Source organism: Streptomyces sp. NPDC048254 (assembly GCF_043201895.1).
In the GTDB taxonomy this organism is placed as follows: domain Bacteria; phylum Actinomycetota; class Actinomycetes; order Streptomycetales; family Streptomycetaceae; genus Streptomyces.
The window spans coordinates 56,922-283,727 of sequence record NZ_JBICZJ010000010.1 but is presented as its reverse complement, the minus strand read 5'-3'; the positions used below and the strand labels follow the sequence as shown (position 1 = coordinate 283,727).

Below are 226,806 nucleotides of genomic sequence, written 5' to 3'. Positions count from 1 at the left end.
GATCGGGAGAATCCTTGACGAACGACGATGTTCCTCCGCTGCCTTCCACCTTCCGGCTGCGCGCCGACCCCGGCCTCGCCGTCCTCCAGGACGGCCGGGTCCTGCTCGGCGGCGCCCCCTATCGCCTGATCCGGCTCTCCGAACGCGCGGCCCCGTTGGTCGACGGATGGATCTCCGGGAAGCCGGTGGGCGGCGGGCGGGCTCCGGGCCTGCTGGCCCGGCGGCTCGTCGACGCCGGGATGCTGCATCCGGTGCCGGTGCCGGTTGTCGGCCCCGCACCCGAGGTGACGGTCGTGATCCCCGTACGGGATCGAGCTCTCCAACTCACCCGGTGTCTGGCGGGGTTGACAGCGCAGGACGGCCACATGCGGGTGCTCGTGGTCGACGACGGGTCGCTGGAGCCGGAGGCGGTCGCGCGGGTGGCGTCCGCCGCGGGAGCCGAGTTGGTCCGGCACCGGACCAATCGAGGGCCAGCCGCCGCACGCAACACTGGACTGGAGCTGGCCTCCACCGAGTTGGTCGCCTTCGTCGATTCGGACTGCGTGCCCGACCCCGACTGGCTGGCAGCCCTGTTGCCGCACTTCTCGGATCCGGCGGTGGCGGCAGTGGCACCACGCATCGTCGCGCTCCACCCGGGCTCCTCCGCCACGGGAGCAACGAAAGCAGCAGGCACCGCCCGCGCCACCGGCATGACCCGCATCACCGGCCTGGCCTCGTTCATTGCGGCATACGAGGCAGAACACTCACCCTTGGACATGGGGCCGCAAGAAAGTGTCGTACGGCCGCAGGCCGCGGTGCCGTACGTGCCGAGTGCGGCCTTGGTGGTGCGGCGGGCCGCGGTCGGCGCGGGCTTCGACGCGGACATGCGCGTCGGCGAGGATGTGGACCTGGTGTGGCGGCTCGCGGCCGACGGGCACCGGGTCCGTTACGAGCCTGCGGCGACCGTGCGGCACGAGCACCGGACGCGGCCCGGCGACTGGTTCTCCCGGCGGGTGGACTACGGCAGTTCGGCCGCCCCGCTGGCCCTGCGCCACCCGGGGCGGCTGCCCGCGGTGTCGATGTCCGGCTGGAGCGCGCTGGCCTGGGGGCTGACACTGACGCGGCATCCGGTGGCGGGGGCGGTGGTGGCCGCCGGTAGCACCGCGGCGCTCGCCCGCAAGTTCTCCGCCTGGAACGACCGGCCCTGGCCACTCGCCACGCGACTGGCCGGCGGCGGCACCCTGATGGCGGGCGAACTGCTCGGCCGCACCCTGCTGCGGGCTTGGCTGCCACTCGCCCTGCCCGTCGCCGCGGCGGTGCCGAGACTGAGACTGCCGCTCGCGGCGGCCGCGGTCGCTCCGGCCGTGCTGGCCTACCGCCGCAGCGGCAGCGATAGCGGTCTTGGCGCGGTGCCGTGGGTGACGCTCAAGCTGCTCGACGACGCGGCGTACGGCCTCGGCGTCTGGCGAGGCTGTCTGCACGAGCGCACCGCAGCTCCACTGCGGGGTCGTCTGTGGTGGATATCTGACGATGGCGTCTCGGCAAAGGGCCAAGGCCGGAGGCTCCGCCTCGGTGGCGGCACGAAGGAGGATCCCGATCGGCCCGCTCACCCCTGAGCGCCTGCGGCGAAGCCGTTGCCCAGCTCCTTCAGAGCGGCCTCCAGCAGGACCGGGAGGTCCGCCCCTTCGTGGTCCAGCCATACCTCGTACGCCGCGAGGGCGGCGCCAAGAATCACCTGACCGACGAGCCTCGGCACCGCCGCACACACCACGTCCATTGTGGCAATCGTCGCCGGCCGGCCCGCGAGGTGGCCGAGGATCGCCCCAGGCTGCCGTTTCCCTGGATGCGCTTCGCCCTCTTCTCATCTGACACTAGTATCACTTACTGTTTACGGCATCCGGTGCCAAAAGCCGTCCGTCGGAAGGAACCTCGATGAGTACCGACACCGCCACCCCCGCCACACTCGACGAGGCCGAACTCGATGGGCCCGACGGACTCAATGGGCTCGACGGACTCGACGGACTCGACGGACTCGACGGACTCGACGGACTCGACGAGGAGGATCTGCTCGTGGAGGACGTGTCCATCGACGGCATGTGCGGCGTCTACTGAGCGCCGCCGCTGTCATGACCGAACCCGCCGGTTTCGACCTGCGGCGACCCTGGTCGCTGCACCCGCAAGTGGCAGTGCGCCCCGAGCCCTTCGGCGCCCTGCTGTACCACTTCGGCACGCGCCGACTGTCCTTCCTCAAGGACCCCGATCTGCTGCGGGTGGTGCGCGCCCTGGACGGACAGCCCAGCGCCCGCGCCGCCTGCGCCGAGGCGGGCATCGACCGGGCCCGCCTCCCCGCGTTCGGCCGGGCCCTGGCGACGCTCGCCCGCACCCACATGATCGTCCCGCGCGACGAGCCCGAATTCACCTCGCCCGAGCGCGAGTTGGAGGGAGGAAAAGCCCCGTGACCCGTCTGGTGGAGCACTTCCGTGAGGGGCTCGACGCCCCGATCTGCCTGACCTGGGAGCTGACGTACGCCTGCAACCTCGCCTGCGTGCACTGCCTGTCCAGCTCCGGCCGCCGCGATCCACGCGAACTGACCACCGCCGAGTGCCTTGCGGTGATCGACGAACTGGAGCGCATGCAGGTCTTCTACGTCAACATCGGCGGCGGTGAGCCCACTGTGCGGCCGGACTTCTGGGAGCTCGTCGACTACGCCACCGCGCACCGCGTCGGGGTGAAGTTCTCGACGAACGGCGTGCGGATCACCACCGAGGTCGCCCGGCGCCTGGCCGCGAGCGACTACGTCGATGTACAGATCTCCTTGGACGGTGCCACGGCCGAGGTCAACGACGCGGTACGCGGGGCCGGTTCGTACGACACCGCGATCCGCGCCATGGAGAATCTGGCGGCTGCGGGGTTCCACGGCTTCAAGCTCTCCGTGGTGGCGACCCGGCACAACGTCGGCCAGCTCGACGCGTTCAAGGATCTCGCCGACCGCTTCGGCGCGCAGTTGAGGCTCACCCGGCTGCGCCCCTCGGGACGCGGCGCCGACACCTGGGACGAGTTGCATCCACTGCCGGAACAGCAACGGCAGCTGTACGACTGGCTGGTGGCGCACGGCGAGCAGGTGCTCACGGGCGACTCCTTCTTCCATCTGTCCGCCTACGGCGAGACCCTGCCAGGCCTGAACCTCTGTGGCGCGGGCCGGGTGGTGTGCCTCATCGACCCCGTCGGAGACGTGTACGCCTGCCCGTTCGCCATCCACGACACCTTCAGGGCCGGCAATGTCCGTGAGCCAGGCGGGTTCACCTCGGTGTGGCGGGAGTCGGAGCTGTTCGCCTCGCTGCGGGAGCCGCAGTCCGCCGGGACGTGCACGTCCTGCGGGCACTTCGACGCCTGCCAGGGTGGCTGCATGGCGGCGAAGTTCTTCACCGGCCTGCCGCTGGACGGGCCAGACCCCGAGTGCGTACGAGGGTTCGGGGAAACCGCTCTGGCCGGAGTCGGGGCCGGGCAGACGCCTCGGCCGTCGCAGGACCACTCACGGGCGTCGCAGGACCACTCACGGGCGGCGCAGGGACACTCTCGGGCGTCCCGGCCCGCACGGCCCGTCCCAGTAAGCATCGGTCGCCGCCCGCCGGCAGGAGTCGGACCCGCGCCGACCGGGCACGCGTCCGCCGACCGATCGCCGACCGGAACCACTCCCCTCGACCGTCCGCCCGCAAAGCCGTGCGACGACAGCCCGCTCGCCGGGATCTCCGTGGGTGCGTCTGACGTGATGCGGAGCCGGTTGTGACACTGCTGACCGACGGCATCACCCTGGCCGGACGCCGGGCGCCGTCCCGGGTGCTCTTCGGCCCGCACCCGACCAACCTCGGCACCACCCAGCGCGAGCTGACGCAGCGCCATACCGCCTACTACGAGCGGCGGGCAGCGGGCGGCGCGGGCATCGTGGTGACAGAGACCGCGTCGGTCACCGACGACGACCACCCCTACGAGCGGGCCCCGCTGGCCGCGCGCTGCGAGCAGGGCTGGGCCGAGGTCGGCGAGGCCTGCCACCGGCACGGCGCACTCGTCCTCGCCTCGCTGGGACACGCGGGCGGACAGGGGTCGAGCGCCTACTCGCAGTCCGTGCTGTGGGCTCCCTCCCCCTTCGCCGACGCGGCGAGCCGTGAGCTGCCCGCCGAGATGGAGCAGGAGCAGCTCGACGCCGTGGTCGCCGGTTTCGCCGGGGCCGCTCGCCGCACGGTCCGTGCCGGTCTCGACGGGGTGGAGCTGGACGCCGGGGTGTTCGCGCTGCTGCGGCAGTTCCACTCCGGCCTCACCAATCAGCGCCAGGACGGTTATGGAACGGACCGGCTCCGCCTGACGCGTGAGGTCGTCGCCGCCGTACGGGAGGTGATCGGTGCCGGCCGGGTGCTGGCGCTGCGGCTGTCCTGCGACGAGCTGGCCCCGTGGGCGGGAGTAACGCCGGAGCAGGCCGCTGAGCAGGTGGCGGAGCTGGCGGGCGTACTGGATCTGCTGGTGGTCGTACGCGGTGGCCCGTTCGCGACCTCGGCGTACCGGCCGGACGGCCATACCGAGCCGCAGTTCAACCTGGAACTGTGCCGGGCCATGCGGAAGGCTGCGGGCGGGCGGGTTCCGGTGGTGCTGCAAGGGAGTGTGACCGAGGTGCCCGCCGCCCACGCCGCCCTGGCGGACGGTGCGGCGGACCTGGTCGAGATGACCCGGGCGCAGATCGCCGAACCACGCCTGGTCGAACTGGTCCGGGCGGGTACGCCGGAGCGCATCCGGCCGTGCGTGCTGTGCAACCAGGCGTGCCAGGTCCGGGACAACCGCAACCCGGTCGTCTCGTGCATCGGTGAGCCGGGCAGCGGACACGAGACGGAGCCGGAACACGCCCCGAGGCCGCACGCGTCGGCGGGCGCTCAACCCGTGCTGATCGTCGGCGGCGGTCCCGCTGGTCTTGAGTGCGCCCGGGTACTCGCGTCCCTGGGGCACCAAGTCCGGGTCGCAGAGCGGGCCGAGCGCGCGGGCGGCATGCTGCGCGCCGCCGCGGTGGGAGGCGCGGCGCGGGAACGGCTCGTGCTGCTGGCCGACTGGCTGGAGGACGAGTGCGTACGGCTGGGTGCGCGGATCCTCACAGGGACGGAGATCGGACCGACCGAGTTGGCGGATGCCGAGGACAGGGGTGAGCGGGTGGTGGTGGCCACCGGCTCGCGTCCCGCACGGCGTGCCTGGGCCGCTGCCGGGGTGCCGGAGGCGCTGGAGCCCGTCGCCGTGCGGGACACGCCGAAGCCTGTCTCCGCCCTGAACTCTCCGGAACCCGTCCCCGTGCCAGACACGCCGGAACCCGCCTTCCTGCCGGACGCACCGGAACCCGTCCCCGTGCCAGACACGCCGGAACCCGCCTTCCTGCCGGACGCACCGGAACCCGTCTCCGCCCTGCACTCTCCGGAACACGTCCCCGTGCCAGACACGCCGGAATCCGCCTCCCTGCCGGACGCGCCGCGATCCGTCTCCGTGCTGGACGTGTCCGTCCTCCTCTCGGGCGGGCCGGGGACCCTGCCGCCCGACGGCCCGGTTGTCGTGGACGATCCGGTGGGCGGGCCGATCGGGGTGGCGGTCGCCGAGTGGCTCGCCGGCACCGGCCGGCAGGTTCATCTGGTCACCCAGGACCAGGTCGCCGGGGTGCAGCTGGCGCGGACCGGGGACCTCTCCGATGCCAACGTGCGCCTGCAACGAGCCCAGGTACGACGGGAGTTGCGTGCCCGGCTGCGTGAGCTGCGCGCCGACCGCGTGGTCCTTGAGGACATCTGGACAGGCGGGACGCGAGAGGTGCCGTGCGTCGCGGTCGTCGACTGCGGGCACCGGCTGCCCGAAGAGACGCTGTACCACCTGGCCAAGCCCGGAACATCGCGCGCCGGGGACTGCGTGGCACCGCGCACCGTGTTGGAAGCGGTACTCGAAGGGCGCCGCCTCGCGCTGCGGATCGTCTCGGGCACCGGCCACGCGCCGCCCGTACCCGTCGGCAGGGCCGCGTCGAAGGCGTCCATACCGGCGGTCGCCTCCGTCAGGAGTCACAGCCGATGAGCCGCCAACCCACCCGCTACCGCCACCTGTTCAGCCCGCTGCGTCTCGGCCCGCTGACCGTGCGCAACCGCATCGTATTCTCCGCGCACCTGACCAACTACGCGGCGGACGGCCTCCCCAGTGAGCAGCACGCCGCCTACTACGCCGCCCGCGCGGCCGGCGGCGCCGGTCTCGTCATCACCGAGGAGCACTCGACCCACCCGACCGACTGGCCGTACGAGAAACTCATCCACGGCTTCAACCCGGCGGTGATTCCCGGCTACCGGCGGATCACGGACGCGGTGCACGCGCACGGGGTGCCGATCCTCGCCAGCTCAACCACAACGGCGGCCAGGCGTCGGGGATGTACACCCGGCTGCCGGTGTGGGCGCCGAGTCCCGTGCCGGACCCGCTGTTCCGCGAGGTGCCCAAGGCGGTCGAGACGCACGAGATCCGCGAGATCGTGGCCGGGTACGCGCGCGTGGCCGAACACTGCGCGGCGGGCGGCTTCGACGGGGTGGAGCTGCAGTGCTCGCATCGGGGTGCGCGGTAACGAAGGCGTGGACATCGAGATCCTGGGCTGCACACGCGGCATTCCGGGCGGTGGGTTCCTGTACACCAACGCCGAGACCGTCGCGCTCGGTGTCGTGCTGTCCCTGCCGCAATTGGCCGCGGCGAAGCTCCGGCCCGAGGAGCTCATCGCCGACCTCAAGGAGCACCCGTCGATCGCCCCGTACATCGAGGGCGCGACGCTGAAGGAGTACGGCGCGCACCTCATCCCCGAGGGCGGATACGACCACATGCCACAGCTCGCCGCCGACGGGCTGCTCGTCGCCGGGGACGCCGCGGGGATGTGCCTGGCCGCGGGCATCTGGCTCGAAGGAGTCAACTTCGCCATCGGCTCGGGACTTGCCGCCGGGCAGGCGGCCGCGAGTGCGCTCGACGCGGGCGACACCAGCGCGCGCGGCCTTTCCGGTTATCGGAGCCGCCTGGAGCGCTCCTTCGTGCTGGCCGACCACAAACGGCTGCGCCGCGCCCCGGCGCTCGTCCTCTCCGAGCGTGTCCAGCACCGCTATCCCGGCCTCATGACCGATCTCGCCGAAGGAGTCTTCGCCGTGGACAACCCGCGCCCCAAACCCGGTCTGGTCTCCCTCCTGCGGCAGGCCGCCCGCCGTCACGACGTGCGGCTTCGCGACCTGGCCGCCGACGCGATCCGCGCGGCGCGGGTGTTCCGTTGAGCACCCCCGACAGCGCGCGGTGGGCGGACATCGCCTTCGAGGACCGTATGTCGACCGTCGAGTTCCGGGTCGGCGAGCGGGCGCACATCAGCGTCGACTCCGAGGTGTGCCGGTCGTGCACCACGCGCGCGTGCGTCACGGCTTGCCCCGCCGACCTGTTCGCGCCCACGGCCGACGGCGGAATCCTCTTCAACTACGAGCAGTGCTTCGAGTGCGGCACCTGCTACCAGGTGTGCGACGCCGAAGGCGCGATCACGTGGACGTATCCGGACGGCGGTCACGGTGTCGTCTTCCGGCACGGATGACGACAGCGACCACAACAGCGATGAGGAGGAGCGATGCCGGTGGAAACCGTCCTGGTGTGTGTGCGCCCTGCCGAACCAGCCTCTGACGTCGACCCGTTGAGCGGAGCTGTCTCCCACCGCGCCGGAAACCCGGTGCTGACCGACGCGGACGCGGCGGCGCTGGAGTACGGCCTGCGGCTCGCGGACGCCTGGTCGGCCCGGGTGCACGTCATCGGCATCGGCGGCCCGGAGATCGAGGAGGCGTTGCGGATCGCGGCGGCGCTCGGGGCCGCAACCGTGCGTGTCGAGGCACCGGAGGCAGCGGACCCGACGGCGGACGACCATGCCCGCGCCCAGGCGATCGCCTCGGCCGCCAGGCCGCTGTCGTCCGTCCGCCTGGTGCTGTGCGGGGACGGGTCGGCCGATGGCGGGACCGGAGCGCTGCCCGCGTTCCTCGCCCACGAACTGGGCGCGGCGCAGGCGTTGGGCCTGACCCGTCTGGAACTGCGGGAGGCTGACGGGGCGCTGGTCGGGGAGCGGCGTCTCGACGGTGGCCGGCGAGAAGTGCTGCGCGTGCCGCCGGGTGCGGTGTGCTCGGTCGAGGCCGCGGGCGTACGACTGCGCAGGGCCGCGCTGCCCGCGGTGCTCCGCGCGGCGCGGGCTCCGGTGGAGTCCATCGCGTCGGCAGACGGTCGGACGTCGTCGACGGGGACTGTGACGGCCGGACCGCCACGGCCCGCCCGCCCCCGTACCCGCGTCGTGGCGCCCCCGGACGGAACCGCGCCGCGTGACCGGCTGCGGGCGCTGACCGGTGTGCAGGCCCCGCATCACGCACCGGAGTCGATCGGTCCCGTGGACGCGGTCAAGGCCGCCGACGCGCTCCTGGACTTCCTCCGGGAGCGCGGTTACCTGGACGCATCGGCCCTGGCGGACACCCCACGGGACACGCCCCGATGACCGCGCTGTCCGACCTGACCTGGCAGGACGCCGGGCGCCTGCGCTCGGCGATCCTCGCGGTGCCGCTGGGGGCGACCGAGCAGCACGGTCCGCACCTGCCGCTGTCGACGGACACCGATGTCGCCGTCGCGCTGGCCGGTGAACTGGCCCTGCGGCGCGACGACGTCCTGGTCGGGCCCGCCGTCCCCTACGGCTCCAGCGGTGAGCACGCGGACTTCCCGGGGACCCTGTCCATCGGCCAACAGGCCCTGGAGCTGGTGCTCCTTGAGCTCGGGCGTTCGGCATCGGCGTCGTTCGGCCGACTGCTGTTCGTGAACGGCCACGGCGGCAACCTCGAACCGCTGCGCCAGGCCGTGCAGCGGCTCCGGCGGGAAGGGCGCGACGTGCTGTCCTGGTCCCCGCGTTGGCGCGGTGACGCGCACGCCGGGCGCACCGAGACCTCCGTGCAGCTCGCGCTGACGCCCGGCCGGGTACGGCAGGACCTGGCCGAGGCCGGAGCCGTCGGCCCGCTGGCGGAACTGCTGCCCGCCCTGCGCGAGTCCGGAGTGCGCGCGGTGAGCGCCAACGGCGTGCTCGGTGATCCGGCCGGCGCCTCGGCCGAGACCGGCCGGGCCCTGCTGTCCGCCGCCGTGGAGGATCTCGTCGCCATGGTCGGCGCGTGGACGACCCGCGGATGACCTGCGGGCTCCCCGCCCGTGCGACAGACAGGGAGCCGGCCAGGCGCGTTCAGGCTTGCAGCTGCCCCTCGATGGCCTCGACGACCTCCGCGGCTTCCGGGTCGACCAGCGGCCGGAAGCGGGCGACGGGCTCGCCCTGCGGGGAGATCAGGAACTTCTCGAAGTTCCACTTGATGTCACCCGCCTCGCCCTCGGCGTCGGCGATCTTCGTCAGCTCGCCGTACAGCGGGTGCCGGTTCTCGCCGTTGACGTCGGTCTTCTCAAGCAGCGGGAAGGTGACACCGTACGTCGCCGAGCAGAAGGTCTGGATGTCCTCGGCGCTGCCCGGCTCCTGCCCGTGGAACTGGTTGCACGGTACGCCGAGGACGGTGAACCCCCGGTCGCCGTACTGCTGTTGCAGGCGCTCCAGAGCGGCGTACTGCGGCGTGAGGCCGCACTTGGAGGCGACGTTCACCACCAGGACGGCCGTGCCTTTGTAGGAGTCGAGCGTGGTCGGTTCACCGGACAGGGTGCGCAGCGGAATGTCGTACAGAGTCATCAGGCCTTCTCTCGGCGTCGGGCTGTCGGCGTCAGGTGAGCAGAACCGCCTGCTCGGGACAGGATCGGGCGGCGAGTCGGGCATCGGTGAGCTGCCGGCCCTCGGGGCGGGGGACGGTCACCGTCCCGTAGCCGTCCTCGTCGTCGGCGAACAGGTCCGGTGCGATGTCGAAGCAGCGGCCGTGACCGACGCACATCTCTGAGTCGATACGCAGTTCGCTCATGGCGTCGGCCCCGCGCCAACGGTCCAGGTGTCCTGGCCGTCGAGGAGCGCCTGAAGGCCGACCGGGCGCGCCTTCCGCTCCTCGGTGACCTGTCGCCTGGCCTGGTCGTCGTAGGTCGGCCGGGCCACGGAGCGGAAGATGCCGGTGACGGTGTGATTGAGGTCGGAGCCGGTCAGCCGGGAGAGGGCGAAGGCGTACGAGGGGTCGTCCACGGTGGTGTCGTGCACGACGATGTCGTCCTCGCTCACCTCGTCCGCGCGGGCCACGCGCAGACCGGCGTACCGGCCCCGGACCACGGCCCATTCGTTGTCGCGGCCGAAGCGGACGGGTTCGCCGTGCCGCAGCCCGATGAGGTGCTGCTCGCGCTCCCCGGGCTCCTTGAGCAGGTCGAAGGCGCCGTCGTTGAAGATCGGGCAGTTCTGGTAGATCTCCACGAGCGCGCTGCCGCGATGGGCCGCCGCTGCGGCGAGCACCTCGGTGAGCTGCTTGCGGTCCGAGTCCAGCGCCCGGGCGACGAAGGTGGCCTCGGCGCCCAGGGCGAGCGAGACCGGGTTGAAGGGCGCGTCGAGCGAGCCCATCGGTGTCGACCTGGTGACCTTGCCGACCTCCGAAGTCGGGCTGTACTGGCCCTTGGTGAGGCCGTAGATCCGGTTGTTGAAGAGCAGGATCTTGAGGTTGACGTTGCGGCGCAGGGTGTGGATGAGGTGGTTGCCGCCGATGGACAGCGCGTCGCCGTCGCCGGTCACCACCCAGACACTCAGGTCGGGCCGGGCCACGGCAAGACCGGAGGCGATCGCCGGGGCGCGTCCGTGGATGGAGTGGAAGCCGTAGGTGTCCAGGTAGTACGGGAAGCGGGACGAGCAGCCGATGCCGGAGACGAACGCGATGTTCTCGCGCTTGAGTCCGAGTTTGGGCAGGAAGGCCTGCACGGCCGCGAGGACCGCGTAGTCGCCGCAGCCGGGGCACCAGCGCACTTCCTGGTCGGACTTGTAGTCCTTGGCCGACTGGCGCGCGCTGTCGGTGGGTACGCCGTCCAGTCCGCCCACGGTGGGCAGGCCGAGGTCGGTCACGGTCACGAGGACCCCTCCTTGATGATGCGGGTCAGCACGCTCGCCAGTTCCTCGGCCAGGAAGGGCAGCCCGGCGACCTTCGAGTAACTCTCCACGTCCACCAGGTACCTGGCCCGCAGCAGGGACGCGAGCTGGCCGAGGTTCATCTCCGGCACGACCACATGCCGGTAGCGGCCGAGGACTTCGCCGAGGTCCGCCGGGAGCGGGTTGAGGTGACGCAGATGGGCATGGGCGACCTTCAGGCCGGCCTGCCGGACGCGGCGTGCGGCGGCGCCGATGGGTCCGTAAGTGGAGCCCCAGCCGACGACCAGGACGTCGGCGATGCCTGACGGATCGTCAAGCTCTGTGTCCGGTACCCGGATTCCGTCGATCTTGGCCTGCCGCAGCCGTACCATCCGGTCGTGGTTGTCGGGGTCGTAGGAGATGTCGCCCCGGCCGTCGGACTTCTCCAGGCCGCCGATGCGGTGGGCGAGACCGGGGGTGCCGGGTACCGCCCAGGGGCGGGCGAGGGTCTCGGGGTCGCGCAGGTAGGGCCAGAACTCACCTGATCCGTCGGGGGCGTTGGCGGCGTCGGCGAACTCGGGCGTCAGGTCGGGCAGGGTGGCGGCGTCCGGGATGCGCCAGGGCTCGGAGCCGTTGGCGATCGCGCCGTCCGAGAGGAGCAGTACCGGGGTGCGGTAGGTCAGCGCAATCCGGGCGGCCTCCAGCGCGGTGTCGAAGCAGTCCGCGGGCGAGCGCGGGGCGAGCACGGCCACCGGGGACTCCCCGTTGCGGCCGTGCATGGCCTGGAGGAGGTCGGCCTGCTCGGTCTTGGTGGGCAGACCGGTGGACGGGCCGCCGCGCTGCACGTCGATGACGAGCAGCGGGAGTTCGGTCATCACCGCGAGCCCGATCGTCTCGGACTTGAGCGCGATGCCGGGCCCCGACGTGGTGGTCACCCCCAGCGCCCCGCCGTAGGAGGCGCCGAGCGCCGCGCCGATGCCGGCGATCTCGTCCTCGGCCTGGAAGGTCGTGACCCCGAAGTTCTTGTGCTTGGACAGCTCGTGCAGGATGTCGCTGGCCGGGGTGATGGGGTACGTGCCGAGCAGGACCGGCAGCCCTGAGCACTGGCCGGCCGCGACGATCCCGTACGCGAGCGCGGTGTTGCCGGTGATCTGCCGGTAGGTGCCCTGCGGCAGACCGGCGGGCGCGACCTCGTACGAGACGGCGAAGGCCTCGGTGGTCTCGCCGTAGTTCCAACCCGCCCGGAAGGCAAGGATGTTGGCGTCCGCGAGATCCGGCCTTCTGGCGAACTTCTCCCGCAGGAACTGTTCGGTGCCGTCCGTGGCGCGGCCGTACATCCAGGACACCAGGCCCAGCGCGAACATGTTCTTCGCCCGCTCGGCGTCCTTCTTCCCGACCTCGGTCTCGGACAGGGCGCCGAGGGTGAGCGAGGTCATGGCGACCGCGTGCACCTGATAGCCGGCCAGGGTGTCGTCGTCCAGCGGCGAGGTGTCGTATCCGACCTTGGTCAGGTTGCGGGTGGTGAAGGCGTCGGTGTTGACGATGAGGGTGCCGCCGGAGGGCAGGTCCGCCAGGTTGGCCTTCAGCGCGGCGGGGTTCATCGCCACCAGGACGTCAGGACGGTCGCCGGGGGTGAGGATGTCGTAGTCGGCGAAGTGGACCTGGAAGCTGGAGACGCCGGGGATGGTGCCCTGGGGGGCGCGGATCTCGGCGGGGAAGTTGGGCAGGGTCGCGAGGTCGTTGCCGAGGGCCGCCGCGTCGGAGGTGAACCGGTCGCCCGTCAGCTGCATGCCGTCGCCGGAGTCGCCCGCGAAGCGGATCACGGCCCGGTGCAGCGGCTGCGGCTCGGCGGCCTCCGTGGAATCAGTGGCCTCCGCGGGATCAGTGGGATCAGTGGGATCAGTCGTCTCGGTGGTCATCGCGGCAGCCCCAGGACCCGGTCGCCGATGATGTTGCGCATGACCTCGGAGGTGCCGCCGCCGATCGAGAGGGAGAAGGAGTAGAGGTAGTTGCCGCTCCACCCGCCCGGCTCCCAGCGGCTGCGGAAGCGCAGCGCGTCGGCGCCGAGCAGGTCGAAGGCCAACTCGTAGACCCGGCGGGCGACTTCCGCGTAGTATAGCTTGATCAGCGACCCTTCCGGGCCGGGTGTCGCCGTCCGGGCGTTGCGGGAGATGCCCGCGTACGTCATGGCGCGCAGGGCGGAGACCTCGGCCCGTGCCGTGGCGAGGCGCCGGGCGAACTCGTCGTCCGCGAGGGCGGGGCGGCGGCCGTCGGGGCCGATGCGCTGCCCGGCCAGTTCGTACAGTTCCTCCACGGTGCGGGCGAGCCGGACCTGGTTCGCGGTGAAGGACGTGCCCCGCTCGAAGCCGAGGGTGGACATGGCCACGCTCCAGCCGCCGCCGAGCTCACCCACCACGTTGGCGAGGGGAATGCGCACCTCGTCGTAGTAGACCTCGCAGAACTCTTCCCCGTCGTCCATCGTGCGGATGGGCCGTACCTCGATGCCGGGGCTGTGCATGTCGCAGATGACCCAGGTGATGCCGTCGTGCTTGCGGTCGCCCCGGCCGGTGCGCACCAGGAGTTCCTGCCAGTCGGCGACATGGGCGAAGCTGGTCCAGATCTTCTGGCCGGTGACCACCAGCTCGTCGCCGTCGATCTCGGCCCGGGTGCTGAGCGAGCCCAGGTCGGAGCCGGCGTCGGGCTCGGAGAAGCCCTGGCACCAGACGACGTCGCCGCGCAGGATGGGGCGCAGATGGGCGGCCTTGTGCTGTTCGGAGGCCCGTGCCATCAGCGTCGGCCCCGCGTGGTTCAGGCCCACGAAGCAGCTGTCGATGCCGGGCTGGCCGGCCAGTGCGTACTCCTCGTACCAGATGAGCTGTTGGATCAGGGAGAGGCCGCGGCCTCCGTACTGCTCGGGCCAGGAGATGCCGGCCCAGCCTCCGTCCCACTGGCGGCGCTGCCAGGCGAGGTCGTGCTCGCGCATGGCGCGGCCGTCCGTCGGCCTGGTCTCGCGCGGGGCGTTCTCCCGCAGCCAGGTCCTCACTTCGTCCCGGAACTCGGTCTCCTGGGGCGAAAAGCCGAGATCCATCGGCTCTCTCCTTGTCGTCTGGGGGAATCGCTGCGTCTGCGTCGTCGTCTCTTCGGGGAGGGCTGTGCACGCAGCGGCGCTCAGCGCAGCCGGGGCTCGGTCCTGCGGCCGTTGTGGCGTGGCCCGCCTCCTGGATTGCCGATGCGCGGATAGACGAGCCCGTTGCGCAGGGCCACCGAGGTCGGCTGGTCGAGGGATTCCCAGATGGCTCGGACCGTGCCCTGGATGGCCTCGGGGCGGCGCCCGGCGATCTCGTCCGCGAGCCGCGCGGCGTGATCCCAGAGGTCCTCGCGGGGGACGATCTCGGTGACCAGGCCAAGGCGCAGGGCCGTGTCGGCGGTCAGCCGCTCCTCGTTGCCGGACAGCGCCCAGCGCAGTACGTCACCGAGGGGCACACCGCGTTGAAGCATCCCGATCGGTTCGAGGGCGGAGACGATGCCCCCGCTGGCGTGCGGGTCGAAGAAGGTGGCGTCGTCGGAGCAGATGACGATGTCGGCCTCGTTGAGGAAGTACATGGCGCCGCCCGCGGCCATGCCGTGGACGGCGGCGACGACCGGCTTCCAGACTTTCTGTTGCTTGGGCCCGAGGCGGGTGCCGGGGTCCTCCTGCGACCAGAAGCCGCGGTCGGTCCACCAAGGGCCTTCGCGGACATCCATGCCGGTACAGAAGGCGCGGTCACCGGCCGCCCGCAGGACGACGGCGTGCACCGCGTCGTCCTCCCTGATCCGGCGCCAGACGTCGGCCATCTCGTCGGTCATGCGCTCGTTGAACGCGTTGAGGCTCTCGGGCCGGTTCAAGGTCACCGTCGCGACGTGATCCCGCAGGTCGAAGAGGATGGTCTCGTACGGTCCGGGGCTGGTCATGCGGCTCCACAGGGACAGCGGTGGTGCCGCGGTTTCGCGGCAACCCCACCCTAACTCTATCTGACGATAGTGTCACTCAAAATGCCGATTGAGATAGCACCTCTAAGCGGTTGTTGAGCATCAATCTGACGAGAGAGGCAGGGAATCAATCCGCCAGGGACAGTAGGCTCTTCCGCAGCTCGGCCCTGATCACCTTGCCCAGCGCGTTACGCGGAACCTCGCCGACGATCTCCAGCTGCTCGGGCAGTTTCCGCCGGGACATGCCGGTCGCCAGGAGGCGCTCGCACAGCTCGGCCAGCGTGGGCGGCAGACCCGGATCCGCGGGTACGACGACCGCGCAGACCCGTTCGCCCGTCCGCGCGTCGGGCATCCCCAGGACCGCCACATCGGCCACTCGGCGATCAGTGGCGAGGGCGTTCTCGACCTCCTGCGCCGAGATGTTCTCCATGTTGCGGATGATCACGTCCTTGAGGCGCCCCGTGATGGTGAGATGCCCCTGCTTGTCGACCCGCCCCAGATCGCCGGTGCGCAACAGGCCCTCGGCGTCGAAGGCGCCGGCCGCCAGCGCCGGATCGACGTATCCGTCCATCAACTGCGGTCCGCGTACCCGCACTTCACCCTCCTCGCCGGGCTCCGCGCGCCGTCCCTCCGCGGTGACGATCACCACCTCCACGCCCGCCCCGCCGCGCCCCTCGGAATGGGCGAGATGCTCGTCGTCGTCGGCCAGTGAGCCCCAGGCGAGCATGGGGCACTCGGTCAGCCCGTAGCCCGCGAGGACGCCGATCCCGCCCAGCTCGCGCCGCACCTCCTCGTGCAGTGCCGCGGACTTGGCGGACCCGCCGCTCAGGAAGGCCTTGGCGTCGGGAAACAGGGGCGCCTGCTCCGGGTGGGCCCGCTGATGGGCCAGGTAGGCCCGGATGAAGGGGACTCCCGAGCCGACATGGGTCACCCCGCGTGCACGCTGGCGCTCGATCTCCCGGGCGGGGTCGAAGGTCTCCGCGATGACCAGCTCGGCGCCGGTACGCAGCGCGGACATCAGGTGCACGGGGCCCGCGATGTGGGCAGCGGGAATGAGGAAGCCGACGACGTCACCGAACTCCAGGCGCAGCGCGCTGTCCATGGTGCGGGCAGCCGCCATGATCGTGGCGTCGCGGTGCTTGACGCCCTTGGGGTCGGCGGTGGTGCCGGAGGTGTAGAAGTACCAGCGCACCGGTCCGGCCGCCTCGCTCGGCGCTGCCTCCACCGGGGGCGGCAACAGGGCCGGATCAGCGGTCGGGAGACCGTCGTCCGCGACCAGTACGTCGAGGCCCGGCTGCCCGGCCGCGATGCCACGGGCCATCGCCTCGTGGTCGAAGCCACGGAACACCCGGGGCACGATCAGCAGCGAGGGCCGCGCCTGACGGCAGACGAACTCGACCTCTCGTCTGCGCAGGATGGGCACGAGGGGGTTCTGGACCGCCCCGAGCCGGCTCAGCGCCACCATGAGGACGAACGAGGACAGCCTGGTGGGCAACTGCCAGGAGACGACGACGCCTTCCGCCACACCTCGGGCGGCCAGTCCCGCGGCCACCCGCTCGGCCTCGCCGCGGAGCCCGCCGAAGGTGAGCGAGCCACCGTACTCGTCCACCGCGAACACCTTGTCCGGCGTGGCCTCGGCCCGACGTGACACCAGCTCCCACAACTGATCCGCCTCGATCACTCGGGTCACCTCCCATAAGTTACGCCGCCGTCAGATCTACCGAGGCTCTCCGAGTCGACATCGCTCCGTCAAGCATGAATGCGGAACAGATTATTGACGAAGCCGTCAGACCGGCGCGATGGTACGTACGCACTCCGCATGACCGAGCGTCGCGAGAGGAAGAGAACATGGGCAGGGTCGAAGGAAAAGTCGCGCTCATCACCGGTGCCGCGCGTGGGCAGGGCCGCAGCCACGCGGTGCGCCTCGCCGAGGAGGGTGCCGACATCATCGCCGTGGACGCCTGCGCGGACGTGGCGAGCAACGGATATCCGCTGGCCACTCCCGATGACCTGGCGGAGACGGCCCGCCAGGTGGAGAAGGCGGGACGGCGCGTGATCGCCCGCCAGGCCGACGTGCGGGACCCGGCAGGGCTGCGCGCGCTGGTGGCCGAGGCCGTGTCCGAGCTCGGCGGCCTGCACATCGTGGTCGCCAACGCCGGGATCGCGCCGCTCGGTCCGGGCCCGGTGCAGGCGTTCGCCGACGTGGTGGACATCAACCTCGGCGGCACCCTCAACACGGTGCATGCCGCGCTGCCGTACCTCAGGGCCGGTGCCTCGGTCATCGCCACCGGTTCCGTGGCCGCGTTCCTGCCGGGCACCACCGACACGGACGCGGGTGGCCCCGGCGGCGCCGGCTACGGCCTGGCCAAGCGGGTGGTCGCCCAGTACATCAACGATCTCGCCGTGCAACTCGCCCCCCGGTCGATCCGGGCCAACGCCGTGCACCCGGCCAACTGCAACACGGACATGCTGCAGAGCGACCCGATGTACCGCATGTTCCGGCCGGACCTCGACCAGCCCACCCGCGAGGACGCCGAGCCCGCGTTCCACGCCATGCAGGCCATGCCGATTCCGTACGTCGAGCCGCTCGACGTCAGCCACGCGGTGCTCTTCCTCGCCTCGGACGAGTCCCGCTATGTCACCGGCCTCCAGCTGAAGGTCGACGCCGGAGCCGTCATCAAGGTCCAGCCCTGGAGGCAGTGACGCCGGGGCACGGTGGCTCGCGTCTCACAACTGCCCCTCGGCCCGGGCCCGCAGTGCCCTCTTGTCGGTCTTCAACAAGGGTGTGAGCGGCAGTTCCGTCACGACCTCCAGCCGGTCGGGCGCCTTGTAGTCGGCCAGCCTGCCCCGGACCAGGGCCCGCAGTTCGTCGAGCGTCGGCGGGCGGGCCGGGTCGGCGGGCACGACGAAGGCGACCCCGATCTCGCCGATGACCGGTGCGGTGGCGCCCACGACAGCGACCCTGTCGACCGCCGGATGGCCGGCGAGTACGTGCTCGACCTCCATGGGGTAGACGTTGTAGCCGCCGCGGATGTAGAGGTCACCGGCGCGGCCCGCCAGCGTCACGTTTCCGTCGGGGGTGAGGTGGCCGAGGTCGCCGGTGGTCAGCCAGCCGTCGGGGTCCAGGGCGGCGGCGGTGAGTTCGGGCGCGTTCCAGTAACCGCGCATCGCGCAGGGGCTCCTGAGGTGGATGCGCCCCACCTCACCGTCCGGCAGGGGCTTGCCGTCCTCGTCGCGGATGGCGATCTCGACGCCGCTCTGCGGTCGCCCCACGGTGCGGTACTGCACCTCGGGCGGGTCCGCCGGGTCGGTGCCCGTGATGCTCGGCGACTCCGTCATCGCGTACCGGACGACGAGCGGGCAGCCGAGGGTCCGGGCGACCCGCTCGACGAGCTCCGGCGGGGCGGGGGCCGTGGCGGACACCCCGAGGCGCAGCCGGGGCAGCCGTACCCGGTCGATCCCGGGCACTTCGAGCAGCTTGGCCCACTGGGTAGGGACGCCGCCCGCGACGGTGATGTCCTCGTCGATCAGCTGACGAAGCATGTCGTACGCCCGCCACGGGGAGGGGCTGACCACGATCGTGGAGCCGGTGGCGAGCTGGTCCCAGAGCTTGGCCATGTAACCGGCGTGCGGGAACGGGGTGCCGGTCAGCCGCCGGTCGTGCCGGGCCGTCAGGACCCCTCCGGTGATCCGCGCGGCGGCGAGTCCCCGGTGGTCGAACCAGGCGCCTTTGGGGACTCCGGTGGTCCCGCTGGTCCAGATGATCGCGGCGGGGTCGGTGGCGCTGCCGCGCGGGCGACGACGTCGGCCGAGGCCGGGTTGCCGGTAGCAGGTGGCGAGTTCGCGCCGGGCCAGGACCGGGGTGCCGTGCGGAAGGGGCGGCAGCTCCAGGTCCGTGTCGCGGATGACCAGGGCGGGCCGGCACTGGGCGATGACCGAGCCGGTCTCGTCCGGTCCGAGGCGGGTGTTCAGCCCGGTGGTCACGGCGCCCAGCAGCGCGGCGGCGGCGTAGCAGATCGCGTAGTCGATGGACGAGGGGAGCATGAGCGCGACCACGTCGCCCTGCCGCACCCCGCGGTCGGCGAGTACGGCGGCGAGCCCGTCGGCGGCCCGCCCCCATTCCGCGAAGGTGAGGCGGAGCGGGCCCTCGACATAGGCATCGTGGTCGCTGTGTTCGAGCACCGCCACGTCCAGTGCGTCGGCCAGGGTCTCGACGCTCATGTACGCCCCAGGATCAGGGTGCCGCTGGAGCAGAACCAGCCGCCGGTGCCGCTCACGCAGGCCAACTCGGCGTCGGGCACCTGCCGTTCACCGCACTCCCCGCGCAACTGGCGTACCGCCTCGACGATGAGGAACAGGCCGCGCTGCCCGGGGTGGCAGGCGGACAGTCCACCGCCGTCGGTGTTGGTGGGCAACTCGCCGCCGTTCCTCAGCCGGCCCTTCTCAACGAAGGCCCCCGCCTCGCCTTTGGGGCAGAAGCCGAGGTCCTCAAGGGTGATGAGGAGCATGTACGTGAACGCGTCGTACAGCTCGCACACGTCGATGTCCTGGGGCCGCACCCCGGCGCGTTCGAAGGCGAGCGGCCCCGACACGGCGGCCGGTCCCGTGGTGAAGTCGGGCCATTGGCTGGTCGCCATGTGGCTGACGTACTCGCCGGTGCCCAGGATGTGGACAGGGGCCTTGGGCAGGTCGGCGGCCCGGTCCTCGGCGACGATCACGGCCGCCGCACCGCCGTCGGAACGGATACAGCACTGGAGCTTGGTGAACGGATCGGCGATCACCGGCCCCGACAACACGTCGTCCACGGTGATGGGGGCGCGGAAGGACGCCTCGGGGTTGGCGGCCGCGTTGGCCCGCGCGGAGACCGCGATCTCGGCCAACTGCTCGATGGTGGTGCCGAATTCGTGCATATGGCGGCGCGCGGCCATGGCGTACTTGGAGATGAGCGTGTGCCCGTACGGGGCCTCCCACTGCTGGGGCCCGCGCGAGCCCCAGTCGAGGCTGGCGGTGCGCAGTCCCCGGCGCAGGTCGGAGCGGGCCGTCGAGCCGTAGGTCAGCAGGACCACGTCGGCGTGTCCGGCGGCGACGGCGTCGGCGGCGTGGGCGGCCATCACCTCCCAGGAGGCGCCGCCCACCGAGGTGGAGTCGATCCAGCGCGGGCGCAGGCCCAGATACTCCGCCATGTCAACGGGAGGCAGGGTGCCGAGCGAGGTGGAGCCCAGACCGTCCACGTCCGAGGGACGGAGACCGGCGTCCGCGAGGGCGCGGCGGGCGGCCTGCGCGGCCAGGGCGTACGGCGTCGCGTGGTCGACCCGGCCGACGTCGGACAGGGCGACGCCCGCGATGACGGCGCGACGGCTCATCGGGCGGCTCCGGCGGGGGTCGGCGCGGACGGCTCGGCACTCGAAGCCGAGGCAGCCGGCTCCGTGGCCTCCGCGCGTACGGCCGACGCCGACAGGCTGCTGATCAGGTGGAGGGTCTCGCGGGGCGAGACCAGCAACTGGTCAAGGACCCGGGCGCGCTTCACGTACAGCTGGGCGTCGTGTTCGTGGGTGTAGCCCATGCCGCCGTGGATCTGGATGTTCTCGGAGCTGTTGCGGATGGCCGCGTCGGCGCTCACGGTGCGCGCGGCGGCGGCGTGGAACTCGGCGTCCGGACGGTTCTCGGCCAGCGCGAGGGCGGCGAAGAGGAGTTGGGCCCTGGCTGCCTCGGCGCGTACGGCCATGTCGGCGCAGCGGTGTTTCACTGCCTGGTTCACGCCGATGGGGCGGCCGAACTGGACGCGGTTCTTGGCGTGTTCGACGGCGAGGTCACGGGCGGCTTCCGCGATGCCGGTCTGCAGTGCCGCGACGAGGACCGAACCGCGCAGGAAGGCGGGTTCCCGGTCGCGGCCGACCGAGACGAGAGCGGGCTGCCGGTGCACGGAGGCCGTGGCCAGTCGTATGCCGGGGTCGATCGGCGGCAGCTGCCGGGGTATGCCGAAGGCGGCCGTCTCCAGCAGCGCGGCGCCGTGCGGCTCGACGACGGCGACCAGCACGGCGCCCGCCGTGTCGATCAGATCGAAGTCGCCGGACACCAACTCCGGGCCTCCCGAGCCCTCGGAGCCTGTGGCGGCGCGCGCCCCGACCCGTCGCTGGGCGGTGCCGACCACGATCTCCCCGGAGGTGATGGCCTCGACGAGATCGTCCCGCCCCGCCGCGGCGGCGATATGGGCGCCGAGCACCGTGGCGACGAAGGGGCCGGGCGCGAGGTGGCGCCCGATCTCGCGGAAGAGCAGGGCCTCCTCGGCCGCCGTGTACCCGACGCCGCCTTGTTCCTCCGGGAGTCCGAGCCCGAACCAGCCCAGGCGGGCGGCCCGCTGCCACGCGGTCCGGTCGAACGCCTCGGCCTCACCGGCGCGTTCACGGAGTGCGGAGATCGGCATCTCCTTGGCCAGGAACTCGGCCGCGGAGGCGACGACGGCCTCCTGGTCGGCGGTGGGAAGGAGATCCATGCTCGTCCTCTCAGTTGTCCGTGCCGGCGGCAGTGGTGGTGGCGTTGGCCAGGATCCGGGCCAGCGTGTCCACGTCCTCGACCGACCGCAGGGCGTCGTTCAGGTGGGTGCAGGTGCTCGTGCCGGTGAGTTCGGCGCGTACCCAGCGGCGCAGGCCCTCGACGGTGCGGCCGACGAGCCGGCCGGCGCCCGCCGCCGCGGCCGGGCACTCGGTCCACGGCAGGGCCCGGGGCTCGGCCCGCAGTGCGAGGATCTCCAGCGTGGCGGGGTCGATCAGGCCGTTCACCGCGTAGTCGTGGATGACCGTCTCCACGCCGTCCGGGCTCATATGGGTGTCCCGGTAGAACACGTCGAGGTCGAGCGGCCGGCCGTCGATCAGGTCCAGGCGCCGCCGTCGCCGCATGCCGTGGGCCGGCAGCGGGCCGAGGTCGTGCCAGGACCAGGGATCGTCCCGTTCCAGGACGGGTGCCAGGGGTCCCTGGACCGTCGGCATGGTTCCGGTGCGGGCGATCTCCAGCAGCATCGTCCCGTCCGAGCGCCAGCCGGAGCAGACATCCGCCCGCTGCAGCGCGTACGGACCGGTGTCCCGTTTGCTGATCCGTTCGTTCCCGGCGCCGACCGCGTACCCGCTGACCAGGGCGGCACCCGGCAGGTCGTCGAGCAGCAGGTGCGTCAGGGTGCCCCGCGCGCGCTCCTCGGGGAGCGCGCGGCCCACTCGGGAGCGGAATCCGGCGGAGACCGAGGCTCCCAACAGTTCCTGCGCGCCCGGGAGTTCGGGAGAGGTCCGGATCTCGGTGAGCGCGAAGTTCCCGGCGTAGTCGACCCGGGCGTGCACGGCGGCCTCCGCGAGGACGGTCGCCCGGCCGTCCGGGGCGGTGAGCAGGTCACGGGCCCGGCCGGAGAGGATCAGTTCGCCGTCGACGCCCTCCGGGCGCAGCATGTCGATGCTGCTGGTGCGCCGCAGTGAGCCGCGGCGGCGCGGCGGGGTGTGGGTGGTCGGGTGGTGCGGGCCGTGTCCGGGGTGCGGAGGGCGTCGGTCCGTGGTCATCTCCTGCCTCCTCTTCTCCTCAGCCGAGCACGAAGGGATCGCGGGTGCGGCCGGTGGTCTCGATCCAGACGGCCTTCTCTTCCAGGTACTCGCCGAGTCCCTCGGTGCCGTTCTCGCGCCCGAATCCGCTGTTCTTGACGCCGCCGAAGGGCATTGTGTAGTTGAGCGTGCGATACGCGTTGACCCACACCGTGCCGACCTTCAGCGCGCGGGTCATCCGGAAGACCCGCCGCACGTCGGCGGTCCAGATGCCGGCGGCCAGTCCGTAGCGGGAGTCGTTGGCCAGCCGTACCGCCTCGTCCTCGTCGCCGAAGGGCACGGCGGTGAGGACAGGGCCGAAGATCTCCTCGCGGCACACGACCGAGTCGTGGGGCAGGCCGGTGATGAGGGTGGGCTGGAAGAACAGGCCGCCGTGCCCGCCGTCGCCTCCGCCGGCGCGGATGAGGGCCCCTTCCTTGCGCGCGGTGTCGACGTAGTGCCGGATCTTCTCCAGCTGGCCGGGGAAGCAGATGGGGCCCATCTCGGTGGCGCTCTCGGTGGGGTCTCCCATGACGATGGACTCGGCACGCCCGGCGACCCGGTCGACCACCTCGTCGAAGACGTCCGCGTGGATCAGCGCCCGGGAGCCGGCGATGCAGGTCTGCCCGGCGGCAGCGAAGATCCCGGCGACCAGTCCGTTGGCGGCGGCTTCCAGGTCGGCGTCCGGGAAGACGATGTTCGCCGACTTGCCGCCCAACTCCAGGGTGGCGGGGACCAGATGGGAAGCGGCTGCCGCGGCCACGGCGGCGCCGGTGGTCTCGGAGCCGGTGAAGGAGACCCGGTCTACTCCGGGGTGCCCGACCAGCCACTCCCCCACCTCCCCGGAAGCGCCGCTGACCGTGTTGAACACTCCCGGCGGGAAGCCCGCGCGTTCGAACAGCTCGGCGAACTTGAGGATGGAGACGGGGGCGTGCTCGGACGGCTTGGCCACCACCGTGCAGCCGGCCGCCAGCGCGGGCGCGAGCTTGAAGGTGAGCAGCAGCAGGGGCGAGTTCCACGGCAGTACGGCGGCCACGACGCCCACGGGTTCCCGGCTGACGTAGCCGAAGAAGTCGGGGCGGCCGGTGTCGACGACCCGGCCCTCGATCTTGTCGGCGAACCCGGCGTAGTACTCGTACCAGGCGGGCAGCGAGCGCACCTGGCCGTCCATCTCGCGCAGTAGTTTCCCGTTGTCGCGGGTCTCGGCCAGGGCCAGTTCGTCGGCCGCCGCCTCGATCTCCTGGCCCAGGCGGCGCAGCAGCCGCGCGCGTTCGGCGCCGGACAGTGCGCCCCAGGGCCCGTCGAAGGCGGCGCGGGCCGCGGCCACCGCATCGTCGACGTCCTGCCGGGTCGCCTCGGCCACCTTCGCCCAGGGGTCGCCCCGGTAGGGGTCGACGGAGTCGAACGTCGTACGGCCCGGGCGCTGCTCGGCGCCGATGGTCATGGCGATGGCTTCCACGTCTCTCCCCAGCGGACTTCAGGTATCGGTGCGGTAGCGGGCGGCGAGTTCCTCAGTGCCCCGGGCGAGCAGGGTCACGTCGGCCCCGACGAGGACGAAGGAGCAGCCACGTCGCAGATAGCGGCGGGCGGCGGGCTCGGCGAAGGCGTTGATTCCGGCGGCCTTGCCCTGCCCGAGGATGGCGGCGATGCCCTGTTCGATGCGGCTCAGCACGTCCGGGTGGTCGGGGTTGCCGAGGTGACCGAGCGATGCGGCGAGGTCGGCAGGCCCGATGAAGACGCCGTCCACGCCGTCGACAGCCGCGATCTTCTCCAAGTGGTCGATCGCGTGGGCGGATTCGGCCTGGACCAGGACGGTGATGCCGTCGTCCGCCTTCTGAAGGTATCCGGGCACCCGGTTCCAGCGTGAGGCGCGGGCGAAGGCGCTGCCCACGCCGCGGATCCCGTCGGGCGGGTAGCGGGTCGCCCGGACCACCTCCTCGGCCTCCTGCGCCGAATCCACCATGGGGACCAGGAGGTTGCGTACGCCGATGTCGAGGAGCCGCTTGATCAGTACGGGGTCGGCGGACGCGGGGCGCACGACCGGCTCGACCGGATAGGGGGCCACTGCCTGGAGCTGGGCGAGCACCGACTGCGGGTCGTTCGGCGCGTGTTCCATGTCGATGAGCAGCCAGTCGAGTCCGCCGCCCGCGCAGATCTCGGCGTTGTAGGGGCTGCCGGAGGCGACCCACATGCCGATCTGCGGCCGCCCGGAGGCGAGTTGGCGTCCGAAGCCGTCGCTGTCAGGTGCCGGCATGACTCTCCCCGCTCCCCTTGTTCTCCGCGCTCTCCTTGCTCTGAGTGCTCTCCGTGCTCTCCGTGCCGAGGAACCGGCAGGTGATCGTGCCGAGCGGCCCGTAGTCGGCCTGGAAGGTGTCGCCGTCGTAGGCGTGGACCGGCCGGGTGAAGGAACCGGCGAGGATGATCTGGCCCGCTTCCAGCGCCACGTCGTGCGGAGCGAGCTTGTTGGCCAGCCAGGCCACTCCGTTGGCGGGGTTGTTCAGTACGGCCGCGGCGACCCCGGACTCCTCGATGGAGCCGTTGCGATACAGCAGGGCAGAAGCCCAGCGCAGGTCGACGTCGAGCGGATGTACTGGCCGGCCGCCGAGCACCAGCCCGGCGTCGGCGGCGTTGTCGGCGATGGTGTCCACGATGGTGCGCAGATGACCGGTGCCCGGATCGCTCATCTGGACGCGGGCGTCGAGGATTTCGAGGGCCGGGGTGACGAACTCCGTCGCCCGCAGTACGTCGAGGAGGGTGCAGCCGGGGCCGCGCAGGCTCTCACCGAGGACGAAGGCCAGCTCGACCTCGACCCGGGGCCGGACGAACCGGTCGACGGGGACGTCGGAGCCGTCCGCGAAGAGCATGTCGTCGAAGAGAGCGCCGTAGTCGGGTTCGGTGATCGAGACGGCCTGCTGCATGGCCCGCGAGGTCAGTCCGATCTTGCGTCCGATGAGACGGCGGCCCTCGGCGAGCTTGCGGTCGACGAGCGTGCGCTGGACCGCGTACGCGTCCTCGATCGTCATCTCCGGGTACTGGAGGGAGAGTTGGCGGATCGGTGTCCGGGAGCGTTCGGCCTCGTACAGCCGGTCGGCAGCGTCGCGAAGATTGTCGGCGGTGGGGCGGTCCGCGGCCGTGGTCGTCGGCACCGTCATCGGCTCAGCAGGAAGTCGAGGGCGACCGTGTTGAAGGTCGCCGGGTCTTCGAAGTGCGGCCAGTGGCGGACGTGCGGCATCTCCAACAGGCGTGCGCCGGGGATGAGTTCGGCCACGCGGTAGGCCGTGCTGCGGTACTCGTTGCGTTCGCCGGAGGCCACGACCAGGGCGGGTGCCTTGAGGGCGGACCACTCCTCCTCGGTGAGCAGGTTACGCTGCCGTACGCCCTGATCCTGGAGGATGAGTACGTGGTCGATGACGGCCTTCGTCTCCGGGAGCCGGTAGATGGCCTGGCGCAGGGCGATCACGTCCGGGATGCGGTTGCGCTCCTCGGCCATGAGATTGACGAACATGGCCCTGATGGACTCCCAGGTGGGGTCGTCCACGGCACGGGTGCGCTCGGCCCGGATGCGCGCCATGTTGCTCGCGGTGCCTACGAGACCGGCCGGGGAGCACAGGATGAGCCCGTCGACGCGCTCCGGGTGGGTGAGCGCGAGGCGTGCGGCGACCCAGGAACCGAGGGAGGTGCCCGCCAACGCGGCTTTCTCGATGCCCAGTTGGTCCAGGAGACCGGTGACGTGGCGGACGTACACGTCGATCTCGTAGTCGTAGTCGGGTTTGTCGGAGAAGCCGTTGCCCACCATGTCGAGCGCCACGCAGCGGAAGTGCCGGGAGAGCGGGCCGAGGTTCGAGGCCCAGGTCTCCCAGTGGCCGCCGGTGCCGTGCAGCATGACCAGGGCGGGGGCGTCCGGGTCTCCCGCCTCGACGTAGCGTGTCGAGACGCCCTCGACATCCGTCCACGCCTGCCGGAACGGCACCTCGCGCAGCTCGGTCCAGATGCTCCGGTAGTCGGCGTACCGGTCGGGCTCCTTGTACGGTCCGGTTTCCCTGTCGGTCATCGCGGCGCCCTCTCCCGGGATCACTGTGCGGCCAGCCGGGCGGCCAGTTCCTGCTGCCAGACCTCGACGGGCTTGGCGGTGCCGGTCTCCCCGATGAGCTTCTCGGTCTCCGCGCGGATCTCCTCGTCGCTCCGGTCGAGGTCGAGCGCGACCCGCCAGGGCTGGCTGACGTACCAGGGCGTGGGGGTGTACAGCTCCAGCCGGTTTCCCTCCGGGTCCTCGAAGTAGATGCTCCAGCTGTTGCCGTGGTTACGGCCCTCCATGCCGGCCGCGCCGAGTTCGAGCGCCCGCCGGTGGAACCAGCGCAGCGAGCCGAGATCGTCGTCGTCAAGGCGGAAGGACAGCTGACTGAGCAGCACGGTCCCCCGCGGTGCCTCTCGGCCGGTCACCAGGACCAGTTGGTGGTGTTCGTCGGCCTTGCGGCTCAGGAAGGTCAGGCGGCGGCCGAGGAACTCCCCGCTGTCGCTCACCGCCATCCCCATGAGCTCGGTGTAGAAGCCGACCATGGCGTCCATGTCGTCGACATAGAGCCCCAGGTGGGTGAGCTGTGCAGGCGGCGGAGTGTTCATGGTCCTCCCTTGATGACCTCGTATGACCTGGGGCGTGGTGCGGTGGGGTGCCTCCCGCACGGGCCCCAGTTGAGTGGTCAGGACGATAGTATCTGACATCAATGTCGTCTAGATCTAGCACCCGCGAGCGCACCGGCCCTATTCTGCTGGAAACCCGGAAGGCGCGCTGGATCACCAAGATATGGTCCCGGTCGCCGTACAGATGGAGCCCCATGCCGAGCAGTGATGGACACCGGGACGGCCTCCCGCAACTCAATGCAGTTCTGACAAATGAGTTCGCATCGGTCCGGCTGTCGGTGGACCACCGCGGTCACACCCCCCGGCTCCGTGTCGAGGACCTGGAGACCGGAGACGCGATCCACATCGATCCGCTGGAGCTCGCCAGCTTCTGCCAGGTGACTGAGCCGGACCGGGCCGACTGGCTGCGCGTGGGCCAGTACCGGTCGGACGCCGTCGCGTGAGGACACGACCACGCGTGACACGAGCACGCGTGACACGACCACGCGTGACACGAGCACGCGTGACACGAGCACGCGTGACACGACCGCGCGTGACACGAGCACGCGTGACACGACCGCGCGTGACACGAGCACGCGTGACACGACCGCGCGTGAGTCGCCAACGGCTGGTGGCACGTCTCAGGGAGGACGCATGACGTACCCGGCCATCGTCGGCCTCGGCATGACCGAGATGTCCCTGCGGCCCGGCGGTACCGCCCGCGAACTGGCGCACCGGGCCGTGTCCGCCGCCCTGGCCGACGCCGGGCTGACCCGCGCGGACGTGGACGGACTCCTCGTCGGCTCCAGCCAGGGCGTACGCCCGGACCGGGTGGGCGTGTCCCTGGCCCGCCAGGGCGGCTTCGGCGATCTCGCACTCCTTGAACACGTCGAGATCAAGGGGGCCACGGCCGCCGCGCTGATCCAGCGAGCCGTGCTCGCGCTACGGGCCGGTCTCGCCCGCACCGTCGTGTGCGTCTTCGCCGACGCGCCGCTGCGGGCCGGCGGCGGTTCCGGTTCCACATACGCGCACAGCGGCGGCACCGAGGGAGTGCGCGGCCTCGAACGCGCCTCGGGCGTGCTCGGTTCCGTCCCCACGTACGCGCTGCTGGCCTCCCGCTACCTGGCGCTCACCGGCGGCTCGGAGGAGGACCTGTGCGCGGTGGCCCGCACCGCACGCGACTGGGCGGCGGGCAATCCGCTCGCCGTCGCCCGCACCCCGCTGACCGCCGACGACTACTTCGCGAGCCGGATGGTCTCCACCCCCCTGCGACTGTACGACTGCGCACGGCCGGTGAACGGCGCCGTGGCCCTGGTCGTCGGCACACCCGGCCGGGACAGCGGCGCCCCACCGCCCGTCCATGTGCGCGGCATGGCGCAGCACCACTCCATGCGGCGCCGGCGCGCCGGGGCGGAGTCCTGGTTCGACCAGGATCCCTCGGCCCTCCGGGCGGCTGCCGACCGCGCCCTCGCCATGGCGGGCCGACGGCGCTGGGACGTCGACGTTCTGGAGCTGTACGACCCGTTCAGCGTCGTCACCCTGTGCCTGCTGGAGGCGTACGGGTTCTGCGAGCCGGGGCACGCCGGGAAGCTGGCCCGCTCCGGCGCTCTGGGGCCCGGGGGCGAGCTGCCGGTCAACACGGGCGGCGGACAGCTGGCGGGCTTCTACCTCCAGGGCATGACGCCGCTCGCCGAGGCCGTCGTCCAGCTGCGCGGCACCGGAGGCGACCGGCAGGTCCCCCGGGCGGCCACCGCCTTCGTGGCGGGCATCGGCGGCCGCGTCGACCACCACGCCTTCCTCGTACTCGACCGGGAGCCGCTGTGACATCCGAGATATCCGAGGCGCCCGAGCCGATCACCTCCGCATCCGGCCCGGAGACGTCGGACTGGCTGGTCGCCGACGAGCTCGCCCCCGCCGTGACGGGCACGCTCGCCCCGCTGTACGAGGCCGCCGCCCGGGACGTACTGGCCCTGCCGTTCTGCGGCGGCTGCGGTGCGACCCTCGAACTCGGCCAGGACCTCTGCGACCGGTGCGCGTCCGGCTCCGTCGTCTGGCGGCAGGTGGAGCCGGCGGGTGTGGTCCACGCCGTGACCACCGTGCACCGCCGCGAGCCGCGGCTGACCCGGCCGTCCGACCGCCCGTACCACGTGATCGATACCGAACTGGCCAGCGGGCACCGCCTCGTGCTGACCACCGAGGGACCGGTGGACGTACCGCCGGCGATCGCGGACCCCGTCCGTATCGGCTTCCGCACCGTGGGCGGCACCGTCCTCCCGGCGGTGGCCCCGACCACCGGAGACGGCGCACCCGACGCAGGTGTGCCCGCCGAGCCCGACAACCCGGAGACCACCTGATGACCACCCTCGACAACCCGCCCGCCGAAACCGCCGAAACCACCGGGTCCACCGGGTCCACCGGGTCCACCGGGTCCACCGGAACGTTCGACGCGGACGCCCTGGTGCGCCCCGACCGCGTCCACGGCTCCGTCTACACCTCACCGGAGATCTTCCGCCGCGAACTGGAGCAGATCTTCCGCAAGGGGTGGGTCTATGTGGCCCACGACAGCGAGGTCCCCGAACCCGGCGACTACGTCACCCGCCTGATCGGTCAGGAGCCGGTCGTCGTCGCCCGTGGCAAGGACGGCCAGGTCCGGGCCCTCGCGAACCGCTGCCCCCACCGCGGCAACCGCCTCTGCAACGCCGACCAGGGCAACGCCACCTCCTTCCGGTGCCCGTACCACGGCTGGACGTTCAGCAACGAGGGGCCGCTGGTCGCCGTACCGATGAAGAACGGCTACGCGGACCGCTACGACTCGCTGCGCGGCGAACTCGGCCTCACCCCCGCCGCCCGTGTGGACACCTACCGGGGCTTCGTCTTCGCCTCCCTCGCTCCCACCGGCATCTCCCTGCTGGAGCACCTGGGGCGGGCCACCGGCGCCATCGACCGGCTCCTCGCCCTGTCCCCCGCCGGTGAACTCCAGCTCGGCGCCGGGCACATGAAGCACTTCCAGCACTGCAACTGGAAGATGGTGATGGAGAACAACGTCGATGGCTACCACGCGCTGTTCACCCACAAGTCGGTCTACGACGCGGTGCGTCCGGCCAAGGTCTCGCACCAGCCCGCGAAGGTGAAGGTCCTGGTACGCGACCTCGGCGGCGGCCACTCCGAGATCGACTACAGCGAGGAGTACGAGAAGCTGGACGAGGAGTTCGTCTGGTTCGGCCGCAGCCCCCGAGAGAAGCTGCCCGCCTACGTGTCCGCGATGGAGGCGGCGTACGGCCCCGAGCGCACTCACCACTCCCTGGTGGTCGGCCCGCCGCACACCCTGATCTTCCCGAACCTCTTCCTGGCCGAGATGAACATCATGACGGTGGACCTGCTGGCCGCCGACCGCACCATCGCCTACACCACCCCGGCCCTCCTCAAGGGCGCCCCGGAGCTGAACAGCAAGATACTGCGCCGCACCGAGGGCGCGATGGGCCCGGCCGGGTTCCTGATCGCGGACGACGGCGAGATCGGCTTCCGCAACCAGCGCGGTCTCGCGGCCCGCGGACCCGAGTGGCTGGAGCTCAGCCGCGGCCTGGAGAGCGACCTGGACAACGAGACCGGAACCGTCAACTACGACAAGAGCTCCGAGACCCCGCAGCGCGGCTTCTGGCGCGAGTGGGCCCGAGTGATGGGAGCGTCCGCATGACCACCGTGGCGAACACCGGCGCCGAGGCGAGCGGGGCGGTCCGGCCCGCCTTCACGCCTGTCGATCCCGAACTGGCCGCCTTCATCTACCTGGAGGCCCGCCTCGCCGACGAGTCGCGGTACTCGGAGTGGGAGGCCCTGTGGGACGACGACGCCTGTTACTGGGTCCCCATGCGCGAGGGCGACGACCCCCAGCGGAACCTGTCGTACATCTACGACAACCGGCGCCGGCTGCGCAGCCGGATCGCCCAGCTCAACACCGGTTCCCGGCACGCGCAGACCCCGCCGTCGCGGATGCGGCGCACGGTGTCCAACCTGGAAGTGCTCGCGCACGAAGGCGACTTGGTGACCATCGGCTCCAACTTCGCGCTCCACGAGTACCGCCACGAGCTGACGGTCTGGGCCGGCCGGTACGTCCACCGGATCCGCACGGGCCCGGATGGACCACGCCTGGTGGAGAAAACCGTGCACCTGGTGAACGGCCATGGTGCCGTGCCGACGCTGGCGTTTCTCATCTGACCCCGGCTGAACCCGGATGCCCCCGGCTGAGCCCGGACGGCCTCATCCGATCGCGGCCGAGGACGGGAGGCCGATGAACACAGGACACGGCCCGCTCGGGGCCGTTCCTCCCCGGACGCATGCGGTCGTGGCGGGCGGCATCCCCTCACGGTGGTCAGACCTGGATCTGTCCGCCGTCGACGAAGTGCTCGGCACCGGTGATGAACGAACTCTCCGGCCCGGCAAGGAATGCGGCCAGCGCTGCGACCTCCTCGGGGCGGCCCATGCGCTGCAGCGGAAGCTGCGAGGCCAGCGCGCCGTGGAAGTCCTCAGTGCTCTGGCCGAGCACGCCGGCCAGGCGTTCGATCGCGGGGGTGGCGATGGGGCCGGGCGTGATGACGTTGACGCGCACGCCGCGTGGGGCCAGCTCCGCGGCCCAGGTCCGGCCCAGGCTGCGCACGGCTGCCTTGGACGCGGCGTAGACGCCCATCCTGTCGGCGCCCTGGTGAATGGTGGAGGACGCCAGCAGGATCACCGACGCGGGCCGGGCGAGCAGGGGCAGCGACTTCTGCACGGTCAGCAGGCTGCCCTTGGTGTTCACACCGAAGACGAAGTCGAACTGCTCCTCCGTGACGTCCGCGAGAAGAGCCCCGTCGCCCGCGCCGGCATTGGCCACGACGGCGTCGAGCTGCCGTCCGTCGCCGCGGATGACGTCCATGACTCGGTCGAGGTCGGCGGCCCGCGAGACGTCGCACGGCACGGCGACCGCGTCGGGGCCGACGTCCTCGGCTGCGGCTTCGAGTTCGTCCTTGCGCCGACCGGTCAGGTAGACGCGGGCGCCGTCATCGGCAAAGCGCTTCGCGATCGCCCGTCCGATACCGCTGGAGGCACCGGTGACCAGGGCTGTCTTTCCGTTCATGGGGCGCATGGCACCCATCCTTTCGAGATCACTATGCCGTTCACGCTGCGCGTAGCCGTGGCACGGCCTGACGGGCAGCCGACCATTCTTGACTGCCTCGTCCAGAAACATAGTCGATTCTGGACGAGACAGTCAAGAACGCGTATGGTGGAGCCATGGCACGATCCCGAAGCTTCGACGAAGGCGACGTCCTGCGCGCCGCCAGGGACCAGTTCTGGTCCACCGGTTACGCGGCGGCGAGGGTGGACGACATCGCCGCGGCCACCGGTCTGGGCAAGGGCAGCCTCTACGGCGCCTTCGGCGACAAGCACCAACTGTTCCTGCGCACCTTCGACGACCATTGCGCCGAACTGATCGAGGCCGTGCGCCAGGCGCTCGACGGCCCCGACGCCGGCGCCTGTGAACGGCTGCACGCTCACGTACTGGCAGTGGCAGACGCCACCGCTTCGGACGTCTGTCGGCGCGGCTGCTTGCTCGCCAAGGGCACCGCCGAGCTGTCGGAGCGAGATCCGGCCGTCGCAGCGACGGCCCGCCGGACGTTCGCGGCCATCGAGGAACTGCTCACTTCCTGCATCGCGGGAGCGCAGCGGGCGGGCGACATCAAGCAGGACGAGGACCCCACTCGCCTTGCCGGACTCCTGCTGGCCGTGCTGCGCGGGATGGAAGCATTGGGCAAAGGCGGAAGCAGCCCCGACTCGCTGCGCGCGATGGCCGAAACAGCCTTGGCTGTCCTGCCCCGGCCATAGGCATGTCCGGACCGGAGCGGAAGGTCCTCCGTCGTCCTCGCGGCCTGGTCAACCTCTGAAGGACTTCCGGAGCCAACAACTAAGCCATCGGCTCCCCGGCCAGCAGCCCCCGCTCGATGAACTCCGCGAGGGTCTCGACGATCGCCTCGCCGCTCGCCGGACGGCTCCCTGCCGCCAGCTCGTCGGGGACCCGCTCCAGCAACGCGATCAGGACGAGCGCGGCGACCTCGGGGCTGAGCGGGTACGCGCGCTTGACCTGGGCCAGCACCGCTCCCAGGGCGTCGACCAGGCTGGCGCCCACCTGGTAGCCGAGCGCCCGAACGGTGGGGTCGTCCGGCTGCCGCTCGACCCAGGCACGGAGCACGCCCGCGTAACGCTGTTCGATCGGCAGGAACTCCGCCAGCCAGGAGCGGAGTTGGTTCGCGGCACCCTCTCCGGGACGGATGTCGGCGAATCGCTCGGCCGACTCGCCCAGTTGTCCGGTGGCCTCCTCGGACAGTGCCGTGAGCAGGTCCAGCTTGTCCTGGAAGTACTTGTAGAAGGTGCCGCGGGCGACGCCTGCCTCGGTGACGACGACATCGATGTTCGCGCTGCTGTAGCCGCGGGCGGCGAATGCGCGGGAGGCCGCGTCCAGCAGATGGTCGACGGTGCGGCGGGCGCGGACGCTGAGGTGGTCGAAGCGGCCGGCAGTGGGCACCGGGTGTTTCGGCGGGCGCCCCAGCGAGCGCAGGTCCGTGTCGGAGGCCTGCAGTCCGTGGGCGGCCAGGATCTCGGCCGGGGTCCCGGGGAAGAGAGCGAGCTGGACGACGACCGCGAGGCTGTCCACGACCATCTCGTCGGTCAGGCCGCGGTTCTCCCCCACGTGCCGGAGGTAGTTCACCCGGTGGACGAGGGCCGCCAGCGCCGACGAGGTGTTGCGCAGGTCGGCGGTACGGACGCCGGAGGACTCCAGCCGGACCGAGATCCGGTCGGCGTAGGCGTCGGAGAAGCGGGTGACCATCTCACCGAGGGCCGCCTCGGAGGAGTCGATGTGGGCCCACTGGACGAACATGGTGGCGTACTTGTCGTAGACCCAGGCCCACTCGCCGAGCCACCAGTGGAGGTTGTCGAAGCCCTCGGCCGTCGGGCCCAGCGGCCCGAGCCGCCGGACCACCCGCAGCAGCGCCGAACCGCACTCCTCCATCAGCTCGACGAAGATCTGGTCCTTGCTCTCGAAGTACTGGTAGAGCGTCGCCCGGGAGATGCCCGCGGCCCGGGCGATGTCGTCCACCGACGTCGCGTGGAACCCCCAGGTGGCGAACAGGTCGAGCGTGACGTCCACGATCTGTCGGCGGGTGCGCGTTCCCCGCTCGCCGACCACCGGACTCTTCGGTCCGTAGCTCGCGCGCCGGGTGACTGCGTCACCGGTCATGGTGGACTCCCTCGCTTCTCTCTACGCGTTCGCTGTGTGCCGCCGCCAGCGTACCGTGACGCGACAGTCAGACGCCCCGGAGCTGACAGACTCGTTTTTCACCCCAGTCGCCTGGCCAGCATGGACGTGACCCGGGTGACATACTCGCCCGCCACGTCCTCGCCGACCTTGCCGCTCGCGACGAGGAGATCCGCCAGCCGGCCGTTGATCAGGGCGAGTACCAGCCCGGCGACGATCTCGTAGTACGCGACATGGGAGGCGGGACGACCGCTGAGTTCCTCGTAGCGCGCCACGGTCGCGTCCCGGTCCGGGACCCCGTCGAGCCGGGTCAGCCCCTGCGCCTCGCACAGGAACTCCTCGAACATCAGCCACCACCCCAGGTCGATCCCGGGCGGCCCCACGGTGGCCGTCTCCCAGTCCAGTAGCGCCGCCACCGACAGATCCTCCCCGAAGATCATGTTGCCGACGCGGGCGTCTCCCCACACCACGCAGGCGGCGGCGTCCCTCGGCCGGTGCCGCCGCACGTGTTCCCACGCCCGGTCGATCACCTCGGCGTCGCGATGACGGCTGTCGGCGCACCACTCGTACCACTGGCCGAGACGTACGAGGTAGGCCTCCAGGGCGGTCCCGGAAGGCGAGCCGGACGGGGCGAGGAAGGTGAAGCCCTCGCGCCAGTCGATCCGGTGCAGCGCGGCCAGCTGGGCCAGCCCCTCGTCGTAGAGCCGCCCGCGTTCCTGCGGGGTCAGGTCCACCGTCCAGCCGCGTTTGTGCCAGCTCGGCACGTCGGAGGGGATACGGCCGGCCACTTTGTCCATGACGTAGAACGGGGCGCCGAGGAGCGACACGTCCTGCTCCGCGAACCACACGCGCGGCACCGGCACGGACGAGTGTCGGGCCAGTGCCCGCATCATCCTGGCCTGGAAGAAGGCGTCGGGTGTGACGAAGAGCTGATGGCCGGTGGGCTCGATGCGCAGGACGAAGCCGTGTTCGCGCGACACACCGTCCGGGCCGGTCCAGACCGCGTCGAAGTACGCGGTCTCGTTGGAGAATCCCGCCTTCGGCAGCACCAGTTCCCGGACGTCCACCGCCCCGGCCCCGAGCCGCACGGACAGCCACCCGGCCAGTGTCCGCCGAGTGGCCTCCAGGTCCCGTCGTGTGGTGACCGCCATCCGCTCCTCCTTCAGAGCCCGCCTCCGAACTCCGGCCGGGCGCACGTCGTCTGACCGGGTCCCCGACACAGGATCCCCGGCCGCTCTCCCGGACTGCTCCCGGAAGGGCTCCCAAAATGGTGACACTAATGCCAGACTCACTCCCCATGAAGACCACTGACCCAACTGATCCGGCCCGCCTCGGCGCCTACGTGCTGCCCGGCCGCGTCCAGGACCCCCGCCCGGCCGTCGGCGAGGCCCGCACCGCCGAGCACCTCGGGCTCGGCACGGTCTGGATCAGCGAGCGCTGGGGCACCAAGGACCTGGCAGTACTGGCCGGCGCCATCGGGCAGGCCACCGACAGGATCCGGATCGCCTCGGGAATCACCCACTTCCTCGTCCGCCACCCCGCGGTGCTGGCCTCCACGGCCATGACCTTGCAGGCGCTCACCGGGGGCCGCTTCTCCCTCGGCGTCGGGCGCTCGACCGACGCCATGTGGAAGGCGGCAGGACTGCCCCGGATGAGCAACGCCGTACTGACCGACTCGGCCGACATCTTCCGGCGGCTGTGCCGGGGCGAGCGGGTGTCGTACGACGGTCCGGCCGGGCGTTTCCCCCATCTGCGGCTGGGTGATCTGCCCTCCGACGTGCCGGTGCCACCGGTGCTGCTGGCCGCCATCGGGCCGAAGACGCTCGCCCTGGCGGGGCGCCATTTCGACGGGGCGATACTGCATCCGTTCCTCACCCCGGAGGCCGTCGCGAGGTCGGCGGCCCTGGTCCGCAGGGCGGCGGACGAGGCGGGCCGGGACCCGGCGGCCGTACGGATCCACGCCGAGGTCGTGACGGCCCCCGACCTCACCGAGGACGAGGAGAACGCGGTCGTGGGAGCCCGGGCGGTCACCTATTTCCAGATCCCCTTCTTCGGCGAGACGCTCGCCGAGGCGAACGGCTGGGACACCGCCGAGCTGGAGAAGCTCCGCACCCACCCGAAGCTCGCGGGCCTGCGCGGAGCCGCGGACAACCGCTTCACCCGGCATGAACTGCTCGACGTGGTCGGGTCGTTGCCGCCCGAGTGGCTCGCCACGGCAGCCGCCGCCGGCCCGGCCGCCGCCTGCGCGGACCGGCTGCGCGGCTATCTCGACGCAGGGGCGGACGAGTTGATCCTGCACGGGAGCACTCCGGAACTGCTCGGCCCACTGCTCCAGCACTTCACCGCAGCCGCCTGACAGCGGCTGAGGGCGGTTCGCGGGCGGTTCGAGGACGGTTCGAGGACGGTTCGAGACAGCAGCCACCGACGATTGCCTTTTGGTGACACGACTGCCAGAATCGATGAACGAAGGGATGGCTGACGGCTGCTTTCGAGCTCCCGGTTGCCAGCCGCCCGCACGCGCCGCCACACGGCTGTGGGCCGTCCCCGGCGCCGGCCGAAAGGTTTGCCTTGCTCACCCACGAACTTCTCTTCGTCGGGGGCCGCTGGACCGCCCCGGACAGCGACGAGACGATCGAAGTGGTCTCGCCCGCCACCGAAACACCCATCGGGCGGGTCCCTCTCGGCTCGGCCACCGATCTGGACCGGGCCGTCACAGCGGCCCGGACCGCCTTCGACTCCGGCCCCTGGCCCGCGCTGCCCCCCGCCGAGCGGGCGGAGGCGGTGACCCGGCTCGCCGCGGCGGTCCGCGCCCGGGCCGACGAGTTCGCCGACATTCTCACCGGCGAGGTCGGCACACCCCGCAAGCTGTCGCCGTTCGTCCAGGTCGGCATCGCGCGGGGCGTCTTCGACGCGTACGCGCGATTCGCCGCCGACTACCCGTGGTCCGAGACCCGGAAGGGAACGCGGGGGGCGACCGTACGGGTACGGCAGGTGCCGGTGGGCGTGGTCGCGGCGATCGTGCCGTGGAACACCCCACTCTTCGTCTCCGCACTCAAGCTCGCCCCGGCCCTGGTGGCGGGCGCGACGGTGGTCCTGAAGCCGCCGGTCGAGACGCCGCTGCATTCCTTTCTGCTGGCCGAGGCCGCGCTGGAGGCCGGGATACCCGAAGGGGTCCTGAGCATCGTCCCGTCGGGCGCGGCGGGCGGTGAGCATCTGGTGCGCCACCCCGGCGTGGACAAGGTGAGCTTCACCGGTTCCACCGCGGTCGGCCGCCGCATCGGCGAGCTGTGCGGCAACGACGTACGCCGCTGCACTCTCGAACTGGGCGGCAAATCCGCCGCGGTACTGCTCGACGACGTCGAGCTGACGCCGGCCGTCGTCGGACAGCTGGTCGGCGGCGCGATGACGAACAGCGGCCAGGTCTGCGCGTCGCTGTCCCGTCTCCTTGTGCCGCGCGAGCGGTACGACGAGGTGGTCGGCGCCCTCGCCGAGGTGGTGGGCGCCCTGCGGGTCGGCGATCCCTACGACCAGGCCACCGATCTGGGGCCGCTGGTGACGGCACGTCAGCGTGAGCGGGTGGAGGGCTACTTGGCGGCGGGCCGCGACGAGGGCGCCCGTCTGGTGGTGGGCGGCGGCCGCCCGAAGGGCCTGGACCGGGGCTGGTACGTCGAGCCGACCCTCTTCGCCGATGTCGACCCCAAGATGGTCATCGCGCGCGAGGAGATCTTCGGGCCGGTCCTGACGGTCACGCCGTACGAGGGCGAACAGGACGCCGTGGACCTCGCCAACGACTCCGACTACGGCCTGGCCGGCGCCGTGTGGACCGCCGACCCGGCCCGCGGCGAGGCGGTCGCCACCCGTATCCGGACCGGCGTCGTCGCCGTCAACTCCTCGGCTCCGCTGGACGCGTGCGCGCCGTTCGGGGGCTTCAAGCGGTCCGGGATCGGACGGGAGTCCGGGCCCGAGGGCATCTCCGCGTACACCGAGTTCCAGTCCATCGTGCTTCCCGCCAGCTGACGGCACACGTCCGCGACGCGGGAGAGTTAAGGAGAGCCGTTCCATGGAGACGCTGGCAGCGGTGCTGCGGGAGCGCAACACCCCCTGGGGGATCGAGCCGATCACGCTCGACCCGCCCAAGGAGACCGAGGTGCTGGTCGAACTGCACGCCTCGGGGATGTGCCATTCCGACGAGCACATCGTCACCGGCGACATGCCCTTCCGGCTGCCCTGCATCGGCGGCCACGAAGGCGCGGGCGTCGTCCTGGAGACCGGAAAGCACGTGTCCTGGCTCAAGCCCGGCGACCACGTGGTCTTCGGGTTCATCCCCTCGTGCGGCCGCTGCCCGTCGTGTTCCACCGGCCACCAGAGCCTGTGCGACCTCGGCGCGTACACCTACAAGGGACGGCAGATCGCCGACGGCACCGCGCGGCACCACGGCGCGGACGGTGAGGATCTGTCGACGGCCTGTCTGCTGGGCACCTTCGCTCATCACACCGTCGTGAACGAGGCGAGCTGCATCAAGATCGACCCCGGTTACCCGCTGGACAAGGCATGCCTGCTGGGCTGCGGCTTCGTCACCGGCTGGGGTTCGGCGGTCTACGCGGCGGACGTACGTCCCGGCGACGCCGTCGTGGTCGCCGGGGTCGGCGGCATCGGCGGCGCCGCGATCCAGGGCGCCCGGCTGGCGGGCGCCAAGGTGATCGTGGCCATCGAACCCGTACCGGAGAAGAAGGAGACCGCGCTGCAGCTCGGCGCCACCCATGTCGCCGCCTCGTGGGAGGAGGCGGAAGGGCTGGTCTCCGAGGCCACCTGGAACCGCGGCGCCGACAAGTTCATCTGCACGATGGGCGTGGGCCGGGGCGCCCTGATCCAGCAGGCCATGGCCATGACGGCGAAGCGCGGCCGGATCGTCGTCACCAACGTGCACGCGGCCGCCGAGACCTCGATCGACATCAGTCTGATGCAACTCACACTCACGGAGAAGCAGTTGGTGGGCTCGCTGTACGGATCCGGCAATCCGCGCGCCGACATCCCCAAGATCCTCGAACTCTGGGGCCGGGGCCAGGTCGACCTCGACTCGATGGTCACCCGCCACTACCCGCTGGAGGCCGTCAACGAGGGTTACGACGATCTGCGCGCCGGCAAGAACCTGCGCGGTGTCCTGGTCTATCGCTGAGCCGAGTCCTGGCGCCCTCCACCGAGTCTTGGCGCCCTCCGCCGAGTCTTGGCGCCCTCCACCGAGTCCTGGCGCCCTTCGCCGAGCCCCGGCGTCCTTCGCCAAGTCCTCGCGCCCTTCGCCCGGTTCCCGCTTCCATCCGCGAGCCCCCGCGCCGTCATCGCCGAGTCGCCGCGCCTCGCGCCTCGCGCCACGCCCGTCATGCCCAACCGCCCACGGGAGAGACCGTGCCCCTGCCCTTCACCGACGACATAGAGCTGGACGACCTGGACTTCTGGACCCGCCCGGCGGCCGACGTGGACGCCGCCTTCCGCACCCTGCGTGCAAGCGACCCGCGGCGGTTCTTCCACGAGCACGACCTGCGGGGCAACCGCCGGGAACAGGGCTTCTACGCGCTCACCCGGTTCGCCGACGTCGTCGACGTCAGCCGTCGCCCCGACGAGTTCGTCTCGGGCGAGGGCGTGAACATCTTCGACAACCCGCCCGACCTGCGGGAGTTCTTCGGGTCCATCATCAGCATGGACGACCCCCGGCACACCCGGCTGCGCCGGATCGTCTCGCGGGGCTTCTCGCCGCGCATGCTCTCCGGTCTGGCTCCGCACATCGAGGAGACCACCAGGGAGATCGTCGCCTCGGTCGCCGGTCGCGGGCGGATCGACTTCGTGACCGAGGTCGCCGCTCTGCTGCCGCTGCGGATCGTCAACGACCTGATGGGGATCCCGCGCAGCGAGGAGCAGTTCATCTTCGAGGCCACCAATGTGGTCCTCGGCGCCAGCGATCCCGAGTACGTGGCCGACCAGTCCCCCCGCGGAGTGGCCACCGCCCTGTCCACGAAGGCCAACGAACTCGCCGAGCTGCTCAGTGAGTTGGCCGAGGCCAGGATCACGGACCCCCGCGACGACCTGATCACCTCGCTGGTCACGGGCGGCACCCGGGAAGAGGTCCTCACCCCGCAGGAACTGGCCTCCTTCTTCATTCTTCTGGTCGGCGCGGGCAACGAGACCACGCGCAACGCGATCGCCCACGGCCTGCGGCTGCTCACCGAGCACCCCGCCGAACGCGCCCGCTGGCAGGCCGACTTCGAGGCGGTGGCGCCGACCGCCGTCGAGGAGATCGTGCGCTACTCGTCCCCGGTCCTGCACATGCGGCGCACGGTGGCCGCCGACGGAGTGCGCCTCGGGGAGCTGGAGTTCAAGAGGGGCGACAAGGTCGTCATGTGGCACTGCTCCGCCAACCGGGACGAGGACGTCTTCGACGACCCGGACCGCTTCGACGTGACCCGCTCCCCCAATCCCCACATCGGTTTCGGCGGTCCCGGTCCGCACTTCTGCCTGGGCGCGCATCTCGCGCGCCTTGAGGTCACCATCGCCTTCCGTGAGCTCTTCCGGCTGCTCCCCGACCTCCGGGCGGTCGGCGAACCCCGGCCGCTGCGCTCCAACTTCGTCCGCGGGCTGAAGCACCTGGACGCCGAGTTCAGCCCCGTCGCCGTCGAGGGAGAGCGCCGATGAGCACCGACGGCGTCGATGTACTGCACGAGGTCGGTGACGGGATCGCCCGCATCACCCTGAACAGGCCCGAGTCGGCCAACGCGATCGCGCCCGAGGCCCGGGACCGGATCATCGCGCTGCTCCAGCAGGCCGACGCCGACCCCGAGGCGCGGGTCGTCGTACTGGCCGCGAACGGCCGGCACTTCTGCGCCGGCGCCGATGTCACCCGTATCCGCGCCGGTTCTTCGGAGCCCAAACGGGTCGGCGACGGCATGCGGCGGATCATGGGCGGCGCGCAGCGGCTGATCGCCGCCGTGCTCGACTGCGGCAAGCCGGTGATCGCGGCCGTCCAGGGCCCCGCCGCCGGGATGGGCGCCCATCTGGCCTTCGCCGCCGATCTGGTGGTGGCCGCCGACACGGCCACCTTCATCGAGGCGTTCGTCCGGCGCGGCCTGGTGGTGGACGCCGCAGGCGCGTATCTGCTGCCGCGACGCATCGGTCTGCAGAAGGCCAAGGAGCTCGCCTTCCTCGGTGACAAGCTCTCCGCCCGCGACGCCCACGACCTCGGCCTGGTCAACCGGGTGGTGCCGCCAGAGGAGTTGGAGAAGGCCGTGGCGGAGCTGAGCGAACGCCTCACCGCCGCGCCCACCGGCGCCATCGCGCTGACCAAGAAGCTGTTCAACCGCTCGCTGGACGGCGACCGCGAGGAGTCCTTCCTGCTGGAGGGAGCCCTGCAGGATCTGCAGTCGTACGCCCATGACTCGGCGGAAGGGATCGCCGCGTTCAAGGAACGCCGTACTCCCCGTTACCTGGGGTGGTGACGATGAGCGCGCTTCCCGTCATCGAGGAGGAGAGCCGCCCGTTCTGGGACGCGGCGCGCGAGGGCAGGTTCCTCGTCGTGCGCTGCGTCGCCTGCGGTGCGGTCCACCACTACCCGAGGCCCTTCTGCCCGTCCTGCTGGAGCGAGGACGTCGAGTGGGTGGAGGCGAGCGGCAGAGCGACCCTCTACACGTACTCGACGGTCTTCGTGAACGACCTGCCGCCCTTCAATGAGCGGGTCCCGTACGTCGCCGCCGTGGTCGAACTGGCCGAGGGCCCCCGGGTGATGACCAACATCGTCGACTGCGCGCCGGAGGACCTGGCGATCGGAATTCCGCTGGAGGTCACCTACCGCGTCCTCACCGACGAGGTGACCGCGCCGGTCTTCCGCCCCGCCCGGGTACGTCCGGACACGCCGGAACACGCCAATGACACCAAGGAGCAGTGATATGTCCCGCCTCCTCGAAGGCAAGGTAGCCATCGTGACCGGCGCCGGTCACGGCATCGGGCGGGGCCACGCCCTGGAACTCGCCGGACACGGCGCGACCGTGATCGTCAACGACCTCGGCAGTTCGGTGCGGGGCGAGGGCAGTGGCCGGGACGCCGAGAAGGTGGCCGGCATCATCACCGAGCGCGGTGGCAAGGCGGCGCCCAACTTCGCCGACGTCGGTGACGAAGCCCAGGCCACCGCGCTGGTGGACCAGGCGTACGAGCAGTTCGGCCGGCTCGACATCCTCGTCAACAACGCCGGAATCGTCCGTGACCGGGCGGTCTGGAACATGTCGGCCGAGGACTTCGACCTGGTGATGCGGGTGCATGTCCGGGGCACCTGGCTGACCTGCCACGCGGCGGCGCGGCGGTGGCGCGAGCTGGCCAAGTCCGGTGCCAGCGGCAAGGTGTACGGGCGGATCGTCAACACCACCTCGGGCGCCGGGCTGCTGGGCAACTTCGGCCAGACCAACTACGCGGCGGCCAAGGCGGCGATCGTCGGCCTCACCCTGACGCTCAGTCTGGAGCTGGCCTCCATGGGCGTGACGGTCAACGCCATCGGCCCCGGCGGTATCACCCGGCTGTCGGCCACCATGCCGGGGGCGCCTGTTCCTCTTGAGCCGGACGAGCGTCCGGAGGGCGAGTACGACCCCAAGGACCCCTCGCTGTGCAGCCCGGTGGTGGCCTGGCTCGCGAGTGAGGAGGCCGGCCATGTCAGCGGTCAGGTCATCCGTGCGGTCGGCGGGAACATCCAGCTCATGCGGGGCTGGACCGAGGCCCGTACCGTCTCCGGCGAGGGCAGGCGCTGGGACGCGACCCGGCTCGGCCAGGTCTTCGGCCGCGACCTCTTCGGTACGCAGGCGGCGGGGCTTCGGCTCGGCGGCTGACGTCACGCTGCGCACAGCAAGCGGCGGCCTCGGACCTTGTGATCCGGGCCCGCCGCTTGCTGTGCAACGGGTTCCGCACCGACGGGCACCGCGTGACGGGCACCGCGCCGGCGAACCCGCACCGACGGCCCCCACGCCGACAGCAACGGGGGCGGCACCGGCCGGCACCCCGACCCGCACCACCCCCGTACGAGCGTCTACGGCCCGCTCGCCGGGAACTCGGCCGATCGCCGAGTCGACGGCGAGCAGGAGCCGCCCGGTGCTGGAGGGAGGCCGGGGGCGAGCGCCGAGGGGAACCGACCGCCGGACGCCTCGCAGCCGCCGACCAGGAAGTCCGCCGACCCCGCGATCGCCACCCCGCCGGTCTGCCGGGTGCAGGTCAGCTCGACCGTGACAAGCGTCCCGTCCGCTGTCTGCGGCCGGACACCGATGACCCGCCCTTCGCAGGTCAGCACGTCTCCTGGCCACACCTGCTCGCGGAAGCGGACGTGGAAGCGGCGGACGTTCTCGGCGCCCAGCCAGTCGGTGGCGTACGTCGACAGCAGTGCGGCCTGGTGCATGCCCTGGGAGAAGACCGAGGGGAAGCCGGCTCCCCGCGCGTACTCCTCGTCGTAGTGGATGGGGTTGAAGTCTCCGGAGGCGCCCGCGTAGCGGACGAACATGGCGCGGGTCAGCGGGCCGAAGGTGCGCGGCTCTCCGGTCGTCCCGACCGTGAGCTCCTGTACGGGGGTGGTGGTCACTGGCCGTCCTCCTTCGCCTGCTGCGGCTGGGGGGCTTTGGCCGTTTCGATGAGCGTCGAGCGCTGCTCGGCGACCAAGTCGCCCTTCTCATCACGGAATTCGGTGACGATCACGGCGAACCTCATGGTCCCGCCCCGCTTGCCGGGTTTCTCATAGCGCTCGGCGAGGCGGGCGCGGGCGGTCAGTACCTGCCCCGCCCGGGGCGGCGGACCGTGGAAGACGTACTCCTGCTCGCCGTGGAGCAGCCGCCTGCGGTCGAATCCGGTGTCGGGGCGGGCGCCGTCCGGCGCCCAGAAGGCGGAGGAGACGAGGAACGTGGGCGGCACGACGGCGTCCGGTTCCTGGTAGGCGGGGTGCTGCGACTGCATGGCGGCCGCGAACTCGCGGATCTTGCCGCGCTCGACGGGCACGGTGAACTCGGGGCCCGGGGCACCCGGGGGCTGCTGGTCCAACTGTCCTGTCCTTCCACTCGGTTCTGTCCTGTCCGTCCACTCAGTTCAGGGCCGGACGGGCGCTCCGTTCAGCGCGGTACGGGTGCTCACTGGAGGCCACCTCGGGCCACGAGCTGGCGGACGATCACGTTCCGCTGGATCTCGTTGGTGCCCTCGCCGACGATCATCAGCGGCGCGTCCCGGAAGTACCGCTCGATGTCGAACTCCGTCGAGTAGCCGTAACCACCGTGGATACGCAAGGCGTTGAGGGCGATTTCCATCGCCGTCTCCGAGGCGAAGAGCTTGGCCATGCCCGCCTCCATGTCGCAGCGCTCGCCCGCGTCCAGCCGGGCCGCCGCGTGCAGGATCAGCTGCCGGGCCGCGGTCAGCTTGGTCGCCATGTCCGCGAGATAGTTGCCGATCGACTGGTGCTGCCAGATGGGCTTGCCGAAGCTCTCCCGTTCCTGGGCGTACCGCAGCGCGTCGTCGAGGGCGGCGCGGGCCACGCCGGTGGCGCGGGCGGCGACCTGGATGCGGCCGGTCTCCAGCCCCTTCATCATCTGTGCGAAGCCGTGTCCTTCCTCCCCGCCCAGCAGCGCGTCCGCGGGGACGCGGGCATCGTCGAAGGAGAGTTCACAGCTCTCCACGCCCTTGTAGCCGAGCTTGGGCAGATCCTTGGAGACGGTGAAGCCGGGGACCTTCTCCACCAGCAGGATGCTCATGCCCCGGTGGGCGGGGGTCGCCGTCGGGTCGGTCTTGCAGAGCAGGGCGACCAGGCCGGAGCGGCGGGCGTTGGTGATCCAGGTCTTGGAGCCGTTGATCACGTAGTCGCCGCCGTCGCGACGGGCATGCGTGCGCATCGCCTGGAGGTCGGATCCGCCGCCCGGTTCGGTCAGTGCCATGGTGGCCCGCAGTTCGCCGGTGGCCAGCCGGGGCAGGTAGGTCTTCTTCTGCTCGGCGGTGCCGAAGGTGTCGATGAGCTTGCACACCACCGTGTGGCCGCCCATGGCGCCGGCCAGGCTCATCCAGCCGCGCGCGAGTTCCTCGGTGACCTGGGCGTAGCAGACTGCGGACACCCGGACCTCCCCGTACGGCTCGGGGACCGCGAGGCCGAAGACGCCCAACTCCTTCATCTGGTCGATGAGTTCCTCGGGATACGTGTTGGTGTGCTCCAGCTCTCTGGCGACCGGCCGGACTTCGTTGTCCACGAAGTCGCGGACGGTGGCCACGACGGCACGCTCCTCGGCGTCCAGTCCGTACAACACCTTGCTGCCTCCTCACGGGGTGGTCGGGGCGGCCGGTTCGGTCCGGCTCCGGTCCCCGGCGCGTACGAGCAGCCACCGGGCTCGGTCGACCACTGGCTTGTCGATCATGTTTCCGTCGAGTACGGCGACCGCGTTCCCGGCGGCGGCCTCGACGACCTGGCGCGCCCAGCGCAGCTGTCCGGGCGTCGGCGCCAGCGCCTCGTGCGCCGCGGCCACCTGCCGGGGGTGGATGCACAGCTTCCCGGAGAAGCCCAGGCGGGCCGCGTACGCGGTGTCGTCGCGCACCGCCCCGGTATCGTTCACAGCCGTCGTGACACCGTCGACGGGCGGCGCGACCGAGGCCGCCGCGGCGGCCAGGACGAGCGTGGCGCGTGCGTGGTGCATCGCCTCGCGGTCGCCCGGGTCGACGCCGAGCTGGGCGGCGAGGTCGATGCTGCCGAAAGCCGGCCGCACGACGCCGGGCACCGCGCAGAGTTCCCTGGCCCGCAGCACGCCGAGGGCGGTCTCGATCAGCGGGACCTGCACCGTGCCGTGGACGGCGAGCCGTGCCGGGTCCTCGGCCTTGGGCACCATCAGCGCGGCGCCCGTGGCATGGACCATCGCCAGGTCGTCCGCGGACCAGGGGGTGCCGTGGGCGTTGACCCGTACGAGGGCGGGGCGGGCGCCGGTCAGCCAGCCCCGGACGAACTCCCGGGCCGCGACCTTCCGTTCCGGGGCCACCGCGTCCTCCAGGTCCAGCACCACGAGGTCGGCGCCACTGGCCACGGCCTTGTCGAACCGGTCGGGGCGGTCCCCGGGCACGAACAGCAGGCTCCGCGCGGCGGCCACGGTCTGCTCGATCCGTTCGAGGGAGTGGGTCATCGCAGCTCCGCGACAGCGCTCGCGGCCAGGGTGTCGGCGACCCGGGTGGTGAGGACCGCGGAATCGCCGTCGGCTCCGGTCGGTTCGGCGTCGACCCGCAACCGCTCCCCGGCGAAGGCCGGAGCACGCAGGCGGTACGACAGGGACTCGACCCGGCGCTGCGGTGCGTGGCGGCGGACCGTCTCCAGCATCGCGACGGCGAGCAGCGGGCCGTGTACGACCAGGCCGGGGTATCCCTCGACGTCCCTGGCGTACGGCTCGTCGTAGTGGATGCGGTGCGCGTTCCCGGTCAGCGCGCTGAACCGGAAGAGCAGGACGGGGTCGGGGACGAGGGTCAACTGCCAGCCGCCGGACGGGCTTTCCGGCGGCGCGGCCGATGCCGTACGCGCGGCGCGGGTGCCCCGGCCCGATCGGTACACCAGGTTCTGCTCCTCCACCAGGCAGGTACGCCCCCGCTGCCGTACCTCGTGGCGGACGGTCACGAAGGCCAGCTCGCCGCTGCGTCCCTGTTTGACCGCGACGTCCGCGAGTTCGGATCGGCGCTCGGCGGGCCGGCCGACCACCACAGGGTGCTCGACCCGCAGCCTGCCGCCCGCGAACATCCGGGTGCGGTCGGGAATCGGGGGGAGGAAGCGGCCGTGTGCGGGATGCCCATCGGCCCCCAGCTCCCGCTGCGGCGGCGCGTCGAGGAAGTACAGCCAGTGCCACAGCGGGGGCAGGAGATCTCCCGCGCCGGGCGCCGTCTCCGGGACGTCGAGGACGGCGGCCAGCGCCGCGGCCGGCGCCTCGCCGATCACGTCCTCGGCGGTGTCCGGTGCCGGCTTCCAGTCCGCGAAGTGGTCCTCCAGTCCAGCCATCGGCACCCGGCCCCTCTGCTGCTCGGTTCGTAGCCGCTCGATTTGTACGGCCAAATGGGCTCTCAGTTTCGCCCTGGGGTCCCGTCATGTCAATGCCACACTGATTGACAGTCGCACGGTCACCGGCAAAAATGGCCGTACAAACTTGTGGAAAGGTGGCCGCATGCTTCCCCTGTCCGGCGTCACGGTGGTCAGCCTGGAGCAGGCGGTGGCGGCCCCGTACGCCACGCGCCAGCTCGCCGATCTGGGCGCGCGAGTCATCAAGGTGGAGCGCCCGGGGGGCGGGGACTTCGCCCGGCGCTACGACGAGTCCGTCCACGGACAGTCGAGCTATTTCGTCTGGATCAACCGCTCCAAGGAATCCCTGGCCCTTGACCTCAAGACGCCCGCCGCCCGCGCGGTGCTGCACGAACTCCTGGGCCGGGCCGATGTCTTCGTGCAGAACCTGGCCCCCGGGGCCACCGCGCGCCTCGGCTTCGACAGCGCCGGCCTGGCCCGGCGCCACCCGCGGCTGATCACCTGCGACATCTCCGGCTACGGCGGCTCGGGGCCCTGGGCGGACCGGAAGGCGTACGACCTCCTGGTGCAGTGCGAGACGGGGCTCGTGTCGGTCACCGGCAGCCCCGAGGAGGCGGCGAAGGCGGGGATCTCGGTGGCCGACATCGCCGCCGGGATGTACGCCTACTCCGGGATCCTCACCTCGCTCTACCAGCGCGCGACCACGGGCCACGCCGCCCCGGTGGAGGTGTCGCTCTTCGAGGCGCTGGCCGAGTGGATGGGCCAGCCCGCCTACTACACCCGGTACGGCGGCACGCAGCCCCCGCGCACCGGCGCCCGGCACGCCACGATCGCACCGTACGGCCCCTTCACCACAGGCGACGGCGGCACAGTGCTGCTCGCGGTGCAGAACGAACGCGAATGGGCCGCGCTGTGCGAGGTCGTACTCGACGATCCGGGGCTCAGGGCCGACGAGCGGTTCGTCCGCAACTCCGCGCGCGTGGCCCACCGCGATGCCCTGGAGGCCGTCATCGCGCGGCGGTTCGCCGAGCTGGACACCGGCGAGGCGGTGAAGCTCCTGGACCGGGCGGGCGTGGCCAACGCGCGGCTGAACTCCGTCTCCGACCTGCTGGACCACCCGGTCCTCACCGGCCGCGACCGCTGGCGCCGGGTCGGCACCCCCGGCGGCCCCGTCGACGCCCTCCTCCCGCCGGCCACGCTGGGTGGAGTGGAGCCTCGCATGGCCCCCGTCCCGGAGGCCGGGGAACACACGGCGGCGATCCTGTCGGAGCTCGGCCGCACCGACGCCCAGATCGAGGAGCTGCGCGCCGCCGGAGCTGTCTGACCTGTGGTGCAGACTTGTCCGGTCAGCAGCCGCCGGGAACAGCACCGGGAACAGCAGCGAGGAGAGCCGGAGCAGATGGCCGCCAAGGAGCGCGAGCGGGAAGCGGCATACCAGACCGTGGCGAGGGAACTGCGCGAGGCGCTCCTCGGTCAGCGGTACGCCGACGGAGGCCGGCTGCCGACGGAGGCGGAGCTGTCCGTCCAGTACGCGGTCAGCCGGCAGACCGTGCGGCGGGCCTTCCAGGAGCTGGTCGCCGAGGGCATGGTGCATCGCGTCCCGGGCCGGGGCACCTTCGCCACCGAGCACGGCAGCCGGTATCTGCGGCAGTTCGGCAGCGTGGAAGACCTGATGAGCCTGTCCCTGGACACCGACATGGAGGTGCTCAGCCCACTGCGGCGCCGCGTCGACATCGAGGCGGCGGGACGGCTTCAGCTCGACTCCGACGCGGTGCATGAGGTGGTGTTCCGGCGGCTGCACGGCGGCACACCGTTCTGTGTGACGACCGTGCGGCTGCGCCCCGACGTCGGGCAGGCCCTGCTGGACGCCGAGGAGCTGTCCACTGCCGGGGCGCGAAGCTCGTTCACCATCATCGGGCTGATCGAGGCGCGGCTGCGGATCCCCGTCCTGGAGGCCGACCAGTCCATCACCGCCACGGCGGCCGACGCGCCGACCGCGGAGCTGCTCGGCTGCCGGCCGGGCGATCCCCTGCTGCGCATCGACCGGCTCTACTGCACCACCGGGTCCGAACCGCTTGAGCAGTCCACCAGTTACTTCCTGCCCGAGCAGTACACGTACCGGGTGCGGCTGCGCCGGGGCGTGCGCTGAGTGCCGGAACATCGCCGCACCCGAACGCGGTCAGGAGCGCAGCGCGGAGCCGGGACGCGGATGCCGTACGCCCTTGGTCATCTCCTTGATGTGCGTGATCGGCGCGATGCCACGGCCCAGCCACGACGGCTTCGGATCGGCGCCCTCCGGCGGCCGGGCCCAGTCCACCCACTGCCCCCAGTCCTTGCGGCTCAGCGGGAATGGGCCGCCCTGCCCCGCGCGCTCCCGGGCCTCGGTGTAGCGCTGGTTGAAGAGCTTCATCTCCTGGGGCGTCCACCAGTCCTCCTCCGAGGCCCACTTGCCGTCACCCGCGTACTGGATGACCTGGAGGGAGGGGAACTCGATGGGCGGGCCGCCGGGCTCGGGGTTGTCCGCGCGGTTGACGACCTTGTAGACGACCTGGTTGCCGTCGATGTTGTACCAGACCAGGGGCGAGTACACATGCGCCGCGAACGACATGGTGCCGTCCAGGAAGTACGCGATCTCCTCGGGCCCGTGGAAGGTGCCGTAGTAGTGGTCGTTGTAGGGGGCGTCGTCCAGGAAGAGCTTCCCCCAGGCGACCCAGTCCTCGCGGACCGGGCCGGTCAGGAAGTAGTGCCGGAACGCGCTCTCGACTTCGTCCCGTTCGAACCGTTCGAAGGTCCTGGCGCTTGCCATGGCCGCTCCGCTCTCGGTTGTGGGTTCCCGCGCGTCACACGAGTTGTGCGCGCAGTTCGCGCTTGAGGACCTTGCCCGCGGGGCCCAGCGGCATGGAGTCCCAGGTGCGGAAGACGAACGAGCGGGGCTGCTTGTACCCCGCGAGGCGCTCGCGGCACAGCGCCCGCAGCTCCTCCTGGAGCGCCCCGGTGTCGGCCGGCCCCTTGGGCACCACCACGGCGACTGGCGTCTCGCCCCACTCCTGGTGCGGTACTCCGACGACGGCGACCATGTCGACGCCCCGATGGCCGCCGATCACGCGCTCCAGCTCGGCCGGGTAGACGTTGAACCCGCCCGAGATGATCATGTCGGTGCGGCGGCCCTCGATGTGCAGGTAGCCGTCCTCGTCGAGGCGGCCCAGGTCACCCGACCGCAGTCCGTCGGGCCGGAACACCTCGGCGGTCTGCTCCGGGTTGTTCCAGTAGCCGCGCGCCGCCGAATCGCACCGGATGACGATCTCCCCCACTTCTCCGGGCGGGAGTTCCTCGCCGTCCTTGCCGACGACGCGGATCTCGGCGTGCGGGGTCTCACGGCCGCAGGAGGTCAGCAACGACTCCTGCCCGGCCACCGCCGCCCGGTGCTCCCGCGGGCCGAGGATCGTGACCTGGCCGCCCGCTTCGGTCAGCCCGTACCGCTGCTGGAGGTCGCAGCCCAGCAGATCCATGGCCCTGGCCGCCAGGCCCACCGGCACCGGCGCCGATCCGTAGCTGATCCTGCGCAGGCTCGACACGTCCCGCGAAGGGCCCTCCTCAAGGAGGCGCAGCGTGCGCTGGAGCATCGTCGGGATGAAGGTCGTGAAGGTCACCCGGCTCCGCTCGATCTCGTCGAGGACGGCTTCGGGGTCGAAGCGCGGGTGGATGACCATCGTCTGGCCGAGATAGAGCCAGGAGAGCGTACGGACCATACCGCCGGCGGTGAAGAAGGGCGTGGTCGCGAGCATCACGTCGGAGTGCCGGGCGTCCGTGGAGATGGTGGTGTCGAGCACCTGCGCGAGCATGCCGCCGTGCTCGTGGACGACTCCCTTGGCGCGGCCGGTCGTTCCGCTGGTGTAGAGGATGAACTGGATGTCCGACGCGGTCAGCGCGTCCGGGGTGGGATCCACCGGACGCCCCTTGGACAGCCCGGTCTCGTAGTCGTCGCCTGCCTCGCTGCCGCCGATCTCCAGCAGGAACTCCAGGCCGGACAGCACCTCACCGAAGGTCTCCGCCTGATCGGTGTGGAGGATGCCGGCACGCGCTCCCGAGTCGGCCATGACGTAGGCGGCCTCGTCCGGCGCGAGCCGTGTGTTCACCGGCACGAGGACGAGCCCCGCCTTGGCGAGACCGAAGGCGATCTCGGGCCACTCCAGGCAGTTGCGAGCCATGACGAGGACGCGGTCCCCCATGCCCAGGCCGCGCGCGAGCAGATGGGTGGCCAGCCGGTTGGCGCGCTCCTCCACCGCCGCCCAGCTCAGCCGGGTGTCGCCGTGCACCAGCGCGGTCTTCGTCGGGTAGCGCCGGGCGTTACGGCGGGGAATGTCGCCGACCAGCATGGGACCTCCAGTCGATGGGTCGCAGTTTCAGTTTTTACCGTACACATGGCGTCAGATACTAGAGACGCGCGAGAGGTAATCTGTCGCAACCATCGACAGATCAGGCAGTTTACTGTGTGATACCAACGTCAGATGCAGCCAAAAGAAGGGGAGGCCCATGGCAGGACCGCTCTCCGGGACACGGGTCCTTGAGCTGGCGGGCATGGGGCCCGGACCGCACGCCGCGATGCTCCTGGCCGATCTCGGTGCGGACGTCGTACGCGTCCAGCGCCCGGGCACACCCGAGGATCCGCCCGGAGACCAACTGCTGCGCGGACGCCGGTACATCGAGGCCGATCTCAAGTCGCCCGCGGGCCGGGAGACCGTGCTCGGCCTGGCGGCCCGCGCGGACGTGCTGATCGAGGGGTTCCGGCCGGGTGTCACCGAGCGGCTCGGCCTCGGGCCCGACGACTGCTCCGCCCGCAATCCGGGGCTCGTCTACGCCCGGATGACCGGGTGGGGCCAGTGCGGCCCGCTGTCCGCCACCGCGGGGCACGACATCAACTACATCGCGCTCACCGGCGTCCTGCACTCCATCGGCCGGGCCGGCGAGCGCCCCGTCGTCCCCCTCAACCTGGTCGGCGACTTCGGCGGCGGATCCCTGTACCTCGCCCTCGGCGTGCTCGCCGCGCTGGTCGAGCGGCAGCGCTCCGGACTCGGCCAGGTGATCGACGCGGCCATCGTCGACGGCGCGAGCGGGCTCGCCCAGATGATCTGGTCCCAGCGCGGGCGCGGCCGGTGGAGCGACGAGCGCGGCACCAACCGCCTCGACACCGGCGCACCCTTCTACGACGTCTACGAGACCTCGGACGGCGGCCACATGGCCGTCGGCGCCCTGGAGCCCCGCTTCTACGACGAGTTGGTGCTCGGCCTCGGCCTCGACCCGGCGGCGCTCCCCGACCGGCGGGACCGCTCCCGCTGGCCCGCCCTGCGCGAGCTCTTCACCGAGACCTTCGCCTCCCGGACCCGCGACGAGTGGACGGAGGTCTTCGCGGACAGCGACGCCTGTACGACCCCGGTGCTCTCCTTCGGTGAGGTGGCGGCCCATCCGCACATGGCCGCCCGCGAGTCGATCGTCGAGCTCGACGGCGTCCAGCAGGCCGCCCCGGCCCCCCGCTTCTCCCGTACCGCCCCCGCCGTCCCCCGCGTCCCCCCACGCGAGCCGGTGGACGCCGCCGCCGTCCTCGCCGCATGGACCTGACCCGCCAGGAGCATCCGCATGACCGAAGACAGGACCGAGGACACCACCGGTGACCCGGACCTCCTCCCCACCGGGGCCTGGGAGCTGCCGGAGGAGTTCCGCATGCTGCGGGACACCGTGCGGCGGTTCATGGAGTCCGACGTACGTCCGCTGGAGGACAAGCTCGAACACGACGCCGAGGGCGCGCCCCCGGAGCTGCTGAAGCCCCTTCAGGAGAAGGCCCGTTCGCTCGGCCTGTGGGCCCTGCAGACCCCGGTGGAGTTCGGGGGCGCGGGGCTGAGCGTGCTCGGCCAGGTGGTGGTCGGGGAGGAGGCGGCCAAGTGCCGGATGGGCGCGTTCTTCCCGGCCGCCGGGGCCTTCGGCGGCAACCCGCCGAGTGTGCTGTTCCGGGCCACCGAGGAGCAGTTCGAGCGCTACGCCCGGCCCATCGTCGAGGGGTCCTCGGGTCGCGCGTTCACGGCCATCAGCGAGGCCTCCGGCGGCTCCGACCCGGCCCGTGCCATCCAGTGCCGCGCGGAACGCGCCGGGGACCACTACGTCCTCAACGGTACGAAGCTGTGGACCAGCCACGCCGGGACGGCGGACTGGGGCATCGTCTACGCCAGGACCGGTGAACCCGGCCGCCGCGACGGCATCAGCTGCTTCATCGTGGAGACCGAGACGCCCGGCCTGACCCGGACACCCATCGGGGTCATGGCCTCCTACTCGCCCTACGAGCTGCACTTCTCCGGCGCCCGCGTCCCGGTCGCCAACCGCATCGGCGCGGAGGGCGAGGGCTTCGCGCTGGCCGGCGACTTCCTGGTGCGCGGTCGCATCGCGTACGCGGCGGGGCCGATCGGGATCGCGCAGGCGGCGCTCGACTCGGCGGTGGAGTGGGTGAAGGAGCGTCAGGTGTTCGGCTCGCGTCTGGCCGACAAGCAGGCGATCCAGTGGATGCTGGCGGACAGCGAGATCGAGATCCGGGCGGCCCGCCTGCTGATGTACCAGGCGGCCTGGAACGCCGACCTGGGCAAGGACGTGAAAGTCGACGCCTCTGTGTGCAAGGTGTTCGCGACGGAGACGGCGTTCCGCGTCGTCGACCGGTGCGTGCAGATGTTCGGCGCGCTCGGGCTGTCCCAGGAGCTGCCGCTGGAGCGGTGGTTCCGCGATCTTCGGGTCAAGCGGCTGGGCGAGGGCGCGTCCGAGGTCCAGCGCATGGTCGTGGCCCGCCATCTGCTGGGCGGGGCGCGACCGGCTTCCGGCGGATGAGATCGCGCCCGACCACCGAGGGGCGAAGTCGCGCCCGACCACCGAGAGGCGAAATCGCGCCCGACTTCCGAACGAATGCATCTCGGACCCGGCCTCCGACGGATGAACTGCCGTACACACATCCCCAACTGTCCTGCCCGACAAGGAGGTTGCCGTACCGATGCGATTCAACCTGATGTTCCCCATGCGAGCCGTCAAGCACTACGACCGCTGGATCCAGGGCTCGGACCTGGGTGAAGTGGCCCGCATCGTCGAAGAGGCCGGCTTCGACGGTCTGTCGATGAGCGAGCATCCCTATCCGGACGACGCCTGGCTGGGCAACGGGGGCCACCACGCCTTCGACCCGTTCGTCTCACTGACGTTCATGGCCGCGCACACCAGCCGCGTCAAACTGATCACGTACGTCCTGGTGCCCGGCTACCGGCACCCCTATCTCTCCGCGAAGGCGATAGCGAGCCTCGACACCGTCTCCCAGGGGAGGCTGATCGTGGGCATGGCCGCCGGGTACCTGCGCTCCGAATTCGAGGTCCTGGACGCCGACTTCGCCCGGCGGGGGGCGCTGCTGAACGCCGCCATCCCGGCCATGCGGGCGGCCTGGGCGGGCACGGACCACGACGATCTCGCATTCCCCGCGCGCGGCCACACCATGCTGCCGGCACCGGTCCAGAAGGGCGGCCCGCCGATCTGGATCGGCGGGAACAGCGCGGCGGCCCGCAGGCGCGCCATCACCCTCGGGGACGGCTGGCTGCCGATGGCCCAGTCGGCCGAGATGGCGGCGATCACCAGGACACCGGCTCTGGAGAGCATCGACGAGCTGCGCACCCTCGTCGCCGCGGCGCAGACGGAGCGGTCGGCGGCCGGACTGGCCCCGCTGGACGTGGCGTTCGCGCCCTTCGAGAGCCGTCTGCTGCGCTCGGGCGACGTCGACGAGTTCGCCACGGCCGTCGGCGACCGGCTGGCCGCGTACGAGGCCGCGGGCGTCACCTGGATCACCATCGAACCCACGAGCAGGAGTCTGGACGCCTTCCGCCACGACATCGGCCGGCTCGGCGAACTGCTGGTGCGAGCCGGCGGCTGAGTGTCCGGTGTCCGCCCCCACCGGGGCGGACACCGGACGGGCCACCGGATCAGGTCAGCAGACCACGGTTGCGCCGCGCGCTGTCCACCTGCGGCACATGGTTCGTCTCGTACTGTTCGATCCACTCCGCAGGCAGCTTGGACCAGGCCTCGCCCACGTTCAGCCGGTGCCCCGCACGGAGGGTCTCGGCTCCGACGACGTCGGCTACGAAGATCGTGCTCTCCTCCACGTCCAGCGCGTGCACCACGCGTCCTTCCACATAGCTCAGGGCATCGAGCAGGATCGGCGCGCCGGTGACCCCGGGCTTGGTGGCGAACGGCGCGATCTTGTCCCCGTCCCGTCCCGAACTGCCGCCGAGCCCCATGAGGATGGCGAGCGAGGCATCGACGATCTCGGGGTCGCTGGCCAGGAGGTGCATCGCGAAGACGCCGGAGCTCAGGACCATGTCGTGGGTCAGGTTGTACTTCGTCAGGCTGATCGTCACCCGGGGCGCCTCCGGGACGATCGCCGCCGCACCCGCCGACAGCGACATCAGGCCGCCGACGCGGCCGTCCGCGACCGTGGTCACCGCGACCGGGTAGGGGCGCAGGCCGCCCAGGGTGCGGTTCGCCGATTCAAGGTCCAGGCTCATCGGTACTCCTTCTCGCGACACTCACGCGCACAAGCCAATCTGACAACAAAGTCACTATTTTGCACGATACCGAGATCACCCTTCAGGCGAAAGCATCGGAACAAGCTCTGTGTTGTTCAGTGCAGCTAGGACAGCCGCCCACTCTGGACAAACTCCCGTCAGACGTTACTGTCACTTTCTGGCAGCGGGCGGACGTCACGGACGGGAGCTGAACGACGTTGACGACGAGTGGTCTGGAACAGCACAGGGACTCTTATGAAGCGGGGCTGCTGCGTGCCACCTCGCTCACCGAACTCATACGCCGCCGGGCTGATCTGACGGGCGGCAGGACATTCCTTCTCGACGAGCACGACACCCGGCTCTCGTTCGCCGACTTCCGCGACCGGACCGACCGGGTCGCGGCCGCCCTCGCGGCACACGGCGTGGGGCCCGGCAGCCGAGTGGCCTGGCAGCTCCCCACCCGCTTGAGCACCGTGCTGGTGATGGCCGCCCTGTCACGGCTGGGAGCCGTTCAGGCCCCGGTGATCGCCCAGTACCGTCTGCGCGAGGCCGGCGCGGCGGTCGAGGCGAGCGGAGCGGAGTGGCTCCTGGTGCCCGGCACCTGGCGCGGCACGGACTACGAGGAGATGGCCCGAAGCGTCCCGTCCGCGCCCCGTGTCCTCACGATCGGGCCGGTCGCTCCCGAACTCGACGACGTGTCCGCCCTGCCTCCCGCCTCGACGGCGGGTGACCAGGTCCGATGGATCTTCTTCACCTCCGGATCCAGCGGACTGCCGAAGGGGGCCCTGCACACGGACAGTTCGCTGCTGACCGCCGCGTACGCCCTCACCGAACGCACGCGGTCCGGCGAGTCGGCCGACGAGGTCTGCTGCGTACCCTTTCCGGTCGCGCACGTGGGCGGCCCGGTCCAGCTGGCCTCCGCGCTGTCGAGCGGCAGCGCGTGTGTCCTCCTGGAGGCGTTCACCCCCACGGAGGGTCTTGAGGTGCTGCGCCGGCACCGGGCCACGGTGGTCGGGGCCGGACCCGTCTTCTACCAGGCCCTGCTCACCGAGCAGCGCAAGCGGCCGGCGACCCCGGTTCTCCCCACCCTGAGGGCGGTCACCGGAGGCGGCGCTCCCTGCCCTCCGCACCTCTTCGACGAGGTCCGCGACGAACTGGGGGCCCGGCTCCTGCACTGCTACGGGATGACGGAGTCCCCCATGGTCTGCGTGGCGGCGCTCCACGACGAGGACGACCAGCTGCGGGAGACCGAGGGCAGACCCGCCCCCGGCCTCGAACTCCGGGTCATGGACGGCGGGGAGAGCGTTCCGGTGGGCGTCGACGGTGAGATCCAGATCCGGGGGGCGACGGTCTGCCTCGGGTACACCGACAGCCGGCAGACGGCCGAGGCGTTCACCGAGGACGGCTGGTTCAGGACCGGGGACCGCGGCCATCTCCGCCCGGACGGCCACGTCGAACTCACCGGGCGCATGAAGGAACTCATCATCCGCAAGGGCGAGAAGATCGCACCCCAGGAGCTCGAACAGCTCCTGTCGGACCATCCCTCGGTCGATCAGGCGGCCGTCATCGGGCTGCCCGACGCCCAGCGGGGCGAGCGCGTCTGTGCGGTGCTCGTCCTGCGCACGGGTGCCCCCGCACCCCTGCTCGCCGATATCGCGGACCGCTTCCGCGAGGCCGGGCTGATGGAGCAGAAGATCCCCGAACAGCTGGAGATAGTCCGCGAGTTGCCGGTACGGGGACTCGGGAAGGTGGACAAGTCCGCGTTGCGGACCATGCTCACCGCGGACGTCGGCCGGACCACGTCGATGACAACCTGATCCGGCGGAGGTCACCGAACCCCTCCGGAGGCCCGTACGCGCGGCACCCAGCGGCGCGCATGCCGGTCACCGGTCCGACCGCCGGCCGGCGCCCGCGCCCAGGGCGTTCAGACAGAAGCCGACGAGATGCTCGGCATCGTCGTGCCCCGGCCGGACGTCCAGCGCCTGGAGCCGGCGCATCGTCCCGAAGACCGCGGCGAAAACGGCATCGGCGTCCCGCCGTGGGTCGGTGCTCCCCAACTCCACGACCGGATCGAGGAGAAGATCCCGCAGCGGACGGGTGATCTCCTCGTCGGCCACCCGGACGTCGGCCGTGGCGACGAGCTGCGCCGCGACGGCCCGGCTCACTCTGGCCAGCCGCGCGTCGCTCAACTGCGCGAGCGAGCCCCGGATCCACCAGGCCACCTTGCCCGCCGGGTCCTCCTCCTTCGCCATCTGGTGTTCCAGATAGGACCGCACGATCCCGATGCCACGCTCCATGACGGCCAGGATGAGGTCGTCCTTGCCGCCGAAGTAGCGGTAGAACGCCTTGTTCGAGACTCCGGCCTCGATCACGATGTCACTGACCCGCGGCTCCGCCGGGGCCGCCCGCTCCATCACCTCGACCGCCGCCGCCAGAATCCGCTCGACGTCCTCGGCGGCCTCGCGCTGACGCGCGTGCAGCGCCCGCTCGACGGCCGCATCCGCACGGGATTTCACGGTTTTCCTCCAAGAGGCCGACGTTCCTCAATGAGAGAACAATATTCTCCGAGACCTTGGCCCTGATCGCAGCACCGAGAAAAAGAGTTACTGTCACAGTGCGACAGTAAATTCTGCCCGCACGGCAGACCAGACCTCTCCGAAGGACATCCCATGCGCGCGCTCCGCCTCCACGGCCCCAGGGACGTACGGCTCGACGACATTCCCGAGCCGGCGCTCCGCCCCGGCACAGTGAAGATCAGGGTCGAGTGGGCCGGTATCTGCGGCTCGGACCTGCATCAGTACTCCCACCCCGCGTTCCCGCCGGGCTACGTCCACCCCGTGCTCGGCGAGCAGGGCCCCTTCGTCCTGGGACACGAGTTCTCCGGCCGCGTGACGGAGGTCGCGGACGACGTCGACGGCATCGAGGCCGGTGCGCTGGTGGCCGTGGAGCCCCTGGTCTCCGACGGCACCTGTCCGGCCTGCCTGCGGGGCGAGTACAACCTCTGCGACAGTTTCGGCTTCATCGGCCTCATGGGCGGTGGCGGCGGCATGTCCGAGTACGTCGTCGTGCCCGCACGCAACGCCCATGTGATGCCCGACGGCAGCTCCGCGGAGACCGCCGCGCTGGTCGAGCCGCTGACCGTCGCCTGGCACGCCGTACGCCGTAGTGGTCTCGCCGACGGCGGCACCGCACTCGTCGTCGGCGGTGGCCCCATCGGCCTCGGCCTGCTGCTGGCCGCCAAGGCCCACGGGGCACGCTTCGTCGCCGTCAGCGAGGTGAGCGAGGCCCGCAAACAGCTCGCCCGGGACCTCGGCGCCGACCTGGTGCTCGACCCCACCCAGGAGGACGTCGTCGCCCGGATCCGCGACGAGGTCCCCGGCGGCGTGGACGCCTCCTACGAGGCTTCCGGCGCGGGCAAGCCCGCCGTCGACGCGCTCCTCGGATCCCTCCGCAAGGGCGGACACGCGGTCACCGTCGCCGCCGGCCGCCCGGCCGAGTTCGACCCGAACCAGCTGATGCTCACCGAGGTCAACTACACCGGCAGCTTCGGCTACAACGGGCCCGACTTCCCCGCCGTCATCGCCGCGATCCACGACGGACGCCTCAACCCCGACGGACTCGTCTCCGACCGCATCGCTCTGGAGGACGCTCCGGCGAAGGGCTACGCGGAGTTGGCCGACAACGCGGGCGGGCACGTCAAGATCCTGGTTCACCCGTAGCGCAGCGGCTCTTCGGCGTCGTGGCGCAGCCGCCCTTCACCGTCGGTGGAGGGCCAGGACCCGCGCCCCGTTCCCCGGCGCCGAAGGCGTCTCGACGGGCTCCGGAACGTCGGCCCTGTTCGCCCGGAAGGCACCGGCCGACACCCAGGCGCACGGCAGGGAGGGCCCGGGGCCGGGGTCCGTCTCGGGTACGGCCCGGCCGTACGCGAGGGCGTAGTCCAGCAGCCAGCCAAGGTTGTCCATGACGGACCAGTACTCGTACCCCTGTACGTCGACACCGTTCGCCATGAGGCCGGCGAGCCAGAACAGCCTCGACTCCAGGAGGCGCCGACGCCCGGCCGGCGCCTCGGTGGCCGACCCCAGTACGCCACCGCGGTCGCCCTTGCCACTGTCCGTGATGTGCAACGGGGGCAGGACGTCGCCGTACCGGTCATGCACGACCGCCACCGCGTCGGCGAGCGCTTCGGGAAGGATCGGCAGGCCCAGGGAGGTCGTGCCCACGTCGTCGAAGGGGATGAGCGCGAAACCCAGCCTGACGAGCAGACCGTTGACCTCGTTGAGCGGCTCGAAGCACCCCAGGGCCGGCAGCACCAGGAGGAGGTTCTCGGGTGCCGCTATCCGGCAGGGGGCGTGCCACAGCAGGTTGAGGAAGTCCTGGGCTACGGCGATGGTCTCCATGTCGCCGGGCCGTACGCAGCCGGTCGCCTCCACGGACGGGCCCGGCTCCTCCGGCACCATGTGCCGCCCCAGCAGCATCGGTTCGAAGAGGAGTCCCATGGCCCAGGACTCGAAGCGTTCCAGGGCGAGGCGGTCGAAGGGGTCACCGGTCGCGGGATAGGCGCCGATGAGCGGGAGCGAACCGCCGATCCTGCCCCGTACCCCCGCACCCCGGAGGGCCTGGACGGCGAGGCCGTGGGCGAGCAGCGCGTGATGCACGGCGGCCAGGCCGGCGGCGCCGCTCGCTCCCCGGCCGGGCGGACGCATGCCGGCGATGCGGTCCGCGAGTATTCCGCCCAGGGACGGTGTGGTGACCCAGCGGTCCACCCGGTCGCCGAACCGGCGCCCCACCTCGGCCGCGTACTCGCCGAACCTGAGCGACGTCTCCCGCGCGAGCCAACCGCCCCGGCTCTCCAGCCAGTCGGGGAGATCCAGGTGCATCAGTGTCAGATCCGGCCGCATTCCGGCTTCCAGTACGGCATCGAGCGCGCGGTCGCAGCGATCCAGTGCGGCCCGGTCCCAGCGCCCCGGGTCCGGTTGCAGCCGGGCCCATCCGAGCACCGTACGCCGGGAACCCGGGGACGCGCCCACGATGTCCTGCACATCATCGGCCCAGTACCGGGCCTGTGAGGACAGGCTGAGGTCCAGGCCGTCCACCGCTGGTGACCCGGCCAGAGTCCCGGCCGTGGCCAGCCCCCAGTCCAGGTCGCGCATCAGGTGAGGAACTTCGGAGCCGCTCATGCGCACCGCCCGAGATCACAGAGCCAGCAATGCGAACCCGACTGTCAGACCGGGTTCACGCCGATCGCTCGGACGCTAACACCCGAGCGAAGGCGGCACAATATTTCTGCAAGGTAACGCCGTAATGAAAAGCTGCGCGTGGCCGGTGACACGGCCGACGACCGGGAGTGCGAACCTCATGGAGTCCGGGCGGACGGATGAGTGGATGAAGTAAACTAGTTTCACCAATGGACGCGCATCCCCCGTAGGCCGCTGAGGAGTATTTCGATGAGTGAGGCAGCCCGGTCCGCCGCGGCACCGGCGCGCACCCCCGCCCCGGCCACCAATCGGCTGCGGGTCGGAAGCCAGGTCCGCATTCCCAAGACCGCCGAGATCATTGCCGGTTCCCTGCGCCGCCAGATCATCCGTGGCGAACTCTCCCCCGATGACGCGCTGCCGCCCGAGTCCTCCCTCATGGAGCAGTTCGGTGTCTCCCGCCCCACGCTGCGCGAGGCCTACCGCGTCCTGGAGTCCGAAGGGCTCATCACCATCCGCCGCGGTGCCCACGGCGGCGCCCGTGTCAGCGCACCCGACCCTGATGTGGCCGCACGGTACGCCGGCCTCATCCTCGAGTACCAGGACACCACCCTCGCCGACGTCTATCGCGCCGCCACGGTCATCGAACCCGCCTGCGCCCGCATCGTCGCCACCAAGCACACCGCCGCCGACCTGGCCAAACTCCGCAAGGCGCTCGCCGCCGAGACCGCCGCCCTCGACGACACCGCGGCTCTCCTCGGCGCCCAGGAGAACTTCCACGCACTCCTCGTGGAGCTCTCCCGCAACAACACCCTCGTCCTGCTCAGCACGATCCTGCGCCACATCATCCGGGAGGGCAACGCCTCGGAGGTCCTCGCCGATCCTGACTCCCCCACCCGCCGCACCCAGGCACGCAAGGGACACCGGACGCACGTCAAGCTCCTCGCCCTCATCGAAGCCGGCCAGGCGGACGAAGCCGAGAAGCTCTGGGCCCGTCACCTCACGGCCGCCGACGACGCCGTCAACGCGAAGGGCACCAAGACGGTCCTCGACCTCCTCGGCTGACCTCCACCGCTCCACGATCACCAGGGGCAGGACACCTTCGGGCGTCCTGCCCCTCACTTCTTCGTCACTTCTTCGTACGGCCGGTTCCGTGGCGCCCGCCCCCCTGCTCCTGCCGCCGGCCCGGTCTCGTCCGTGTGCGCCGCCCCCTTGGCCACTCCTCACTAGTCGTGTAAAAATCTAACTGATTAATCGGTTGCTGGTCGCTGTGAGGCGCTGTGGAGGGACCCCGTTGAACATCGCGATGCTGCTCGACATGGCGGCGGCGGACGACCCCGACCGGGTGGCGACAGGCCCGCTCGGCACGGGAACGACCCGCGCGGAGCTGCGGGACGCCGCGGCCGGTGTCGCGGGCCTCGTCCGCTCGGCGGAGGCCGAGGAGTTGGTCTTCGCCGGGCTCAACGGGCCCGCCTTCCCGGTGCTGCTCTTCGGGGCCGCGCTGGCCGGCGTGCCGCTGGTGCCGGTGAACTACCGGCTCTCCGCGCAGGCCCTCACCGGCCTGCTCGACCGCACCGAGCGTCCTCTGGTGGTCGCGGACGAGGACTTCGCCGGTGTGTTCGCCGGCAGCGGCCACGAGGTCATCACCACCGCGGACATGCTGCACAAGGCGCGGACGGCGGGGGCCGCCGACGGGCCGGGCGCGTCCGAGGACGACCCCGCCGTGCTGCTGTTCACCAGCGGCACCACCGCCGAGCCCAAGGCGGCCGTGCTGCGCCACCGCCATCTCGTCAACTACGTCCTGGGAACCGTGGAGTTCGGCGCGGCCGACCCGCGCGACGCCGCCCTGGTCAGCGTTCCGCCGTACCACGTCGCGGGCGTCGGGTCGCTGCTCAGCAACCTCTACGCCGGGCGCCGGATCGTCCATCTGAGCAGCTTCACCCCGGAGTCCTGGCTGCGGCTGGTCCGCGAGGAGCGGATCAGTTCGGCCATGGTCGTGCCGACCATGCTGGCCCGGCTCACGGAGCACCTGGACGGAGGGCCGGCCGAGGTGCCGAGCCTGCGCTCACTGGCGTACGGCGGGGCGCGGATGCCGCCCACCGTGCTGGAGGCGGCGCTGCGCGCCTTCCCGGACACCGGCTTCACCAACGCCTACGGCCTCACCGAGACCAGTTCGACGATCGCCCTGCTCGGCCCGGACGACCATCGGGCCGCCCTCTCGTCCGACGACCCCGCGGTGCGTGCCCGGCTGCACTCGGCCGGGCTCATGGTCCCGGGCGTGGAGGCCCGCATCGCCGCCTTCGACGGCACCGCCCAGCCTCCGGGACACCGTGGCGAACTGTGGGTACGAGGACCGCAGGTGTCCGGCGAGTACAAGGGAGCCGAGTCGCCGCTCGACGAGGACGGCTGGTTCCGCACCCGGGATCTCGCGCACTTCGACAGCGACGGCTATCTCTTCATCGAGGGCCGTGCGGACGACACCATCATCCGCGGCGGCGAGAACATCGCCCCTGCCGAGGTGGAGGACGTCCTGCTGCGGCACGAGGCAGTGCGGGAGGCCGCCGTCGTGGGCCTGGCGGACGAGGAGTGGGGGGAGCGCATCGCCGCGTTCGTCGTCGTCCACGAAGGGTTCGAGGTCGACGGCGAGACGTTGCGCGACTGGGTCCGGGCACGGCTGCGCGGTTCCAAGACGCCGGACCTCATCGTCTTCCGGGACGAACTCCCGTACACGCCCACCGGAAAGCTCCTGCGCCGCGAGCTGGTCCGGGTGGCCGCCTTCGAAAGGAACGAAGCATGACCGTGCTCAAGCCCGGTGGCCGCTACCGGAGTCAGGTCTGCGACACCGAGGTGATCGTGATCCGCGCCCCGTCGGCCGATTCCGACCTGTGCTGCGGAGGCACCCCCATGGTGCGCCTGGAGGACGGGGCGACGCCGGCATCGGACTCCGGCCCGGCCGAAGGCTGGGACGGGGGATCCCTGCTCGGCAAGCGCTACGCCGATACCGACGGCACCCTCGAAGTACTCGTCACCAAGCCGGGCGGCGGCTCGCTCGGTGTCGGCGGCACCCCCCTGGAAGTCAAACGGGCAAAGCCGCTGCCCGCCAGTGACTGAGACCGACCGTCTTACGCACAGGGAGCTTCGTGATCACACCATCCAGGTCAACCGCCGTACGCGTACCGAAGGCCGGCGAGTTGGTCGCCGCGCAGCTTCGGCGTCAGATCGTGACCGGCGCGCTCCAGGAGGGCGACGCCCTCCCCACGGAGACGGCCCTGATGGAACAGTTCGGCGTCTCCCGGCCGACGCTCCGCGAAGCCTTCCGCATCCTGGAGTCGGAGGGGATCATCCAGGTCAGGCGAGGCGCACGGGGCGGGGCACACGTCCTTGTGCCGGACGCCTCCACGGCGGGCCGTTACGCCGGGACGCTGCTCCAGTACCGGGGCACCACCCTGTCCGACGTCCATGAAGCCCGCTCGCACCTGGAAGCCGCGGGGGTGGGCATCCTCGCCGGAAAACGAACGGCAGAGGACCTGGGCGAGCTGGACCGAGCCCTGTCCCAGGGCGAGGCGCTGCTGGGAAACCCCGCCGGGTTCGCCGAGGAGTACGACCTCCCCTTCCACCGGCTGCTCATGGAGCTGGCGGGCAATCAGACCATGCTCATGCTGCTGGACACGCTGTTCACCATCATCGAGCTGCACAACCGCTCGTTCCTGAAGTCCCATCCCCCTGACAGCAGTTCGAAGAAGATCGTCCGTGCGGTCCACCGCACCCACGTCAGGCTCGTGGAGCTGGTCCGGCAGCAGGACCACGCGACGGCCGTGGTCTTCTGGCAGGACCACCTGAGCCGGGTCAGCGACTACATGATCACGGATCCGGGAGAGATCGTGCTGGACGTGCTCTCCTGAGCCGTCCATGGCCCTCAATACCGTGCAGACGGATTGCCCGGCCGATCCGAAAGCAGTATAAAGAGTTAAATCTTTATTCCCAAGGATCTGGTGGTGTCACGGGTGCCCGGTCTCCCCCTTCCTGACGCGCAGTTCGAGAGCCTCGCCTTCTGGACCGGTGGCGAACGCGGCGAGCTGCTGATCCACCGCTGCGGCGAGTGCGGGCTGTGGCTGCATCCCCCGAAACCGGTCTGCCGGCGGTGCATGTCCCGCACGGTGGCCCCGCAGCCGGTGTCCGGCGAGGGCACGGTGTACAGCTACACCGTCAACCGCCAGCAGTGGATGCCGGACGTGGAAGTGCCGTACGTCCTCGCGGTCGTCGAACTCGCCGAGGACCCCGGACTGCGGCTCACCACCCGGCTCACCGGCGTCGATCCCTCCGACGTGCGGATCGGACTGCCGGTGCGGGTGGTGTTCGAACAGGTCGAGGAGTTCTGGATCCCGCTGTTCACCACGAACCCGACGACGTCGGAGACAGAGGAGGGTTCCCGATGACACCCCCGAAAGACGCGGTGATCAGTGGCATAGGGCAGTCGGACGTCGGACGCAGGCTCGGCCGCTCCCCCCTGTCGCTCACGGTGGACGCCGCGCTCGAAGCGATCGGCGACGCGGGCCTGGGGCCCTCGGACATCGACGGCGTCTCCACCTGGCCGGGGGCGTTCGCCGCCACGCCCGGGTTCTCCGGCGTCGGCGTCTGGGACATCAAGGACGCGCTCGGCCTGGAGCTCAACTGGTTCTCCGGGGGCATGGAGTCCTCGGGTCAGCTCGGCTCGGTCATCAACGCCGTGGCCGCCGTCAAGGCCGGTCTCGCGAACCATGTGCTGTGCTTCCGCACGCTCTGGGAGAGCACCGCCCAGACCGCGGACCGCCGCGCGTCCGTGGTGGGCGGGGGCGGGGGCCGGGTGGGCGGCGCGCACGAGTGGCTGGTGCCCTTCGGCGCGGTGTCGGCCGCCAACTGGTGCGGATTCATCGCCCAGCGCCACTTCCACGAGTACGGCACGACCCGGGAGCAGCTCGGCGCCCTGGCCGTGAACACCCGGGCCAACGCCGTGCTCAACCCCAAGGCGGTCTTCCGCGACCCGCTCACCGAGGAGCAGTACCTCGGCGCGCGGATGATCTCGGACCCCCTCTGCCTGTTCGACTGCGACATCCCGGTCGACGGGAGTACGGCCGTGATCGTCTCCCGCGCGGACTCCGCACCCGGCCTGCGCCGGCCCCCGCTGCGGATCGCCGCGCACAGCTCCGCGCTGCGCGGCAGGCCCTACTGGGACCAGTACGAGGACCTCACCTCGATGGCCGGCGCCGACGCGGCCCGTGACCTGTGGCGGCACACCGATCTCACGCCCGCCGACATCGACGTGGCCGGGATCTACGACGGATTCACCATCCTGACGGTGGTCTGGCTGGAGGCCCTCGGCGTCTGCGGGCGAGGTGAGGCCGGTCCGTTCGTGGAGGGCGGGAAGCGCATCGCCCGGGACGGGCAGCTGCCGCTCAACACCGGAGGCGGCCAGCTCTCGGCGGGACGCCTGCACGGGTACGGCCATCTCCACGAGGTCTGCCTGCAGCTGCGGGGCGACGCCGACGAACGCCAGGTGCCGAACTCCCCCGAAGTCGGCGTCGTCGCCGCGGGCGGCGGTGACCTGGGCGGCACCCTGCTGCTCACCCGTACCTGACCCGTACCTGACCCGTACGTGATCTGTACCCGGCCCAGGCTCATGACGAAGGAGTCCCGCCCACCATGACGGCATCCACCTCACCGCGCACCAGCATCGCTCACGGCGAATCGCGCATGCTCGTCGACGGCGCCCTGGTGGACGCCGTCGACGGCTCGACGTACGAGAACATCGATCCCGCCACCGAAGAGGTCCTCGGCCGGACCGCGGACGCGTCGGCCGCGGACATGGACCGCGCCGTCGCCGCGGCACGGCGGGCCTTCGACGAGACCGGCTGGTCTACCGACCACGCACTGCGCGCGCGCTGTCTCGAACAACTCCACCAGGCGCTCCAGGAGGAGAAGGAGACGATCCGCGCCGAGATCGTCGCCGAGGTGGGAGCGCCGGTCCTGACCACGCACATGGCACAGGTGGAGTGGCCGCTCTCGGACGGGCTGCGCTACCCGGCCGGTCTGATCGGCGACTTCGCCTGGGAGCGTGACCTCCCCGACACGGAGACCGCCGGCTGGACCAGCCATCGCAAGGTGGTCAAGGAAGCCGTCGGTGTGGTCGCCGCGATCGTCCCGTGGAACTTCCCGCTGGAAGTCGCCGTCAACAAGATCGGCCCCGCCCTGGCCGCCGGCAACTCGGTCGTGCTCAAGCCGGCCCCGGACACGCCGTGGAACGCGACCCGGCTGGGCAGGCTGGCAGCGGAGCGTACCGACATGCCTCCGGGCGTCTTCAACGTCGTACCCACATCGGACAACCGGGTCGCCGAGCGGCTGGTCACCGACCCCAGGGTCGACATGGTCTCCTTCACCGGCTCGACCGGGGTCGGCCGGCGCATCCTCGAACTGTCCGCGGCCACGCTGAAACGCACGATGCTGGAGCTGGGCGGCAAGTCGGCCATGGTCGTCCTGGACGACGCGGACTTCGCGCAGGTCATCCCCCAGTCCGCCGTGGCCTGTATGCACGCCGGGCAGGGCTGCGCCCTGACGACCCGGCTGCTCGTGCCGAGGACCCGCTACGCCGAAGCCGTCGAGATCGCGACCGCGACGTACGAGCAGGTGCCGTACGGAGACCCGGCCGATCCGGCGAACCTGGCCGGGCCGCTGATCAACGCACGGCAGCGCGAGCGGGTCCTCGGGTACATCGCGAAGGGCACGCAGGAGGGCGCCAGGGTCACGGTCGGCGGAGGCCGGCCCGAACACCTGCCACGGGGCTTCTACGTCCAGCCCACGGTGTTCGCGGAGGTCGACAACCGGATGGACATCGCCCAGCAGGAGATCTTCGGGCCCGTCCTCGTGGTCATCCCGTTCGACGACGACCAGGACGCCGTCCGGCTGGCCAACGACAGCCCCTACGGCCTGTCCGGCAGCGTCTACTCCGGCTCGGCGAAGCGGGCCGACCGCGTGGCCCGTGCCGTACGCAGCGGCACGATGAACGTGAACGGCGGCCTCTTCTACGGGCCGGACGCGCCCTTCGGGGGCTACAAGCAGAGCGGACTCGGCCGGCAGAACGGCCTGGAGGGGCTCGAAGGCTATCTGGAGACCAAGACGATCGGCTTCCGCTGAGCCGGTCGGCGCCAGGTCCCAGGAGCCGGTCGGTCGACGAGCACCGCCGCGTCAACGAGCCAGGAAAGGAACAGGCGATGGAGCCCATTCTCGAAGGTGTCAAGGTCGTCGAGCTCGCCTCGTGGAGTTTCGTCCCGTCGTCCGGGGCGGTCCTCGCGGACTGGGGTGCCGATGTGGTCAAGATCGAGCATCCGGAGACCGGAGACCCCCAGCGGGGTCTGATCAGTTCCGGTGTCGTCGCCGGTGCGGACGGCGTGAACCACTTCATCGAGCAGCCCAACCGTGGCAAGCGCAGCATCGGTCTCGATGTGTCCACTCCCGAGGGAATGAAGGTCCTGCACAGACTCGTCGAGCGGGCCGATGTCTTCGTGACCAATCTGCTGCCGGGTTCGCGGCAGCGGCTCGGGATCGACGTGGAGCAGATCCGGGCTGTCAATCCGAAGATCATCTACGCCCGGGGCAGCGGCTACGGCATCAGGGGTGACGATGCCGACCGCGGCGGTTACGACCTCGCGGCCTACTGGGCGCGCGGCGGGATCGGCGACGGCTACCTGACCTCCGACGACACCGAGTACCCGCCGGCCCAGCGGCCCGCGTTCGGCGACGTCTTCGGAGGTTTCGCGATCGCGGGCGGTATCGCCGCGGCCCTGTTCCGGCGCGAGAGGACCGGCACGCCCTCGGTCGTCGACGTCTCACTGCTCGGCGCCGCGGTCTGGCAGCTCGCTCCGGACATCGTGGGGTCCAAGCTCATCAACGCGCCCATCCCGAAGATGGACCTGGCGGAGGCGCCCAACCCGGTGACCAGCATCTACCGGACCGAGGACAACCGGTTCATCGCCCTCGTCCTGCTGCAGTCCGACCGGTTCTGGGCGGAGTTCTGCGCCCGCGTCGGCCGCCAGGATCTCGTCGAGGACGAGCGCTTCGCCGATGCCCGCGCCCGGTACACCCATCGCCGTGACTGCGTCGCCGAGCTGCGCCGCACCTTCGGGGCCAAACCGCTGAAGCACTGGCAGCAGAGCCTGGACGGATTCCGCGGCGTGTGGGACACCTTCCAGACCTCGCTGGAACTCCATGACGACCCGCAGGTGAAGGCGAACGGCTATCTGCCGCAGGTCACCGACGGCAACGGCAACACCTTCGCTCTGGCCGCCAACCCGGTGCAGTTCGACGAGACGCCGCCCAAGCTGCGCGCCGCGCCCGAACACGGCCAGCACACCGAGGAGTTGCTGCTCGAACTCGGCTACGAGTGGGAGCAGATCGTCGCGCTCAAGGAATCATCGGCGATTCTCTGACGGGCGATGGCAGGGGATGGCAGGGGACAGCGGAAGACGGGAGTTGACGGCATGAGTGATCCGATCAGGGTCGGGATCGTCGGGGTCGGCTGGGGTTCCATGGTCCAGGTGCCGGCCTTCCGAGCGGCCGGCGGCTACGAGGTCGCCGCGCTGTGCGCACGACGAGCGGAACGCGTGGCCGAGGCGGGCCGCCGCTGGGGCATCGCTGACGTGTCCACCGACTGGCGGGCCTTCGTCCAGCGGCCCGACCTCGACGTCATCTCCGTCTGTACGCCGACCGATCTGCACCACGACCAGGTGCTCACCGCGCTGAAGGCGGGCAAGCACGTGCTGTGCGAGAAGCCGGTGGCCGTCCACGAGCCCGAGGCCCGCGCGATGGCGGAAGCCGCGGAGGCGGCCGGTGTGGCGACCGCGGTGTGCTTCGAGAGCCGCTGGACCCGGGAGAAGCTGCCCGTCTGGGAGCGGGTCTCGGACGGCATGCTGGGTGACCCGTACTTCGCGCGGGTCGCCATCGCCGCCGACTACTGGCATCCCAGCCATCCCCTCCAGTCCGAGTGGATGTACCGCCTTGAGCACGGCGGTGGCTATCTGCTGGGCATGGCCGCGCACGACATCGACTTCCTGTGCTGTCTGTTCGGGGAACCGGAGGCGGTGTGCGCCGACGTACGCGCCACACTCCCGGCGCGGGTCCGTCCCGACGGCACCTCCTTCGCGGCCGACGCGGACGACACCGTGAGCCTGCTGCTGCGGATGCGGTCCGGGCTGCACGCCACGCTCAGCCTCACGGTGATGGGCCTGCACACCGACTCCCGGTACCGCTTCGAGGCCTTCGGGAGCGAGGGGGCGCTGGACATCGAGGGCACGCTCTTCGAGGGGCGGGTGCGGGCGGGCGGGGTCGGCGACGACGGGCTGCGGGAGGTGGCCGGCAGCGACCGGATGCCGCTAGACGGCGACGCGGACGCGATCCCGCAGCGCGGCCGGCGGGCCACTCCGATCCGTGCCCTCGCCCTCATGCTGGAGGACTGGTTGCCGGCCTTGCGCGGTGGCCGGGCCCCGGGCGTACCGACGTTGCGCGACGGCTGGCTGGTGCAGCGTGTCATCGACGCGGCGCGGCGGAGTTCGGCGGGCGAGGGCTGGGTGTCGCTGAACTGACCGCGGCAGGGGACATGGCAGGGGAGGGGGGGGGGGGGGGGGGGGGGGGGGGGGGGGGGCCCCCCCCCCCCCCCCCCCCCCCGCGGCCGTATGCCGGACACACCCCGTCGCCCGCCACACCCGTCTCTCCCACCCCTCTCTCCTGCCCGTCTCTCCTGCCCGTCATCTCCCGCCCGTCATCTCCCGCCCGTCTCTTTTCGCCAAAGGCCTCCCTCGCGCCCCACCCACACTCCAAACTGGCCGGTACGTCAGCAAGGACGGGCACACGGCCGGCCGGCACGAAGGGGCGCACGATGGTCCAGGACAACCCACCCCCGGACGCACGCCTGACCGAACTGCTGCGCACGCCCGCCGCCACCGCCTACCCGGCCCTCCAGGAACTGCGCGCCCGCCACCAGCCCGCGGTCCTCGGCTACGCCCGGCTCTGCACGACCGGTGACGCGGCGGCCCGCCGGCTCACCGCGGGGACCTTCGCCACCGCCGCCCGGGACATCGCGCGCGGCGCCGAACCGGTCGTCCCCCTGCGCCACCATCTGCTCCTGCTGACCGCGCGGCTGACCGCCGAGTGGGCACACGACGAACGCTCCGCCGCCCTGGATCCCACCCTCCTCCTCGTCCTGAACTCGACGGGCACCCCCGAGCCGCCCGCCCCGCCCCTGCTCACGGCCTTCCAGTCCCTGCCGTCCCGCACCCAGGGCCTGCTCTGGTACGGCGTACTGGACCAGGAACCCCCCGCCCGGACCGCCGCCCACCTGGGCCTGACCCCCGAGGACGTCCGGTACGACACCCAGCCCGCGCTCCAGTCCCTGGCGCAGGCCTGTCTGCGCAGCCGCCTGGCCGCCTCCGACGACCCGCGCTGCGCGGACTTCCGCCGGCTGATCGAGGAGTCGGTGCGCCCGGAGAACCCCCGGCACAGCGCCGACCTGCACGCGCACATGGCCCACTGCCCGTACTGCACGGCCGCGTTCGAGGACCTGACCGCGCTCCGGGACAGCCCGCGCACCACGCTGGCGGAGGGCCTGCTGCCCTGGGGCGGAACGGCCTACGTACGGCAGGAGAACCTGGCGGAGGCGCCCGCCGAGCCCGGCCCGGTGCGCGGACGCCGGTCCCCGTCCCGCCGCGCCCTGCTGACCTCCACGGCACTGGGCGTGGCCCTCGTACCGCTGCTGCTGGTGCTCCTGACCCGCCCGGCCTCGCACCCCCGGAACCCGGCGGCCGCGACACCGGCACCGCCCGCCACCCCGCAGGTGACCGTGACCGCGACGGCGACCCTCTCCCCGTCGCCCTCCCGCACGAAGCCGTCGCACAGCCCGACCCCGACCCCGACGCGCTCCGCCTCGCCGACCCCGTCGGCCGTCCTTACGCCCCCGGGCGCCGGCTACGCCCAGGTCGTGAACGCCGCCACCGGCCGCTGTCTGGACGTCCGGGACGGCGACTTCGACAACGGCACCGACGTCGTCACGGCCGCCTGCTCCGCCTCCGCCACCCAGCGCTGGCGGGTCGACGCGGACCGGGGCGTGCTGCAGTCCGCCGCGGACCCCGACTTCTGCCTGGACAGCCGGGGTTCGGTCGACAAGGGCGTGGGCATCTGGGAGTGCTCGTCGGTGGACGGCGACCACGGCGACAACCTGCGCTTCACGGTCGTCTACGACGGCGAGATCCGCCCGGAGATCGCCCTCGAGACGGCCCTCACCCCGAACGGCGACGACCAGCTGGCCCTGGACCCGGCGGACGACGGCACGGCCCAGCGCTGGCGGGCCGGGGCGAGCTGAGTCAGCCGACGGCCCGGACGCCCCTGCGCCACACCCCGGCGACCAGCGGAACCCCGGGCCGGTAGGCGAGGTGGACGTGGCTGGGGGCGTCCAGCAGGGTCAGGTCGGCGTAGGCGCCCGGGCTGAGGCGGCCGATGTCGTCCCTCCGCAGGGCCTGCGCGCCGCCCGCCGTCGCCGCCCACACGGCCTCGTCCGGGGTCATGCGCATGTCCCGGACGGCCAGGGCGACGCAGAAGGGGACGGAGGAGGTGAAGGAGGAGCCCGGGTTGCAGTCCGTGGACAGGGCCACGGTCACGCCCGCGTCGAGAAGGCGGCGGGCGTCCGGCCACTCGGCGCGGGTGGAGAACTCGGCGCCCGGGAGGAGGGTGGCGACCGTCGCGCTGTGGGCGAGGGCGTCCACGTCCGCGTCCGTGAGGTGGGTGCAGTGGTCGGCGCTCGCCGCGTCCAGTTCGACGGCCAGCTGGACGCCGGGGCCGTAGGAGAGCTGGTTGGCGTGGATGCGCGGGGTCAGGCCCTTCGCCTTGCCCGCCGTGAGGATCGCGCGGGCCTGGTCGCCGTCGAAGGCGCCCTTCTCGCAGAAGACGTCGATCCAACGGGCGTACGGGGCACAGGCGTCGAGCATCTCGCCGGTGACCAGGGAGACGTAGGCGGCCGGGTCGTCGGCGTAGTCCGGGGCGACGATGTGGGCGCCGAGGTAGGTCACCTCGTCGGTGTGGGCGGCGGCGATGCGCAGGGCCCGGGCCTCGTCCTGGACCGTCAGGCCGTAGCCCGACTTCGTCTCGAAGGTGGTGGTGCCCTGGCGGAGGGCCTCCGCGAGGTAGTGGGTGAGGTTCGCCTCCAGCTCCGCGTCGGTCGCGGCGCGGGTGGCGGCGACGGTGGTGCGGATACCGCCCGCGGTGTACGACCGGCCGGACATCCGGGCGTTGAACTCCTGGGTGCGGTCGCCCGCGAAGACCAGGTGGGAGTGGGAGTCCACGAAGCCCGGCAGCACCGCCCGGCCGCCCGCGTCGACCCGGTTGTCAGTGGCGGGTGCTTTGCTGGATTCACCGGTCCACACGACACGGTCGCCGTCGATGACGACGGCCGCGTCCCGGACCAGACCGAGAGGGGAGTTGTCACCGAGGGAGGGGTCGTTGGTGACCAGCGTGGCGATGTTGGTGATGACGGTGCTGCTGCTCATGGTGTCCTCGTGGGTGGTCGTCAGGCGCGGAGGGCTTCGACGGCCCGCGCGAGGGCTTGCGGCGCATCGGGTACGAGGGTGTGCGCACCGTCTCGTACGACGTGCCGTCCGCCCACGACCGTGTGCCGTACGTCCGCTGCCGTCGCCGCGAATACGGCCGTCTCGGCGCCCAGCCGGGGCAGCGGCCCTGCCGTTCTGACCGAGTCGAGCGCGATCGTCGTCAGGTCGGCGAGCATGCCGGTCTCGATGGTGCCCGCGTCCTCCCAGCCGAGGGCGGCGTGGCCGTCGGCGGAGGCGGCGCGCAGCAGGGCCGCGGCCGTCCAGTGGCCCCGGGTGCGGGTGCGCAGCCGCTCGTTCAGCTCCATCGCGCGGGCCTCTTCGAGCAGGTCGATGACGGCGTGGCTGTCGGAGCCGAGGGAGAGCGGCGAGCCCGCCCGCTGGAGGGCGACGGCCGGTCCGATGCCGTCGGCCAGGTCCCGTTCGGTGGTCGGGCACATGCAGGTGCCGGTGCCGGAGCCGCCGAGCAGCGCGATGTCCTCGTCGGTGAGGTGGGTGTTGTGGACGCCGGTGGTGCGCGGGCCGAGGACACCGTGGTCGGCGAGCAGGCGGGTGGGGGTGCGGCCGTGGGCGGCCAGGCAGGCGTCGTTCTCCGCCGTCTGCTCGGACAGGTGCACATGGAGCGGGGCCCGCCGCTCCTCGGCCCAGCGGGCCACGGTCGCCAACTGGCCGGCGGGCACGGCCCGTACGGAGTGGATGGCCGCCCCGATCCGCGCGTGATCCCGTTCCTTGAGAACTGAACAGCGTTCGGCCCAGGCCTCCGCGCTGCCGTCGGAGAAGCGCAGCTGGTGGGCGTTGGGCGGCTCGCCACGGTGCTCGCTCAGGATGCCGGAGGAGAGGTAGGCGGTGTCGAGGAGGGTGATCCGGATCCCGGCCTCGGCGGCGGCCGCGATCAGCGCCTCGCCCATGGCGTTGGGGTCGGCGTACGGGGTGCCGCCGGGGGCGTGGTGGACGTAGTGGAACTCGCCGACGCAGGCGATGCCCGCCAGCGCCATCTCGGCGTACACCGCGCGGGCGAGCGCGTGGTAGGTCTCCGGGGTCAGCCGGTCGGCGAAGGAGTACATCAGCTCGCGCCAGGTCCAGAAGGTCCCGGAGCCGACCTGGACCGTGCCGCGCAGGGCGCGGTGGAAGGCGTGCGAGTGGGCGTTGGCCAGGCCGGGGAGGGTGAGACCGCGGAGGATCTCGGCCCCCGGCGGCGGGGTGGGGGTGTCCGTGCGGACGGCGGTGATCCGGCCGTCCGCCACCTCCACGGCGACACCGGGCTCGACATACGTGTCCAGCCAGGCGTACTCCAACCAGTACGTCGTCCGTGTCGTCACCCGCAGGCCAGCCCTTCCAGTACGTCGGCGAGCGCGCTCACCCCGGCCACGCAGTCGTCCTCGGCCGCGAACTCGGCCGGGGAGTGCGAGACACCGGTGGGGTTGCGCACGAACAGCATGGCGGTCGGGATGCTCCCGGAGAGGATCCCGGCGTCGTGTCCCGCACCGGTGCCCAGGACGGGCACCGTGAGACCGGTGTCCCGGCCGAGCACACGGCCCAGTTCGTCGCGCAGGGCGTGGTCGAACTCGACGACCGGGGTGAAGGACTCCCGGACCACGTCGAGATCGATGCCGTGCGCCTGCGCGTACTCCCGGGCCGCCTTCTCGATGCCGCCGACGACGGTGTCGAGGGTGGCCTGGTCGGCGGCACGGGAGTCGAGCCAGCCGCGCACCAGGGAGGGGATGGCGTTGACGCCGTTCGGCTCGACGGCGATCTTCCCGAAGGTGGCGACGGCACCGGCGAGTTCGGCCTCGCGGCGGGCGGCGAGCACGGTCTCGGCGTACGACAGCATGGGGTCGCGCCGGTCGGCCAGCCGGGTGGTGCCGGCGTGGTTGGCCTCGCCGCGGAAGTCGAACCGCCAGCGTCCGTGCGGCCAGATGGCACTGGCGATGCCGACCCGGTCCCCGCTCAGGTCCAGTGCCCGGCCCTGCTCGACGTGCAGTTCGACGAAGGCGCCGATGCGGGCGAGCCGCTCGGGGTCGGCGCCGATGGCGTCGGGGTCGTAGCCGGCGGCCTCCATGGCCCGCGGCAGGGTGACCCCGTCGCCGTCGGTCAGCCGGTGCGCCTGCTCGACGGTGAGCTGCCCGGCGGTGAGCCGTGACCCGACACAGGCGAGCCCGAACCGGGCGCCCTCCTCGTCACCGAAGTTGACGATGGCGAGGGGCCTCGTGAACTCCGCCCCCCTGCTGCGGAGTTCGTCGAGCGCGGCGAAGGAGGACACGACACCGAGGGGTCCGTCGAAGGCCCCGCCGTCCGGAACGGAGTCCAGATGCGACCCGGTGACGACGGCGTCCCCGGCGGCGGGATCCCCCAGCCAGGCCCACTGGTTCCCGTTCCGGTCGACCTCGTACGTCAGCCCACGCGCCTCGGCCTGCTCCTTGAACCAGCCGCGGCACTCGGCATCGGCCCCGGTCCAGGCGAAGCGCCGGTAGCCGCGGGAGTCGGGATGCCGGCCGACGGGGAGCAGCTCCCGCCACATGGAGTGGAAGGAGCCACCACCGCTCACCGGCTGTACGGGCCGTGCCGCCGCAGGCTGTGCCTTCGTCACGCCTGCTCGCCCTCACGCATCGGCACCCGCACGCCCCGCTCGGCCGCCACCGACTCCGCGATGTCGTACCCGGCGTCCACGTGCCGGATGACGCCCATCCCGGGGTCGTTCGTCAGTACCCGGCGGATCTTCTCGCCGGAGAGCTTCGTACCGTCGGCCACCGTCACCTGCCCCGCGTGGATGGAGCGCCCCATGCCCACCCCACCGCCGTGGTGGATGGAGACCCAGGACGCGCCCGAGGCCACGTTCACCATGGCGTTCAGCAGCGGCCAGTCGGCGATCGCGTCGGACCCGTCCAGCATGGCCTCCGTCTCGCGGTAGGGCGAGGCCACGGAGCCGCAGTCGAGGTGGTCGCGGCCGATCGCCAGCGGCGCCGCCAGCTCGCCGCTCGCCACCATGTCGTTGAACCGCTCGCCGGCCTTGTCCCGCTCGCCGTAGCCGAGCCAGCAGATACGCGCCGGCAGGCCCTGGAAGTGGACCCGCTCACCGGCCAGCTTGATCCAGCGGTGCAGGGACTCGTTCTCCGGGAAGAGGTCGAGGATCGCCTTGTCGGTCTTGGCGATGTCGGAGGCCTCGCCGGACAGGGCGGCCCAGCGGAAGGGGCCCTTGCCCTCGGAGAAGAGGGGGCGGATGTAGGCGGGGACGAAGCCGGGGAAGGCGAACGCCCGCTCGTACCCGGCGAGCTGGGCCTCGCCGCGGATCGAGTTGCCGTAGTCGAAGACCTCGGCACCGGCGTCCATGAAGCCGACCATGGCCTCGACGTGCTTGGCCATGGACTCCCGGGCGCGGGTCGTGAAGCCCGCCGGGTCCTTGGCGGCGGCGTCGGCCATGTCCTCGAAGGCGATGCCCACCGGCAGATAGGCGAGGGGGTCGTGCGCCGAGGTCTGGTCGGTGACGATGTCGATGGGGGCACCCTCGGCCAGCATCTGCGGAAGCAGCTCCGCCGCGTTGCCGAGCAGGCCGATGGAGAGCGGGCGGCGGGCGTCGCGAGCCTCGACGGCGAGCTGGAGGGCGTGCGCGAGCGAGTCGGCGCGGACGTCGAGGTACCGGTGCTCGATACGGCGCTCGATGGCACGCGGGTCGACGTCGATACAGATCGCGACGCCGTCGTTCATGGTGACGGCGAGCGGCTGGGCGCCACCCATGCCGCCGAGGCCGGCGGTGAGGGTGATGGTCCCGGCGAGGGTGCCGTTGAACTTCTTGGCGGCGACGGCGGCGAAGGTCTCGTAGGTGCCCTGGAGGATGCCCTGGGTGCCGATGTAGATCCAGGAGCCGGCGGTCATCTGGCCGTACATGGTCAGGCCGAGGGCCTCCAGACGGCGGAACTCCTCCCAGTTGGCCCAGTCGCCGACCAGGTTGGAGTTGGCGATGAGGACGCGCGGCGCCCACTCGTGGGTCTGCATCACGCCGACCGGGCGGCCGGACTGGACCAGCATGGTCTCGTCCTGCTTGAGGGTGCGCAGCGTGCGGACCATGGCGTCGAAGGAACGCCAGTCGCGGGCGGCCTTGCCGGTGCCGCCGTAGACGACGAGCTTGTCGGGGTGCTCGGCGACCTCGGGGTCGAGGTTGTTCTGCAGCATCCGCAGGGCGGCTTCCTGCTGCCATCCCAGGGCGCTCAGTTCCGTACCGCGCGGTGCTCGTACGGGGCGGGGTCCTGACATGGTCTGCCTCCTTGCGAATGACGGCCAGTGAAGTGTTCCTGCGGTTATTCGGTTATTCACATCCTGGCCCGCTGAATAGAACTAGTCAATACATTGGTCCGCCAGCGCGGCCGCGTTCCGGGTGTTTGGCTGGACTTATGGGCCTTAAGGGTGCGGACGACGACATGTCGGGGGACGTCGCGGTGGACGACGAAGCGGACAACGAAGCGGAGAACGAGACGAGCGAAGGAGCGTGCGACGAGGTGGGCAGGGATGACGGTGAGCGGGTGGTGCGGCGGGACGACGCCGTGCGGGCGGCGGTGGAGCAGGGACTGCTGGGGCCGGACGCGCCGATCGTAGGCCTGCTGGACGTGACCGGCATCCGTGCCTCGGCGGCGGCGCTGCGCCAGGCGTTCGAGGCGGTCGCGGCGCCCGGCACGCCGATCCTGCACGCTTTCGCGGTGAAGGCGAACCCGCTGGTGCCGGTGGTGCGGCTGCTGGCCGGGGAGGGCATCGGCGCCGAGGTGGCCAGCGCGGGCGAGCTGGCGCTGGCGCGGGCGGCCGGGGTACCGGTGGAGCGGACGGTGTTCGACGCGCCCGCGAAGACCGAGGCGGAGCTGCGCGAGGCGCTGGCGCTGGGCATCGCCGTGAACGCGGACAATCCGCAGGAGCTGCGGCGCATCGACGCGCTCATGGGCTCGGCCCGCTCCCGCTCGCCGCTCGGGATCCGGGTGAACCCGCAGATCGGGGCCGGGAGCATCGGCGCCACCTCCACCGCGACGGCGACCTCGAAGTTCGGGGTGGGGCTGCGGGACGAGGGGGCGCGGGAGTGGGTCGTGCGGGCGTTCGCGGAGCGGCCGTGGCTGACGCGGCTGCACGCGCACATCGGCTCGCAGGGGATCTCGCTGTCGCTGCTGGCGCGGGGCGTGGCGGAGACGTACGCGCTGGCCGAGGAGATCAACGCACGGATCGGGCGGCGGCAGATCGACACCCTCGACATCGGCGGCGGGTTGTCGGTCAACCTCGCGTCGGAGACGACGGAGCCGACGTACGCGCAGTACGCGCGGCTGCTCGCGGAGGCGGTGCCGGGGCTGTTCGACGGGCGGTACGGGCTGGTGACGGAGTTCGGGCGGTCGCTGCTGGCCCGGTACGGGACGGTGGTGAGCCGGGTGGAGTACGTCAAGAGCTCCGGCGGGCGGCGGATCGCGGTGACGCACGCGGGCGTACAGGTGGCGGCGCGGACGGTGTACGTGCCGGGGACCTGGCCGCTCAGGATCGCCGCGTACGACGCCAAGGGACGGCCCAAGGAGGGCCCGGCGGTGGTGCAGGACGTGGCGGGGCCGGCCTGTTTCACGGGCGACCTGCTCGCCGAGGGACGCGCGCTGCCGCCGCTGGAGCAGGGCGACCACGCGGCCGCGCTGGACACCGGGGCGTACTACTTCGGCACCCACTACTCCTACAACTCCCTTGTCCGGCCCGGGGTTTACGGCTTCCTACCGGACGGCGACGGAGGCGTGGCGTTCACCGTCGTACGGGATCCGCAGACGGTCGCGGAGATCGTGGCCGATTCCGGAGGGGCGCACGCCGACGCGCTCACCACCCCGCGCACCACCGGAAGCCGTTGAGGCACCCGGAACAGAGGGATCAACTGGCGTGAAAAGCAGCCCAGTTGACCAACACTAGTCTGCCGCAAGCATGTTCCACTGGAAAATGCCAAACGCATCCCTCCCGTCGACACGTTGCGTAGTGTCTGCGTCACTCAACCGGAGAGCCAGGCGGTGGGAGGGGAGCCACGGTGCCCGGAATCGACGAGTGCCTACTGGAAGCGATGCGACTGCCCGGTGCCCGGGGGGCCGCGTTGGTCGACTGGACGAGCGGGCTGGCCCTGGGCACGGTCGGAGAGGCGCCCGGCGGTGACCACGAGACCACCGCCGCGGAGGCCGCCGAGCTGGCCCGGCTGGCCGCCGAGCACGGGGCGTTCAGCACGGAGGACGACACCGAGGTGAGCCCTCCGGTGGAGGACCTGATCGTCAGCAACCGGGACAGCTACCACCTGCTGCGGTTCGTGGTCACGTCCTTCGACGCCACGGTGTTCCTGCATCTGTGGCTGGCCCGCGAGGACGGCAATCTCGCCCTCGCCCGGATCCGGCTCGGCGAGATGGCCGAGCGGCTGGTGCTGGGATGACCGTGGTCGAGATACCTCCGCCGCTGCCGGTCCGGGACCGGGCGGCCCCGCACGACGGGGCGGCCGGCGCGCTCTCGCCGATGCTGATACGCCTCGCCGACGAGCGGGCCACCGGAGTCCTGGTCCGTGAGCACGGCACCCTGCACCTGGCCGAGGGCCGAGTGGTGCACGCCGAGAGCCCCCTCGCACCCGGCCTCGACGTGCTCCTCACGGCCCACGGCACGCTCGACCCGGCGGTCTGGCCCTGGACCGACGACATACCCGCCGCGGTGCACCGGCTGCTCGACGCCGGTCTGCTGCCGAGAGGCGCCCTGGAACTGTGCCGCCTCGGCGCCCTGTACGACGCCGGGTACTTCGCGCTCGCGCCCAGCAGCACCCCGGGCCGGTTCCGCTACGGCACCCCGGCCGCCGCCGGCCCGTTCCCGGCGGTCCCCGTCACCGAACTGGAGCGGGAGACCCTGCGCCGCCGCGAGCTGCTGTACCGGATCTGGCCCGACCAGTCCACGGACGGCGCCCCGCTGATCCGCGCCGACCCGGTCGCGGCACCGCCGGTCACCCAGCGCCAGCGGGCGGTCCTGGACCGGGTGGACGGCGTCCGCACGGCCCCGGAGATCGCCCGGGAGCTGGGCCGGCCGGCCTTCCACACCCTGGTGGACATACGGCGGCTGGCGGCGGCCGGACTCCTCGCCCCGAGGAGCACCACGGCCGCCCCACCCCGGCTCCCCCCGGTCACCGACCCCGACATCGCGCTGCTGAAGAGGCTCAGGGATGCGCTGGAGGCCCTTTGAACGGCACCGCCCCGCCGAGAGGAGACAGCTGATGGCGGCAGAACCCGGCAGCTCCGACAGAGAGACCGTCCTCGACGAACTACGCCGGTTACGCACCCGGATGCCCCAGCTCACCGGCGCCCTCGCGGCCGGCGTGGACGGCCTGGTCGTCGCGCACGACTGCCCGGGGGTCGACCCGGAGGGCCTCGCCGCCCTGACCGCGGCCGAGCTCGGCGTCGCCGTGCGGGTGTCCGACGCCACCGGCAAGGGCGAGCTGAAGGAGCTGCTGGTACGCGGCGAGGACGGCTATGTCGCCACCTACGCGGCAGGCCGCAGCGCCGTACTCACCCTGCTCGCCGAGGACCGGGTGAACGTCGGCCGGCTCCACCTGGAGGGCCGCCGGGCCGCCGCCCGCATCGGAGAACTGGTCGACGCCGCCGAGGCCGCCGCCAAGGCCCTGCGCCCGGCCCGCACCACACCAGCCACACGGACCAGAACCACGCGCACGCCACGGACCAGCACCACCACCGACGCGCGCACCGCAACCGACAGTTGAAAGGAAACAGAAAGTCATGGCCAACACCGAAACCGCGCTGAAAGAGGCCCTCACCTCCATCGAGGGCGCCACCGGCGTCGCGCTCGTCGACTACACCACCGGCATGGCGCTGGGCACGATGGGCGGCAGCAAGACCTTCGACCTCAACGTGGCCGCCGCCGGCAACACGGACGTGATCCGTGCCAAGATGCGCACCATGGAGCACCTGGGGCTCAAGGGCGAGATCGAGGACATCCTGATCACGCTCTCCACCCAGTACCACCTGATCCGGCTGCTCAAGGGCCGGGGCGGCAACGGCCTCTTCCTCTACCTGGTCCTGGACATCTCCCGGTCCAACCTGGCGATGGCCCGGCACCAGCTGCGGAAGATCGAGGAGGACCTGGAGGTCTGACCTCCGGGTCCCGGGTTCACACCAGTGCCGCGGTGCGGCGGCGGGCCCCGCCCGGGGCCGCGTCGCCCGCCGCGATGCCGGTACCGCGGTAGGCCTTGACGGCCTTGCCGACCGGGCGGCCGCCGCACCCGTCGAGCCAGTCGACGCGCAGCCACACCAGCTGCTCCTCGGCCCGCTCGCGGCGGCCCAGCCAGGCCGCCTTCAGCCGCAGCCCGGTGCCGGTCCCGGCGAGCAGCATGCCGCCGGCGGCCGGCACCGCGAAGGCGCTGCCGAGCGCCACGGCCCAGGCCAGCAGCAGCCACCAGCGGTGCCCCCGGCGCCAGTTGCGCACGGTCACCGCCCGGTCCTGGAGCACATCGTGCTTGCCGGCCCGGGCGGCCCCGTGCAGCAGCGCGGTGTACCGCTTGCGGCGGGTGAGCGCCACGACGGCGGCGCCGACGATGAACAGCGCGGCCCCGGCCATGACGCCGATCCGGCGCCCGGTGATCCCCTCGGGCAGCACGCCGATCCCGGCCGCGAACACCCCGAACCACCACAGCGGGGCGGCCCCGGCCCGTACGACCACGGCCACCCGGGCCAAGCCCTGCCCGCCCCGTGTCCCTCGTCCCGCACGCGCCATGTCCGCCGCCTCCTCGCCTGTCCGTCCGTAGGGCGGGACGCTAACCACAGAACGTGAGACGAGTCTTAAAGCGGGCTATTCGACGAACAGCCCCCGGGCCGCCGCCCGCGCGTCGAACTCCTCCAGGCGGGCCTGCGCGTCCGGCAGGTCGTCGGCCATCGCCTCCAGGAGCACCCGGCCCAGCAGCATCGGCGCGCACGCCGTGTCGAAGGCCAGCCCGGTGCCGACGGCGGCCGGCAGCAGCAGGTCGGAGACCTTGGCCACCGGCGCGAAGGCGGAGTCGGCGACGGTCACGACGGTCAGCCCGGCCGTCCTCGCATAGCCCAGGGTGTCCACGACCTCGCGCGGATGCCGGGGCAGCGCGAAGCACAGCAGCGCCGTCGCACCCGCCCGTACGGCCGCGTCGATACGGTCGTGGATCATCGTGCCGCCCTCGTGGAGCAGCCGGACGTCCGGGTGCACCTTGGCGGCGAAGTAGGCGAAGCCGTACGCCTGCGAGGCGGCGGCCCGCAGTCCGAGCACCGGCAGCGGCCGGGACGCGGCCAGCACCCGGCCGGCCTGCTGCACCGGGCGCGGGTCGGCGAGCACCTCGGCGAGGTGCCGCAGGTTCTCGATCTCGGCCTCGACGGCCTGCTGGTACTCGTTGTACGACCCGTTGCCGGCCGCCTGTTCGGCGGGGACCACCTCGCGCAGGTGCTTGCGCAGCGCCGGGTAGCCGTCGAAGCCGAGGGCGACCGCGAACCGGGTCACGGACGGCTGGCTGACCCCGGCCAGTTCGGCCAGCTCCACGCTGGACAGGAAGGGCACGTCGGCGGCGCGCCGCACCATGCTGTGCGCGATGCGCCGTTGGGTCGGCGTGAGCCGGTGCCCCTCGAAGAGCGCCTGCAACCGTGTCGCAGGGCTGTCGGTCACGTTCATGACGTGCTCCCCCTCCAGATGTCCGTGAACCGGTCGAGCAGCCCGGCCGCCGCCGTGACGTCGTCCGTGAGCGGCCGGTCGGCCGGGTCCGCCTCGAGGACCGCCTCGGCGAGCTCCAGCGCCAGCCCCACCCCCAGCCCGGGTTCGGGCCTCAGGTCGCGCTGGCGCAGCGCCCGTACGGCGGCGACGAGTTCGCAGCCGACCACCAGACGGTACGCACGGCAGGCGCGCAGCGTTTGACGGGCGGCGAGCGAGGCGAAACTGGCCTGCTCCTCGACGCCTCGGGAGAGTACAGCGTGCCCGAGGGAGGCGGGCGCGGAGAAGGCGCGCAGATCGCCGAGGGCGGCGCCGGCGGCGTACTCCAGGATCATCACGCCGGAGGAGGCGGGCTCCGGGTCGGCGAGGAAGGGGCGCAGGCGGGTGAAGGCGGGCTCGTTGAGGGAGGAGAGCCGGGAGGTGGACAGGCGCGCGACCTGGGTGACGGCGAGCCGGAAGTGGTCCAGGGCGAGGGCGAGTTGGGCCTGGTAGAAGCCGCCGTGGTGGTAGGCGGCGAGGTCCTCGGACGAGATGAGGGGGTTCTCGGCGGCCGCGTTGATCTCGATCGCGAGGACCTGTTCCAGGGCGTCGGCGGCGTCCAGCGCGGGGCCGTGGATCTGGGGCACGCAGCGGAAGCCGTAGGGGTCCTGGATACGGCCGAGCGGCGGGGTGGGCCGGTCGGCGGCGCCGATCAGCTCCCGCATCCGGCGGGCGACCTCGACGCTGCCCCGGTGCGGGCGGGCCGCGTGCACGGGGGCCGCGTAGGCCTCGTGGGAGCCGTCGACGGCGAGCAGTGACAGGGCCGCGACGACCTGGGTGGCCTCGATCAGCCCGCGCAGCTCGTGCAGGGCGAGCGCGGACTGGCCGAGGGTGAGGGCGTTGCTGCTGATCAGGGCGAGGGCGTCGTTGTTGTCCAACGGCTGGGGATCCGGGGCCTTCTCGCCCCGCCAGGGGTGTTCCCCGGCCAGCGCCAGGCCCACCTGGGCCAGCGCGGCGATGTCCCCGGTGCCGACCGAGCCGAACTCGTTGACGACCGGATGCGCTCCCGCCTCCAGCGCCTCGCACAGGGCGGTGACGACGGTCGGCCGCAGTCCCGCGCCGCCCGCCAGCAGCTGGTTGGCCCGCACCGCGAGCATCGCGCGCACCTGCCGGGCGGGCAGTTCCTCGCCGATCGCCCCGGCATGGCTGCGCAGCAGCCGCAGCCCGTGTCCGGCGGCGGCCTCGGTGGGCACGTCCTCGTTCCGGTTGGCGCCGACGCCGGTCGAACGGCCGTAGACGCGGCCGGTGGCCGCGATCTGCCGGGCGGCGTTCCAGGACGCGTCCGCGCGCCGCATCCCGTCCGTGCCGGGGACCGGCCGGGCGGCACCGTCGGCGAGTCGTACGACATCCTCGACGCCCATTCCGATGCCGTCGAGGATCACCAGGCCGGAATGTTCTGTTCCGGGTGCGTCCACGATGCGAGACGACAACACGCCCAAACTCCCCTCAATCCGGACACCTGATCTTGCGTTGCGGTCATCCGTTACCTCGGATTAACGCCAGACCGTTGACAAGCTATTCACCTACGAAGAACTCTGCATGACGTTATACAGCCGGGCAAGGGACATCTCATGATCCAGTTCGACGCGGTCCACAAGCGCTTCCCCAACGGCACGACAGCAGTAAACGATCTCTCCCTGGAGATGCCGGAGGGCGGGGTGACCGTCCTGGTCGGCTCCTCCGGCTGCGGCAAGACCACCACCCTGCGGATGATCAACCGGATGGTCGACCCGACCTCCGGCACCATCCGGGTCGGCGGCAAGGACATCCTCGACCAGGACGCGGCCGAACTGCGCCGCTCCATCGGGTACGTCATCCAGCAGGCCGGGCTCTTCCCGCACCGCACGGTGCTCGACAACATCGCCACCGTCCCGCTGCTGCTCGGCTGGAACCGGAAGAAGGCCCGCGCCCGCGCCGCCGAGCTCCTGGAGACCGTGGGCCTCGCCGCCGACTCCGGCAAGCGCTACCCGCACCAGCTCTCCGGCGGCCAGCAGCAGCGCGTCGGCGTGGCCCGCGCACTCGCCGCCGACCCGCCGGTACTGCTGATGGACGAGCCGTTCGGCGCGGTCGACCCGGTGGTCCGCGCCCAGCTCCAGGACGAACTGCTCCGGCTCCAGAAGGAGCTGAACAAGACCATCGTCTTCGTCACCCACGACATCGACGAGGCGGTCCGGCTCGGCGACCGGATCGCCGTCTTCCGCACCGGCGGCCACCTCGTCCAGTGCGCCCCGCCCGCCGAGCTGCTGGCCCGCCCGGCCGACGACTTCGTCGCCGACTTCCTGGGCGCGGAACGGGGACTGAAGCTGCTGTCCCTCAAGACCCTCGCCGACGTCCCGCAGGGCCCGGCACCCCAGGGCGACTGGACCCTGGCGCTCGACCCGGCGGGCAAGCCCCTGCACTGGCGGTCCAAGGACGCCGAACTCCCCCTGCGGCCGCTCAGGGACGGCGACTCCCTGCTGGCGGCGCTCGACGAGTCCATCGCCTCCCCCACCGGGCTCATAGCCCGGGTCGACGCGGACGGCGTCCTCACCGGCGTCTCGTCCCGCGACGACATCCACGCGCACGCCGGCCAGGCGCACACCGAGGCCCGGGTGGTGGCGGCATGACCATCGACTGGTCGTGGATAGGCGACCACACCGACGACCTCACCAGCCTCACGTTCTCCCATCTCCAGGCGGCGATGACGGCCGTCTTCCTCGGCCTGCTGATCTCGCTCCCGCTCGCGGTCCTCGCCCACCGGGTCCGTCCCCTGCGCGGCTTCCTGCTCGGCCTCTCGAACGTGCTTTTCACGATCCCGTCGATCGCGATCTTCGTCCTGCTGCTGCCGATCAGCGGCCTGACCCGCACCACCACGGTCATCGGCCTCACCGTCTACACGCTGGTCGTGCTGCTGCGGAACACGGTCGAGGGGCTGGACTCGGTCCCCGCGAAGACCAAGGAGGCGGCCAAGGCGATGGGCACCCGCCCGCTGCGCACCCTCCTCACGGTCGAGTTCCCGCTGGCCCTTCCCGTGATCATGGCGGGCGTCCGGATCGCCACGGTCATGTCCATCTCGCTGGTGAGCGTCGCCACCTACATCGGCGACGGCGGCCTCGGCCAGCTCTTCACCGACGGCTTCCAGCGCGACTTCCCGACCCCGGTGATCGCGGGCGTGGTGCTCACGATCCTGCTCGCGGTGGTCGGCGACGCCCTGCTGGTGGCCCTCCAGTACGTCCTCACCCCGTGGCGCAGGAGGCGAGCCTGAGATGTACGAGCTGTTCAAGAACCTCGGCACCTGGCTGACCAGCGGTTCCCAGTGGGCCGGCCCGGACGGCATCGGCCACCGGCTCGCCGAGCACCTCCAGTACTCGCTGCTGGCGACCCTGATCGCCGCCGCGATCGGCCTCCCGATCGGCCTGCTGATCGGCCACACCGGCAAGGGCGCGTTCGTCGCCATCAACCTGGCGTCCTTCGGCCGCGCCCTGCCCACCGTCGGCCTGGTCGTCCTGGTCTTCCTGGCCGGCGGTCTGTCGATGCTGCCGGTGTACGTGGCGCTGGTCGCCCTCGCCGTGCCGGCGATCGTCACCAACACCTACGCCGGGATGACGGCCGTCGACCCGGACGTCCGCGACGCCGCCCGCGGCCAGGGCATGCGCGGCCACCAGGTCCTCTTCCAGGTCGAACTGCCGCTGGCACTCCCCCTGATCATGACGGGCCTGCGCCTCGCGCTCATCCAGGTCGTGGCCACCGCGACCATCGCCGCGTACGTCTCCTTCGGTGGCCTCGGCCGCTACGTCTTCGACGGACTCGCCCAGCGCGACCTCGTCCAGGTGCTCGGCGGCGCGGTGCTGGTCGCGGTCGTCGCCATCGCCCTGGATCTGCTGCTGAGCAGCCTCCAGCGCTTCCTCTTCCGCCACCGCACTGCCTAGGGACCCTTCGATGAACCGACGCACTCTCCTCGGCGGCCTCTTCGCGGCGGCCTCCGTCCCCGCCCTCTCCGCCTGCTCCGGCGGCATCACCTCCCTGAACGAAAGCAGCGGTTCGGCCGCCGGCGGCGGCTCCAGCAAGAGCGGGATCACCATCGGCACCGCCAACTTCACCGAGAACCAGGTGCTCGGCTACCTCTACGCGGCCGCCCTCAAGGCCGCCGGCGTGAAGGTGAAGGTCCGCCCCAACCTCGGCACCCGGGAGATCGTGATCCCCGCGCTCAAGGCCGGCGACATCGACCTGCTGCCCGAGTACCAGGGCGCCCTCCTCAACTACCTGGCCCCGAAGGACACCTCGGCGGACCCGGGCACCATGCAGAACGCGCTGGCGATCGCCCTGCCCAGCGGCCTCCAGGTGCTCCCCTACGGGCAGGCCGCCGACTCCGACTGCTTCGTCGTCACCCGGGCGACCGCGCGGAAGTACGGCCTGACCTCGCTGGCCGACCTGGCCAAGCAGAACGGGCAGCTGGTCATCGGCGCGGCCCCCGAGGTGAAGAAGCGCCGGGTGGGCGCCATCGGCCTCCAGGACGTGTACGGCGTCCAGTTCAAGGAGTTCAAGTCGCTGGACTCGGACGGGCCGCTGGTCAAGGGCGCCCTGAAGAAGGGCGACGTGGACGTGGCCAACCTCTTCACCACCGACACCGACATCGCGGCCAACGACTGGGTGGTGCTGACCGACCCCAAGAACCTGGTCCCCAGCCAGCACATCGTCCCGCTGATCGCCGACCGCAAGGCCGACTCCACGGTCCGCAAGGCCCTCGCCCGGCTCGGCAACCTCCTCACCACCGAACAGCTCACCCAGCTCAACAGCCAGGTGGACAACGACAAGAAGGACCCGGAGGACGTGGCGGACGCGTACGCCAAGGAGCACGGGCTGACCTGATCACGAAGCCGTATCGCATGATCGATGAGCCGATGACGGAAGCACCAAATGTCCGCAAACAGGCACACGGAGTAATCGTGCGTGTGCTTACGGTGAGGAGGTGTCAACAGCACCGCACCGGAACTCTGTGAACTCTGAGGAAGCGTCATGGCCTCGAACCGCAGGGCCTTTCTGACCGCCACCGCCACCGCGACCGCCGTCGGCGCGCTGGCCGTCGCCCCCACCCCGGCGACGGCCGGCACCGGCCGACCGCACTCCCCCGCTCCCGCCACCGCCACCGCCGCCCTGGACGAACTCCTCGCCGGCAACCGGCGGTACGCGGCCGGCCGCCCGCGCCGCCCGCACGACATCGTCGGCCACCGCCGGCTGCTGGCCGGCGGACAGCACCCGTTCGCCGTCGTCCTCGGCTGCATCGACTCCCGGGTCGTCCCCGAGCTGGTCTTCGACCAGGGCCTCGGCGACCTGCTGTGCATAAGGACGGCCGGGCAGGTGCTGGACGAGGCCGTGCTCGGTTCGATCCAGTACGGCGTGGAGGAACTGCGCGTCCCGCTGGTCGTGGTGCTCGGCCACGAGCGCTGCGGGGCCGTCGCCGCCACCCTCGGCCGGCTGCGCACCGGCGCATCCGTCCCCGGCCACCTGGAACTCCTCGTCGAGGAGATCACCCCGGCCGCCCGCCGCACCAGGGCGCTGCCCGGCGACTGGGCCGAGCACACCATGCGGGCGCACACGGCCTGGGTGCGGGACGCGATCCGCGCGGACCCCGCGTTCGCGGGGGCGTCGGTGGTCGCGGCACGGTTCGACCTGGACAGCGGGCTGGTGTCGCTGCTGCCCTGAGGGCGGGCCCCCGGGGAATTGCGGGGGCTTACCCCAGTGCGCCGAGCGCCCCGGCTCCCTACCGTGGGCGCCATGACGGACGCGCATGACACCGACCTGAAGAAGGACCTCGCCGCCACCCTGCACGCCCGCAGGGAACTGGGGCCCGAGTACGAGTCGGAGCTGGCCGACTCCTTCGTGGAGAAGATCGACCAGCGCATCGACGGCGCGGTGGAGCGCCGGCTGCGCAGGACCCTGGCCGAGCAGCAGCTCCAGGTGGCCCGGGGCGCGCGGCGCGGCAAGGGCACCGACTCCTGGGGAGAGCGGTTCGGTTTCGCGATCGTCTCACTGGTGCTGGCGGTCCCGCTGTCGGCGCTCGGCGGCACGTTCGGCGGCACGACCGGCCTGATCGCCACCTGGCTCGGCATCGTCGGCGTGAACATGGCCCAGGCGGTCCGCGTCAACCCGGGCGTGTTCCGCCACTCCGACCGCGAGGACTGACCCGCGACCCCGCGGGTCACACCTGCCGGGTCGGCAGGACGACGACCTGCCGCAGGTTGACGTGCCGGGGCCGGCTCGTCACATAGCCCACCAGGTCGGCGATGTCCTCGGCGGCCAGCGAGCCCATCCCCTCGAACATGCCGCCCAGTTGCTCCCGCAGTTCGGCCGACCCGATGTGGTCGGCCAGTTCGGTCTCCGTCAGCCCCGGTTCGACGTTGGTGACCCGCACGTCACGCGGCCCGAACTCGGTGCGCAGCAGCTGCGAGAGATGGGTGACGGCGGCCTTGGTGGCGCCGTACACCGCGTAGGTGGGGAAGACGCCGTGCGCGCCGACGGACGACACATTGACGAGATCGGCGGTACGGCCCTGCGCCGCGGCTGCCACCAGGTCCCCGGTGAAGGCCCGCAGCACCCGCAGCACGCCGGTCACATTGGTGTCGATCATGCGCTGCCACTCGTCGAGCCGGCCGTCGTCGATCGGGTGGGGCAGCATCACACCGGCGTTGTTGACGACGAGGTCGACGGTGCCGTAGGCCGCGTGCACGGCGTCCGCCGCCGCCTGTACGGACGCGTCGTCGGTGACGTCGGCGGTGACGGCGAGGGCCTGACCGCCGTTCGCCCGGATCTTCGCCACGACGGTCTCCAGCCGGTCCGCGCGCCGGGCGAGCAGCGCCACCCGGGCGCCCGACTCGGCGAGCCGCAGGGCGACGGCCGCCCCGATCCCGCTGGCGGCTCCGGTGACGACCGCGGTACGGCCGGACAGGTTGTCGTACGACATGAGGTACTCCCTGGTCAGTGCCGCCGGGCAGGCCCCGGTGGCCGGTCTCCACCCTCGCCGGATCCGGGCGCCCTACCCAGGGATGCGCTTTTCCTGGGTCTGGCAGTACCAGGCTGGGAAGGGGCCGCTCCCCTACGATCGAAGCCATGGACGGGGACCTCGGAGACTTTCTGCGTTCGCGCCGCGCCCGGATCCGGCCCGAGGAGGTGGGGCTGCCCTCGCACGGGCGGCGCCGCGTGCCGGGCCTGCGCCGGGAGGAAGTGGCGCAGCTGGCGGGCGTGAGCGTCGACTACTACATCCGGCTGGAGCAGGGCAGGGGGCCCGGGGGCCCCGCCCGGACGAAGTCCGGGGGAGTCTCGGACGCGGTGCTGGACGCGATCGCCCGGGTGCTGCGCCTGGACGAGACCGAGCACGCCTATCTGCGGACGGTGGCCCGCCCCGGCCGCAAGGGCACCGGCCGCCCGGCCGGCCCGCGGGTGCGCCTTGGTGTGCAGCTGCTGCTGGACGGCATGGACCGGACGCCGGCGTTCGTGCTGGGCCGCCGGATGGACGTGCTCGCCTGGAACACGCTCGGCGACGCGGTGAACGGCTTCAGCGCGCTGGCCCCGGCCGAGCGCAACATCCCGCGCCATGTGTTCCTGGACCCGGCGGCCGCGGACTTCTACCCCGACTGGGCGGCCGCCGCCGCCCAGACCGTCGCCAATCTGCGGATCGACGCGGGCCGCCACCCCGACGACCCCCGCATGACCGCGCTGATCGGCGAACTCTCTCTGAAGAGCGCGGACTTCCGCCGGCTGTGGGCGGACCACGAGGTCAAGGTGTGCGCGTACGGCGTGAAGCGCATCCAGCACCCGGTCGCCGGACTGCTCGTCCTCCCCTACGAGACCCTCACGGTCCCGACGGCCCCGGACCAGACCCTCGTCGCGTACACCCCGGAACGGGGCTCGGAGACGGCGGAGCGGCTTGCGCTGCTGGGGAGCTGGGCGACGACCGGCTGAGCCGGGCCGGGCCGGGAAAAGTAATGCGCGGGGACCGCCGCACCCCCGTTACCGGGGGGCGGGACGACGGCGGTCCCCGCGAGGGACATGGACCGGGTCAGGGCCGGGTCTCACGTCCAAGCGTCCATGGAGGTCCGGGAGCCGCTCCGGAGGTCCTTGGACGTTCGGTGTCGGCCGGGGCGGGGAGCCGCTCCCGCCCTGCCGACACCCACTAATGTGCCGGACGCGTGTTAAGCGTGTGCTGCGTGGACGTGACACGCTCGTACCACTTCCGCGAAGTCCACCGCTTGGACAGGAGACCGTAAGTTCCCCGGTGTCACGGGCAGTTCACCGGACGTTCGCTAGTGCTTGCCGCCCTTGGCGAGAAAGGCCAGCAGGTCCTGCCGGCTGACGACGCCCTTGGGCTTGCCCTCGACGAGGACGATCGCCGCGTCCGCCGCGCCCAGCACCGACATCAGGTCGCCGACCGGCTCGCCGGAGCCGACCTGCGGCAGCGGCGCGCTCATGTGCTTCTCCAGCGGGTCCTCCAGGGAGGCCCGCTTGCTGAACAGCGCGTCGAGCAGCTCCCGTTCGACGACCGAGCCGACGACCTCGGCGGCCATCACGTCCGGGTGCCCGGCGCCCGGCTTGACGACCGGCATCTGCGAGACGCCGTACTCGCGCAGCACCTCGATGGCCTCCCCGACGGTCTCCTCCGGGTGCATGTGGACGAGGGAGGGGATGGAGCCGCCGGCCTTGTCGCTGAGCACGTCGGCGACGCGGGCGCTGGGACCCTCGTCCTCCAGGAAGCCGTAGTCGGCCATCCACTCGTCGTTGAAGATCTTGCTGAGGTAGCCGCGGCCGCTGTCCGGCAGCAGGACGACGACGACGTCGTCCGGGCCGAGCCGCTCGGCCACCCGCAGCGCGGCCACGACCGCCATCCCGCAGGAGCCGCCGACCAGGAGGCCCTCCTCCTTGGCCAGCCGCCGCGTCATCTGGAAGGAATCCTTGTCGGACACGGCGACGATCTCGTCGGCGACGGTCCGGTCGTAGGCGGTCGGCCAGAAGTCCTCACCGACGCCCTCGACGAGGTACGGCCGCCCCGACCCGCCGGAGTACACGGAGCCCTCCGGGTCCGCGCCGATCACCTGGACCCGGCCGTCGCTGGCGTCCTTCAGATAGCGGCCGGTGCCGGAGATGGTGCCGCCGGTGCCCACGCCCGCCACGAAATGGGTGATCTTCCCCGCCGTCTGCTCCCACAGCTCGGGGCCGGTCGAGTGATAGTGCGACAGGGGGTTGTTCGGGTTGGAGTACTGGTCCGGCTTCCAGGCGCCGGGGGTCTCCCGGACGAGCCGGTCGGAGACGTTGTAGTACGAGTCCGGGTGCTCGGGATCGACGGCGGTGGGGCAGACGACCACCTCGGCGCCGTACGCCCGCAGCACGTTGATCTTGTCGGTGCTGACCTTGTCGGGGCACACGAAGATGCACTTGTACCCCTTCTGCTGGGCCACGATCGCCAGGCCCACCCCGGTGTTTCCGCTGGTCGGCTCCACGATGGTGCCGCCGGGCCGAAGCTCCCCGCTCTTCTCGGCGGCCTCGATCATCCGCAGGGCGATGCGGTCCTTCACGGAACCGCCCGGGTTGAAGTACTCGACCTTGGCGAGCACGGTGGCCTGGATGCCCTGGGTGACGCTGTTGAGCCTCAGCAGCGGGGTGTTGCCGACGAGGCTGATCATCGAGTCGTGGAATCGCACCGTTGTCTCCGGTTGCTTTCAAAAGAAGTGGTCCTGGTGGTGCGGCCAGCCTAAGGCCCGCTCCGGAGGTTCACTCCCCGTTGAGATTGACGCACGGCCTGTACGGGGCAAGGAGTGGATGAGCGGCAACGAGGAGGTGGCGGCGACGCATGACGAACATGTCGAGGGCGCGGGTGGCCCGGCGTATCGCGGCCGGGGCGGCGTACGGCGGAGGCGGGATCGGGCTGGTCGGCGCGGCCGCGGTGGGCCTGGTGCTGGCCGAGGTCCGGATGGCCAGGACCCGGGTGAACAACGGCAACAGCGGCGGCCGGGTGCCGATGGCGGACGGCCGCTACGGCGACGCGTACGGCACCGGTGAGCCTCCGCTGCGCCTGACGATGCTCGGCGACTCCACGGCGGCGGGGCAGGGGGTGCACCGGGCCGCACAGACGCCGGGCGCGCTGCTGGCGTCGGGCCTCGCGGCGGTCGCCGAACGCCCGGTCGAGTTCACCAACGTGGCCCGGCCCGGCGCCCAGTCCGACGACCTGGACCGCCAGGTGGCGCTGGTCCTGGGCTCGGCCTCGCCGCCCCCCGACGTCTGCGTGATCATGATCGGCGCGAACGACGTCACCCGCCGCATGCCGCCGACCCGCTCGGTACGCCACCTCTCGGCAGCGGTCCGCCGGCTGCGCACGGCGGGCGCGGAGGTCGTGGTCGGCACCTGCCCCGACCTGGGCACGATCGAGCCGGTACGACAGCCGTTGCGCTGGCTGGCCCGGCGGGCGTCGCGCCAGCTGGCAGCGGCCCAGACGATCGGCGCGGTGGAGCAGGGCGGCCGCACGGTGTCGCTGGGCGACCTGCTGGGCCCCGAGTTCGCGGCGAACCCCCGCGAGCTCTTCGGCCCCGACAACTACCACCCCTCGGCGGAGGGCTACGCCACCGCGGCGATGGCGGTGCTCCCCACGGTCTGCGCCGCCCTCGGCCTGTGGCCGGCGGAAGAGGAGCGCCCCGACATCACCCGCCGCGAGGGGTTCCTCCCAGTGGCTCGCGCGGCGGCGGAGGCGGCGGCCGAGCCCGGCACGGAGGTCACGGCGGCGATGCCGACGGGGCCGCGGGGCCCATGGGCCCTGCTGAAACGCCGCCGGCGCCACCAGGTCGACGAGCCGCCCGCCCTTCCACCCGACTCGGCGTCCGAAGAGGCGAGGTCGAGGGCGGGCAGGACGGACTAGGACAGAGGGGAACCTGTTGCGGGCCTGCATGTGAGACGCCCCGTAAGGGGCGCGGGGCTGAGTCGATATGCGGCTCAGCCGCGTGGGCGCGACCAGCCCCCACGCACCCGCACGGACCCACGCACCCCTCGACACCGAAAAAGCAAGCGCTTAGAAAGTGCGGTCAGTGTCACACCCCGGCACCGGTGACCAACGACATACGTGCGGGTAACTTCCCAAGCAGCCCTGTCAGTCCCCGCGCCCACCCGTCGCCCGACCACCACCCCTCAACGAGGCGCTACGCGCCGCCCCTTCCCTCTGGAGCCGTGAGATGCCCGAAGCCGTCATCGTCTCGACCGCCCGTTCCCCGATCGGCCGTGCCGTCAAGGGCTCCCTGAAGGACCTGCGCCCCGACGACCTCACCGCGACGATCATCCAGGCCGCCCTCGCCAAGGTCCCCGAGCTGGACCCCAGGGACATCGACGACCTGATGCTCGGCTGCGGCCTCCCCGGCGGCGAGCAGGGCTACAACCTCGGCCGGATCGTCGCCGTGCAGATGGGCATGGACTACCTGCCCGGCACCACGATCACCCGTTACTGTTCCTCGTCCCTGCAGACCAGCCGCATGGCGCTGCACGCCATCAAGGCCGGCGAGGGCGACGTGTTCATCTCGGCCGGTGTCGAGACGGTCTCCCGCTTCGCCAAGGGCAGCTCGGACGGCCTCCCGGACACCACCAACCCGATCTTCGCCGAGGCCCAGGCCCGTACCACCGCCACCGCCCAGTCCACCGGCTCCACCTGGCACGACCCGCGCGAGGACGGCCTGGTCCCCGACCCGTACATCGCGATGGGCCAGACCGCCGAGAACCTGGCCCGCATCAAGGGCGTCACCCGCCAGGACATGGACGAGTTCGGCGTCCGCTCCCAGAACCTCGCCGAGGAAGCCATCAAGAACGGCTTCTGGGAGCGCGAGATCACCCCGGTGACCCTCCCCGACGGCACGGTCGTCAGCAAGGACGACGGCCCGCGCGCCGGCGTCACCCTGGAGGGCGTGGCAGGCCTGAAGCCGGTCTTCCGCCCCGACGGCCTGGTCACGGCCGGCAACTGCTGCCCGCTGAACGACGGCGCCGCCGCCGTGATCATCATGTCCGACACCAAGGCCCGCGAGCTCGGCCTCACCCCGCTCGCCCGGATCGTGTCGACCGGCGTCACCGGCCTCTCTCCCGAGATCATGGGCCTCGGCCCGGTGGAGGCGAGCAAGCAGGCCCTGAGCCGCGCCGGTCTCACCGTCGACGACATCGACCTGTTCGAGATCAACGAGGCGTTCGCCGCCCAGGTGATCCCCTCCTACCGCGACCTGAACATCCCGCTGGAGAAGCTGAACGTGAACGGCGGCGCCATCGCCGTCGGCCACCCCTTCGGCATGACCGGCGCCCGCATCACCGGCACACTGATCAACTCCCTCCAGTTCCACGACAAGCAGTTCGGCCTGGAGACGATGTGCGTCGGCGGCGGCCAGGGCATGGCGATGGTCATCGAGCGCCTGAGCTGAGCAACCGTACGGCCCTGAATGATCCCTGAGTGACCGTCACGGCACCCACCGTGACGCCACGGCCCGGTGTTCGAGAAAACTCCGAACACCGGGCCGATTTGTGATCCAATCTCCCCCAGGATGTGACCTATCTCCCTCTGTGAGGGCATCTGCGCAGGTCAGCGTGACTGCCTCGGCAAACCCGAGGGTCAAAGTCCTGTCCGTTTTGTGATGTTACGCACTGACAGCTTGATAGTCCACCCTTCAAGCTGATGTAGGAAGTCGGGGGTCGACTTTGAACCGGGAGTACGTCAGTGAGCGCCATGCCGATCGCCTTGCTGCTCACCACGGCCGCCACGGGCGCCGTGGGCGTCGCTGTCCTGCGCACTGTTCTGAAGCTGCGCCGTCAGGTCGCCGAGCTGCACACCCAGCTTGCCCAGAACCAGGCCGCCGCGATGCGCGCCCTGTTGCCGGCCGCCCGCAGCCATGCGGACGCCGGGCAGATACGGGCCGCCGTGGCCGAGGCGCTCGCCGAGGAGCGGGAGCGGGAACTGGCCGAGGCGCGGGCCTTCTGGGCCGCGCAGGAGGCGCGTGACGCCTCCGACACGCCGTCGCTGCTGGGCCTGGCGGACGGTGAGCCGTTCCTGCCCCGGCAGAGCGACTTCGTGGGCCTGGAGCCGGTCGCCGAGCCGGCGACGGAGGCCGACGACTTCGCCGGGAGCGCGCCCGCCGAGTCCCCGGAGCTGGCGGCGGCCCGCCGCCGTCACCCGTCCCATCCGGACTTCGTACCGGTGCAGTCGTCGGTGGTGAACGACCATGAGCGCACGGTCGCGACGCTGGAGCAGCTGGCCGAGTCCCGGGTCGAGCTCGCCGACGTGCGCCCCGGGCCGCTGGGCACGCTGGACGTCTACGTCTTCGCCGACGGTACGACGCTGTGCATGACGCCGGGGCACCGGGAGACGGCGGAACGGCTGGCCGCGGCGCTGAGCGCGGGCGAGACGCCGTACCTGCTGGGCGGGTCGGGGATCTCCGGCGCCTACACGCTGACGTTCGCGTGCGGCGAGGAGAACGTGTACATCCTGGCGGACCGGGTCATAGCGTCGCTGTGAGCCATTGAGGGTGCGTGGTCGGGTGCAAGACCGTCGTGGCTGGTCGCGCAGTTCCCCGCGCCCCTAGAAGCAGGCCGTTGCCGCGAGCGCCCCTTCAGGGGCGCGGGGAACTGCGCGAGCAACCCCCGCGCACCCGCACCCGACCACGCACCCCCGGCCCTCACACCCCCGCCCTCTTCTGCGCCTCCTCCACCAGGCGCACCGCGTCCCCCACTTCCGCGTCGCTCTCCAGGACCACCGCCAAGTCGTTCCCGGCCACGGTGATTTGGTCGGCGACCGCGAACATCCCCGCGTCCGGCATCTCCCGGGCCTCGCCGCCCGGCTCCTCGACATCCTGCGCCCAGTTGGCCAACTGCCTGGCCAGCGACAGCGCCTCCGCGGCCGCCCCCCTCTGCAACCGACTCTGCGGCGCCGCCCTCAACTTGTCGGCGAAGTGCTCCACGGCACGGGTAAGAGGCGTCGTATCAACCACGCCGTGAGCGTAACGCCTGATGTCGGCTGTCCTGTCCCGACTGTTGCCAACACGCCAACACTCAGGCACGGTGACGTGAAGGACCGGCTACAACCCCCCTTTGCGCACCGGAGGCGCCGATGTCCCAAGTCTTCTCCGAGGAGACCCATCGCAACATGCTCGCCCGCATCCCCCACTGCACCGGTCGTGAAGTGTCCGACTGGCTGCGTACCGTCGCCGAAGGCCCGTCCCTCTTCCGCTTCGAGGAGAAGGTCAGCTGGCTCCGCCACGAGCACAATCTCGCGTACGGCCACGCGAAGGCGTTGATCCACGAGTACGACATGAGGAGGGCCGCGCGCAAACTTCTCTAGGCGCGCACAGACGACGAAGGGCCCCGGGGGTGGTGCTCCGGGGCCCTTCTCGGCTCTCTTGCGAGAGAAGTTCGTACCGCTAGTCGTTACTGCTGAAGATCGCCACCAGGCGCAGCATCTCGACGTAGATCCACACCAGCGTCAGGGTGAGGCCGAACGCGGCCAGCCAGGCCTCGTTCTTCGGGGCGCCGTACGCGATGCCGTCCTCGATCTGCTTGAAGTCGAGGGTCAGGAAGAACGCGCCGAGCAGGATCGCGATGATGCCGACGATCGCGCCGAGCGGGCCGAAGCTGCGCAGTCCGCCGTTGTCGGCGACACCGAACGCGACCAGCAGCAGGTTGACCGCCATGACCAGCACGAAGGCGATGGCGATGGCCATGCCGATGCGGGCGTAGCGGGCGGTGACGCGGATCCAGCCGGCCTTGTAGACCAGCAAGGTCGCGGCCGTGACCGCCATGGTGCCGAGCACCGCCTGGAACGGGGCGCCGCTCCACTGGCTGTTGTACATCTCGCTGATCACGCCGAGGAAGACGCCCTCGAAGGCGGCGTAGCCCAGGATCAGCGCGGGCACCGGGGTGCGCTTGAAGCTCTGGATCAGCGCCAGGACCATCGCCACGATCGCGGAGCCGAAGGCCAGGCCGTAGCTGGTGCTGGAGACCGGCAGCAGGGCCCAGGCGAGGGCCGCGCCGACGGCGACCGTGCCCAGCGTCATCGCCGAGCGCAGGACCACGTCGTCCATGGTCATGCGGCCGGTGGTGGCCGGGGCCTGTGGCGGGGCGCCCTGCTGGACGTCCTGCTGGGCGTAGGGGTTGTTCGCGTAGGGGTTCTGCGCGTACGGGTTGCCCTGTGCGTACCCGGCCTGCGGCGCGGTGTTGAAGCCCGCGTAGCCGTTGTCGCGGCTGAACCCCCGTCGCGAGAAGACCGGGTTACTGCTCCTCATTTCGCTCCTCCATGGCCACGGTGCGTGGCCTTGGCGTCAAGAGTAATGGATTGGTAAAAGAATGACCCTCGTACCTCAGGAGGATCTTTCCCTCGCCGTGCTGCGCAACACGCTACGCGGACCCCTGATTCCCGGCCATGGAGGGCTTCATTCCATGACCAAGCCGCTACACGACAGGAACCGGCCGCAGATGCCTCAGGCGTCCAGGGGGAAGCCCGTGTACGCCTCCGCCAGGTCGGTCTCGGCCGCCCGGCAGGAGGCGATCCGGCCGAGCCGGGCCAGCTGGAGCCGGGCCTCGAAGGGGGTGTCCTCGGGACCGCGGTGGAGCAGGGTGGTCATGTCGTAGGAGAACCGCTCGGCCTGCCAGACCCGGCGCAGGCAGGTCGCCGAGTAGGTCTCCAGGAGCTCGGGGGAACCCGTCTCCTGCTCGTGGGCGAGGGCGCGGGCGAGGGTGACGACGTCGCCGACGGCGAGGTTCAGCCCCTTGGCGCCGGTCGGCGGCACGATGTGGGCGGCGTCCCCGGCGAGGAAGACCCGGCCGTGCCGCATGGGCTCATGGACGTACGACCGCATGGGCGTGACCGACTTCTGGGTGATCGGGCCGCGCGCGAGGCGCCAGTCGTCGTCGGTCTCGAAACGCCGCTCCAGCTCGTCCCAGATCGCCTCGTCGGTCCAGTCCTCGGCGTCCGTGCCGGCCGGGACCTGGAGGTAGAGGCGGGAGACGGACGGGGAGCGCATGGACAGGAGGGCGAAGCCCCGGTCGTGGCGGGCGTAGACCAGTTCATCGTGGGAGGGGGCGACGTCGGCGAGGATGCCCAGCCAGGCGTAGGGGTAGGTGCGCTCGAAGACCCGGGAGAGGGACTCGGGGAACACGCTGCGGGCCACCCCCCAGAAGCCGTCGCAGCCGACGACGTACGCGCACTCCAGTACGTCCTCGCGCCCCTCGTGCCGGAACCGCACCCGCGGCCGCTCGCCCTCGGCGCCCGCCACCGCCAGCGCCTCCGCCTCGAAGAGCAGCGGGCCGCCCTCCTTGAGCTGGAGGGCGATGAGGTCCTTGCAGACCTCGGTCTGGGCGTAGACCGTCACGGACCGCCCGCCGGTGAGCCCGGGGAAGTCCACGCGGTGGCGCTGGGTCGCGAACCGCAGCTCGATGCCGTCGTGGCGCAGGCCCTCGCGGTCCATGCGCTCCCCGGCGCCGGCCGCGCGCAGCACGTCCACCGTGCCCTGCTCCAGGATCCCGGCGCGCTGGCGGTGTTCCACGTAGGAGCGGTCGCGGCTCTCCAGGACGACCGAGTCGATGCCGGCGTTGTGCAGCAGCCGGGCGAGCAGGAGCCCGGCGGGTCCGGCTCCGATGATGCCGACGGTGGTGCGCATCGGTCGTTCCTTCCGTGGACGGGGCGTCGTCGCCCGCTGCGGGGACTCCGGCGTTCACTTCACTCGCGTTCGCCTGGTGAACTTTCCTTCACTTCCTTCCCGAGTCTCCGTCCGGAGGTACCCCCTGTCAATGGACGCGCCCGAGGTCCGCCGGTGCAACACGACCGGCCGCCCGGCCCGCCGGAGGCGGTGGTGGGCCGGGCGGCCGGTGCGCGGAGCGGCGGGGCGGGGATCAGCGGCCCGGCCAGCCGTCCAGGTGGCGGTGCAGGGTGACGTCGGTGCGCGGGTCGCCCTTCGGGGCGCTCGCGACCGCGTCGTGCAGGACGGTGGTGACCTCGGCGGCGAGCCCGTCGGCCTGCGTGCGCAGGTCGGCGGCCGGCAGGGTGGAGCGGGTCAGTTCGTCGAGCCGGCGGTGGATGTCGGCGAGCTTGCCCCGCGCGGTGGCGTCGAGGAGCAGCGGGTTGGGCGTGGAGACCACGAACTGGTAGGCACCGGCCAGGGTCTGGCAGCCCGTGCACTCCTTGTTGGCGGCGTCGCTGAGGTTCACCGCGTTCAGCCGCGCGTGCTCCCCGGCGACCGTGACGATTTGGAAGGACAGCGCGACCGAACGGCAGTGGTCGTCGGCCGAGCAGCCGGCCGAGACGGCGTTGGCCTGGTTGCGTACCGCGGCGGCGCTGACCTTGCCGAACTGACGGACCGTGAACGAGTCACGGACCTGGGTGTGGTGCCCGCGGTCGGCGTGGCTGAAGACATGGTCGGAGGCGACCGCGGCATGCGGCACGGCGGTGGCCGCCTGTGCCGGCAGGGCCGTGGCCGCCCCGGCGACCCCGGCGGCGAACAGGCCGATCCGGACGGCCCGCCGGGTGAGCGGACCTGAGGTGGTGCGTGGTTTTCGGTGACTGCTCATGGATGCTCCAGTGCTTCTGCGGTGGGTGGTTCGGTGGCCGTACGACGGCCGGCCGCGTGGTGGTGGCCGGCGGACCGGCCCGCACGATGGCCGTACGACGGCCCGGTGCCGCTCGTCAGGACGTGGCCGGGGCCGGGGGGCTCGGCGAGTCGCTGGCCGGCGGCGGGGACGGGCTGGGCGTCGGGGACTCCGGGGCGCTCACCGACGGCGAGGGCGACGGCGCGGGCTCCGTCGTGCCGGTCCCGTCGGACGGCGAGGGCACCGGATCGGCGACCGTTCCCCCGCCGGACGGCACCGGCGACCTGGAGGTACCGCCGCCGGGGCCGCCGGGCACCGAGGCGGACGGCGACGCCGAGGCGGACGCCCGGCGCGAGGACTCCGTCGGCGAGGGGCCGGCGCTCGCCCCGGCCGAGGCGGCCGTCGCACCGGCCGCCGGGTCCGACGGGCTACCGGAGTCCGTCGGACGGTCCGGGGTCGTGGCCTGCCGGGCCGGCGGTGCCTCGGTCGGCACCCCCGGCTGGAGGATCGGCGCGATCGGCGGCTGCTTGGGCAGCGGCTTCGGCGTCACCCCGGAGACCCAGGCGTAGCTGAGAGCGGTGAGCCCGGCGAGGGCGAGCGCGCAGACCGCGAGCCGCAGCCTCGGCCGGCCCGCCGTGGTGCGTTTCGCGGCCCGGAAGAGCCGCCCGCCGATCTTCACGGACAGATAGACGACACCGGCCATCGGGCACAGCAGCATCACGCTGCCGATGGTCCCGACCAGCCCCTCGACGATCTTCCCGTCCACGAACGCCGAGCCGGTGCCCACGAGTTGCTCGGTCAGGGAGCGGGTCATGGTGGTGAGGATCCGCGGCAGGTTCCACAGCGCGTACCCGAGTTCGCCGATGATCAGCGGGACCATCGTCAGCACCCAGGTGGCGACGATGGCGCGCGCCGACTTCTTCAGCCCGGCGACCTCCTCGCGGGCCTTGTCCCCCCGCCGCCCCGGCACCAGGGCCAGCAGGATCGGCTTGATCTTGCCGTACAGGTCCGGGACCCCGGCCAGGTCGCCGAGGATGTAGTAGCCGTCCAGCCGTACGGCCGGCATCAGCTGTTCCAGGATCTCGAAGTGCCCGAGGTAGACCGTGGCCAGGAAGAACTGCGCCCCGGTGGCGAAGTAGGCGCCGGCCATGGCCAGCATGAAGACGATGTTGAAGTAGACGCCGCCGAGGTCGGTGCGGAGCCGGCCGGCCCGGCCGATCCGGTAGACGTCGGTGACGTCGGTGTACATCGAGGGCCAGATGAGGAAGAGCCCGCACCCGATACAGCCGGGGCGGGCTCCGCCGTATCTGCACGCGGAGGCGTGGCCGAACTCGTGGAAGACGAGGGAGGCCACGGTGAGGACGAAGACGACCAGGATCAGGACCGGCTGGTCGAGCACCTCCAGGACGGGTTCTATCGCCCCGAAGAACCCGAACAGCCAGACGTCCATGCCGACGGCCGCGGCCAGCGCCAGTGCCACCACCACCGGTCGGTGCAGCCAGGCCAGCGAACGGGCGATCTTCGCCGTCCGCCGCTCGTTGAAGATCACCCGGTGGCCCTTGAGGGCGAGCAGCAGGTCGGAGCGCGGGGCGTCGACCTCGTCGTCCTCCTGGCCCTCCGGGACCGTCACGCCCAGCGGTTCGAGCTTCTTCTCGACGAGGTAGCGGATGTTCTCCCCGCTGACCTCGCGGCCGAAGCGGGCGCTGACCCGGTGGGCGATGGCCTCGGCATCGCGGACGCCGTCGACCGACGACGCCACCAGGTACAGCAGCCTGGACAGCTGCACGACCTGCCCGTCCCCCCGACGGGCGATGTACTTGGGCTCGGTGAATCCCGACCCCTGGTACTCGCCGTGCAGCCGCAGTCCCGCGCTCAGCCGCGGGACCGGCGACGGCGGGTCGACCACCGGCAGGTTGCCCGTCGCGACCTGCTCGTAGGTGACCGGCCAGCCGCCGGGTCCGGGCACCGGGCCCGTGTCGTACAGTGCGGCGGTCCCGTCTCCGAGCACCGTCATGTGTGGTCTCCCCCCGGATCCCGCATGCAGTTCCCCCCTTGGCGCCTGTCCGGCACCGGCCGCGAGCGCCACCGCCGGGGCGACGGCGGTGACGCTCCCGGGGACTACTGGGTGACGCTGATCGTCTGCGCGGCCTGCGAGGTGGCGGACGACCACGCCGAGTGGTCGTTCAGGGCGGCGGACTGGTTGGACGCGTCGATGTTGGCGATGTGCTTGGTGACGTTGACGGTCTTGCCGAAGCTGAACTTCAGCCGGCCGAGGGCCTCACGGCCCGGCAGCAGCTCGGCGGACTCGTTCTCCAGCTCGTTCATGTCCATGCTCATGACGGATGTCCTTTCGTTTCGTGCGCGATGAGGTCGAGAGCGGCACCGGCGCCGTGCGCCGGGGCGGTGTTACTGGGTGACGCTGATGGTCTGGGCGGCGCCGGAGTCGGCCACCGACCACGAGGAGTGGTCGTTCAGCGCGGCGGACTCGTTGTGGGCGCTGATGTTCGCGACGTGCTTGGTGACGTTGACCGTCTTGCCGAAGCCGAACTTCAGCCGGCCCAGGGCCTCACGACCCGGCAGCAGCTCCGCGGACTCGGCCTCGAGCTCATGGGCGTCCATCATGATCGCTTCCCCCTCGGGGATAGACATTTCCGATCGGACCGAGTCAGGTTCCCCCCCGACTCTGTCCAATCTGGCCGGACGAGCTGTCCAACGAGATTGGACACTAGGCCCTCGGAGACCCCCCGCGCAACCCGTTCGGGAAATCACCCTCTCGGCCGATCGCGGCGGCGACCGTAGAATCGGCGCGACATGGCGGACTCCGCAGGCGGCGAGCAGGAAGTGACTCAGTGGCCAACGCACTGCAGCAGTTGATCCGTGAGCACCTCGACCGCAAGGGCTGGTCCTACGGTGACGTGGCGCGGCGCGGCGGCATCCCCCGCTCCACCGTCCACCACCTGGCCACCGCCGAGCGGGTGGTCCGCATGCCCCAGACGACGACCCTGGAGGGCCTGGCCAAGGGGCTGGAGCTCCCGCTGGAGAGCGTCCGCCGGGCCGCCGCCGAGGCGTGCGGGATCCACGTGTACGACACCTCGCCGGACGCCGGCGCGAACGGCGCCGCCGCCGACCCCGAGGTCGCGCTGCTCATCGCGAGCGTCCAGAAGCTGTCTGCGGACGACCGCCGCCATGTCACCGCTCTGGTCGAGTCGCTGCTGGACCGCTCCTCCAGGCCGGCCAAGGAGCAGTGACCGCCCCCGGATCGCCACCGGTCCGCCACCGGGCCACCTCCGGACTACCTCCGATCCGTCGGGGGACCGTCGGCGGACCGCTCCCCGAACGCTCTCGGACGCTCTTCCGTCAAGTCGGAAAAAGAATCCAACTCCGCACGAAACCGTGAAGATCCAGGGCTAGTCTCTCGTCCTGCCCGGGACGCGAGAGCCGCACGACCACGGGCTCTCAGGGGGACATGTGTTGTTCGTGCACGGCGGACCGGCGACGGCCGTGGTCCGGAAACCCGACGGCGAGTCCGTCGTCCTGCTGTCCGGGGAACTGCCCGAGGTGCTGACCGACGCCTCGGTCACCGAGCTCCTGGACCTGGCCGCCGCCATCCTGGACGCCGGCGAACTCCCCCTCTTCGAGGAGTGCCTGCGCACGCTGCGCCGCAACGGCATGCGCGCGGGCCGCCGTATCGAGGTGGACGGCGCGGTCCTGACCGTCTACGAGGGATGAGCCGACGCTCCGAGGGACGAGCCGCCGTCGCCCCCGAGAGGGCGCGGGAAGTGCCCGGAACCGGACTTGAACCCGATGCGGTGAACACAAAGCCGCAGGTCAGGGCTCTGACCTGCGGCTCCCCCTCCGGACCACCCCGAATCAGCCCGGATCGACGCGGATTTGCCCGCTCGTGCTGCCGATCGCGATAACACCGGTAACACGCCCCCACGACCTGCTACGACGCGATGGCGAGGACGGCGGCAGCCCCCGGCTGCCCGCGAGACGATCATGACCGGATCTGCGCTGCCGGGGAACTCGAACCACTCGCCGCGCACCCTGTACTGCCTGAAGCGGCCCGGGAGCGCCCTCTCCCTCTCCGCCCCGCGGGGACCTCCGGCCTGAGCATTCCCCCCCCCATCGAACCCGCTGCACACGGGCCGGTTTTCAAGAGGTGCATCCAACCGGGCATCGGGGCCAGAAGACGACAACGGGCCCGGCAGTAGGTCTGCCGGGCCCGTCACGCCAGCCCTGGAAACCTGCTTGCGGAGCGAGGGATCTAGGGCCGGTACACCGCACGCGGGGCGCGGTGGGCTCATTCGAATCGGATCACACATTTTGCCGTGGGACGCCGAGACGCAAGCACCGAATGTGATGATCTACGCCAAACATCGCGTTACTGCCTGTAACCGATAGACGCCCAGGCCAGGGGACATCCGTCCGGAACTACGGGTCAGCCCAGCGAGCGGGCGCTGATGTGCTGGAGCCGCTCGTCGAACAGCTTCTCCGCGTCGGGCGTGAGGGTCTGAAGCGCGATCAGGGCGGTGATCGCGACGTCCACGAGTTCCTTGTGGACGTCGTCCCAGGTGTGGCTGTGGCCCTTCCTGGGGTTCGCGCCCATCACGCCGTGCAGGGCCTCGGCGACTTCGCCGGTCTCCTCGCTGACCTTGAGGACCCGCATCACCTTGGCCATGTCGCCCGTGACGGGGCTCTGCTCGTCGAGCCAGCCGACGAGACGGCGGATCTGTTCCCAGTTCTCCATGGTGTCCTTCCTCGGGGTGGTGACTGTCGGTCAGAACAGCGCCGGCTCGGCAACGCTGCCGGGGACCCGCACCGGCAGGGGCTCGGCCGGGACCAGGTCGAGGCGTACTGCCAGCCCGGAATGGTCGGTGAGCCGGTCCGTCATCGTGCGCGGCTCGTGGATGTACAGGCAGCCGCTCAGGGCGTCAGCGAGGCGTGCGGAGACGTGGGCGTGGTCGTAGCGGTAGCCGTCGCCGGTCCGCCCGACCCAGGAGTATTCGGCGGCGTACGGGTGCAGGTGCCGGAAGGCGTCGTGGTAGCCGTTGCGGCCGAGCCACTCGTAGAAGGCGTATTCGAACGGCTGGAAGAACCGGTAGGCGGGCTCGTGGTCGGGCTCCAGGATGTTGAAGTCCCCCAGGACGATCCGGGCGTCCGTCTGCCGGGCCTGAGGGATCGCGTGGGATGCCTCCTGGAGGAACCTCGTCTTGCGCTCCGTCTTGACCGCCGTCGCATCGCGGGAAGGGACGTAGAGCCCGAGGATCTCGACCGGGCCGGTCTCCGTCTCGACGCAGGCGGCGACCGCCCGGTGCGGGAGGTAGCCGAACGAGACGCCGCCGGGGTGAAGCGCGAGACGGCTGACGAACATCACGCCGCGCTCACCGCGCTGCGGCACCGGGAAACGGACGTCGTAGCCGGCGTCCCTGAACCGCTGGACGAGGAACTCGCAGCCCGCGCTAGCCGCCGTCTCCGTCAGCACGAACACCTGCTCCGGCCGGGCGGCCAGGTACGAGAGCTGTCGCTCCGCTCGCTCCCGCGAGGGGTTGTTGAGGTTGAACGTCAGCACGTCGAGGGGCATGAGGCTTGTGGCTCCGCATGGTCAGGATGTCGCCCGCGATGTGCCGGGCGAGCGTGTCGGGGTCGGTGGCGGTTGCGTCCAGCTCCACGACCGTCACGCCGATGTCTGCGAGGAACTTAGCGGCTTCGGCGAACAGCCCGTGCTCGATATGGGTTCCGCCGGGCAGTCGCTCGTACCGGCTGTGTGCGCCGCGCAGGGCGAGGCGGTTGGCGATCACGTCGGGGTGTGCGGTCAGGAACACGGTCAGGTCCGGCCGGTCGGCTGCCGCGTTCATCTGCCACACGTCGGCCTGGTCGACGCCGTCCATCACCTGGAGGACCAGGGACGAGGCGACGTACCGGTCACAGACGACGATCTCGCCGCGCCCGAGAGCCGGCCGGATCTGCTCGTCGAGGTGCTGGTAGCGGTCGGCGGCGATGAGGTGGGCCATCGCGTGCCCGCGGTAGAGGTCGGTTCCCTGGCGGGCGATCGTCCCGAGAGGTGTGTCGGTGGGCTCGCGGGTCGCGCACACCTGGACGCCGTACTGCTCGCGGAGCACGGCGGCCACCGCGGCCGTCACCGTGGACTTGCCGACGCCTCCAGGCCCTTCGATCGTGACGAACACGCCGGGGCCGGTCACGAGACATCCACCAGGGGCAGGACGCGGCTCGCCGTGGGTACGACGGGGCACTGCTCGCTGTCCACGGCGCCGATCCGGTGGCCGGCGGCGACCACGGCGGCCGGGCATCCCTTGCCGCAGCTGGAGGAGAGTGCGCAGCTGCCGCACGTGTCGTTGGCTCCGACCTGCCACCGGTCGTGGAAGCGGTATGCGTCGAGCTGGTCGGCGATGTCGGTGTCGTGCCACACGTTGCCGATGATGAAGTCGGTGTCCGGGTGCTTCGACACCCGGGTCCGGGCGGCGAATACGAGGTACGGGCAGACGGCCACCTCGCCCTGCGTGAACACGTAGATGATGGTGCCCGCCTCGCAGCCGGCCAGCGGCTTCTCGTCGTGGGGGAACCGGATGTGCACCATGTCCAGGTCGCCGTCGAACGGCATCGTCAGGTCCCGGATGTGCCGCATGTGGTCGTCCGGCCGGCGCAGCTTGCGCTCGGAGTTGGCGCCCCGGCCCATCGGGCCGAGCGGGTTCATGAGGACGTACTTCGCGCCGTGGTCCCGGGCGAAGGCGCACAGCTGCGCGTACTCCTCGTCCTTGGCCAGGTTGTTCGGGGTGCACAGCAGCCCCTGGATGATGCCCGCTTCGCCGAACTTCTTGACCGTCGCCACGGTCTCGTCGAATCCTTCGGGCCGGCCACGGAACTTGCCGTGCGACTCGGCGGCGAACCCGTCGAGGGAGACGTTCATGTGCGCGCCGAGCTCGGCCAGGACCTCGATCTGGTGGTCCGTCACCATCGTGGCGTTCGTGCAGATACCCACGCCCAACCCGGCCTTGCGGAACTCGCGCGTGATCTGGATGAGGTCGGCGTGCATGAACGGCTCACCGCCGGTGAGCGTGATGCGGTTGACGCGTGCTTCGGCGAGCTGCGGGATCAGGCGGGCCTGGATGTCCCCCAGCGGCATGTAGTCGCCGCGCCGGGTCGCCGAGACGAAGCAGTGCGCGCACTTCTCGTTGCACGGCTCGCAGATCTGGACGAGAGCCTTCCGGTACGGGGCGTCGACGGTCGTCCGGAAGTAGCAGGACGCTGCCTGCGCGTCAGTGATGATCGGTCGTGCGGTCATGTAGACCTCCGGTGTCCAGGGTTGAGGTGAGCCGCCCCGCCCCGGCCTGAGGCCGCTGGATCGAGGGCGGGGCGGCGACAAGGCCGCCCGGCGCCGGGCTCTTCGTCTCCGTCGCAGGGCGGCTGTACGGGGGATGCCGGGGCCGACAGACTTCGGCCATGCCCGGCCGTTCGCGCCGAGGTACGGCCCCAGATCGCCGTCGGGGGAGGCGGTCGACCGGGGCCGTACCGCCCCGCAGGAGAGGCGCGGCTCCTGCGGGGGCCAGGGGCCCGCGCTAGGCGGGCTCGGGCTGCGGTGGCACGCGCATCAGCAGCGGCCTCCGAGGCGTGCACGGGATGGCGTGGACGGAGGCGTTGAAGCCGCCCGTGGTGTCGCTCGCGAACGCTTTCCGCTCGGTTGGCTCGCCGTCGGTGATGGGCTGCCAGCAGGTCCCGCACACGCGCCGCTTGATCGCCTTCTCGATCTCATCGACGTCCTTCGGGGAGCCGAGTGGACCAGGCTGCGTGACCAGCGCCAGGAGCGACCGGCAGACCGACGCCAGCTCGAACACGGCGTCCCGGTCCCGCATGGCCGCCCGCCCGGCCAGCGGCGCCTCCTCCTCGGCGGGCAGCGGCTTGGCGTCGAGTTCCTCCAGGACCTGGTAGAAGTAGCCGAGCGCGTGGACACCGACCGGCCTCATGCTGCCGCGCATCTTCGGGACGAGAGCCGTCACCTCGGGCAGCAGAATGCCGATGTACCCGCGTAACGTGCCGTGGAGCTCCAGCACCTCGGACCGTTTCTGCAGGCGGCGGCCGAAGATGCACAGGCCGACGTCGTACGCCTCCTTGATCGCATCAGTGTTCACGGGTGTGGCGGCATCGTCAGTCACTGGGCCTGTTCCTTCCTGGTCTCCTGTATCGGGAGCTGGGGCATGGTGCCCGCGGTGTACGGCCGACCTGGTTCCCGTAGCTGGACCGGCTCGTGAATGACGGGCAGGGCGGCCTGTGTACCGTCCGGCGCCCGGTTCTGCGCCTTCGGGGCAGGACGGCCGGGTACGGCCTGGTCAGGGGCGCAGGCGTCGCAGATCCAGAGAAGGAACAGGAAGGTGCGGGTGCCGACCTTCGTACGGACCTCGCCCCACCGTTGACCGCTCGCGCCTAGGTACCGGCCGCAGTGGGCGCAGCAGATGCCCATCTGCTGGCCAGGGTTGAGCTGGGTGATGATCGGCAGGGCCGTCGCGGGCGCGTTCACTTCTCGTCTCCCGCCACCAGGTCGGCCCATACGTATTTCGACCAGGGCACCTTGGAGTAGCCCCACGCGTGCGACAGCTCGCTGACCAGTAACAGGCCGCGTCCGCTGGTGTCCGACGGCCCGGCCCGCCGTAGCCTCGGCACCCTGCCGCGGCCCTTGTCCGTGACCGTGACCCTGACCTGCTGTGGAGACATGCGGCGGACGGTGACCCGGACGGTCGGCGTGCTGGTGTGCTGGATGGCGTTGGTGACCAGCTCCGTCACGACCAGCCCGGCATCGTCCTCAACGTCGTCCAGGCCCCAGTCCCTCAGCACCTTCCGCACGAAGAGACGGGCGGCCGGGGAAGAGTCCACCGTGCGCGGCAGCACGCGAGACTGCACCTCGAGTGCCCCCGCCGACCCCACGGTGTTCATGAGTCCGCCGTCCACGTAAGCGGCCCGTCTTGCAGGAGCCGGTCCTGGCCTAGAGCGACCAGGGCCTGGACCTTGTCCAGAGCGCAGAGGTCACCGGGGCTGTCCATCGGAGACGGCCAGTACGCCGCCCCCGGCTGATACTGGGTCAGCTGCACAGCGGGGACGCCCAGGTACGTCCGGCGGGGCAGGCACTCGGTACCCGCGGCCCGCCACTCGTAGCAGGCGCCGCCTTCCACGAGGGCGTAGTAGTACGTCAGCCCGGCGCCCGTGCACACCGGCCCTCCGTCGAGGGCCTTGATGAGGAAGGCGTCGATGCCGGCGGGATCAGTCGTTCCTGCGGCGGCCTGGACGAGGTCCCCGGGCAGCCGGATCGCGGTGAACAGGACGCCGCACTTCAGGACGGTGTCCCCCTGCTCGTCCCACTCCTGGCGCGCCCGCGCCACATCCGGTGCGGCAAGTAAGAGCCACGCCTCGACGCCGCAGAGGCGTTCGGCGCCCGTGATCGTCTCGTGCTGGCTGGTCGTGCTATTCACGGTCTCCGGCCTCCTCCGCGGTCGCTCACATCACGAGTCAACTCCCGTGCAACCGACGGCGCCGGACCTCCGACCGGACTTTCCACCGGACCTTTCAGCAGGACCGGACGTTCCATGTGCCAGCAGCGGCTACGGTCGGTACACGACAGGATTCGCGGAGGAACGAAGTGGCTGAGCTGACGGCCTTCGAACACGCCTGCATCGCGGCGGGGCTGAAGAAGCCCACGGACTTTCTGAACGCGTTCGAGGCGACCGCCCAGCTCCTGGGCGAACCCATCACCGTGACGGAGCGACAGGCCCGGAGGTGGCGACGAGAGTCCCCTCCGCCGACACCCCGCGCGAAGGCGTGGCGCGTCCTCCACACCATGTTTGGGTTTGATCCCATCGAGCTGGGTTTCCGAACCCGCCCGCCAGGTGCCACCGTGGGGAGTGCACTACTCCCCGCACAGGAAGGCCCCGATAGCGTGAATCGTCGGGCGTTCGTGAAGGACACCGTCGGCGTCGCCGCCACGGCAGGCATCCCCTCATCGGCATCCAGAAGAACGCCAGCCGGTCCGAAGGGTGCCATCGGCACCGCCCACGTCATCGAACTCCGTGAAGGCCTCCGGTCCCTCTACCAACTCGATGACGCCTACGGCGGTGGTGACGTCCGCTCGCTCGCCCACCGGCACCTGAAGCGGATCGAGCGCATCATCAACACGGCGAGCTTCCCGGACACGATCAGCCGACAGCTTCAGCTCCTCGCCGGCGAAACGGCAGAGCACTGCGGTTGGCTGTACTACGACGCCGACGACCATGACCGTGCCCGCCGCTACTGGGGAGAAGCCCTCACCGCCGCGACCGTCCTGGGCGACGACAACCTCGCCATCATGGTCCTTGCCTCGCTGAGCATGCAGGCCAGCCACGAGGGGCGCCCCCGCCAGGGCCTCGAACTCGCCCGCGCCGCACAGGAGCGCGCCGTCCGGTACGGGTCGCCCATGCTGCAATCCCTTCTCGCCGCTCGGGAGGCACGGGCCCTGTCCCTCATGGGCAGCCGGACCGAGGCGAACCGGCTGCTCGCCCAGTCGCTGAGGCTCGCCGAGCACGGCGATCGAGGACGGCCGTCTCCGCAGTGGGCGGCGTTCCACGGACACGCGGAACTGGACTTCGCCCAGGGGCTGTTCTACACGGACGCCGGCCACCACAACTCGGCGGTGCAGTTCCTCCGTGCAGCCCTCGACCACCAGGACCGCACGTACGGCCGCAACCGCGCCCTCTACCGGCTTACCCTCGCGCGGAGCCTCATCAGGGCCGGGGAGGTCGATGAGGCCGCTTCGCAGGCCGTCGAGAGCCTCGACCACCTGGAAGAGGTGGAGTCCGAGCGCGTGGTCCGGCGCCTGAAGGAGGTCAACGGCCTCCTCCGCGACGTCGACGCCGTCACCGCTCGTGACGCTTCCGACCAGCTGACCGAGTACGTCGAGCAGAGGGACGCGGCCTGATGACCGAGGTGACCTACGAACGACACGAGACCGTGGACGCCGCCGCCCGGCTCGACGCGTTCCTCCACGCCTACGAGGAGGTGTACGAGGAGCCGCCGTACAGCGAGGGGCCCAGCGACGTCGCGGAGTTCATCGACCACTACCAGGTGCAGGCACGGCGCCCCGGCATGCGCCTGATCCTGGCCCGGGAGGGCGAGGAGGTCATCGGCTTCACGTACGGCTACTACCTGGCTGCCGACACCATGTGGTGGCACAACCTCCAGGACGTGACGCTCCCGGAGGACTTCACACGGGAGGACGGCCGGCGGACCTTCGTCGTCATCGAGCTGGCCGTACGCAAGCCTTGGAGGCGGCGCGGCATCGCCGGCGACCTGCACGCCCAGCTGCTTGAGGGCCTGGACGCGGAGCGGGTGACTCTCACAGTGCGGCCCGAACCGGAGGCCGGCCCCGCGAAGTCCGCCTATGTCGCCTGGGGATACCGCAAGGTCGGCGTGTCTCATCCGTGGGAGGACGCGCCGTTGTACGACTGCATGGTCCGCGAGCTACCGCTGGCTCAGGCGTTGTAGCCCTTCTGCTTGCGTCACCGGCCTGGCCGGGCGTGAGGACGAACGCGAGCGGGCGGCATCGGCCGTCGGCGGCGAGGTGGATCTTCGTGGTCAGTCCGCCGCGGGACCGTCCGAGGGCATGGTCGGACGGCTCGCCGGCCGGGGCCCCTTTTGACGTGCCCCGGCGGCGTGCTGATGAGCCCGTACGATGGTGGAGTCGAACGCGACGACCCAGTCCAGATCGCCTTCGGCGTCGGCCTGCGCGAGCAGGGCGGTGAAGACCCTCTCCCAGGTGCCGTCGGCGGCCCATTTCCGCAGGCGGTTGTGGGCGCCCTTCCACGAGCCGAAGTGCTCTTGCAGGTCCATCCACGGTGTCCCGGTGCGGTACTTGAACGCGATCGCGTCGATCACCTGCCGGTGATCCCGCCACCGCCCACCCCGCTTCGGCGTCCGGTCCGGCAGCAACGGCTCGATGCGCGCCCACTGGGCGTCAGTCAAAGTGGGGCACTACGGCCCGGAGCACCTGTCGCGGCTCGCGCTGATCGAGGAGCTCCAGCACCAGGGCATGACCCTGTCGGCGATCCAGCGCTACCTGGACGCCCTCCCCGACGACCTGAGCGCGCACGATCTGGCGATCCACAGGGCGCTGGTGGCGACCTGGGCGCCGGACGCGGCGCGGGAGGTGGCGCGGGCGGAGCTGGAGCGGCGGGCCGGGCGGAGCCTGTCGGACGGGGACCTGGAGCGGCTGGCGGCGATGAACGTGCTGTCGCCGTCCGAAACCGCCGGGGGCTTCCGGGTGGACCTGGGCCTGCTGCGGCTGGGGGTGGCGCTGCTCGACGTGCCGATCGCGCACGAGACGCTGCTGGTGGCGCGGCGGATCCTGCTGGAGCACGCGCGGACGGCGGCGCACGAGCTGACGGCGCTGTTCCGGGACGAGGTGTGGGGGCCGTTCACGCGGGGCGAGAGCGATCCGGAGTGGGTGGAGTCCATGAAGGTGCTGTCCGCCCGCATGCAGCCGATGGTGGTGCAGGCCCTGGTGACGGCCTTCCAGCGCTCGCTCCGGGAGGAACGGAGGGCGGCGTTCACCTCGGAATCGGAAACCGGGTGAATGCCGCCCACGGGGGCTGTGCGGGGGGGGTCACACACCGCCCGCGAGGAACGACCAGTCCGAGGAGACCTTGGCGAGCGGTCCGACGTTCGCGTAGGAGTTCCCGCTGAGCTTCGAGGTCCACGCGGTGCCGTCCGTCTTGTAGAAGAACAGGCTGTCCCCGGTGCGGCCCTCCTCTTCCCACACGCCGGAGGTGCCGATGTCGCGGAAGTCGCCGACCTTGCCGTCGGTCGCCCGGGCGGTGCGGTACTTGAGTTGTGAACCGGTGTTCTCCAGGGCGAGGACCGTGTCCTTGGTGGCGACCAGGGTCCCGAGGTCGTCCGCGGTGTTCCTGACGCTCTTGTGCGTGTAGACGCCGTCCTTGAGGGTGCCGTAGCCGACTTCGCCGGACTTCGTGAAGACCGCCGTGTCGCACGAGGCCGCGATGGAGTCCCAGCCCGTGCTGAAGTTGTCGTACGAGCGGACGTGGTGGTACCGGCCGTTGCGCAGGGTGCCCGTGCCGCCCTGGCCGTTGTCGGCGTTGTAGAAGAGGGCCGAGTCGCCCGATGCCACGACGTTGGTCCACCCCGTGGAGAAGTTGTCGTAGGTCTGGACGCGGTTGTACTTGCCGTTCCTGAAGGTGCCGCTCTCGCCGGCCCCGGTGCCGGCGTTGTAGAACAGGAGCGAGTCGCGGCTCGCGACGCCGTGCGTGTACCCGTCGGGGACGTTGATGTTCGACCCGTACGTCCAGTGCCCGGCCGACAGGGTGCCGGTGCCGACGGCTCCGGTGTCCTTGTTGTAGGCGGCGAGCGAGGTGCTCGGGGTCGTCTGGTTGCAGAAGGCCGAAGCGGCGGTCGCGGGCGTCGCCGGAGCGGCCAGCGGGACGGCGATCGTGGCGGTGGCGAGTGCGGCCACCAGGGATTTCTTCATGGGTCTCCCGCTTTCTCCGTACGTGAACGGGTGTGCCCCCGGTCCCCCCAGCAGTGCACGGTCGGCTCCGGACACGCGCACCGCCCATGGCGCGCCGCGCCGGGCACCGTCGCATCTCGGCGCGCGTCCTGTGCGCGTTCACACGGGGAGGGGCCACCCCGGGCGGTCCCCGGGGTGGCCCCTGGGCCTGCGCGTCGCCTAAGTCCGCCACGGCCGACATCCCGCTGCCTCATTGGGCCAGGGGACAGCAACGGTGCGGTCACATACCCGCAGGTCGTCGCCCACGATGAATTCAGAAGCGTCTCCCCCAGTTCACGGTTCCAGAGACGCAGTCATTCCATCCGAAATTGCTCAGATGGTAGCGTGTGCGACCAGCTGGCAGTTCGAGCCGCGAGCCACCCCAGTCAGGCCTGTCGAACAGCGTTATGTGCCATCGACACCAGTCGACTGACGAAATGATATCATTCCAGTCCCCCAGGCCGAGGAATCCACGGGGCACTTTCCTGAGGTTACTCCACCCCCTTCCAGGACCATTCTGCAACCAGTCTCCACCGAGGTCGTCGTTCTCGTAGTAGTGCGAGTCGACCGAGAGCGAGTCCGGGTTGGACGTGCCGATATCGCTGAGGCGTGCAGCAGCGACAAGGTGGTCCCTGATCCCCTCTAGCGAGGTGAACATGTAGAGAACTTCGTTTCCCTTCCCATCGAGGCCTGGTGTCGAGTAGAGCGCTTGTCCATCGAATTCATGGACCGTTTCGGGCTCGTTCGTCTCGCCGTCGATCACTACCGTCATCTCGGGCGTCCGGTGTGGCCTCGGGGGCAACTGAGCGTCACCTTCGACGTGACCGATCATCATGAGGTGATCTTCGCGTGTGATTCGAGGTGCGGTTTCAGCCAACCGTTCCACCATCGCGTCGAAGGAGTCGATTCCTGATTCCTTCAGGTTTTCACGAACCTGTGCCACCATTTCCTCGCGCCCAGGTTCCGTGATTTTCCGGTGCATTTGCTGGGTCATGACGACTTCCCATCTTTCGATCGCAATGAAGACGCTTTACGACTGACGCACAGGAGCAGCCTCATCTGGCGGGTGAGCGATCGACCGAGGCAACTACGGAAGGCCCAGTCAGTCGCAAGGATCGCACGCCGAGTGGTGCGAGCGGCGGTCCCTCACGTCAGCGATCTCATGTCACCTTGGCGCTCCATGCGCAAACTTCCACCAGGAAGCAATACTTCCAGATTCAATATCTGGCGCTAAGCGATCGAGGGTCAATTCAGCCCTTTCCATTCAGGCACATGTGAACATGAAATGCACGTGGATCACCTCGTGACGTCAGGGACGCCCGCTGGCGGCACGTTGACCGGCAGATGCCAGCCGATCTGACGGATGGTCATGGCAGTGACGTGCACTTGGACGCCCGCGCCGACCGCGACCACGTCGGGCCCCAAGTGCCATACCCGCAGGACCGCGTGCAGGTCCGTGACCTCTTCCAGGACGGTCACGAGCGGCTGGCCGCCCGGCGCGACGGCGACCGCGGTGATGACCAGCGCCCGCTCGAACAGCTCCGGGTACTCCCACACCGCCCGCCCGTCCGCGCCGGTCACCACGACAGCAGCAGCGCCGGCCAGGCCCCCAGGAGCGCCGGCGGGACCGGCAGAAAGAAGCTGGCCGAAGACGCTGGCATGAGCCCCTGGTCTGTCGGGCGCATGCTGAAAGGCGAAACGCTCCCGCTCGCCGAGAACGTCTACGCTACCGCCTCAGTCCTCGGAGTCGACGAGAACCAGCTGCTCGACACGGGCGGTTACCGTGACAAGAAGGAACACCCTAAAAAGCCACAAAAAGCTGTACTCTCAGTCGCCAATCCGCTTACCCGGAAGCGATCACGGACAGCCTTGGGATCACTCATCCGTTTGTCCGCACGATGTTGATCACGACCATCGCCGAAGCCATCCGGCTGCAACGCGAGGCAGACAGGACGGACGATGGCGGTACCGGGGGAACGGCCGTAGCCAGGTAAGATGGGGTCCCGATTGAAACGCCCTTCCCTCCCACTCGCCACCATCGCCCTGGTCGGCGTCAGCGCCATCGGCGGCGGAGCAGCCACCTACTGTGAAGAGGCCGAGTTCGTCGAACCGGCCATCATCCTGCCGATCGTGGCCATCACCGCTATCGTCCTGGCCGCCCTCCGTCAGTTCGCCATCCGGCAGGAAGCCCGGGTACGCGACCTCTTCCAGGACCTCACACGGCAGCACGGCGAACGCGAGCAGGCCCTCGTCCGCCGCGAAAAGGCCGCCCAGTCCCAGGCAGCCGTAGCGGATCTGCGGATCCGCAGCGCCCAGGCGTCCATGGACCGGCTCATCTCCGATCGAGCCCGGGACCTCTCGGAGTTGGAAGAGCTGAGGGCGAACTACAGCAGGCTCGTCGACGACTACAACGAAATCGTTCTGGAGCGAGGTGACCCACTCGAAGGGAGGCCTGTCCCGCGGTCCGTCGCCGTGGGACAGGTGCCCTCGGGCCAGCTGAACGGGCCGCGACGCCAAGCCCGGTGTCCCGGCCCGCACCCGTCGCTAGCCGTCGTCGATGCCGTCCGCGAGCATCAGGACTCCTGAACCACCGCGTCCGCAGCGACCGATGGATGCCGCGCGCACATCCGCAGCGCCTTCGCCCGCGCCCTCACCAGCGCGGCCCGCACCGCCTTCTCGTCCAACCCCCAAGCCGCCGCCTCGGTCTGTGACGCGGGAGCCGGCCGGTACTCCGCGCTACACGCAGCGACCTCCGTGGTGTAGCCCTCTTCCCACTCCCAGAACCAGCGGTCACGCAACTCGTGGGCGCCGGGCTCGGCGGCCTGCTCGGCGCCGTCGGGCCCGTAGACGACCGGGCCGAGGCGCCAGACCCGGGCGCGCGCCGGCATCGCGTCGTGGACACCGTCCAGGCCGCCGTACCGGGCCGCCCAGAGGGACGCAGACCGCACGTCGATCCGTACACTCTCCCGCCGCTCCAGTTTCCAGACCTCCGAGACGAGGCGCGCGACGTCCGGCTTCCAGAACGCCTCCTGGTGGCCGTCCGGGAACACCACCACGTGCACAGTGGAATGGTCCGGAATCGCGGCCGCGGCAAACGGCCGGACGGCCCGGACCGGCGCGGGCAGCGTGACATGCGTGATCGGAAGGCCGTCCAGCGTGGCGTCGATCGTCGCCATGGCCGCGTCGTCTGCCTCCACCAGCAGGTGACCGTACAGGTCGGAGGTCGTCTTGATCGACTCGTGGCCCAGGCGCCGCTGCACGTATGTCGGCGAGTGGCCGGCGGAGATGAGGGCCGCGGCGTGCGAGTGCCGCAAGTCGTGGATGGTGGGGTTCTTGTGCTTGGGCAGCAGGGCGAGTTCCTTGGCCTTGCACTTGGCGTCCTCCCACTCGTCGTAGAACGTCGAGTAGGGCAGCCGCTCGCCCTTGCCGTTGTCGTAGACCAGGTCGTCCGGTTCCTTCGTGAGCGCGCCCTGGTCGATCCAGTTGCCGAACGTGTGGTCGGTGATCCGGATCGACCTGCGTGACCTCTTCGACTTCGGCGTGCCCAGGTAATGGCCCTTGGACTTACTCCACTTCCACGCGCGGGTGATGCGCACGCGCGGCTTGTCGGGGTCCGTGCGGTTCAGGTGCCGGCAGGCCCACGCCGAGGCCTCGCCCCAGCGGGCACCGGTCGCGTACAGGTCCTCCGTCAGCCGCTTGCCCCTCGCCGTCCGCATGCAGGAGACCACACCGGCGACCTCCACGGGCTCCAGGAACTCGATGTCCTCGGCGACCTCGTCCCCCGAGGTGCCGTCGTCGTCGGTCCGGGGCAGACGCACGCCCTTGCACGGATTGCGGTCCCTCAGCGGCGGCTCGGCGTCGACGGCTTCCTGGAGGATGCTCGACAGTAGGCCGTGGAGGTTCTTGATCGTCTTCGGCGACATCAGCTTGGTCTTGGAGCCGCGCCTCACCTTGGTCGCCGCCAGCTGGTTCACCCATGCCTGGATGGTCCGCTTGCAGAAGTGCTCGGTGGAGCGGATGTCGCAGTTGCCGAATGCCGGCGCCAGGTACCGCTCCAGCTCGCCCATGCAGGCATCGACATACCGGTCCTCGACACCGGTCCGGTGCTGGATCGACTCGGTCGCGTAGTTCAGGAAGCGGTACTGGCTCTCATCATCCGGGTCCCGGGCGATCATGCCCTGGCCCTTCACCCACCCGAGGGGCCATTGCTGTCCTGCCTCGTTGACGGCGCCGCAGAAGACCTTGGCGGCCTCCAGGCCCTCGTCGGTGGGGTCGAATCGTTCCGTTTGCTGCGGGCCTGTCCTGGCGCCCCCCAGACGCCATTTCACAAGCCATGCCGTGACCTCGTCAGCCTTGTTCGTGCGGGGGTGAATTGATGCCATATCGGGCACGCTACGGATCGGTGTTCTCGCCGTGTTACCGCGACACGCACGAGTGACAGTGCCAACCGGCCGAATCGCCAGGTCAGGCGCAATGGGAGCGAAAGTGCCCGGAACCGGACTTGAACCGGTACGCCCGCGAGGGGCAGCGAGGTTTAAGCTCGCCGTGTCTGCATTCCACCATCCGGGCAGGCCATGGGCTCCGCTACGAGATTCCGAGCCTATCGGGAGGCGTCCCCCGAACAGCGGACGGGCGACCCGATGTTGTCTTATTTTATTGACGTCTGAGGGTGCATCAGCCCCCGGAACGAGCCATCCGCACTTGCCAATAGCGTTACGCGCGGTGGGTGCGTGCGTACGGGGAATGACGGAATTTCACCGTCCGAACAAGGGGGCTCCACCTGTTCTAGACGACTCGGAACGACCGGTTCCGGATCTGGCCCGGCCGGCCTGAGGGTCCGCCGTCATCCCCAGGTATGACGCGGCGGGCCCCGGTCCCCCCTTGGTCGCCCCCCGGAACCGGAACTGCGGCTGACTACACGGGCCCGTACGGCCGAGACGATGGTGCGGTCCCCATGAACGACGTCGTCCCGACAGGAGCGCCCTTCCGTGTCCACCACACCCTCCCCCAGACTCCGTCCGGGGGTGCCCCCAGCCGACCGGCGGACCACCTCGGTGGCCGCTCGCGCCACGGAGCTCTCGAAGATCTACGGGCAGGGTGAGACGCAGGTCGTCGCCCTGGACCGGGTCACCGTCGAGTTCCGGCAGGCCGAGTTCACCGCGATCATGGGGCCGTCCGGCTCCGGCAAGTCCACGCTGATGCACTGCGTGGCCGGCCTCGACACCTTCTCCTCCGGTTCCGTACGGATCGGCGACACCGAACTCGGCACCCTGAAGGACAAGCAGCTCACCAAGTTGCGCCGGGACAAGATCGGGTTCATCTTCCAGGCGTTCAACCTGCTCCCGACGCTGACCGCGCTGGAGAACATCACGCTCCCGATGGACATCGCGGGCCGCAAGCCGGACAAGCAGTGGCTCGACAGCGTCATCCAGATGGTCGGTCTGAAGGACCGGCTGAGCCACCGTCCCTCGCAGCTCTCCGGCGGCCAGCAGCAGCGCGTCGCCGTCGCCCGCGCCCTCGCCTCCCGGCCGGAGATCATCTTCGGTGACGAGCCGACCGGAAACCTGGACTCCCGCTCCGGCGCCGAGGTGCTCGGCTTCCTGCGCAACTCGGTGCGGGAGCTGGGCCAGACGGTCGTCATGGTCACCCACGACCCGGTGGCGGCGTCGTACGCGGACCGCGTCGTCTTCCTCGCCGACGGCCGGGTCGTCGACGAGATGTACCGCCCCACGGCCGAGACGGTCCTCGACTTCATGAAGCAGTTCGACGCGAAGGGCCGGACCAGCTGATGTTCCGCACCGCCCTGCGCAACGTCCTCGCGCACAAGGCCCGGCTGCTGATGACCGTGCTCGCCGTCATGCTCGGCGTCGCGTTCGTCTCCGGCACCCTGGTCTTCACCAACACCATCTCGGACGCCTACCAGAACAGCTCCGCCAAGGGCTTCAAGGGTGTCGACGTCGCCGTCCAGGCCAAGTACCAGGATTCGAAGGGCGACAAGGTCGGCAAGACGCCCGACCTCACCCAGGCCGTGCTCGACAAGGCCGCGAAGGTCCCCGGGGCCGCCTCCGCGACCGGGGTCGTGACCGGGTTCACCGCCATCGCCGACAAGGACGGCAAGCTGATCGGCGGCGGCTGGCAGTCCGAGGGCGGCAACTACTGGGGCACCGAGGACGCCCGTTACCCGCTGGTCAGCGGCCACGCGCCCAGCGGCAAGGACGAGGTGCTGATCGACTCCAAGACCGCCGAGCGGGCCGGCTACCAGGTCGGCGACACCGTGCGCATCTCGGTCGACGGCCCGGTCCTCACCCCGACCGTGGCCGGCATCTTCACCACCGACGACGGCAACGTCGCGGCCGGCGGCAGCCTCGCGCTGTTCGACACGGCGACCGCGCAGCAGCTGTTCGGCAAGACGGGCACGTACGACGAGATCGACGTGACCGCGAAGTCCGGCACCGCCCAGGCCACGCTGAAGTCCCAGCTGGACCAGGCGCTGCCGAAGAAGCTCGTGGAGACCACCACCGGCCACCAACTCGCCGACGACCAGGCGAAGGCCATCGCCGCCGGCATGAGCGGCCTGCGCCAGGGCCTGCTGGTCTTCGCCGGTATCGCCCTGTTCGTCGGCACGTTCATCATCGCCAACACCTTCACCATGCTGGTCGCCCAGCGCACCAAGGAGCTGGCGCTGCTGCGCGCGGTGGGCGCCTCCCGCCGCCAGGTCACCCGCTCGGTGCTGATCGAGGCGTTCGTGGTCGGCGCGGTGGCCGGGGTGGCCGGTCTGGTCGCCGGTATCGGCATCGGCGCCGGACTGCGCGCGCTGATGGGCTCGTTCGGCGCGACCGTCCCGGACGGCCCGCTGGTCGTCAGCGGCGGCACGGTGGCGGCCGCCCTCGCGGTCGGCGTCGTCATCACGATGCTGGCCGCCTGGCTGCCCGGCCGCCGGGCCGCGAAGATCCCGCCGGTCGCCGCGATGAGCGCACTGCACTCGGCGCCGACCACCAAGTCGCTGGTGCTGCGCAACACGATCGGCGCGCTGTTCTCGGCGGCGGGCGTGACGGTGATCCTGGCGGCGACCACGATGGCGGGCTCCGACGGCCAGGCGCCGATGGGCCTGGGCGCGGTCCTCCTGATCATCGGCGTCTTCGTCCTCACCCCTCTCCTGTCCCGTCCGCTGATCGCGGCCGCCGCCCCGCTGCTGCGCGGGTTCGGCGTCTCCGGCAAGCTCGCCCGGCAGAACTCGGTGCGCAACCCGCGCCGTACCGCCGCGACCGCCTCGGCGCTGATGATCGGCCTGACCCTGATCACCGGCATGACGGTGATGGCGGGCAGCCTGCAGAAGTCGATCGACAGGATGGCGAGCTCGGCGGTCCGCGCGGACTACGTCGTCTCGATGGCCAACGGCAACCCGCTCTCCCCCGACGTGGCGAGGAAACTCGCGACCGCCGACGGGGTGACCGCCAGCAGCCCGCTGCGCAACGCGGCCTCCCGGATCGACGGCGACACCGAGTACCTGACCGGCGTCAACGGCCCGGCGATCGGCAAGCTGACCGACCTCACGGTCGACGACGGCTCCTTCAAGGTCGGCGGCTCGGACGTGGTCGTGGACGACGACACGGCCAAGTCGCACGGCTGGAAGGCCGGTTCGAGCTTCACCGTGCACTACGAGGACGGCAAGGCGCAGAAGCTGACGGTCGCGGGGGTCTACGAGGGCAACGAGCTGATCCGCGGGATCATGCTCGACAGCGCCGTCCTCACCCCGCACCAGACCGACCCCGCCGACATGCAGGTCATGGTCAGGACGGCGGACGGCGCGTCCGGCGCGGCCAAGGACCAGCTGGAGAAGGTCCTCGGCTCCAACCCGGCGATCAAGGTCCAGGACAAGCAGGACCTGTCCGACTCCATCGCCCAGGCGTTCACGCTGATCCTGAACATGGTCTACGGCCTGCTCGCGATGGCCGTGATCGTCGCGGTCCTCGGTGTCATCAACACCCTGGCCATGTCGGTCTTCGAACGGCAGCAGGAGATCGGCATGCTCCGCGCGATCGGCCTGGACCGCAAGGCGGTCAAGCGGATGGTCCGGCTGGAGTCCCTGGTCATCTCGCTCTTCGGCGGGGTGCTGGGCCTCGGTCTGGGCGTGTTCTTCGGCTGGGCGGCCGGCCGGCTGGTCGGCGCGAAGATGCCGACCTACGAACTGGTCCTGCCGTGGTCCAGGATGGCGCTCTTCCTGGTGCTGGCCGGCCTGGTCGGCGTCCTGGCGGCCCTGTGGCCGGCCCGGCGCGCGGCGCGGCTGAACATGCTGGCGGCGATCAAGTCCGAGTAGCCGCGGACACGGCGAAGGGCCCCGCACCGTGCGTGCGGGGCCCTTCGCCGTCCTGCTGGTTCCGGTGGTGGGTGTTACCGGTTCCAGGTACGGGTGCGCAGCGGCAGCCCCGACGCACCCGACTCGGGGGTCCTGACGGCCAGCACCTGGTTGACGCCGATGCGGTTGCGTTCGAAGGCGAGGGCGGAGGCGGCCATGTACAGCAGCCAGACGCGGGCCCGGCCGGGGCTGGTGAGCCGTACCGCCCGCGCCCAGTCGGCCTCCAGGTTGACCACCCACTGGCGCAGGGTGCGGGCGTAGTGCTCGCGGATGGACTCCACGTCCCGCACCTCGAACCCGGCCCGCTCCAGCTGGGTGACGGTGGTGCCGATCGGGGCGAGTTCGCCGTCCGGGAAGACGTAGGCGTCGATGAACCGGTCGACCTGGTAGGCCTCCTCGTCGCGCCGCGGCCGCCGGGCGATCTGGTGGTTGAGCAGCCGGCCGCCCGGCTTCAGCAGGGCGTACAGGTCCCTCGCGTAGTCCAGGTACTTCTCCGCGCCCACGTGCTCGGCCATCCCGATCGACGAGATCGCCTCGTACGGCCCGTCCCGGACGTCCCGGTAGTCCTGGACCCTGATCTCCACCCGGTCCGTCAGACCCTCGTCCGCGACCCGTTTACGGGCGTACGCGGCCTGCTCCTGGGAGAGGGTGACCCCGACGACGCTCACGCCGTGCTCGCGGGCCGCGTGGATCGCCAGCGAGCCCCAGCCGCAGCCGACGTCGAGCAGCCGCTGACCGGGTTTCAGGCCGAGCTTCCGGCAGACGAGTTCGAGCTTGTCGCGCTGGGCGGTCTCCAGGGTGTCTGCATTTTCGACGGCCCCCCAGTACGCGCACGAGTAGACCATCGACGGCCCGAGGACGATCTCGTAGAAGTCGTTCCCCACGTCGTAGTGGTGGCTGATGGCCTGTTTGTCACTGCGGCGGGTGTGCAGATGGCGGCGTCTGCGCATCTCCTCGCGGGGCGGGGGCGGCGGGACGGGCGGTCCGGCGAGCTTCAGCAGCTCCCGGCCGGCGGCCCGCACCTCGGGGTCGCGCAGGGCCTGGGCGAGGGTACGGTCGTCCTCCCCGCGCTCCCAGATCAGTCCGGACATCACCGCCAGGGCGCTGTACAGGTCGCCCTCGATGTCCAGATCGCCGGCGACCCAGGCCCGGGCCAGGCCCAGTTCCCCTGGCTTGAACAGCATGTAACGCAGGGCACGGCGGTTGCGGATCACTATCGCCGGAGCGTCCGGCGGTCCGGCCTGTGATCCGTCCCAGGCCCGCAGCCGTACCGGGAGCGGGACTCCCAGCACCTGCTCGGCAACACTCCTCAGCCGCGACGCGGCGTCGGCCATGGCGCACACCTCCAAGACGACGATCCCGGATGCCGGTTACCACGTAAACACCGTGAGGGCGGCAGCGCAGTCCCGCAAAGGAGTTACGACTGGGCAAAACAGCTGTAGCCGCCACGCAGTTGCCCGGGTGCCCGGGAACGCCGAAGGACCTCCCGCACCACGGATGGCGGGAGGTCCTTCGGGTGATTCGGTGACCGGCGGCCGAGGCCGTCGGACCTTGACCAGGAGGCCTTGGCCTAGGAGGCCTTGGCCTTCTCCTCGGTCTTCGGGGTGGCGACCGGAGCCGGCTTGGCGGCCTCGTAGAACTCCTCGCGGGGGTTCTCCATGGCACCCAGGGACACGACCTCGCGCTTGAGGAACATGCCCAGCGTCCAGTCGGCGAAGATGCGGATCTTGCGGTTCCAGGTCGGCATCGCCAGACCGTGGTAGCCACGGTGCATGTACCAGGCGAGACGGCCCTTGACCTTGATCTTCGTCTTGCCCAGGACGATCATCGCGACGCCCTTGTGCAGACCGAGACCCGCGACCGCGCCCTTGTTGGCGTGGCTGTACTCCTTCTGCGGGAAGCCCCGCATGCCGGAGACCACGTTGTCGCCGAGGACCTTGGCCTGACGGAGCGCGTGCTGCGCGTTCGGCGGGCACCAGGCGTTCTCGACACCGGCCTTGCGGGCGGCGACGTCCGGCACCTGGGCGTTGTCGCCCGCGGCCCAGATGTAGTCGGTGCCCTGCACCTGGAGGGTGGGGGCGGTGTCCACGTGGCCGCGCGGGCCGAGCGGCAGACCGAAGCGGGAGAGCGCCGGGTTCGGCTTGACGCCGGCGGTCCACACGATCGTGTTGGAGTCGACCTCCAGGCCGTTCTTCAGCACGACGTGGCCGTCGACGCAGGAGTCCATCGAGGTGGAGAGGTAGATCTCCACACCGCGGCTCTCCAGGTGCTCCTTGCCGTACAGGCCGAGCTTGGGGCCCACCTCGGGAAGGATCTTGTCGGCCGCGTCGACCAGGACGAAGCGCATGTCCTCACGGGACACGTTCTTGTAGTACTTCGCCGCGTCGCGGGCCATGTCCTCGACCTCGCCGATGGTCTCCGCGCCCGCGAAGCCGCCGCCGATGAAGACGAAGGTGAGCGCCTTGCGGCGGATCTCCTCGTCGGTCGTGGAGTCGGCCTTGTCCAGCTGCTCCAGGACGTGGTTGCGCAGGCCGATGGACTCCTCGATGCCCTTCATACCGATGCCCTGTTCGGCGAGGCCGGGGATCGGGAAGGTGCGGGAGACCGCGCCGAGCGCGATGACCAGGTAGTCGAACGGCAGCTCGTACGCCTCGCCCACGAGGGGGGCGATCGTGGCGACCTTGCGGTCCTGGTCGATGGTGGTGACCCGGCCGGTGAGGACCTCCGCCTTCGGCAGCACGCGTCGCAGCGGGACGACGACGTGCCGAGGGGAGATGCTGCCGGCGGCGGCTTCGGGGAGGAAGGGCTGGTAGGTCATGTACGACCGGGGGTCGACGACCGTGACGGTCGCCTCGCCGTAGCGCATCTTCTTGAGAATGCGCCGAGCTGCGTACAGGCCTACGTACCCACCGCCTACTACGAGGATCCTGGGACGCTCCGTGGTGCTCATGGCATCGAGTATCCACCCGCCCCAGGGGGGCCGCTCGTGCGCCCCTTCACAAGGTTCCACAGGGGTCGTGCTACACTCCGCCGCCCACGTGACACAGGTCATGGTCGGCGGCGGGAACCCACTTCCGATACGACCCGTTGTCAATGCCGCGTGAGCTGCTCGTCCAGGCTTCCGGGGGCACCGCGGAGGCACCGGATGTCACCCTCACGAGCACCTCCCGGAACACCTCCTCGACGCTCCCCTGAGCACACGCTCGGGCCTGTTGAGCCCCCGAACGGGCCAACGGGGCCCCAGGGACCCCCCACCTGCACCGAATTCCTTGTGAAGAACTTCACGAAGTTTCCCGACGGGCTGTCATGGCACGGCGTGTCACACCCCCAAAACCCCGCTCACCTGTCATCCCACACGCTCATCCGAGGTGGTCGGGAGGGGTGCGCGAGGCGTCCGGAAGGGCCGTTCGGCAGGAGCAGGCGTCGGTGGGCCGGAGGGTCAGGCGATGGACCAGGCGATGCCGTCCAGGATGTCGTGCTCGCTCACCACGACCTCCGTCGCGCCCACCCGTTCCATGATCGACAGCAGCACGAGGGCGCCGGCGCCGATGACGTCGACGCGCCCGGGGTGCAGGGAGGGGATCGCGGCGCGTTCGGCGTGGGTGGAGTCCAGCAGCCGCTCGGTGATCTCCCGGACCCGGGCGTAGGGGATGCGGGAGTGGTGGATGGCGGCGGAGTCGTACCCCGGCAGGTTCTGGTGGATGGCGGAGAGGGTGGTGACCGACCCGGCCAGACCGACCAGGGTGTGCGCCTCACGCAGCGGCACGGTCCGCTCCGCGAGGTCGAGGGCGCGCTCGATGTCGGCCCGCAGGGCGGCGATCTCGGCTTCCGTCGGCGGGTCGCTGACCCGCCCGTCGTGCACCAGGTGCCGCTCGGTCATCCGCACGCAGCCGACGTCCACGGACCGCGCGGCCCGCACCCGCTCGTCCCCGACGACGAACTCGGTGGAACCGCCGCCGATGTCCACGACGAGGAAGGGCTTGGCGAGGTCGCCGCGGCCCGTCAGCTCCTTCGTCGCACCCTCGAAGGAGAACTCGGCCTCCTGGTCACCGCTGATGACCTCCGGCTCGACGCCGAGGATGTCCAGCACCCCGCGCACGAACTCGTCGCGGTTCTCGGCGTCCCGGGAGGCGGAGGTCGCCACGAACCGCAGCCGCTCCGCCCCGTACTCCTTGATGACCGCCGCGTACTCCCGGCAGGCGGCGAAGGTCCGCGCCAGCGCCTCCGGCGCCAGCCGCCCGGTCCGGTCGACCCCCTCCCCGAGCCGCACGATCATCATCCGCCGATCCAGGTCGACGAGTTCCCCGGTCTCCGGGTTCGCGTCGGCGACGAGCAGGCGGATGGAGTTGGTGCCACAGTCGATGGCGGCGACGCGGGTCATGGCTGGGTGTTCCTCACTCTGTACGTGACCTCGGCCGAGGGTCAGTTCTCTGCGGAGGGCACCACACACGCCCCCTTGGCCCACCACTCGGGCAGCATGGCGATCGCCTCGTCGCCGAGCGGGTTCACGCCGGGCCCCGCCGCCAGCGAGTGCGCCACCAGCACGTGGAGGCACTTCACCCGGTCCGGCATCCCGCCGGCGCTCGGGAACCCCGTCAGCTCCTCGATCTCGTCCCGGCGCCGGATGTAGTCCTCGTGCGCGGCCCGGTACGCCGCCGCCAGCTCCGGGTCGCTCTCCAGCCGCGCCGTCATCTCCTTCATCACGCCGTTGGCCTCCAGGGTGCCGATGGCGGACGCGGCCTTGGGGCACGTCAGGTAGTACAGCGTCGGGAACGGCGTGCCGTCCGGCAGCCGCGGCGCGGTCTCCACGACGTCCGGCTGCCCGCACGGGCACCGGTGCGCGATCGCCCGCAGCCCGCGCGGCGGCCGCCCGAGCTGCTGCTTGAAGGCCTCGACGTCGGCGTCGGTCGGCTCGGTGCGCGGAGTGGAGGGCGGAGGCGTTTGCATGACTGTGTTCTGTGTGGCTTTCTGTCGGTTCACTGGTCGGACGCGTCGGACTTGTCGACGCCGTCCCAGACGTTCGCGTACCAGGGCCGGTCGGCCGCCCCGAGGTAGGCGTGCGCCTGCTTGGCGGCAGCGGGGTCGATCACGATGTACCCCGTCTCCCCCGGCATCACGTAGTGCAGCCGCTCCCGGATCTGCTGCTCGGCGTACGCGTCGTCCTGCCACCGGGCCTTGACGTCCCGCAGCTGCTCGACCCGCTGCCGGGCCTGCTCCTGCTGGCGTTCCTGGTCGGCGATCTCGGCGCGCTGGGAGACGTACTGCCGCATCGGATAGGCGAGCGCGACGATCATCGTGCACAGCACGATCGCGAGCAGCGCGGCGCGGCCGGTGAGCCGGGAGCGGCGGGCCTGCCGCTTGGTCTGGGAGCGGTAGACCCGGGCCGCCGTCTGCTCGCCGAGCAGCTTCAGCCTGGTCGCGGTGGAGAACCGGTCCCGGTCCTTCACGGCCATGTCCCCGCCTCCCGTTCACACGCGCGTACGTCCCCGCACACGGTACGGGACCGGTACGGGGACGTACGTACGACTGGCGCAGCCTTGACCCTTAACGGGTCAGCGGCCCCTGACGGGTCAGCCCTTGAAGCGCGGGAAGGCGCTGCGACCGGCGTACACCGCGGCGTCGTCGAGGATCTCCTCGATGCGCAGCAGCTGGTTGTACTTGGCGACGCGCTCGGAGCGGGCCGGGGCGCCGGTCTTGATCTGGCCGCAGTTGGTGGCGACGGCGAGGTCGGCGATGGTGACGTCCTCGGTCTCGCCGGAGCGGTGGGACATCATGCACTTGAAGCCGTTGCGCTGGGCCAGCTCGACGGCGTCCAGGGTCTCGGTGAGCGAGCCGATCTGGTTCACCTTGACGAGCAGGGCGTTGGCGGCGCCGTCCTCGATGCCGCGGGCCAGGCGCTCCGGGTTGGTGACGAAGAGGTCGTCGCCGACGATCTGGACCTTGTCGCCCAGCTTGTCGGTGAGGACCTTCCAGCCGGCCCAGTCGTCCTCGAACAGCGGGTCCTCGATGGAGACCAGCGGGTACGCGGAGACGAGCTCCTCGTAGTACTCGGTCATCTCGGCGGCCGAGCGGGACTTGCCCTCGAACTCGTACTTGCCGTCCTTGTAGAACTCGGACGCGGCGACGTCGAGCGCAAGGGCGATCTGCTCACCGGGGACGTAACCGGCCTGCTTGATCGCCTCCAGGATGAGGTCGAGCGCGGCGCGGTTGGACTCCAGGTTCGGGGCGAAGCCGCCCTCGTCGCCGAGGCCGGTGGACAGGCCCTTCGACTTCAGGACCTTCTTGAGGGTGTGGTAGACCTCGGCGCCCCAGCGCAGCGCCTCGGAGAAGGACTCCGCGCCGATCGGGGCGATCATGAACTCCTGGATGTCCACGTTGGAGTCCGCGTGCGAGCCGCCGTTGAGGATGTTCATCATCGGCACCGGCAGCAGGTGCGCGTTGGGGCCGCCCAGGTAGCGGAAGAGGGGGAGGTCGCTGGCCTCGGAGGCGGCGTGCGCGACGGCGAGGGAGACGCCGAGGATGGCGTTGGCGCCGAGCGAGCCCTTGTTGTCGGTGGCGTCCAGGTCGAACATCGCCTGGTCGATCAGGCGCTGCTCGGTGGCGTCGTAGCCGACCAGCTCCGGGCCGATCTGCTCGATCACGGCGAGGACGGCCTTCTCGACGCCCTTGCCGAGGTAGCGGTTGGGGTCGCCGTCACGGAGCTCGATGGCCTCGAAGGCACCGGTGGAGGCGCCGGACGGGACGGCGGCACGACCCGTGCTGCCGTCGTCGAGGCCGACCTCGACCTCGACCGTGGGGTTGCCTCGGGAGTCCAGGATTTCCCGGGCTACGACGACGTCGATGGACGGCACGAGCATCTCCTTCTTGGGATGTGACGCTGGTTGTGCGGGCGCACGCGGACCTTGTCGGCCCTTGCTCAGCCTTGCGACTAGAGCCTAACCGTCCCAGGGCCGTCGGCCGTCACGACCGACCGACCCGTGGACACACAGACGGTACTCATTGTTCACGCGCGGAACAAAGGGGGTCCCGATGAAGAACGGAAGAAGAGCGGGTCAAGAAGAAGACCGCGAGAGGCCGCAAAGAGAAACCCCGCCCCGGTGCGTACGGGGGGAGAACGCACCGGAGCGGGGGCCCGTGGGGGACGGGGGCGGCCCTCACGTGGTCCTCACTATGGGGACCACGGCTGTGTGGACGCTGTGGTTCAGCTGGGCGCCGCGTAGTACTCGCGGCGCCTCTCCTGAGACCTACTTCAGGTGCAGCTGCTGGCCCGGGTAGATGAAGTCGGCGTCGTCGACGATGTCCTTGTTCAGCTTGAACAGCGCCTGCCAGCCGCCCTTGACCTTGTGCTTCTCGGCGATCGAGCTGAGCGTGTCGCCCTTGACGACCTTGTACTCGCCGTCGCCCTTCTTGACCTTCTTGCCGGTCGGGGTGGTGACGGTCTTCTTGGCGGCCGGACGCTCGGCGGAGCGGGAGGCGGCCTGCGTGTCGGTCGTACGGCTGCTGGTGCCGCCGCTCGACGAGGAGCTGGAGGAGCCGGCGCTGCTGCCGGTGTAGGCGGCGCTGGACAGGCCCGTGCCGCAGACCGGCCAGGCGCCCTTGCCCTGCGCGGCGAGGACCTTCTCGGCGACCGCGATCTGCTGCGCCTTGCCGGCCTGGTTGGCCTGCGCGGCGTACTGGGTGCCGCCGTACGCGGCCCAGGTGGAGGCGGAGAACTGCAGACCGCCGTAGTAGCCGTTGCCGGTGTTGATGGCCCAGTTGCCGCCGGACTCGCACTGGGCGACGGCGTCCCACTCGGAGGCGGTGGCGGCGGAGGCGGTGCCGGAGGCCATCAGCGGTGCGGCGATGGCGACACCGGTGACACCGGCGAGTGCGGCGGCGCGGGTGGCCTTGGACGGACGACGGTGCTTGCCCTTGCCGGAAAACAGCATGACGGATCCCCTCACCGACGCCTGCGAGGTGAGCTGTCGGGTTCGGGCCGGTTGAGTTGCCCGGCCGCACACCTCACGGTGCGCGGCTTCACCCCGAGCCGGACACGGCAGCCTCAACTACCGGTCCCGGCACTTACCTTGGGTCCCCCGCTCCTGCCTACGGCGCTTGACGCGACGACTGTTCCCGGGGAGTCGCTGGCAGGACTCGGCGTTGCGACGGCCGGGGCTCGTGGTGACGAGCGGCCTTGACCGTAAACAGGCGATCAGGTGAATTTCAAAGATGATCAGGGCTTCTGAGACTCATCCCACACTTTCACCAAAACGGACATTTAACTGCCAAGTAGGGCGACCTGAGATGTCAACTCCCGCTACTTTTCGTCCGTTTCGCTGCTGAGTTTCAGGGTCTGACCGGGGGCGATGTCATTCGGGTCGGCACCGATGTCCGCCTTGTTGGCGGCATAGAGCGCACGCCATCCGCCGTCGAGGCCAAGGGAGTCGGCGATGGAGGCGAGAGTGTCACCGTCCCGGACGGTGTAGGTGCCGGCGTCCCGGGAGGCATGACGGCCGGAAGAAGTCACACTCTGACCGTTTGTCACACTTTCGTCCGCCGAGCCGCCACGGTGCTTGCCGCCACTGCCGACGGCCCCCGTGTCGACCAGATCCCAAGAACTGCCCGTCTGCCAGGAATTGTCCGAGTCGTCGGCTTCGGGCACGACAGGGTTCTCGTTCACCTTCGAGGCATCGGAGCCCTTGGATCCCGACTTGTCCGCCTTCGTGGAGTCGGCAGGGGTGCCCTTGCCGGAGCCGTCGCTCGCACCCGGGGACGGAGTGGCGGAGTCGGAGTCCGTGGCGCCCGAGGCATCCGACGAGGAGTCGGACGAGCCCGAATCCGATGAACCAGATGAATCCGATGAACCAGATGAAGAGGACGAATCCGACAGCCCGGAGGACGAGTCGGAGGAGCCGGACGCGTCGTCCGATCCGCCGAGGCCCGGGTCGACGTTCACCGAGGCGTCGTCCGAGGAGAGCCCGGCGATCAGCGCACAGGTCCGCCAGGGCTTGGTGCCCTGGTCGGCGAGGATCTTCTCGGCGACCGCGATCTGCTGCGAACGGCTCGCCTGGTCCGGCGTGCCGGCGTACTGCTGGCCGCCGTACTCGTCCCAGTCGTCCTGGGACATCTGCAGGCCGCCGTAGTAGCCGGTGCCGGTGTCCATGCTCCAGGAGCCGCCGCTCTCACACTCGGCCACCCTGTCCCAGGTGTTGCCGTCGGCCGCGTTGGCGCTCGCCGCGCCGAGGAGCGGGATGGCGATGGCCGAGCCGGTCACGCCGGCCGCGACGAGGAGAGCCGGAGCCTGACGGGGGCGACGGTGACGACCGTTCCCGGAGAGCATGCGGAAACCTTTCGAGCGACAGCGGTGACCGGCGCGACGGGTCCCGCTGGGGCGCCGCACTGATGGGTGAACGTATAGGCAGACGATCACTTGTCACAAGTTAATGCCGCGCAGATCACGTGAAGATCACAGACTTGAACGCTGGTCATCTTTGCCGGTGAAGGGCCGTGCGGGGCGCCGGGCGGGTGTCGGTGGGGGGCCAGGCGGGTGTCGGTGTTGCTCATCGGCCGGCGGGGGTGAACTGCACGGGGAGCGTGCGCAGTCCGCGCATGATGAGGCCGCCGCGCCAGCGCAACTCGCTCTCCGGCACCGCGAGTCGCAGGTCCGGGAGGCGGGTGAGGAGGGTGGCGAGCGCGGTCTGCCCCTCCAGGCGGGCGAGCGGGGCGCCGAGGCAGTAGTGGATGCCGTGGCCGTAGCCCAGGTGCTGGTTGTCCCGCCGTGCCAGGTCGAGCGTGTCCGGCTCGGCGAACCGCTCCGGGTCCCGGTCCGCGGCGGCGAGTACGACGAGGACCGGGTCGCCGACCGCGATGCGCTGCCCGCCGATACCGAGCGGCTCGGTGGCGAACCGCCAGGTGGCGAGCTCCACCGGCCCGTCGTAGCGCAGGAGTTCCTCCACCCCGGTCTCCAGCAGCCCGTGCTCGCCCGCGGCCAGGGAGTCCTGGAGGCGGCGGCGCTGTTCCGGGTGGGTGAGCAGGGCGTACGTCCCGTTCCCGATGAGGTTGACGGTCGTCTCGAAGCCGGCGAACAGCAGGATGAAGGCCATGGCGGCGGCCTCGTTCTCGGTGAGGTGCTCGCCGTGGTCGGAGGCACGGATGAGCCCGGAGATGAGGTCCTCGCCGGGGGCCGGCTCGGCGGACAGCGCCTCCCGCTTCCGGTGGATCAGCTCGGCCAGATATCCGCGCATCTTCTTCACGGACCGCGCGACCCCGCCCCGCGGCCCTCCGCCGTGCGCTGCTTTTGTGTGTCGCAGCATCATGCCGGCCCAGTCCCGGAAGTCGTCCTGGTCCTCGCGCGGGACGCCCAGCAGGTCGCAGATGGCGTAGATGGGCAGCGGGAAGGCGAACTCGTGGATGAGGTCGGCCTCGCCCCGGTCCGCGAACCCGTCGATGAGCCGGTCGGTCAGCTCCTGCACCCGGGGCGCGAACTCGGCCACCCGGCGCGGCGTGAACGCCTTGCTGACCAGCCGCCGCAGCCGGGTGTGGTCCGGCGGATCGATGTTCAGCAGATGCGTCATCAGCTCGGCCCCGCGCTCCCCGGGGATCCCGGTCTTCCCCTTGGCGTGCGCGGGCTCGTCGTGATGCGCCGGGTTCTTGGACAGCCGGGGGTCGGCGAGCGCCTGCCGGGCGTCGGCGTAGCGGGTGACCAGCCAGGCCTCGACCCCGCTGGGAAGCCGGGTGCGACGCACGGGTGCGTGCTCCCGGAGCCAGGCGTAGGCGGGATAGGGGTCGGCGGCGAACTCCCAGGTGAAGAGGTCGGGGGCGGGGGCGCCGTCGGGGTGGGTGGTGCCGTCGGGGGCGGGCTGGTGGGTCACTCCTTGACGGTATCGGGTGCGTGCTCGGTCAGGAGCTTCTGGGCAAAGCAGTCGCCCCGCTCAGCGGCCTTCCGGTACCACCACATGGCCTGGCTCTCGTCCCCCCGCTCCTTCAGCAGGTCGGCCAGCCGAAACGCGGCGTCTCCGCTTCCCAGGGTGGCCGCCTCCCGGAAGAGTTCCTCGGCCTCCTCCACACGCCCCTTCTTCCGGAGATGGCTTCAAAGTTCTTGTAGGCGGTGTCCAGGTCCCGGAGGGACTGCTGCAGGACAACGGCGGACACTTCGGCGAGCCAAGCGCGTTCCTCGATGCGCTTGGCCTGGGTGATGCGAAGCCGGGACAGATCGGCCGACTTCACATAGGGCAGCCCGGCCGCGTGTGCTTCCTTGCGGTCGCGCAGGCAGTCGTTCCACACCACGCGGGCGCACCCGAACGCCTGGGCCAGCGCGCGGCGCTGCGGGGCGTCCGGGTAGGCCCGGTAGTTGTAGCGGAGCTGCACAACCAAGATCCTACTACGATTGGTCTCATGGGTATGCAGAACGACTACAGGCGAGGCAGGCATGTTGTTTCGGAGATGCATGTGCACTTGGTCTTCGTGACGAAGTACCGACGCGGAGTCTTCAATGACGAGATGCTGACACGCTGCGAAGAGATCATGCGCAAGGTGTGCGAGGACTTCGAGGCGGAGCTGAAGGAGTTCAACGGCGAACGCGATCACGTTCACCTGTTGGTGCACTACCCGCCCAAGGTCGCCATCTCGAAGCTGGTCAACAGCCTCAAGGGCGTCTCCGCCCGCCGGATACGCCAGGAATTCACCGGCCGCGTCAACCGCGCCATCATGCACGGGCATCTGTGGTCGCCCTCGTACTTCTCGGCCTCATGCGGCGGAGCACCGTTGGCAATCGTCCGCCAGTACATCGAGCAGCAAAAACGTCCGCTCTAGCCTGCGGGTCAGAGCAGTCTTGAGATGCGTTTCATCCCCGGCGTGAACGCCGGGGCTTTCACACAAGATCACCGGTAACCGCTCGCGGCAGCTCGGCGAAGGAGTTCCTCCCGCTCCGGTTCGTTCCCGTCGGTGCGGCCCAGCATGATCGCCAGACCGTTCATGACACGGGCGTCTCCGTGATCAACACCGAGGCGGAACCAGTATTCGGCGGTTTTGGGGTCACCCCAGTTGAGGAACAGGCCTCCGAGGCTGGCGGCGGCCTGGTCGAAGCCGGTGTCGTACGCCTGCTGGTACCAGAAATGGGCCTCACGGATGCGCCCCGGCCCCACCAACACGTCCCCCAACTCGTGTGCCGCCGCCCCGTCCCCCGCCTCCGCCGCCCGCCGCAGCCACCTCTCCGCGCGGTCCCGGTGCAGCCGCCCCGCCTCCCGGGCCGCCGAGACGCTGCCGCCCTCCGCCGCCGCCTCCAGGTATCGAAGCGCCTTGTCGAAGAGCAGATGCCCGATCGCGAAGTACGAGGCGGCGCCCTCGCGGCCGCTCCACAGGAACGCCGGGTAGGCGCGGGGATCACGCCGGTGCCCCGCCAGCCGCTGCAGCTCTCCCTCGCTCCACTCCCGTGGCACCTCGACGGTGCGCGCCATGGCCACGACCCGGTCGCCGGGTTCGGTCCCGGCGCGGCGCCGGTAGTACTCGTCGGCCGGCATCGTCCCGATGACGACCACGCCGAGCGTCGTGAGCCGGCCCAGCAGCCGTGGGCCGAGCCGCCCGTCGCCGAGGTGGTCGGTGAGGTCGTCGAGCCAGACGACGGACCGGCCGTGGCCGCCTTCCGGCTCGGTGAGGAGTGCGCGCAGGTCCTCGCCGGGCTCCGGGAGGTAGAGCACGGGGTCCGGTAAGGACTGGACGCCGTGCCATGCCGAGTACGACTTGCCGACGTACGGTTCGCCCAGGATCAGTACGAGCCCGGGATGACCCAGTTCGGCGCGCAGCCGCTTGTCGCAGTCGCGCGGGATGTACGGCGGCACCTCCGGCAGCCCCGGCACGCGTCGCGTCGGACGGACCCCGAACTCCAGCGGTGCGACCTCGTCCGCGGGACGCCAGGCGATCGGCGCGGGCATGCTCCCGTAGTGGTGGTGCTGTACGCCCACTACCTGGTCCTGGAAGGTGGCGCTGCGGAAGTCGACGTGGTCACCCGCGCTCTGCGGGAGGTCGGGGGCGGGTGAAGCCGCCGGATCCGTCGGCCCCTCGGTGTCGGCCGCCCCCGTTCCCTCGGGCACGTCCGGGTCCGGGTCCGGCCGCCGGCGGTCCTCCTCCAGCGCGGCTCGCAGTCGGGCGGCCCGCGGCGGGTCCGTCTCCAGCCGGTTCCGCAAGCGGTGGAACCAGTTGGTCTCGATCTCGCGCGTCGCCGCGCTGCCGCGGTTTCTGAGCCGGTGCCAGTCCACGACGAGACGTCCCTCGATCCTGCTGCCGCCCGGAGCGTCGAGAAGGCAGAGCAGAAAAGGGAAGTCCGCCATCGCCGGGGGCCGCGGGCCCTCCTTGAGAGCCGTCAGGCCCTGGACGACCGTCCGCGCGCCCACCCTCGCCAGTTCGTCGACCCCGGTATCCACCGCGTCCCCCTTTGAGCCCGAGCGTCGCTGGATCCACGGTACTCAAACGCGGCCGCTCCCCGTGCGGACGGGGACGATCTCAGTGGCCCTCCGTCTCCCTGATCGCGTCCCGGTAGGCGCGGCCCGCCGCCCGCAGTGCCGCCTCCGGGTCGACGCCTTCCGCCTCGGCCCGTACCGCCAGCGCGAGCAGGTCGTATCCGATGCCCTCCACCTTGGGCAGCGGAACCTCCAGCCCGGCCGTCCGCACCCGCGAGGAGAGCTTCGCCGCCAGCGCGAGGCCCGGCTGGCCGAGGGGTATCCCGTCGGTCACCGAGTCCCGGCGCTTCTCCGCCGCCTTGGTGCGCAGCCAGTGCTCCTTGACCTCCTCCGGTGTCGAGGCGGTCTCGTCGCCGAAGACGTGCGGGTGGCGGCGGATGAGCTTCGCGACGATGCCGCCCGCCACGTCGTCGATCGAGAAGGGGGCCTCCGGGTCCTCCTCGGCGATGCGGGCGTGGAAGACCACCTGGAGCAGGACGTCCCCCAGCTCTTCCCGCAGATCGTCGCGGTCGCCGTCCTCGATGGCCTCGACCAGCTCGTACGCCTCCTCGATGGCGTACTTCGCCAGTCCTTCGTGGGTCTTCCGGGAGGACCAGGGGCACTCGGCGCGGATCCGGTCCATGACCTGGACGAGGTCGAGGAGGCGGGCGCCGGGCAGGTCGTAGGAGGCGGGGAGCAGCTCCAGGTCGGGCATGGCGACACGGCCGGAGCCGGCGAGGCGGGCCAGGCCGTCCGTGAGGGCCGGCTCGCCCTCGCCCGTCGCCACGACCACCACCGTCCGCCCGCCGGCGCAGGCGTCGACCAGCTCCTGGGCGGTGGGGGCGGCCTCGTCCACGGCTGTCCCGGCCTCCCGCAGATACGGCAGCTGCGGATGCGCGCCGTCCGCGCACAGCACACGGTCCGCAGAGCGCAGCGCCTGCCAGGCGGGCCAGGACAGCAGGCCGGGGGCGACACGGTGGCTGGTGGTGAGGAGGATGATCCGGCCGGTGTCGGGGACGGTAGGAGCGGGAGGCTCCGGGCTGGTGGTGTTCACCATCCGAACGTAACGCACCCGCGCCGCCGGCCTCGGGCGTTGTCCACAGGGCGGGGATGATCAAGTGATCGTATGACCGCTCGCGTCAACCCCGCCTGCCACACTCCGCCCGTCGATCCGGCCCGCCCTACGCCATCGCCCACCCTGCCCCGCCGTCTGCCCTACGCCGTCGCTTGTCCTACGCCGTCGCCTGGGTCCCCGACGACGTGACCTCCCGTACCCACGGCGTCTTCGCGTCCACCCGGCTGCTCTTCTGGACGTCCCAGGCGCCGTAGCGCGGGTTGAGGTCGACGTGGAGTTCCTGGGACGCCTTGGACAGGGCCTTCCAGAAGGCGGGCTGGGTGGTGTCGGCGCCGAGCTGCTGGGCGAGTTTCTGGGCCTCCAGCTGGAGGCGGAGGTTGTCGTCCAGGCGCTTGGGGGCGATGCCGTACTTCTGGAGCCAGGCGTTCTGGAGCGCCTTGGAGCCGCCGGCCTGCTGTTCGAGGCCGGTGCGCATCTGCTGGATCTCCTTGCGGGTGACGCTGATGCCCGCGTCCTGGGCGGCCCGGTGCAGCACCTGGTCGAGGACCATGTTGTGCAGGGTGTCCCGGGTGAGGCTGCTGGTGGCGGCGAGGACCTGCTGGTACTGCTGCTCGTCCGGCACCGCGGAACGCTGCGCCTGGCGCACCTCGTTCACCCGGGTCTCCAGCTGGGCGACGGTGATCCGCTGGCCGCCCACGACGGCCGCCGCGCCCGGGTGCGCGTCGCTTCCGCAGGCGGTCAGGAAGGGGGCCGCGGTGGCGATCGCGGCGGACAGAACGAGCGCGGTGCGACGGCGGCGGTGCAAGGATGCCTCCCGAGGAGATTGTGCGACGGTGCACAAAGTCTTGCGGTGATCGATGGTAGGCAGTGGGCAAGCTCTGGCCAACCCATTCGACCAACGATTCACACGCGCATCCGGCACCGCCGCGCCACCCCCCGGAAGGGTTTGCGGGTCGGTCCGCGGGTTTTCGCGGGGCGCCCCGCGCTCAGCCGGTGATCGCCACCGGGGCGTCCCACGCGTCACGGTCCACGGTGATCGTGTAACCGCCGCGCGTCTCCTTGCTGTTCACCATGTACTGGTGCGCCCGGCTGTGCACGGTGAACTGGGTCGCGCCGAACGGCCAGTCCGCCGTGGTGGTGTTGTGCTTGTCCCACAGCGCGTACCAGAGGTTGCCCGGCAGGTCTGTCTTGTCGGTGGCGTTCGCGATCGCCTTGGCGCTGGAGCTGGTGAAGCCGTAGAAGCCCGCGCGGTACGTCTTCGCGTGCAGCTGCTTGTCGAAGGCGCGCACGTAGGTGAGCACGGCGTTGTTGCACGCCGTGTTCGTCGTGTCGTACGCCTCCATGTCCAGGTAGATCGGGCTGCCCGCCTTCATGCCGAGGGCGGCGGCCTTGGCGACCGCGTCGGTGGCGTCGCTCGTGCCGAGGGAGGCGGCGTTGGCGGTGGTCATCTTCTCCGGGTTGGAGCCGCTCTGGCAGGACGGCTGGGCGCCGACGTAGAGCGGGATGAGCTTCCAGCCCATCGTGGAGACGGACTTGACCCAGGAGGCGGTGAGGTTGGGCTGGGCACAGCCGCGGTTCTTGCCGCCGACGTAGACGGCGGCGGCGCCGTAGAGGCCGCCGTGCCAGGCCTTCATCGCGGCCGACGAGGGCGCGGTGCAGGTGTCGAAGGCGCGGCCGGTGTACGTCTTCTGCGCGGGCCAGGTGGTGGCCGCCATGGAGGCCTGCGCGGCGATCCCGGCCCCGGCGGCGACCGCGGCCCCCGCGACGCCCCAGGCGATGTATCTGCGCTTCTTCGACTGCCGATGGCTGGACATGCCGGAACCCCACCCCTGTGTGTGCACTGTCAAGAAGAGCCATTGTGCAAGAAGAATCGAGGGAGCCCGACCACAACCTGTGGTTCGCGGGGGCCAGGTCCTGTCGTTTGGATCAGGCCGGCTATGAGGTCGGCACCTTTCGACCGACCCGAGCGGGGTGTGGTGCGTGCACCTGCAAGGCGGAGGAGGGAGTCGACGCGGAGCGTCGGCGAGTGACGACAACGCCGCTGGGGGTCCCCCTCTGGGGAGTGCGTGCCACACCCCGCGACGCCGGGATGCCCAAACGACAGGGCCTAGCGCCGCACCTGCCCCAGCCACTGCAGCGTCCGTCGGACCTCGCCGGCCATGGGATGGCCGGGCCCGTGCAGCCGTTCCACGTCGAACAGCAGCCGGGTGAGCGTGTCCTGCGCGGCCGGCCGGTCGCCGACCGCGAGCAGCAGATGCCCCATCCGGCGGCGCACGTCGTGCGCGAGCTGCGGATCGCCGGCCACGTACTGGTTCTCGTAGTACGGCAGCAGCGCGCGGTACTCGGCGAGCGCCGCGGCCGGTTCGCCGAGTTGTTCCAGGCACTGGGCGGTCTCGTAGCGGAAGCGCAGGGACTGCGGGTCGGCCTGGCCGGCCTCGGCGGCGCGTTCGTCGGCGAGCCGGCGCAGTTCGGGCAGCGCGCGCCGGTACTGGCCGTCGTCCATCAGGGTGGCCGCGTACTGCTTGCGCAGGGTACGTACGACCGTGGAGCGCTCGCCGTGCTGGTCGGCGGCGACCGGCAGGATCGCGCCCAGGATGTCGACGGCCTGGGTGATGCGTCCCTCCCCGAGCAGCCGCTTGACCTCGTCGACGGCCGCGGCGACCTCGGGTCTTCCGGGTACGGCGGCCACGGGGGCGGCGGGCTGGGGCGCGGGCATCCGCGCGCGGTCCGGCCAGGGGGCGTGCGGGCGCAGGAAGGGGCGCGTGGGGTCCAGGGGCGCCCCGGTGTGCATGCCGCGCGCGGGCAGGAGCGGGACGAGGTTCTCGTACACCTCCTGCGCCGAGCCGGGCCGGTGCTGCGGGTCCTTGGCGAGCAGCCGCAGCACGAGCGCCTCCAGCGGCTCGGGCACCTCGGGGCGGAGCCGGCGCACCGGCACCGGCTGCTCGTACAGATGCCGGTGCAGCACGCCGAGCGAGGTGGAGCCGGCGAACGGCACCTCACCGCTGAGCAGTTCGTGCAGCAGCACCCCGAGCGCGTAGAGGTCCGTGTACGGGCCGACCGCGCCGCCCATCGCCTGCTCGGGTGCCATGTAGGCGGGCGAGCCGATGGGGGTGCCGGTGTGGGTGAGGCGGGTGGTGTCGGTGTCCATCACGGAGGCGACACCGAGGTCCAGGACGGTGATGGTGCCGTCCTGCTTGACCATCAGGTTGCGCGGCTTGAGGTCGCGGTGGACGATCGGCACGGCGTGCACGGCGCTCAGTACGGCGCACAGTTGCGCGGCCACCGCGACCGCCCACGGCCACGGGTACGGATCGTGCTCAGCGAGGTGCCCGGCGAGGTCGGTGCCGTCCACGTACTGCATGACGAGGAACAGCTCCTCGCCCTCGGTGCCCGCGTCGTGCACGGTGACCAGGCCGGGGTGGTCGACCTGCGCGGTCACCCGGCACTCCCGCAGGAACCGGCGGCGCAGTTCGTCGGCGTCCGCGCCCGCCACCTTGTCGGGGCGCAGCAGCTTCACCGCCACGCGCCGGTCGAGCCGCTGGTCGTATGCCGTCCAGACCTGGCCCATGCCGCCCTGCCCGATGAGCGTGGACAACTGGTAGCGGTCGGCGACGACCCGTCCTGTCGCCACGGTCACCTTCCGCCCTCGTCGCGGCCGTCGTGCTTGCGCAGGTAGTCACTGAGCTCGTCGAGCTCGGCACGCACCTGCTCGATCCGCGCGGGCGCCGGACGCTGGGGCGGCGCGGGTATCGGGGGCTGGGCGAGCGGCGGCTGCGGAACCGGGGGCACGGTGTGCGGGGGCGGGGTGCCCAGGGGCGTCGTCGCCGTGGTGTACGGGGAGGCGGGGGGCGGGTAGCCGTACGTCTGCGCCGGCGTCAGCGCCGCGTACGCCTCGCGCTGCCGCTGGAAGTGGCGTACGTCGGCGGCGAGGTAGTAGACGACCGTGACCAGGAGCGTGCCGAACAGCAGCGTGATTCCCAGATAGCCGCCGGCCGTGTGCACGTCGTCGCCGGGTTCGGTGGCCAGCAGCACGATGCTGAGGACGTCGGCCGCGGCCACCGCCACCAGCAGGCCGTAGTCCGCCGATCTTCGGGTCACCACGGCCAGCCGCAGCATCATCACCCAGGCCAGGAAGCCGACGCTGAACACCCCCATCGCGACGAACACCACGCGCAACAGGACCAGTACCGCATCGTGCGGCGGCCGCTGCACCGGCCGCGCATGGCCCTGGCCTTGCATGATCGCTCCTGTATTGCCTGAAATAGGGCGTACGTGCTCGTCCGATGCGTCCGCTTGCGGACAGCACCGGTCGCGCGGTGGTCGCTTCGAGCATATGGCCCGACACCGACGCGCGGTCCGGGTTGTATCGAACCGTTGTGTGCCGAGCGCGGGGCGCGGACGCCCACGCCCCGGCGCGGGCCGTCGAAAGGGGTTGCGCGGGCGGGTGGTGCGCGCGGGCGCGGGCGCGCGCGTCAGGTGGAGCGGGCGGGCGCCGGGAGGCACGCGCCGAGTGGTGTGACGTGCGGTGTCGGAGCGGCGGGTGCGTCCACCCGGCGTGCACGGCGTGCACGGCGCACCCGCGTACACCCCGGTTCACAGCGAGCCGGGGTGTGCGCGCCGGGTACCTCGACGGCGCCCGCGGTGCCGAACGGTCTCGCCGCGGCGCCGAGGCGCAAGCCGTCGTGTCAGTGGGCCTTGAATCAGTGGGCCTTGAACCGGGACGGCGCCTTGGTCGGGTTGCCGCCCGCGGGGAGCTTCTGGCCGGGGCAGGTGACGAGGACCTTCTTCATCGCGGCCTTCTCGGCGGCGGTGACCCACAGGCCGTACTTCTTCTTCACGGCCACCTGCGCGGCGACGTAGGTGCAGCGGTAGGCCTTGTCGGACGGCAGCCAGGTGGCCGTGTCGCCGTCGCCCTTGCCGCGGTTGGCGCTCGCGTCGACGGCCAGCAGGTTGAGCGGGTCGTTGGCCAGGGCTATGCGCTTGCTGGCGTCCCAGTACTTGGCGCCCTTCTGCCAGGCGTCCGAGAGGGCGACGAGGTGGTCGATGTCGACCAGGCTGCGGCCACGCTTGTAGGTGACCTCCTTGCCGGAGTAGGGGTCCGGGTCCAGCACGCCGGAGGAGACCTTGCAGTCGCCGTCGGAGAACTTCACCTCCTTGAGGTCGCGCTTGAGTATGTCGTCCCGGGTGTCGCAGGAATTGGAGTCGGTGTCCGCCCAGGCGGAGCCGAACTTCTCCCGGGTGTAACCGGTCTTCGGCGCCCGGCCCTTGACGGTCAGCGCCTCGGCGGCGGTCAGCGCCGCTCCCCCACCGCCCGTGCCCTGGGCTCCCGGGGCCCCCTTGTCCTGCAGGTCCTTGCAGCCGGCCACGGCGAAGATCACGACGACAGCCATGACCGCCCCGCCCCTCAGACGCGTCACGTGCGCCCCCTCTTCTTTTTTCCCGCCGCCACGTGGGCGGATCTCTCCTGGCTCACGGTAGCCGTCGCACGGTTCACGCCGAATGGAACCAAAAAGGGTGAATAGTAGCCAACTCCCCCTTATCGGAACCGCTTTGACGTACCGGGAGAAGCCCGAGCGGTACGCCTTCGCGCCCGCTCACACCACGCCACGGCCGTACGCCGTACCGCACGCCTTGCCGGTCCGCGGCGCGCCAAACCGCCTGAGGCAGGCGCCGTGCCGCGGTCAGCGCAGGATCGGTGGGCCGAAGGTCGCCGTGGCGGTCGCGTCGACGGCGAGGTCCGGTGTGCAGGGGTTGTAGACGCCGGTGCAGGGGCTCGACCACCCCTTGAAGGAGAAGCCGGCGTCGCTGATGGTCGCGGTCAGGGTCAACTCCTCGGTCGTGACGTCGAACTCGCAGTTCCACGTGTCGGCCGGGCCGTCGCAGGCCGCGCCGGCGGGAACCCCGCCGATGGTGACGTGCCGGTCGGACGCGCCCACGAGGGCGACCGTGAGGTGGACGTAGCCGGTGCCGGTCAGGGCTGCCGTGACGGTGTTCTTCCCCGAGGTGACCGTCAGGGCGCCGCTCGCGGGCCCCGTCCTGGGCGGTGCGAACTCGACGGTCACCGTGCACGTGGCCCCGGCGGCGAGCCGGTCTGGGCAGGTGCTGCCGATCGCCGCGAACCCCGAGTCCTGCGGCGCGGCGACGGAACCGAGTTCGATGGCCTGGGTGTTGGGATTGGTGACGGTGAAGTCGAACTCCGCCGGGTTCTCGGCCGGTTCGACGTGCACCAGGCCGAAGTCCTGTGCGGACGGGCTGACCAGGGGCGCGGCGAGCGTCAGGGGCTTACCGCCGTTGCCCGAGGTCGTCCGGCCCGTCGTAGTACTCCCGTTCCTGCCGTTCGTGGTCTGCCCCACGGTCGTCCCGAGACTCGTACCGCTGACCGTCCCGTCGCTGGTCCCGTCGCTCGTCCCGCTGCTCGTCCCGTTGCTCGTCTCACCGGCCGCCGTGCCACCGCCCACCGCCCCGCCGCCCGTCCCGCCGTCCACCGCGGACCCGGAGGACGCCCCCGAGGGGCCGTCCCCGCCGCCCGCGCCCCCCAGCGCCCGCCCGATCACCGTGCCGAGCACCAGGACCGCCACCACCGCGGCGACCGCGGTCAGCACCCGCCGCCAGGGCTCCTGCCTCCTCGGCGGAGCGGGCGGCGACGGTGGCGGCGGGACGGCTTCCAGGAGGGCGAGGTTGGCGGCGGTGACCGCGGCGCCCGCGGTGTCGCCCAGCTGGGTGCGCAGGTCGAGTGCGCGCCGGAGCAGGCGCCGGGCGTGCTCGGTGCGGTCGTGCAGGAAGTGCTGGACGCCCTGCTGATGGGTGAAGTACGCCTCGGCGGCCCGGTCGCCGACCGCCTGGGCCGCCGTGATGCCCTGCGCGAGGGTCTGCTGCCAGGCCTGCCAGTGCCCCTGCACGAAGAGCACGCGTTCGAGGACGGTGACGAGCTCGACGACCGCCTGCCACTCGCGCCGTTCGGCGGCGATGCCGAGCAGGCCGAGCGCCGCCTCGGCGGCCCCGCGCGCCTCCTCGCCCGCCGGGTCGCGGGAGGCGAGCCAGGCGGCCAGCGAGCGCACGGCGGAGGCGAGTCCGATGGAGCGGTAGAGGATCCGCCGGTAGGGCTCGGACTTGCAGACCGGTAACCCGAAGCGGTCCTCGCGCTGTTCGGCCAGGCCGCGCGCGGCCAGCGTCTCCAGGGTCTCGGCGACGTACGCGAAGTCGGCCAGCTGGGCGAGCAGGCCGGCGGGCAGCAGGACGCCGCCGAACAGGGTGAGCACCGCCAGCGCCCGTTTGGCCTGGGGGCCCACGGCCGAGATGCTCAGCTCGTCCAGGACCGCCGGGTCGGACTCCGCGCGGGCGGCGAGGTCGGCGAAGGTGCGCCCGTCGAAGCGGACGAGGGCGGCCGCCTGCCGCAGCGCCAGCGGCTGTCCGCCGACGGCGGCCACCAGCCGTCGTACGGCGTCCTGTTCCGTGTCGGGTATGAAGCGGCCCAGTTCACGCGAGAGCAGGGCGAGGGCCGGGACCTCGGTCAGTCCGGGCAGCGCGTGCGAGGTCCCGAGCGGGCCGAGCGCCGGGGTGTCGGTACCGGTCAGCAGCGCGCAGCCGGGCAGCACCCGCCGCAGGTACGCGAGGTGTTGCGGGCCGTAGGGCACGTCGTCGAGCACGACGGTTCCCTGGACGTTGCCGAGCGCCTGGGCGCACTCCTGGGTGCCGAGCCGGGTGCCGTCCGGGCCTGGGTAGACATAGAACTGGCGCATCAGGTCCTGGAGCAGGTCCTCCAGTTCGGTGCGGCCCACGCGCGTGTAGGTGCCGCCGAGGGCCGCCGCGTTTCTCAGGAGGGTGGTCTTGCCCGTCCCGCAGGGCCCGGTGAACTCGACCGCCCCGCGCTCGCGCATCGCCCTGTGCACCAGGTCGAGCTGGTGCGCACGGCCCACGAGATACGGCGGCGGGCCCGCCCCCGGTCCGTGCGGGAGCCGGACGAGCCCCGGGCCGGGCGGGCGCAGTGGCAGGCGCGTGACGCGGGCGCCGTGCCGGTCGGTGAGTGTGACGCCGAGATTGCCTAAGACGACGCTGTTCATCCCTCCCCCTGGGAATGAACGGGGCACCTGGCAGGCGCCGATGCGTCAACGATGGGGAGTGGGCGCGGCCAGTGTCAAGGAATCCGACAAAAGCCGCGCCTCGGCGGTCCCACGACTCCGGGACCGACGGTCCTACGACCCCAGCACCGATGCCAGGAACTCGCCGACCCAGCCCAGCAACTCCCGCCCCACCAGCGGCTTTCCGCCCACCTTCGCGGTCTTCGGGCGGGGCACCAGCACCTGGTGGGCGGCCGGCTTGATGACGGTCCCCGGGTACAGACGCTTGACCCGCAGCTCCTGCGATTCGCGCAACTCGACCGGAGCGAAACGGATGTTGGTGCCCTGGAGCACGATCTCGCCGACCCCGCACGCGCGGGCGAGCATCCGCAGCGCGGCGACGAGGAGCAGGTTCTCCACCGGCTCGGGCAGCTTGCCGTAGCGGTCGGTGAGTTCCTCGCGGACCGCCTTGATGTCCTCCTCGGAGTTGGCGGAGGCGATGGACCGGTATGCCTGGAGGCGCAGCCGCTCGCCGGGCGCGTAGTCGTGCGGGACGTGCGCGTCGACGGGCAGTTCGATCTTGACCTCCAGCGGCGGCTCTTCCTCGATCGCCCCGGTCTCCAGCTGCCGCCGGTAGTCCGCGACCGCCTCGCCGACCATCCGGACGTACAGGTCGAAGCCGACGCCCGCGATGTGCCCGGACTGCTCGCCGCCGAGCAGGTTGCCGGCGCCGCGGATCTCCAGGTCCTTCATCGCCACGTACATGCCGGCGCCCATCTCGGTGTGCTGGGCGATGGTGGCGAGCCGTTCGTGCGCGGTCTCGGTGAGCGGCTTCTCCGGCGGGTACAGGAAGTACGCGTACCCGCGCTCCCGCCCGCGGCCGACGCGACCGCGCAGCTGGTGCAGCTGGGACAGGCCGAAGGTGTCGCCGCGTTCGACGATCAGGGTGTTGGCGTTGGAGATGTCGATGCCGGACTCGACGATCGTCGTGGAGACGAGGACGTCGAACTTCTTCTCCCAGAAGTCGACGACGACCTGTTCCAGCGCCGACTCCGACATCTGGCCGTGGGCGGTGGCGATCCGCGCCTCGGGGACGATCTCGCGGAGGCGGGAGGCGGCGCGGTCGATGGACTCGACCCGGTTGTGGATGTAGAAGACCTGGCCCTCGCGCAGCAGTTCGCGGCGGATGGCGGCGCCGATCTGCTTCTCCTCGTACGGGCCGACGAAGGTGAGCACCGGGTGCCGTTCCTCCGGCGGGGTGGTGATCGTGGACATCTCGCGGATGCCGGTGACCGCCATCTCCAGGGTGCGCGGGATCGGGGTGGCGGACATGGTCAGCACGTCGACGTTGGCGCGGAGCTTCTTCAGCTGCTCCTTGTGCTCGACGCCGAAGCGCTGCTCCTCATCGACGATGACGAGGCCGAGGTCCTTGAACTTGGTCTCCGAGGAGAAGAGGCGATGGGTGCCGATGACGACGTCGACGGCGCCCTCGCGCAGGCCCTCCAGGGTTCCCTTCGCCTCGGTGTCGGTCTGGAAGCGGGAGAGCGCCTTCACGCTCACCGGGAACTGCGAGTACCGCTCGGAGAACGTCCCGAAGTGCTGCTGCACCAGCAGGGTGGTGGGCACGAGGACGGCGACCTGCTTGCCGTCCTGTACGGCCTTGAAGGCGGCCCGGACCGCGATCTCGGTCTTGCCGTAGCCGACGTCGCCGCAGATCAGGCGGTCCATGGGGACCGACTTCTCCATGTCGTCCTTGACCTCGGCGATGGTGGTCAGCTGGTCGGGGGTCTCCGCGTACGGGAAGGCGTCCTCCAGCTCGCGCTGCCAGGGCGAGTCGCCGGCGAAGGCGTGGCCGGGGGCGGCCATGCGCGCGCTGTAGAGCTTGATCAGGTCGGCGGCGATCTCCTTGACGGCCTTCTTGGCGCGCGCCTTGGTCTTCGTCCAGTCCGCGCCGCCCAGGCGGTGCAGGGTGGGCGCCTCGCCGCCGACGTACTTGGTGATCTGCTCCAGCTGGTCGGTGGGGATGTACAGCCGGTCGCCGGGCTGGCCGCGCTTGGCGGGGGCGTACTCGACGACCAGGTACTCACGGGTGGCGCCCTGGACGGTGCGCTGCACCATCTCGATGTAGCGGCCGACGCCGTGCTGCTCGTGGACGATGTAGTCGCCCGCCTCCAGGGTGAGCGGGTCGATGGTCTTGCGGCGGCGGGCCGGCATCCGGGCGCCGTCCTTGCCGGCCGCCTTCTGCCCGGACAGGTCGGTCTCGGTGAGCACGGCGATTCTGAGCGCCGGGTCGACGAAACCGTAGTCGATCGAACCGCAGGACACATGCACGACCGAGGGGCTCAGCTCGCCCAGGTCGACGTCGAGGCGGGCCGCGATGCCCTCGCCGCCGAGCACCTCGACGGTGCGGGAGGCGGGGCCGTGGCCCTCGGTCACGTACACCGTGCGCCAGCCGTCGGCGAGCCAGCCCTTGGTGTCGGCGAGGGCCTTGGCGGTGTCGCCGCGGTAGGTCTCCGGGGCGTGCATGCCGAGCTTGAGGGTGTCGGCCGCCAGCTCCTCGTCCGCCGCGAACGGCGACACCGACCACCACATCATGTCCCGCTCGCGCGCCCGGTCGCGGACGTCCGCGATGGACCACAGGGAGGCCGCGCCGACGTTGATGGGCGCCTCGCCGCCGCCCGCGGTGGCCGCCCAGGAGGCCTGCAGGAACTCCTGGCTCGTCGCCACCAGGTCGGCGGCGCGCGTGCGGACCCGCTCCGGGTCGCAGACGACGGCCATCGCGCCCTTGGGCAGCACGTCGAGCAGCAGCTCCATGTCGTCGACCAGGACCGGGGCGAGGGACTCCATGCCCTCGACCGCGATCCCCTCGGCGATCTTGTTCAGCAGCTCGCCCAGCTCCGGGTGCTGTTCGGCGAGGGCACGCGCGCGTGCCCGGACGTCGTCGGTGAGCAGCAGCTCGCGGCAGGGCGGCGCCCACAGGCCGTGCTCGGCGACCTCCAGGGAGCGCTGGTCGGCGACCTTGAAGTAGCGGATCTCCTCGACGTCGTCGCCCCAGAACTCGACGCGCAGGGGGTGTTCCTCGGTGGGCGGGAACACGTCCAGGATGCCGCCGCGCACGGCGAACTCGCCGCGCTTCTCTACGAGCTCCACGCGCGCGTAGGCGGCGGCCGCGAGGGCTTCCACGATGTCGTTCAGATCGGCGCTCCGCCCGCTGCGCAGCGCCACCGGCTCCAGGTCGCCGAGACCCTTGACCTGCGGCTGGAGCACGGATCGTACGGGCGAGACGACGACGGAGACCGGGCCGGTCTCGGGGTCGTCGGGGCTCGGGTGGGCGAGGCGGCGCAGCACGGCGAGGCGGCGGCCGACGGTGTCGCTGCGGGGGCTGAGCCGCTCGTGCGGGAGCGTCTCCCAGGAGGGGTACTCCACGACGCCCTCGGACGGCAGCAGCGTGCGCAGGGCGGCGGCCAGGTCCTCGGCCTCGCGACCGGTGGCGGTGACCGCGAGCACGGGGCGGCCGGCCTCGCGGGCCAGCGCGGCGACCGCGAGGGGGCGGGCCGCAGGGGGGCCGACCAGGTCGACGTGCATGCGGTTGCCGTCTGCGGCCGCCTTGATCGCTTCCGCGAGTGCGGCGTCCTTGACGACGGCGTCGAGCAGACCGTGCAGGCTCATTCAGGCGGCTTTCGTCCGGGGGTGGGCAACGCGAAGTGCCCGGCGCGGGCTGCGGCCGGGGGGTTTCCAGCGTACGTCGACGCGTCGGCGTGTGCCGGGGCTGTGGATAACCTCCGTCGCCCGGCGGGGCGCCCCGCGTCGCGGCGGCCGTACCAGGGGGCTCCGCTCCCTGGACCCCCGAAGCCTATGCCCGCGGCCGCCACCCGGCTCGCCCGGCCGAGAGGCCGGGCTCGAAAGAAAGAGACGTGCCCGGCGCCGGAAGTCCCTCAGGACTTCCGGCGCCGGGCCTTCCCCCGCAACCCCCGTGTGCGGTGGTCTCTCGGTCGGTCCCGTCTCGGTCCCGTCAGTCCGTCGCGATCGCGTTCAGGACGTTCATGCGGCCCGCCCGGAACGCCGGGACCAGTGCGGCGAACAGGCCCACGAAGGCCGAGCCGAGGAAGACCCCGGTGATCGTCGGCCAGGGGATCTCCAGGACCTTCAGGCCCTGCAGGGCGAGCAGCTTCTGGGCGGTGGCACCCCAGCCCATGCCGAGCCCCAGGCCCAGCAGGGCGCCGAAGAGGGCGATCACCACGGACTCCATGCGGATCATCCGGCGCAGCTGCCGCCGCGACAGACCGATCGCCCGCATCAGGCCGATCTCCCTCGTCCGCTCGACCACCGAGAGCGCCAGGGTGTTCACGACACCGAGGACCGCGACGATGATCGCCAGGGCGAGCAGCCCGTAGATCAGGTTCAGCAGCTGGCCGATCTGGTCCTTCAGTGCGTCCTTGTAGTCGGTCTGGTCACGCACGGTGTACTGCGGGTAGTCGTGCAGCGCGCTCTTGAGCGACTTGTACGCGCTGTCCTGCTGCCCGTCCTTGGCGGTGGCGAAGACCAGGTCGTCGAGCGGCATCTTGTCGGCCGGCACGTACTTGGCGAGCGTGGCGATCGACATGTACTTGGATCCGGCGTCGATGAGGCCGTCGCTGCTGGTGATCGCCCGGACCGTCAGCCGGGCCGTCCGCCCCTCGTTGAACTTGAGGGTGATCTTCGAGCCGAGGTGGATGCCGTGCGCCTCGGCGAACTTGTCGTACACGGACATCGAGTCCGGCAGATAGGCGTCCGCGAGGTTTCCGGCGACGGTCTTGGTGCGCAGGTCGGTCGCGTACGTCGGGTCGGCCGCCGTGATGTCGGTGTCCTTGAGCGTCTTGCCGTCGGGAGTGGTGTAGTCGGCCTCGGTGACCCGGTACTCGGTGACCCGCGCGAGCCCCTGGGTGTCCTTGACGGCCTTGACCGCCTGCGGGGTGATCCGCTGGCCGCTGTCGGACTGGATGATGAAGTCCGTGCCGACGGTCTTGTCGAGCTGGTCGGTGGCGGAGGCGACCATGGAGGAGCCGACCACCGAGAGACAGGCGACCAGCGCGAGCCCGATCATCAGGGCGGCGCCCGTCGCACCGGTACGGCGCGGGTTGCGCAGCGCGTTGCGTTCGGCCATGCGCCCGACGGGGCCGAACATCCGCAGCAGGACGGCGCCCAGGACCCGTACGACGGCGCCCGCGAGCAGCGGGCCGATGACGACGAACCCGATCAGCGAGAGCACGATGCCGAGGCCGAGCCAGGCCGAGCCTTCCTTGGCCTTGTCCGCGGCCGAGGCCAGGTAGAGGCCGTAGCCGCCCGCGCCGGTCAGCGCGAGGCCCACCAGGGCGCGTATCCGGCCCGCCCTGGCGTCCGCGGGGGCACCCGCGTCGCGCAGCGCGGCCATCGGGGAGACCTTGCCGGCCCGCCGCGCGGGCAGGTAGGCGGCCAGGACGGTGACGACGACCCCGAGGACCAGGCCGAGCGCCGGGGTCGTCCAGGCGACCGTCAGATCGCTGGTCGACAGGTGCATGCCTATCGAGCCCATGAGCTTCATCAGCCCGACCGCGATGCCGACGCCCGCGCCGACCCCGAGGACCGAGCCGACCACACCGAGCAGCAGCGCCTCGACGAGCACGGACCGGTTGACCTGGCCGCGGCTGGAGCCGACGGCCCGCATCAGGCCGATCTCGCGGGTGCGCTGGGCGACCAGCATCGAAAAGGTGTTGATGATCAGGAAGATGCCGACCAGGAAGGCGATCCCGGCGAAGCCGAGCATCGCGTACCTCATGACGTCCATGAGGCTCTCGACGTCCTTCTGGTTGGCGTCGGCCGTCTCCTTGGCGGTCTGCACCTGGTAGCCGGCGCCGAGTTCGCCGGTCACGTTCTTCTTCAGCTGCGCGTCGGTGACACCGGACGCGGCCGTCACGTTGACGTTCGTGAAGACACCGCTCTGCCCGACGAGCGTGCGCTGCGCGGTCTTCGTGTCCAGGTAGAAGATCGCGGCACCGGGGTTGGTGACGGTGAAGTCGGCGATGCCGGAGATCTTCGCGGTGTGCGTGCCGACCGCGCTGATCACGCCGATCTCGTCGCCGAGCCCGAGGTGGTGCTTGTCGGCGGTGTCGGCGTCCACCATGACCTGGCCGGAGTTCTGCGGCGCCGCACCGGAGGTGATCTTCATGGTGCGGGCGTCGTTGGAGTTCCAGCTGCCGACGATGGTCGGCGCCCCGCTGGACGGCGACAGGCTGTCCTTCTTGGCGTCGACGACGGTCACGGACGTCGAGAAGACCGTTCCCTCGGCCGCCTTGACACCGTCCGCCGCACGGACCTTGGTGACCACCGAGGCCGGCATGACCGGCGGCTTGCCGTTGTCGGAGGTCGTCTCGCCGGTGTCGGAGGCGCCCTTGGCGCTGACCGTCACATCGGACGAGGTCGCCGCGAACAGCTTGTCGAACGTCGTGTTCATCGTGTCGGTGAACACCAGCGTGCCGCACACGAACGCCACCGACAGCAGCACGGCGACGGCCGACAGGGCCATGCGTCCCTTGTGCGCGAAGAAGTTGCGCCTGGAGGTCTTCATGACGGTCATGACGTACGCCCCCGCGCGTCGAAGTCCTTCATGCGGTCCAGGACGGCGTCCGCGGTCGGCTTGAACATCTCGTCCACGATCCGGCCGTCGGCGAGGTAGAGCACACGGTCCGCGTAGGAGGCGGCCACCGGGTCGTGCGTGACCATCACGATCGTCTGCCCCAGGTCGTCGACGGAGCTGCGCAGGAAGCCGAGGACCTCCGCGCCCGCCCGGGAGTCGAGGTTTCCGGTCGGCTCGTCACCGAAGATGATCTCGGGGCGCGCGGCGAGGGCGCGCGCCACGGCCACGCGCTGCTGCTGACCGCCCGAGAGCTGTGTGGGGCGGTGCTTGAGCCGGTCCGCGAGCCCCACGGTGTCGACCACGCGCCCCAGCCACTCCTTGTCGGGCTTGCGCCCGGCGATGTCCATGGGCAGCGTGATGTTCTCCAGCGCGTTCAGCGTCGGCAGCAGGTTGAACGCCTGGAAGATGAACCCGATCCGGTCCCGGCGCAGCTTCGTGAGCTTCTTGTCCTTCAGGCCGGTGATCTCGGTCTCGTCCAGGTGGATCTGACCGCTCGTCACGGTGTCGAGTCCGGCGAGGCAGTGCATCAGGGTGGACTTGCCGGACCCCGAGGGGCCCATGATCGCGGTGAACTGCCCCCGCGCGATGTCCACGTCGACGTGGTCGAGAGCGACGACACGGGTCTCTCCGGACCCGTACGCCTTGACGACCTGCCGCGCCCGCGCGGCAACGGCCGTACGCCCTCCAGTACCCCCGTGCCTGGGAATGGTCACAGCCGATGTCACGGTATGTCTCCTAAGTCGGTCAGCGAACGAACGGCACGGTGCCGCGCTCTGCTGCGAAGCGTTTGGTACGACGATGAGTCTCGCGGTGTGCGGCGTTGCTCCGCGCTGGTGCGAAGCCCCGTCTTTCCCGGGGGGTAAACCCCACCCCCGCCGGTTCGGTCAACCGCCCCCCGGCGGCGTAAAGCCAGGTTAAGGACGGCAGGGGTGCCGTCTCCTCCTCCGGCGGTACGAACCCTCCCCGAGCCGTAGTACGGAGAACCCCCTAGGGGATGTCCACCGCCGGGTGGAGTCCTTCTCCGGGTCCGGCTCCACCCTTCGGCGCGGTCAGCCTCCCCTCTCTCCTCGCGTGAGGGTCAAGTGGATGCGCACTCCCGCCAGGTCGGAGCGGATGGGAAGCTGTCGCACGCGACATAGATGCAAGGGGAACGCATGGGGAGGGGATCCGGCGTGGAGAACACCAGACCCGCGATACGCGCGGCCGGGCGCGATGCCGGGACGGGCCGGCGGGGGGCCGTGGTGGCCGCCCTGATGCTCGCGATGGCGCTGGCCGCGCTCGACTCCACCGTCGTCTCCACCGCCGTACCGCAGATCGTCGGCGACCTCGGCGGGTTCTCCGTCTTCTCCTGGCTGTTCTCCGGCTATCTGCTGGCCGTGACGGTGACGCTGCCGGTGTACGGCAAGCTCTCCGACACCTTCGGCCGCAAGCCGGTACTGGTCGCGGGGGCCATGGTGTTCCTGCTGGGGTCGCTGCTGTGCGCGGCCGCCTGGAACATGACGGCGCTGATCGCGTTCCGGATCGTGCAGGGCCTCGGCGGGGGCGCGCTGCAGGGCACCGTGCAGACCCTGGCTGCCGACCTGTACCCGCTCAAGGAGCGCCCCAAGATCCAGTCCAAGCTGTCCACGGTGTGGGCGGTCTCCGCGGTCGCCGGGCCGGGGCTCGGCGGGGTGCTGGCCACGTACGCGGACTGGCGGTGGATCTTCCTCGTCAATCTGCCGATCGGCGCGGCGGCGCTCTGGCTGATAGTGCGTCATCTGCACGAGCCGGAGCGCGCGCCGCGCACGCCCCCGCGGGTGGACTGGGCGGGCGCGCTGGCGGTCTTCGCGTGCGGGGGCGTGCTGCTGACGGCGCTCGTGCAGGGCGGGGTGGCGTGGGCGTGGTGGTCCGCGCCGTCGTGCGCGCTGTTCGCCACCGGGCTCGCGCTGGTGGGGCTCGTGATGTGGATCGAGCGCCGGGCCGCGGAACCGATCATCCCGCGCTGGGTGTGGCGCCGTCGTACGATCGCGGCCGTCAACCTCGCGCTCGGCGCGCTGGGCCTGCTGATGGTGGCGCCGACGGTGTTCCTGCCCACCTACGCGCAGTCGGTCCTCGGTCTCGCGCCGGTGGCCGCCGGATTCGTGCTGTCGGTGTGGACGCTGAGCTGGCCGATCTCGGCGGCGTTCAGCCAGCACGTGTACCGGCGCATCGGCTTCCGTGACACCGCGCTGCTCGGCATCGGCGCGGCCGCGCTGATCCTGTTCGCCTTCCCCTTCCTGCCCTACCCCGGCGCCGCCTGGCAGCCGACGCTGCTCATGCTGGTGCTGGGCGGCGCGCTCGGCCTGTTCCAGCTGCCGCTGATCGTCGGCGTGCAGTCGACGGTGGGCTGGGAGGAGCGGGGCACGACGACCGCGTCGGTGCTCTTCTGCCGGCAGACCGGGCAGACGATCGGCGCCTCGGTGTTCGGCGCGATCGCCAACGGGGTGCTCGCGGCCCACCTGGGCGGCGCCGGCGACCTCGACTCCGTCACGCGCGCGCTGGACGACGGAACCGCCCCCGAATCCACCCGCCACGCGATCGCCGACGCGGTCCACGCCGTGTACTTCGGAGCGGCGGGCGCGGCGGCACTGGCGTTCCTCGTCCTGCTGTTCGTGGCACCGCGACGCTTCCCGGTCCTCACGGACTGACGCCTGACCCTGCGTCAACACGGTCCCCGGGAACCGACTCCCACCCCTCGGTTAACGCGGGTAACACCCGAGGTCAGGCACCCTCTCGCCCAGTAAGCGCATACCGGTCGGCCAGTTGGCGAAAAACACCGCGAGCTCCGGCTACTTGCGAGTAGGGTGCGTGACCCCGCTCCCTCCTCTCCCTGCGGTCCGCCGCCACGGACCCGAGCCACGCAAGGAGCACCGGGATGTCCCAGGACCCTTCCCCGCGCGATCCGTCGTACCTCACCTACCCCTGGCAGCCGCTGCCGCCGGAGCCGCCGAAACCCCGTCATGCGCCGCACCGGGAGCCGGTCGGCCACCCCAGCGACCTGCGGGTGCTGCGCGGCGCCTACCGCCTCCAGCGGCGCACCGCGACCCTCACCGCGCTCGGCTACTTCACCCTGTTCCTGGTGCTCTCCGCGTTCGCCCCGCGCGTGATGACGAGCACGGTCACCGACGGCGTACCCGCCGGCCTGCTCCTCGCCCTTCTCCAACTGCCCGTCACCTGGCTGGCGATCGCCCTGTACGAGCACACCGCGCGCCGCCACGTCGACCCGCTCGCCGACCGCATCCGCAGAACGGCGGAACTGGACGCCAGGCGAGGAGCCGTACGGTGACCGGCTTCAGCGACTCCGCGCAGTCCATGTCCCTGGTGTCCCTGGTCGCCTTCACCGCCGTCGCCACGCTCACCCTCCTGCTGTGCGTGCTGACCGGCCCGGACCGCGACGACCTCGACGCCTTCTACACCGGCTACGGCTCCCTCTCCCCGCTGCGCAACGGCCTGGCCATCGCCGGCGACTACATCTCCGCGGCCACCGTCCTCGGCACCGGCGGCGTGATCGCCCTGTGCGGCTACGACGGCGTCGTCCTCGCCCTCAGCACGGCACTGTCACTGATGCTGCTGATGTTCCTGCTGGCCGAACCGCTGCGCAACGCGGGCCGGTTCACCATGGGCGACGCGCTGGCCCGCCGGATGCCCGGCCGGTGCGTACGGATCACGGCCTGCGCGGTGACCATCGCCGCCCTGCTGCCGCTGATGCTGGTCCAGCTCGCCGGCGCCGGCCAGCTGATGGCGTTCATCCTCGGCTTCTCCGACGAGTCCGTGCAGACCGGCTGCGTCATCGGCCTCGGCGCGCTGATGATCAGCTACGCGGCCATCGGCGGCATGAAGGGCACCGCCCTCATCCAGATCCTGAAGATCGTGATGCTGCTCGGTTCCGGCACGGTGGTCGCCCTGCTGATCCTGCACCGCTTCGACTGGGATCCCGGCGCCCTGCTCACCGCGGCGGCCCGGGGCAGCGGCGCCGGAACCGCCTACCTGCACTCCGGACTCCAGTTCGCCGCCGGACCCAACCCCCGGCTGGACATGATCAGTTCGGAGCTGACCATCGTCCTCGGCGGCGCCTGCCTGCCGCACATCACCATGCGCATGTACACCGCCGCCGGCGCCCGCCAGGTCCGCCGCTCGATGTCCTGGGCCGTGTCGAGCGTCGCCCTGTTCGTCCTGATCATCAGCGTCGTCGGCTTCGGCGCCACCGCCCTGGTCGGCCGTACCGCCATCACCGCCGCCGACCCGCAGGGCAACACCGCCTATCTGCTCGGCTCCCGCGCGGCGTTCGGAACCGACGTGTCGACGGCGGGAACCCTGCTCTTCACCACCGTCACCACGGCGATCTTCCTCACCCTGCTCGCCTCCGTCGCCGGCATGATCCTCGCCTGCGCCAACTCCCTCGCCCACGACCTCCTCGCGACCCGCGCCCAGGAGACACCGGCCCGGCGCGAGATGAAACTCGCCCGCGTCTGCGCGCTCGCCATAGGAGTCCCCACGATCCTCCTGGCGACCCTGGTCCAGCACCACAGCCTGCAGCCCCTGGCCACCCTCTCCTTCTGCCTCGGCGCCTCGGCCCTCGCCCCCGCCCTGGTCTACGGCCTCTTCTGGCGCCGTTACACCCGCACCGGCCTGATGTGCACCCTTCTCGGCGGCACCCTCACCGTGCTCCTCCTGATGCCGGGCACGAACCTGGTCTCCGGCTCACCGGGTTCCGCCTTCCCGCATGCCGACTTCAACTGGTTCCCCTTCACCACCACCGGCATCGTCTCCATCCCGGCCGGCTTCCTCCTGGGATGGCTGGGGACGGTCGCCTCCGGCCGGCGCGGGGCGGCGGAACAGCGCCGGCAGTACGAGGCGGTGGAGGGCTGGATCCTCGCGGGCGCCGGGCGCCGGGGGGCCTGAGCGGAGCGAGGGTGGTGGGTCGGGCTGGGCCGGGCCGGGCCGGGTTGGGCTGGCGGCGTGAGGGCGTGGGGCGGGGCGCTATTCGGCCGTCGCACGCCCCGTCAGGGTCATGAGGCTGTCGCGCATGTGGTCCATGTGCGCCTGTACGTCGTCCCAGGTCTCCCCGTGCTCGCGCAGCACCCGCTCGGTCTCCCGCGCGATGCGCTCCTCCCGGACCCGCGCCTCCGCGAGGATCTCGTCGGCACGCACCCGTGCCGCCTCCTGCGAACGGTGCTCCCACTCCTCCGCCTCGCCCAGGGCCCGCTTCGCCTCGGACAGGGCGGCCTCCGCACGGGCGATGCGGTCGGCCATCTGCGCATCGGCCTCGGCGGCGCGCGCGGCCTCCTCGTCCTCCGCCTCGATCCAGCGTTCGGCGTGCTCCTTGGCCTGCTCGGCGAGCATCCCGGTGGTGCGCTGCCGCAGCTCGCGCAAGGCCGCGAGAGCCTCGCCGCGCGCCTCCTTCACCTCCAGCCGCGCGCTGATGCGGATCTCGTCGGCCTCGGCGCGCGCGGCGAGAAGCAGCTGGCGGGCACGTTCCTCGGCGTCCGCGCGGAGCGCGTCCGCCGCTTCCTGCGCCGCACAGCGCTCGTTCTCAGCGCACGTCTCCGCCTGCACAACCCCGTCGATCAGAGCGCGCCGGGCGTTCTCGCGAACGGCCGACGCCTCGTCCACCACGAGCCGGAACACCCGCTGCGCGCGGTCCCCGAGCGTCTCGTAGGTCTGGGGCGGGAGCTGCTCGACGACGGCACGCATCCGCACGGCCTCCGCCTCCATGTCCTTGGCGAGCACGGTGAGCCGCGCGGCACGCTCCCACGCGGCGTCCCTGTCCAGCGAGAGCGCCACCAGGAACGCGTCGATCTGGTCGGGGCGGTAACCACGCCCCCGGACGGTCACGAAGCCGTACGGCGACATCGATGCGCTGCTCACCCTGGAACCCCTCTCCGCGGACCCGCACGAAATGATGATTTCGCGCACATCTTGATGGATAGGGCGTAAGTGTTCATAACGCGACACTCCGCAGACATGTCACGGCCGAAGCGTCGCGTCTCGTATCGAGGCCCGCGAGAGCACCAAGGGGCGCGAACGCACAGCCGCGCGCCCCGCGGTCGCGGTACCGGCCCAGCACCCCCGCCCGACCCGATCCCGGGTCAAGACGTGCACACGCGCGTGGGGGCCGGTCCGGTCACCCGACCGGACCGGCCCCCACCGGTCGTTCCTACCGCCGCGTTACAGCAGGCCGTCCCACATCTGCTCCAGCAGCACCGACCACCAGCTCTCCGGCGAACCGAGCGCCGCCGGGTCCAGGGAGGCCAACTGGGCCTGGAAGTCGACGGTCCAGCGGCCCGCCTGCTCCTGGTTCAGGCCGAACCTGAGCCGCCACATCCGGCCCAGCAGCGCCAGGCAGCGCGCGAACTCCGGCAGCCCGGTGTTGACGAACTGCGGCGGCACGGACGCCCCGCCCGGCCCCGCCTCCACCGGCACGGCCACGATGTTGGCGGTGCCGTACTGCACACAGACCGCCTTGCCGAAGTCGGTGCCCATCACGAGGTACGACCCCGCGTCCGGCGCCGGCTGCACCCCGCGCTCCTGTGCCAGCTCCGCCAGCGTCGGCACCGGACGGCCCGGCTGGGCCTGCGCCCAGAAGAACGGCCCCATGTCCAGCGGCAGTCCCGCCGCGACCAGCGTGTGCGCCACGATCGGCGGCACACCCTGCCGCGACACCGCCGCCTGCTCGAACCGGAACACGCCCGGCCCGAACGCCGCTCCCAGCTCCTGCGCGATCGCCTCAGGCGGGATCGGCGGCGCCGCCTGGACCTGCGGCAACGGCGCCCGCACCGGCGCGGGCCGCGCGGGACCCGCGGCCACCTGGTGCAGCTCGCCCTGGTGCGCCAGCAACTGCCGCATCCCCTGCTGCCGGCTCGCGTGATCCGTCCCGTACGGCGCGATGCTCGCGAGCCGCGCCTGCGGCCACTGCTCCCGGATCATCCGCGCACAGTAGGCGCCCGGCAGTTCGCACGGCTCCAGCTCCGTGTGCAGCTCCAGCACCTGGTCCGGTGGCACGTTCATCGCCCGCAGCTCGTGGTAGATCTGCCACTCCGGGTGCGGCGTCCCCGGCGCCGAACGCCGGATCAGCTGCTGCTCCGAACCGTCCTGCGCGCGGTAGCGCAGCACCGCCTGGTAGCCGGGGCCCACGGTCGGCTGCCCCTGCTGCGGGTAGCCGTACGCCGACGGCTGCTGCCCCGGCCCGGGCTGCCCGGGCGGAGGCATCGCACCGGCCGCCATCGGCGGCGGCATCTGCTGGGCGCCCGGCGGCATACCGGGGGCGCCCGGGGCCGCGGGTACGCCGGGGGCGGGTGGGGGCAGCGGTGCGCCCGGGGCGCCCACCGGAGGCGCGGCCAAGACGGTCTCCGCGTGGTGGACCGCCCCACGCGCACCACCGGCAGAGCCTTGGACACCGGGCGCGGGAGGCACGCCGGGGGCGCCCGGGGCTTGCGGTGCGCCCGGGGCGAAAGGTGCACCCGGGGCGTGCGACAGCGGCGGTGCGCCGGGCGCCGGGGGTACACCCGGGGCGCCCTGTGCTCCAGGAGCGCCGGGCGGATTCGGCATGCCCGGGGCTCGCGGGGGCTGAGGCGCGCCCGCTCCCATTCCGCTCGGGTCGGCCAGCATCGTGTCCGACCGATGGACATCGCCGGGCGGCGTGCCACCCGGAGCACCCGGCGCACCGGGCGGGTTGGGGGCGCCCGGCGGAGTCTGCGCGCCCGGCGCCTGCGCCGGCCCCCCAGGCCCCTCGGGACCCAACGCCGACACCATCTGCGTCGGCGCATACCCGCCCGCCGGCGCACCCGGCGCGGGCGGCTGGGGCGTGCCTCCCGGGCGTGCGCCCGGCGTTCCCGGGGCGCCCGGCGGCGGAGGCGGCGCACCGGCCGCACCACGCGCCTTGCGCGGAGGAGGTGCGGCCCGGCTCGTCGCGGCGTCGGCTATGTCACCGGCGTTCGGTGCCAGAGGGCGGCTCGGCGCGGCCGGACCCGCCGGAGGCCGGGGCGCGGCCGGAGCACCGGCCGGCGCCTGCGGGTAGCCGTAGCTCTGAGCGGCGGGGCCCTGCGGATAGCCGTAAGAAGGCGCGGGCGGAGCCGCGGGCGCCGGCGGATTGGCCGACGCGCCCGGCGCGCCCGGCACGGGCGTGCCCGGAGCCGCCGCCGGCCCCTGCGGGTAGCCGTACGTCGGGGCGCCCGGCGGAGGCGGCGGGGGCGTGCTGCCCTGCGGCGCGCCGGGCGCGGCGGCCGCGCCGTGCGCCCCGGGTGCACCCGGCATCCCCGGCGCACCAGCAGCTCCAGGCGCCCGCGATACACCACCCTGCACACCGTGCGCGCCCTGCCCGCCCTGCCCGCCCGGCGCGCTCGCGTCGTCGAGCGCCGGAGACACCGCCGTGGGCGGCAGTTGGCTGCCTCCCGCCATCAGCGCGGTCTCGGCGTCCCCCAGCGCACCGTCGTCGGAGTCGCTCAGCGGCGGTGCGAACACCGTCGCGGGCAACGGCACGGAACGATCCTCACCGGCATCGCCGTTCGTGTCGGTGCCCGCCCAAGGGGTCGCGCCGGCAGGCACGTTGGGTACGCCCGGCGCACCAGGCGCACCCTGCGCCCCGGCAGCCGCCCCCGCGCCCGCACCCACTCCGGCGCCACCCGCGCCACCGGCACCGCCCCCGGCCGCCGGCCAAGAAGCCCCACTCCCCCCTGCCGGACCAACCCCGGCACCAACCCCACCAACCCCACCAACCCCACCGGCACCTGCCGGCACCCCCGCCTCAGTCTCCGCAAGCCCACCGGACCCCATCCCCGACCCCACACCGGAACCCGCACGAGCCCCCACCCCGGCACCCATACCTGAGCCCGCACCGGCCCCCACACCGGAACCCACACCGGAGCCCACCCCGGACCCCCCGGCCGCCCCCTCGGCCGACGCCCCGTCACCTCCCGATCGCCGATCCGGGATACCCAGCTTGTCCGCCGCCTCCTGGAGCCACTCCGGCGGGCTCAACAGGAACGAGGTCTGGTTCAGGTCGACCCGTGCCGCGGGCGCCGGTACCGCGTCGGCGACCTCCGCCTCACGGCCGTACTCCTCCTCGTACCGGCGGATCACCTCGCCCACCGGCAGCGCCGGCCACAGCGTCGCGTCGCCGCTGTCCCGGGCGATGACCAGCCGCTGCCCGCCCGCGTCCGAACGCGGGCCCTCCGCCCGGTCCTCGCCCCACACCACGAACCCGAGGCCGAACTCCCGTACCCGCACCTCACGGTGCTGGTACGCCGGCACGTCCCCGTTGATCCACTCCTCCGCGCGCTCCTGCGCCTGCGCGAACGTCACCATGCCGAAACTCACTCCCCCGAGCCAACAGAGACGGCACGGGCGAAACCGCCGTCCACCATCAGGTTCGCCACCGTCTCCAGTTCCGGCGGGGAGCCCGCCAGCCCGGACAGGAACACGTCGAAGTCCTCACCGCAGGGCAGCAGCAGCCGCTCCACCCGCTCGGCCGGCGACCACGTCGGATCCACGTCGCGTACGTCGTCGTACGCGCAGAACCACACCGAGCCGAGCCGGTCGCCCTTCACCTTCACCGCCAGCAGACCGCCCTGCACGAAGCACACGCCCAGGTAGTCCTTGGTCAGATGGTCGCGCAGGCACTTGTTGACGTACACGAGGTCGTTGACCGCCGCCTCGTCGCGGACCGTGAAGAACGGCTGGTCGATGAGCAGACCGAGTTCGGCGTCCAGCGCCGTACCGACCGGCGCGCACCCGCCCGCCGCCTTCAGGAAGGAGCGGTACGCACCCGGCAACCGGTAGCCGAGGTCCTCCTCGACACCCTGCACCTGCGATTCCGACACGGCCACGCCCGACTTGGGCAGCCCGACATGGGCCGGGCGCGTCTCCTGCAGCGGGCGCGTGCCCCGCTTGCCCTGGTCCACCCGGGCCGTCGCCACCCCGCCGTGATGCCGCAGCAACGCCTTCACCTCGACCGGGACCAGCTCCAGCCGCCGCGACCTGGCCACGTGATGCCACGTCCAGCCGTGCGGCGTCGCCACCGGCGGGACCGTGTCCCACAGTTCATGCCCGGAGGCGGACAGCACGGCGTTCGCCGACACGTAGTCCGTCAGCCGCAACTCGTCGACGCCGAAGCCCTCCGGCGGGTCCGCGATCTCCGCCGCCGCGCGCGCGTAGGGCGAGAAATCGGGGTAGCCGTGCTCGTCGACGCGTACCCCTCTCGGGTGACGTGCCGCCCGGACCGGATCCGGGAAATGCACGACCTGCCCGGCGTAGGCCGAGTTCGGCGGCACGGCTTGTCCTCCGGCCTGGCGGCTGGGCGGTGCCCCCAGCCCGAGCCGACCTGTCGTCATGACGGTTGCCCCCTGCGGCACTCTGTACGAACCGAAACCGCACCCCAAAGCGCGCCACGGCCCGTATCCGGCTGTCTCTCCCACGTCCCAGACGCGTCGACCGCGCCCATCGCGGTGCCGACAGCCTATGCGGTACGCGAACCCCGGTCACCGGGCCTCCGCTTCCGTGACCAGCCGTCACCCTGCCGTGACAGCCTGCCCAAACCCGGGCGTGTCGCACCGCCCCAGCTTCCGCACCCGCCACGGGATTTGGCAGTCTGTGACTTTCGGGGGGATGCCCGGGAGGGGAAGACGATCATGAACGTCACACAGACGGGACCGCACACCGCCATGCCCGGCGCCAGTCACGGCGCCACCAACGGCGACCCCCGCATCGGCTGGAGCAGCTCCGAAATACCTCCCGCGCCCGCCCTCCGGCACCGCCGCGACGGCATCCTGCCCACCGTCGCCGCCGCCCTCTCGGTCCGCGGCGCCACCCTCACCGGCACCGCGGCCCGCGGCGACCAGCCGCCCCCGCTGCACCCGCTGGTCCAGGAGTTCCTCGACACCCTGCCCAGCGGACAACGCGACCGTTTCACCGGCCGCTGCGCCGAGGCCATCCTCATCTCACGGCACATCGCCTCCGCCGACAGCGCCCGCAGCAAACGAGCCACCCGCAAACCCATGACCAACGGCGAAGCCCGCAAAGCCCTCAAGCAGGCCAAGCTCACCGCCCGCCGCATACGCGAGGACGGCGACCCCCTGCACGGCAGCTTCGCCGCCCCCTGCCGGGCCTGCTCCGCCCTCACCGCCCACTTCGGCGTCCGCATCGTCGACCCCACCGCCACCGACGACTGACGCACACCCACAGCACACCCACAGCCACGCAGCACCCCGCTCCACCACCCACGCAACACACCACCACCGCCGCCCCGCACCCGCACCCGCACCCGCACACGCACACGAACTAAGGACAGATGCACCCCGACCGCACCTCCACCACCCGCTTCTCCGTGCCCGTCGACGCAGCTCTGCGCGCCGCCGGCTGGCAACCCGGACGCTGGGACATAAAACAGGCCGAGGTCTGGGCCGACGCCCTCCGCGAGCACGCCTCACCCGCCGGACACCGGCACACCGTCTTCCCCGCCGCCGTAGAAGCCTGGGCCGAATTCGGCGGCCTGCACATCAACCCCACCGGGCCCGGCCGCCAGATCGCCCCCGCCACCCTCCACCTCGACCCCCTGCACGGCCTGCACCTGGCCCGTACCCTCGGCGACCTCGGCCGCGCCCTGGACACCGAGGTCTGCCCGCTGGGCGCGGAGACCGAGACCCACTCGCTCCTCGCCATCGACGCCGAGGGCCGCGTCTACACCCTCGACCACACCGGCGACTGGTACGTGGGCCCCGACATCGACCACGGCCTCACCACCCTCATCGCAGGCGTCGAACCCCAACGCCTCACCACCCACGCCTGACCGGCACCCACCCGCCCCGACCGGCGACCGACAGCCACCGGCTCACCCACCCACCCACCCACTCACTCACCAAAACCGCTCACGCCGCCGGAATCACCGCCGACACCCGGAAACCCCCCGCGTCCGTCGGCCCGGACACGAACACCCCGCCGAGCCCCAGCACCCGCTCGCGCATGCCCACCAGACCGTTGCCGCCGGACGGCAGGCCCGCCGAGGCCGCCGACGCCGGTTCCGGCGGTGGCTCGTTCTCCACCTGCATCGCGATCTCCGCCATCCGATGCGCCAGCCGCACATGGGTCTTGGCGCCCGCCGCGTGCTTGTGGACGTTCGTCAACGCCTCCTGCACCACCCGGTACGCCGTCTGTTCCACCTCGACCGCGTACGACCGCGCGTCCCCCTCCACCGACAGATCGACCACCATCCCGGCCGCCGCCGACTGCCCGATCAGCTCCTCCAGCTCCGACAGATACGGCCCCTCCTCCTCGGCCACCCGCGAAGCCGCCACCGCGGCGGCCACCCCCACCGCGGCCAACGGCAAGGCCGCGGACGCCGGCACCGTACGACGCCGGTCACCTTCCCCGGAGCGCAGCACCCCCAGCATCTCCCGCAGCTCCGTCAGCGCCTGGCGCCCCATGTCACCCACCAGTGCCGCGTTCTTCACGGCCTTCTCCGGGTCCTTCCGCGCCACCGCCTGCAACGCCGCCGCATGCACCACCATCAGGCTCACCCGATGCGCGACGACGTCGTGCATCTCCCGCGCGATCCGCGTCCGTTCCTCGCCCCGCGCCCACTCCGCACGCTCCTCGGCGCGCTCCGCGAGCAGCTGGAGCTCCCGCTCCAGGCTGTCCGCCCGCTCCCTCAGGCTCTCCATCAGCCGCCGCCGCGCGCCCACGTAGAGGCCCAGCAGCACCGGAGGCGCGGTCAGCCCCAGCGAGGTCGCCAGCGCCGCGAAGGGGACGAACCAGTCCCCGAGCGTGAGATCCCCGCGTGCCATGCTCTGCCGCACCCGCACGAACGTCACGATCAACGTGCCCAGCAGGGTCATCCCCGACAGCGCCACGATGATCCGGCGCGGTACCTCGGCCGCGGCGAGGGTGTAGAGGCCGACGATGCCCATCAGGAAGCCCATCTGGGCCGGAGTGATCGCGATCGACACGAGCACGACGGCGATCGGCCATTTCCTGCGCAGCAACAGCACCGAGCCGGCCAGCAAACCGAACACGGTCCCGGCAGACACCGGAACCCCCGCATCCCGTGCGAACGGGATGCCCTCGGCGCCGCACTCCAGCGCCGACACCAGCGCCAGACCACCGTCCAGCGCCGCACTACGCCACCGCGACCACCACCACGGCCCTGCCAAGGCCGTCGTGCGGTCTGCCCCCGTCGTGGTCATGCGTCCAGCCTACGGGCGCGAGGGTGGGCTTTTCCGGTGAGTTTCGTCTACTGGCCTGCACCACCCTCCGTAACCGAACAACACCGAAACCCACCGGTATCCCTCGAACTGCTGAACCACGCTCGTTCGGCGCCGGAATCGATCATTCCACCCGGACGGTATGCCCATGGCACATCCACACACCAAATATCAGGACTTCGAAGGGCTCCGGGAGCAAGCGGTGGCGCTGCGGCGGGCCGGACTCAGCCGTCGCCAGATCCGCGACCGGCTGCACGTGGACAACAACGACATCCTCAACCGCCTCCTGGAGGGCGAGCCGCCCCCGGAATGGACGAAGCGACCGAACGCGAAGGACGACTTGCGGGGCAAAGCGCGAGAGCTACGGCTCCAGGGCTGGACGTACGACCGGATCCAGGTGGAGCTGGGGTGCTCGAAGAGTTCGATCTCGTTGTGGGTACGGGACCTGCCGAGGCCGGAGCGGAAGCGCACGCCCGAGGAGTCCTCGGCGATCGCCAGGCGAGGCCAGGAGGCAACCCTGCAACGCCGCGAGAACGAACGCCGGCACGCCAAGGCGACCGCCGAACAGGCCGTCGGCGAGCTGTCCGACCGTGAAGTCTTCCTGACGGGCGTGGCCCTCTATTGGGCAGAGGGCTCCAAGGACAAGTCGTACAACCGTCGCGAGAGACTGCAATTCATCAACAGCGACCCGAACGTGATCAGCTTCTACCTACACTGGCTCAGCATGCTCGGCGTGGAGCGAGAGCGCCTGCGCTTCCGGGTGAGCATCCACGAGTCGGCCAATGTGTCGGCCGTCGAGGAGTTCTGGGCAGATCTGGCGGGCGTGAAGCCTTCCGAATTCCAGAGGACCACCATCAAGAAGCACAACCCGAGGACGAGCCGCAAGAACACCTCGGAAGCATATCGAGGCTGCCTGACCATCTATGTACTCAAGAGCGCCGACTTGTATCGTCGCATGGAAGGCGCCTGGTACGGCATAGTAGGAGGCGCCGCTCGACGACCCGACTGAATGTCCGGTTTCGTCGATATGTTCCCCCGTGGTGTAATTGGCAGCACTGTGGCTTTTGGTGCCATCTGTCCGGGTTCGAGTCCTGGCGGGGGAGCCGCACTCTTTCCGGCCCTGACCGCTGACAGTCCCGTCAGGGCCCGCTCTCATGTCCCCCACGAAACGCCCCGGTATCCTGCGGATGTCACCCCCACCCATCCAAAAAGCCGAAGGGCAACTCCGTGAGCGCCATTCGCCCGGCAGCCGTCGTCGTTCTCGCAGCGGGTGAGGGCACCCGTATGAAGTCGGCCACACCCAAGGTCCTGCACGACATCTGTGGCCGTTCCCTGGTGGGTCATGTGCTCGCCGCCTCCCGTGAGTTGGACCCCGAGAACCTGGTCGTCGTCGTCGGGCACGCGCGCGAGCAGGTCGGCACGCATCTCGCTGCGGTCGACCCGGCCGTCCGTACGGCCGTGCAGGAGCGGCAGAACGGCACCGGGCACGCGGTGCGGATGGCGCTGGAGGAGCTGGGCGGCGCGGTCGACGGGACCGTCGTGGTCGTCTGCGGTGACACTCCGCTGCTCACCGGCGAGACCCTCGCCCGGCTCGCCGGGACCCACCACGCCGACGGCAATGCCGTGACCGTGCTGACCGCCGAGGTCCCGGACGCGACCGGTTACGGCCGTATCGTGCGCGACGACGCGTCCGGCGTCGTGACGGCCATCGTCGAGCACAAGGACGCCTCCGACGCGCAGCGGGCGATCCGGGAGATCAACTCGGGTGTGTTCGCGTTCGACGGGCAGCTGCTCGCGGACGCGCTGGGGAAGGTGCGCACGGACAACAGCCAGGGCGAGGAGTATCTGACGGACGTGCTGGGGATCCTGCGCGAGGCCGGGCACCGGGTCGGTGCGTCGGTCGCCGCCGACCACCGCGAGATCGCCGGGATCAACAACCGGGTGCAGCTGGCGGAGGCCCGCCGGATCCTCAACGACCGGCTGCTGGAGCGGGCGATGCTGGACGGCGTCACGGTCGTGGACCCGGCGACCACCTGGATCGACGTGACGGTCACCTTCGAGCGGGACGCCATCGTCCACCCGGGGACGCAGCTGCAGGGCTCCACGCACCTCGGCGAGGGCGCCGAGGTCGGGCCGAACTGCCGGCTGAAGGACACCCGGGTCGGCGCCGGGGCGCGGGTGGACAACACGGTGGCCGATTCCGCCCATGTCGGTCCGAACGCGACCGTGGGACCGTATGCCTATCTGCGGGCGGGGACGCGGCTGGGGGCCAAGGGGAAGATCGGCACCTATGTGGAGACCAAGAACGCCAAGATCGGGGAGGGGAGCAAGGTCCCGCATCTCTCCTACGTGGGCGACGCGACGATCGGCGAGTACTCGAACATCGGCGCGGCGAGCGTGTTCGTGAACTACGACGGTGAGAACAAGCACCACACCACCGTCGGGTCGCACTGCAAGACGGGTTCGGACAACATGTTTGTGGCGCCTGTCACGGTCGGGGACGGTGCATACACCGCTGCCGGGTCTGTGATCACGAAGGACGTACCGCCCGGTTCGCTGGCCGTGGCCCGCGGTCAGCAGCGGAATATCGAGGGCTGGGTGGCCCGGAAGCGTCCGGGGAGCTCGGCGGCGAAGGCCGCCGAGGCGGCTTCCCGGCAGGGCGCGAGCGAGGACTGACCGGAAACAGGTGCGCCGAAGACGTCGTACCGTGATAAGTGCACACCCGCACCTAACCAGCTGTTTCGGCCTCATGCGCCCGGCGCAGAGGTCGCTGGACATCCAGCTGTACGGCTGAGACACCTCTGAGGAGACAGTGCTGTGACCGGGATCAAGACGACCGGCAAGAAGAAGATGATGTTCTTCTCCGGCCGCGCCCACCCCGAGCTTGCCGAGGAGGTCGCCCACCAGCTGGGTGTCGGGGTAGTACCGACCAAGGCCTTCGACTTCGCGAACGGCGAGATCTACGTCCGCTACCAGGAGTCGGCGCGCGGCGCCGACTGCTTCGTGATCCAGAGCCACACGGCTCCGATCAACCAGTGGATCATGGAGCAGCTGATCATGATCGACGCGCTGAAGCGTGCGTCGGCGCGTTCCATCACGGTGATCGTGCCGTTCTACGGTTACGCGCGGCAGGACAAGAAGCACCGTGGCCGTGAACCGATTTCGGCGCGGCTCATCGCCGATCTGATGAAGACGGCGGGTGCGGACCGGATCCTGACCGTGGACCTGCACACGGACCAGATCCAGGGGTTCTTCGACGGTCCGGTGGATCACCTGTTCGCGCTCCCGTTGCTCGCGGACTACGTGGGCGGGAAGGTGGACAGGGACAAGCTGACGATCGTGTCCCCGGACGCCGGCCGGGTGCGGGTCGCCGACCGCTGGTGCGACCGGCTCGGTGCGCCGCTGGCCATCGTGCACAAGCGCCGTGACAAGGACGTGGCGAACCAGGTGACCGTCCACGAGGTCGTGGGCGAGGTCAAGGGCCGGGTCTGTGTCCTGGTCGACGACATGATCGACACCGGCGGCACGATCTGCGCGGCGGCGGACGCCCTGTTCGCGCACGGCGCCGAGGACGTGATCGTGACGGCGACGCACGGTGTGCTCTCGGGTCCGGCGGCGGACCGGCTGAAGAACTCGCGGGTGAGCGAGTTCGTGCTGACGAACACGCTGCCGACGCCGGGCGAGCTGGGCCGGGACCTGGACAAGATCACGGTGCTGTCGATCGCGCCGACGATCGCGAGCGCGGTGCGCGAGGTGTTCGAGGACGGTTCGGTGACGAGCCTCTTCGACGAGCAGTGAGCGGCGCTTTGTGAGCACCGTGCAGTGAGGTTTCTGCACAGGGCGCACGGCCTGCACCGCCCGCGCTGAAGATCCTTTTGGTACGGCCTCCCCCGCCGAGTAGACTGCACAAGTTGCTCGGCGAGGGAGGCCGTACCTGTTCTGTACAGGTGTCGGCGGTCCGTTATCGACGCGCTCTTCGTAGCAGGCCGTTCGTGGCCGGGTGACCACGTCCGTTCTACCTCTACGAGGAGTGATCACCATGTCCGAGGTGAAGATCGCCGCCGAGTCGCGCACCGAGTTCGGCAAGGGCGCCGCCCGCCGTATCCGCCGCGACAGCAAGGTCCCCGGTGTCCTGTACGGCCACGGTTCGGACCCGATCCACCTGACCCTCCCGGGCCACGAGCTGCTGCTCGCGCTGCGTACCCCGAACGTCCTGATCTCCCTGGACATCGACGGCAAGTCCAACGAGCTGGCGATCCCGAAGTCCGTGGTCCGCGACCCGATCAAGGGCTTCCTGGAGCACGTCGACCTGCTGCTGGTCAAGCGCGGCGAGAAGGTCAACGTCGAGATCCCGGTGCACACCGAGGGCGAGCTGGCCGCGGGCGGCAACCTGCTGGAGCACGTGCTGAACGCGCTGCCGGTCGAGGCCGAGGCCACCCACATCCCCGAGTCCGTCACCGTCTCCGTCGAGGGCTTGGAGGCCGGTGCCTCCGTCCTCGCCAAGGACATCACCCTGCCGTCCGGCGTGACCCTGGCCGTCGAGGACGACGCGGTCGTCCTGCAGGTCCTGGCCGCGCAGGCCGAGGAAGCCCCTGCGGGCGAAGAGGGCGCGGCGGGCGAGGAAGTCGCCGAGGCCTGATCCTCACCTTCGTCGCTTCGTCAGCCGCTGTTCCCCCGCAGGGGCAGCGGCTGACGTACAGCGTGAGCGCGCTGTAGGCGCGCTCGCTCTCCTCCTCGCATCGCATCATCGCGCGCGCGTATCAAGGAGACGTGACTCCGCCCACCGCCGAAGCGGCGGGCTTCCAACCCGAAGGCTGCGGTCCAGCCCGAACCGGCCCTTTTGGAGACTACGGGAAGGTGCCACGGCGCTACGCACCGTGCGGATCAGGAAGTGAGATGGACGTGACCACCCCCGCCAACGCCCCCTGGCTGATCGCCGGCCTCGGCAACCCCGGACCGGAGTACGCGATGAACCGGCACAACGTCGGTTTCATGGTCGCGGACCTGCTCGCCGGGCGGATCGGGGGGAAGTTCAAGCGGGCCGGCAAGGCGCAGGCGCAGGTCGTGGAGGGGCGGCTGGGGGCGCCGGGTCCGGGGAGCCGGCGGGTGATCCTGGCCAAGCCGATGTCGTACATGAACCTGTCCGGCGGCCCGCTGAACGCGCTGCGCGACTTCTACAAGGTGCCGGTGGCGAACATCGTCGCCGTCCACGACGAACTGGACATCGACTACGGCGTCCTCCGGCTCAAGCTCGGCGGCGGCGACAACGGCCACAACGGGCTGAAGTCGATGACGAAGGCCATGGGTGCCGACTACCACCGGGTGCGGTTCGGGATCGGGCGCCCTCCGGGTCGTATGCCGGTCGCGGACTTCGTGCTGAAGGACTTCTCCTCGGCCGAGCGCAAGGAACTGGACTACCTCGTGGACCGGGCGGCCGACGCCGTGGAGGCGCTGGTCACCGAGGGACTGGAGCGGGCGCAAAGCTCGTACAACTCCTGACTTGTCCCCCACCGCAGTTGACCGGCCGTAGGGACATGGCCAATGATCCCGGCCATGCCTGCTGCCTCGGTCCCCTCCTCCCGTACGCCTCCGGTCGCCGCCCTGCGGTTGGGCCGGGTCGTGTCGATGGGCGCGGTCGCCGTGCTGATCCTGGTCGGCGGGGTGTGGGGCTCCTGGGGCACGGCGCAGCACGTGATGCTGACGAAGGGCAAGGAGCGGGGCACGGTCGCGGTGACCGCGTGCGGTGCGGACACCTGCACGGGCCCGTTCACCCCGGCCGCCTCCGGCGCCTCCGCGCGCTCCCGGGTGGTCGTCGACAAGTCGGTGGCGGTGCGCAAGGGGCAGACCTACGACGTGATCGTGAAGCCCGGCACCGACGAGGTGGTCCGGTCCGGCCCCGCCGGGATCCTGCTCGCCTGGGTGCCGCTGGGCGGCGCGCTGCTGCTGGCGGCGGTGGTGGTCGCCGGAGGGCTGCGGCTGACCCGGGTGGCGTGGGCGCTGGGCGGTTCGGGGATCGCGCTGCTGACGGCGGCTTTCTTCGCAGTGCAGTGAGCACATACGGCTGTGCCCCCGGGTGTACGACCCCGGGGGCACAGCCATGTGCGGTGGCGCTGGTCAGCCGGTGTTGCGCAGGCCGGCTGCGACGCCGTTGACGGTGAGGAGGAGGGCGCGGGCGAGGAGGGGGTCTGGTTCCGCGCCGGCGGCGGCGTCGTCGCGCTGGCGCTTGAGGAGGGTGACCTGGAGGTAGGAGATCGGGTCGAGGTAGGCGTCGCGGATGGTGAAGGTCTGCTTGAGGACGGGGGTGGCGTCCAGCAGTTCGCTCTCGCCGGTGATCTTCAGGACTTCGGTGACGGTCAACTCGTGTTCGGCGCGGATGGTGTCGAAGACGTGCTTCAGCTCGTCGGGGACGAGGGTGTCGACGTAGTGCTGGGCGATCCGCAGGTCGGTCTTGGCGAGGGTCATCTCGACGTTGGAGACGAAGTTGCGGAAGAAGTGCCACTGCTGGTGCATCTCGTCCAGGACGCCCTCTCCTCCCAATGTTGCAGTCAGGCCCGCCTCGCGCAGCGCCTTCAGGCCGGAGCCGACGCCGAACCAGCCGGGGACGATCTGCCGGGACTGGGTCCAGCCGAACACCCAGGGGATGGCGCGCAGGCCGTCGAGCGAGACGCCCGAACCGGGGCGGCGGGAGGGCCGCGAGCCCAGGTGCAGGTCGGCGAGCTGGTCGACGGGGGTGGAGGCGAGGAAGTACGTCGGCAGGTCGGGGTCCTCGACGAGTTCGCGGTAGGCGGCGTGGGCGGCCTCGGAGACGACGTCCATGGCCGCGTCCCAGCGGGCGAGGGCCTCATCGGACTGGCGGGGGGCGGTGTGCAGGGCGGAGGCCTGCAGGGTGGCGGCCACCGTCAGTTCCAGGTTCTCCCGGGCGAGGGAGGGGATGAGGTACTTGTCGGAGATGACCTCGCCTTGTTCGGTGACCTTGATCTCGCCTTCGAGGGTGCCCCAGGGCTGGGCGAGGATGGCGTCGTGGGAGGGGCCGCCGCCGCGGCCGACGGTGCCGCCGCGGCCGTGGAAGAGGCGCAGGCGTACGCCGTAGCGGTGGGCGACGTCGCGCAGGCGGCGCTGGGCGCGGTGGATCTCCCACTGGCTGGTGGTGATGCCGCCGAACTTGGAGGAGTCGGAGTAGCCGAGCATGACTTCCTGGACGTCTCCGCGCAGGGCGACCAGGCGCCGGTAGGAGGGGTCGGAGAGCATGTCCTCCAGGATGGTGTCGGCGGCCTTGAGTTCGTCGGTGGTCTCCAGGAGGGGGACGATGCCGACCCTGGCCCAGCCGGCGTGCAGGTCCATCAGGCCGGCCTCGCGGGCCAGGACAGCGGCGGCGAAGACGTCGTCGGCGCCCTGGCACATGGAGATGATGTACGACTCGACGACCTCGGGCCCGAACACCTCCAGAGCCTTCTTCACCGTCTGGAACACCCCGAGGGTCTTCTCCCCGGCCGCATCCACCGGCGCCGGAGTGGGCGCGAGCGGCCGGCGCGACCTGAGTTCCTTGGCGAGGAGCTTGGCACGGTACTCGCGGGGCATGTCGGCGTAGCGCCACGACTCCTCGCCGAGGCGGTCGAAGAGCTGGCCGAGGGCGTGGTGGTGGGCGTCGGCGTGTTCGCGGACGTCCATGGTGGCGAGCTGGAGGCCGAACGCGGCCAGGGTGCGGATCGTCCGGGCCAGGCGGCCGTCGGCGAACAGGCCGCCGCGGTGCTCGCGCAGCGAGGCCTGGATCAGCCGCAGGTCGGCGAGGAGCTCGGCGGTGCCCAGGTAGTCGCGGCCGGGCTGGTGCGGGGTGTCGGTGGCCAGGCGCTGCTTGGTGTTGACCAGCTTCTGCCGGATGCAGGTGGCCTTGAGGCGGTAGGGCTCCTCGGCGTTGAGGCGCTTGTAGCGGGGGCTGATCTCCGGCAGCAGTTCCAGATCGGCGCGCAGCGATTCCAGGAGTTCCTCGGTCGTACCGGTGTAGCGGATGGAGTTGGAGAGGAAGCCGCGCAGTTCGTCGATCATCTCCAGGGCGTCGTTGATGCCGTGTTCGTGCTGGAGGATGAGGACGTCCCAGGTGACCTGGGGGGTGACGTTGGGGTTGCCGTCGCGGTCGCCGCCGATCCAGGTGCCGAAGGTCAGGGGGCGGGTGTCGTCGGGGAGCTTGACGCCGACCCGCTCCAGTTCGGCGGTCAGGTCCTCCAGGACGTCGCCGACGGCGTCGGCGTGCAGTTCGTCGAGGTAGTAGATGGCGTTGCGGGCCTCGTCGGCGGGCTCCGGGCGGACGACGCGGAGTTCGTCCGTCTGCCAGACCAGGTCGATGTTCTCGGCGAGGCGGGTGTCGGTGCGGCGGCGGTCCGACTCGATGACCGGGGTGTCCAGGAGCGCGGCGATACGCCGGAGCTTGTTCAGGACCGAGCGGCGCGCGGCCTCGGTGGGATGCGCCGTGAACACCGGACGGACGTTGAGGTTCTGGACGGTCTCGCGCAGGTGGTCGGCGTCGGCGTCCTTGAGCCGGTCGGCGGTGCGGGCGAGGAGACCGCCCTCGGCGGCGCGGCGGGCGCGCAGCTCGCGGCCGCGGTGGACCTGCTCGGTGACGTTGGCCAGGTGGAAGTAGGTGGAGAAGGCGCGGACCAGCTTGGCGGCGGTCTCCAGTTCGATGCCGCGCAGCAGTTCGGCGGCGGCCTCGCCGTCCTCGCGGGTGAGGCGGCGGACCCTCTCGACGAGGTCCAGCAGCTCGGGGCCCTCCTGCCGGACGAGGGTCTCGCCGAGAAGGTCACCCAGCCGGCGGATGTCGGCGCGCAGCTCACTGCTGGTCGTGGTGGTCTGGTCGTCGGCACTGCTCACAGGTGCGGCTCCTTGCAGTGTTGAAGCTCGTCTGGAGGGAACCCGTCAGGCGGCCGGGCGGCAGGCGGGGCCTGTCCGCATAGGGGCCGGACATCCGGGAAGGAAACAGAGCGGACCGCGCTGTCCGACCGACTTCAAGGATAGGTGTCCATGAGGACGCGCAGGCTGCGGGGCTCTTGCTGAGAGACGCCCCGCTGCCATACTTACGTCGCCGTAGGTTACGGAACCGTAGGGAAGAACCCTTATCGTCCCGCTCGGTCGCCGCGGATCGGCACCTGTCTCAACCCTCGACCCCCCAGGGGACGCGCATGACCTCGTCAAGTTCCGATGTGATCGAAGACCCCCGGAAGGCGGCCGACGGCTCGCTCCAGCCCGCCACCCTGGGCGGCGAGCGGAAAGGCTCGCTGGAGCAGATCACCCTGCTGCTGTTCATCGTCGTGCCGTTCCTCGCGCTGCTGGCGGCGGTGCCGCTGGCGTGGGGGTGGGGGGGCGTGAGCTGGCTCGACCTGGGCCTGCTGGTGTTCTTCTACTATCTGGGCTGCCACGGCGTGACGATCGGTTACCACCGCTATTTCACCCACGGTTCCTTCAAGGCGAAGCGGCCGCTCAGGATCGCGCTGGCGGTCGCGGGCTCGCTGGCGGTGGAGGGGCCCCTGGTGCGCTGGGTGGCCGATCACCGCAAGCACCACAAGTTCTCCGACGCGGAGGGCGACCCGCATTCGCCGTGGCGGTACGGGGAGACCGTGCCGGCGTTGCTCAAGGGCCTGTGGTGGGCGCACATCGCCTGGATGTTCGACGAGGAGCGGACCCCGCAGGACAAGTACGCGCCGGACCTGGTCCGGGACCCGGCGATCCGGGCGATCTCCCGGCAGTTCATCTACTGGACCGTGCTCTCGCTGGCGCTGCCGCCGCTGATCGGCGGCCTGGTGACGATGTCCTGGTGGGGCGCGTTCACCGCGTTCTTCTGGGGTTCACTCGTCCGGGTGGCGCTGCTGCACCACGTGACCTGGTCGATCAACTCGATCTGCCACGCCGTGGGGAAGCGGCCGTTCAAGTCCCGGGACAGGTCGGGCAACGTGTGGTGGCTGGCGATCCTGTCCTGCGGCGAGTCCTGGCACAACCTGCACCACGCCGACCCGACCTCGGCCCGGCACGGGGTGGAGCGCGGCCAGCTGGACTCGTCGGCGCGGATCATCCGCTGGTGCGAGCAACTGGGCTGGGCGTACGACGTGCGGTGGCCATCACGCTCACGTATCGATTCGCGCCGCAACAGCGGGGAAGGCGGCTCCCGACGAGGGGCGGAGACCGCCGAGGCGGCATGATTGATGCCGTGGCGACCGACTCCAGCACCCCCAGTCCCGAAAAGCCGCGGCGGGCGCGTCGCACCCGGATGACCGGTGCGGAGCGTCGCCAGCAACTGCTGGAGATCGGTCGCACCCTCTTCGCCGCGAAGGGTTTCGAGGGCACCTCGGTGGAGGAGATCGCGGCGAAGGCCGGGGTCTCCAAGCCGGTGGTGTACGAGCACTTCGGCGGCAAGGAGGGGCTGTACGCGGTGGTGGTCGACCGTGAGATGCGCCGGCTGCTGGACATGGTGACCGGCTCCCTCACCGCCGGGCACCCGCGGGAGCTGTGCGAGCAGGCCGCGTTCGCCCTGCTCGACTACATCGAGGAGTACACGGACGGGTTCCGGATCCTGGTCCGGGACTCCCCCATCCCGCAGTCCACGGGTTCCTTCGCGTCCCTCATCTCGGACATCGCCACCCAGGTGGAGGACATCCTCGGGCGCGAGTTCAAGTCGCGGGGCTTCGACCCCAAGCTGGCGCCGCTGTACGCGCAGGCGCTGGTGGGCATGGTGGCGCTGACCGGCCAGTGGTGGCTGGACGTGCGCCGCCCGAAGAAGGCGGAGGTCGCCGCCCACCTGGTCAATCTGGCCTGGCACGGCCTGGACGGCCTGGAGCAGAAGCCGCGGCTGATAGGGCACCGCAAGGCGTGAGACCGCCCGCCGGGCCCTTGAAAACCTCCTCAGTGCTTGAAGATGTCCTTGGCCTTCTCCTTGGCCTGGCGGGCGTCACCCTTGGCCTTCTCGGCGCGGCCCGCCATCTCCATCGGCCGATCGCCGATCGCACGCCCGCCGATCTCCTTGGCCTTGCCCTTGAGCTGTTCCTTCTTGGCCTTGGCCTTCTGCTCTCGTGCCACCGTCGATCACCCCTGACGGGTCGGTAGTCGGCTGTCGTTGGACCGGGTGACCGTGACCGGGCCGGGGCAAACGGCGGCTCAGCGGACCGGTTCCAGGAACTCCAGGCGGTTGCCGACGGGGTCCTCGCAGTAGAAGCGGCGGTGGCCGGGGAGGTCCCCGTCCCAGGCGACGGGCGTGCCGCGGGCGGTGAGCCGGGCCGCGTACGCCTCGATACCCGTCACCAGCAGGCCCGGGTGGGCCTGCCTGGCCGGCCGGAAGGCCTGCTCGATCCCCACGTGCAGATGGATCTCGCCGGCCCGGAACCAGCAGCCGCCGCGCGCCGCGAGCACGGGCGGTTTGGGGATCTCCGTCATGCCGAGGGTGTCCACGTAGAACGTCCGCAGCCGGTCCTCGGAGCCGGGCGGGGCGGCGAGCTGGACGTGGTCGAGGGCGGCGAGCATCAGTTCTCCTCCTTGTGGGCGACGGCGAAGATGCGCCGGAACGGGAACGGGGTGCCGTGCGGGCCGGCCGGGTAGGCCTCGCGCAGTGCGGCCCGGTACTCGGCGAGGAAGGCGTCGCGGGCCCCGGGATCGTCGGCGAGGGCGGTGAGGACCGGGCGCAGTCCGGTGCCCTTCACCCAGTCGAGGACCGGGTCCTCGCCGGTCAGCAGATGGATGTACGTCGTCTCCCAGACGTCGGCGGTGCAGCCGAGCCCGGTCAGCCGCTCCAGGTAGGCCTCGGGGGTGAGGACGGCGTCGTCGTGGCGGAGGGCCTCGGCGAGGCGGCCCCGCCAGCGGGGGGACTCGGCGAGGGTGCGCATGATCCGGTGGCTGGGGGCGGTGAAGTTGCCGGGGACCTGGAAGGCGAAGGTGCCGCCGGGAGCGAGGCCGGCGATCCACTCGGCGAACCGCTCGGCGTGCCCGGGGACCCACTGGAACGTGGCGTTGCTGACGATCAGGTCGTACGGCCGCTCGGGCGCCCAGGTGCGGACGTCGGCGTGGGAGAAGTCCAGGCGGCCGCCGCCGGCCGTGGGGCCCGCGTACTCCACGAGTGCCTTGTCGAGCATCTCGGGCGAGTTGTCGTAGCCGGTGATGCGGGCGGTGGGCCAGCGTTCGGCGAGCAGGGCGGTCATGTTGCCGGGGCCGCAGCCGAGATCGGCGACGGCCGGGACTTCGCCGGGGAGTGCGGGGATCCGGGCGAGGAGGTCGGTGAAGGGGCGGGCGCGGTGACCGGCGTGGCGGAGGTACTGGGCGGGGTCCCAGGCAGGAGTCGTCATGGGTTCCACCTTCCCCGCCTGGATATCTCGATGTCAAGAAGCTCGATATCAAGAGACTTCACGTCGACACAACCACTACACTGATCGTCATGGAGGACGAGGTCGATCGGCTGGTCGCTGCGTGGCGCCGGGAGCGCCCGGACCTCGACGTGGAACCGCTTGAGGTGCTCAGCCGGGTGAGCCGACTGGCCCGGCACCTGGACCGGGCGCGTCGGCTGGCCTTCGCGGAGCACAGCCTGGAGCCGTGGGAGTTCGACGTGCTGACCGCGCTCCGGCGCGCGGGGACGCCGTATCAGCTCTCCCCCGGGCAGCTGCTGACCCAGACCCTGGTGACTTCGGGGACGATGACCAACCGGATCGACCGGCTGACCAAGAAGGGCCTGGTGGAGCGGCTGCCGGACCCGAGCGACCGGCGGGGTGTGCTGGTGCGGCTGACCGAGGAGGGCCAGGACCGCGCGGACCAGGCCCTGGCCGGACTCCTCGCCCAGGAACGGGCGATCCTCGCCGAACTCTCCCGCGCCCAGCGCGCCGAACTCGCCGGTCTGCTACGCCAGTTGACCGCCCCGTTCGACAACATCCCCGGCTAGGCGCTCCGCTGGAAGAGCCGCAGTAGGCCGTCGGTCGGCCGCGGCGGCGTCGTGGCTGGTCGCGCAGTTCCTCCCAGCGCCCGTTCGGGGCGCCGGTCAGGCGCTGCTGCTCTCCTCCGGCATGATCCGCCCGGCCGGCCCCAGGTCGACCGGCCCCACTCCGGCCCGGCGCGCGAGCGCGACGGCGGCCAGCGTGGAGTGCACGCCCAGTTTGCCGAGCACGTTCTGCATATGGGTGCGGACGGTGTGCGGGGACAGGAACAGGCGCTCGGCGACCGCCTTGCGCCCCAGCCCCGCCACCATGCACCGGAGCACTTCCCGCTCCCTCGGCGTCAGGGACTCCACGAGCCGTTCGCTCTCGGTGCGGTGCTTGCGCGCGGCCGTCAACTCCCGCAGGACCCCGGTCAGCAGGGCGGGCGGCAGATGGGTCTCGTCGCGCAGCACTCCCCGGATGACGTTCAGCAGCCGGGACAGCGAGCAGTCCTTGGCGACCCAGCCGCAGGCGCCGGCCTGCAGGGCCAGGGCCGCACGCCTGGGATCGTCCTTCTCGGCGAGCACGACGACACGGACGGCGGGATGGGCCGAGCGGACCCCGGTGACCAGGGATATCCCGTCGACCAGACCCTCCTCGTTGCCCTCCTGCACCGGTACGGCCGGGCGGCCGCCGGGCAGTTGGCCGCCCAGATCGGCGTCGACGAGCAGCACGTCGTAGCGGCGGCCCTCGGCGACCGCGCGCTCCAGGCAGCGCAGTGCCGCCGGACCGCTGCCCGCCGCGGACACGTCGACGTCGGGCTCGGCGGCCAGAGCCGCGGCGAGCGACTCGGCGAAGATACGGTGGTCGTCGACGACCAGAACTCGGATGCGAACCACAAAACCCCCTTCCCCAAGCTCTTCACGAGCAGGGGATACCCCAAGGTGCTCAGAACGACGGGTCATGCGGACACGACACCCGTGGGAGGACGGAACCGCACGGCCGCCGCCGTGCCTGAACTGCTACCCCCACCGCGGGTGTCGTACCCGACTTGTCTCGCCCCCTGATCAGCACCGGCCCCCACCGGTGCTGCTCCTCAGGGTACGGAAGGGGGGCGGCAGCGGAAGGCAATTTGCAGAACTGCCCGGCCGACGCGTTTATGGTGTGCCGCATGTTTCGTATTGATACGGAAGTCGACAAAGAACGGCGGAAACTGCTTCACGCGCGGCTGCGGGAAACCAACATCGCGGCCTCCCCGGTCCTCGCGGCCCTGCGCGGGACCCCCGACGAACACCAAGTGCCGCTGCACGTCTGGGCGATGGACGACGGTTCGGGCGAACTGGCGGGCGGCCTGGTGGGGCACACCTGGGCGACCTGGCTGCACGTCACCTATCTGTGGGTGGACGCCCGCCATCGCGGCACGGGTCTGGGCGGCCGGCTGCTGTCCGAGGCGGAGCGCGTCGCCCGGCAGGACCGCGCCTGCGCCGCCGTCCGTCTGGAGACCTGGGACTTCCAGGCGCCGGAGTTCTACCGGAAGCAGGGTTACGAGGTGGTGTGCGTGGTCCCCGACTATCCGCCGGGGATCACGGAGTACACCCTCACGAAGCGGCTGGGCTGAGCCTCAGCTCTCCCGGCGGGCGCCCGCCGACGGCACCGCCTCGAACGTCCGGGGCGCCTTGAACCCGGCCGCCGCGAAGGCCTCTTCGACCGCCTTGGTGATCGTGTCGACGTCGGACGCCTCCGCGAGGACGATCGCCGAGCCGCCGAAGCCGCCGCCGGTCATCCGGGCGCCCAGGGCGCCGGTGGCCAGGGCGGTGTCGACGACCAGGTCCAGCTCCGGGCAGGAGATCCGGAAGTCGTCGCGCAGCGAGGCGTGGCCCTCGGTGAGGACCGGGCCGATGGCGCGGGTGTCGCCGGCCTCCAGCAGGGCGACGACGCGTTCGACGCGGTGGTCCTCGGTGACGACGTGCCGGACCAGGCGCCGTACCTCCTCCTCGTCGCCCAGCCGGTCGAGGGCCGCGTCGAGGTCGTCGTAGGCGACGTCCCGCAGCGCGTCCACGCCCAGCAGGGCCGCGCCCTTCTCGCAGCCGGCCCGGCGCTTGCCGTACTCGCCGCCGCTGTGGGCGTGCTTGACCTGGGTGTCGACGACCAGCAGCCGCATGCCCTCGGCCGCGAGGTCGAAGGGGATCTGCTTCTGCGAGAGGTCGCGGGTGTCCAGGAACAGGGCGTGGCCCAGCTCGCAGCAGGCGGACGCCGTCTGGTCCATGATGCCGGTCGGCGCCCCGACGTAGACGTTCTCCGCGCGCTGGCACAGCCGGGCCAGCTGCCAGCGGGCCAGGCCCAGTTGGTGCAGGTCGTTGAGGGCGAGGGCGATCACCACCTCCAGGGCCGCGGAGGAGGACAGGCCGGCGCCCGTGGGGACCGTGGAGGACAGGTGCACGTCGGCGCCGGTGACCGGGTGGCCGGCCTCGCGCAGCGCCCAGACCACGCCCGCCGGGTACGCCGTCCACTCCTGGTCGGTGCCGGGTTCCAGGGCGTCGAGGGAGAGCTCGACGACCCCGCCCTCGATGTCCGAGGAGTGCAGGCGCAGCACGCCGTCGGTGCGGCGGGAGACCGCGGCCGTCGTCACGTGCGGCAGCGCGAACGGCATCACGAAGCCGTCGTTGTAGTCGGTGTGCTCACCGATCAGGTTGACCCGGCCCGGTGCCGACCAGACCCCTTCGGGCGCGGTTCCGTAGAGCTCCGTGAAACCGTCCCGGACCTGCTGTGCCCCCACTACTGCTCCCTTGAGACGTGCTGTGCGAACTCCCAGGCGTCCGCGACGATGCCCGCGAGGTCCGCGCGGGTCGGGTTCCAGCCCAGCTTCTCGCGGGCGGTGGCCGCCGAGGCGACCAGGACGGCCGGGTCGCCGCCCCGGCGCGGGGCCACGACCTCGGGGATCGGGTGGCCGGTGACCTGGCGGACGGTCTCGATGACCTCGCGGACCGAGAAGCCCTCGCCGTTGCCGAGGTTGCAGATCAGGTGCTCGCCGGGCCGTGCGGCCGTCAGGGCCAGCAGGTGGGCGTCGGCCAGGTCCGCGACGTGGATGTAGTCGCGGACGCAGGTGCCGTCGGACGTCGGGTAGTCGTCACCGAAGACCGAGACGGCCTCGCGGCGGCCCTGGGCGACCTGGAGGACCAGCGGGATCAGGTGCGACTCGGGGTCGTGGCGCTCGCCCTGGGTGCCGTAGGCGCCGGCCACGTTGAAGTAGCGCAGGGAGACCGCGCCCAGGCCGTGGGCGGCGGCCTCGCCGGTGATCATGTGGTCGACGGCGAGCTTGGTGGCACCGTACGGGCTGGTGGGCTTCGTCGGGGCGGTCTCGACGATCGGGACCTGCTCCGGCTCGCCGTAGGTGGCCGCCGTGGAGGAGAAGACGAGCTTGCGGACGCCGGCCTCGCGCATCGCGGCGAGCAGCGCCATGGTGCCGCCGACGTTGTTGTCCCAGTACTTCTCGGGGTGTTCGACCGACTCGCCGACCTTGGAGAACGCGGCGAAGTGCAGCACCGCGTCGTAGGAGGCGTCGAGCCACTTCGCGGCGTCGCGGATGTCGCCCTCGACGAAGGCCGCGCCCGCCGGGACGGCCTCCCGGAAGCCCGTGGACAGGTTGTCGAGGACGGTGACCTCGTGGCCCGCCTCCAGCAGGTGCTGGGCCACCACGCTGCCGACGTAACCCGCTCCGCCCGTCACCAGGTACTTCATCAACTCGCTACCTCTCGCAGTCGCTCGGCCGCGCGCTCCGGCGGCACGTCGTTGATGAACACGTTCATGCCGGATTCGGAACCCGCGAGAAACTTCAGCTTGCCGGACGTTCGGCGGATGGTGAAAAGCTCCAGGTGGAGCGCGAAGTCGTCGCGCGTGACCCCCTCGAACTCCTCCAGCGTCCCGAACGGCGCCTGGTGCCAGGCGGCGATGTAGGGCGTGGGAGGTTCACCCTCACCGAAGATACGGTCGAAGCGCCTCAAGAGTTCCAGATAAACCTGGGGGAACTCTGAGCGCGCCGCCTCGTCCAGTCCGAGCAGGTCGGGGACCCGGCGCTTCGGGTACAGGTGGACCTCGTAGGGCCAGTGTGCCGCGTACGGCACGAAGGCGACCCAGTGTTCACCCTCAAGGACGACCCGCTCGCCGGCGAGTTCACGCTCCAGCACGGCGTCGAAGAGGTTCTCTCCGCCGGTCGCCTCCTTGTGGGTGGCGAGTGAACGCAGCATCAGGGCGGTGCGCGGGGTGGTGAAGGGGTAGGCGTAGATCTGGCCGTGCGGGTGACCGAGCGTCACGCCGATCTCCTCGCCGCGGTTCTCGAAGCAGAACACCTGCTGGACGGAGGGGAGATGGGACAGTTCCGAGGTCCGGTCGGTCCACGCGTCCAGGACGAGGCGCGCCTGCTCCTCGGTGAGGCGCGCGAAGGACGCGTCGTGGTCCGAGGTGAAGCAGACCACCTCGCAGCGCCCGGAGTCGCCGGCCAGCGAGGGGAAACGGTTCTCGAAGACCACCACGTCGTACGACGAGTCCGGGATCTCGCTCAGCCGGTCGCCCTTGGTCGGGCACAGCGGGCACTGGTCGGCCGGCGGGTGGTAGGTGCGGCCCTGCCGGTGCGAGGCGATGGCGACCTGGTCGCCGAGCAGCGGGTCACGGCGGATCTCGGAGGTGGTGTGCGTCCGCTCCAGCGGCCGGCGGTCCACCGCGTCCCGCACGGTGTCGTCCCGCAGGTCGTAGTAGATGAGCTCGCGACCGTCGGCCAGCCGGGTCGAGGTCTTCTTCACTGCGGACTCCCGAAAATCGAGCGTTGTTCGAGTCAGCCAACCATCAAACAGAACCGAACACACCAAAACACAACTCACCAGGTGAGTCAACATCGCAATCAATCAAGGTGAGACAACGAAAGTGTTGAATTACTGGGTGCAGAACCCCACCAATGCCCCCGTATCCCCCACATACCTCGCGGCGGAGCTGCGGCTCCCCACCAACGGCCTCGACTACGCGATCCTCGCGATCTACTTCGTGGTCGTCCTGGGCATCGGCTTCGCGGCCCGCCGCTCGGTGAGGACCAGCCTCGACTTCTTCCTCTCCGGACGCTCGCTGCCCGCGTGGATCACCGGGCTCGCGTTCATCTCGGCGAACCTGGCCGCCACCGAGATCCTCGGCATGGCCGCCAACAGCGCGCAGTACGGCGCGTACACCGTGCACTGGTACTGGATCGGCGCCATTCCGGCCATGGTCTTCCTCGGCCTGGTGATGATGCCCTTCTACTACGGGAGCAAGGTCCGTTCGGTCCCCGAGATGCTGCTGCTGCGCTTCGACAGAGCCGCACACCTGCTGAGTTCGATCCTGTTCGCCTTCGCCGCCATCCTCATCGCGGGCGTCAACCTGTACGCCCTCGCGATCGTCGTGGAGGCGCTGCTGGGCTGGCCGCAGTGGGTGGCGATCGTGGTGGCCGGCGCGTTCGTGCTGGCGTACATCACTCTCGGCGGCCTCTCCTCGGCCATCTACAACGAGGTGCTGCAGTTCTTCGTGATCCTGGCCGCCCTCATCCCGCTGTCGGTGCTCGGCCTGAAGAAGGTCGGCGGCTGGGACGGCCTGGTCGGCAAGCTCGACGCCACCCACGGCCACAACTTCACCACCGCCTGGGGCGGCACCGGCATCGGCAGCGTCAACCCGCTCGGCGCGAACTGGCTGACCATCGTCCTCGGCCTCGGCTTCGTCCTCTCCTTCGGCTACTGGACGACCAACTTCGCCGAGGTGCAGCGCGCCCTGTCGGCGAAGAACCTCTCCGCCGCCCAGCGCACCCCGCTGATCGCCGCGTACCCGAAGGTCTTCATCGTCTTCCTGGTGATGATCCCGGGCCTGGTCGCCGCCGCGCTGGTGCCGGACATCGGCACCTCCGGCTCCGGCCTCCAGTACAACGACGCGATCCCGTACCTGATGTCCCAGCTGCTGCCCAACGGCGTCCTCGGCATCGCGGTCACCGGTCTGCTCGCGGCCTTCATGGCCGGCATGGCCGCCAACGTGTCGTCCTTCAACACCGTCTTCACGACGGACATCTGGGCGAAGTACGTGGTGCGGGGCCGCGAGGACGGCTACTACGTCCGCTTCGGACGCCTCATCACCGCGATCGGCGTGGCCGCGTCCGTCGGTACGGCGTTCCTGGCGTCGTCGTTCTCGAACATCATGAGCTACCTCCAGACGCTGTTCTCCTTCTTCAACGTGCCGATGTTCGTCGTCTTCATCGTCGGCATGTTCTGGAAGCGCGCCTCGGCGAAATCCGGCTTCTGGGGACTGCTCGCGGGCACCTTGACCGCGATGGTCAACTACTTCGTCCTCTACAAGAAGGACATCATCGGCATCCCCACGGACCAGGGCGCCAACTTCGTCTCCGCGATCGCCGGCTTCGTCGCCGGCGCGGTGGTAATGGTGATCGTGTCCCTGTTCACCGCACCCAAGCCGGAGGCGGAACTGGCGGGCCTGGTCTACGGCACCCGCTCCCCCGGCATGACCGAGGCGCCCGCCGCGGGCGACGACGCCTGGTACCGGCGGCCGGCGCTGCTGGGCTGGGGTGCGGTCGTCCTCGCCGCCCTCTGCTACATCCCGTTCTCGTTCTGACCCCGGTCCCGGGAGAATGGAGAGACCATGACCGACGACTCCGGGCACTCCGGATTCCACTACTCCGAGCAGGACGTCCAGCGGGAGGTCACCGAGCTGGAGGGCAGGTCCACGACCGCCGCGCGGATCTTCGACCTGCGCCGGATCATCGGCGGGCTGTTCGTCCTGTACGGCGTCATCGTCACGATCACCGGGATCACGGACTCGCAGGCCGAGATCGACAAGGCACAGGGGATCAACATCAACCTGTGGACCGGGATCGGGATGCTGTTGCTGGGGGTGTTCTTCCTGGTGTGGCTGTGGCTTCGGCCCACTCCGCCTCCGGTGCCGCCGGTGGAGGACGTCGACGACTGATCGCGGTCCCGTCGGCTACATGTCCGGCCCTGCCGAACTGTTGAGCGGGCCGGCCCTGTCCAGCAGCCCGGTCCGCGCCGCCAGGGCCGCCGCCTCCAGCCTCGACCCCACCCCCAGCTTCATCAGCACCCGCTGCACATGCGTACGTGCCGTGCTCGGGGCGATGCCCATGCCTGCGGCGATCAGGCGGGTGTCCTCGCCGTCGGCCACCCGGACCAGGACCTCGACCTCCCTGGGGGTGAGCATCTGGAGGAGGCGCTGGCCCTCGTCGTCGGGCTGGGCGGCGGGGTTGAGCAGTTCGCCGAACGCGCCCTGGAGCAGCGCCGGGGCGACGGCGGCCTCCCCGGCCCGCGCCTTCATGATCGCCCGCTCGACGCCCTCTATCCGCTCGTCGTGCCGGACGTACCCGGAGGCGCCCGCCGCGAAGGCCGCCGCGATGCCCCGCGGGGACGGCACCGGGCCCAGCACGAGGACGGCGACCTGCGGCCGCTCCCGCTTGATCTTCACCACCGGGTCGAAGATCCCCGGCTCGGCCGGTGTCGCCGTGCCCATCAGGCACACCTCGGGCGCGCGCGTGATCACCAGCTCCGCCGCACCCGCCGCCGGCGCCGCCGCCGCGAGCACCCGGTGGCCGCGCAGTTTCAGCGCAGAGGCCAGCGCCTCGGCGAGCAACCGGTGGTCGTCGACCACCATGAGCCGCACTCCCATAGAGCAACCCCCCAGTCCCCCCAATGGATGCCCCACTATGGATGCCCACTGGTCCGCGTGGACAGAGGGCCCCCCGGCACCTCGTCCTTCATGCCCCCGGAAGCTACACGCTTGTTCGACGTTGCGCTGCCCCTACTGATGAGAAGTGCCCCGGATCGGAGGATTCTCTGGCTTTTCTGGTATTCGCAGGTGAAGAGCGGGTGTGATGCGGTACCCGCCCGGTCCAGCCCCTGACCAGGGACGGGACCGGAATCGCGGGCCGGGTGACACGGGGCTCCCGCTTGACGAGCCGTCAGCCGCCCGCACCGAACGCGGTGACCAGGTACTCCTTGGCCGACACCGACGATCCGGCGGCGTGGGCGTACACCGCGGACAGGTACAGGTGCCCCTGGGAGTAGAGGACCTCCCCGTACGCCGGGGACAGGGCGGTCTCCACGGCCCTGACCGCCGCGGTCGCCGGGTTCTCCAGCAGCTTGGTCTCGCTGAACGAACCGCCGTCGATACTGACGATCTGACCGCCCTTGCCGTACGGCGGGTCCTTGTACGCGATCACATTCGGACCGTCCATGCGCAGCGGTGTGATCGTGCAGTTGTCGCCGGCGTCTGCGCGCTGGCCGGTCTGCTTGCCGGTGGCCAGGTCGAAGGCGACGATCTCGTTGGTCTTGGCGAGGTCCGCGCCGCCGCCGTGCGCCTCGGTCGGCAGGTACAGCCGGTCGTTTCCGACCACCACTCCCTGGCACTTCTCCAGCTGGTAGATGCCGTCGCAGCGGGCCGCGTACGAGCTGCCCGGCGTGGAGATCCGGGTGCGCAGCCGCCCGGTCCTGTTGTCGATGGAGAAGACGTCCGAGAAGCCGCTGCCGTCGCCCGCACTGTCGTTGACGTCGGCGGCCACGACCAGGGGGTCGGTCGACACGACGCTGGCGTAGGCGATGCCCGAGGTCATCTCGTACTCGGAGATCACCTTGCCGGAGACCGGGTCGATGGTCTGGATGTGCAGCTGGGCGGTGTCGCCGCTGCCGCACCTGCGGACCGCGACCAGTTTGGCGCCGCCGCCGTAACCGGCGTCGTAGCAGGTGTCGGCCGGCTTAGGCTGCCAGCGGACCGTGCCGGAGGCGAGGTCGAAGGCGGCGCCGCCGCTGGTGCCGCCGACCGCGACCGTCTGCTGGGCGACCGTCACGTTACTGAAGCTGATCGGTACGTCGCCGGACTTGATCGTCCGCGTCCATAGCCGTTTGCCGGCGTTCAGGTCGATCGCGGCGACCTGGGTGCAGCCGGCCGTGGAACCCTTGGACGGCGTTTTCGGCTGGAAGACGACGGCCGTCCTGCCGTCCGTACTGGTGTGCCCGGTGGCGTAGCAGACCGGACCGGGCAGCGGGACCGTCCACAGCTCGGCGCCCGAGTCGGGGTCGTAGCCGACGATCCGGGCGACACCGGTCTTCGCGTACACCTTGTCGGTGAGCCAGGAACCGGCGGTGACCGTGGTGTCGTCCGCCGTGGGCAGCGGGACCTGGAAGAGGACCCTGGAGGCCGGGTCCGCGGGCACCTTCTCGCTGCCCTTGCCTCCTCCCTGACCGCCGGTGCCGCCCGCGCTGGAACCGGCGGTGTCGTCCTTCCTGCCGTCGGCGCCGGAGGACTTGGAGTACCAGATGCCACCGCCGACGATCAGCGCGATCACGACGACCGCGGCGACGACGATGAACAGCGTGGCGTTGTTCCTGCCGGAGGTGGGGGCGGGGGCCGAGGCGGAGGTGGGGCTGCCGGGCCGGCCCGGGTAGCCGTAACCGGATTGCCGGGCGTAGGGGTTGGCGGGGGCGGGGGGCTGCTGGGTGTACGGGTTCGGGGGCTGGGCGGGGTAGCCGTAGCCGGGCTGGGGGGCTGGAGGCTGGGCGGGGTAGCCATAGCCGGGCTGGGGGACCGGGGGCTGCTGCGGGTAGCCGTAGCCCGGCTGGGGAGCCGGGGGTACGGGCGGCTGCGGTGGGCCCGCGGGGGCGCCGAAACCGGGCTGCTGCGGGGGCTGGTCGGGCGGTGGCGGAGGCGGCTGGGTCATGGCGGGGTACCTCTGGGGACGGCGCGGGAGACGGCTGGAAACGGCCGGGGATGGCGCGGGAGACGGCTGGGGACGGCGCGTGGGCCGGCGCTGGTGGCCGGCGCGGCGGACGGCCGGTGGCCGGCGTGTGAGGGGGCCGGCCGCCTGCACGGGCTGCTGGACGGGGCGGGGCGGGCGGCCGCTCAGTTGCCGAAGGCCATCATCAGCTTCTCCTTCGCGTCGTCACTGCCGGACAGCCGCGTGGAGGAGAGGTAGAAGCGCCCGTCGGCCCAGTCGACCGCGCCGTCGTAGAAGCCGTCCTCGATGTCGGCGGTGTGCTGCGGGTTCTGCAGCAGCTTGGTGGTGGTGTGGGCGGAGCCGGCGGTCGGGATCGACACGACCTGGCCGCCCGAGTCGTACGACGGCCGTACATACGCGACGAGTTTGCCGCCCTCGACCTTGACCGGGTACATCGACTCGTCCGTCGGGGACTTCGTACGCCACTTCGCCTTGCCGTCGACGAGGCTGATCGCGACGATCTCGTTGCCGCCGCTGTTCGTGTCCGTCGGCAGGTAGAGGGTGTTCGCGTCGACGGCGACGCCCTGGCAGCCCTGGAGGTCACGGGCGAGGATCGCCCAGCCGCACTCGGGGGCGAACTTCTCGTCGACCTTCACCTCGGACCGGAACGTGCCCTTGGCGTCCAGGGTCGAGATGTTCCAGGCCTTCTTCTCCTCGTTGGTCATGTAGACCACGAGCGGGTCGACGGAGTACGTCCGCTGGACCGACCAGCCCTTCTTGACCGGCTGGGTCCATCTGACCGCGCCGGTTGCCGGCTCCAGCTCCGAGATCTCGTCGTGCTCGTTGCCTCCGCCGACCCCGCAGGAGGCCACCTCGATCAGCCGGTTCACACCGCCCGCGAACGCCGTCGGGAAGCAGGACGCGCCGTACTTCTTCTTGTCGTACTGCTTCTCGCCGCTGTCTAGGTCGTACGCCGTGCCCGACTGGGAACGGCCCACCATCACTGTCTTTCCGCTGATCGTCAGCTCGATGCTGATCGCGGTGTCGAACAGGCCGCCGTCGGCGACGGTCGCGGTCCACCCCTTGTGGCCCGTGTCGAGATCGATCTCCTGCAACCGGTTGCACTTGGCCCGGTCGCTGGTGCCGTTCATGTACGCCACGACGACCTTGCCGTCGGCCGACTGGTCCGGGGTCACCGCGCAGATCTTCTGCGGGAACGTGATCGGGGCCCAGGCCGGGTCACCACTGCCCACGCCGTAGGCGAAGACCTGCTTGTACGCCGCCTTCACCGCGGTCTTCCCGGTGATCCACATGCCGGGTGCGTCGGCGCCGGACGCCGGGGCGTCGGGAGCCGACTTGTACCAGAGCACCTTGGCCTCGCCGGACTTGCGGCCCTCGTTGAGGTTCTCCGGGTCCGCACCGCCGTCGCCGCTGCCGTCCCCGGGGTTGGCCGGGGTGTCGGTGCCGGACGCCTTGGGGTCGTCGGACTGCTGGGCGACCGGCTTCTTGCCGTCGTCCCCACCACTGGTCACGGCGTACACGGTGCCGCCGACGACCAGCAGCCCCGCCACGGCCGCCGCGACGATCAGCCCGGGCTTCCCCTTGAACGGCCCGCGGCCCCCGCCACCGGGCGGCGGAGCGACGCCGGGTCCGCCCGGGTACTGCGGCGGATAGCCGTAACCCGGCTGGGGTGGCTGGGGCGGCTGCCCGTACGGCCCCGCCTGCTGAGCCTGGCCGTAGGGGCCGGGTGACTGGGCGGCCTGGCCGTAAGGGCCGGGCTGCGCGTACGGTCCCGGCTGCTGCGGATAGCCGTAACCCGGCTGGGGTGGCTGGGCAGGCGGCGGGGGCGTGCCCGGGGGCGCACCGAAACCGCCCTGTGCGGGCGGCTGTTGCGGGGCGCCGAAACCACCACCCGGTGGCGGCTGGTCCTGCGGTGCTCCGAATCCGCCCTGCTGCGGCGGCTGACTGGGTGGCTGAGTCATCAGCGCCCTTCCCCCGTTACTGATTTTTAGCCACGCCCCGAGGCTCCCGACGGGTCTCAGGCCGTTCTCAGACTGCTCTCAGACGGACCTTTCTATCACTCGGGACCGACAGGCCACGGACCCTCATCAATCCCTGTTCCCAAGGGAGAACCGCTCCGTGATGTCCCCGTTACGCGCCTTCACGGTCCCTTCACGGGGCGCGCGCAAGGGGGTTGTGCGCGCCGTGCGGTGGCGCGCGTGCGCGGCCGATTCGCGCCGGTGGGTGTGAGGGCGGGCGCGCCGATACGGGTCGCGCGCTCACCGGGACGGCGCACACGCCGGACTACACGCCCTTCAGCACGGCGTGCACGCCGAGTTGCGCGCCGCCCAGCACCGCGCGCACGCCGTGCTACGCGTCCTCCGCCAGCTCCAGCCAGCGCATCTCCAGTTCCTCGCGCTCCCCGGCCAGGTCGCGCAGCTGAGTGTCGAGTTCGGCGACCTTGGCGAAGTCCGTGGCGTTCGCGGCGATCTGGTCGTGCAGCTTGGTCTCCTTCTCGGAGACGCGGTCCAGCTGACGTTCGATCTTCTGGAGCTCCTTCTTGGCCGCGCGCTGGTCGGCGGCGCTCCGCTCGGCCGTGGGGGCCTTGGGGGCGACGGCGGTGGCGGCGGCCACCTCCTCCATGCGCCGGCGCCGCTCCAGGTACTCGTCGATGCCGCGCGGCAGCATCCGCAGGGTGGCGTCGCCGAGGAGGGCGAAGACGCGGTCCGTGGTGCGCTCCACGAAGAACCGGTCGTGGGAGATGACGATCATCGAGCCGGGCCAGCCGTCGAGGACGTCCTCCAGCTGGGTGAGGGTCTCGATGTCGAGGTCGTTGGTGGGCTCGTCGAGGAAGAGGACGTTCGGCTCGTCCATGAGGAGCCGGAGAAGCTGGAGGCGGCGGCGCTCACCGCCGGAGAGGTCGCCGACCGGCGTCCACTGCTTCTCCTTGTTGAAGCCGAACGTCTCGCAGAGCTGCCCGGCGGTCATCTCGCGCCCCTTGCCGAGGTCGACGCGCTCGCGCACCTGCTGGACCGCTTCCAGGACCCGCGTGTTCGGGTTCAGTTCGGCGACCTCCTGGGAGAGGTAGGCGAGCTTGACGGTCCGGCCGACGGCGATCCGGCCGGCCGCCGGCTGCTCCTCGCCCTCAGTGCGCGCGGCCTCGGCCATGGCGCGCAGCAGCGAGGTCTTGCCGGCGCCGTTGACGCCGACCAGGCCGATGCGGTCGCCGGGGCCGAGCTGCCAGGTGACGTGCTTGAGCAGCACCTTGGGCCCGGCCTGGACGGTCACGTCCTCCAGGTCGAACACGGTCTTGCCGAGCCGCGAGGAGGCGAACTTCATCAGCTCGGAGGTGTCGCGCGGCGGCGGCACGTCGGCGATCAGCTCGTTGGCGGCCTCGACCCGGAAGCGGGGCTTGGAGGTACGGGCGGGGGCGCCCCGGCGCAGCCAGGCGAGCTCCTTGCGGACCAGGTTCTGCCGCTTGGTCTCCTCGGTGGCCGCGATCCGCTCGCGTTCCGCGCGGGCGAAGACGTAGTCGGAGTAGCCGCCCTCGTACTCGTAGACGGCGCCCCGCTGCACGTCCCACATGCGGGTGCAGACCTGGTCGAGGAACCAGCGGTCGTGGGTGACGCAGACCAGCGCCGAGCGGCGCTCCCGCAGATGCCGGGCGAGCCAGGCGATGCCCTCGACGTCGAGGTGGTTGGTGGGCTCGTCGAGGACGAGCAGGTCCTGCTCCTCGATGAGCAGCTTGGCCAGCGCGATACGGCGCCGCTCACCGCCGGACAGCGGCCCGATGACGGTGTCCAGGCCCTTGGGGAACCCGGGCAGGTCCAGGCCGCCGAAGAGGCCGGTGAGGACGTCCCGGACCTTGGCGTTTCCGGCCCACTCGTGGTCGGCCATGTCTCCGATGACCTCGTGCCGGACGGTGGCGGCCGGGTCGAGGGAGTCGTGCTGGGTGAGGACGCCGGTGCGCAGTCCGCCGGAGTGGGTGACACGGCCGGTGTCGGCCTCCTCCAGCTTGGCGAGCATCCGGATGAGGGTGGTCTTGCCGTCGCCATTGCGGCCCACCACGCCGATGCGGTCGCCCTCCGACACGCCGAGCGAGACGCCGTCCAGCAGGGCACGGGTGCCGTAGACCTTGCTGACGTTCTCGACATTGACCAGGTTGACGGCCATTTCACTCCTGCGCAGGGGGACGGTCAGCCTCCCAGCGTAATGCGCGCAGGGAGGCCGTCCCGCCGCGAGCTGCATTCACCTGCGGGTCCAGGCCCCTGAAGCGGGCCACCACCTTGATCAGCAGGGTCAGGGAGGCGTTGCCGACGTACGTCACGGACCGGCGTGCGCGCTGATGTCACGCCCCGGCGGGCGCGCCGATGTCGTGCGCCGTGGTGACGACCCGCGCGCCCGGCGCGGGCGCCGTCGCCGTGCGCACCGTGCGGCAGGTACCGGAGGCGAGGAGTGCTTCGGACACCTTCTCCGCGGACGCGGTGTCGCGGACCAGGAACGCCGTCGTGGGCCCGGAGCCAGAGACCAGCGCCGTGAGGGCACCGGCCGTGCGCCCCGCGTCGAGCGTCTCCGCGAGCTCCGGGAAGAGCGAGAGCGCGGCGGGCTGGAGGTCGTTGGAGACGGCGGCGGCGAGCGCGTCCGGGTCGCCCTTGGCGAGCGCGTCCAGGAGATCGCGGGAGGCGACGGGCTCGGGGATGTCGAGGTCCTCGGCGAGCCGGTCGAACTCGCGGAACACGGCCGGGGTGGACAGCCCGCGCCCGGCCATCGCGAACACCCAGTGGAAGGTGCCGCCGACCTCCAGGGCGGTGAGCCGTTCGCCGCGCCCGGTGCCGAGGGCGGCGCCGCCGACCAGGCTGAAGGGCACGTCGCTGCCCAGCTCGGCGCAGATGGCGAGGAGTTCGGCGCGCGAGGCGCCCGCGCGCCAGAGCTCGTTGCACGCGAGCAGCGCGCCCGCCCCGTCCGCGCTCCCCCCGGCCATGCCGCCGGCGACCGGGATGTCCTTGGCGATGTGGATGTGCACGGCCGGGTCGATGCCCCGGCGCTCGGCGAGCGCGAGCGCGGCGCGCGCGGCGAGGTTGGTGCGGTCAAGCGGTACCTGGTCGGCGTCCGTGCCTTCGCAGGTGATGGTCAGCTCGTCTGCGGGCGTGACCGTGACCTCGTCGTGGAGGCCGACGGCGAGGAAGACGTTGGCGAGGTCGTGGAAGCCGTCTGGGCGGGCGGCGCCCACCGCGAGCTGGACGTTGACCTTGGCTGGTACGCGTACCGTGACGCTCACTTACCGGACTCCTCTGTCGGGGACGCGGCCTCGGCGATCCGCGCGAACTCCTCCACCGTCAGCGACTCCCCGCGCGCCTGCGGCGAGACCCCGGCGGCGACGAGGGCCGTCTCCGCGGCCGCCGCCGACCCGGCCCAGCCGGCGAGCGCCGCCCGCAGGGTCTTGCGCCGCTGGGCGAACGCCGCGTCGACGACCGCGAAGACCTCGCGCTTCGACGCCGTCGTCTTCAGCGGCTCCGCGCGCCGGACGAGGGAGACAAGCCCGCTGTCGACGTTCGGGGCGGGCCAGAAGACGGTGCGGCCGATGGATCCGGCGCGCTTCACGTCGGCGTACCAGTTGGCCTTGACGGACGGCACGCCGTACACCTTCGAACCGGGCGGGGCGGCGAGCCGGTCGGCGACCTCGGCCTGCACCATCACCAGCGTCCGCTCGATGCTCGGGAAGGTGTCGAGCATGTGGAGGAGGACGGGGACGGCGACGTTGTAGGGGAGATTCGCGACGAGCGCGGTGGGCGGGGGCCCGGGCAGTTCGGTGACGTGCATCGCGTCGGAGTGGACCAGCGCGAACCGGTCCGCGCGCGCCGGCATGCGCGCCGCGACCGTCGCGGGCAGCGCGCCCGCCAGGACGTCGTCGATCTCCACCGCGGTCACTCGGTCGGCGACCTCGAGGAGTGCGAGGGTGAGGGACCCGAGTCCCGGGCCGACCTCGACGACGACGTCGTCCGGGCGGACCTCGGCGGTGCGGACGATACGGCGGACCGTGTTGGCGTCGATCACGAAGTTCTGGCCGCGCTGCTTGGTGGGGCGTACACCGAGCGCTGCCGCGAGTTCACGGATGTCGGCCGGGCCGAGGAGGGTGTCGGGGGTGGGGCTGCTCACGGGACTAGGGTACGGGCCGCCGCGACACCTCCCGCCGGTCACCCGTGCAGCCGTGCCCCGCAGTGCGGCCAGGGGGTGGAGCCGCGTTTCGTGTAGAGCTTCTTCGCACGGAACGTCTGCTCCTCGGCCGGCGCGTCCTGCGGACGCCCGCTGCCGCCGAGGATGTGCCAGGTGCGAGTGTCGAACTGGTACAGCCCGCCGTACGTCCCGGAGGGATCCACCGCGGCCGCGCGGCCGCCGGACTCGCAGGCGGCGAGACCGTGCCAGTTGAGGCCGTCGGCGCCCTTCACGGAGTCCGGGTGCGGCTTGGTGCCCACCTTGACGAGCTGCGCGCGCGGCTCGCGGACCACCTCGGACCGCTCGCGGCGCGGCTTCTGCCGGACCCCGTTGACGGTCCGCAGGTAGTACGTGACCCGGCGCAGTCCGGGCCGCCCGGTCCGCTCGACCACCTCGGTGCCCTTGAACACCGTGGGGTCGGCCGTCCGCCGCACCTCGAACGGGATGGCCTCCTCGCGCACCTCCTTGCCGTCCGTGACGCGCAGCACGGTCACCGTCTGCCCGTCGCGCGGGAAGCCGGCCTGCGGCACGGAGGTGGTGTCCTGGCCGTGCAGGGTGACCCCGGCCTCCTCGACGGCCTCGCGGACGGTCGCGGCGTTGGTGCGGATGGTGCGGGTCCGGCCGTCGGCCAGGATCGTGACCGTACGCTCGGTGCGCACGTCGAGCGCGAGCCCGGCGCGTCCGATGCTCTGGGAGCGCGAGGCCGACAGGTACGCGCCCTCGGCACGCACCCCCAGCTGAGTGAGCGCCCCGTCGACCGTGCGCGCCGTCGTCCACACCTCGCGCCGCTGGCCGTCCAGGGTGAGCCGTACGGGGCGGCCGTAGCGCACCGCGACCTCGTCGCCGCTGGCCAGCTCCGCGCCGGGGGCGGGCGCCACCACGTCGTGCTCGCCCACCCGCACGCCTTCGTCGGCGAGCAGTTCGGTCACGTCGTCCGCGAACGTGTGCAGGATGCGCGGCCTGCCGTCGACGGTCAGCTCGACGGCCTTGTCCTTGGCGAGGAACGCGGTGGTGCCGCCGGCGAGGAAGGCGACGACCAGCGCCTGCGGCAGCAGACGGCGCACGGCGGAATCCGGGCGCTGGGTGTACCGCGCCTTCCGCCGGCGCGCGGCACGCCGCCCCGCCACGGCGCCCACTCCGGATTCGCGCGCCCCGTTCTCCGGCATGCGCACGCTCTGCCGCGGAAGCACCGGCTCATCCGGCTCCCCCGCATACGCCTGCGCCGGCGCGTGCCCCACCGGCGCGACCCGCGCCTCCGCTTCGGCCGAGACCTCGTACGCCGGCCGGTACGTGTCACCCCCGTAGGCCGCCACGCCGTATCCCTGCGTCACGGCGTCGTGCACGCCGGGCACCACAGGCGCGTCGTACACGCCTTGCTCCCCGGGCGCGCCACCTCCACCGTGCGCCCCCGGCGCGCCGTAGGGGTCGTACGCCTCAAACGTCTCGTACTGCGATGTGCTCACGCCGACACGCTCCAGAGGGCCAGAGGGGTCCGGATCGGGCCCCCAGAACCTAGCGGAGCACTGGTCACTCTCCAAAGCGGCACGACTACGCACGGTCGCGATCGGGCCCAAGCCGGGCCCTAGCGAGCGTTATCCGTCAGTTACGATCTATATACCCTCAGTAGTCGAAGGCGCGGGCCGTGTTCGCGCCCAGGGCCGTCGCCAGCACGTCCTCGTCGATGCCCCGCACGGCGGCCATCGCGCGGACCGTGACCGGAATGAGATACGGGGCGTTGGGCCGTCCGCGGTACGGCGCCGGGGTCAGGAAGGGCGCGTCGGTCTCCACGAGGACCAGCTCCAGCGGGGCGACGGCGAGCGCGTCCCGGAGGTTCTGGGCGTTCTTGAAGGTGACGTTGCCGGCGAAGGACATGAAGTAGCCCTCGCGGGCGCACACCTCGGCCATCTCGGCGTCCCCGGAGTAGCAGTGGAACACCGTCCGCTCGGGGGCGCCCTCCTCCTTGAGGACGCGCAGCACGTCGGCGTGGGCGTCGCGGTCGTGGATGACGAGGGTCTTGCCGTGCCGCTTGGCGATCTCGACGTGGGCGCGGAAGGAACGCTCCTGGGCGGCCTTGCCCTCGGGCCCGGTGCGGAAGTAGTCGAGGCCGGTCTCGCCGACGCCCTTCACCTGGGGCAGCCCGGCCAGCCGGTCGATCTCGGCGAGCGCCCCGTCCAGGGCCGCGGCCCCGCCCGCCGTGCGGGCACCCTGCCGGGACCAGCCGTCGGGGTCGCCGTGGACGATGCGCGGGGCCTCGTTCGGGTGCAGGGCGACCGTCGCGTGGACGTTCGCGTGCGCGGCCGCCGTCTCGGCCGCCCACCGGGAGCCCTTGAGGTCGCAGCCGACCTGGACGACGGTCGTCACGCCCACCGAGGCGGCCTTCGCGAGGCCCTCCTCGACCGTGCCGGACTGCATGTCGAGGTGGGTGTGGGAGTCGGCGACCGGTACCCGCAGGGGTTCCGGGAGCGGCGGCGCCGCGTTCTTGTCGGCCGCGGCGGAGGCGTTCGCGGAGGCGTTCGAAGGCATGCCCCGATCCTACGAAAGGGGCACACCCCGCCGGACCCGCGGCCGGGTCAGCTCGCCTTGCGCTGGAACGGATGCAGGAGATCGGACAGGTGCCAGTGGTGGTGCGACTTGACCTGCGCGGGGGCCTCCCCCACCGCGGGTCCGGTCTCGGTCTCCCCGGCCACCTCGTCCCGGCCGCCCTGCTGCACCGGCCGGCCGGACGACTGCCGGGCCGCGCTGTGCACCGACGAGACCTGCCCCGCGCGCATGATCCGCAGGACGTGGCCGTCGCAGTTCTGGCACGCGGGCCGGCTCAGCGGGGACGGGACGACCTGGCCGTTCGCCACATACATGACGAACTCGTGGTTCTCCGCGTCCGTGTGGTGCTCTATCTCGTACGACTGCTCCCAGCCGTGCCCGCATCGCATGCAGGCGAAGGAATACGACTCGTGAACGACGGCTGTGGCCGCACCGCGGAGGCCGGTCTGCCCTGCGATCTCACTCATGCCAGCTCCTCTTGTCCGCTGGACAAGCACCCCGATTGCCGGGATTCCCCCCGGAATCCCATGAAGGTGAGGGACGGGTGCGTCCCTGCTGACCAGTGGACGCCTTCACCGGCGCGAATGCGACGGGCCTGCCGAGTGTTGGAGGCGATTTGGATTCTGCTTGCCAAATCGGCCTTGTCGCACAGGGCTGGGCTTTGCGTTTCCCGCCCTTGCTTTACCGTCCCGTGGGGCGCGCGCTCAGAGGAGGCGCGCCCCGCTCAGAGGACACATCACCGCAGGTCAGGGGCGCGTAAAACAACGCGGCCAACCCCCACCGCCCCGCACACGACTACACAGGAGCAACCACGACGGCACTGCCGAAACCGCCCTCACCCGTCAGCGCGCTTCGCCGCCACCACCGCGTCGAACACCACCCGCTTCGGAATCCCCGCCGCCACCGCCACCGCCGCGATCGCCTCCTTGCGGGGCTCACCGGCCTCCTCCCGCACCCGCACCCGCCGTACGAGTTCCGCCGCGTCGAGTTCCTCGGGCCCGCGCTCGGGGGCGCCCTCGACGACGACGGTGATCTCGCCGCGCACCCCGTCGGCCGCCCACACCGCGAGCTCGGCCAGCGGACCGCGCCGTACCTCCTCGTACGTCTTGGTCAGCTCACGGCAGACCGCGGCCCGGCGCTCGGAGCCGAAGACCTCGGCCATGGCGGCGAGGGTGTCGTCGAGGCGGTGCGGGGCCTCGAAGTAGACGAGGGTGCGGCGTTCCTCGGCGGCCTCCTGGAGCCGGGAGCGGCGTTCGCCCGCCTTGCGCGGCAGGAACCCCTCGAAGCAGAACCGGTCGACGGGCAGCCCGGACAGCGCGAGCGCGGTGAGCACCGCGGACGGCCCCGGGACCGCGGTGACGCGGATCTCCTTCTCCACGGCGGCCGCGACCAGCCGGTAGCCGGGGTCGGAGACGGAGGGCATCCCGGCGTCGGTCACGAGCAGCACGCGCGCGCCGCCGACGAGTTCCTCGACCAGCTCGGGCGTGCGGGCGGCCTCGTTGCCCTCGAAGTACGACACCACGCGCCCCTTGGGCGTCACACCGAGCGCCTGGGTGAGCCACCGCAGCCGCCGGGTGTCCTCGGCCGCGATCACGTCGGCGCCGGTCAGCTCCGACGCGAGCCGGGGCGGCGCGTCCGCGACGTCGCCGATGGGGGTGCCTGCGAGGACAAGGGTTCCAGTCACGCCTCCATCCTCGCAGCAGCCACCGACAGCGCCGTCCCACAGCGCGGTCCCCCGGGAGCCGCGGCCGGCGATCGCAGTCGATCGCAAAGGAAACCACCTCTAAGCCCCATTGCACGGGACTCACACAGAACGGTTCCCTACGATGGCGCGGTGACCAGTACCGCGTCCTCCACGGACACCCGGCAGGGCCAGGCAGCGCTCGACGAGCAGCCGACGTGGCAGCAGCGGCTGCGCCGATTCGGCTACACGGCGAGCCCGGCGCGCACGGCGCACACCACCGGCGGCAGAAGCGCCGTGGGCGCCGGCGCGGGCGCCGATGTCGTCGACCGCCTGGTCCCGCCGTACGCCGAGCCCAGCTCCCGGCTGTGGCTCGGCCTGGGCGTGCCCCCGGCGCTCGCCGAGCGGATCACGCGCTGGTCCGGCTGGGGCGGCCCGCTCCTTGTGACGCTGGTGGCGGGCCTGCTGCGGTTCTGGAACCTGGGCAGCCCGAAGGCGGTGATATTCGACGAGACGTACTACGCGAAGGACGCGTGGGCGCTCGTGCACCGCGGTTTCGAGGTCAACTGGGACAAGAACGCCAACGATCTGATCCTCCAGGCGAACGGCCATGTCACGGTCCCGGCGGACGCGGCGTACGTCGTGCACCCGCCGGTCGGCAAGTACGTCATCGGGCTCGGGGAGCTGGTCTTCGGCTTCAACCCGTTCGGCTGGCGCTTCATGACGGCGCTCCTCGGCACGCTGAGCGTCCTGATGCTGTGCCGGATCGGGCGCCGGCTGTTCCGGTCCACCCTCCTGGGCTGCCTGGCGGGCGGCCTGATGGCGGTGGACGGGCTGCACTTCGTGATGAGCCGCACCTCGCTGCTCGACGGTGTGCTGATGTTCTTCGTGCTGGCGGCGTTCGGCTGTCTGCTCATCGACCGGGACCGGGCACGGGAGAGACTCGCGGCCGCGCTCCCGGCCGACGCGGACGGCCGGGTCAGGCCGCACGCGTACGTCGCGAAGACCACCTGGCTGGGCTGGCGCCCGTGGCGCTGGGCGGCGGCCCTGCTGATGGGGCTGGCGATCGGCACCAAGTGGAACGGCATGTACATCCTGGCCGCGTTCATCCTGATGACCGTCCTGTGGGACATGGGCGCGCGGAAGGTCGCGGGTGCCGAGCGCCGGCTGTCCCTGCCGTTCGTGGTCGAGTCGGTCGTCTCCTGGGCGGCGATGTGCACGGTCGCCGTGGCCGTCTACCTGACGTCCTGGATCGGCTGGATCCTGTCCCCGACCGACGGCAGCGGCGGCTACTTCCGCAACTGGGCGGCGACCGACGGCAAGAGCGGCGACTGGACGTTCCTGCCGGACTGGCTGCGCAGCCTGTGGCACTACGAGCACGAGGTGTACCTCTTCCACGTCGGCCTCTCGTCGCCGCACACCTACATGTCCAACCCGTGGTCCTGGCTGGTGCTGGGCCGCCCGGTGTCGTACTTCTACGAGTCGCCCTCCCCCGGTGCGGACGGCTGCCCGTCGGGCGCCGGGGAGAAGTGCGCCCGTGAGGTGCTGGCGATCGGCACGCCGCTGCTGTGGTGGGCGGCCTGCTTCGCGATCCTGTACGTCCTGTGGCGGTGGGCGTTCCGCCGCGACTGGCGGGCGGGCGCCATCGCCTGTGGCATCGCGGCCGGTTACCTGCCCTGGTTCATGTACCAGGAGCGCACGATCTTCCTCTTCTACGCCGTGGTCTTCGTGCCGTTCCTGTGTCTCGCGGTGGCGATGATGATCGGCGCGATCATCGGCCCGCCGGGCTCCAGCGACACCCGCCGGCTGATCGGCGCGTCGGGTGCCGGCGTGCTCGTCCTGCTGATCGTCTGGAACTTCATCTACTTCTGGCCGCTGTACACCGGCACGGCGATTCCGATCGATTCCTGGCGTTCACGTATGTGGCTCGATACCTGGGTGTGAGCCACATCCCTGATCTCTGTTCAGACAACAATGAGTCAACATCTGACACAGGGCCCTCACAACCGCCTACAGTGCGCATCAAAGCCAGCTTTTGAACGCGTTCACAAAATGCGGCGAAAGTGCACGGGGAGGGGATTCGCGCCATGCGCAAGGGGGTCAAGGCGGCCATAGTCGGCGGCGTCTGCACCGTAATGGTGGGCGGAGCCGGATACGGCGCCTACAACGTGCTGTCGGCGTTGCGCGGCGACGACGGCGGCACAGCGGCCGTACGGACCGGGCCGCCCACCACGGACGAGATCAAGGACACCACGCGGAAGTTCTTCGCGGCCTGGGAGAAGGGCGAGTCGGTGACCGCGGCGTCGTACACGAACAACTCCGCCGACGCCGAACCGGTGCTCACCTCCTTCAGCGCCACCGCGCACATCAAGGACGTGCACATCACGCCCGGCAAGGCGACCGGAGCCACCGTGCCGTTCAGCGTGAAGGGGACGGTGTCCTACGACGGGAAGTCGAAAACGCTCGCCTACAAGAGCACGTTGACGGTCGTACGCGGCGAGACCACGCACCGCGCGCTCGTCGACTGGCAGCCGTCCGTGATCCATCCGCAGCTCAGACGTGGCGACACGCTGTCCACCGGCGAGGCGGCGAGCCCGCCGATCGAGGCCGTGGACCGCAACAACACGGTCCTCAGCAAGGACAAGTTCCCGTCCCTGGGCCCGATCCTGGACGAGCTGCGCAGCCGCTACGGCGACAAGGCGGGCGGCACCCCCGGCGTGGAGCTGGTGATCCAGCACGCGTCCCAGGAGTCCGCCGACACCACCCTGCTGACCCTCGCGCCGGGCAGGGCGGGCAAGCTGCGCACGACGCTCGACGCGCGCGTGCAGGCCGCCGCCGAGTCGGCGGTGACGAAGTACGCCGAGTCGTCGGTGGTGGCCGTCAAGCCCACCACCGGTGAGGTGCTCGCGGTCGCCAACCACCGTGAGGACGGCTTCAACGCGGCCTTCCTGGGCGAGCTGGCACCCGGCTCCACCATGAAGATCATCAGCGCGGCCACCCTCATCGACAACGGGATCACCACGATGAACGGCCCGGCGCCCTGCCCGCCGACCGCGACCTGGCAGAGCCAGACCTTCAGCAACCTCAAGGGACTTCAGCCGGATCTCAAGGCCACCCTCTCGGACAGCTTCGCACGGTCCTGCAACACGGCGTTCGTGAAGTACGCGGACTCCGTCCAGGTCGACTCGCTCACCAAGGAGGCCGAGGACCGCTTCGGGCTCGGGCGCAACGACTGGAAGACCGGCATCCCGAGCTTCGACGGCCGCGTCCCCGCCTCCGGCGGCCCGGACACCGCGGCCAACCTCATCGGCCAGGGCCAGGTGCAGCTGAGCCCGCTGAACATGGCGTCGGTGACGGCGACCGCGATGACGGGAACCTTCCGGCAGCCGGTGCTCGTTTCACCGAAACTGGACGGCCGTGAACTGGCCACCGCCAAGGGCCTGTCGGCCAATACGGTCGGCCAGCTGCGCTCCATGATGAACCGCACCGCCACCAGCGGCACCGCGGCCGGGGTGATGAGCGGGCTGCGCGGCAGCATCGGCGCCAAGACGGGCTCGGCGGAGGTCGACGGGCAGTCCAAGTCGAACAGCTGGTTCGCCGGCTACCGCGATGACGTCGCGGCCGCGGCCATGACCCAGGACGGCGGGCACGGCATCGACGCGGCCGGTCCGATTGTCGCAAGCGTGCTACGGATCGGTGGCTGAAGTCACTCCCACAGGCCGGGACTCTAGGCTGTTGCCGTCGTTGGGGAGCGTGAGGGCTACGGGGCGGCGGGGGCCCTGGGGAAGTGCGCGGAGGGACTGAGCTGTGGGCAAGAGAAGGCGCGTCGTCGAGCGACGGAAGAAGAGGAGACCCGCCGTCATCGGCGGGATGATCGCCGTCGTCGTCGGCGGCGCCGGCATCGGCGTCTACGCGCTGTACGGCGGCGGAGCGGCCGACGCGGCGTCGAAGGCGCCGGCCGCCAAGCCCGTCAAGACCGGGCCGTTGTCGGCGACCGAGGTGCAGACGACGGCGCGGACCTTCCTGACGTCCTGGCAGCAGGGCAAGGTCACGCAGGCCGCCGCCGTCACGGACGACGCCAAGGCCTGCATCACGCTGCTCACCGGCTACGCCAAGAACGCCCACGTCAAGGACGTCACGCTCACCGAGGGCACGCGCACGGGTGCCAAGGTCCCGTTCTCGGTGAAGGCGACGGTGTCGTACAAGGGCGTCAGCAAGCCGCTGTCGTACGACTCCTCGTTCAGCGTCGTCCGGCGCGCCGGCGACGGCAAGCCGGTGGTCGACTGGCACGCCGCGGTCGTCCACCCGGACCTCGCGGACGGCGACACCCTGGCCACCGGCGAGTCCGGCACTCCGCCCATCAAGGCCCTGGACCGCGACGGCGGCGAGATCACCACCGCCAAGTACCCGTCGCTGGGCACGGTCCTGGACGGGCTGCGGGAGAAGTTCGGCAAGAAGGCCGGCGGCAAGGCGGGCGTCGAACTGCGCGTGGTGCGCGGCAAGGCGTCCGAGAAGGCGAAGCTGTCCGACAAGACCCTCCTGGAGCTCAGCAAGGGCACGCCGGGAACAGTGAAGACGACGCTCAGCCCGACCCTCCAGGCGGCCGCCGAGAAGCAGGTCACCACCCAGAAGAACGCCTCGGTCGTCGTGATGCGCCCGTCGACCGGCGAGATCTACGCCGTGGCCAACTCCAGCCACGGCTTCAACGTGGCCTTCCAGGGCTCGCTGGCCCCCGGCTCCACGATGAAGATCGTCACCTCGACGATGCTGTTCGAGAAGGGGCTCATCACCCCGGACGCCTCCCACCCCTGCCCCAAGACGTACAAGCTGGCCGGGTGGACGTTCCACAACGACGACGATTCCGAGATCAAGAAGGGCACGTTCAAGTTGGCCTTCGGGGCCTCCTGCAACAACGCCTTCATCAACTTCGCGCCCAAGCTGTCCAACAGCGACCTGACGACCGAGGCGCAGCAGGTGTACGGCCTCGGCATGAACAACTGGGCCATCGGCGTCCCGACCTTCGACGGCTCGGTCCCGGTGCAGAGCGGCGCGCAGATGGGCGCCTCGCTGATCGGGCAGGGCGGGGTGCGCATGAACCCGCTGAACATGGCGTCGGTGGCGTCCACCGTCGAGACGGGCGTCTTCCACCAGCCGTACCTGGTCTCCCCCTCGGTCGACAACCGGACCGTCGCCAAGGCCTCGCGCACGATGTCCGCGAAGACCCAGTCCGAGCTGAAGGAGGTCATGCAGTACACGGCGGCGTACGGTACGGCCGCCAAGGCGATGGCCGGTCTCGGCCCGGACTACGGCGCCAAGACGGGCTCGGCCGAGGTCGACGGGCAGAAGAAGCCCAACGGCTGGTTCACGGCGTACAAGGGCGATCTGGTGGGCGCGGGCGTGGTCCAGGCGGGCGGCCACGGCGGCGACACGGCCGGGCCGATCGTGGCGGCGCTGCTGAAGCTGGGGTCGTCGCTGTAGGCGGCGCTAACCGGCCACGGGGGTGGCCATGTAGGTGCGCCGGAGGAAGCGCAGCAGCGCCTTCGACTCGAACTGCACCACGGACGTGCCGTGGTCGGAGTGGAACTCCACCACGGCCTGCACCCGCCCCAGTGGCCACACCCGTACGTCACCACTCTCCGCCGGCGCCCTGAGTCCCTGCTCCAGCAGCGCGCGCGCAAATGTCCACTCGTCCGTCCCGGGCAGGCCGACACGCACCGATCGGGGATCGGCCTCGGGGTCGTAGCGCAGGACGACAGGTACCGCACCCGGGTCTACCGGCACGTCCTCGTCCGTGACGATGTGGGCTCGCGCATACTGCTCGACTACAGACATCGGACTGCCCTTTACGCTCCGTTACCTTTGCGAAAGCTGTGCATCCGCTTTCTCTCCAATGTCGCACATATTCCGGATTGCGCTTGCGGAGGTCGTGGTATCTCCTGCGCTCCCGAGGCGCCCCGAAGCACCCCCGAAGCACCTCGGTGCGTCTCGGTGCGCGATACACGACTCTCTCGCTCTTGCAAAAGGTTCGCAACAACGCCTTAAAATCGAACGGTGCATGTACCTGACGGATTCATCGACGCCCCCACCTCGGCGGTCACCGCGGTGGTCGCGGCCGGCGCCCTCGCCGTGAGCCTGCGCGGTGCCCGCCGCGAACTCGACGAGCGCACGGCGCCGCTCGCCGGCCTGGTGGCGGCGTTCATCTTCGCCGTACAGATGCTCAACTTCCCCGTCGCGGCCGGAACAAGCGGCCATCTTCTGGGCGGAGCGCTGGCCGCGATACTCGTCGGCCCCTATACCGGCGTCCTGTGCGTGTCCGTGGTCCTGCTGATGCAGGGCATCCTGTTCGCGGACGGCGGCCTGACCGCGCTCGGTGTGAACATCACCGACATGGCGATCGTGACGACCGTCGTCGCGTACGCCGTCTTCCGGGGCCTGCTGAAGGTCCTGCCGCGCACCCGGCGTTCGGTGACCGCCGCCTCCTTCGTCGCCGCCCTGCTCTCCGTCCCGGCCGCCTCCGTCGCCTTCACGCTCCTCTACGCGATCGGCGGCACCACCGACGTGTCCATCGGCAAGGTGGCCACGGCCATGATCGGTGTGCACGTCCTCATCGGCATCGGCGAGGCCGCGATCACCGCGCTCACGGTCGGCGCCGTCATCGCCGTACGCCCGGACCTGGTGTACGGGGCGCGCGAACTGCGGCAGGGACTGAAGTTGCGTGTGAACGGCGTGCTGGTGGACGCACCCCCGTCACAGCCGGCGCCCACGGCGCCCGTGGCAGCGCGCGCCTCGCGGCGCGCGCTGTGGATCACAGGGCTCGCCACCTCCCTGGTCCTAGCCGGGTTCGTCAGCTTCTACGCCTCCGCCGACCCGGACGGTCTGGAGAAGGTCGCCCACGACAAGGGCATCGACGCGAAGGCGCAGGAGCACGCCGCCGCCGACTCCCCGCTCGCCGACTACGGCGTCGAGGACGTCTCCGACGCCCGCCTCTCCGGCGGCCTCGCGGGCGTCATCGGCGTCGGTGTGACCGTCGTCGCGGGCAGCACGGTGTTCTGGGCGGTGCGCAGGCGCCGGGGCGCCGAAGAACCGTCCCAGGCGCTCTGACATGGGTGCAGGACACGCCCACCGGCTCTACCGGCACGCGCACTCCCCCGTGCACGCGCTCCCCCCGCACACCAAGCTCGCCGCCGCCTTCGCCTTCGTGGTCGTCGTGGTCTCGACACCGCGTACGGCGATGTGGGCGTTCGCCCTGTACGCCGTGCTCCTCGCGGGCGTCGCGCACCACGCGCGCGTGCCCGCTTCCTTCGTACTGCGCCGACTGCTGATCGAGGTGCCGTTCGTCGCCTTCGCGGTGCTGATGCCGTTCGTGGCGGAGGGCGAGCGGGTCGACGTCCTCGGTCTCTCGCTCAGCGTGAACGGCCTCTGGGGCGCCTGGAACGTGCTCGCCAAGGGCACCCTCGGTGTCGCCGCCTCCGTCCTCCTGGCGGCCACCACGGAGCTGCGCGAACTGCTCCTCGGACTCCAGCGGCTCCGGCTCCCCCCGCTGCTCGTCCAGATCGCCTCCTTCATGATCCGCTACGGCGACGTCATCACCGACGAGATGCGCCGGATGCGGATCGCACGGGAGTCACGCGGCTTCGAGGCGCGGGGCGTGCGCCACTGGGGCGTGCTCGCGAAGTCCGCCGGCGCGTTGTTCATCCGCTCCTACGAGCGCGGGGAGCGCGTCCACCTGGCCATGGTGAGCCGGGGGTACGCCGGTTCGATGCCGGTCATCGACGAGGTGACCGCGTCCCGGGCGCAGTGGTCCCACGCCCTCGCGCTGCCCTTGTCCGCCCTTGTCGTCTGCGTGTTGGGATGGACCCTGTGACTACCGCTCCCGCCTCCCTCGAGGTCTCCGGCCTCGCCTTCGCCTACCCCGACGGGCACCAGGCCCTGTTCGGCGTGGACTTCACCGTCGCGCGCGGCGAGCGCGTCGCGCTGCTCGGGCCGAACGGCGCCGGCAAGACCACCCTCGTACTGCACCTCAACGGCATCCTGAGCGGCGGCACGGGCACGGTGACGGTGGCCGGACTGCCGGTCGGCAAACGGCACATGGCGGAGATCCGGCGCCGGGTCGGCATCGTCTTCCAGGACCCCGACGACCAGCTGTTCATGCCGACGGTGCGCGAGGACGTGGCGTTCGGTCCGGCAGCGGCCGGCCTGAAGGGCGCCGAACTCGAAGCACGCGTGCGTAGCGCCCTGGAACGGGTCGGCATGGCCGACTTCGCCGAACGCCCGCCGCACCACCTCTCCTTCGGCCAGCGCCGCCGGGTCGCCGTCGCCACCGTCCTCGCCATGGAACCGGAGATCCTCGTCCTCGACGAACCCTCCTCCAACCTCGACCCGGCCTCCCGCCGCGAACTCGCCGACATCCTGCGCTCCCTGGACGTCACGGTCCTCATGGTCACCCACGACCTGCCCTACGCCCTGGAGCTGTGCCCGCGCTCCCTGATCCTGAGCGACGGCACGATCGCCGCCGACGGCCCGACCGGCGAACTGCTCTCCGACGACGCCCTGATGCGCGCCCACCGGCTGGAACTGCCGTTCGGCTTCGACCCGCGCGCGGCGACGGCGGGACGCGGGAGCGCCTGACGCGTTTCCGTGACGGCCGTCCCGAGCGTCCCCGCGTCCGTGACAATGGGCGGGTGACGCATCAAGAGGACACGGGGCCGCCACGGCTGGACGACCAGCTGTGCTTCGCGCTGTACGCCGCACAGCGCGCCGTGACCGCCGCCTACCGCCCGCTCCTCGACGACCTCGGGCTCACCTACCCGCAGTACCTCGTGCTGCTCGTCCTGTGGGAGCAGGGCGAGACCACGGTGAAGGAACTGGCCGGCGCGCTGCGCCTCGACTACGGCACGGTGTCACCGCTGCTGAAGCGGCTGGAGGCGGCGGGTCTGGTGCGCAGGGAGCGCTCGGAGCGGGACGAGCGCTCGGTGCTCGTCGCGTGCACCGGGCGCGCGGAGGAACTGCGGGAGCGCGCGGCGCGCGTACCCGGCGCCCTGCTCACGACGACGGGCCTCGACGGCGCGGACGTGGCACGGTTGCGCGAGGAGTTGCGGATGCTCGCGGACCGGGCGAGCGGCGCGGCCCCGCGTAGCGGCGCCCACGCTCGGCGCGCACCTCAACATCGCACGCCCCCACCCCCACTCTCGCTCCCCCGACCCCTGTTACCCACGGTTTCCACCCCCTGGTAATCCGGAGACTTCCTACCGGTCGGTACCTTGTGCACGATGTACTTGCGCACCACCGTGTTGCCCACCATCGTTTCCGCCCTGGGGGAGGTCCCGCCGTGACCGAAGGCGCCACCGTCGACACCCGTCCGACGAAGATCATGTATGTCGCCGAGGCGACCGCACACGGCGGCCGGGACGGGTACGTGACCAGCCAGGACGGCCAGATCGACCTCAAGGTCGCGATGCCTCCGGAGCTGGGCGGCGACGGCAACGGCACCAATCCCGAGCAGCTGTTCGCGGCGGGCTACAGCTCCTGCTTCCACAACGCGCTGATCCTGGTCGGCAACCGCTCGGGTTACGACCTGACCGGCTCCACGGTCGCCGCGAAGGTCGGTATCGGCCCCAACAAACGGCGCGGTTACGGTCTCGCCGTCGCGCTCAGTGTCTCGCTCCCGGTCCTGGACGCGGACATCGCGGCGAAGCTGGTGGACGCCGCCCATGAGGTGTGCCCGTACTCGAACGCGACACGCGACAACATCGACGTGACGATCGTGCTCGGCTGACCGCACGCCTCGCCCACTGAGGCGCAGCTCACGCCCGTACGTCCTCGGTACCGAGGAATCGCAGGCCCCGCGGGGGCGTTGCCCTCCAGGGTGCAGGCGATCAGGAAGGACGTGGCGGACGTGGACGTGAACGGCACTGTGGCCGAGGGCTTCGAGCCGGTCAGGGACGCGTTCGCGAAGAACTTCGAGCTGCTCGGGGACCGGGGCGCGGCGGTCGCCGTGTACCGGGACGGACACCGGGTCGTCGACCTGTGGGGCGGCGCCCGGGACTTCGACGGGGGTGCCGGCGAGGCGTCCTGGGAGCACGGCACCGCCCAGATCGTGCGCTCGGCGACCAAGGGCCTCGCCGCCGCGGTGCTGCTGCTTCTGCGGCAGCGCGGGGAACTGGACCTGGACGCCCCGGTGGGTGACCTCTGGCCGGAGTTCAAGGCGGCCGGCAAGGAGTGCACGCTGGTGCGGCACCTGCTCGCGCACCGCGCCGGCGTGCCGGTACTGGACCGTCCGCTCACGCCCGAGGAGGCCGCCGACCCCGATCTGGGCGCGGCCGCGGTGACGGCGCAGGCGCCGGTGTGGGAGCCGGGCACCGATCACGGCTATCACGCACAGACCTACAGCTGGCTGACCGGCGAACTGGTGCGGCGGGTGACCGGGCGGCCGATCGGCGAGTGGATCGCGGAGGAGATCGCCGGGCCGCTCGGCGCCGAGTTGTGGCTCGGCCTGCCGGAGACGGAGCACGCGCGCGTGGGGCGCGTCGGGCCCGTCGAGGCTCCGGAGACCGCCGGCGCGCTGCGGACCCGGCCCAAGCGGGCCGTCTCCGAGGCATACGCCGACCCCGGGTCGCTGACCCGCCGGGCGTTCGGCGCGATCAGCCCGCTTCCGGACGAGAACGACCCCGCCTACCGCGCGGCCGCCCTCCCCGCCTCCAACGGGATCGCCACCGCCGACGGCCTGGCCCGCTTCTACGCCTCCCTCATCGGCGAGGTCGACGGCGGCACACGGCTGTTCACGCCGGAGACCCTGGAGCTGGCCCGCACCGAGCAGTCGGCGGGGCCGGACCGGGTGCTGGTCATCTCCACCCGCTTCGGGCTCGGCTACATGCTGCACGGCAGCGCGTCCCCACTGCTCTCCCCCGCCTCCTTCGGCCACCCGGGCCGCGGCGGCGCGCTCGGCTTCGCGGACCCCGAGTCGGGCATCGCCTTCGGCTACGTCACCAACGGCTTCCGCAAGAGCGTGACGGCGGACGCACGGGCGCAGGCGCTGGTGCGGGCGGTGCGCACGGCGCTGTCGTAGCCGCCGCACACACCCCAGCACCCACGCACACGCCTCAGCACCCATGTACGCGCCTCAGCGCCCCGCGCACGCGCCCACGCCCGCACCCCGCGCCCACGCCTCGCACGCCTGCGCGCCCAAGCCGCCGCGCCGCCCGCGCGCCCGCGCGCCCGCGCGCTCACACGTTGATCGGGTGCGAGTGCCGCCCGGAGTCCGCGTCGATCTCACCGTGCGCCTTGGTCAGCAGCTGCATGGCCAGTTCGTTCAAAGCGCGGGCTCCCGCGATCTCCTCGCCGACTCTGGGCTGATTGCTGTCGGAGTCGTGACGGCTCGCATGGCCGTGCGCCCGTACCTCGGTGCCGTCGGGCAGGCGCACCATGGCCACCGCGCGCGTGTGCGTGTCGTCCTCCAGGAACTCCATCTCGACGTGCCATCCCACAGCGGTTTGCATCATGGGGACCACCTCCGGAATCGCTGCTTCCAGGGTGCTCCTCGGAAGGCCGGGCCGTCACGTCGGCGCGGACCCGGGTGACTGGCTACTTGCCGTCGAAGCTCGCGAAGTACGCGGCGGCCATGTCCTCGTCGGCGTGGCCCTGGGCCGCGGCGCGGGCGAAGCGTTCGGCGGCCGCCTCGGCGACGTCGAGGCGCACGCCGTGGCTCGCGCCGGCGGCGACGATCAGCCGGGCGTCCTTCCCGGCGGTGTCCACCGCGAAGGACGGCGGGGTCAGCCCGCCGTCCAGGATCAGCCCGGCCTTGGCCCGCATGTAGCCCATGTCGAGCGGCCCGCCCGCGATCAGGTCGAAGAAGCTGTGCGGGTCGACGCCGAGGCCCTGGGCCAGCGCCATCACCTCGCCGGTCGCCGCGGTGGCCGCGATGACCCAGCTGTTGGCGACCAGCTTGAGCCGGGTCGCGGTGGCCGAGGAGCCGTCGTCACCGGTCCACAGCGTGCGGGCGCCGACGGCGTCGAAGACCGGCGCGACCGTCTCCCGGCCCGCTTCGGGACCGGCTGCCAGGACGGTGAGCTGTCCGGCCTCGGCGGGCTGGCGGGTGCCGAGGACCGGGGCGTCGTAGAAGACCAGGCCGTGCTCGCGGGCGAAGGCAGCCAGTTCGGGGATCTGGTCGAGTCCCGCGGTGGTGCACTGCGCCCACACGACCCCGGGCCGCAGCGCGCCGGCGGCCTCGCGGACGGCTTCCAGGGCGGTGTCGCCGTCGTACAGCATGGTCAGAACGACGTCGGCGCCCTGGACGGCCTCGGTGGGGGTGTCGGTGACCTGGGCGCCGTCGGCGGCGAGAGGTTCGGCCTTGGCGCGGGTGCGGTTCCACGCGCGGACGGCGAGTCCGGCCTTCAGGAGGTTGCGGCCCATCGCGGCGCCCATGATGCCGGTGCCCAGCAAGGCCACGGTCGGCTTGTCGGTCATGACGTCTCCCTGTCGTCGTAGGTTCCGCAGCAAGCTTGGCGCATGGCGCGGCGGCCTGCGCGCGGCAGCCGCCCCGGGACCGGCGAGAGGGCGTGCGGGGCCCGCCGGGGGCCCCGCACATGACCGCGTGGCGGCGCTGTCAGCCGTCGTTCTCCGAGGAGGGGAGGTAGGCGCCGGGTACGTCGTCCGGCGTGTAGATCTTCTTGTCGCCGGGGTACGGCTTGGCCCAGTTGTGGGTCTGGTACCAGGTGTAACGGTTCATCTGGGTGGGGTTGGCGTAGTCCGGCACGGCGTTCTTGCCGGTCAGCCGCTGGTGCGAGGCCCACGACTTCCACTGCGCCGCGACCTTGGCCTCGGCCGCCGGGACGGAGACCGACGTCGGCGCGGCCGCCGCCTTGGTGTCCTGGGCCGCCGGGATGTCCGAGCCGCAGGTCGGCTGCGGGTTCACGCCGAGGGTCAGCGAGGTCCGGTTCGGGACCGCAGTGAACGGCGTGTCGTCCGCCTTGCTCGTGAACGCCCCGTACATCGGGGTGGCCGCGCTGTCGAGCTGGTTCATCGGGTGGATGCCGAGGATCTGCTCGACGGTGCGGACCATGGTGATCTGCGAGTAGTAGTGGTCGTCGACCGTGCCGTGCTGGGCGTACGGGCTGATGACCTGGACCGGCGCGCGGTGGCCGTCGACGTGGTCGAGGCCGGCCTGGGAGTCGTCCTCGACGACGAAGATCGCCGAGTCATTCCAGTACTTGCTGTGGGTGATCTTGTCGACCATCTTGCCGACCGCGAGGTCGTTGTCGGCGACCTCGGCGGCCGCGTTGGCCGGGCCGCCGGTGTGGTCGTTGGAGAACCAGAACATGTTCAGGTTCGCCGGGCCGTTCTTGTCGAAGTCCTGCTGCCAGATCTGCTCTTTGTAGATGTCCGGGACGTCGAGGTCGAACAGCGGGAAGCCCTGCACCGACACGTCGTTGAGCGAGGGGATCGCCGAGCCCGTCTTGATGGGGTAGGCGGTCTGCGCCCCGGTCGCGGCCATGTTCTTGCTGTCGCAGTACAGGTTCTGCCAGGTCGCGCCGGCCGGCTTGGTCTCCAGCGACTGGAACTCGCCGAAGTCCTTGACCGACTTGCCGGCCGCCTGCGCGCCGGTCCAGATGAACCCGGTCTTCTGGTGGCCGAGGACGTCGTTCTCGGTGTCGTAGCTGCGCGTGTACTCGCCCGCCGACGACTCGGTGTACTCCGGGTTGTCGGACTGCATGAGCCAGTTGTGGCCCTCGGCGGAGTTGGTGCCGATGTCGTAGAAGTTGTCGTACAGCCCGAACTGCTCGGCCAGCGCGTGCTGGTTCGGCGTCACGTTCTCGCCGAACTGGGTGAGCGCGGAGTTTCCGTTGCCCTGCGGGAGGTCGCCGAAGACCTGGTCGTAGGTGCGGTTCTCCTTGACGAGCAGGAAGACGTGCTTGATCGTCGACGGGTCGCCGATCCGTTTCGGGACCGGGACGGCCTTCTTGTGGCTGTTGCCCTTGGCGGTCTTGACCGAGTTGGACGTCCAGCCGTTCTGCTTGAACACCTTGTTCGTCTCGGACCTGACGACCTGGTCGCTCGGCATCGTGAACTGGGTGAGGCTCGACGTGGTGTCGTGCGTGTTGTGGCCGGCGGCGTCGGGACGCAGCGCGTCGACGCCACGGGTGTTGGCGACGACGACCTTCTTGCCGAGGGCGGTGATCCCCGAGGGGAAGTAGTCCGTGGGAAGCAGGCCGACGTAACGGGCGGGCTGCTGCGGGGAGGTGTAGCGGTAGACGGCGACCGCGTTGGCGCGGCCGAGCGTGACCAGGAGGCGGCCGTCGTCGGTGAGGGTGACCGCGTTCGGCTCGTAGCCGACGGACGCCTCGGGCCACGGCTGGGTGCCTATGGTCTGGACGACCTTGTCCTTGCGGGTGTCGATGACCGACACGCTGTTGTCGGCGGTGTTGGTGACGAACACCGCGCCCTTGTTCGCGTACACGGCGGTCGGGTGCAGGCCGACGACGATGGTGCCGACGGCGGCGGCCGGGTCGGAGGTGTCGATGACGCTGACCGTGCCGGTGGTGGAGGCGCCGGTCTTCGGGTTGGCGACCACGTCGGTGCCGTAGGAGTTGATGGTGGTGTCGCCGGCCTTGGCCGGACGCCCGCCCTCGTTGCTGACGTAGAGCTTGCCGTCGACCAGGGCGAGACCGCGCGGGGCGTTGCCGACGGCCCAGGTCTGCTTGATCGTGCCGGTCGCCGCGTCTATCGCGACCACCTTGTTCTGGCCGTTGACCGCGGAGTACACGGTGGAGCCGTCCACGGAGAACACGGCCGCGCCCACCAGCGCCTGCTTGGAGCCGTCGGCCGCGATCGGTACGGCCGTGGGGCTCGCGAGGGTGCCGTCCGCGTTGACGGTGAACCTGGTGTAGCCGTTGGCCTGGCCCAGCCACAGCTGCTTGCCGTCGGGCGAGTAGGTCGGGCCCTCCTGGCCGACCGCGCCGCTGCTGATGCGCAGGCCGTCCGCCGCGTTGGTGCCGACCTTCTGCTTCACCTGCCCGGTCGCCAGGTCCATGATCACCAGGGGCGCGTCACCGTCGGCGACCGAGGCCGCGAGGTGGGTGCCGTCCGGGCTGACCGTCGACGACATGATCTTGCCGTCGTTGATGACGGTGCGGCTGCCGTAGGGGTTGATGTACTGGTCGGCGGAGACGACCTGGCCGTTGGCGGTGGTCTGGCCGACCTGCTGGGTGCCGAACTGGTATGTCGAGGCGACCGCGGTGCCCGTGACGCCTAGGGCGACGGTGATACCGGCCGTCACCAGCAGCGCCCGGCGGCCGACGCGCCGGCCGAGGAAGTTGACTTGTCTGTTCTCGTTGATCCGACGCTGGCGGGTTACCTGCACGGAACTGTTCCCTTCAGTGGGTGTCAAGCAGTTCGACGTTGCCGTCGAACTGCCACAGCGGATTCGGGGCGTCACCGGTCGCGGTCCGCACCAGGAAGTAACCGTTGACTTCCTTGGGACCGTCACCGTCCGCCACGAACCGCCCGTCCGAGGTGATGTCGAGCTGGTAGATCGCCGTCCCCGTGACCGCGACTCCGGGCAGATGCCAGCTCACGACACAACGCCAGTCGTTCCCCGCGCCCTCCTGGGCGGCCTGGCCGTCGCTCTTGGTGCACGCCGCCGTGGCCCGCAACTGGGCCTCGCTGACGGCGGGTCGATGGAGTTCCTGCGTCTGCAGGCGGTAAAGATGCGCGAACACCGTGGCGAGGGAGCGCTGGACCTTGTCCTGCTCGATCCCGGAGCCGGTCGAGGGGGTGGCCACGGCGACCGCCCCGACCGTGACGGCGGTCAGCGCGGCCAGCGGCAGCACGCCGAGGGTGAGCGCGCGGCGCCCGGAACCGTCGTAGGCCGGATTGGTGAAGTCGCGGCGCACGAACAGCACATAGGCCAGTACGGTCGCGAGCACCGCCCACACCAGGCTGACCGCGACGGCGGTCAGGAGCGGGGCGAGCTGAACCGGGCTGGTGAACAGGCCGTTCCAGGAGATGAAGGCGTAGGTGGGCAGGGCGAGGCGCACGGCGACGGGCAGCGGCAGCATCTGGGCGACCGACATCGCGAGCGCGACGATCGGGGGCAGCAGCAGCCCCATCGGGGAGCGGCCCAGCGCGACCGACCCGAGCAGTCCGATCGCGGCGAGGGCGAGGGTCGGTACTAGGGCCGCGAGCCAGGAGAGCAGGACCCGGCCGGCCGCGTCCCCGGGCGTCAGCAGATGCCCGTCCAGTCCCACCAGGGGCTGGTTGCCGACCGCCACCAGTCCGCCGACCGCGCTGGAGACGGCCAGCCCGGCCACCAGCAGCAGGATGACGGTGAGGCTGGCCAGTGCCTTCGCCGCGAAGATCCGCGCGGGCGAGCGGACCGCCACCAGCAGATGACGCCAGGTGCCGAGCCGGTCCTCGGAGGCGAACACGTCACCGGCGACCACCGAGGTCAGCAGCGGCAGCGCCCAGGTGCCCGCGAAACCGAGCATCACCAGCGGTCCGGCCCAGCCCGTGGCGTGCATCCAGCGGCCGAAGAGCGTGTCGGCGGGGAGCGTGCTCTGCCCGCTCACCCCGGCGACGAAGAGCGCCGGCGCGATCCAGCAGGCGAGCACCAGCAGCCGGATCCGCCACTGGGAGACCAGCTTGACCAGTTCGAACCGGTAGCCGCGTGCCACCGGCACGCGGCGAGCGACGGGCGTGGGCTGGGCCACGGTGGTCACGGTCATCGGCCGTTCTCCTGCTGCTCGGTGAGGGCGAGGAACGCGGCCTCCAGCGGCGATACGACGGGGGCGAGTTCGCGCACCGCGACGTCCGACCGCACGACCTTCGCGACGAGTTCGTCCAGGGCGGGCACCAGTGCGCGTACGACGAGTACGTCGGCGTCCTGTCGTACGCCGCTGTCGTCGACGATCCGGATGCCCGCCGTGTCGGCGGCGATCCGGCGCGCGGCCTCGGGGTCGGAGGCGCGCAGCCGATAGTCGAGTTCACGGTTCTCGGCGGCCAGCTTGCTCAGCGGGCCGGAGAAGACGACGCGTCCGGTGGCGAGGATGGTGACCTCGGAGCACAGGGCTTCCAGGTCGTCCATGCGGTGGCTGGAGAGCACCACGCCGGTTCCGTCGGCCGCGAGCCGGGTGAGGACGCGGTGCACATGTCTCTTGCCGGCCGGGTCCAGGCCGTTGGACGGCTCGTCGAGCACGAGCAGCCGGGGCCGGGTGAGCAGGGCGGCGGCGAGCCCGAGCCGCTGGCGCATGCCGAGGGAGAAGCCGCGGGTCTTGTCGTCGGCGACATCGGTGAGCCCGACCTCGCCGAGCACGCCGTCGATGCCCGCCGTCCCCGTGTCCAGGCCGCGGAGGGCCGCCAGCGCGGCGAGGTTCTGCCGGGCGGTGAGCGAGGGGTAGAGACCGGGCGCGTCCACGAAGCCGGCGACGCCGTCGGGGGCGGCGAGCGTCCGCTCGACCGGCGTCCCGAGGATCTCCAGTCGGCCGCCGTCGGCGACGGCCAGCCCCAGCAGCAGGCCGAGCAGTGTCGTCTTGCCGGCGCCGTTCGGACCGACCAGGCCGTGGATCTGACCTTGTGTCACATCCAGGTCGACACCGTCGAGTGCGACGATGTCACCGAAGTACTTGGTGATCCCTCGGGCCCGGACAGCGTGGAGTGTGTCCATGAGTCCCACGAGTCCCTTCTTCCGCAACTCGCAGGGACCTTACGGAGAACACACAACCCAGGCACAGGCGGGCGGCTGAACGCTCGAAGAACGGTTCGTCAAGGCAACGGCAAGTCCGGTGGTCCGAAAGCGGGCTTGGCGCCGGAGCGGACGGGGGCGCGGCCTGCCACCGCGAGGAGGGACCCGACCGCGCGGCCGGTGCGGTCCGCAGCCGCGCTCCGTGGCGCCGGCCGCGTCCTGCGCCGGCTGTGCGTCCTGCGCCGGCTGCGTCCTGGCAGGCGAGAGCGGCCGGCCCGCCGTCCAACCGGCGTGCGTGACCGGGGCGACCGGGGCGGCCGCGACGACCTGTGGGGGTGACGCGGAGGGGTCACGCGGAGAGGTGACACGGAGGGGGCACGCGGAGAGGTCACGCGGAAAGGTGACGCGGAGGGGTCACGCGGAGAGGTGACACGGAGGGGGCACGCGGAGAGGTCACGCGGAAAGGTGACGCGGAGGGGTCACCCGGAGAGGTGACACGGAGGGGTCACCCGGAGAGGTGACACGGAGGGGTCACCCGGAGAGGTGACACGGAGGGGTCACCCGGAGGGCTCACGCACGACCGCGGTGACCGGTGGGATCACCCGGCGGGCTCACGCACGTCCACGAGTGTGGCGCCGGCGTGCTCGACCAGGGCCGCGGGCGTGATCGGGAAGACGGCGTGGGGATCGCCCGCCGCGGCCCACACCACGTCGTGCCGCAGCAGCGCCCGGTCGGCGAGCACGCGCGTGCGGGTACGGTGCCCGAACGGCGGTACGCCCCCGATGGCGTACCCGGTCGTCTCGCGTACGACGTCCGCCCTGGCCCGGGTCACCTTGCCGGCGCCGAGCTGCTCGCGGACGAGCTCCAGGTCGACCCGGGAGGCGCCGTCCATCAGTACCAGGACCGGGACGCCATCGGCCGCGAAGATCAGCGACTTGCAGATCTCGCTCAGCTCGCACCCGATCGCCGCGGCGGCTTCCACCGCGGTACGGGCCGCGTCCGGGAACCGCCGGACCCGCGAGGTCAGCTCCCCGAGCCCCAGCTCCTCCAGAGCGGCGGCGAAACGAGGGTGGGCTCCGGGGCCCCCGGCATCGGCGTCAGTGGCGGCTGTCGTCGTCATAGGACGCACGCTAACCAAGCGGCCGGGGGCGATGCGAGCGGGTTAACACCGGGGCGGCCGTGGTGGTGGCGCGCGCGGGCGGCTGTGATGGTGGCGCGCGGGCGCCCGAGGCTCTGGGTGCGCGCGGGCGCCCGAGGCAGTGGTGCGCGCGGGCGCCCGAGGCAGTGGTGCGCGCGGGCGCCCGAAAGCCGGTGAGGGCGCCCCGTCCCCACGGACCCTCACCGGCGGTCTTTCACGAGCTGTGCGTCAGGCGCGTACCAGCTCCCGGTCCTCGTCGTCGGCGTTCTTGTCGGACAGGGCGCGCAGGCCCTCGCCCTCGACGTCGACGTTGGGCAGCAGACGGTCCAGCCATTTCGGCAGCCACCAGGCGCGCTTGCCGAGCAGGGCGAGTACGGCGGGGACGATCGCCATGCGGACGATGAACGCGTCGAAGAAGACGGCGATCGCGAGGCCGAAGCCGATCATCTTGATCATGGACTCGCTGGAGCCGATGAAGCCGGAGAAGACGGCCATCATGATGATGGCGGCGGCCGTGACGACCCGTGCGCCGTGCTTGAAGCCGGTGACGACGGCCTGGCTGGGCTTCTCCCCGTGGACGTACGCCTCTCGCATCCGGGTCACGAGGAACACCTCGTAGTCCATGGCGAGGCCGAAGACGACGCCCACCATGAAGATCGGCATCATCGACATGACCGGGCCGGTCTCCTCGACGCCGAGCAGGCGGGACAGCCAGCCCCACTGGAAGACCGCGACCACGGCGCCGAGCGCCGCCATCACGCTGAGCAGGAAGCCGAGCGCGGCCTTCAGCGGGACCAGGATCGAGCGGAAGACCACGATCAGCAGGAGGAAGGCGAGGCCGACGACCAGGACCAGGTAGGGGATCAGGGCGTCGTTGAGCTTCTGCGAGACGTCGATGTTCATCGCCGTCGAGCCGGTGACCAGGACCTTGGCGTCCGTGTCGGCGGTGATCTCGGTGCCCTGGTCGCGGATCGCGTGGACCAGGTCCTCGGTGGTGGTGGAGGACGGCTTGGACTTCGGGATGACGGTGATGGTCGCGGTGTCGCCGGCCTTGTTGGGCGCGGCCGGGGTCACCGTGACGACGTCCTTGAGGCCCTTGATCTCGTTGTCGACCTTCTTGAACGCCGACTTCGGGTGGGCGCTGTCCTTGGCGTCGACGACGACCATGAGCGGGCCGTTGAAGCCGGGGCCGAAGCCGTCGGAGAGCAGGTCGTAGGCGCGGCGCTGGGTGGTCGAGGTCGGCTGGGAGCCGTCGTCGCCGAGGCCGAGCTGCAGGGAGGTCGCGGGGATCGCCGCCGCGCCGAGGCCGACGACACCGAGCAGCAGGACGGCGACCGGGCGCCGTACGACGAAGCTGGCCCACCGGGTGCCCATGTTGGGCCTTTCGGCGTGCTTCTTCTTCGCGCGGCCGCCGCCGAGCAGCTTGCTCTTCTCGCCGGTGGGCTTGATCCTGCGGCCCGCGAAGCCGAGCAGCGCGGGGATGAGGGTGAGGGCGATCAGGACGGCGACGACGACCGTGCCCGCGGCGGCCACACCCATCTTGGTGAGCATCGGGATGTTTACGACGGACAGTCCGACCAAGGCGATGACGACCGTGAGACCGGCGAAGACGACCGCCGAGCCCGCCGTGCCGACCGCGCGGCCGGCGGCTTCCTCGCGTTCGCGGCCCTCGGAGAGTTCCGCGCGGTAGCGGGAGACGATGAACAGGGCGTAGTCGATGCCGACCGCGAGGCCGATCATCGTGGCCAGGGTGGAGGTGGTGGAGCCCAGGTCGAGGGCGCTGGCCAGGGCCGTGATCGTGGAGACGCCGATGCCGACGCCGATGATCGCGGTGAGCAGCGGGAACCCGGCCGCGAGCAGCGAGCCGAAGGTGATGACCAGGACGACCGCGGCGATCGCGATGCCGATGACCTCGCTGGAGCCGGTCTCGGGCGTGGCGCTGAGCGCGTCGCCGCCGATCTCCACGGTCAGCCCGGCGTCCCGCGCGTCCTGCACGGCCGCCTTCAGGGCGTCCCGTGAGGAGTCCTCCAGCTCCATGCCGGAGACCTTGTACCTGACCGAGGCGTACGCGATCCTGCCGTCCTTGCTGACGGCCTTGCCCTTGTAGGGGTCGGCGACCGAGTCGACCTCGGAGCCGTTGGACAGTTCCCTGACGGTCTTCTTGACGGTCGCCTTGTTGAGCTTGTCCGTCATCTTCTCGCCGGCCGGCGCCTTGAAGACCACGCGCGCGGTGGCGCCGTCGGAGCTGGTGCCCGGGAAGCGCTGGTCCAGCAGGTCGAAGGCCTTCTGGGCCTCGGTTCCGGGGATGGAGAAGGACGTGTTGCCGGCGGCGGGGGCACTGGCCGCGCCGATACCCGCGAGGGTGAGCAGCGCCACCCATATGAGGGCGACGAAGTGCCGTCGCCTGAAGGCGAGCCGGCCCAGTTTGTAGAGGAACGTGGCCACGAGGGCGTACTCCCGGTCAGGTCGTGGGGTATTCAGGGCAGGGTTGATCAACCCGGTGGGTGGCAGGGGTGATCGGCCCGACGACGTGAGCGGAGGCGTCAGGTGGGCTGGCTGTGGGGAGGGGTCAGCCGGTGATGGGCGCGCGGAGTGCGGGGAGCACCACGGCGTCGATGTACGACAGGAGGAAGGCCTGGTTGGGCGGCTGCTCGTCGATCAGGGAACGGGCGGCGAACCCACCGATCATCATGTGCATCAGGAAGTCGATCGCCGGGTTGTCCGCACGGACCTCGCCCCGGTCGATGGCACGCTGCAGCACCTGGTTGAAGTCGGCCATCTCGGGCCGGATCAGATGCTCCTTGAACGCTTCCAGGAGGTCCGGGTTGCCATGGACCGCCATGGCGAGACCTCGCATCAGCGCGGAGTTCTGCTCCATCTCGCAGTCGTCCGAGCGCAGGGTGAGGGCGTGCAGATCGCCCCGGAGCGAGCCGGTGTCGATCTTGCTGAGACCCGCGCCCCCCGGCTTGGTGTGCCGTACCGCCTTGGCCACCAGTTCGGCCTTGCCGCCCCACTGGCGGTAGAGGGTGGCCTTGCTGGACTTGGTGCGGGTGGCGACGGCGTCCATGGTGAGGGCGTCGTAGCCGACCTCACGGAGCAGGTCGAGCACGGCCTCGTACAGCTCGGCCTCGCGCTCGGGCGTGATCCGACTGCGACGCGCCGTTGCGACCTCAGTCATGCCACTCACCCTTCCCTGTTCCATCGGCACCTCGGTGCGTACATATTGAAGATACCCCGAGATCTAGAGAAACGAAACCGTTTCGTACGTGTGCTCTCTCACGTGCGTCCGGCACGCGCGCGTGCCCACGAGTTGCTGGGCCCCTGTACCCGGAAAAGCATGGGGAGGTGAGCTATCTGCGCCTGCCGCATCTCCACGGTGACCTGTTGTGCTTCGTGGCCGAGGACGACCTCTGGCTGACCTCGCTGGACGCCCCCGGCCGCGCCTGGCGGCTCACCGTCGACCGCACCAAGATCGGCCATCCGCGCTTCTCGCCGGACGGCCGTCAGGTCGCCTACACGAGCTGGCGCAGCCTGGTGCCCGAGATCCACCTGGCCGACGTGGACGGCGGGCCCGGGCGGCAGCTGACGTACTGGGGCAGCGCCGACACCCAGGTGTGCGGCTGGACCCCGGAGGGCGACATTCTCGCGGTGGCCTCCCAGGGGCAGCCGTTCTCCTACTTCACCTGGGCCTACAAGGTGTCCCCCGACGGCGACCCGGGCCGCAAGCTGCCCTGGGGGCCGGTCTCCGACATCCAGGTCGCCGACATCCAGGGCGAGCGCAGGACCCTGCTGCTCACCGGCACCCCGCCGCACGAACCGGCCGGCTGGAAACGCTACCGGGGCGGCGCCATGGGCCGGCTCTGGCTGCACGGGCAGCGGCTGCTCGCCGGCATCGGCGGCCATCTGCACTCCCCGATGTTCGTCGCCGGCCGGATCGCCTTCCTCTCCGACCACGAGGGCGTCGGCAACCTCTACTCCTGCGCCTACGACGGCTCCGACCTGCGCCGCCACACCGACCACGACGCCTTCTACGCCCGGCACGCCGCCAGCGACGGCACCCGGGTGGTGTACCAGTGCGCGGGCGACCTGTGGCTCGTCGACGACCTCAGCGCGGACTCTGCGCCGCGCAGGCTGGACGTACGGCTGTCCGGGCCGCGCGCCGGGCGCCGCCCCTACCAGGTGCCGGCCGCCCAGCACGTCGACGGCGTCTCCGTCGACGAGACGGGACGGGCCAGCGCCGTCGTCGTACGCGGCAGCCTGTACTGGCTCACCCACCGCGACGGCCCGGCGCGCACCATCGCCGACACGCCGGGGGTACGGGTGCGGCTCCCAGAGATGCTCGGCTCGACCGGGCAGATCGCGTACGTCACGGACGCCGGCGGCGAGGACGCGGTCGAGATCGCCCACCTGCCGCGGGCGAGCGGCGACCGCCCACCGCGCCGGCTGGCCTCCGGGAGGCTGGGCCGGGTCCTTGAACTGGTGTCCGACCCGCTGGGCGAGCGGCTGGCGGTGGCGGCGCACGACGGGCGGCTCCTGCTCATCGACATGACCGAGGATGTCGAGGGCGTCGAGGTGTCTGTTGATTCCGTCGACACCGTCGACGCAGTCAATGCCGCTGATGCCGTCAATGCTTCCGATGCTGTCGATTCCGACGGTCCGGCCGACTCCGTTGATTCCGCTGGTTCCGTTGATTCCGTTGATTCCGTTGACGGTATTGACCATGTTGATGCCGGTATCGCTGGCGGCATTGATTCTGTTGACGGCGAAGGCTCCGACGCCGTGGTCACCGAGTTGATCCAGTCGATCAATGGTCCGGTCCGTGATCTGGCCTTCTCACCGGACGGGTCATGGTTGACCTGGTCGCATCCAGGGATCGGCCGTTCCCTGCGGCAGATCAAGATGGCCCGCATCAGCGACCGGCTCGTCATCGACGTCACCAACGGCCGCTTCGAGGACGAGAACCCCGTCTTCACCCGCGACGGCCGCTATCTCGCGTTCCTGTCCTGGCGCGGCTTCGACCCGGTGTACGACGTGCACACCGGCGACCTGTCCTTCCCGCTCGGCTGCCGCCCGTACCTGGTCCCGCTCTCATCGGCGACCCCCTCCCCCTTCGCCCTCAGCCCCGACGGGCGACCGGCGGCGGGCGGTCTGGACCCCGTCGAGGACGAGGAGCCCGGCGAGGGCGGCGCGGTCACGGTCGAGGTGGAGGGACTGGAGAACCGGGTGACCCCCTTCCCGGTCACCGCCTCCAAGTACTCGGCGCTGTACCCGGTCGCCGGCGGCGGTCTGGTCTGGCTGCGCTGGCCGATCTCGGGTGCGCTGGGCGAGACCTTCGTCAACCCGGCGGACACCAGCGGCCGGCCGACCCTGGAGTACTTCAACATCAGCAAGGCGAAAAAGTCCGAACTCGTGGACCACCTGGACTGGTTCACGGTCAGCGGCGACGGCAGCCGCCTGGTCGTGGTCGACGAGGGCGAGTTGCGGGCCGTGCCGTCGACCGAGTCCGGCGACGCCGACTCGACCGTCTGGATCGATCTGCGCCGCATCCTGCACCAGGTCGACCCGCCCGCCGAGTGGCGGCAGGCGTACGCCGAGGCCGGCCGGCTCATCCGCGACTACTTCTGGGACCCCGGAATGTGCGGCATCGACTGGGACGGGGTCCTCGACCAGTACCGTCCGCTGGTCGAACGGGTCGCCTCCCCCGACGAGTTCGCCGACCTCCTGCGCGAGGTCCTCGGCGAACTGGGCACCTCGCACGCCTATGTCACCCCCGCCCGCCGCAACGAGGGCCCGCCGCACTACCAGCGTTTCCAGGGCCTGCTCGGCACTGACTTCGTGCGCCGGGACGGCGGCTGGACGGTCAAGCGGATCCTGCCGGGCGACTCCTCCGACTCCAAGGCGCGGTCACCGCTGGCGGGCACGGGGATCCGGGAGGGCGCGGTGCTCACGCACGTGGACGGCAGGCCGGTGGATCCGGTGACCGGCCCGTATCCGCTGCTCGCGGGAGCGGGCGGTACGACGGTGGAGCTGACGTTCGTGCCGGGCGACGGCGAGCCGGGGCCCGCGCGCCGGGTCGCCGTCCTCCCGCTGATCAACGAGCGGCCGCTGCGCTACCAGGACTGGGTGGCCAAACGCCGTGCAGTGGTACGGGAGTCGAGCGGCGGCAGGTGCGGCTACCTGCACATCCCGGACATGGGCGGCTCGGGCTGGGCCCAGTTCAACCGCGATCTGCGCATGGAGGTCTCGCGGCCCGCCCTCATCGTCGACGTGCGCGGCAACGCGGGCGGCCACATCAGCGAACTCGTCGTCGAGAAACTCACCCGGACCATCCTCGGCTGGGACCTGACGAGGGACGCGCAGCCGGTGTCGTACGCCTCCAACGCGCCGCGCGGCCCGATCGTCGCACTCACCGACGAGGCGACCTCCTCCGACGGTGACATGATCACGGCCGCGATCAAGCTGCTGCGGCTCGGCCCGGTCGTCGGGCAGCGCACCTGGGGCGGGGTCGTCGGCATGACCGGGCGGCACCGGCTGGGCGACGGCACGGTGATCACGGTGCCGATGAACGCGGCCTGGTTCGAGGACTACGGCTGGTCCGTCGAGAACCACGGCGTCGCCCCCGACGTAGAGGTCCTGCGCACCCCGATGGACTGGGCGGAGGGCCGTCACGTCGAGATGGACGACGCGATCCAACTGGCCCTGGACCTCCTGACCGACCACCCGGCGGCACTCCCGCCGGACTACAGCGAGACCCCGGACAGATCCCGCCCGAAGCTGCCCCCGCGGCCGACGGCCCCCTGAGGCGCCCGAAAACGCAGGGCGCCCTCCAGAACGGAGGGCGCCCCACACTATTTCGGCCGAGCCAGTACAACGACTACGCGTCGTAGTCCTGGTCGAACCGGTCCTGCATCTCCTGCTCGGTGTCGTCCATGTTCTGGCGGCCGCGCTCACGCGTCTGCTGACCACGCTCCTGCGTCGCCTGCTGACCACGCTGCTGCGTCGTCTGCCGGCCACGCTCCTGCGTCGTCTGCTGACCACGCTCCTGCGCCGTCCGGCCGCCGTGCTCCTGCGTCGTCTGCTGGCCGTGCTGCTTGGCCTGCTCCTGGCCTTCACGCATCTTCTGCTTGGCCTGACCCTGCGGCTTACCGGCCTTGTCCTTCATACCCATGTGGGTTCACTCCCGTGGAGGGTGAGGGGATTGGCCCATCGGTGGGGCCTCGACCAGACTCACACGGGGCGCTACAGCCCGCATTTCGATCAATGACGGTGCGTAGCGCGCGCCTCCTCATCAGCCGCCCCACCTGCGCCGACGAGCCCGGTGCGCATGCCCTGCAAGCGGGGCGCGAACCGCTTCATCTCGCGCTGCCCGACCGTCCCGATCAGCGCCGGCAGGTACCCGCGCACGCCCTGCATCCCCCGCAGCCACCACTGGCCGTACACGTGTGCCGAGCGCCGCTCGATCCCGGCCACGATCCGGTCCACCGCAGGGCCCAGCGGGTACGTCTTGTTCGACGGCCACGGCAGCCGCTGCCGCAGCTCCCGCATCACGTCGTCCTGGTCGGCGCCGCGCACCATGTCGGTGTCCGTCCAGGACAGATACGCGACCCCGACGCGCACCCCCTGGTGGCCGACCTCGGCGCGCAGACTGTGTGCGTACGCCTCCACGCCCGCCTTGGACGCGCAGTACGCCGTCATCATGGGTGCCGGTGTGATCGCGGCCAGCGACGCCACCTGCAGCAGATAGCCCCGGCTCTCCGTGAGCACCGGCAGGAACGCGCGTGCCGTGACCGCCGAGCCGATCAGGTTGACCTCGATCACCCGCCGCCAGGCCTCGGGATCCGACTCGGCGAACGGACCGCCGTTCGCCACCCCGGCGTTGGCCACCACGATATCGGCCTTCCCGAACCGCTCCTTGACCTCCCGCGCCACCCGGCTCATCGCCTCGTGATCGGTGACGTCGGCGTACCAGTACGCACTGTCGGTGTGCAGCCGCCCGGAGACCTCCTTGAGCGCCTCCTCCTCCAGCCCGACCAGCGCGACCTTCGCCCCGCGCGCGGAGAGCTTGCGGGCGAGCAACTCACCGACCCCGCGCGCCGCTCCGGTGACGACGGCGACCTGTCCTTCGAGACCGACCCTGCTCATGAGCCCTCCTTGATCCGCTCGGGCGCCTCGGCGCCGGCTCGGCCGGGGGTGTCCGTCACATACGCGGTGACCAGTTCCCGGATCTTTCCGTTGACCAGTTCCGGCGCCTCGACCGGAGTCATGTGGCCCATACCGGGCAGCTCGGTGAGACCGAGGGAGTGCGGTAGTGCTGCGGCCAACGCGCGGGCGTGCAGAGGGGGCGTGAGCCGGTCGGACGCGCCGCTGATGACCGCCGTCGGCGCGCGCAACTCCCGTACGCCGTCGTCGAGGTCGAGATGGGCGAGGACGAGCGCCCAGGCGTGGCGCACGGCGCGCGGGCAGGCGTGCACGATCCGCGCGCACGCTTCCACCATGTGCGGGGCAGAACCGGCGCCCATGGTGGCGTACTTGAGGATGCTCCGGGCGACGGGTGTGACCGGTCCGAGCGGGGCGCGCGAAGCCAGGACGTGCGCCGTGAGCCAGGTGCGCACAGCCCCGGCGCGCAACGGTATGACGCGCGCCTCCGCGACCAGCCGCGAACTGCCGGTGCTGCACAACAGGACCGCGGCGGCGTGCTCGCGGAAGCGCGGACGCGCGGAGGCCGCCATGACGCTCATGCCGCCCATGGAGTGCCCGACGATCACGGCCCGCTCCCCGCGTGCGAGCGTGTGCACGAGGACCGCTTCGAGGTCGTCCGCCAGCGCCTGGGAGGTGCACGCGGGGCTCGCGGGACTGTGCCCGTGCCCTCTCTGGTCGTACACGATGACCCGGTGGTCGGCGGCCAGTTCCCGTATCTGCGCCGCCCAGAAGGCGGTCGAGCAGGTCCAGCCGTGGGCGAGGACGACGGGGGGCGCGTTCTCGGGGCCGTGCACCTCGACGTGCAGGCGCGCGCCGTCGGCGGAGACGGCGGTGAGTTCGCGCGCGGGCGCGGGCGGGGCGTACGGCCCGGTGGTCACGTGGGTGAGCCGGCTCACGCGCCCACCTCCGCACCGGACTTGGCGCCGTGCACGCCGTTCGCGCCGTCCGCACCGCTGGTCAGGGGCGCGCGGACCACCTCGTACTCCGCGAGATCCACCCGCTGGGTCGCGCGCCGGAACTCCGTCGTCGTGCCGGGCCAGATGGTGGTGTTGCGGCCGCTCGCGTCCAGGTACCAGCTGGTGCAGCCGCCGGTGTTCCACACGGTGCGCTTCATGCGTTCCTGGACCTTGTGGTTCCAGGCGGCCACGGCGGTGGGGCGCGCGTTCAGGGCCGCACGCCCCCCGAGGACATGGAGCTGGCGCAGATAGTCGGCCATGTAGTTCAGCTGGGACTCGATCATGAGGATCATGGAGGAGTTCCCGAGGCCGGTGT

General features: G+C 71.2%; 208 protein-coding genes, 2 tRNA genes, 3 pseudogenes and 1 riboswitch (1 of these 214 cut by a window edge). Of the genes and pseudogenes, 96 read left to right on the top strand and 117 right to left on the bottom strand.

All coding sequences use genetic code 11. The annotated features are described in order from the left end of the window. Positions 1–14: 14 nt before the first annotated feature. Positions 15–1,595 (top strand): mycofactocin biosynthesis glycosyltransferase MftF, encoded by a 1,581-nt coding sequence (gene mftF / locus ACGFZQ_RS28160; protein ID WP_393842655.1) that lies wholly within the window; start codon positions 15–17, stop codon positions 1,593–1,595. Here the strand turns inward: mftF and ACGFZQ_RS28155 are convergent. After that, on the bottom strand, positions 1,586–1,756 hold the full coding sequence (locus ACGFZQ_RS28155; RefSeq protein ID WP_393842654.1) for a hypothetical protein: 171 nt from the start codon (positions 1,754–1,756) through the stop codon (positions 1,586–1,588). The genes mftF and ACGFZQ_RS28155 overlap by 10 nt on opposite strands. A 155-nt stretch (positions 1,757–1,911) precedes the next feature. Between ACGFZQ_RS28155 and mftA the strand changes: the two genes are divergently transcribed. From mftA to mftE, 10 genes and pseudogenes are all read left to right on the top strand, one after another. Continuing rightward, positions 1,912–2,091: a mycofactocin precursor MftA gene (gene mftA / locus ACGFZQ_RS28150; protein WP_393842653.1), complete on the top strand. Its 180-nt coding sequence runs from the start codon at positions 1,912–1,914 to the stop codon at positions 2,089–2,091. A 14-nt stretch (positions 2,092–2,105) separates the two neighbouring features. Then, a complete protein-coding gene (mftB, locus tag ACGFZQ_RS28145; protein WP_393842652.1) occupies positions 2,106–2,438 on the top strand; it encodes a mycofactocin biosynthesis chaperone MftB in 333 nt (110 codons plus the stop codon). After that, the gene (mftC, locus tag ACGFZQ_RS28140) at positions 2,435–3,766 is read left to right on the top strand and encodes a mycofactocin radical SAM maturase (protein ID WP_393842651.1); all 1,332 of its coding nucleotides are present in this window, start codon (positions 2,435–2,437) and stop codon (positions 3,764–3,766) included. The genes mftB and mftC overlap by 4 nt, the downstream gene beginning before the upstream one ends. Continuing rightward, positions 3,763–6,063 (top strand): mycofactocin system FadH/OYE family oxidoreductase 1, encoded by a 2,301-nt coding sequence (locus ACGFZQ_RS28135; protein ID WP_393842650.1) that lies wholly within the window; start codon positions 3,763–3,765, stop codon positions 6,061–6,063. Before mftC ends, ACGFZQ_RS28135 begins: the two co-directional genes overlap by 4 nt. Then, positions 6,060–6,302: pseudogene (locus ACGFZQ_RS28130) on the top strand (mycofactocin system FadH/OYE family oxidoreductase 2); the annotation flags it as partial. The gene ACGFZQ_RS28135 and the pseudogene ACGFZQ_RS28130, both read left to right, overlap by 4 nt. A 104-nt stretch (positions 6,303–6,406) precedes the next feature. After that, the gene (locus ACGFZQ_RS28125) at positions 6,407–6,595 is read left to right on the top strand and encodes a hypothetical protein (protein WP_393842809.1); all 189 of its coding nucleotides are present in this window, start codon (positions 6,407–6,409) and stop codon (positions 6,593–6,595) included. A 7-nt stretch (positions 6,596–6,602) separates the two neighbouring features. Continuing rightward, positions 6,603–7,280: a hypothetical protein gene (locus ACGFZQ_RS28120; protein WP_393842808.1), complete on the top strand. Its 678-nt coding sequence runs from the start codon at positions 6,603–6,605 to the stop codon at positions 7,278–7,280. Continuing rightward, on the top strand, positions 7,277–7,585 hold the full coding sequence (locus ACGFZQ_RS28115) for a ferredoxin family protein (RefSeq protein WP_393842649.1): 309 nt from the start codon (positions 7,277–7,279) through the stop codon (positions 7,583–7,585). Before ACGFZQ_RS28120 ends, ACGFZQ_RS28115 begins: the two co-directional genes overlap by 4 nt. 33 nt (positions 7,586–7,618) lie before the next feature. After that, positions 7,619–8,521 carry a mycofactocin-associated electron transfer flavoprotein beta subunit gene (locus ACGFZQ_RS28110; protein ID WP_393842648.1) on the top strand — a complete coding sequence of 301 codons (903 nt, stop codon included), beginning with the start codon at positions 7,619–7,621 and terminating at the stop codon, positions 8,519–8,521. Next, a complete protein-coding gene (gene mftE / locus ACGFZQ_RS28105; protein ID WP_393842647.1) occupies positions 8,518–9,198 on the top strand; it encodes a mycofactocin biosynthesis peptidyl-dipeptidase MftE in 681 nt (226 codons plus the stop codon). The genes ACGFZQ_RS28110 and mftE overlap by 4 nt, the downstream gene beginning before the upstream one ends. A 49-nt stretch (positions 9,199–9,247) precedes the next feature. Here the strand turns inward: mftE and ACGFZQ_RS28100 are convergent, their stop codons facing one another. The 7 genes from ACGFZQ_RS28100 to ACGFZQ_RS28070 form a co-directional block, all read right to left on the bottom strand. Beyond that, positions 9,248–9,736 (bottom strand): glutathione peroxidase, encoded by a 489-nt coding sequence (locus tag ACGFZQ_RS28100; RefSeq protein ID WP_393842646.1) that lies wholly within the window; start codon positions 9,734–9,736, stop codon positions 9,248–9,250. Between the two features lie 31 nt (positions 9,737–9,767). Then, the gene (locus tag ACGFZQ_RS28095) at positions 9,768–9,959 is read right to left on the bottom strand and encodes a ferredoxin (RefSeq protein WP_393842645.1); all 192 of its coding nucleotides are present in this window, start codon (positions 9,957–9,959) and stop codon (positions 9,768–9,770) included. After that, positions 9,956–11,035, bottom strand: a complete 1,080-nt coding sequence (locus ACGFZQ_RS28090; protein ID WP_393842644.1) for a 2-oxoacid:ferredoxin oxidoreductase subunit beta — start codon at positions 11,033–11,035, stop codon at positions 9,956–9,958. Before ACGFZQ_RS28090 ends, ACGFZQ_RS28095 begins: the two co-directional genes overlap by 4 nt. Then, the gene (locus ACGFZQ_RS28085; protein WP_393842643.1) at positions 11,032–12,951 is read right to left on the bottom strand and encodes a 2-oxoacid:acceptor oxidoreductase subunit alpha; all 1,920 of its coding nucleotides are present in this window, start codon (positions 12,949–12,951) and stop codon (positions 11,032–11,034) included. Before ACGFZQ_RS28085 ends, ACGFZQ_RS28090 begins: the two co-directional genes overlap by 4 nt. Continuing rightward, entirely contained in the window at positions 12,948–14,120 is a 1,173-nt protein-coding gene (locus ACGFZQ_RS28080; RefSeq protein WP_393842642.1) for an acyl-CoA dehydrogenase family protein, read from the bottom strand. Before ACGFZQ_RS28080 ends, ACGFZQ_RS28085 begins: the two co-directional genes overlap by 4 nt. Before the next feature lie 80 nt (positions 14,121–14,200). Next, the gene (locus ACGFZQ_RS28075) at positions 14,201–14,983 is read right to left on the bottom strand and encodes an enoyl-CoA hydratase/isomerase family protein (protein WP_393842641.1); all 783 of its coding nucleotides are present in this window, start codon (positions 14,981–14,983) and stop codon (positions 14,201–14,203) included. A gap of 145 nt (positions 14,984–15,128) precedes the next feature. Further along, the gene (locus tag ACGFZQ_RS28070; protein WP_393842640.1) at positions 15,129–16,691 is read right to left on the bottom strand and encodes an AMP-binding protein; all 1,563 of its coding nucleotides are present in this window, start codon (positions 16,689–16,691) and stop codon (positions 15,129–15,131) included. A gap of 158 nt (positions 16,692–16,849) precedes the next feature. On the opposite strand from ACGFZQ_RS28070, the gene ACGFZQ_RS28065 reads away from it, so the two are divergent. Continuing rightward, positions 16,850–17,704, top strand: coding sequence for a mycofactocin-coupled SDR family oxidoreductase (locus ACGFZQ_RS28065; protein ID WP_393842639.1), 855 nt, complete (start codon positions 16,850–16,852; stop codon positions 17,702–17,704). A 24-nt stretch (positions 17,705–17,728) separates the two neighbouring features. On the opposite strand, the gene ACGFZQ_RS28060 is transcribed toward ACGFZQ_RS28065, so the two are convergent. Genes ACGFZQ_RS28060 through ACGFZQ_RS28020 form a run of 9 tightly spaced genes read right to left on the bottom strand, consistent with a single transcriptional unit; the run spans position 17,729 to position 27,180 of the window. After that, a complete protein-coding gene (locus ACGFZQ_RS28060) occupies positions 17,729–19,222 on the bottom strand; it encodes a class I adenylate-forming enzyme family protein (protein ID WP_393842638.1) in 1,494 nt (497 codons plus the stop codon). Further along, positions 19,219–20,364: an acetyl-CoA acetyltransferase gene (locus ACGFZQ_RS28055; RefSeq protein ID WP_393842637.1), complete on the bottom strand. Its 1,146-nt coding sequence runs from the start codon at positions 20,362–20,364 to the stop codon at positions 19,219–19,221. Before ACGFZQ_RS28055 ends, ACGFZQ_RS28060 begins: the two co-directional genes overlap by 4 nt. Beyond that, positions 20,361–21,494, bottom strand: a complete 1,134-nt coding sequence (locus ACGFZQ_RS28050; RefSeq protein WP_393842636.1) for an acyl-CoA dehydrogenase family protein — start codon at positions 21,492–21,494, stop codon at positions 20,361–20,363. Before ACGFZQ_RS28050 ends, ACGFZQ_RS28055 begins: the two co-directional genes overlap by 4 nt. Positions 21,495–21,504: 10 nt before the next feature. Beyond that, the gene (locus ACGFZQ_RS28045; RefSeq protein WP_393842635.1) at positions 21,505–22,542 is read right to left on the bottom strand and encodes a DUF2889 domain-containing protein; all 1,038 of its coding nucleotides are present in this window, start codon (positions 22,540–22,542) and stop codon (positions 21,505–21,507) included. 19 nt (positions 22,543–22,561) lie between these two features. Continuing rightward, positions 22,562–24,019 carry an aldehyde dehydrogenase gene (locus tag ACGFZQ_RS28040; RefSeq protein ID WP_393842634.1) on the bottom strand — a complete coding sequence of 486 codons (1,458 nt, stop codon included), beginning with the start codon at positions 24,017–24,019 and terminating at the stop codon, positions 22,562–22,564. An 18-nt stretch (positions 24,020–24,037) separates the two neighbouring features. Then, positions 24,038–24,814, bottom strand: coding sequence for an aldolase/citrate lyase family protein (locus ACGFZQ_RS28035; protein ID WP_393842633.1), 777 nt, complete (start codon positions 24,812–24,814; stop codon positions 24,038–24,040). Then, on the bottom strand, positions 24,801–25,712 hold the full coding sequence (gene hpaH, locus ACGFZQ_RS28030) for a 2-oxo-hept-4-ene-1,7-dioate hydratase (RefSeq protein WP_393842632.1): 912 nt from the start codon (positions 25,710–25,712) through the stop codon (positions 24,801–24,803). The genes ACGFZQ_RS28035 and hpaH overlap by 14 nt, the downstream gene beginning before the upstream one ends. Then, the gene (locus ACGFZQ_RS28025; protein WP_393842631.1) at positions 25,709–26,611 is read right to left on the bottom strand and encodes an alpha/beta fold hydrolase; all 903 of its coding nucleotides are present in this window, start codon (positions 26,609–26,611) and stop codon (positions 25,709–25,711) included. The genes hpaH and ACGFZQ_RS28025 overlap by 4 nt, the downstream gene beginning before the upstream one ends. A 20-nt stretch (positions 26,612–26,631) precedes the next feature. Then, positions 26,632–27,180, bottom strand: a complete 549-nt coding sequence (locus ACGFZQ_RS28020; RefSeq protein ID WP_393842630.1) for a VOC family protein — start codon at positions 27,178–27,180, stop codon at positions 26,632–26,634. Positions 27,181–27,392: 212 nt separating this feature from the next. Here ACGFZQ_RS28020 and ACGFZQ_RS28015 point away from each other — a divergent pair, with 212 nt between their 5' ends. The 5 genes from ACGFZQ_RS28015 (at position 27,393) to ACGFZQ_RS27995 (ending at position 31,389) form a co-directional block, all read left to right on the top strand. Further along, a complete protein-coding gene (locus ACGFZQ_RS28015; protein WP_393842629.1) occupies positions 27,393–27,641 on the top strand; it encodes a hypothetical protein in 249 nt (82 codons plus the stop codon). 190 nt (positions 27,642–27,831) lie between these two features. Then, complete coding sequence (locus ACGFZQ_RS28010) at positions 27,832–29,001, top strand: thiolase family protein (RefSeq protein ID WP_393842628.1); 1,170 nt, start codon at positions 27,832–27,834, stop codon at positions 28,999–29,001. Then, a complete protein-coding gene (locus ACGFZQ_RS28005) occupies positions 28,998–29,531 on the top strand; it encodes a Zn-ribbon domain-containing OB-fold protein (protein ID WP_393842627.1) in 534 nt (177 codons plus the stop codon). Before ACGFZQ_RS28010 ends, ACGFZQ_RS28005 begins: the two co-directional genes overlap by 4 nt. Next, a complete protein-coding gene (locus ACGFZQ_RS28000) occupies positions 29,531–30,871 on the top strand; it encodes a Rieske 2Fe-2S domain-containing protein (RefSeq protein ID WP_393842626.1) in 1,341 nt (446 codons plus the stop codon). Before ACGFZQ_RS28005 ends, ACGFZQ_RS28000 begins: the two co-directional genes overlap by 1 nt. Beyond that, a complete protein-coding gene (locus ACGFZQ_RS27995; protein ID WP_393842625.1) occupies positions 30,868–31,389 on the top strand; it encodes an aromatic-ring-hydroxylating dioxygenase subunit beta in 522 nt (173 codons plus the stop codon). The genes ACGFZQ_RS28000 and ACGFZQ_RS27995 overlap by 4 nt, the downstream gene beginning before the upstream one ends. Positions 31,390–31,543: 154 nt before the next feature. On the opposite strand, the gene ACGFZQ_RS27990 is transcribed toward ACGFZQ_RS27995, so the two are convergent. After that, entirely contained in the window at positions 31,544–32,296 is a 753-nt protein-coding gene (locus tag ACGFZQ_RS27990) for an SDR family NAD(P)-dependent oxidoreductase (RefSeq protein ID WP_393842624.1), read from the bottom strand. A gap of 146 nt (positions 32,297–32,442) precedes the next feature. On the opposite strand from ACGFZQ_RS27990, the gene ACGFZQ_RS27985 reads away from it, so the two are divergent. Further along, a complete protein-coding gene (locus ACGFZQ_RS27985; protein WP_393842623.1) occupies positions 32,443–33,033 on the top strand; it encodes a TetR/AcrR family transcriptional regulator in 591 nt (196 codons plus the stop codon). Positions 33,034–33,112: 79 nt separating this feature from the next. Here the strand turns inward: ACGFZQ_RS27985 and ACGFZQ_RS27980 are convergent, their stop codons facing one another. Both ACGFZQ_RS27980 and ACGFZQ_RS27975 read right to left on the bottom strand, forming a co-directional pair. Next, positions 33,113–34,444, bottom strand: coding sequence for a TetR/AcrR family transcriptional regulator (locus tag ACGFZQ_RS27980; RefSeq protein WP_393842622.1), 1,332 nt, complete (start codon positions 34,442–34,444; stop codon positions 33,113–33,115). A gap of 98 nt (positions 34,445–34,542) precedes the next feature. After that, a complete protein-coding gene (locus tag ACGFZQ_RS27975) occupies positions 34,543–35,613 on the bottom strand; it encodes a phosphotransferase family protein (protein ID WP_393842621.1) in 1,071 nt (356 codons plus the stop codon). A 146-nt stretch (positions 35,614–35,759) separates the two neighbouring features. Between ACGFZQ_RS27975 and ACGFZQ_RS27970 the strand changes: the two genes are divergently transcribed. The 7 genes from ACGFZQ_RS27970 (at position 35,760) to ACGFZQ_RS27940 (ending at position 43,320) form a co-directional block, all read left to right on the top strand. Next, positions 35,760–36,818 carry a TIGR03857 family LLM class F420-dependent oxidoreductase gene (locus ACGFZQ_RS27970; protein ID WP_393842620.1) on the top strand — a complete coding sequence of 353 codons (1,059 nt, stop codon included), beginning with the start codon at positions 35,760–35,762 and terminating at the stop codon, positions 36,816–36,818. Between the two features lie 212 nt (positions 36,819–37,030). Further along, positions 37,031–38,479 (top strand): aldehyde dehydrogenase, encoded by a 1,449-nt coding sequence (locus tag ACGFZQ_RS27965; RefSeq protein ID WP_393842619.1) that lies wholly within the window; start codon positions 37,031–37,033, stop codon positions 38,477–38,479. 43 nt (positions 38,480–38,522) lie between these two features. Further along, positions 38,523–39,638 carry an NDMA-dependent alcohol dehydrogenase gene (locus ACGFZQ_RS27960; protein ID WP_393842618.1) on the top strand — a complete coding sequence of 372 codons (1,116 nt, stop codon included), beginning with the start codon at positions 38,523–38,525 and terminating at the stop codon, positions 39,636–39,638. Between the two features lie 227 nt (positions 39,639–39,865). Continuing rightward, positions 39,866–41,146, top strand: coding sequence for a cytochrome P450 (locus ACGFZQ_RS27955; protein ID WP_393842617.1), 1,281 nt, complete (start codon positions 39,866–39,868; stop codon positions 41,144–41,146). Beyond that, positions 41,143–41,946: an enoyl-CoA hydratase/isomerase family protein gene (locus ACGFZQ_RS27950; RefSeq protein ID WP_393842616.1), complete on the top strand. Its 804-nt coding sequence runs from the start codon at positions 41,143–41,145 to the stop codon at positions 41,944–41,946. Before ACGFZQ_RS27955 ends, ACGFZQ_RS27950 begins: the two co-directional genes overlap by 4 nt. 2 nt (positions 41,947–41,948) lie before the next feature. Continuing rightward, positions 41,949–42,392 carry a Zn-ribbon domain-containing OB-fold protein gene (locus ACGFZQ_RS27945; protein WP_393842615.1) on the top strand — a complete coding sequence of 148 codons (444 nt, stop codon included), beginning with the start codon at positions 41,949–41,951 and terminating at the stop codon, positions 42,390–42,392. A 1-nt stretch (position 42,393) separates the two neighbouring features. Further along, positions 42,394–43,320 carry an SDR family NAD(P)-dependent oxidoreductase gene (locus tag ACGFZQ_RS27940; RefSeq protein WP_393842614.1) on the top strand — a complete coding sequence of 309 codons (927 nt, stop codon included), beginning with the start codon at positions 42,394–42,396 and terminating at the stop codon, positions 43,318–43,320. Between the two features lie 197 nt (positions 43,321–43,517). On the opposite strand, the gene ACGFZQ_RS27935 is transcribed toward ACGFZQ_RS27940, so the two are convergent. From ACGFZQ_RS27935 to ACGFZQ_RS27915, 5 genes are all read right to left on the bottom strand, one after another. After that, on the bottom strand, positions 43,518–44,060 hold the full coding sequence (locus tag ACGFZQ_RS27935) for a MaoC family dehydratase (RefSeq protein WP_393842613.1): 543 nt from the start codon (positions 44,058–44,060) through the stop codon (positions 43,518–43,520). After that, positions 44,057–44,512 carry a MaoC family dehydratase N-terminal domain-containing protein gene (locus tag ACGFZQ_RS27930; RefSeq protein WP_393842612.1) on the bottom strand — a complete coding sequence of 152 codons (456 nt, stop codon included), beginning with the start codon at positions 44,510–44,512 and terminating at the stop codon, positions 44,057–44,059. Before ACGFZQ_RS27930 ends, ACGFZQ_RS27935 begins: the two co-directional genes overlap by 4 nt. 86 nt (positions 44,513–44,598) lie before the next feature. Continuing rightward, on the bottom strand, positions 44,599–45,756 hold the full coding sequence (locus ACGFZQ_RS27925) for an acyl-CoA dehydrogenase family protein (protein WP_393842611.1): 1,158 nt from the start codon (positions 45,754–45,756) through the stop codon (positions 44,599–44,601). A 12-nt stretch (positions 45,757–45,768) separates the two neighbouring features. Then, positions 45,769–46,617 (bottom strand): HpcH/HpaI aldolase/citrate lyase family protein, encoded by an 849-nt coding sequence (locus ACGFZQ_RS27920; protein ID WP_393842610.1) that lies wholly within the window; start codon positions 46,615–46,617, stop codon positions 45,769–45,771. After that, the gene (locus ACGFZQ_RS27915) at positions 46,614–47,474 is read right to left on the bottom strand and encodes a MaoC family dehydratase N-terminal domain-containing protein (RefSeq protein ID WP_393842609.1); all 861 of its coding nucleotides are present in this window, start codon (positions 47,472–47,474) and stop codon (positions 46,614–46,616) included. Before ACGFZQ_RS27915 ends, ACGFZQ_RS27920 begins: the two co-directional genes overlap by 4 nt. 163 nt (positions 47,475–47,637) lie before the next feature. Between ACGFZQ_RS27915 and ACGFZQ_RS27910 the strand changes: the two genes are divergently transcribed. Both ACGFZQ_RS27910 and ACGFZQ_RS27905 read left to right on the top strand, forming a co-directional pair. After that, positions 47,638–48,816, top strand: a complete 1,179-nt coding sequence (locus ACGFZQ_RS27910) for a CaiB/BaiF CoA transferase family protein (protein ID WP_393842608.1) — start codon at positions 47,638–47,640, stop codon at positions 48,814–48,816. A 75-nt stretch (positions 48,817–48,891) separates the two neighbouring features. Continuing rightward, positions 48,892–49,641, top strand: coding sequence for a GntR family transcriptional regulator (locus ACGFZQ_RS27905; RefSeq protein ID WP_393842607.1), 750 nt, complete (start codon positions 48,892–48,894; stop codon positions 49,639–49,641). Positions 49,642–49,671: 30 nt separating this feature from the next. On the opposite strand, the gene ACGFZQ_RS27900 is transcribed toward ACGFZQ_RS27905, so the two are convergent. Next, complete coding sequence (locus ACGFZQ_RS27900; protein WP_393842606.1) at positions 49,672–50,298, bottom strand: nuclear transport factor 2 family protein; 627 nt, start codon at positions 50,296–50,298, stop codon at positions 49,672–49,674. 34 nt (positions 50,299–50,332) lie between these two features. Then, positions 50,333–51,868 (bottom strand): class I adenylate-forming enzyme family protein, encoded by a 1,536-nt coding sequence (locus ACGFZQ_RS27895; protein WP_393842605.1) that lies wholly within the window; start codon positions 51,866–51,868, stop codon positions 50,333–50,335. Positions 51,869–52,025: 157 nt separating this feature from the next. Here ACGFZQ_RS27895 and ACGFZQ_RS27890 point away from each other — a divergent pair, with 157 nt between their 5' ends. The 3 genes from ACGFZQ_RS27890 (at position 52,026) to ACGFZQ_RS27880 (ending at position 55,434) form a co-directional block, all read left to right on the top strand. Continuing rightward, positions 52,026–53,108, top strand: a complete 1,083-nt coding sequence (locus ACGFZQ_RS27890; RefSeq protein ID WP_393842604.1) for a CaiB/BaiF CoA transferase family protein — start codon at positions 52,026–52,028, stop codon at positions 53,106–53,108. 18 nt (positions 53,109–53,126) lie between these two features. Beyond that, positions 53,127–54,356 (top strand): acyl-CoA dehydrogenase family protein, encoded by a 1,230-nt coding sequence (locus ACGFZQ_RS27885; protein ID WP_393842603.1) that lies wholly within the window; start codon positions 53,127–53,129, stop codon positions 54,354–54,356. Positions 54,357–54,516: 160 nt separating this feature from the next. Next, complete coding sequence (locus tag ACGFZQ_RS27880) at positions 54,517–55,434, top strand: LLM class F420-dependent oxidoreductase (RefSeq protein ID WP_393842602.1); 918 nt, start codon at positions 54,517–54,519, stop codon at positions 55,432–55,434. A gap of 49 nt (positions 55,435–55,483) precedes the next feature. Here ACGFZQ_RS27880 and ACGFZQ_RS27875 read toward each other — a convergent pair whose 3' ends face one another. Continuing rightward, the gene (locus ACGFZQ_RS27875) at positions 55,484–56,065 is read right to left on the bottom strand and encodes a flavin reductase family protein (RefSeq protein WP_393842601.1); all 582 of its coding nucleotides are present in this window, start codon (positions 56,063–56,065) and stop codon (positions 55,484–55,486) included. 218 nt (positions 56,066–56,283) lie between these two features. Here ACGFZQ_RS27875 and ACGFZQ_RS27870 point away from each other — a divergent pair, with 218 nt between their 5' ends. Next, positions 56,284–57,882: a class I adenylate-forming enzyme family protein gene (locus ACGFZQ_RS27870; RefSeq protein WP_393842600.1), complete on the top strand. Its 1,599-nt coding sequence runs from the start codon at positions 56,284–56,286 to the stop codon at positions 57,880–57,882. A gap of 66 nt (positions 57,883–57,948) precedes the next feature. Here the strand turns inward: ACGFZQ_RS27870 and ACGFZQ_RS27865 are convergent, their stop codons facing one another. Next, complete coding sequence (locus ACGFZQ_RS27865; RefSeq protein WP_393842599.1) at positions 57,949–58,581, bottom strand: TetR/AcrR family transcriptional regulator; 633 nt, start codon at positions 58,579–58,581, stop codon at positions 57,949–57,951. 153 nt (positions 58,582–58,734) lie between these two features. Here ACGFZQ_RS27865 and ACGFZQ_RS27860 point away from each other — a divergent pair, with 153 nt between their 5' ends. Next, positions 58,735–59,784, top strand: coding sequence for a 2,3-butanediol dehydrogenase (locus ACGFZQ_RS27860; RefSeq protein ID WP_393842598.1), 1,050 nt, complete (start codon positions 58,735–58,737; stop codon positions 59,782–59,784). 36 nt (positions 59,785–59,820) lie between these two features. On the opposite strand, the gene ACGFZQ_RS27855 is transcribed toward ACGFZQ_RS27860, so the two are convergent. Then, a complete protein-coding gene (locus ACGFZQ_RS27855) occupies positions 59,821–61,242 on the bottom strand; it encodes a family 1 glycosylhydrolase (protein WP_393842597.1) in 1,422 nt (473 codons plus the stop codon). A 267-nt stretch (positions 61,243–61,509) separates the two neighbouring features. Here ACGFZQ_RS27855 and ACGFZQ_RS27850 point away from each other — a divergent pair, with 267 nt between their 5' ends. From ACGFZQ_RS27850 to ACGFZQ_RS27805, 10 genes are all read left to right on the top strand, one after another. Next, positions 61,510–62,322 carry a FadR/GntR family transcriptional regulator gene (locus ACGFZQ_RS27850; protein ID WP_393842596.1) on the top strand — a complete coding sequence of 271 codons (813 nt, stop codon included), beginning with the start codon at positions 61,510–61,512 and terminating at the stop codon, positions 62,320–62,322. A 229-nt stretch (positions 62,323–62,551) separates the two neighbouring features. Further along, complete coding sequence (locus tag ACGFZQ_RS27845) at positions 62,552–64,054, top strand: class I adenylate-forming enzyme family protein (protein WP_393842595.1); 1,503 nt, start codon at positions 62,552–62,554, stop codon at positions 64,052–64,054. Beyond that, positions 64,051–64,368 carry a hypothetical protein gene (locus tag ACGFZQ_RS27840; protein WP_393842594.1) on the top strand — a complete coding sequence of 106 codons (318 nt, stop codon included), beginning with the start codon at positions 64,051–64,053 and terminating at the stop codon, positions 64,366–64,368. The genes ACGFZQ_RS27845 and ACGFZQ_RS27840 overlap by 4 nt, the downstream gene beginning before the upstream one ends. Positions 64,369–64,397: 29 nt before the next feature. Further along, positions 64,398–65,159, top strand: a complete 762-nt coding sequence (locus ACGFZQ_RS27835) for a FadR/GntR family transcriptional regulator (RefSeq protein ID WP_393842593.1) — start codon at positions 64,398–64,400, stop codon at positions 65,157–65,159. Between the two features lie 93 nt (positions 65,160–65,252). After that, positions 65,253–65,693, top strand: coding sequence for a Zn-ribbon domain-containing OB-fold protein (locus ACGFZQ_RS27830; RefSeq protein ID WP_393842592.1), 441 nt, complete (start codon positions 65,253–65,255; stop codon positions 65,691–65,693). Next, positions 65,690–66,871 (top strand): thiolase family protein, encoded by a 1,182-nt coding sequence (locus ACGFZQ_RS27825; RefSeq protein WP_393842591.1) that lies wholly within the window; start codon positions 65,690–65,692, stop codon positions 66,869–66,871. The genes ACGFZQ_RS27830 and ACGFZQ_RS27825 overlap by 4 nt, the downstream gene beginning before the upstream one ends. 65 nt (positions 66,872–66,936) lie before the next feature. After that, positions 66,937–68,424 (top strand): aldehyde dehydrogenase family protein, encoded by a 1,488-nt coding sequence (locus ACGFZQ_RS27820; RefSeq protein WP_393842590.1) that lies wholly within the window; start codon positions 66,937–66,939, stop codon positions 68,422–68,424. Between the two features lie 77 nt (positions 68,425–68,501). Beyond that, a complete protein-coding gene (locus ACGFZQ_RS27815; RefSeq protein WP_393842589.1) occupies positions 68,502–69,716 on the top strand; it encodes a CaiB/BaiF CoA transferase family protein in 1,215 nt (404 codons plus the stop codon). 51 nt (positions 69,717–69,767) lie between these two features. Next, positions 69,768–70,868 carry a Gfo/Idh/MocA family protein gene (locus tag ACGFZQ_RS27810; RefSeq protein WP_393842588.1) on the top strand — a complete coding sequence of 367 codons (1,101 nt, stop codon included), beginning with the start codon at positions 69,768–69,770 and terminating at the stop codon, positions 70,866–70,868. A 293-nt stretch (positions 70,869–71,161) separates the two neighbouring features. After that, complete coding sequence (locus ACGFZQ_RS27805) at positions 71,162–72,640, top strand: ricin-type beta-trefoil lectin domain protein (protein WP_393842587.1); 1,479 nt, start codon at positions 71,162–71,164, stop codon at positions 72,638–72,640. Position 72,641: 1 nt separating this feature from the next. On the opposite strand, the gene hutI is transcribed toward ACGFZQ_RS27805, so the two are convergent. The 4 genes from hutI to hutU form a co-directional block, all read right to left on the bottom strand. Further along, the gene (gene hutI, locus ACGFZQ_RS27800) at positions 72,642–73,820 is read right to left on the bottom strand and encodes an imidazolonepropionase (protein ID WP_393842586.1); all 1,179 of its coding nucleotides are present in this window, start codon (positions 73,818–73,820) and stop codon (positions 72,642–72,644) included. 20 nt (positions 73,821–73,840) lie between these two features. Beyond that, complete coding sequence (locus tag ACGFZQ_RS27795) at positions 73,841–75,202, bottom strand: formimidoylglutamate deiminase (RefSeq protein ID WP_351739177.1); 1,362 nt, start codon at positions 75,200–75,202, stop codon at positions 73,841–73,843. Beyond that, positions 75,193–76,395, bottom strand: coding sequence for an allantoate amidohydrolase (locus tag ACGFZQ_RS27790; RefSeq protein ID WP_393842796.1), 1,203 nt, complete (start codon positions 76,393–76,395; stop codon positions 75,193–75,195). The genes ACGFZQ_RS27795 and ACGFZQ_RS27790 overlap by 10 nt, the downstream gene beginning before the upstream one ends. A 65-nt stretch (positions 76,396–76,460) precedes the next feature. Then, positions 76,461–78,125 (bottom strand): urocanate hydratase, encoded by a 1,665-nt coding sequence (hutU, locus tag ACGFZQ_RS27785; protein ID WP_393842585.1) that lies wholly within the window; start codon positions 78,123–78,125, stop codon positions 76,461–76,463. Positions 78,126–78,289: 164 nt separating this feature from the next. On the opposite strand from hutU, the gene ACGFZQ_RS27780 reads away from it, so the two are divergent. The 5 genes from ACGFZQ_RS27780 (at position 78,290) to ACGFZQ_RS27760 (ending at position 82,003) form a co-directional block, all read left to right on the top strand. Further along, positions 78,290–79,729 (top strand): diaminopimelate decarboxylase, encoded by a 1,440-nt coding sequence (locus ACGFZQ_RS27780; RefSeq protein WP_393842584.1) that lies wholly within the window; start codon positions 78,290–78,292, stop codon positions 79,727–79,729. Between the two features lie 170 nt (positions 79,730–79,899). Continuing rightward, complete coding sequence (locus ACGFZQ_RS27775; RefSeq protein WP_089102296.1) at positions 79,900–80,289, top strand: hypothetical protein; 390 nt, start codon at positions 79,900–79,902, stop codon at positions 80,287–80,289. After that, positions 80,286–81,077 (top strand): transcriptional regulator, encoded by a 792-nt coding sequence (locus ACGFZQ_RS27770; protein ID WP_393842583.1) that lies wholly within the window; start codon positions 80,286–80,288, stop codon positions 81,075–81,077. The genes ACGFZQ_RS27775 and ACGFZQ_RS27770 overlap by 4 nt, the downstream gene beginning before the upstream one ends. Before the next feature lie 31 nt (positions 81,078–81,108). Next, the gene (locus ACGFZQ_RS27765) at positions 81,109–81,612 is read left to right on the top strand and encodes a roadblock/LC7 domain-containing protein (RefSeq protein ID WP_351706482.1); all 504 of its coding nucleotides are present in this window, start codon (positions 81,109–81,111) and stop codon (positions 81,610–81,612) included. Between the two features lie 16 nt (positions 81,613–81,628). Beyond that, positions 81,629–82,003 carry a hypothetical protein gene (locus ACGFZQ_RS27760; protein WP_351738766.1) on the top strand — a complete coding sequence of 125 codons (375 nt, stop codon included), beginning with the start codon at positions 81,629–81,631 and terminating at the stop codon, positions 82,001–82,003. A gap of 16 nt (positions 82,004–82,019) precedes the next feature. Here ACGFZQ_RS27760 and ACGFZQ_RS27755 read toward each other — a convergent pair whose 3' ends face one another. The 3 genes from ACGFZQ_RS27755 to ACGFZQ_RS27745 form a co-directional block, all read right to left on the bottom strand. After that, positions 82,020–82,622, bottom strand: coding sequence for a hypothetical protein (locus tag ACGFZQ_RS27755; RefSeq protein WP_393842582.1), 603 nt, complete (start codon positions 82,620–82,622; stop codon positions 82,020–82,022). Between the two features lie 75 nt (positions 82,623–82,697). Next, positions 82,698–83,540 (bottom strand): MurR/RpiR family transcriptional regulator, encoded by an 843-nt coding sequence (locus ACGFZQ_RS27750; protein WP_351738771.1) that lies wholly within the window; start codon positions 83,538–83,540, stop codon positions 82,698–82,700. Further along, a complete protein-coding gene (locus ACGFZQ_RS27745; protein WP_382541008.1) occupies positions 83,537–85,045 on the bottom strand; it encodes an aromatic amino acid ammonia-lyase in 1,509 nt (502 codons plus the stop codon). The genes ACGFZQ_RS27750 and ACGFZQ_RS27745 overlap by 4 nt, the downstream gene beginning before the upstream one ends. 141 nt (positions 85,046–85,186) lie before the next feature. Here ACGFZQ_RS27745 and ACGFZQ_RS27740 point away from each other — a divergent pair, with 141 nt between their 5' ends. From ACGFZQ_RS27740 to ACGFZQ_RS27715, 6 genes are all read left to right on the top strand, one after another. Beyond that, entirely contained in the window at positions 85,187–86,221 is a 1,035-nt protein-coding gene (locus tag ACGFZQ_RS27740) for an ABC transporter ATP-binding protein (protein WP_393842581.1), read from the top strand. Continuing rightward, entirely contained in the window at positions 86,218–86,859 is a 642-nt protein-coding gene (locus tag ACGFZQ_RS27735; protein ID WP_393842580.1) for an ABC transporter permease, read from the top strand. Before ACGFZQ_RS27740 ends, ACGFZQ_RS27735 begins: the two co-directional genes overlap by 4 nt. 1 nt (position 86,860) lies before the next feature. Further along, a complete protein-coding gene (locus ACGFZQ_RS27730) occupies positions 86,861–87,523 on the top strand; it encodes an ABC transporter permease (RefSeq protein ID WP_351738780.1) in 663 nt (220 codons plus the stop codon). Positions 87,524–87,533: 10 nt separating this feature from the next. After that, the gene (locus ACGFZQ_RS27725) at positions 87,534–88,463 is read left to right on the top strand and encodes an ABC transporter substrate-binding protein (protein WP_393842579.1); all 930 of its coding nucleotides are present in this window, start codon (positions 87,534–87,536) and stop codon (positions 88,461–88,463) included. A 147-nt stretch (positions 88,464–88,610) separates the two neighbouring features. After that, positions 88,611–89,297, top strand: coding sequence for a carbonic anhydrase (locus tag ACGFZQ_RS27720; RefSeq protein ID WP_393842578.1), 687 nt, complete (start codon positions 88,611–88,613; stop codon positions 89,295–89,297). 72 nt (positions 89,298–89,369) lie between these two features. After that, complete coding sequence (locus ACGFZQ_RS27715) at positions 89,370–89,777, top strand: hypothetical protein (RefSeq protein WP_393842577.1); 408 nt, start codon at positions 89,370–89,372, stop codon at positions 89,775–89,777. A gap of 16 nt (positions 89,778–89,793) precedes the next feature. Here the strand turns inward: ACGFZQ_RS27715 and ACGFZQ_RS27710 are convergent, their stop codons facing one another. Continuing rightward, positions 89,794–90,555: an SDR family oxidoreductase gene (locus ACGFZQ_RS27710; RefSeq protein ID WP_382540946.1), complete on the bottom strand. Its 762-nt coding sequence runs from the start codon at positions 90,553–90,555 to the stop codon at positions 89,794–89,796. Positions 90,556–90,701: 146 nt separating this feature from the next. Here ACGFZQ_RS27710 and ACGFZQ_RS27705 point away from each other — a divergent pair, with 146 nt between their 5' ends. Beyond that, entirely contained in the window at positions 90,702–91,553 is an 852-nt protein-coding gene (locus tag ACGFZQ_RS27705; RefSeq protein WP_393842576.1) for a helix-turn-helix transcriptional regulator, read from the top strand. A gap of 341 nt (positions 91,554–91,894) precedes the next feature. Here the strand turns inward: ACGFZQ_RS27705 and ACGFZQ_RS27700 are convergent, their stop codons facing one another. Then, complete coding sequence (locus tag ACGFZQ_RS27700; protein ID WP_393842575.1) at positions 91,895–93,286, bottom strand: cystathionine beta-synthase; 1,392 nt, start codon at positions 93,284–93,286, stop codon at positions 91,895–91,897. Between the two features lie 149 nt (positions 93,287–93,435). Between ACGFZQ_RS27700 and ACGFZQ_RS27695 the strand changes: the two genes are divergently transcribed. The 3 genes from ACGFZQ_RS27695 to ACGFZQ_RS27685 all read left to right on the top strand — a co-directional run bounded on the left by ACGFZQ_RS27695 (position 93,436) and on the right by ACGFZQ_RS27685 (position 97,113). Beyond that, positions 93,436–94,494, top strand: a complete 1,059-nt coding sequence (locus tag ACGFZQ_RS27695) for an SGNH/GDSL hydrolase family protein (RefSeq protein WP_393842574.1) — start codon at positions 93,436–93,438, stop codon at positions 94,492–94,494. A gap of 310 nt (positions 94,495–94,804) precedes the next feature. Beyond that, positions 94,805–96,025, top strand: a complete 1,221-nt coding sequence (locus ACGFZQ_RS27690) for an acetyl-CoA C-acetyltransferase (RefSeq protein ID WP_393842573.1) — start codon at positions 94,805–94,807, stop codon at positions 96,023–96,025. 293 nt (positions 96,026–96,318) lie between these two features. Beyond that, positions 96,319–97,113, top strand: a complete 795-nt coding sequence (locus tag ACGFZQ_RS27685) for a hypothetical protein (protein ID WP_393842572.1) — start codon at positions 96,319–96,321, stop codon at positions 97,111–97,113. 160 nt (positions 97,114–97,273) lie between these two features. Here the strand turns inward: ACGFZQ_RS27685 and ACGFZQ_RS27680 are convergent, their stop codons facing one another. Further along, positions 97,274–97,585 (bottom strand): hypothetical protein, encoded by a 312-nt coding sequence (locus tag ACGFZQ_RS27680; RefSeq protein ID WP_351738805.1) that lies wholly within the window; start codon positions 97,583–97,585, stop codon positions 97,274–97,276. Between the two features lie 119 nt (positions 97,586–97,704). Here ACGFZQ_RS27680 and ACGFZQ_RS27675 point away from each other — a divergent pair, with 119 nt between their 5' ends. Further along, on the top strand, positions 97,705–97,935 hold the full coding sequence (locus ACGFZQ_RS27675; RefSeq protein ID WP_393842571.1) for a DUF4287 domain-containing protein: 231 nt from the start codon (positions 97,705–97,707) through the stop codon (positions 97,933–97,935). A 79-nt stretch (positions 97,936–98,014) separates the two neighbouring features. Here ACGFZQ_RS27675 and ACGFZQ_RS27670 read toward each other — a convergent pair whose 3' ends face one another. The 6 genes from ACGFZQ_RS27670 to ACGFZQ_RS27645 all read right to left on the bottom strand — a co-directional run bounded on the left by ACGFZQ_RS27670 (position 98,015) and on the right by ACGFZQ_RS27645 (position 103,796). Then, entirely contained in the window at positions 98,015–98,875 is an 861-nt protein-coding gene (locus ACGFZQ_RS27670) for a Bax inhibitor-1/YccA family protein (protein ID WP_351738808.1), read from the bottom strand. A gap of 195 nt (positions 98,876–99,070) precedes the next feature. Then, on the bottom strand, positions 99,071–100,249 hold the full coding sequence (locus tag ACGFZQ_RS27665; protein ID WP_393842570.1) for a 4-hydroxybenzoate 3-monooxygenase: 1,179 nt from the start codon (positions 100,247–100,249) through the stop codon (positions 99,071–99,073). A 232-nt stretch (positions 100,250–100,481) separates the two neighbouring features. After that, positions 100,482–101,156, bottom strand: a complete 675-nt coding sequence (locus ACGFZQ_RS27660) for a hypothetical protein (RefSeq protein WP_393842569.1) — start codon at positions 101,154–101,156, stop codon at positions 100,482–100,484. A 115-nt stretch (positions 101,157–101,271) separates the two neighbouring features. Further along, a complete protein-coding gene (locus tag ACGFZQ_RS27655; protein WP_393842568.1) occupies positions 101,272–103,188 on the bottom strand; it encodes a hypothetical protein in 1,917 nt (638 codons plus the stop codon). Between the two features lie 104 nt (positions 103,189–103,292). After that, positions 103,293–103,511, bottom strand: coding sequence for a hypothetical protein (locus tag ACGFZQ_RS27650; RefSeq protein WP_351706552.1), 219 nt, complete (start codon positions 103,509–103,511; stop codon positions 103,293–103,295). 69 nt (positions 103,512–103,580) lie between these two features. After that, positions 103,581–103,796, bottom strand: coding sequence for a hypothetical protein (locus ACGFZQ_RS27645; protein ID WP_207921928.1), 216 nt, complete (start codon positions 103,794–103,796; stop codon positions 103,581–103,583). Positions 103,797–104,023: 227 nt separating this feature from the next. Here ACGFZQ_RS27645 and ACGFZQ_RS27640 point away from each other — a divergent pair, with 227 nt between their 5' ends. Together ACGFZQ_RS27640 and ACGFZQ_RS27635 are read left to right on the top strand one after the other, a co-directional pair. After that, positions 104,024–104,422: a helix-turn-helix transcriptional regulator gene (locus ACGFZQ_RS27640; protein WP_393842567.1), complete on the top strand. Its 399-nt coding sequence runs from the start codon at positions 104,024–104,026 to the stop codon at positions 104,420–104,422. Positions 104,423–104,642: 220 nt separating this feature from the next. Beyond that, positions 104,643–104,903, top strand: coding sequence for a hypothetical protein (locus ACGFZQ_RS27635; protein ID WP_351738823.1), 261 nt, complete (start codon positions 104,643–104,645; stop codon positions 104,901–104,903). A 712-nt stretch (positions 104,904–105,615) separates the two neighbouring features. Here the strand turns inward: ACGFZQ_RS27635 and ACGFZQ_RS27630 are convergent. The 8 genes from ACGFZQ_RS27630 to ACGFZQ_RS27595 all read right to left on the bottom strand — a co-directional run bounded on the left by ACGFZQ_RS27630 (position 105,616) and on the right by ACGFZQ_RS27595 (position 110,653). Further along, complete coding sequence (locus tag ACGFZQ_RS27630) at positions 105,616–105,924, bottom strand: MazG-like family protein (protein ID WP_393842566.1); 309 nt, start codon at positions 105,922–105,924, stop codon at positions 105,616–105,618. Positions 105,925–105,954: 30 nt separating this feature from the next. Further along, on the bottom strand, positions 105,955–106,746 hold the full coding sequence (locus ACGFZQ_RS27625; RefSeq protein WP_393842795.1) for an endonuclease/exonuclease/phosphatase family protein: 792 nt from the start codon (positions 106,744–106,746) through the stop codon (positions 105,955–105,957). Then, positions 106,637–107,377, bottom strand: coding sequence for a dTMP kinase (tmk, locus tag ACGFZQ_RS27620; RefSeq protein WP_393842565.1), 741 nt, complete (start codon positions 107,375–107,377; stop codon positions 106,637–106,639). Before tmk ends, ACGFZQ_RS27625 begins: the two co-directional genes overlap by 110 nt. Continuing rightward, positions 107,374–108,477, bottom strand: a complete 1,104-nt coding sequence (locus ACGFZQ_RS27615) for a radical SAM protein (protein ID WP_393842564.1) — start codon at positions 108,475–108,477, stop codon at positions 107,374–107,376. The genes tmk and ACGFZQ_RS27615 overlap by 4 nt, the downstream gene beginning before the upstream one ends. Positions 108,478–108,751: 274 nt before the next feature. Further along, entirely contained in the window at positions 108,752–109,345 is a 594-nt protein-coding gene (locus ACGFZQ_RS27610) for a hypothetical protein (protein ID WP_393842563.1), read from the bottom strand. Continuing rightward, positions 109,342–109,707, bottom strand: coding sequence for a hypothetical protein (locus ACGFZQ_RS27605; protein ID WP_393842562.1), 366 nt, complete (start codon positions 109,705–109,707; stop codon positions 109,342–109,344). The genes ACGFZQ_RS27610 and ACGFZQ_RS27605 overlap by 4 nt, the downstream gene beginning before the upstream one ends. Next, positions 109,704–110,075 carry an ATP-binding protein gene (locus ACGFZQ_RS27600; RefSeq protein WP_393842561.1) on the bottom strand — a complete coding sequence of 124 codons (372 nt, stop codon included), beginning with the start codon at positions 110,073–110,075 and terminating at the stop codon, positions 109,704–109,706. The genes ACGFZQ_RS27605 and ACGFZQ_RS27600 overlap by 4 nt, the downstream gene beginning before the upstream one ends. A 41-nt stretch (positions 110,076–110,116) precedes the next feature. Next, complete coding sequence (locus ACGFZQ_RS27595; RefSeq protein ID WP_393842560.1) at positions 110,117–110,653, bottom strand: hypothetical protein; 537 nt, start codon at positions 110,651–110,653, stop codon at positions 110,117–110,119. A 464-nt stretch (positions 110,654–111,117) separates the two neighbouring features. On the opposite strand from ACGFZQ_RS27595, the gene ACGFZQ_RS27590 reads away from it, so the two are divergent. Both ACGFZQ_RS27590 and ACGFZQ_RS27585 read left to right on the top strand, forming a co-directional pair. Further along, a complete protein-coding gene (locus ACGFZQ_RS27590) occupies positions 111,118–112,131 on the top strand; it encodes a hypothetical protein (protein ID WP_393842559.1) in 1,014 nt (337 codons plus the stop codon). Further along, entirely contained in the window at positions 112,131–112,697 is a 567-nt protein-coding gene (locus ACGFZQ_RS27585; protein WP_393842558.1) for a GNAT family N-acetyltransferase, read from the top strand. Before ACGFZQ_RS27590 ends, ACGFZQ_RS27585 begins: the two co-directional genes overlap by 1 nt. A gap of 90 nt (positions 112,698–112,787) precedes the next feature. On the opposite strand, the gene ACGFZQ_RS27580 is transcribed toward ACGFZQ_RS27585, so the two are convergent. Continuing rightward, positions 112,788–113,141 carry a transposase gene (locus ACGFZQ_RS27580; RefSeq protein WP_393842794.1) on the bottom strand — a complete coding sequence of 118 codons (354 nt, stop codon included), beginning with the start codon at positions 113,139–113,141 and terminating at the stop codon, positions 112,788–112,790. A gap of 31 nt (positions 113,142–113,172) precedes the next feature. Here ACGFZQ_RS27580 and ACGFZQ_RS27575 point away from each other — a divergent pair. Further along, positions 113,173–113,784 (top strand): annotated as a pseudogene (locus ACGFZQ_RS27575) (MerR family transcriptional regulator); the annotation flags it as partial. Between the two features lie 30 nt (positions 113,785–113,814). On the opposite strand, the gene ACGFZQ_RS27570 reads toward ACGFZQ_RS27575, so the two are convergent. From ACGFZQ_RS27570 to ACGFZQ_RS27560, 3 genes are all read right to left on the bottom strand, one after another. After that, positions 113,815–114,693 (bottom strand): hypothetical protein, encoded by an 879-nt coding sequence (locus tag ACGFZQ_RS27570; protein ID WP_393842557.1) that lies wholly within the window; start codon positions 114,691–114,693, stop codon positions 113,815–113,817. A gap of 292 nt (positions 114,694–114,985) precedes the next feature. Continuing rightward, complete coding sequence (locus ACGFZQ_RS27565; RefSeq protein ID WP_393842556.1) at positions 114,986–115,705, bottom strand: hypothetical protein; 720 nt, start codon at positions 115,703–115,705, stop codon at positions 114,986–114,988. A 302-nt stretch (positions 115,706–116,007) separates the two neighbouring features. Beyond that, positions 116,008–116,295 (bottom strand): hypothetical protein, encoded by a 288-nt coding sequence (locus ACGFZQ_RS27560; RefSeq protein ID WP_393842807.1) that lies wholly within the window; start codon positions 116,293–116,295, stop codon positions 116,008–116,010. Between ACGFZQ_RS27560 and ACGFZQ_RS27555 the strand changes: the two genes are divergently transcribed. Both ACGFZQ_RS27555 and ACGFZQ_RS27550 read left to right on the top strand, forming a co-directional pair. Then, entirely contained in the window at positions 116,197–116,616 is a 420-nt protein-coding gene (locus ACGFZQ_RS27555; protein WP_393842793.1) for a helix-turn-helix domain-containing protein, read from the top strand. The two genes, ACGFZQ_RS27560 and ACGFZQ_RS27555, sit on opposite strands and share 99 nt — an antisense overlap. Before the next feature lie 102 nt (positions 116,617–116,718). Next, positions 116,719–117,297, top strand: coding sequence for a hypothetical protein (locus tag ACGFZQ_RS27550; RefSeq protein ID WP_393842555.1), 579 nt, complete (start codon positions 116,719–116,721; stop codon positions 117,295–117,297). Here ACGFZQ_RS27550 and ACGFZQ_RS27545 read toward each other — a convergent pair. Both ACGFZQ_RS27545 and ACGFZQ_RS27540 read right to left on the bottom strand, forming a co-directional pair. Continuing rightward, on the bottom strand, positions 117,285–119,093 hold the full coding sequence (locus tag ACGFZQ_RS27545) for a tyrosine-type recombinase/integrase (RefSeq protein ID WP_393842554.1): 1,809 nt from the start codon (positions 119,091–119,093) through the stop codon (positions 117,285–117,287). The two genes, ACGFZQ_RS27550 and ACGFZQ_RS27545, sit on opposite strands and share 13 nt — an antisense overlap. Before the next feature lie 104 nt (positions 119,094–119,197). Continuing rightward, a tRNA-Leu gene (locus ACGFZQ_RS27540) sits at positions 119,198–119,280 on the bottom strand. Between the two features lie 455 nt (positions 119,281–119,735). Here ACGFZQ_RS27540 and ACGFZQ_RS27535 point away from each other — a divergent pair. Together ACGFZQ_RS27535 and ACGFZQ_RS27530 are read left to right on the top strand one after the other, a co-directional pair. Continuing rightward, on the top strand, positions 119,736–120,500 hold the full coding sequence (locus tag ACGFZQ_RS27535) for an ABC transporter ATP-binding protein (RefSeq protein ID WP_393842792.1): 765 nt from the start codon (positions 119,736–119,738) through the stop codon (positions 120,498–120,500). After that, positions 120,500–123,028 carry an ABC transporter permease gene (locus ACGFZQ_RS27530; RefSeq protein ID WP_393842553.1) on the top strand — a complete coding sequence of 843 codons (2,529 nt, stop codon included), beginning with the start codon at positions 120,500–120,502 and terminating at the stop codon, positions 123,026–123,028. Before ACGFZQ_RS27535 ends, ACGFZQ_RS27530 begins: the two co-directional genes overlap by 1 nt. Positions 123,029–123,102: 74 nt before the next feature. Here the strand turns inward: ACGFZQ_RS27530 and ACGFZQ_RS27525 are convergent, their stop codons facing one another. The 11 genes and pseudogenes from ACGFZQ_RS27525 to ACGFZQ_RS27475 form a co-directional block, all read right to left on the bottom strand. Further along, positions 123,103–124,401: a class I SAM-dependent methyltransferase gene (locus tag ACGFZQ_RS27525; protein ID WP_393842552.1), complete on the bottom strand. Its 1,299-nt coding sequence runs from the start codon at positions 124,399–124,401 to the stop codon at positions 123,103–123,105. A gap of 236 nt (positions 124,402–124,637) precedes the next feature. Further along, positions 124,638–126,017, bottom strand: coding sequence for an NAD(P)/FAD-dependent oxidoreductase (locus ACGFZQ_RS27520; RefSeq protein ID WP_351706567.1), 1,380 nt, complete (start codon positions 126,015–126,017; stop codon positions 124,638–124,640). A gap of 489 nt (positions 126,018–126,506) precedes the next feature. Beyond that, on the bottom strand, positions 126,507–127,448 hold the full coding sequence (locus ACGFZQ_RS27515) for a Ppx/GppA phosphatase family protein (RefSeq protein ID WP_351738830.1): 942 nt from the start codon (positions 127,446–127,448) through the stop codon (positions 126,507–126,509). Positions 127,449–127,489: 41 nt separating this feature from the next. Further along, positions 127,490–128,014 carry a DUF501 domain-containing protein gene (locus tag ACGFZQ_RS27510; RefSeq protein ID WP_351738833.1) on the bottom strand — a complete coding sequence of 175 codons (525 nt, stop codon included), beginning with the start codon at positions 128,012–128,014 and terminating at the stop codon, positions 127,490–127,492. A gap of 29 nt (positions 128,015–128,043) precedes the next feature. After that, positions 128,044–128,520 carry a septum formation initiator family protein gene (locus tag ACGFZQ_RS27505; RefSeq protein WP_351738836.1) on the bottom strand — a complete coding sequence of 159 codons (477 nt, stop codon included), beginning with the start codon at positions 128,518–128,520 and terminating at the stop codon, positions 128,044–128,046. A gap of 117 nt (positions 128,521–128,637) precedes the next feature. After that, the gene (gene eno, locus ACGFZQ_RS27500) at positions 128,638–129,924 is read right to left on the bottom strand and encodes a phosphopyruvate hydratase (protein WP_351738839.1); all 1,287 of its coding nucleotides are present in this window, start codon (positions 129,922–129,924) and stop codon (positions 128,638–128,640) included. Positions 129,925–130,311: 387 nt separating this feature from the next. After that, positions 130,312–130,995 carry a transglycosylase family protein gene (locus tag ACGFZQ_RS27495; protein ID WP_393842551.1) on the bottom strand — a complete coding sequence of 228 codons (684 nt, stop codon included), beginning with the start codon at positions 130,993–130,995 and terminating at the stop codon, positions 130,312–130,314. Between the two features lie 3 nt (positions 130,996–130,998). Continuing rightward, a riboswitch (cyclic di-AMP (ydaO/yuaA leader) is annotated at positions 130,999–131,170 on the bottom strand. A 193-nt stretch (positions 131,171–131,363) separates the two neighbouring features. Next, positions 131,364–132,386: a transglycosylase family protein gene (locus ACGFZQ_RS27490; RefSeq protein WP_393842550.1), complete on the bottom strand. Its 1,023-nt coding sequence runs from the start codon at positions 132,384–132,386 to the stop codon at positions 131,364–131,366. A 220-nt stretch (positions 132,387–132,606) separates the two neighbouring features. Further along, positions 132,607–133,917 carry a cytochrome P450 gene (locus ACGFZQ_RS27485; protein WP_393842549.1) on the bottom strand — a complete coding sequence of 437 codons (1,311 nt, stop codon included), beginning with the start codon at positions 133,915–133,917 and terminating at the stop codon, positions 132,607–132,609. Beyond that, on the bottom strand, positions 133,914–134,111 hold the full coding sequence (locus ACGFZQ_RS27480; RefSeq protein ID WP_393842548.1) for a hypothetical protein: 198 nt from the start codon (positions 134,109–134,111) through the stop codon (positions 133,914–133,916). The genes ACGFZQ_RS27485 and ACGFZQ_RS27480 overlap by 4 nt, the downstream gene beginning before the upstream one ends. A 5-nt stretch (positions 134,112–134,116) precedes the next feature. Continuing rightward, positions 134,117–134,413: pseudogene (locus tag ACGFZQ_RS27475) on the bottom strand (helix-turn-helix domain-containing protein); the annotation flags it as partial. Positions 134,414–134,440: 27 nt separating this feature from the next. On the opposite strand from ACGFZQ_RS27475, the gene tnpA reads away from it, so the two are divergent. Further along, on the top strand, positions 134,441–134,857 hold the full coding sequence (gene tnpA, locus ACGFZQ_RS27470) for an IS200/IS605 family transposase (RefSeq protein WP_393842547.1): 417 nt from the start codon (positions 134,441–134,443) through the stop codon (positions 134,855–134,857). A 68-nt stretch (positions 134,858–134,925) separates the two neighbouring features. Here tnpA and ACGFZQ_RS27465 read toward each other — a convergent pair whose 3' ends face one another. The 11 genes from ACGFZQ_RS27465 to ACGFZQ_RS27415 all read right to left on the bottom strand — a co-directional run bounded on the left by ACGFZQ_RS27465 (position 134,926) and on the right by ACGFZQ_RS27415 (position 152,988). After that, positions 134,926–136,464 carry a tetratricopeptide repeat protein gene (locus ACGFZQ_RS27465; RefSeq protein WP_393842546.1) on the bottom strand — a complete coding sequence of 513 codons (1,539 nt, stop codon included), beginning with the start codon at positions 136,462–136,464 and terminating at the stop codon, positions 134,926–134,928. Between the two features lie 79 nt (positions 136,465–136,543). Continuing rightward, complete coding sequence (locus tag ACGFZQ_RS27460; protein ID WP_393842545.1) at positions 136,544–137,536, bottom strand: nucleoside triphosphate pyrophosphohydrolase; 993 nt, start codon at positions 137,534–137,536, stop codon at positions 136,544–136,546. Positions 137,537–137,711: 175 nt separating this feature from the next. After that, positions 137,712–138,359, bottom strand: coding sequence for a SurA N-terminal domain-containing protein (locus tag ACGFZQ_RS27455; RefSeq protein WP_393842544.1), 648 nt, complete (start codon positions 138,357–138,359; stop codon positions 137,712–137,714). 181 nt (positions 138,360–138,540) lie between these two features. Further along, on the bottom strand, positions 138,541–139,368 hold the full coding sequence (locus ACGFZQ_RS27450; protein WP_393842543.1) for a glycoside hydrolase domain-containing protein: 828 nt from the start codon (positions 139,366–139,368) through the stop codon (positions 138,541–138,543). A 293-nt stretch (positions 139,369–139,661) separates the two neighbouring features. Continuing rightward, positions 139,662–141,149 (bottom strand): protein kinase, encoded by a 1,488-nt coding sequence (locus ACGFZQ_RS27445; RefSeq protein WP_351739191.1) that lies wholly within the window; start codon positions 141,147–141,149, stop codon positions 139,662–139,664. Between the two features lie 38 nt (positions 141,150–141,187). Beyond that, positions 141,188–141,793 (bottom strand): hypothetical protein, encoded by a 606-nt coding sequence (locus ACGFZQ_RS27440; protein ID WP_393842542.1) that lies wholly within the window; start codon positions 141,791–141,793, stop codon positions 141,188–141,190. A 461-nt stretch (positions 141,794–142,254) separates the two neighbouring features. Then, entirely contained in the window at positions 142,255–142,944 is a 690-nt protein-coding gene (locus ACGFZQ_RS27435; protein ID WP_393842791.1) for an HNH endonuclease family protein, read from the bottom strand. 291 nt (positions 142,945–143,235) lie between these two features. Further along, the gene (locus ACGFZQ_RS27430) at positions 143,236–145,614 is read right to left on the bottom strand and encodes a hypothetical protein (RefSeq protein WP_393842541.1); all 2,379 of its coding nucleotides are present in this window, start codon (positions 145,612–145,614) and stop codon (positions 143,236–143,238) included. A 132-nt stretch (positions 145,615–145,746) separates the two neighbouring features. Then, complete coding sequence (gene mfd / locus ACGFZQ_RS27425; RefSeq protein ID WP_393842540.1) at positions 145,747–149,280, bottom strand: transcription-repair coupling factor; 3,534 nt, start codon at positions 149,278–149,280, stop codon at positions 145,747–145,749. 343 nt (positions 149,281–149,623) lie between these two features. Beyond that, the gene (locus tag ACGFZQ_RS27420) at positions 149,624–152,203 is read right to left on the bottom strand and encodes an ABC transporter permease (RefSeq protein ID WP_393842539.1); all 2,580 of its coding nucleotides are present in this window, start codon (positions 152,201–152,203) and stop codon (positions 149,624–149,626) included. Beyond that, entirely contained in the window at positions 152,200–152,988 is a 789-nt protein-coding gene (locus ACGFZQ_RS27415) for an ABC transporter ATP-binding protein (RefSeq protein ID WP_393842538.1), read from the bottom strand. Before ACGFZQ_RS27415 ends, ACGFZQ_RS27420 begins: the two co-directional genes overlap by 4 nt. 429 nt (positions 152,989–153,417) lie before the next feature. On the opposite strand from ACGFZQ_RS27415, the gene ACGFZQ_RS27410 reads away from it, so the two are divergent. The 3 genes from ACGFZQ_RS27410 (at position 153,418) to ACGFZQ_RS27400 (ending at position 157,183) form a co-directional block, all read left to right on the top strand. Continuing rightward, complete coding sequence (locus tag ACGFZQ_RS27410) at positions 153,418–154,929, top strand: MFS transporter (RefSeq protein WP_393842537.1); 1,512 nt, start codon at positions 153,418–153,420, stop codon at positions 154,927–154,929. A gap of 227 nt (positions 154,930–155,156) precedes the next feature. Beyond that, positions 155,157–155,567 carry a DUF485 domain-containing protein gene (locus ACGFZQ_RS27405; RefSeq protein WP_393842536.1) on the top strand — a complete coding sequence of 137 codons (411 nt, stop codon included), beginning with the start codon at positions 155,157–155,159 and terminating at the stop codon, positions 155,565–155,567. Next, complete coding sequence (locus ACGFZQ_RS27400; protein ID WP_351738881.1) at positions 155,564–157,183, top strand: cation acetate symporter; 1,620 nt, start codon at positions 155,564–155,566, stop codon at positions 157,181–157,183. The genes ACGFZQ_RS27405 and ACGFZQ_RS27400 overlap by 4 nt, the downstream gene beginning before the upstream one ends. Positions 157,184–157,261: 78 nt before the next feature. On the opposite strand, the gene ACGFZQ_RS27395 is transcribed toward ACGFZQ_RS27400, so the two are convergent. The 3 genes from ACGFZQ_RS27395 to ACGFZQ_RS27385 all read right to left on the bottom strand — a co-directional run bounded on the left by ACGFZQ_RS27395 (position 157,262) and on the right by ACGFZQ_RS27385 (position 162,609). After that, the gene (locus ACGFZQ_RS27395) at positions 157,262–158,149 is read right to left on the bottom strand and encodes a cellulose-binding protein (protein WP_393842535.1); all 888 of its coding nucleotides are present in this window, start codon (positions 158,147–158,149) and stop codon (positions 157,262–157,264) included. 300 nt (positions 158,150–158,449) lie between these two features. After that, positions 158,450–161,584, bottom strand: coding sequence for an SUKH-4 family immunity protein (locus tag ACGFZQ_RS27390; protein WP_393842534.1), 3,135 nt, complete (start codon positions 161,582–161,584; stop codon positions 158,450–158,452). 8 nt (positions 161,585–161,592) lie between these two features. Continuing rightward, complete coding sequence (locus ACGFZQ_RS27385; RefSeq protein ID WP_393842533.1) at positions 161,593–162,609, bottom strand: HNH endonuclease; 1,017 nt, start codon at positions 162,607–162,609, stop codon at positions 161,593–161,595. A 297-nt stretch (positions 162,610–162,906) separates the two neighbouring features. Between ACGFZQ_RS27385 and ACGFZQ_RS27380 the strand changes: the two genes are divergently transcribed. Both ACGFZQ_RS27380 and ACGFZQ_RS27375 read left to right on the top strand, forming a co-directional pair. Continuing rightward, positions 162,907–163,446, top strand: coding sequence for a YwqJ-related putative deaminase (locus ACGFZQ_RS27380; RefSeq protein ID WP_393842532.1), 540 nt, complete (start codon positions 162,907–162,909; stop codon positions 163,444–163,446). A 119-nt stretch (positions 163,447–163,565) separates the two neighbouring features. Next, positions 163,566–164,063, top strand: coding sequence for an SUKH-3 domain-containing protein (locus ACGFZQ_RS27375; protein WP_351738891.1), 498 nt, complete (start codon positions 163,566–163,568; stop codon positions 164,061–164,063). Between the two features lie 79 nt (positions 164,064–164,142). Here the strand turns inward: ACGFZQ_RS27375 and ACGFZQ_RS27370 are convergent, their stop codons facing one another. After that, positions 164,143–165,456: a sensor histidine kinase gene (locus tag ACGFZQ_RS27370; RefSeq protein ID WP_393842531.1), complete on the bottom strand. Its 1,314-nt coding sequence runs from the start codon at positions 165,454–165,456 to the stop codon at positions 164,143–164,145. Between the two features lie 166 nt (positions 165,457–165,622). Between ACGFZQ_RS27370 and ACGFZQ_RS27365 the strand changes: the two genes are divergently transcribed. From ACGFZQ_RS27365 to ACGFZQ_RS27335, 7 genes are all read left to right on the top strand, one after another. After that, a complete protein-coding gene (locus ACGFZQ_RS27365; protein WP_393842530.1) occupies positions 165,623–166,483 on the top strand; it encodes a hypothetical protein in 861 nt (286 codons plus the stop codon). A 22-nt stretch (positions 166,484–166,505) separates the two neighbouring features. Continuing rightward, a tRNA-Gln gene (locus tag ACGFZQ_RS27360) sits at positions 166,506–166,577 on the top strand. A gap of 124 nt (positions 166,578–166,701) precedes the next feature. Next, complete coding sequence (gene glmU / locus ACGFZQ_RS27355) at positions 166,702–168,150, top strand: bifunctional UDP-N-acetylglucosamine diphosphorylase/glucosamine-1-phosphate N-acetyltransferase GlmU (protein ID WP_393842529.1); 1,449 nt, start codon at positions 166,702–166,704, stop codon at positions 168,148–168,150. Between the two features lie 141 nt (positions 168,151–168,291). Then, positions 168,292–169,272 carry a ribose-phosphate diphosphokinase gene (locus tag ACGFZQ_RS27350; RefSeq protein WP_362570082.1) on the top strand — a complete coding sequence of 327 codons (981 nt, stop codon included), beginning with the start codon at positions 168,292–168,294 and terminating at the stop codon, positions 169,270–169,272. Positions 169,273–169,513: 241 nt separating this feature from the next. Next, a complete protein-coding gene (locus ACGFZQ_RS27345; protein WP_382540809.1) occupies positions 169,514–170,113 on the top strand; it encodes a 50S ribosomal protein L25/general stress protein Ctc in 600 nt (199 codons plus the stop codon). Positions 170,114–170,370: 257 nt separating this feature from the next. Beyond that, positions 170,371–170,973: an aminoacyl-tRNA hydrolase gene (gene pth, locus ACGFZQ_RS27340; protein WP_393842528.1), complete on the top strand. Its 603-nt coding sequence runs from the start codon at positions 170,371–170,373 to the stop codon at positions 170,971–170,973. A 42-nt stretch (positions 170,974–171,015) separates the two neighbouring features. After that, positions 171,016–171,525 carry a hypothetical protein gene (locus ACGFZQ_RS27335; RefSeq protein WP_393842527.1) on the top strand — a complete coding sequence of 170 codons (510 nt, stop codon included), beginning with the start codon at positions 171,016–171,018 and terminating at the stop codon, positions 171,523–171,525. A 63-nt stretch (positions 171,526–171,588) separates the two neighbouring features. On the opposite strand, the gene ppc is transcribed toward ACGFZQ_RS27335, so the two are convergent. After that, positions 171,589–174,339 carry a phosphoenolpyruvate carboxylase gene (ppc, locus tag ACGFZQ_RS27330; RefSeq protein ID WP_393842526.1) on the bottom strand — a complete coding sequence of 917 codons (2,751 nt, stop codon included), beginning with the start codon at positions 174,337–174,339 and terminating at the stop codon, positions 171,589–171,591. A 308-nt stretch (positions 174,340–174,647) separates the two neighbouring features. On the opposite strand from ppc, the gene ACGFZQ_RS27325 reads away from it, so the two are divergent. Both ACGFZQ_RS27325 and ACGFZQ_RS27320 read left to right on the top strand, forming a co-directional pair. After that, entirely contained in the window at positions 174,648–175,661 is a 1,014-nt protein-coding gene (locus ACGFZQ_RS27325; RefSeq protein ID WP_393842525.1) for an acyl-CoA desaturase, read from the top strand. Then, the gene (locus ACGFZQ_RS27320) at positions 175,658–176,332 is read left to right on the top strand and encodes a TetR/AcrR family transcriptional regulator (protein ID WP_351706674.1); all 675 of its coding nucleotides are present in this window, start codon (positions 175,658–175,660) and stop codon (positions 176,330–176,332) included. Before ACGFZQ_RS27325 ends, ACGFZQ_RS27320 begins: the two co-directional genes overlap by 4 nt. A gap of 29 nt (positions 176,333–176,361) precedes the next feature. On the opposite strand, the gene ACGFZQ_RS27315 is transcribed toward ACGFZQ_RS27320, so the two are convergent. From ACGFZQ_RS27315 to ACGFZQ_RS27305, 3 genes are all read right to left on the bottom strand, one after another. After that, positions 176,362–176,535, bottom strand: coding sequence for a CsbD family protein (locus tag ACGFZQ_RS27315; RefSeq protein ID WP_393842524.1), 174 nt, complete (start codon positions 176,533–176,535; stop codon positions 176,362–176,364). A 78-nt stretch (positions 176,536–176,613) separates the two neighbouring features. Further along, positions 176,614–176,976: a VOC family protein gene (locus tag ACGFZQ_RS27310; RefSeq protein WP_393842523.1), complete on the bottom strand. Its 363-nt coding sequence runs from the start codon at positions 176,974–176,976 to the stop codon at positions 176,614–176,616. Beyond that, positions 176,976–177,791: a trans-aconitate 2-methyltransferase gene (locus ACGFZQ_RS27305; RefSeq protein WP_393842522.1), complete on the bottom strand. Its 816-nt coding sequence runs from the start codon at positions 177,789–177,791 to the stop codon at positions 176,976–176,978. The genes ACGFZQ_RS27310 and ACGFZQ_RS27305 overlap by 1 nt, the downstream gene beginning before the upstream one ends. 89 nt (positions 177,792–177,880) lie before the next feature. Between ACGFZQ_RS27305 and tamR the strand changes: the two genes are divergently transcribed. Next, entirely contained in the window at positions 177,881–178,378 is a 498-nt protein-coding gene (tamR, locus tag ACGFZQ_RS27300) for a MarR family transcriptional regulator TamR (RefSeq protein ID WP_351738923.1), read from the top strand. 96 nt (positions 178,379–178,474) lie between these two features. Here the strand turns inward: tamR and ACGFZQ_RS27295 are convergent, their stop codons facing one another. Next, positions 178,475–179,248 (bottom strand): response regulator transcription factor, encoded by a 774-nt coding sequence (locus tag ACGFZQ_RS27295; RefSeq protein WP_351738926.1) that lies wholly within the window; start codon positions 179,246–179,248, stop codon positions 178,475–178,477. A 272-nt stretch (positions 179,249–179,520) separates the two neighbouring features. On the opposite strand from ACGFZQ_RS27295, the gene ACGFZQ_RS27290 reads away from it, so the two are divergent. Further along, positions 179,521–179,967, top strand: coding sequence for an N-acetyltransferase (locus ACGFZQ_RS27290; protein ID WP_351738929.1), 447 nt, complete (start codon positions 179,521–179,523; stop codon positions 179,965–179,967). 3 nt (positions 179,968–179,970) lie between these two features. Here the strand turns inward: ACGFZQ_RS27290 and galK are convergent, their stop codons facing one another. From galK to galT, 3 genes are read right to left on the bottom strand one after another with little or no spacing between them, the layout of a single operon-like run. Beyond that, positions 179,971–181,125, bottom strand: coding sequence for a galactokinase (gene galK / locus ACGFZQ_RS27285; protein WP_393842521.1), 1,155 nt, complete (start codon positions 181,123–181,125; stop codon positions 179,971–179,973). After that, entirely contained in the window at positions 181,125–182,087 is a 963-nt protein-coding gene (gene galE, locus ACGFZQ_RS27280) for a UDP-glucose 4-epimerase GalE (RefSeq protein WP_351738933.1), read from the bottom strand. Before galE ends, galK begins: the two co-directional genes overlap by 1 nt. Then, positions 182,087–183,145 carry a galactose-1-phosphate uridylyltransferase gene (gene galT / locus ACGFZQ_RS27275; RefSeq protein WP_393842520.1) on the bottom strand — a complete coding sequence of 353 codons (1,059 nt, stop codon included), beginning with the start codon at positions 183,143–183,145 and terminating at the stop codon, positions 182,087–182,089. Before galT ends, galE begins: the two co-directional genes overlap by 1 nt. 136 nt (positions 183,146–183,281) lie before the next feature. On the opposite strand from galT, the gene ACGFZQ_RS27270 reads away from it, so the two are divergent. Both ACGFZQ_RS27270 and ACGFZQ_RS27265 read left to right on the top strand, forming a co-directional pair. Beyond that, positions 183,282–184,982, top strand: a complete 1,701-nt coding sequence (locus ACGFZQ_RS27270) for a sodium:solute symporter family protein (protein WP_393842519.1) — start codon at positions 183,282–183,284, stop codon at positions 184,980–184,982. A 27-nt stretch (positions 184,983–185,009) separates the two neighbouring features. Continuing rightward, the gene (locus ACGFZQ_RS27265; protein ID WP_351738941.1) at positions 185,010–185,336 is read left to right on the top strand and encodes a hypothetical protein; all 327 of its coding nucleotides are present in this window, start codon (positions 185,010–185,012) and stop codon (positions 185,334–185,336) included. A gap of 15 nt (positions 185,337–185,351) precedes the next feature. Here the strand turns inward: ACGFZQ_RS27265 and ACGFZQ_RS27260 are convergent, their stop codons facing one another. The 10 genes from ACGFZQ_RS27260 to rsmI all read right to left on the bottom strand — a co-directional run bounded on the left by ACGFZQ_RS27260 (position 185,352) and on the right by rsmI (position 198,526). Continuing rightward, the gene (locus tag ACGFZQ_RS27260; protein WP_382534224.1) at positions 185,352–186,044 is read right to left on the bottom strand and encodes a LuxR C-terminal-related transcriptional regulator; all 693 of its coding nucleotides are present in this window, start codon (positions 186,042–186,044) and stop codon (positions 185,352–185,354) included. Between the two features lie 292 nt (positions 186,045–186,336). Further along, on the bottom strand, positions 186,337–188,091 hold the full coding sequence (locus tag ACGFZQ_RS27255) for a PQQ-binding-like beta-propeller repeat protein (protein ID WP_393842518.1): 1,755 nt from the start codon (positions 188,089–188,091) through the stop codon (positions 186,337–186,339). A gap of 182 nt (positions 188,092–188,273) precedes the next feature. Continuing rightward, positions 188,274–190,070: a PQQ-binding-like beta-propeller repeat protein gene (locus ACGFZQ_RS27250; RefSeq protein ID WP_393842517.1), complete on the bottom strand. Its 1,797-nt coding sequence runs from the start codon at positions 190,068–190,070 to the stop codon at positions 188,274–188,276. Between the two features lie 388 nt (positions 190,071–190,458). Next, positions 190,459–192,261, bottom strand: a complete 1,803-nt coding sequence (locus tag ACGFZQ_RS27245) for an ABC-F family ATP-binding cassette domain-containing protein (RefSeq protein WP_382534230.1) — start codon at positions 192,259–192,261, stop codon at positions 190,459–190,461. A gap of 175 nt (positions 192,262–192,436) precedes the next feature. Next, a complete protein-coding gene (locus ACGFZQ_RS27240) occupies positions 192,437–193,366 on the bottom strand; it encodes a 4-(cytidine 5'-diphospho)-2-C-methyl-D-erythritol kinase (RefSeq protein ID WP_393842516.1) in 930 nt (309 codons plus the stop codon). Then, a complete protein-coding gene (gene rsmA, locus ACGFZQ_RS27235; protein ID WP_351738959.1) occupies positions 193,363–194,244 on the bottom strand; it encodes a 16S rRNA (adenine(1518)-N(6)/adenine(1519)-N(6))-dimethyltransferase RsmA in 882 nt (293 codons plus the stop codon). The genes ACGFZQ_RS27240 and rsmA overlap by 4 nt, the downstream gene beginning before the upstream one ends. Before the next feature lie 38 nt (positions 194,245–194,282). Continuing rightward, on the bottom strand, positions 194,283–195,764 hold the full coding sequence (locus tag ACGFZQ_RS27230; protein WP_393842515.1) for a ubiquitin-like domain-containing protein: 1,482 nt from the start codon (positions 195,762–195,764) through the stop codon (positions 194,283–194,285). A 157-nt stretch (positions 195,765–195,921) separates the two neighbouring features. Continuing rightward, a complete protein-coding gene (locus tag ACGFZQ_RS27225; protein WP_393842514.1) occupies positions 195,922–196,824 on the bottom strand; it encodes a TatD family hydrolase in 903 nt (300 codons plus the stop codon). Positions 196,825–196,871: 47 nt separating this feature from the next. Beyond that, positions 196,872–197,309 carry a hypothetical protein gene (locus tag ACGFZQ_RS27220; protein ID WP_393842513.1) on the bottom strand — a complete coding sequence of 146 codons (438 nt, stop codon included), beginning with the start codon at positions 197,307–197,309 and terminating at the stop codon, positions 196,872–196,874. Between the two features lie 368 nt (positions 197,310–197,677). Then, a complete protein-coding gene (gene rsmI, locus ACGFZQ_RS27215) occupies positions 197,678–198,526 on the bottom strand; it encodes a 16S rRNA (cytidine(1402)-2'-O)-methyltransferase (RefSeq protein ID WP_393842512.1) in 849 nt (282 codons plus the stop codon). Between the two features lie 150 nt (positions 198,527–198,676). Here rsmI and ACGFZQ_RS27210 point away from each other — a divergent pair, with 150 nt between their 5' ends. The 3 genes from ACGFZQ_RS27210 (at position 198,677) to ACGFZQ_RS27200 (ending at position 204,001) form a co-directional block, all read left to right on the top strand. Beyond that, positions 198,677–200,467 (top strand): dolichyl-phosphate-mannose--protein mannosyltransferase, encoded by a 1,791-nt coding sequence (locus ACGFZQ_RS27210; protein ID WP_393842511.1) that lies wholly within the window; start codon positions 198,677–198,679, stop codon positions 200,465–200,467. 143 nt (positions 200,468–200,610) lie between these two features. Beyond that, a complete protein-coding gene (locus ACGFZQ_RS27205) occupies positions 200,611–202,227 on the top strand; it encodes a penicillin-binding transpeptidase domain-containing protein (RefSeq protein WP_393842510.1) in 1,617 nt (538 codons plus the stop codon). A 103-nt stretch (positions 202,228–202,330) separates the two neighbouring features. Then, positions 202,331–204,001, top strand: coding sequence for a penicillin-binding transpeptidase domain-containing protein (locus ACGFZQ_RS27200; protein ID WP_393842509.1), 1,671 nt, complete (start codon positions 202,331–202,333; stop codon positions 203,999–204,001). Between the two features lie 6 nt (positions 204,002–204,007). On the opposite strand, the gene ACGFZQ_RS27195 is transcribed toward ACGFZQ_RS27200, so the two are convergent. Next, positions 204,008–204,355, bottom strand: coding sequence for an SsgA family sporulation/cell division regulator (locus ACGFZQ_RS27195; RefSeq protein WP_351738983.1), 348 nt, complete (start codon positions 204,353–204,355; stop codon positions 204,008–204,010). Positions 204,356–204,574: 219 nt separating this feature from the next. Between ACGFZQ_RS27195 and ACGFZQ_RS27190 the strand changes: the two genes are divergently transcribed. The 6 genes from ACGFZQ_RS27190 to ACGFZQ_RS27165 all read left to right on the top strand — a co-directional run bounded on the left by ACGFZQ_RS27190 (position 204,575) and on the right by ACGFZQ_RS27165 (position 209,588). Then, positions 204,575–205,624 carry an energy-coupling factor ABC transporter permease gene (locus ACGFZQ_RS27190; RefSeq protein WP_393842508.1) on the top strand — a complete coding sequence of 350 codons (1,050 nt, stop codon included), beginning with the start codon at positions 204,575–204,577 and terminating at the stop codon, positions 205,622–205,624. A 1-nt stretch (position 205,625) separates the two neighbouring features. Beyond that, the gene (cbiQ, locus tag ACGFZQ_RS27185; RefSeq protein ID WP_351738989.1) at positions 205,626–206,387 is read left to right on the top strand and encodes a cobalt ECF transporter T component CbiQ; all 762 of its coding nucleotides are present in this window, start codon (positions 205,626–205,628) and stop codon (positions 206,385–206,387) included. Continuing rightward, positions 206,375–207,151 carry an energy-coupling factor ABC transporter ATP-binding protein gene (locus tag ACGFZQ_RS27180; RefSeq protein WP_393842507.1) on the top strand — a complete coding sequence of 259 codons (777 nt, stop codon included), beginning with the start codon at positions 206,375–206,377 and terminating at the stop codon, positions 207,149–207,151. The genes cbiQ and ACGFZQ_RS27180 overlap by 13 nt, the downstream gene beginning before the upstream one ends. A gap of 53 nt (positions 207,152–207,204) precedes the next feature. Beyond that, on the top strand, positions 207,205–207,756 hold the full coding sequence (locus ACGFZQ_RS27175) for a MarR family winged helix-turn-helix transcriptional regulator (RefSeq protein ID WP_393842506.1): 552 nt from the start codon (positions 207,205–207,207) through the stop codon (positions 207,754–207,756). 137 nt (positions 207,757–207,893) lie between these two features. Then, positions 207,894–208,298, top strand: a complete 405-nt coding sequence (locus ACGFZQ_RS27170) for an organic hydroperoxide resistance protein (RefSeq protein ID WP_393842790.1) — start codon at positions 207,894–207,896, stop codon at positions 208,296–208,298. Between the two features lie 120 nt (positions 208,299–208,418). Next, complete coding sequence (locus ACGFZQ_RS27165) at positions 208,419–209,588, top strand: serine hydrolase domain-containing protein (protein WP_393842789.1); 1,170 nt, start codon at positions 208,419–208,421, stop codon at positions 209,586–209,588. Between the two features lie 157 nt (positions 209,589–209,745). Here ACGFZQ_RS27165 and ACGFZQ_RS27160 read toward each other — a convergent pair whose 3' ends face one another. The 8 genes from ACGFZQ_RS27160 to ACGFZQ_RS27125 all read right to left on the bottom strand — a co-directional run bounded on the left by ACGFZQ_RS27160 (position 209,746) and on the right by ACGFZQ_RS27125 (position 220,513). Beyond that, positions 209,746–210,021, bottom strand: a complete 276-nt coding sequence (locus tag ACGFZQ_RS27160; protein WP_351706757.1) for a DUF1876 domain-containing protein — start codon at positions 210,019–210,021, stop codon at positions 209,746–209,748. Positions 210,022–210,103: 82 nt separating this feature from the next. Continuing rightward, a complete protein-coding gene (locus ACGFZQ_RS27155) occupies positions 210,104–210,985 on the bottom strand; it encodes an NAD(P)-dependent oxidoreductase (RefSeq protein ID WP_393842505.1) in 882 nt (293 codons plus the stop codon). Positions 210,986–211,124: 139 nt separating this feature from the next. Beyond that, positions 211,125–213,878 (bottom strand): alkaline phosphatase family protein, encoded by a 2,754-nt coding sequence (locus tag ACGFZQ_RS27150; protein ID WP_393842504.1) that lies wholly within the window; start codon positions 213,876–213,878, stop codon positions 211,125–211,127. A 13-nt stretch (positions 213,879–213,891) separates the two neighbouring features. Then, a complete protein-coding gene (locus ACGFZQ_RS27145) occupies positions 213,892–215,241 on the bottom strand; it encodes an ABC transporter permease (protein ID WP_393842503.1) in 1,350 nt (449 codons plus the stop codon). After that, positions 215,238–216,179: an ABC transporter ATP-binding protein gene (locus ACGFZQ_RS27140; protein ID WP_393842502.1), complete on the bottom strand. Its 942-nt coding sequence runs from the start codon at positions 216,177–216,179 to the stop codon at positions 215,238–215,240. Before ACGFZQ_RS27140 ends, ACGFZQ_RS27145 begins: the two co-directional genes overlap by 4 nt. Before the next feature lie 616 nt (positions 216,180–216,795). Next, positions 216,796–217,317: a YbaK/EbsC family protein gene (locus ACGFZQ_RS27135; RefSeq protein ID WP_393842501.1), complete on the bottom strand. Its 522-nt coding sequence runs from the start codon at positions 217,315–217,317 to the stop codon at positions 216,796–216,798. 246 nt (positions 217,318–217,563) lie between these two features. After that, a complete protein-coding gene (locus ACGFZQ_RS27130) occupies positions 217,564–219,780 on the bottom strand; it encodes an MMPL family transporter (protein ID WP_393842500.1) in 2,217 nt (738 codons plus the stop codon). Between the two features lie 124 nt (positions 219,781–219,904). Continuing rightward, complete coding sequence (locus tag ACGFZQ_RS27125; protein WP_393842499.1) at positions 219,905–220,513, bottom strand: TetR/AcrR family transcriptional regulator; 609 nt, start codon at positions 220,511–220,513, stop codon at positions 219,905–219,907. A 167-nt stretch (positions 220,514–220,680) separates the two neighbouring features. Between ACGFZQ_RS27125 and ACGFZQ_RS27120 the strand changes: the two genes are divergently transcribed. After that, a complete protein-coding gene (locus tag ACGFZQ_RS27120) occupies positions 220,681–224,136 on the top strand; it encodes a S41 family peptidase (RefSeq protein ID WP_393842498.1) in 3,456 nt (1,151 codons plus the stop codon). 73 nt (positions 224,137–224,209) lie between these two features. On the opposite strand, the gene ACGFZQ_RS27115 is transcribed toward ACGFZQ_RS27120, so the two are convergent. From ACGFZQ_RS27115 to ACGFZQ_RS27100, 4 genes are all read right to left on the bottom strand, one after another. Then, the gene (locus ACGFZQ_RS27115; RefSeq protein WP_393842497.1) at positions 224,210–224,503 is read right to left on the bottom strand and encodes a hypothetical protein; all 294 of its coding nucleotides are present in this window, start codon (positions 224,501–224,503) and stop codon (positions 224,210–224,212) included. A gap of 89 nt (positions 224,504–224,592) precedes the next feature. Next, a complete protein-coding gene (locus ACGFZQ_RS27110) occupies positions 224,593–225,477 on the bottom strand; it encodes an SDR family oxidoreductase (RefSeq protein ID WP_393842496.1) in 885 nt (294 codons plus the stop codon). After that, the gene (locus ACGFZQ_RS27105) at positions 225,474–226,430 is read right to left on the bottom strand and encodes an alpha/beta fold hydrolase (protein ID WP_393842495.1); all 957 of its coding nucleotides are present in this window, start codon (positions 226,428–226,430) and stop codon (positions 225,474–225,476) included. The genes ACGFZQ_RS27110 and ACGFZQ_RS27105 overlap by 4 nt, the downstream gene beginning before the upstream one ends. Then, positions 226,427–226,806: the end of a flavin-containing monooxygenase gene (locus tag ACGFZQ_RS27100; protein ID WP_393842494.1), read on the bottom strand. 1,159 nt of this gene lie beyond the right edge of the window; only the last 380 of its 1,539 coding nucleotides appear in the window; its start codon lies beyond the right edge, outside the window; it ends in the stop codon at positions 226,427–226,429. Before ACGFZQ_RS27100 ends, ACGFZQ_RS27105 begins: the two co-directional genes overlap by 4 nt.

Bases quoted from the DNA above. Each gene is read 5' to 3' on its own strand.
- ACGFZQ_RS27115 (WP_393842497.1), bottom strand. From the start codon at position 224,503: ATGGGTATGAAGGACAAGGCCGGTAAGCCGCAGGGTCAGGCCAAGCAG.
- ACGFZQ_RS27805 (WP_393842587.1), top strand. From the start codon at position 71,162: ATGGTCCAGGACAACCCACCCCCGGACGCACGCCTGACCGAACTGCTG.
- ACGFZQ_RS27410 (WP_393842537.1), top strand. From the start codon at position 153,418: ATGGGGAGGGGATCCGGCGTGGAGAACACCAGACCCGCGATACGCGCG.
- ACGFZQ_RS27160 (WP_351706757.1), bottom strand. From the start codon at position 210,021: ATGATGCAAACCGCTGTGGGATGGCACGTCGAGATGGAGTTCCTGGAG.
- ACGFZQ_RS27810 (WP_393842588.1), top strand. From the start codon at position 69,768: ATGAGTGATCCGATCAGGGTCGGGATCGTCGGGGTCGGCTGGGGTTCC.
- ACGFZQ_RS27520 (WP_351706567.1), bottom strand. From the start codon at position 126,017: ATGAGCACCACGGAGCGTCCCAGGATCCTCGTAGTAGGCGGTGGGTAC.
- ACGFZQ_RS27565 (WP_393842556.1), bottom strand. From the start codon at position 115,705: ATGACCCAGCAAATGCACCGGAAAATCACGGAACCTGGGCGCGAGGAA.
- ACGFZQ_RS27320 (WP_351706674.1), top strand. From the start codon at position 175,658: ATGATTGATGCCGTGGCGACCGACTCCAGCACCCCCAGTCCCGAAAAG.
- ACGFZQ_RS27990 (WP_393842624.1), bottom strand. From the start codon at position 32,296: ATGCGCCCCATGAACGGAAAGACAGCCCTGGTCACCGGTGCCTCCAGC.
- ACGFZQ_RS27995 (WP_393842625.1), top strand. From the start codon at position 30,868: ATGACCACCGTGGCGAACACCGGCGCCGAGGCGAGCGGGGCGGTCCGG.
- ACGFZQ_RS27950 (WP_393842616.1), top strand. From the start codon at position 41,143: ATGAGCACCGACGGCGTCGATGTACTGCACGAGGTCGGTGACGGGATC.
- ACGFZQ_RS27890 (WP_393842604.1), top strand. From the start codon at position 52,026: ATGGCAGGACCGCTCTCCGGGACACGGGTCCTTGAGCTGGCGGGCATG.
- ACGFZQ_RS27850 (WP_393842596.1), top strand. From the start codon at position 61,510: ATGAGTGAGGCAGCCCGGTCCGCCGCGGCACCGGCGCGCACCCCCGCC.
- mftE (WP_393842647.1), top strand. From the start codon at position 8,518: ATGACCGCGCTGTCCGACCTGACCTGGCAGGACGCCGGGCGCCTGCGC.
- ACGFZQ_RS27250 (WP_393842517.1), bottom strand. From the start codon at position 190,070: ATGACTCAGCCACCCAGTCAGCCGCCGCAGCAGGGCGGATTCGGAGCA.
- ACGFZQ_RS28000 (WP_393842626.1), top strand. From the start codon at position 29,531: ATGACCACCCTCGACAACCCGCCCGCCGAAACCGCCGAAACCACCGGG.
- ACGFZQ_RS27725 (WP_393842579.1), top strand. From the start codon at position 87,534: ATGAACCGACGCACTCTCCTCGGCGGCCTCTTCGCGGCGGCCTCCGTC.
- ACGFZQ_RS27790 (WP_393842796.1), bottom strand. From the start codon at position 76,395: ATGTGGCGGGAGCTGCTCCCCGTCGGCCGGCATCCCGACTCCCGCGGC.
- ACGFZQ_RS27755 (WP_393842582.1), bottom strand. From the start codon at position 82,622: ATGGCGCGTGCGGGACGAGGGACACGGGGCGGGCAGGGCTTGGCCCGG.
- ACGFZQ_RS27265 (WP_351738941.1), top strand. From the start codon at position 185,010: ATGACCGACGACTCCGGGCACTCCGGATTCCACTACTCCGAGCAGGAC.
- ACGFZQ_RS27960 (WP_393842618.1), top strand. From the start codon at position 38,523: ATGGAGACGCTGGCAGCGGTGCTGCGGGAGCGCAACACCCCCTGGGGG.
- ACGFZQ_RS27155 (WP_393842505.1), bottom strand. From the start codon at position 210,985: ATGACCGACAAGCCGACCGTGGCCTTGCTGGGCACCGGCATCATGGGC.
- ACGFZQ_RS27825 (WP_393842591.1), top strand. From the start codon at position 65,690: ATGACACCCCCGAAAGACGCGGTGATCAGTGGCATAGGGCAGTCGGAC.
- ACGFZQ_RS27780 (WP_393842584.1), top strand. From the start codon at position 78,290: ATGTCGGGGGACGTCGCGGTGGACGACGAAGCGGACAACGAAGCGGAG.
- ACGFZQ_RS27505 (WP_351738836.1), bottom strand. From the start codon at position 128,520: ATGGCCGTGAAGGACCGGGACCGGTTCTCCACCGCGACCAGGCTGAAG.
- eno (WP_351738839.1), bottom strand. From the start codon at position 129,924: ATGCTCGTGCCGTCCATCGACGTCGTCGTAGCCCGGGAAATCCTGGAC.
- ACGFZQ_RS27615 (WP_393842564.1), bottom strand. From the start codon at position 108,477: ATGACCGCACGACCGATCATCACTGACGCGCAGGCAGCGTCCTGCTAC.
- ACGFZQ_RS27905 (WP_393842607.1), top strand. From the start codon at position 48,892: ATGGCCGCCAAGGAGCGCGAGCGGGAAGCGGCATACCAGACCGTGGCG.
- ACGFZQ_RS27490 (WP_393842550.1), bottom strand. From the start codon at position 132,386: ATGCTCTCCGGGAACGGTCGTCACCGTCGCCCCCGTCAGGCTCCGGCT.
- ACGFZQ_RS27245 (WP_382534230.1), bottom strand. From the start codon at position 192,261: ATGGCCGTCAACCTGGTCAATGTCGAGAACGTCAGCAAGGTCTACGGC.
- ACGFZQ_RS28110 (WP_393842648.1), top strand. From the start codon at position 7,619: ATGCCGGTGGAAACCGTCCTGGTGTGTGTGCGCCCTGCCGAACCAGCC.
- ACGFZQ_RS27880 (WP_393842602.1), top strand. From the start codon at position 54,517: ATGCGATTCAACCTGATGTTCCCCATGCGAGCCGTCAAGCACTACGAC.
- ACGFZQ_RS28075 (WP_393842641.1), bottom strand. From the start codon at position 14,983: ATGACCAGCCCCGGACCGTACGAGACCATCCTCTTCGACCTGCGGGAT.
- ACGFZQ_RS27305 (WP_393842522.1), bottom strand. From the start codon at position 177,791: ATGACGACTCCTGCCTGGGACCCCGCCCAGTACCTCCGCCACGCCGGT.
- ACGFZQ_RS27375 (WP_351738891.1), top strand. From the start codon at position 163,566: ATGCACCCCGACCGCACCTCCACCACCCGCTTCTCCGTGCCCGTCGAC.
- ACGFZQ_RS27875 (WP_393842601.1), bottom strand. From the start codon at position 56,065: ATGAGCCTGGACCTTGAATCGGCGAACCGCACCCTGGGCGGCCTGCGC.
- ACGFZQ_RS27945 (WP_393842615.1), top strand. From the start codon at position 41,949: ATGAGCGCGCTTCCCGTCATCGAGGAGGAGAGCCGCCCGTTCTGGGAC.
- ACGFZQ_RS27225 (WP_393842514.1), bottom strand. From the start codon at position 196,824: ATGCCTTCGAACGCCTCCGCGAACGCCTCCGCCGCGGCCGACAAGAAC.
- ACGFZQ_RS28080 (WP_393842642.1), bottom strand. From the start codon at position 14,120: ATGGATCTCGGCTTTTCGCCCCAGGAGACCGAGTTCCGGGACGAAGTG.
- ACGFZQ_RS27645 (WP_207921928.1), bottom strand. From the start codon at position 103,796: ATGATGGACGCCCATGAGCTCGAGGCCGAGTCCGCGGAGCTGCTGCCG.
- ACGFZQ_RS27345 (WP_382540809.1), top strand. From the start codon at position 169,514: ATGTCCGAGGTGAAGATCGCCGCCGAGTCGCGCACCGAGTTCGGCAAG.
- mftA (WP_393842653.1), top strand. From the start codon at position 1,912: ATGAGTACCGACACCGCCACCCCCGCCACACTCGACGAGGCCGAACTC.
- tamR (WP_351738923.1), top strand. From the start codon at position 177,881: ATGGAGGACGAGGTCGATCGGCTGGTCGCTGCGTGGCGCCGGGAGCGC.
- ACGFZQ_RS27525 (WP_393842552.1), bottom strand. From the start codon at position 124,401: ATGGCCGACGCCGCGTCGCGGCTGAGGAGTGTTGCCGAGCAGGTGCTG.
- ACGFZQ_RS27910 (WP_393842608.1), top strand. From the start codon at position 47,638: ATGCTTCCCCTGTCCGGCGTCACGGTGGTCAGCCTGGAGCAGGCGGTG.
- hutI (WP_393842586.1), bottom strand. From the start codon at position 73,820: ATGAGCAGCAGCACCGTCATCACCAACATCGCCACGCTGGTCACCAAC.
- ACGFZQ_RS27170 (WP_393842790.1), top strand. From the start codon at position 207,894: ATGTATGTCGCCGAGGCGACCGCACACGGCGGCCGGGACGGGTACGTG.
- ACGFZQ_RS27180 (WP_393842507.1), top strand. From the start codon at position 206,375: ATGGACCCTGTGACTACCGCTCCCGCCTCCCTCGAGGTCTCCGGCCTC.
- ACGFZQ_RS27220 (WP_393842513.1), bottom strand. From the start codon at position 197,309: ATGAGTGAGATCGCAGGGCAGACCGGCCTCCGCGGTGCGGCCACAGCC.
- ACGFZQ_RS27690 (WP_393842573.1), top strand. From the start codon at position 94,805: ATGCCCGAAGCCGTCATCGTCTCGACCGCCCGTTCCCCGATCGGCCGT.
- ACGFZQ_RS27985 (WP_393842623.1), top strand. From the start codon at position 32,443: ATGGCACGATCCCGAAGCTTCGACGAAGGCGACGTCCTGCGCGCCGCC.
- ACGFZQ_RS27510 (WP_351738833.1), bottom strand. From the start codon at position 128,014: ATGCAAACGCCTCCGCCCTCCACTCCGCGCACCGAGCCGACCGACGCC.
- ACGFZQ_RS27815 (WP_393842589.1), top strand. From the start codon at position 68,502: ATGGAGCCCATTCTCGAAGGTGTCAAGGTCGTCGAGCTCGCCTCGTGG.
- ACGFZQ_RS27125 (WP_393842499.1), bottom strand. From the start codon at position 220,513: ATGACTGAGGTCGCAACGGCGCGTCGCAGTCGGATCACGCCCGAGCGC.
- ACGFZQ_RS27730 (WP_351738780.1), top strand. From the start codon at position 86,861: ATGTACGAGCTGTTCAAGAACCTCGGCACCTGGCTGACCAGCGGTTCC.
- ACGFZQ_RS28065 (WP_393842639.1), top strand. From the start codon at position 16,850: ATGGGCAGGGTCGAAGGAAAAGTCGCGCTCATCACCGGTGCCGCGCGT.
- ACGFZQ_RS27715 (WP_393842577.1), top strand. From the start codon at position 89,370: ATGACGGACGCGCATGACACCGACCTGAAGAAGGACCTCGCCGCCACC.
- ACGFZQ_RS27530 (WP_393842553.1), top strand. From the start codon at position 120,500: ATGTTCCGCACCGCCCTGCGCAACGTCCTCGCGCACAAGGCCCGGCTG.
- ACGFZQ_RS27545 (WP_393842554.1), bottom strand. From the start codon at position 119,093: ATGGCATCAATTCACCCCCGCACGAACAAGGCTGACGAGGTCACGGCA.
- ACGFZQ_RS28125 (WP_393842809.1), top strand. From the start codon at position 6,407: ATGTACACCCGGCTGCCGGTGTGGGCGCCGAGTCCCGTGCCGGACCCG.
- ACGFZQ_RS27325 (WP_393842525.1), top strand. From the start codon at position 174,648: ATGACCTCGTCAAGTTCCGATGTGATCGAAGACCCCCGGAAGGCGGCC.
- ACGFZQ_RS27970 (WP_393842620.1), top strand. From the start codon at position 35,760: ATGAAGACCACTGACCCAACTGATCCGGCCCGCCTCGGCGCCTACGTG.
- ACGFZQ_RS27370 (WP_393842531.1), bottom strand. From the start codon at position 165,456: ATGACCACGACGGGGGCAGACCGCACGACGGCCTTGGCAGGGCCGTGG.
- ACGFZQ_RS28060 (WP_393842638.1), bottom strand. From the start codon at position 19,222: ATGAGCGTCGAGACCCTGGCCGACGCACTGGACGTGGCGGTGCTCGAA.
- ACGFZQ_RS27940 (WP_393842614.1), top strand. From the start codon at position 42,394: ATGTCCCGCCTCCTCGAAGGCAAGGTAGCCATCGTGACCGGCGCCGGT.
- hutU (WP_393842585.1), bottom strand. From the start codon at position 78,125: ATGTCAGGACCCCGCCCCGTACGAGCACCGCGCGGTACGGAACTGAGC.
- ACGFZQ_RS27435 (WP_393842791.1), bottom strand. From the start codon at position 142,944: ATGGCTGTCGTCGTGATCTTCGCCGTGGCCGGCTGCAAGGACCTGCAG.
- ACGFZQ_RS27260 (WP_382534224.1), bottom strand. From the start codon at position 186,044: ATGGGAGTGCGGCTCATGGTGGTCGACGACCACCGGTTGCTCGCCGAG.
- ACGFZQ_RS27760 (WP_351738766.1), top strand. From the start codon at position 81,629: ATGGCCAACACCGAAACCGCGCTGAAAGAGGCCCTCACCTCCATCGAG.
- ACGFZQ_RS27695 (WP_393842574.1), top strand. From the start codon at position 93,436: ATGACGAACATGTCGAGGGCGCGGGTGGCCCGGCGTATCGCGGCCGGG.
- ACGFZQ_RS27740 (WP_393842581.1), top strand. From the start codon at position 85,187: ATGATCCAGTTCGACGCGGTCCACAAGCGCTTCCCCAACGGCACGACA.
- ACGFZQ_RS27915 (WP_393842609.1), bottom strand. From the start codon at position 47,474: ATGGCTGGACTGGAGGACCACTTCGCGGACTGGAAGCCGGCACCGGAC.
- ACGFZQ_RS27975 (WP_393842621.1), bottom strand. From the start codon at position 35,613: ATGGCGGTCACCACACGACGGGACCTGGAGGCCACTCGGCGGACACTG.
- ACGFZQ_RS27655 (WP_393842568.1), bottom strand. From the start codon at position 103,188: ATGACGGTGCTCGGAGACGGGACCGCCGCACTGTACGACACGGGCCCG.
- tnpA (WP_393842547.1), top strand. From the start codon at position 134,441: ATGGGTATGCAGAACGACTACAGGCGAGGCAGGCATGTTGTTTCGGAG.
- pth (WP_393842528.1), top strand. From the start codon at position 170,371: ATGGACGTGACCACCCCCGCCAACGCCCCCTGGCTGATCGCCGGCCTC.
- cbiQ (WP_351738989.1), top strand. From the start codon at position 205,626: ATGGGTGCAGGACACGCCCACCGGCTCTACCGGCACGCGCACTCCCCC.
- ACGFZQ_RS27440 (WP_393842542.1), bottom strand. From the start codon at position 141,793: ATGCAAGGCCAGGGCCATGCGCGGCCGGTGCAGCGGCCGCCGCACGAT.
- ACGFZQ_RS27390 (WP_393842534.1), bottom strand. From the start codon at position 161,584: ATGGTGACGTTCGCGCAGGCGCAGGAGCGCGCGGAGGAGTGGATCAAC.
- ACGFZQ_RS27515 (WP_351738830.1), bottom strand. From the start codon at position 127,448: ATGACCCGCGTCGCCGCCATCGACTGTGGCACCAACTCCATCCGCCTG.
- ACGFZQ_RS27195 (WP_351738983.1), bottom strand. From the start codon at position 204,355: ATGTCTGTAGTCGAGCAGTATGCGCGAGCCCACATCGTCACGGACGAG.
- ACGFZQ_RS27585 (WP_393842558.1), top strand. From the start codon at position 112,131: ATGACCGAGGTGACCTACGAACGACACGAGACCGTGGACGCCGCCGCC.
- ACGFZQ_RS28155 (WP_393842654.1), bottom strand. From the start codon at position 1,756: ATGGACGTGGTGTGTGCGGCGGTGCCGAGGCTCGTCGGTCAGGTGATT.
- ACGFZQ_RS27750 (WP_351738771.1), bottom strand. From the start codon at position 83,540: ATGAACGTGACCGACAGCCCTGCGACACGGTTGCAGGCGCTCTTCGAG.
- ACGFZQ_RS27920 (WP_393842610.1), bottom strand. From the start codon at position 46,617: ATGACCCACTCCCTCGAACGGATCGAGCAGACCGTGGCCGCCGCGCGG.
- ACGFZQ_RS28045 (WP_393842635.1), bottom strand. From the start codon at position 22,542: ATGACCACGGACCGACGCCCTCCGCACCCCGGACACGGCCCGCACCAC.
- ACGFZQ_RS27570 (WP_393842557.1), bottom strand. From the start codon at position 114,693: ATGAAGAAATCCCTGGTGGCCGCACTCGCCACCGCCACGATCGCCGTC.
- ACGFZQ_RS27495 (WP_393842551.1), bottom strand. From the start codon at position 130,995: ATGCTGTTTTCCGGCAAGGGCAAGCACCGTCGTCCGTCCAAGGCCACC.
- ACGFZQ_RS27650 (WP_351706552.1), bottom strand. From the start codon at position 103,511: ATGAGCATGGACATGAACGAGCTGGAGAACGAGTCCGCCGAGCTGCTG.
- ACGFZQ_RS27420 (WP_393842539.1), bottom strand. From the start codon at position 152,203: ATGACCGTCATGAAGACCTCCAGGCGCAACTTCTTCGCGCACAAGGGA.
- ACGFZQ_RS27840 (WP_393842594.1), top strand. From the start codon at position 64,051: ATGACCGTGCTCAAGCCCGGTGGCCGCTACCGGAGTCAGGTCTGCGAC.
- ACGFZQ_RS27765 (WP_351706482.1), top strand. From the start codon at position 81,109: ATGGCGGCAGAACCCGGCAGCTCCGACAGAGAGACCGTCCTCGACGAA.
- ACGFZQ_RS27820 (WP_393842590.1), top strand. From the start codon at position 66,937: ATGACGGCATCCACCTCACCGCGCACCAGCATCGCTCACGGCGAATCG.
- hpaH (WP_393842632.1), bottom strand. From the start codon at position 25,712: ATGACGGTGCCGACGACCACGGCCGCGGACCGCCCCACCGCCGACAAT.
- ACGFZQ_RS27705 (WP_393842576.1), top strand. From the start codon at position 90,702: ATGGACGGGGACCTCGGAGACTTTCTGCGTTCGCGCCGCGCCCGGATC.
- ACGFZQ_RS27430 (WP_393842541.1), bottom strand. From the start codon at position 145,614: ATGAACAGCGTCGTCTTAGGCAATCTCGGCGTCACACTCACCGACCGG.
- ACGFZQ_RS27380 (WP_393842532.1), top strand. From the start codon at position 162,907: ATGAACGTCACACAGACGGGACCGCACACCGCCATGCCCGGCGCCAGT.
- ACGFZQ_RS28100 (WP_393842646.1), bottom strand. From the start codon at position 9,736: ATGACTCTGTACGACATTCCGCTGCGCACCCTGTCCGGTGAACCGACC.
- ACGFZQ_RS27135 (WP_393842501.1), bottom strand. From the start codon at position 217,317: ATGACGACGACAGCCGCCACTGACGCCGATGCCGGGGGCCCCGGAGCC.
- ACGFZQ_RS27630 (WP_393842566.1), bottom strand. From the start codon at position 105,924: ATGGAGAACTGGGAACAGATCCGCCGTCTCGTCGGCTGGCTCGACGAG.
- ACGFZQ_RS27205 (WP_393842510.1), top strand. From the start codon at position 200,611: ATGCGCAAGGGGGTCAAGGCGGCCATAGTCGGCGGCGTCTGCACCGTA.
- ACGFZQ_RS27385 (WP_393842533.1), bottom strand. From the start codon at position 162,609: ATGACGACAGGTCGGCTCGGGCTGGGGGCACCGCCCAGCCGCCAGGCC.
- ACGFZQ_RS27895 (WP_393842605.1), bottom strand. From the start codon at position 51,868: ATGCTGGTCGGCGACATTCCCCGCCGTAACGCCCGGCGCTACCCGACG.
- ACGFZQ_RS28085 (WP_393842643.1), bottom strand. From the start codon at position 12,951: ATGACCACCGAGACGACTGATCCCACTGATCCCACTGATCCCGCGGAG.
- ACGFZQ_RS28050 (WP_393842636.1), bottom strand. From the start codon at position 21,494: ATGGATCTCCTTCCCACCGCCGACCAGGAGGCCGTCGTCGCCTCCGCG.
- ACGFZQ_RS28095 (WP_393842645.1), bottom strand. From the start codon at position 9,959: ATGAGCGAACTGCGTATCGACTCAGAGATGTGCGTCGGTCACGGCCGC.
- mftB (WP_393842652.1), top strand. From the start codon at position 2,106: ATGACCGAACCCGCCGGTTTCGACCTGCGGCGACCCTGGTCGCTGCAC.
- ACGFZQ_RS27290 (WP_351738929.1), top strand. From the start codon at position 179,521: ATGTTTCGTATTGATACGGAAGTCGACAAAGAACGGCGGAAACTGCTT.
- ACGFZQ_RS28055 (WP_393842637.1), bottom strand. From the start codon at position 20,364: ATGAGCCGTCGCGCCGTCATCGCGGGCGTCGCCCTGTCCGACGTCGGC.
- ACGFZQ_RS28035 (WP_393842633.1), bottom strand. From the start codon at position 24,814: ATGCCGGCACCTGACAGCGACGGCTTCGGACGCCAACTCGCCTCCGGG.
- ACGFZQ_RS27405 (WP_393842536.1), top strand. From the start codon at position 155,157: ATGTCCCAGGACCCTTCCCCGCGCGATCCGTCGTACCTCACCTACCCC.
- ACGFZQ_RS28025 (WP_393842631.1), bottom strand. From the start codon at position 26,611: ATGACCGACAGGGAAACCGGACCGTACAAGGAGCCCGACCGGTACGCC.
- ACGFZQ_RS28010 (WP_393842628.1), top strand. From the start codon at position 27,832: ATGACGTACCCGGCCATCGTCGGCCTCGGCATGACCGAGATGTCCCTG.
- ACGFZQ_RS27450 (WP_393842543.1), bottom strand. From the start codon at position 139,368: ATGTCCAGCCATCGGCAGTCGAAGAAGCGCAGATACATCGCCTGGGGC.
- ACGFZQ_RS27735 (WP_393842580.1), top strand. From the start codon at position 86,218: ATGACCATCGACTGGTCGTGGATAGGCGACCACACCGACGACCTCACC.
- ACGFZQ_RS27665 (WP_393842570.1), bottom strand. From the start codon at position 100,249: ATGCGCACCACCGTCGGCATCATCGGAGCCGGACCCGCCGGGCTCCTG.
- ACGFZQ_RS28015 (WP_393842629.1), top strand. From the start codon at position 27,393: ATGCCGAGCAGTGATGGACACCGGGACGGCCTCCCGCAACTCAATGCA.
- ACGFZQ_RS27255 (WP_393842518.1), bottom strand. From the start codon at position 188,091: ATGACCCAGCCGCCTCCGCCACCGCCCGACCAGCCCCCGCAGCAGCCC.
- ACGFZQ_RS27335 (WP_393842527.1), top strand. From the start codon at position 171,016: ATGATCCCGGCCATGCCTGCTGCCTCGGTCCCCTCCTCCCGTACGCCT.
- ACGFZQ_RS27855 (WP_393842597.1), bottom strand. From the start codon at position 61,242: ATGAGCGGCTCCGAAGTTCCTCACCTGATGCGCGACCTGGACTGGGGG.
- ACGFZQ_RS27110 (WP_393842496.1), bottom strand. From the start codon at position 225,477: ATGAGCAGGGTCGGTCTCGAAGGACAGGTCGCCGTCGTCACCGGAGCG.
- ACGFZQ_RS27140 (WP_393842502.1), bottom strand. From the start codon at position 216,179: ATGGACACACTCCACGCTGTCCGGGCCCGAGGGATCACCAAGTACTTC.
- ACGFZQ_RS27660 (WP_393842569.1), bottom strand. From the start codon at position 101,156: ATGAGCAGTCACCGAAAACCACGCACCACCTCAGGTCCGCTCACCCGG.
- ACGFZQ_RS28020 (WP_393842630.1), bottom strand. From the start codon at position 27,180: ATGAACACTCCGCCGCCTGCACAGCTCACCCACCTGGGGCTCTATGTC.
- ACGFZQ_RS27675 (WP_393842571.1), top strand. From the start codon at position 97,705: ATGTCCCAAGTCTTCTCCGAGGAGACCCATCGCAACATGCTCGCCCGC.
- ACGFZQ_RS27310 (WP_393842523.1), bottom strand. From the start codon at position 176,976: ATGCTCGCCGCCCTCGACCACGTCCAGCTCGCCGCCCCGCCCGGCTCC.
- ACGFZQ_RS27460 (WP_393842545.1), bottom strand. From the start codon at position 137,536: ATGGTGAACACCACCAGCCCGGAGCCTCCCGCTCCTACCGTCCCCGAC.
- mfd (WP_393842540.1), bottom strand. From the start codon at position 149,280: ATGAGCCTGCACGGTCTGCTCGACGCCGTCGTCAAGGACGCCGCACTC.
- galE (WP_351738933.1), bottom strand. From the start codon at position 182,087: ATGAAGTACCTGGTGACGGGCGGAGCGGGTTACGTCGGCAGCGTGGTG.
- ACGFZQ_RS27900 (WP_393842606.1), bottom strand. From the start codon at position 50,298: ATGGCAAGCGCCAGGACCTTCGAACGGTTCGAACGGGACGAAGTCGAG.
- ACGFZQ_RS27365 (WP_393842530.1), top strand. From the start codon at position 165,623: ATGGCACATCCACACACCAAATATCAGGACTTCGAAGGGCTCCGGGAG.
- ACGFZQ_RS27980 (WP_393842622.1), bottom strand. From the start codon at position 34,444: ATGACCGGTGACGCAGTCACCCGGCGCGCGAGCTACGGACCGAAGAGT.
- ACGFZQ_RS27710 (WP_382540946.1), bottom strand. From the start codon at position 90,555: ATGTCGTACGACAACCTGTCCGGCCGTACCGCGGTCGTCACCGGAGCC.
- ACGFZQ_RS27720 (WP_393842578.1), top strand. From the start codon at position 88,611: ATGGCCTCGAACCGCAGGGCCTTTCTGACCGCCACCGCCACCGCGACC.
- ACGFZQ_RS27770 (WP_393842583.1), top strand. From the start codon at position 80,286: ATGACCGTGGTCGAGATACCTCCGCCGCTGCCGGTCCGGGACCGGGCG.
- ACGFZQ_RS27670 (WP_351738808.1), bottom strand. From the start codon at position 98,875: ATGAGGAGCAGTAACCCGGTCTTCTCGCGACGGGGGTTCAGCCGCGAC.
- ACGFZQ_RS27885 (WP_393842603.1), top strand. From the start codon at position 53,127: ATGACCGAAGACAGGACCGAGGACACCACCGGTGACCCGGACCTCCTC.
- ACGFZQ_RS27860 (WP_393842598.1), top strand. From the start codon at position 58,735: ATGCGCGCGCTCCGCCTCCACGGCCCCAGGGACGTACGGCTCGACGAC.
- ACGFZQ_RS27145 (WP_393842503.1), bottom strand. From the start codon at position 215,241: ATGACCGTGACCACCGTGGCCCAGCCCACGCCCGTCGCTCGCCGCGTG.